At 71.7% G+C, this 230686-nt stretch carries 192 protein-coding genes (2 of these 192 cut by a window edge); 108 read left to right on the top strand and 84 right to left on the bottom strand.

The window, feature by feature from the left end; genetic code table 11:
• The 9 genes from ACIP2X_RS05465 to ACIP2X_RS05425 all read right to left on the bottom strand — a co-directional run.
• Positions 1-1248 carry the 5' portion of a GMC family oxidoreductase gene (locus ACIP2X_RS05465; RefSeq protein WP_401667798.1) on the bottom strand. It extends 312 nt beyond the left edge of the window, so 1248 of the gene's 1560 nt are visible here — the first part of the coding sequence; it begins with the start codon at positions 1246-1248; its stop codon lies off the left edge, out of view.
• A gap of 23 nt (positions 1249-1271) precedes the next feature.
• Entirely contained in the window at positions 1272-1481 is a 210-nt protein-coding gene (locus ACIP2X_RS05460; RefSeq protein ID WP_401667795.1) for a DUF2180 family protein, read from the bottom strand.
• Positions 1482-1746: 265 nt separating this feature from the next.
• Positions 1747-2355 carry a TetR/AcrR family transcriptional regulator gene (locus ACIP2X_RS05455; RefSeq protein ID WP_401667793.1) on the bottom strand — a complete coding sequence of 203 codons (609 nt, stop codon included), beginning with the start codon at positions 2353-2355 and terminating at the stop codon, positions 1747-1749.
• Positions 2356-2540: 185 nt separating this feature from the next.
• Positions 2541-3965 (bottom strand): glucoamylase family protein, encoded by a 1425-nt coding sequence (locus ACIP2X_RS05450; RefSeq protein WP_401667790.1) that lies wholly within the window; start codon positions 3963-3965, stop codon positions 2541-2543.
• A gap of 403 nt (positions 3966-4368) precedes the next feature.
• Positions 4369-5571 (bottom strand): glycoside hydrolase family 1 protein, encoded by a 1203-nt coding sequence (locus ACIP2X_RS05445; protein WP_401667787.1) that lies wholly within the window; start codon positions 5569-5571, stop codon positions 4369-4371.
• 59 nt (positions 5572-5630) lie between these two features.
• Complete coding sequence (locus ACIP2X_RS05440; RefSeq protein ID WP_401667784.1) at positions 5631-6530, bottom strand: carbohydrate ABC transporter permease; 900 nt, start codon at positions 6528-6530, stop codon at positions 5631-5633.
• Complete coding sequence (locus ACIP2X_RS05435; RefSeq protein ID WP_401667781.1) at positions 6527-7504, bottom strand: carbohydrate ABC transporter permease; 978 nt, start codon at positions 7502-7504, stop codon at positions 6527-6529. Before ACIP2X_RS05435 ends, ACIP2X_RS05440 begins: the two co-directional genes overlap by 4 nt.
• A 5-nt stretch (positions 7505-7509) precedes the next feature.
• Complete coding sequence (locus tag ACIP2X_RS05430) at positions 7510-8754, bottom strand: sugar ABC transporter substrate-binding protein (protein ID WP_401667779.1); 1245 nt, start codon at positions 8752-8754, stop codon at positions 7510-7512.
• A gap of 305 nt (positions 8755-9059) precedes the next feature.
• On the bottom strand, positions 9060-10145 hold the full coding sequence (locus ACIP2X_RS05425) for a LacI family DNA-binding transcriptional regulator (RefSeq protein ID WP_401667777.1): 1086 nt from the start codon (positions 10143-10145) through the stop codon (positions 9060-9062).
• Between the two features lie 249 nt (positions 10146-10394).
• Between ACIP2X_RS05425 and ACIP2X_RS05420 the strand changes: the two genes are divergently transcribed.
• Together ACIP2X_RS05420 and ACIP2X_RS05415 are read left to right on the top strand one after the other, a co-directional pair.
• Positions 10395-11063 carry a HEAT repeat domain-containing protein gene (locus tag ACIP2X_RS05420; RefSeq protein ID WP_401667774.1) on the top strand — a complete coding sequence of 223 codons (669 nt, stop codon included), beginning with the start codon at positions 10395-10397 and terminating at the stop codon, positions 11061-11063.
• A 7-nt stretch (positions 11064-11070) separates the two neighbouring features.
• Complete coding sequence (locus tag ACIP2X_RS05415; RefSeq protein ID WP_401667772.1) at positions 11071-12072, top strand: MerR family transcriptional regulator; 1002 nt, start codon at positions 11071-11073, stop codon at positions 12070-12072.
• Positions 12073-12126: 54 nt separating this feature from the next.
• Here the strand turns inward: ACIP2X_RS05415 and ACIP2X_RS05410 are convergent, their stop codons facing one another.
• Positions 12127-13413, bottom strand: coding sequence for an ATP-binding protein (locus ACIP2X_RS05410; protein WP_401667770.1), 1287 nt, complete (start codon positions 13411-13413; stop codon positions 12127-12129).
• 200 nt (positions 13414-13613) lie between these two features.
• Between ACIP2X_RS05410 and ACIP2X_RS05405 the strand changes: the two genes are divergently transcribed.
• The 3 genes from ACIP2X_RS05405 to ACIP2X_RS05395 all read left to right on the top strand — a co-directional run bounded on the left by ACIP2X_RS05405 (position 13614) and on the right by ACIP2X_RS05395 (position 17514).
• Positions 13614-16031: a SpoIIE family protein phosphatase gene (locus ACIP2X_RS05405; protein WP_401667768.1), complete on the top strand. Its 2418-nt coding sequence runs from the start codon at positions 13614-13616 to the stop codon at positions 16029-16031.
• A gap of 69 nt (positions 16032-16100) precedes the next feature.
• Positions 16101-17051, top strand: a complete 951-nt coding sequence (locus ACIP2X_RS05400; RefSeq protein ID WP_401667765.1) for an NAD-dependent protein deacetylase — start codon at positions 16101-16103, stop codon at positions 17049-17051.
• 37 nt (positions 17052-17088) lie between these two features.
• Positions 17089-17514, top strand: a complete 426-nt coding sequence (locus tag ACIP2X_RS05395) for a DUF6003 family protein (RefSeq protein ID WP_401667762.1) — start codon at positions 17089-17091, stop codon at positions 17512-17514.
• A 58-nt stretch (positions 17515-17572) separates the two neighbouring features.
• Here the strand turns inward: ACIP2X_RS05395 and ACIP2X_RS05390 are convergent, their stop codons facing one another.
• The gene (locus ACIP2X_RS05390) at positions 17573-18538 is read right to left on the bottom strand and encodes a YihY/virulence factor BrkB family protein (RefSeq protein ID WP_401667759.1); all 966 of its coding nucleotides are present in this window, start codon (positions 18536-18538) and stop codon (positions 17573-17575) included.
• 154 nt (positions 18539-18692) lie between these two features.
• On the opposite strand from ACIP2X_RS05390, the gene ACIP2X_RS05385 reads away from it, so the two are divergent.
• From ACIP2X_RS05385 to ACIP2X_RS05345, 9 genes are all read left to right on the top strand, one after another.
• Positions 18693-19394, top strand: coding sequence for a hypothetical protein (locus ACIP2X_RS05385; protein WP_401667757.1), 702 nt, complete (start codon positions 18693-18695; stop codon positions 19392-19394).
• Positions 19395-19401: 7 nt separating this feature from the next.
• Positions 19402-20259, top strand: a complete 858-nt coding sequence (locus ACIP2X_RS05380) for a MauE/DoxX family redox-associated membrane protein (RefSeq protein WP_401667754.1) — start codon at positions 19402-19404, stop codon at positions 20257-20259.
• Positions 20235-20765 (top strand): hypothetical protein, encoded by a 531-nt coding sequence (locus tag ACIP2X_RS05375; protein WP_401667751.1) that lies wholly within the window; start codon positions 20235-20237, stop codon positions 20763-20765. Before ACIP2X_RS05380 ends, ACIP2X_RS05375 begins: the two co-directional genes overlap by 25 nt.
• Positions 20762-21676 carry a peptidoglycan-binding protein gene (locus tag ACIP2X_RS05370; RefSeq protein ID WP_401667749.1) on the top strand — a complete coding sequence of 305 codons (915 nt, stop codon included), beginning with the start codon at positions 20762-20764 and terminating at the stop codon, positions 21674-21676. The genes ACIP2X_RS05375 and ACIP2X_RS05370 overlap by 4 nt, the downstream gene beginning before the upstream one ends.
• Positions 21677-21865: a hypothetical protein gene (locus ACIP2X_RS05365; protein WP_401667747.1), complete on the top strand. Its 189-nt coding sequence runs from the start codon at positions 21677-21679 to the stop codon at positions 21863-21865. It begins immediately after the preceding gene.
• Positions 21866-21937: 72 nt separating this feature from the next.
• The gene (locus ACIP2X_RS05360; RefSeq protein ID WP_401667744.1) at positions 21938-22441 is read left to right on the top strand and encodes a hypothetical protein; all 504 of its coding nucleotides are present in this window, start codon (positions 21938-21940) and stop codon (positions 22439-22441) included.
• Positions 22442-22655: 214 nt separating this feature from the next.
• On the top strand, positions 22656-23390 hold the full coding sequence (locus tag ACIP2X_RS05355) for a D-Ala-D-Ala carboxypeptidase family metallohydrolase (protein WP_401667742.1): 735 nt from the start codon (positions 22656-22658) through the stop codon (positions 23388-23390).
• Positions 23391-23529: 139 nt separating this feature from the next.
• A complete protein-coding gene (locus ACIP2X_RS05350) occupies positions 23530-25278 on the top strand; it encodes a glycoside hydrolase domain-containing protein (protein ID WP_401667739.1) in 1749 nt (582 codons plus the stop codon).
• A 10-nt stretch (positions 25279-25288) separates the two neighbouring features.
• Positions 25289-26227, top strand: a complete 939-nt coding sequence (locus tag ACIP2X_RS05345) for a penicillin-insensitive murein endopeptidase (RefSeq protein WP_401667737.1) — start codon at positions 25289-25291, stop codon at positions 26225-26227.
• A gap of 69 nt (positions 26228-26296) precedes the next feature.
• On the opposite strand, the gene ACIP2X_RS05340 is transcribed toward ACIP2X_RS05345, so the two are convergent.
• The 9 genes from ACIP2X_RS05340 to ACIP2X_RS05300 all read right to left on the bottom strand — a co-directional run bounded on the left by ACIP2X_RS05340 (position 26297) and on the right by ACIP2X_RS05300 (position 37201).
• Complete coding sequence (locus tag ACIP2X_RS05340) at positions 26297-27049, bottom strand: SDR family NAD(P)-dependent oxidoreductase (RefSeq protein WP_401667734.1); 753 nt, start codon at positions 27047-27049, stop codon at positions 26297-26299.
• A 79-nt stretch (positions 27050-27128) separates the two neighbouring features.
• Positions 27129-28406, bottom strand: coding sequence for a peptidase (locus tag ACIP2X_RS05335; protein ID WP_401667732.1), 1278 nt, complete (start codon positions 28404-28406; stop codon positions 27129-27131).
• Between the two features lie 430 nt (positions 28407-28836).
• On the bottom strand, positions 28837-29727 hold the full coding sequence (locus ACIP2X_RS05330; RefSeq protein ID WP_401667729.1) for an NAD(P)-dependent oxidoreductase: 891 nt from the start codon (positions 29725-29727) through the stop codon (positions 28837-28839).
• Positions 29728-29792: 65 nt separating this feature from the next.
• The gene (locus ACIP2X_RS05325; protein WP_401667726.1) at positions 29793-30332 is read right to left on the bottom strand and encodes a flavin reductase family protein; all 540 of its coding nucleotides are present in this window, start codon (positions 30330-30332) and stop codon (positions 29793-29795) included.
• A 99-nt stretch (positions 30333-30431) separates the two neighbouring features.
• The gene (locus ACIP2X_RS05320) at positions 30432-33491 is read right to left on the bottom strand and encodes a BTAD domain-containing putative transcriptional regulator (RefSeq protein WP_401667724.1); all 3060 of its coding nucleotides are present in this window, start codon (positions 33489-33491) and stop codon (positions 30432-30434) included.
• 23 nt (positions 33492-33514) lie between these two features.
• A complete protein-coding gene (locus ACIP2X_RS05315; protein WP_401667721.1) occupies positions 33515-34375 on the bottom strand; it encodes a cupin domain-containing protein in 861 nt (286 codons plus the stop codon).
• A 151-nt stretch (positions 34376-34526) separates the two neighbouring features.
• A complete protein-coding gene (locus ACIP2X_RS05310) occupies positions 34527-36056 on the bottom strand; it encodes a 4-hydroxyphenylacetate 3-hydroxylase N-terminal domain-containing protein (protein ID WP_401667719.1) in 1530 nt (509 codons plus the stop codon).
• A gap of 257 nt (positions 36057-36313) precedes the next feature.
• Positions 36314-36898, bottom strand: a complete 585-nt coding sequence (locus tag ACIP2X_RS05305; protein ID WP_401667717.1) for a carboxymuconolactone decarboxylase family protein — start codon at positions 36896-36898, stop codon at positions 36314-36316.
• 12 nt (positions 36899-36910) lie between these two features.
• The gene (locus ACIP2X_RS05300; protein WP_401667714.1) at positions 36911-37201 is read right to left on the bottom strand and encodes a hypothetical protein; all 291 of its coding nucleotides are present in this window, start codon (positions 37199-37201) and stop codon (positions 36911-36913) included.
• A 236-nt stretch (positions 37202-37437) separates the two neighbouring features.
• On the opposite strand from ACIP2X_RS05300, the gene ACIP2X_RS05295 reads away from it, so the two are divergent.
• The 4 genes from ACIP2X_RS05295 to ACIP2X_RS05280 all read left to right on the top strand — a co-directional run bounded on the left by ACIP2X_RS05295 (position 37438) and on the right by ACIP2X_RS05280 (position 42870).
• Positions 37438-38247 carry an SDR family NAD(P)-dependent oxidoreductase gene (locus tag ACIP2X_RS05295; RefSeq protein WP_401667712.1) on the top strand — a complete coding sequence of 270 codons (810 nt, stop codon included), beginning with the start codon at positions 37438-37440 and terminating at the stop codon, positions 38245-38247.
• 118 nt (positions 38248-38365) lie between these two features.
• Positions 38366-39925 (top strand): Re/Si-specific NAD(P)(+) transhydrogenase subunit alpha, encoded by a 1560-nt coding sequence (locus ACIP2X_RS05290; protein WP_401667709.1) that lies wholly within the window; start codon positions 38366-38368, stop codon positions 39923-39925.
• A 21-nt stretch (positions 39926-39946) separates the two neighbouring features.
• On the top strand, positions 39947-41374 hold the full coding sequence (gene pntB / locus ACIP2X_RS05285; protein WP_401668895.1) for a Re/Si-specific NAD(P)(+) transhydrogenase subunit beta: 1428 nt from the start codon (positions 39947-39949) through the stop codon (positions 41372-41374).
• A 77-nt stretch (positions 41375-41451) separates the two neighbouring features.
• A complete protein-coding gene (locus ACIP2X_RS05280) occupies positions 41452-42870 on the top strand; it encodes an FAD-binding oxidoreductase (protein ID WP_401667707.1) in 1419 nt (472 codons plus the stop codon).
• A 62-nt stretch (positions 42871-42932) separates the two neighbouring features.
• Here the strand turns inward: ACIP2X_RS05280 and ACIP2X_RS05275 are convergent, their stop codons facing one another.
• The 3 genes from ACIP2X_RS05275 to ACIP2X_RS05265 all read right to left on the bottom strand — a co-directional run bounded on the left by ACIP2X_RS05275 (position 42933) and on the right by ACIP2X_RS05265 (position 45638).
• Positions 42933-44309, bottom strand: a complete 1377-nt coding sequence (locus tag ACIP2X_RS05275; RefSeq protein WP_401667705.1) for an NADP-dependent succinic semialdehyde dehydrogenase — start codon at positions 44307-44309, stop codon at positions 42933-42935.
• Between the two features lie 123 nt (positions 44310-44432).
• Positions 44433-45128, bottom strand: a complete 696-nt coding sequence (locus ACIP2X_RS05270; RefSeq protein ID WP_401667702.1) for a GntR family transcriptional regulator — start codon at positions 45126-45128, stop codon at positions 44433-44435.
• Between the two features lie 6 nt (positions 45129-45134).
• Entirely contained in the window at positions 45135-45638 is a 504-nt protein-coding gene (locus ACIP2X_RS05265) for a VOC family protein (RefSeq protein WP_401667699.1), read from the bottom strand.
• A 131-nt stretch (positions 45639-45769) separates the two neighbouring features.
• Between ACIP2X_RS05265 and ACIP2X_RS05260 the strand changes: the two genes are divergently transcribed.
• From ACIP2X_RS05260 to ACIP2X_RS05240, 5 genes are all read left to right on the top strand, one after another.
• Positions 45770-47959 (top strand): thiamine pyrophosphate-dependent enzyme, encoded by a 2190-nt coding sequence (locus ACIP2X_RS05260; RefSeq protein WP_401667697.1) that lies wholly within the window; start codon positions 45770-45772, stop codon positions 47957-47959.
• Complete coding sequence (locus tag ACIP2X_RS05255) at positions 47952-49271, top strand: dihydrolipoamide acetyltransferase family protein (protein WP_401667694.1); 1320 nt, start codon at positions 47952-47954, stop codon at positions 49269-49271. The genes ACIP2X_RS05260 and ACIP2X_RS05255 overlap by 8 nt, the downstream gene beginning before the upstream one ends.
• 88 nt (positions 49272-49359) lie before the next feature.
• Positions 49360-50151, top strand: a complete 792-nt coding sequence (locus tag ACIP2X_RS05250) for an FAD synthetase (protein ID WP_401667692.1) — start codon at positions 49360-49362, stop codon at positions 50149-50151.
• Positions 50152-50288: 137 nt separating this feature from the next.
• Entirely contained in the window at positions 50289-51713 is a 1425-nt protein-coding gene (locus ACIP2X_RS05245) for a M24 family metallopeptidase (protein ID WP_401667689.1), read from the top strand.
• Positions 51714-51825: 112 nt separating this feature from the next.
• Complete coding sequence (locus ACIP2X_RS05240) at positions 51826-53040, top strand: serine hydrolase domain-containing protein (RefSeq protein ID WP_401667686.1); 1215 nt, start codon at positions 51826-51828, stop codon at positions 53038-53040.
• 107 nt (positions 53041-53147) lie between these two features.
• On the opposite strand, the gene ACIP2X_RS05235 is transcribed toward ACIP2X_RS05240, so the two are convergent.
• Positions 53148-56939 carry a S8 family serine peptidase gene (locus ACIP2X_RS05235; RefSeq protein WP_401667684.1) on the bottom strand — a complete coding sequence of 1264 codons (3792 nt, stop codon included), beginning with the start codon at positions 56937-56939 and terminating at the stop codon, positions 53148-53150.
• Between the two features lie 385 nt (positions 56940-57324).
• On the opposite strand from ACIP2X_RS05235, the gene ACIP2X_RS05230 reads away from it, so the two are divergent.
• From ACIP2X_RS05230 to hchA, 8 genes are all read left to right on the top strand, one after another.
• Entirely contained in the window at positions 57325-58506 is a 1182-nt protein-coding gene (locus tag ACIP2X_RS05230; RefSeq protein ID WP_401667682.1) for an ATP-binding protein, read from the top strand.
• A 20-nt stretch (positions 58507-58526) separates the two neighbouring features.
• Positions 58527-59354 carry a roadblock/LC7 domain-containing protein gene (locus tag ACIP2X_RS05225; RefSeq protein WP_401668892.1) on the top strand — a complete coding sequence of 276 codons (828 nt, stop codon included), beginning with the start codon at positions 58527-58529 and terminating at the stop codon, positions 59352-59354.
• Positions 59347-59730: a DUF742 domain-containing protein gene (locus ACIP2X_RS05220; RefSeq protein WP_401667679.1), complete on the top strand. Its 384-nt coding sequence runs from the start codon at positions 59347-59349 to the stop codon at positions 59728-59730. Before ACIP2X_RS05225 ends, ACIP2X_RS05220 begins: the two co-directional genes overlap by 8 nt.
• 3 nt (positions 59731-59733) lie before the next feature.
• Positions 59734-60294: a GTP-binding protein gene (locus ACIP2X_RS05215; RefSeq protein WP_401667677.1), complete on the top strand. Its 561-nt coding sequence runs from the start codon at positions 59734-59736 to the stop codon at positions 60292-60294.
• A 10-nt stretch (positions 60295-60304) separates the two neighbouring features.
• The gene (locus ACIP2X_RS05210) at positions 60305-61672 is read left to right on the top strand and encodes a cytochrome P450 (RefSeq protein ID WP_401667675.1); all 1368 of its coding nucleotides are present in this window, start codon (positions 60305-60307) and stop codon (positions 61670-61672) included.
• Between the two features lie 60 nt (positions 61673-61732).
• Entirely contained in the window at positions 61733-63013 is a 1281-nt protein-coding gene (locus ACIP2X_RS05205; protein WP_401667672.1) for a cytochrome P450, read from the top strand.
• Complete coding sequence (locus tag ACIP2X_RS05200) at positions 63010-63798, top strand: enoyl-CoA hydratase/isomerase family protein (RefSeq protein WP_401667669.1); 789 nt, start codon at positions 63010-63012, stop codon at positions 63796-63798. Before ACIP2X_RS05205 ends, ACIP2X_RS05200 begins: the two co-directional genes overlap by 4 nt.
• Before the next feature lie 151 nt (positions 63799-63949).
• Positions 63950-64828 carry a glyoxalase III HchA gene (gene hchA, locus ACIP2X_RS05195; protein WP_401667667.1) on the top strand — a complete coding sequence of 293 codons (879 nt, stop codon included), beginning with the start codon at positions 63950-63952 and terminating at the stop codon, positions 64826-64828.
• Between the two features lie 46 nt (positions 64829-64874).
• Here the strand turns inward: hchA and ACIP2X_RS05190 are convergent, their stop codons facing one another.
• Together ACIP2X_RS05190 and ACIP2X_RS05185 are read right to left on the bottom strand one after the other, a co-directional pair.
• Positions 64875-66014 carry an AI-2E family transporter gene (locus tag ACIP2X_RS05190; RefSeq protein WP_401667664.1) on the bottom strand — a complete coding sequence of 380 codons (1140 nt, stop codon included), beginning with the start codon at positions 66012-66014 and terminating at the stop codon, positions 64875-64877.
• A 167-nt stretch (positions 66015-66181) separates the two neighbouring features.
• Positions 66182-67183, bottom strand: coding sequence for a LacI family DNA-binding transcriptional regulator (locus tag ACIP2X_RS05185; protein ID WP_401667662.1), 1002 nt, complete (start codon positions 67181-67183; stop codon positions 66182-66184).
• A gap of 237 nt (positions 67184-67420) precedes the next feature.
• On the opposite strand from ACIP2X_RS05185, the gene ACIP2X_RS05180 reads away from it, so the two are divergent.
• From ACIP2X_RS05180 to ACIP2X_RS05160, 5 genes are read left to right on the top strand one after another with little or no spacing between them, the layout of a single operon-like run.
• A complete protein-coding gene (locus tag ACIP2X_RS05180; protein ID WP_401667660.1) occupies positions 67421-68758 on the top strand; it encodes an ABC transporter substrate-binding protein in 1338 nt (445 codons plus the stop codon).
• A gap of 7 nt (positions 68759-68765) precedes the next feature.
• On the top strand, positions 68766-69722 hold the full coding sequence (locus ACIP2X_RS05175; RefSeq protein ID WP_401667658.1) for a carbohydrate ABC transporter permease: 957 nt from the start codon (positions 68766-68768) through the stop codon (positions 69720-69722).
• 47 nt (positions 69723-69769) lie between these two features.
• Positions 69770-70576, top strand: a complete 807-nt coding sequence (locus ACIP2X_RS05170; protein WP_401668890.1) for a carbohydrate ABC transporter permease — start codon at positions 69770-69772, stop codon at positions 70574-70576.
• A 43-nt stretch (positions 70577-70619) separates the two neighbouring features.
• On the top strand, positions 70620-73349 hold the full coding sequence (locus tag ACIP2X_RS05165) for an alpha-mannosidase (RefSeq protein WP_401667656.1): 2730 nt from the start codon (positions 70620-70622) through the stop codon (positions 73347-73349).
• Positions 73350-73406: 57 nt separating this feature from the next.
• Positions 73407-76391 carry a glycoside hydrolase family 2 TIM barrel-domain containing protein gene (locus tag ACIP2X_RS05160; RefSeq protein WP_401667653.1) on the top strand — a complete coding sequence of 995 codons (2985 nt, stop codon included), beginning with the start codon at positions 73407-73409 and terminating at the stop codon, positions 76389-76391.
• 48 nt (positions 76392-76439) lie between these two features.
• Here the strand turns inward: ACIP2X_RS05160 and ACIP2X_RS05155 are convergent, their stop codons facing one another.
• From ACIP2X_RS05155 to ACIP2X_RS05135, 5 genes are all read right to left on the bottom strand, one after another.
• A complete protein-coding gene (locus ACIP2X_RS05155; protein WP_401667651.1) occupies positions 76440-77555 on the bottom strand; it encodes a glycoside hydrolase family 5 protein in 1116 nt (371 codons plus the stop codon).
• A 161-nt stretch (positions 77556-77716) separates the two neighbouring features.
• The gene (locus ACIP2X_RS05150; RefSeq protein WP_401667649.1) at positions 77717-78256 is read right to left on the bottom strand and encodes an MmcQ/YjbR family DNA-binding protein; all 540 of its coding nucleotides are present in this window, start codon (positions 78254-78256) and stop codon (positions 77717-77719) included.
• Between the two features lie 110 nt (positions 78257-78366).
• Positions 78367-78516, bottom strand: a complete 150-nt coding sequence (locus tag ACIP2X_RS05145; RefSeq protein WP_401667647.1) for a hypothetical protein — start codon at positions 78514-78516, stop codon at positions 78367-78369.
• 156 nt (positions 78517-78672) lie between these two features.
• On the bottom strand, positions 78673-78801 hold the full coding sequence (locus tag ACIP2X_RS05140; RefSeq protein ID WP_401667644.1) for a hypothetical protein: 129 nt from the start codon (positions 78799-78801) through the stop codon (positions 78673-78675).
• Complete coding sequence (locus ACIP2X_RS05135; RefSeq protein WP_401667642.1) at positions 78798-79001, bottom strand: hypothetical protein; 204 nt, start codon at positions 78999-79001, stop codon at positions 78798-78800. Before ACIP2X_RS05135 ends, ACIP2X_RS05140 begins: the two co-directional genes overlap by 4 nt.
• 304 nt (positions 79002-79305) lie before the next feature.
• Here ACIP2X_RS05135 and mgrA point away from each other — a divergent pair, with 304 nt between their 5' ends.
• Entirely contained in the window at positions 79306-80355 is a 1050-nt protein-coding gene (gene mgrA / locus ACIP2X_RS05130) for an L-glyceraldehyde 3-phosphate reductase (RefSeq protein WP_401667639.1), read from the top strand.
• A gap of 30 nt (positions 80356-80385) precedes the next feature.
• Here the strand turns inward: mgrA and ACIP2X_RS05125 are convergent, their stop codons facing one another.
• The 3 genes from ACIP2X_RS05125 to ppk2 form a co-directional block, all read right to left on the bottom strand.
• The gene (locus tag ACIP2X_RS05125; RefSeq protein WP_401667636.1) at positions 80386-81093 is read right to left on the bottom strand and encodes an FAD binding domain-containing protein; all 708 of its coding nucleotides are present in this window, start codon (positions 81091-81093) and stop codon (positions 80386-80388) included.
• 192 nt (positions 81094-81285) lie between these two features.
• Positions 81286-81729 carry a DoxX family protein gene (locus tag ACIP2X_RS05120; RefSeq protein ID WP_401667634.1) on the bottom strand — a complete coding sequence of 148 codons (444 nt, stop codon included), beginning with the start codon at positions 81727-81729 and terminating at the stop codon, positions 81286-81288.
• A gap of 101 nt (positions 81730-81830) precedes the next feature.
• Positions 81831-82865: a polyphosphate kinase 2 gene (gene ppk2, locus ACIP2X_RS05115; RefSeq protein WP_401667631.1), complete on the bottom strand. Its 1035-nt coding sequence runs from the start codon at positions 82863-82865 to the stop codon at positions 81831-81833.
• 255 nt (positions 82866-83120) lie between these two features.
• Between ppk2 and ACIP2X_RS05110 the strand changes: the two genes are divergently transcribed.
• Positions 83121-83558, top strand: a complete 438-nt coding sequence (locus tag ACIP2X_RS05110) for a hypothetical protein (protein WP_401667628.1) — start codon at positions 83121-83123, stop codon at positions 83556-83558.
• A gap of 99 nt (positions 83559-83657) precedes the next feature.
• Entirely contained in the window at positions 83658-84173 is a 516-nt protein-coding gene (locus ACIP2X_RS05105; RefSeq protein ID WP_401668887.1) for a SigE family RNA polymerase sigma factor, read from the top strand.
• A gap of 406 nt (positions 84174-84579) precedes the next feature.
• On the opposite strand, the gene ACIP2X_RS05100 is transcribed toward ACIP2X_RS05105, so the two are convergent.
• The gene (locus ACIP2X_RS05100) at positions 84580-85425 is read right to left on the bottom strand and encodes a GntR family transcriptional regulator (protein WP_401667626.1); all 846 of its coding nucleotides are present in this window, start codon (positions 85423-85425) and stop codon (positions 84580-84582) included.
• A 262-nt stretch (positions 85426-85687) separates the two neighbouring features.
• Here ACIP2X_RS05100 and ACIP2X_RS05095 point away from each other — a divergent pair, with 262 nt between their 5' ends.
• The 5 genes from ACIP2X_RS05095 to ACIP2X_RS05075 all read left to right on the top strand — a co-directional run bounded on the left by ACIP2X_RS05095 (position 85688) and on the right by ACIP2X_RS05075 (position 92016).
• Positions 85688-86956: an extracellular solute-binding protein gene (locus ACIP2X_RS05095; protein ID WP_401667623.1), complete on the top strand. Its 1269-nt coding sequence runs from the start codon at positions 85688-85690 to the stop codon at positions 86954-86956.
• Between the two features lie 47 nt (positions 86957-87003).
• Positions 87004-87990 carry a carbohydrate ABC transporter permease gene (locus ACIP2X_RS05090; protein ID WP_401667620.1) on the top strand — a complete coding sequence of 329 codons (987 nt, stop codon included), beginning with the start codon at positions 87004-87006 and terminating at the stop codon, positions 87988-87990.
• Positions 87987-88853: a carbohydrate ABC transporter permease gene (locus tag ACIP2X_RS05085; RefSeq protein ID WP_401667618.1), complete on the top strand. Its 867-nt coding sequence runs from the start codon at positions 87987-87989 to the stop codon at positions 88851-88853. The genes ACIP2X_RS05090 and ACIP2X_RS05085 overlap by 4 nt, the downstream gene beginning before the upstream one ends.
• Positions 88854-88897: 44 nt before the next feature.
• On the top strand, positions 88898-90457 hold the full coding sequence (locus ACIP2X_RS05080; protein ID WP_401667614.1) for a beta-N-acetylhexosaminidase: 1560 nt from the start codon (positions 88898-88900) through the stop codon (positions 90455-90457).
• Positions 90458-90546: 89 nt separating this feature from the next.
• The gene (locus ACIP2X_RS05075; protein WP_401667611.1) at positions 90547-92016 is read left to right on the top strand and encodes a cellulose binding domain-containing protein; all 1470 of its coding nucleotides are present in this window, start codon (positions 90547-90549) and stop codon (positions 92014-92016) included.
• Positions 92017-92094: 78 nt separating this feature from the next.
• Here ACIP2X_RS05075 and ACIP2X_RS05070 read toward each other — a convergent pair whose 3' ends face one another.
• Together ACIP2X_RS05070 and ACIP2X_RS05065 are read right to left on the bottom strand one after the other, a co-directional pair.
• A complete protein-coding gene (locus tag ACIP2X_RS05070; protein ID WP_401667609.1) occupies positions 92095-92514 on the bottom strand; it encodes an SRPBCC family protein in 420 nt (139 codons plus the stop codon).
• Positions 92515-92560: 46 nt separating this feature from the next.
• The gene (locus ACIP2X_RS05065) at positions 92561-93565 is read right to left on the bottom strand and encodes an aldo/keto reductase (protein ID WP_401667607.1); all 1005 of its coding nucleotides are present in this window, start codon (positions 93563-93565) and stop codon (positions 92561-92563) included.
• 144 nt (positions 93566-93709) lie between these two features.
• Between ACIP2X_RS05065 and ACIP2X_RS05060 the strand changes: the two genes are divergently transcribed.
• The 11 genes from ACIP2X_RS05060 (at position 93710) to ACIP2X_RS05010 (ending at position 111640) form a co-directional block, all read left to right on the top strand.
• On the top strand, positions 93710-94609 hold the full coding sequence (locus ACIP2X_RS05060) for a LysR substrate-binding domain-containing protein (protein WP_401667605.1): 900 nt from the start codon (positions 93710-93712) through the stop codon (positions 94607-94609).
• A 659-nt stretch (positions 94610-95268) separates the two neighbouring features.
• Positions 95269-97179 (top strand): BTAD domain-containing putative transcriptional regulator, encoded by a 1911-nt coding sequence (locus ACIP2X_RS05055; protein ID WP_401667603.1) that lies wholly within the window; start codon positions 95269-95271, stop codon positions 97177-97179.
• Between the two features lie 77 nt (positions 97180-97256).
• The gene (locus tag ACIP2X_RS05050; protein ID WP_401667600.1) at positions 97257-99473 is read left to right on the top strand and encodes a TOMM precursor leader peptide-binding protein; all 2217 of its coding nucleotides are present in this window, start codon (positions 97257-97259) and stop codon (positions 99471-99473) included.
• Positions 99463-101400 (top strand): TOMM precursor leader peptide-binding protein, encoded by a 1938-nt coding sequence (locus ACIP2X_RS05045; RefSeq protein ID WP_401667598.1) that lies wholly within the window; start codon positions 99463-99465, stop codon positions 101398-101400. Before ACIP2X_RS05050 ends, ACIP2X_RS05045 begins: the two co-directional genes overlap by 11 nt.
• A 53-nt stretch (positions 101401-101453) precedes the next feature.
• Positions 101454-103040: a nitroreductase family protein gene (locus ACIP2X_RS05040; RefSeq protein ID WP_401667595.1), complete on the top strand. Its 1587-nt coding sequence runs from the start codon at positions 101454-101456 to the stop codon at positions 103038-103040.
• Between the two features lie 12 nt (positions 103041-103052).
• A complete protein-coding gene (locus ACIP2X_RS05035) occupies positions 103053-105773 on the top strand; it encodes a lantibiotic dehydratase (protein ID WP_401667593.1) in 2721 nt (906 codons plus the stop codon).
• A gap of 26 nt (positions 105774-105799) precedes the next feature.
• Positions 105800-106816 carry a lantibiotic dehydratase C-terminal domain-containing protein gene (locus ACIP2X_RS05030; RefSeq protein WP_401668885.1) on the top strand — a complete coding sequence of 339 codons (1017 nt, stop codon included), beginning with the start codon at positions 105800-105802 and terminating at the stop codon, positions 106814-106816.
• On the top strand, positions 106813-107934 hold the full coding sequence (locus ACIP2X_RS05025; RefSeq protein ID WP_401667590.1) for a peptidase M50: 1122 nt from the start codon (positions 106813-106815) through the stop codon (positions 107932-107934). Before ACIP2X_RS05030 ends, ACIP2X_RS05025 begins: the two co-directional genes overlap by 4 nt.
• Positions 107935-107958: 24 nt before the next feature.
• Positions 107959-108960: an ABC transporter ATP-binding protein gene (locus ACIP2X_RS05020; RefSeq protein WP_401667587.1), complete on the top strand. Its 1002-nt coding sequence runs from the start codon at positions 107959-107961 to the stop codon at positions 108958-108960.
• Complete coding sequence (locus ACIP2X_RS05015; protein ID WP_401667585.1) at positions 108957-109712, top strand: ABC transporter permease; 756 nt, start codon at positions 108957-108959, stop codon at positions 109710-109712. Before ACIP2X_RS05020 ends, ACIP2X_RS05015 begins: the two co-directional genes overlap by 4 nt.
• Entirely contained in the window at positions 109709-111640 is a 1932-nt protein-coding gene (locus ACIP2X_RS05010) for a TOMM precursor leader peptide-binding protein (RefSeq protein ID WP_401667582.1), read from the top strand. Before ACIP2X_RS05015 ends, ACIP2X_RS05010 begins: the two co-directional genes overlap by 4 nt.
• Before the next feature lie 115 nt (positions 111641-111755).
• Here ACIP2X_RS05010 and ACIP2X_RS05005 read toward each other — a convergent pair whose 3' ends face one another.
• On the bottom strand, positions 111756-111932 hold the full coding sequence (locus tag ACIP2X_RS05005) for a thiazolylpeptide-type bacteriocin (RefSeq protein ID WP_053760578.1): 177 nt from the start codon (positions 111930-111932) through the stop codon (positions 111756-111758).
• 167 nt (positions 111933-112099) lie between these two features.
• Between ACIP2X_RS05005 and ACIP2X_RS05000 the strand changes: the two genes are divergently transcribed.
• Positions 112100-113398 (top strand): amidohydrolase, encoded by a 1299-nt coding sequence (locus tag ACIP2X_RS05000; RefSeq protein WP_401667577.1) that lies wholly within the window; start codon positions 112100-112102, stop codon positions 113396-113398.
• A gap of 111 nt (positions 113399-113509) precedes the next feature.
• Complete coding sequence (locus ACIP2X_RS04995; protein WP_401668883.1) at positions 113510-114370, top strand: RNA polymerase sigma factor SigF; 861 nt, start codon at positions 113510-113512, stop codon at positions 114368-114370.
• Between the two features lie 37 nt (positions 114371-114407).
• On the opposite strand, the gene ACIP2X_RS04990 is transcribed toward ACIP2X_RS04995, so the two are convergent.
• Together ACIP2X_RS04990 and rox are read right to left on the bottom strand one after the other, a co-directional pair.
• Positions 114408-115595: a phosphatidylserine/phosphatidylglycerophosphate/cardiolipin synthase family protein gene (locus tag ACIP2X_RS04990; protein WP_401667575.1), complete on the bottom strand. Its 1188-nt coding sequence runs from the start codon at positions 115593-115595 to the stop codon at positions 114408-114410.
• A gap of 107 nt (positions 115596-115702) precedes the next feature.
• Entirely contained in the window at positions 115703-117139 is a 1437-nt protein-coding gene (gene rox, locus ACIP2X_RS04985; RefSeq protein WP_401667572.1) for a rifampin monooxygenase, read from the bottom strand.
• A 483-nt stretch (positions 117140-117622) separates the two neighbouring features.
• Here rox and ACIP2X_RS04980 point away from each other — a divergent pair, with 483 nt between their 5' ends.
• The 3 genes from ACIP2X_RS04980 (at position 117623) to ACIP2X_RS04970 (ending at position 119620) form a co-directional block, all read left to right on the top strand.
• On the top strand, positions 117623-118171 hold the full coding sequence (locus ACIP2X_RS04980) for a hypothetical protein (RefSeq protein WP_401667570.1): 549 nt from the start codon (positions 117623-117625) through the stop codon (positions 118169-118171).
• A 114-nt stretch (positions 118172-118285) separates the two neighbouring features.
• Positions 118286-118954 (top strand): class F sortase, encoded by a 669-nt coding sequence (locus ACIP2X_RS04975; RefSeq protein ID WP_401667567.1) that lies wholly within the window; start codon positions 118286-118288, stop codon positions 118952-118954.
• Between the two features lie 123 nt (positions 118955-119077).
• On the top strand, positions 119078-119620 hold the full coding sequence (locus ACIP2X_RS04970) for a snapalysin family zinc-dependent metalloprotease (RefSeq protein ID WP_401667565.1): 543 nt from the start codon (positions 119078-119080) through the stop codon (positions 119618-119620).
• 63 nt (positions 119621-119683) lie between these two features.
• On the opposite strand, the gene ACIP2X_RS04965 is transcribed toward ACIP2X_RS04970, so the two are convergent.
• Positions 119684-120151, bottom strand: coding sequence for a winged helix-turn-helix transcriptional regulator (locus ACIP2X_RS04965; protein ID WP_401667562.1), 468 nt, complete (start codon positions 120149-120151; stop codon positions 119684-119686).
• 93 nt (positions 120152-120244) lie between these two features.
• Here ACIP2X_RS04965 and ACIP2X_RS04960 point away from each other — a divergent pair, with 93 nt between their 5' ends.
• Positions 120245-120739 carry a PaaI family thioesterase gene (locus tag ACIP2X_RS04960; RefSeq protein WP_401667560.1) on the top strand — a complete coding sequence of 165 codons (495 nt, stop codon included), beginning with the start codon at positions 120245-120247 and terminating at the stop codon, positions 120737-120739.
• Positions 120740-120757: 18 nt separating this feature from the next.
• On the opposite strand, the gene ACIP2X_RS04955 is transcribed toward ACIP2X_RS04960, so the two are convergent.
• Entirely contained in the window at positions 120758-121765 is a 1008-nt protein-coding gene (locus ACIP2X_RS04955) for a zinc-dependent alcohol dehydrogenase family protein (RefSeq protein ID WP_401667557.1), read from the bottom strand.
• Positions 121766-121871: 106 nt separating this feature from the next.
• Complete coding sequence (locus ACIP2X_RS04950; RefSeq protein WP_401667554.1) at positions 121872-122234, bottom strand: ArsR/SmtB family transcription factor; 363 nt, start codon at positions 122232-122234, stop codon at positions 121872-121874.
• A gap of 160 nt (positions 122235-122394) precedes the next feature.
• Between ACIP2X_RS04950 and ACIP2X_RS04945 the strand changes: the two genes are divergently transcribed.
• A complete protein-coding gene (locus ACIP2X_RS04945; RefSeq protein WP_401667551.1) occupies positions 122395-123804 on the top strand; it encodes an MFS transporter in 1410 nt (469 codons plus the stop codon).
• Here the strand turns inward: ACIP2X_RS04945 and ACIP2X_RS04940 are convergent, their stop codons facing one another.
• Both ACIP2X_RS04940 and ACIP2X_RS04935 read right to left on the bottom strand, forming a co-directional pair.
• Positions 123805-125178 carry an APC family permease gene (locus ACIP2X_RS04940; RefSeq protein ID WP_401667548.1) on the bottom strand — a complete coding sequence of 458 codons (1374 nt, stop codon included), beginning with the start codon at positions 125176-125178 and terminating at the stop codon, positions 123805-123807. It lies immediately after the preceding gene.
• 128 nt (positions 125179-125306) lie between these two features.
• Positions 125307-126047, bottom strand: a complete 741-nt coding sequence (locus tag ACIP2X_RS04935) for a GntR family transcriptional regulator (RefSeq protein WP_401667545.1) — start codon at positions 126045-126047, stop codon at positions 125307-125309.
• A gap of 247 nt (positions 126048-126294) precedes the next feature.
• Here ACIP2X_RS04935 and ACIP2X_RS04930 point away from each other — a divergent pair, with 247 nt between their 5' ends.
• The 5 genes from ACIP2X_RS04930 (at position 126295) to ACIP2X_RS04910 (ending at position 131965) form a co-directional block, all read left to right on the top strand.
• Positions 126295-127452, top strand: a complete 1158-nt coding sequence (locus ACIP2X_RS04930) for an ABC transporter substrate-binding protein (RefSeq protein ID WP_401667543.1) — start codon at positions 126295-126297, stop codon at positions 127450-127452.
• Positions 127449-128345, top strand: a complete 897-nt coding sequence (locus ACIP2X_RS04925; protein ID WP_401667540.1) for an ABC transporter permease — start codon at positions 127449-127451, stop codon at positions 128343-128345. Before ACIP2X_RS04930 ends, ACIP2X_RS04925 begins: the two co-directional genes overlap by 4 nt.
• Entirely contained in the window at positions 128333-129145 is an 813-nt protein-coding gene (locus ACIP2X_RS04920) for an ABC transporter permease (RefSeq protein ID WP_401667537.1), read from the top strand. The genes ACIP2X_RS04925 and ACIP2X_RS04920 overlap by 13 nt, the downstream gene beginning before the upstream one ends.
• Positions 129146-129148: 3 nt before the next feature.
• Complete coding sequence (locus ACIP2X_RS04915; RefSeq protein ID WP_401667535.1) at positions 129149-130234, top strand: ABC transporter ATP-binding protein; 1086 nt, start codon at positions 129149-129151, stop codon at positions 130232-130234.
• A gap of 75 nt (positions 130235-130309) precedes the next feature.
• Complete coding sequence (locus ACIP2X_RS04910; protein ID WP_401667533.1) at positions 130310-131965, top strand: HAD-IA family hydrolase; 1656 nt, start codon at positions 130310-130312, stop codon at positions 131963-131965.
• A 37-nt stretch (positions 131966-132002) separates the two neighbouring features.
• On the opposite strand, the gene ACIP2X_RS04905 is transcribed toward ACIP2X_RS04910, so the two are convergent.
• The 4 genes from ACIP2X_RS04905 to ACIP2X_RS04890 all read right to left on the bottom strand — a co-directional run bounded on the left by ACIP2X_RS04905 (position 132003) and on the right by ACIP2X_RS04890 (position 135856).
• Complete coding sequence (locus ACIP2X_RS04905) at positions 132003-132218, bottom strand: hypothetical protein (RefSeq protein WP_401668880.1); 216 nt, start codon at positions 132216-132218, stop codon at positions 132003-132005.
• A gap of 139 nt (positions 132219-132357) precedes the next feature.
• Positions 132358-132873 carry a hypothetical protein gene (locus tag ACIP2X_RS04900; protein ID WP_401667530.1) on the bottom strand — a complete coding sequence of 172 codons (516 nt, stop codon included), beginning with the start codon at positions 132871-132873 and terminating at the stop codon, positions 132358-132360.
• A gap of 184 nt (positions 132874-133057) precedes the next feature.
• Complete coding sequence (locus tag ACIP2X_RS04895; protein ID WP_401667527.1) at positions 133058-133594, bottom strand: DUF2269 domain-containing protein; 537 nt, start codon at positions 133592-133594, stop codon at positions 133058-133060.
• A gap of 153 nt (positions 133595-133747) precedes the next feature.
• Positions 133748-135856 (bottom strand): DUF1996 domain-containing protein, encoded by a 2109-nt coding sequence (locus tag ACIP2X_RS04890; RefSeq protein ID WP_401667525.1) that lies wholly within the window; start codon positions 135854-135856, stop codon positions 133748-133750.
• 207 nt (positions 135857-136063) lie between these two features.
• Between ACIP2X_RS04890 and ACIP2X_RS04885 the strand changes: the two genes are divergently transcribed.
• Positions 136064-136693 (top strand): glyoxalase, encoded by a 630-nt coding sequence (locus ACIP2X_RS04885; protein WP_401667523.1) that lies wholly within the window; start codon positions 136064-136066, stop codon positions 136691-136693.
• 49 nt (positions 136694-136742) lie between these two features.
• On the opposite strand, the gene ACIP2X_RS04880 is transcribed toward ACIP2X_RS04885, so the two are convergent.
• Positions 136743-137315 (bottom strand): TetR family transcriptional regulator C-terminal domain-containing protein, encoded by a 573-nt coding sequence (locus ACIP2X_RS04880; protein ID WP_401667520.1) that lies wholly within the window; start codon positions 137313-137315, stop codon positions 136743-136745.
• A gap of 159 nt (positions 137316-137474) precedes the next feature.
• Between ACIP2X_RS04880 and ACIP2X_RS04875 the strand changes: the two genes are divergently transcribed.
• Complete coding sequence (locus ACIP2X_RS04875; protein ID WP_401667518.1) at positions 137475-138197, top strand: hypothetical protein; 723 nt, start codon at positions 137475-137477, stop codon at positions 138195-138197.
• 9 nt (positions 138198-138206) lie between these two features.
• Here ACIP2X_RS04875 and ACIP2X_RS04870 read toward each other — a convergent pair whose 3' ends face one another.
• From ACIP2X_RS04870 to ACIP2X_RS04830, 9 genes are all read right to left on the bottom strand, one after another.
• Positions 138207-138827, bottom strand: a complete 621-nt coding sequence (locus ACIP2X_RS04870) for a TetR/AcrR family transcriptional regulator (RefSeq protein WP_401667515.1) — start codon at positions 138825-138827, stop codon at positions 138207-138209.
• A 145-nt stretch (positions 138828-138972) separates the two neighbouring features.
• On the bottom strand, positions 138973-143268 hold the full coding sequence (locus ACIP2X_RS04865; protein WP_401667512.1) for a discoidin domain-containing protein: 4296 nt from the start codon (positions 143266-143268) through the stop codon (positions 138973-138975).
• Between the two features lie 113 nt (positions 143269-143381).
• Positions 143382-146753, bottom strand: coding sequence for a CARDB domain-containing protein (locus ACIP2X_RS04860; protein WP_401667509.1), 3372 nt, complete (start codon positions 146751-146753; stop codon positions 143382-143384).
• 345 nt (positions 146754-147098) lie between these two features.
• Complete coding sequence (locus ACIP2X_RS04855; RefSeq protein WP_401667506.1) at positions 147099-148109, bottom strand: LacI family DNA-binding transcriptional regulator; 1011 nt, start codon at positions 148107-148109, stop codon at positions 147099-147101.
• A gap of 162 nt (positions 148110-148271) precedes the next feature.
• Positions 148272-149876 carry an alpha-amylase family glycosyl hydrolase gene (locus tag ACIP2X_RS04850; RefSeq protein WP_401667504.1) on the bottom strand — a complete coding sequence of 535 codons (1605 nt, stop codon included), beginning with the start codon at positions 149874-149876 and terminating at the stop codon, positions 148272-148274.
• Between the two features lie 111 nt (positions 149877-149987).
• Positions 149988-150863: a carbohydrate ABC transporter permease gene (locus ACIP2X_RS04845; RefSeq protein ID WP_401667502.1), complete on the bottom strand. Its 876-nt coding sequence runs from the start codon at positions 150861-150863 to the stop codon at positions 149988-149990.
• Positions 150864-150890: 27 nt separating this feature from the next.
• Positions 150891-151850 (bottom strand): carbohydrate ABC transporter permease, encoded by a 960-nt coding sequence (locus tag ACIP2X_RS04840; RefSeq protein ID WP_401667499.1) that lies wholly within the window; start codon positions 151848-151850, stop codon positions 150891-150893.
• An 88-nt stretch (positions 151851-151938) separates the two neighbouring features.
• Positions 151939-153354, bottom strand: a complete 1416-nt coding sequence (locus tag ACIP2X_RS04835) for an extracellular solute-binding protein (protein ID WP_401667497.1) — start codon at positions 153352-153354, stop codon at positions 151939-151941.
• 339 nt (positions 153355-153693) lie between these two features.
• On the bottom strand, positions 153694-154284 hold the full coding sequence (locus ACIP2X_RS04830) for a CGNR zinc finger domain-containing protein (RefSeq protein WP_401667495.1): 591 nt from the start codon (positions 154282-154284) through the stop codon (positions 153694-153696).
• A gap of 128 nt (positions 154285-154412) precedes the next feature.
• On the opposite strand from ACIP2X_RS04830, the gene ACIP2X_RS04825 reads away from it, so the two are divergent.
• The 12 genes from ACIP2X_RS04825 (at position 154413) to ACIP2X_RS04770 (ending at position 167578) form a co-directional block, all read left to right on the top strand.
• Positions 154413-155696 carry an MFS transporter gene (locus tag ACIP2X_RS04825; RefSeq protein ID WP_401667493.1) on the top strand — a complete coding sequence of 428 codons (1284 nt, stop codon included), beginning with the start codon at positions 154413-154415 and terminating at the stop codon, positions 155694-155696.
• A gap of 410 nt (positions 155697-156106) precedes the next feature.
• Positions 156107-157393 (top strand): ABC transporter substrate-binding protein, encoded by a 1287-nt coding sequence (locus ACIP2X_RS04820; protein ID WP_401667490.1) that lies wholly within the window; start codon positions 156107-156109, stop codon positions 157391-157393.
• Between the two features lies 1 nt (position 157394).
• Positions 157395-158330 (top strand): carbohydrate ABC transporter permease, encoded by a 936-nt coding sequence (locus ACIP2X_RS04815; RefSeq protein ID WP_401667487.1) that lies wholly within the window; start codon positions 157395-157397, stop codon positions 158328-158330.
• Positions 158330-159178 carry a carbohydrate ABC transporter permease gene (locus ACIP2X_RS04810; protein WP_401667484.1) on the top strand — a complete coding sequence of 283 codons (849 nt, stop codon included), beginning with the start codon at positions 158330-158332 and terminating at the stop codon, positions 159176-159178. Before ACIP2X_RS04815 ends, ACIP2X_RS04810 begins: the two co-directional genes overlap by 1 nt.
• Positions 159175-161259 (top strand): alpha-galactosidase, encoded by a 2085-nt coding sequence (locus tag ACIP2X_RS04805; RefSeq protein WP_401667481.1) that lies wholly within the window; start codon positions 159175-159177, stop codon positions 161257-161259. Before ACIP2X_RS04810 ends, ACIP2X_RS04805 begins: the two co-directional genes overlap by 4 nt.
• Before the next feature lie 68 nt (positions 161260-161327).
• Positions 161328-162104 carry an SDR family NAD(P)-dependent oxidoreductase gene (locus tag ACIP2X_RS04800; RefSeq protein WP_401667479.1) on the top strand — a complete coding sequence of 259 codons (777 nt, stop codon included), beginning with the start codon at positions 161328-161330 and terminating at the stop codon, positions 162102-162104.
• 59 nt (positions 162105-162163) lie between these two features.
• A complete protein-coding gene (locus ACIP2X_RS04795; RefSeq protein ID WP_401667477.1) occupies positions 162164-162916 on the top strand; it encodes a FadR/GntR family transcriptional regulator in 753 nt (250 codons plus the stop codon).
• Positions 162913-164058: a galactonate dehydratase gene (gene dgoD / locus ACIP2X_RS04790; RefSeq protein WP_401667474.1), complete on the top strand. Its 1146-nt coding sequence runs from the start codon at positions 162913-162915 to the stop codon at positions 164056-164058. Before ACIP2X_RS04795 ends, dgoD begins: the two co-directional genes overlap by 4 nt.
• A complete protein-coding gene (locus ACIP2X_RS04785; protein ID WP_401667471.1) occupies positions 164055-164873 on the top strand; it encodes a hypothetical protein in 819 nt (272 codons plus the stop codon). Before dgoD ends, ACIP2X_RS04785 begins: the two co-directional genes overlap by 4 nt.
• A gap of 55 nt (positions 164874-164928) precedes the next feature.
• A complete protein-coding gene (locus tag ACIP2X_RS04780) occupies positions 164929-165561 on the top strand; it encodes a bifunctional 4-hydroxy-2-oxoglutarate aldolase/2-dehydro-3-deoxy-phosphogluconate aldolase (protein WP_401667469.1) in 633 nt (210 codons plus the stop codon).
• An 80-nt stretch (positions 165562-165641) separates the two neighbouring features.
• Positions 165642-166592 (top strand): SMP-30/gluconolactonase/LRE family protein, encoded by a 951-nt coding sequence (locus ACIP2X_RS04775; protein ID WP_401667466.1) that lies wholly within the window; start codon positions 165642-165644, stop codon positions 166590-166592.
• Positions 166589-167578: a sugar kinase gene (locus tag ACIP2X_RS04770; protein WP_401667464.1), complete on the top strand. Its 990-nt coding sequence runs from the start codon at positions 166589-166591 to the stop codon at positions 167576-167578. The genes ACIP2X_RS04775 and ACIP2X_RS04770 overlap by 4 nt, the downstream gene beginning before the upstream one ends.
• A gap of 82 nt (positions 167579-167660) precedes the next feature.
• Here ACIP2X_RS04770 and ACIP2X_RS04765 read toward each other — a convergent pair whose 3' ends face one another.
• Positions 167661-168683, bottom strand: a complete 1023-nt coding sequence (locus ACIP2X_RS04765) for a sulfotransferase family protein (protein WP_401667462.1) — start codon at positions 168681-168683, stop codon at positions 167661-167663.
• A gap of 176 nt (positions 168684-168859) precedes the next feature.
• On the opposite strand from ACIP2X_RS04765, the gene ACIP2X_RS04760 reads away from it, so the two are divergent.
• On the top strand, positions 168860-169972 hold the full coding sequence (locus ACIP2X_RS04760; protein ID WP_401667460.1) for an FAD/NAD(P)-binding protein: 1113 nt from the start codon (positions 168860-168862) through the stop codon (positions 169970-169972).
• 80 nt (positions 169973-170052) lie between these two features.
• Positions 170053-170337: a hypothetical protein gene (locus tag ACIP2X_RS04755; RefSeq protein ID WP_401667457.1), complete on the top strand. Its 285-nt coding sequence runs from the start codon at positions 170053-170055 to the stop codon at positions 170335-170337.
• A gap of 23 nt (positions 170338-170360) precedes the next feature.
• Here the strand turns inward: ACIP2X_RS04755 and ACIP2X_RS04750 are convergent, their stop codons facing one another.
• Positions 170361-171017, bottom strand: a complete 657-nt coding sequence (locus ACIP2X_RS04750) for a TetR family transcriptional regulator (RefSeq protein WP_401667454.1) — start codon at positions 171015-171017, stop codon at positions 170361-170363.
• 69 nt (positions 171018-171086) lie between these two features.
• Between ACIP2X_RS04750 and ACIP2X_RS04745 the strand changes: the two genes are divergently transcribed.
• Positions 171087-171959 carry an SDR family NAD(P)-dependent oxidoreductase gene (locus tag ACIP2X_RS04745; protein WP_401667452.1) on the top strand — a complete coding sequence of 291 codons (873 nt, stop codon included), beginning with the start codon at positions 171087-171089 and terminating at the stop codon, positions 171957-171959.
• A 43-nt stretch (positions 171960-172002) separates the two neighbouring features.
• On the opposite strand, the gene ACIP2X_RS04740 is transcribed toward ACIP2X_RS04745, so the two are convergent.
• The gene (locus ACIP2X_RS04740) at positions 172003-172962 is read right to left on the bottom strand and encodes an AraC family transcriptional regulator (RefSeq protein ID WP_401667449.1); all 960 of its coding nucleotides are present in this window, start codon (positions 172960-172962) and stop codon (positions 172003-172005) included.
• 133 nt (positions 172963-173095) lie between these two features.
• Here ACIP2X_RS04740 and ACIP2X_RS04735 point away from each other — a divergent pair, with 133 nt between their 5' ends.
• From ACIP2X_RS04735 to ACIP2X_RS04705, 7 genes are all read left to right on the top strand, one after another.
• Positions 173096-173449 (top strand): ANTAR domain-containing protein, encoded by a 354-nt coding sequence (locus ACIP2X_RS04735; protein WP_401667446.1) that lies wholly within the window; start codon positions 173096-173098, stop codon positions 173447-173449.
• Between the two features lie 102 nt (positions 173450-173551).
• A complete protein-coding gene (locus ACIP2X_RS04730; protein ID WP_401667444.1) occupies positions 173552-174013 on the top strand; it encodes an SRPBCC family protein in 462 nt (153 codons plus the stop codon).
• 19 nt (positions 174014-174032) lie between these two features.
• Positions 174033-175427 carry an MFS transporter gene (locus ACIP2X_RS04725; protein ID WP_401667442.1) on the top strand — a complete coding sequence of 465 codons (1395 nt, stop codon included), beginning with the start codon at positions 174033-174035 and terminating at the stop codon, positions 175425-175427.
• Positions 175428-175537: 110 nt separating this feature from the next.
• Positions 175538-178045, top strand: a complete 2508-nt coding sequence (locus ACIP2X_RS04720) for a SpoIIE family protein phosphatase (protein ID WP_401667439.1) — start codon at positions 175538-175540, stop codon at positions 178043-178045.
• A gap of 172 nt (positions 178046-178217) precedes the next feature.
• Positions 178218-179006 (top strand): SDR family NAD(P)-dependent oxidoreductase, encoded by a 789-nt coding sequence (locus tag ACIP2X_RS04715; RefSeq protein WP_401667437.1) that lies wholly within the window; start codon positions 178218-178220, stop codon positions 179004-179006.
• Between the two features lie 50 nt (positions 179007-179056).
• Complete coding sequence (locus ACIP2X_RS04710) at positions 179057-179566, top strand: winged helix-turn-helix transcriptional regulator (protein ID WP_401667434.1); 510 nt, start codon at positions 179057-179059, stop codon at positions 179564-179566.
• A 187-nt stretch (positions 179567-179753) separates the two neighbouring features.
• Positions 179754-180905, top strand: coding sequence for a glutathione-independent formaldehyde dehydrogenase (locus tag ACIP2X_RS04705; RefSeq protein ID WP_401667432.1), 1152 nt, complete (start codon positions 179754-179756; stop codon positions 180903-180905).
• 107 nt (positions 180906-181012) lie between these two features.
• Here ACIP2X_RS04705 and ACIP2X_RS04700 read toward each other — a convergent pair whose 3' ends face one another.
• Entirely contained in the window at positions 181013-181228 is a 216-nt protein-coding gene (locus tag ACIP2X_RS04700) for a hypothetical protein (RefSeq protein WP_401667430.1), read from the bottom strand.
• A gap of 146 nt (positions 181229-181374) precedes the next feature.
• On the opposite strand from ACIP2X_RS04700, the gene ACIP2X_RS04695 reads away from it, so the two are divergent.
• Positions 181375-182031, top strand: coding sequence for a TOPRIM nucleotidyl transferase/hydrolase domain-containing protein (locus tag ACIP2X_RS04695; RefSeq protein ID WP_401668877.1), 657 nt, complete (start codon positions 181375-181377; stop codon positions 182029-182031).
• Between the two features lie 40 nt (positions 182032-182071).
• Here ACIP2X_RS04695 and ACIP2X_RS04690 read toward each other — a convergent pair whose 3' ends face one another.
• From ACIP2X_RS04690 to ACIP2X_RS04670, 5 genes are all read right to left on the bottom strand, one after another.
• Positions 182072-183115 (bottom strand): hypothetical protein, encoded by a 1044-nt coding sequence (locus tag ACIP2X_RS04690; protein WP_401667428.1) that lies wholly within the window; start codon positions 183113-183115, stop codon positions 182072-182074.
• Positions 183116-183156: 41 nt separating this feature from the next.
• Positions 183157-185307 (bottom strand): hypothetical protein, encoded by a 2151-nt coding sequence (locus tag ACIP2X_RS04685; protein ID WP_401667425.1) that lies wholly within the window; start codon positions 185305-185307, stop codon positions 183157-183159.
• Positions 185304-185915 (bottom strand): hypothetical protein, encoded by a 612-nt coding sequence (locus tag ACIP2X_RS04680; RefSeq protein ID WP_401667423.1) that lies wholly within the window; start codon positions 185913-185915, stop codon positions 185304-185306. Before ACIP2X_RS04680 ends, ACIP2X_RS04685 begins: the two co-directional genes overlap by 4 nt.
• Positions 185916-185999: 84 nt before the next feature.
• Entirely contained in the window at positions 186000-186803 is an 804-nt protein-coding gene (locus tag ACIP2X_RS04675) for a hypothetical protein (protein WP_401667421.1), read from the bottom strand.
• A gap of 247 nt (positions 186804-187050) precedes the next feature.
• Positions 187051-187566 (bottom strand): GNAT family N-acetyltransferase, encoded by a 516-nt coding sequence (locus ACIP2X_RS04670; protein ID WP_401667418.1) that lies wholly within the window; start codon positions 187564-187566, stop codon positions 187051-187053.
• Between the two features lie 216 nt (positions 187567-187782).
• On the opposite strand from ACIP2X_RS04670, the gene ACIP2X_RS04665 reads away from it, so the two are divergent.
• The 7 genes from ACIP2X_RS04665 to ACIP2X_RS04635 all read left to right on the top strand — a co-directional run bounded on the left by ACIP2X_RS04665 (position 187783) and on the right by ACIP2X_RS04635 (position 197458).
• Positions 187783-188439 carry a hypothetical protein gene (locus ACIP2X_RS04665; protein WP_401667415.1) on the top strand — a complete coding sequence of 219 codons (657 nt, stop codon included), beginning with the start codon at positions 187783-187785 and terminating at the stop codon, positions 188437-188439.
• A gap of 270 nt (positions 188440-188709) precedes the next feature.
• The gene (locus tag ACIP2X_RS04660; RefSeq protein ID WP_401667412.1) at positions 188710-189975 is read left to right on the top strand and encodes an alginate lyase family protein; all 1266 of its coding nucleotides are present in this window, start codon (positions 188710-188712) and stop codon (positions 189973-189975) included.
• A 99-nt stretch (positions 189976-190074) separates the two neighbouring features.
• Positions 190075-191055, top strand: a complete 981-nt coding sequence (locus ACIP2X_RS04655) for a right-handed parallel beta-helix repeat-containing protein (RefSeq protein WP_401667409.1) — start codon at positions 190075-190077, stop codon at positions 191053-191055.
• Positions 191056-191382: 327 nt separating this feature from the next.
• A complete protein-coding gene (locus tag ACIP2X_RS04650; protein WP_401667407.1) occupies positions 191383-192774 on the top strand; it encodes a ricin-type beta-trefoil lectin domain protein in 1392 nt (463 codons plus the stop codon).
• 183 nt (positions 192775-192957) lie between these two features.
• Entirely contained in the window at positions 192958-195177 is a 2220-nt protein-coding gene (locus tag ACIP2X_RS04645) for an RICIN domain-containing protein (protein ID WP_401667405.1), read from the top strand.
• Positions 195174-196460 carry a ThuA domain-containing protein gene (locus ACIP2X_RS04640; RefSeq protein ID WP_401667403.1) on the top strand — a complete coding sequence of 429 codons (1287 nt, stop codon included), beginning with the start codon at positions 195174-195176 and terminating at the stop codon, positions 196458-196460. Before ACIP2X_RS04645 ends, ACIP2X_RS04640 begins: the two co-directional genes overlap by 4 nt.
• A gap of 122 nt (positions 196461-196582) precedes the next feature.
• The gene (locus tag ACIP2X_RS04635) at positions 196583-197458 is read left to right on the top strand and encodes a PhzF family phenazine biosynthesis protein (RefSeq protein ID WP_401667401.1); all 876 of its coding nucleotides are present in this window, start codon (positions 196583-196585) and stop codon (positions 197456-197458) included.
• A gap of 3 nt (positions 197459-197461) precedes the next feature.
• On the opposite strand, the gene ACIP2X_RS04630 is transcribed toward ACIP2X_RS04635, so the two are convergent.
• Both ACIP2X_RS04630 and ACIP2X_RS04625 read right to left on the bottom strand, forming a co-directional pair.
• Positions 197462-198877: an FAD-binding oxidoreductase gene (locus ACIP2X_RS04630; protein ID WP_401667399.1), complete on the bottom strand. Its 1416-nt coding sequence runs from the start codon at positions 198875-198877 to the stop codon at positions 197462-197464.
• Between the two features lie 90 nt (positions 198878-198967).
• Complete coding sequence (locus ACIP2X_RS04625) at positions 198968-200245, bottom strand: FAD-dependent oxidoreductase (protein WP_401667396.1); 1278 nt, start codon at positions 200243-200245, stop codon at positions 198968-198970.
• A gap of 141 nt (positions 200246-200386) precedes the next feature.
• Between ACIP2X_RS04625 and ACIP2X_RS04620 the strand changes: the two genes are divergently transcribed.
• Positions 200387-201610, top strand: coding sequence for a cytochrome P450 (locus tag ACIP2X_RS04620; RefSeq protein ID WP_401667393.1), 1224 nt, complete (start codon positions 200387-200389; stop codon positions 201608-201610).
• A gap of 290 nt (positions 201611-201900) precedes the next feature.
• Here the strand turns inward: ACIP2X_RS04620 and ACIP2X_RS04615 are convergent, their stop codons facing one another.
• Together ACIP2X_RS04615 and ACIP2X_RS04610 are read right to left on the bottom strand one after the other, a co-directional pair.
• The gene (locus ACIP2X_RS04615) at positions 201901-203424 is read right to left on the bottom strand and encodes an aldehyde dehydrogenase family protein (RefSeq protein WP_401667390.1); all 1524 of its coding nucleotides are present in this window, start codon (positions 203422-203424) and stop codon (positions 201901-201903) included.
• A gap of 123 nt (positions 203425-203547) precedes the next feature.
• Entirely contained in the window at positions 203548-204816 is a 1269-nt protein-coding gene (locus tag ACIP2X_RS04610; RefSeq protein WP_401667388.1) for a GAF domain-containing protein, read from the bottom strand.
• A 266-nt stretch (positions 204817-205082) separates the two neighbouring features.
• Here ACIP2X_RS04610 and ACIP2X_RS04605 point away from each other — a divergent pair, with 266 nt between their 5' ends.
• Positions 205083-206438: a M28 family metallopeptidase gene (locus ACIP2X_RS04605; protein WP_401667386.1), complete on the top strand. Its 1356-nt coding sequence runs from the start codon at positions 205083-205085 to the stop codon at positions 206436-206438.
• Between the two features lie 62 nt (positions 206439-206500).
• Here ACIP2X_RS04605 and ACIP2X_RS04600 read toward each other — a convergent pair whose 3' ends face one another.
• From ACIP2X_RS04600 to ACIP2X_RS04575, 6 genes are all read right to left on the bottom strand, one after another.
• Positions 206501-207886 carry an alpha/beta hydrolase family protein gene (locus ACIP2X_RS04600; protein ID WP_401668874.1) on the bottom strand — a complete coding sequence of 462 codons (1386 nt, stop codon included), beginning with the start codon at positions 207884-207886 and terminating at the stop codon, positions 206501-206503.
• Positions 207887-208095: 209 nt separating this feature from the next.
• The gene (locus ACIP2X_RS04595) at positions 208096-208653 is read right to left on the bottom strand and encodes a hypothetical protein (protein ID WP_401667383.1); all 558 of its coding nucleotides are present in this window, start codon (positions 208651-208653) and stop codon (positions 208096-208098) included.
• Positions 208650-210101 carry an ATP-binding protein gene (locus ACIP2X_RS04590; protein ID WP_401667381.1) on the bottom strand — a complete coding sequence of 484 codons (1452 nt, stop codon included), beginning with the start codon at positions 210099-210101 and terminating at the stop codon, positions 208650-208652. Before ACIP2X_RS04590 ends, ACIP2X_RS04595 begins: the two co-directional genes overlap by 4 nt.
• A 20-nt stretch (positions 210102-210121) precedes the next feature.
• Complete coding sequence (locus tag ACIP2X_RS04585; protein ID WP_401667379.1) at positions 210122-210805, bottom strand: response regulator; 684 nt, start codon at positions 210803-210805, stop codon at positions 210122-210124.
• 22 nt (positions 210806-210827) lie between these two features.
• Positions 210828-212381, bottom strand: a complete 1554-nt coding sequence (gene murJ, locus ACIP2X_RS04580; protein ID WP_401668872.1) for a murein biosynthesis integral membrane protein MurJ — start codon at positions 212379-212381, stop codon at positions 210828-210830.
• A 221-nt stretch (positions 212382-212602) separates the two neighbouring features.
• Entirely contained in the window at positions 212603-213793 is a 1191-nt protein-coding gene (locus ACIP2X_RS04575; protein ID WP_401667376.1) for a lipid II:glycine glycyltransferase FemX, read from the bottom strand.
• Positions 213794-214009: 216 nt separating this feature from the next.
• On the opposite strand from ACIP2X_RS04575, the gene ACIP2X_RS04570 reads away from it, so the two are divergent.
• Together ACIP2X_RS04570 and ACIP2X_RS04565 are read left to right on the top strand one after the other, a co-directional pair.
• The gene (locus ACIP2X_RS04570) at positions 214010-215221 is read left to right on the top strand and encodes an Ig-like domain-containing protein (RefSeq protein ID WP_401667374.1); all 1212 of its coding nucleotides are present in this window, start codon (positions 214010-214012) and stop codon (positions 215219-215221) included.
• 111 nt (positions 215222-215332) lie between these two features.
• Positions 215333-216412 (top strand): AI-2E family transporter, encoded by a 1080-nt coding sequence (locus ACIP2X_RS04565; RefSeq protein ID WP_401668870.1) that lies wholly within the window; start codon positions 215333-215335, stop codon positions 216410-216412.
• A 38-nt stretch (positions 216413-216450) separates the two neighbouring features.
• Here the strand turns inward: ACIP2X_RS04565 and ACIP2X_RS04560 are convergent, their stop codons facing one another.
• Both ACIP2X_RS04560 and ACIP2X_RS04555 read right to left on the bottom strand, forming a co-directional pair.
• Positions 216451-216756 carry a hypothetical protein gene (locus tag ACIP2X_RS04560; RefSeq protein ID WP_401667372.1) on the bottom strand — a complete coding sequence of 102 codons (306 nt, stop codon included), beginning with the start codon at positions 216754-216756 and terminating at the stop codon, positions 216451-216453.
• 76 nt (positions 216757-216832) lie between these two features.
• The gene (locus ACIP2X_RS04555; RefSeq protein ID WP_401667370.1) at positions 216833-217309 is read right to left on the bottom strand and encodes a winged helix-turn-helix transcriptional regulator; all 477 of its coding nucleotides are present in this window, start codon (positions 217307-217309) and stop codon (positions 216833-216835) included.
• Positions 217310-217522: 213 nt separating this feature from the next.
• Here ACIP2X_RS04555 and ACIP2X_RS04550 point away from each other — a divergent pair, with 213 nt between their 5' ends.
• Positions 217523-218221: an SDR family oxidoreductase gene (locus tag ACIP2X_RS04550; protein ID WP_401667368.1), complete on the top strand. Its 699-nt coding sequence runs from the start codon at positions 217523-217525 to the stop codon at positions 218219-218221.
• 134 nt (positions 218222-218355) lie between these two features.
• On the opposite strand, the gene ACIP2X_RS04545 is transcribed toward ACIP2X_RS04550, so the two are convergent.
• Positions 218356-220116 carry a ThuA domain-containing protein gene (locus tag ACIP2X_RS04545; RefSeq protein WP_401667366.1) on the bottom strand — a complete coding sequence of 587 codons (1761 nt, stop codon included), beginning with the start codon at positions 220114-220116 and terminating at the stop codon, positions 218356-218358.
• 19 nt (positions 220117-220135) lie between these two features.
• The gene (locus tag ACIP2X_RS04540; protein ID WP_401668868.1) at positions 220136-222799 is read right to left on the bottom strand and encodes a PQQ-dependent sugar dehydrogenase; all 2664 of its coding nucleotides are present in this window, start codon (positions 222797-222799) and stop codon (positions 220136-220138) included.
• Between the two features lie 845 nt (positions 222800-223644).
• On the opposite strand from ACIP2X_RS04540, the gene ACIP2X_RS04535 reads away from it, so the two are divergent.
• The 3 genes from ACIP2X_RS04535 to ACIP2X_RS04525 all read left to right on the top strand — a co-directional run bounded on the left by ACIP2X_RS04535 (position 223645) and on the right by ACIP2X_RS04525 (position 228539).
• Positions 223645-225858: a transglycosylase domain-containing protein gene (locus tag ACIP2X_RS04535; RefSeq protein WP_401667363.1), complete on the top strand. Its 2214-nt coding sequence runs from the start codon at positions 223645-223647 to the stop codon at positions 225856-225858.
• Positions 225859-225914: 56 nt separating this feature from the next.
• The gene (locus ACIP2X_RS04530; RefSeq protein WP_401667361.1) at positions 225915-227198 is read left to right on the top strand and encodes a hypothetical protein; all 1284 of its coding nucleotides are present in this window, start codon (positions 225915-225917) and stop codon (positions 227196-227198) included.
• Between the two features lie 159 nt (positions 227199-227357).
• The gene (locus tag ACIP2X_RS04525; RefSeq protein WP_401667358.1) at positions 227358-228539 is read left to right on the top strand and encodes an amidase domain-containing protein; all 1182 of its coding nucleotides are present in this window, start codon (positions 227358-227360) and stop codon (positions 228537-228539) included.
• Positions 228540-228614: 75 nt separating this feature from the next.
• Here ACIP2X_RS04525 and ACIP2X_RS04520 read toward each other — a convergent pair whose 3' ends face one another.
• Positions 228615-228983, bottom strand: a complete 369-nt coding sequence (locus ACIP2X_RS04520) for a low affinity iron permease family protein (protein ID WP_401667356.1) — start codon at positions 228981-228983, stop codon at positions 228615-228617.
• Positions 228984-229144: 161 nt separating this feature from the next.
• On the opposite strand from ACIP2X_RS04520, the gene ACIP2X_RS04515 reads away from it, so the two are divergent.
• Positions 229145-230131 carry an alpha/beta fold hydrolase gene (locus ACIP2X_RS04515; protein ID WP_401667353.1) on the top strand — a complete coding sequence of 329 codons (987 nt, stop codon included), beginning with the start codon at positions 229145-229147 and terminating at the stop codon, positions 230129-230131.
• Between the two features lie 94 nt (positions 230132-230225).
• Here the strand turns inward: ACIP2X_RS04515 and ACIP2X_RS04510 are convergent, their stop codons facing one another.
• A protein-coding gene (locus tag ACIP2X_RS04510; protein WP_401668866.1) for a dienelactone hydrolase family protein crosses the window boundary here: on the bottom strand, positions 230226-230686 show its 3' portion. 211 nt of this gene lie beyond the right edge of the window; 461 of the gene's 672 nt are visible here — the last part of the coding sequence; the start codon falls outside the window, past its right edge; it ends in the stop codon at positions 230226-230228.

The following is a 230686-nucleotide window of genomic DNA, read 5'->3' as shown; positions in this document are numbered from 1 at the left end:
CTCGGAGTCCCCCACTTCGCGCGCCGCCCGCAGCCCGCTGACCATGACGTCCAGATCCCGGTCGTCGTCGTAGAAGCCGGGGTCGATGAGCGGAGGCGTCCCGGGTGCCGGCCCGGCCAGTCGCACACTCCCCCGGCTGTACGGGGTCATCAGCGCGCACAGGATGGTGTATCCCTCCCCGGCCTCCGGTCCGGGCAGGCCTTCGGCGCGCAGGGGCACGTCGACGAGCTGCAGTTGCAGGTCCGGGCCGCCCAGGTGCGGTGCGCTGCGCAGGAAGCCCTGTACCTCACCGTGGTTGTTCACGCCCGGGGGCACGGCACGCGCGGACTCGTACACGACGCCGGAGACGGGGTGCTCCTGCAGATTGGCGCCGACGCCGGGCAGATCCACCGTGACCGTGACGCCGGACTCCCGCAGGTGCTGCGCGGGTCCCACGCCGGACAGCAGCAGGATCTGCGGGGAACCGACCGCTCCCGCGCAGAGCACCACGTCCCTGGCCGCGCGGGCGACGACGGTGTCGCCCGCGCGGGCGTACTCCACGCCTTCGCATCGTCCCCGTCCGTCCAGGAGGACCCGGAGCACGAGCGCGTCGGTCACGATGTCCAGGCGGGGCCGATCGGCGGCGGGCTCCAGGTATCCGCGCACGGCGTCCTGCCGTCTCCCCTCGGCGATGCTCAGGTCACCCCACCCGAAGCCCTCGTCGAGGCCGGCGGTGAGGTCCTGCACCTCCCGGTGGCCGGCGGCGAGCGCGGATCTCAGGAACGCCTCGGCGACCGGGTGCCGTCGCTGTGCGGGGCCGACGCGCAGGGGGCCGTCCGTGCCGCGCACGGCGGGGTCCCGGCCGACGACGCCCGTGACGTTCTCGCTGCGCATGAAGTACGGCAGCAGGTCGTCGTATCCCCAGCCCGGCGCGTCGCCCTTGTCCCAGGCGTCGTAGACCGAGCGGTGGCCGCGCAGGAAGTTCATGGCGTTGATGGCCGAGCTGCCTCCGAGCCCGCGTCCACGCGGCCATGGCACCTGTCTGCCCCCGGCCGCCTGCTGCGGCACCGTCGTGTCCGCCCAGTCGGCCTCGGTGCCCTGCAACGTGGGCCAGGCGGACGGTGCGGCGACCGCCTGGGGCTGTTCGCGGCCGCCGGCCTCCAGGAGGCACACACGGACATCGGGATCCTGCGACAGGCGCGCTGCCAGCACACACCCCGCCGTCCCGGCGCCCACGACGAGGTAGTCGTACTCATCCGGCGAAGACATCTGGCACCTCTTCGATCCCTCGGTCAGTGCGCGGTCTCGGCGGCGCGGCAGGTGAGGCAGATGAGCCGGCGCGTCGCGTGCGGGCTGGTGTGCGGGCCCAGGTCGACGGGCCGGCGGATGTCGGTCTCCGTGATGTGGGCGTGCTCGCCGCAGGTGATCAGTCCGCATGCCGTGCAGACGCCGATGCCGCCGATGCTGTCGCGCCCTTCCTGGGCGCAGTCGAAGCAATACATAGCTGATTCCGCAGGTTCCGGTGACTCTGTGAACAGTGCTTCCGGCTGGGGGAATTGGGGAGATCCAGCGTCTCCCGAGGCAACTGACCGCCGGTATGGCTCCCGGCGGCGCGCCGACCCGCGCAGCCGACTTTTTCATACTACCCATCTGATGACATACGTCACCAGATAGCTCCGGAATCTCGCAGAATGGGACAAAAACCTTATACGGGCCGGTAACGCCGCGCACTCCGACGCTCGTTGCGCGACCGTTCCGCCGCCGCCCTCACTCGGGCGCACCCCACCCGGCCACGGCCTCGAAGAGAAGGAAACCCTGGTCCACCAGCTCGTCACCGGACACCCGCAGGGTGCCGTCCACCCAGTTCATCAGCAACTGGCCGACCCCGCCGACGATCGCCACGGACATCGCCGTCGTGTTGATCCGAGGATCCACGTGGCTTTCTCGCAGGAGGGCCTCCACCAGCGCGCTCATCCGGCGCAGCCCCCGCCGTCTCACCTCGGCCGTCAGGGGACCCGCGCTCAGCGCCTCGACGAACTTCACCCTGCTCTTGCGTGGATCGGCCGTCGTGGTGCCGACGAGGGCCTCGATCATCTCCCTGGCACGCTCGCGAGGCGGTCGCCGCGTCTCGACGCACGCGGCGCATGCCGTCAGCTGCTCTTCCCAGATGTCCCCGACGATCGCCGCCATGACGTCGTCCAGGGACGCGAAACTCTCCGCGAAGTACCGATCCTGCAGTCCCGCGTGCCGCAGCAGCGCCCGCACCGACGTCCGGGCGTAGCCCTGGGTCGAGAACAGCTCGACCGCGCTCTCGATGAGGCGCTGACGCCGCACGACGATGCGCTGCTCGGCCGTCATGCCCCCATAGACCCTCATGCCACGTCACCCTTCCTGGCGCACGGCAACGCGTCCGTCCGGTGCTCAGCCAGGCGACACATACTTACCGACATATTACATATCTCGCACATAAGTCCCCAGCCGAGGCAACCCGGACCGAAGCCTCGGCCGGGGACTTACGCACAGGTCAGGCGGTGTCCGGAGCAAGCGGGCGGGCACCGCGCTCAGATGCTGAAGCGCTCCTTGGCCAGCAGGGGGCGGACGCGTGAGCGGAAGCCACCGGTGCGGAAGGGGCGTTGGAGCAGCCCCGGACGCAGGTGCTGGGCAAGGGCCGCGGCGATCATGCCCTGGTCCAGGGCGAGGACGAAGTCGCTCACCCGGCCCGTCGCGGTGTTCACGGAGTCGCGGAAGCCGTACCGGTCGTCGTACGCGCCGAAGTCGCGGTCGAGGGCGCCGAGGTTGGCGAGGGCCGCGTCACGGGCGAAGGGCAGGGCGAGGAAGGAGGCGTGCGGGGTGACCACGCCGAGGGAGTGGTAGCCGTCCTCCTGCATCCCGAGCGCGTCCACGCCGTACTCGCGGTAGCCGCCCTCGGGGACGTTGGCCGGCGAGAACCCCCAGTAGCCGTACCCCGACTCCAGCAGGCCGTGGTCGATCTGGCCGCGCACGTAGCGCCGGTGCGTGGTGCCCCAGGAGTGCGGGGACCATGCGGGCTCCGGGACGAACAGCGGCACCATCAGCGCCTCGAACATGGAGCCGCCCCAGGTGGGGACGACCTTGCGGCCCCGGTGGGTGTAGTGGCCCTGCCAGACCCGCACGCCGTCCAGGGTGACGTACGCGCCCTGCGGCTCCTGTTCCTGCCCCATGCCCGGCAGGAGGGTGCGGAAGAGGTGCCAGTAGTGCTCCGTGGGGAGCGAGCCGTCGGCGATGCCGAGGTAACTCGCCATGCGGGGCTCCGTGTTGAGGGCGCCGTAGTGGTGGCCGGTGGGTTCGCCCTTGCCCGGCTTGTCGGGCCAGTAGCCGCCGCGCAGCTGGCCGGGGCCCGCCACGGGGTCGGCCGGGTCGTAGGGGGTGTAGTAGTAGGACCAGTCGGCGTCGGAGAGCAGGCGTGCGATACGCGGGCGGAGCGCGGGGGCGGCGTCGGCGGCGATCAACAGGCCCGTGACCAGCCAGGCGTTGTCGACGCTGGAGAGGAAGGGCCGGACCGGGTCGCCGGTCTCGGGCCAGGTCGTCAGGAGTGAACCGTCGTGGGCGTCGTACCAGTTGAACCAGAAGCCGTGCGCGCGTTCCAGCCGCTCGACCGCGGCGAGGGTGTGGGACAGGCGCCGGCGCATGACGTCCGGCGAGATCACTCCGAGGCCGGCCGCCGCCACGGTGGACCACAGTCCGCAGCCGATGTTGGTGGGTGAGGTCTGGGCCGAGGGGACGGGGGTGCCCGTGCCGCTGACGTCGATCTTGTCGGCGGTCAGCCCGAAGTCCGTGGTCATCGCCTGGAGAGAGCGGTACGTCGCCTCGAACCAGGTACGCAGCGGGGCCCCGTCGGCGGGCGCGTGCCCGGCCGGGGTCGCGGCTGCCGCCGGGTACGGGGCGCCCAGGGCTGCCGCCGAGGCGGCGGCCGCGGTGGCGGTGGTGAGGAAGGTGCGACGGTTCATGCGGCTCCAACTCCCGGGAGGTGGGTGGGCAGGCGGGGGTCTGTGGGGCGGCGGTGGGTGGGGCAGGCGGGGGCTGACTGTCGGGGGCGTCGCGCGCAGGCCGGGGGGCTTCTGGGTCGGTGGTGTCGAGCGGTGCGGCTGGGCGGACGCGGGGTTCTTCCGGCGGTGGAACGTCGTGTCGTGCCGTGAGGCGGACGCGGGGTCTCTTGGCGGTGGAACGTCGTGCCGTGCCGTGAGGCGGACGCGGGGTCTCTTGGCGGTAGAGCTCGTGCCGTGGCGCGAGACAAGTGAGGGCGGCTGTCGGGGGCGTGTCGTGGTGGTGCTGGGGATGGGGGTGCGGGAGCCGGTAGGTGTCAGGGGGCCACCGGCTCCCGGTCGAGGGGCCCGGCGGGAGCCGGGCGGGTCAGCGTGCGGCGCGGGGCAGTTGCCGGGTGCGGCCGAGGCCGCCGAGCCAGACCGCGGACGGCTTGGGCGTGCGCTCGAAGGTGACCGGGTCCACGGCGATCAGGCCGAAGGTGGGGCGGTAGGAGCCCCATTCGTAGTTGTCGAGGGCGCTCCAGGCCAGGTAGCCCTGGACGTTGAGGCCGTCCTCGATGGCCGCCGCGACCTCCTGGAGGGCACCGGCGTAGTAGTCGGCCCGGCGGGTGTCGTCGGCGGTGGCGATGCCGTTCTCGGTGACGATGAGCGGCATGCCGGGGCCGGCGACGTCGGCGGTGTGCCGCAGGGCGTGGCCGACGGCCGCCGGGTAGTACTCCCACTCGGTGAGGGTGCGCTCGGCGTCCTCGGAGGCGGCGATGGGGCCGTCGGCACCGATCCTGGTGCGCGTGTAGGACTGGACGCCGATCCAGTCGTCCCCGCGCGCGGCCTCGATGAAGACGTCCTCACGGGGGTGGCGGTAGGCGGCGGTGACGTCCTCGGCGCCGGGCAGGGCCTGGTAGACCTGGTTGGCGATCGTCCAGCCGACCTGGATGGCGGGGTCGACGGAGCGGACCGCCTTGACGGCCGCGTGGTGCGCGGCGATGACGGCGTGGGTGGTGTCCTCGTCGGGGGTGGGCAGTCCGGCGGGCGGGAAGCCCTGGTCGCCGGCCTTGGCGGCGCCCGCCATGACGGCGATCATGTTGGGTTCGTTGATGGTGCAGACGTGCCGGACGCCGTCCGCGATGATCGGCGCGCAGTGCTCGACGTAGCGTGCGAACAGTTCCACCGCCGCGTCGGCCGTCCAGCCGCCGAGGTCCTCGAACCACTGCGGCACGGTGAAGTGGTGCAGGGTCACCATCGGGCGCAGGCCGCGGGCCAGCGCGCCCTCGACCATGCGCCGGTAGTGGGCGATCTCGGCCCGCGAGAAGGTGCCGCGCACGGGTTCGACGCGCGCCCACTCGACGCTGAACCGGTAGTCGGTGAAGCCGAGTTCGGCGAGCAGGTCCATGTCCTGCGCCCAGCGGTGGTAGCTGTCGCAGGCGTCCAGGCTCGGTTCCGCGATGCGCGCCGCCGGGTCGTGTTCCTTCCGCCACCAGTCGCTGTTGACGTTGTTCCCCTCGATCTGGTGGGCGGCGGTGGAGGCGCCCCACAGGAAGTGGTCGGGGAAGGGCAGGGAGGTACGCGTCATCGTCCGTTTCTCTCTGGTGGGGGTGAGGGTGGGGCGGGGCCGGCCGGGGGCCGGCGGCGTCACTTGAGTCCGGCGGTCGCGATGCCCTGGGTGAAGTGCCGCTGGAGCACCGCGAACACGAGCAGCACCGGCAGCACGATCAGCAGGGAGCCCGCCATGAGCATCCCGTTGCCGCCGCCGACCGTGCGGTTGGGGTCGTTGGCGAAGGTGGCCAGGGCCACCGGCAGCGTGTACTTGCCGGGGTCGTTGGTCGCGATCAGCGGCCAGACGAAGTTGTTCCACGAGCCCAGGAAGGTGAAGATCGTCAGCGTGGCGAGGGCGGGCTTGACCAGCGGCATCACGATGCGCCAGAAGATGTACCACTCGCCGGCGCCGTCGATCCTGGCCGCTTCGAGCAGTTCGTCGGGGATCGACTGCATGAACTGGCGCATCAGGAACACCCCGAAGGCGCCCGCCGCGAAGGGCAGCACCAGGCCCGCGTACGTGTCGATGAGGCCGAGCTTGGTCATCAGCACGTACAGCGGCAGGATCAGCAGGTTGCCGGGCACCATCAGCGCGGCCAGCACGACGCCGAACACCTTGGACCTGCCGCTGAATTCGAGCTTGGCCAGCGCGTAGCCGAGCATGGAGCAGAACAGCAGGTTGCACAGGGTGACCAGGACCGCCACGATCAGCGAGTTCATGAAGTGGCGTGGCATGTCGAGCCGGTCGAGCAGGTCACCGAAGTTGCCCAGCGTCCACTCGGTGGGTATCCACACCGGCGGGCTCGCCGTGAGGTCCCGCTTGGTCTTGAAGGCGGACAGGGCCATCCACAGGAACGGGGCCGACATGACCAGCAGTCCGAGGGAGGCGACGGCGTACAGCAGCGGCGTGCGGACCCGTCCCGGGCGTCGGCGTCGCGCGGGGGCCGGTGCCGTCGGCGTGGGCACCTTGCGAGGGGCTGCCGTGGGGGCGCTCATCGGGTGTTGTCCTTCAGCAGTCGGAGCTGGAGCACCGTGACGCCCATGATCACCACGAACAGCACGTACGCCATGGCGCTCGCGTAGCCCATGTGGAAGAAGTTGAAGCCCTCCCGGTACATGTCCAGGGAGACGGTCAGCGTGGCGTCGGACGGGCCGCCCTGGGTCATCACGAACGGCTCCTCGAAGACGTTCAGATAGCCGATGGTGGTGATGACGGTGGCGTAGAGCATGGTGGGGCGCAGCAGCGGCACGGTGATGCGCCGCAGTTCCTGCCAGGCACCCGCACCGTCGAGCCGGGCCGCCTCCCGTACGTCGGTCGGGATCGCCTGGAGTCCGGCGATGAAGAGCACCATCACGGTGCCGAGGTTGCGCCACACCGCCATCGCGATGAGCGAGGGCATGGCCCATGTCTCGGAGCCCAGGAAGTCCGGTGCGTTGGTGCCCAGTTCGGTGGCGAGGCCCGCGACGAGGCCGTCGGAGGGGTCGAGGACGAACCGCCAGACGACCGCGACGGCGACGATGGCGGTCACGACCGGCGCGTAGAAGCCGACGCGGAAGAACGTACGGGCGCGGTCGATGCCGTTGTTGAGCAGCACCGCCACCAGCAGTCCGAGCAGGACGGTGACGGGCACGCCCACGACCACGAAGTAGGCGGTGTTGAAGAGCGCCGTGCGGAACTTGTCGTCCGCGAAGAGTTCCACGTAGTTGTCGAGGCCGACGAACTCCGCCTCCAGCGGGCGGGTGACGTGGCGGGCCCCGAAGTCGGTGAAGCTCATCAGGAGCGTGGCCACGATCGGGAAGAGCATGAAGACGGCGAACAGCGTCAGGAAGGGGGCCGAGAACAGCCAGCCGTGCAGGTTGTGCCGGCCCGCTGGACGTCGTCCGCGAACACCGCGCGGGGGCGTGCCGGCGGGCCGGGTCTTCTTCACCGCGGACGCCTGGTCGGCGGCCGGTCCGGTCGCGAGTGGCATACCGATTACTCCACGAGCCCTTCGATCTCCGACTGCGCCTTGTCCAGGGCGGCCTTCGCGGAGGACTTGCCCTGGGTGACCGACTCGATGGCGGAGTCCACCTTGGAGGTGATCTCGGTCAGCCGCGGCTGGGAGGGCGGCGTCTTGGCGGTGTCCATCTGCGCGCGCCAGACCTTGAGGCCGGCGTCGGAGGCGAGCTCTCCCGACTCCCACGCCGCCTTGTGGGCGGGCAGGTCGCGGGTGCGCCGGTACCAGTCGGCCTGACCTGCGGCGTCCGTGAGGTACGTGATGAACTCCTTGGCGGCGGCCTTGTGGTCGCTGTCCGCGGACACGGCGAGGCTCGATCCGCCGGCCATCGACACCGAGGCGGTGTCAGCCGGTACGGGGGCGACGGCCCACTTGCCCTTGATGTCCGGGTAGTTCTCGTCGAGCAGGGACATGATCCACGGTCCGCCGAAGAACATGGGGACGGCGCCGCTGTTGAAGTCCTTGGTGACGTCGTAGCCGGGCCGTACGGACTTCTCGCTGAGCCCCTTGGCGAAGAGACTGCCGTACGTCTCCAGGGCCTTGACCGCCTCGGGGCTGTTGACGACGGCCTTGCCGTCCTCGGTGAGGATCTCGCCGCCGGAGGAGTACAGGAACGGGTAGAAGCTCTGCACCGTGTCCAGTCCGCCGGGCTGGGTGAACAGCCCCCACTCGGTGCCGGCCTTGTCCTGGTAGGCCTCGGCCGCCGTGCTCAGTTCGGTCATGGTCGCCGGGGCGTCCTCGAGCCCGGCCTTGGCGGCCAGGTCCGTGCGGTAGAACAGGACGCGGGTGTCCACGTACCAGGGAACGCCGTACGTCCGGCCGTCGTAGGACGCCTGCTGCCAGGCCGCCGGGAAGAAGTCGGCCTCCTTGAACGCCTTGGTGTCGACCGGTTCCAGGACGCCCATGTCGGCGAACTCGCCCATGTACGTCCCGCCCATCTGCACCACGTCGGGCAGCTTGCCGGCGGCCGCCGCGGCGACGAGCTTCTGGTGGGCCACGTCCCAGCCGACCGGCGTCACCTCGACCGTGATGTTCGAGTGCTTCTTCTCGTAGACGTCGGCCACGTCCGCGAGCTTCTCCCCCTCGGTGCCCATCGCCCAGACGGTCAGCGTCTGCTTCGCATCGGCACCCACGCCCGCGCCACCGGAGCCGCCACAGGCGGTGAGGGTGAGCGCGGACGCCACGGTGAGGGCTATCGCGGCTGGGGTGGCGGCGCGGTGCATGGACTGCTCCTCCTTGAGCGTTCCTGATGTATGCGCTTACAGAATGCGCATACATGACTCTGCGGCAGCCGATCCGAGGTGACAAGGGGGCGGTGGATAACGCTCCGGTAACGCCGCGCGGCGGCGAAGAGGAGGCGTGGGGTGGGGGGTGTGGGGTGTGGGGTGTGGGGTGTGGGGTGTCAGCAACCTAGAACGAGAGGGCCGTCCAGGGAAAGAGCCGCCGAGCTGTCACGGCAACGACCACCGGGTGTGGCGCCTGCCGGCGACGGCGTCCCCTGAGGGCGTCCGTGACGTGCCCGAACTCCTCAGCCCACGATCGCCTCGGCCACCCCGGGCGTACCGCAGCCGCAGCTCGCGCGGCGTGTGACCGTGACGGGGAGCATCAGGGACACCGGTTCCCGCTCGTCGGCACCGCCGAGCCGCCGCACGAGCAGCTCGACCGCCTCCTCCCCCATGCGCAGCATCGGCTGGCGCACGGTGGTGAGCGTCGGGCGGACCAGCCGGCCCAGCGGAATGCCGTCGAAGCCCGTCACCGCCACGTCGCCCGGCACGGTCAGGCCTCGCCGTTCCAGCGCGTGGAGGGCGCCGACCGCCATCTGGTCGTTGGCGCAGACGATGGCCTGCGGCGGGCCTCCGTCCCGTTCGCACAGGGCATCCGCCGCTCGCGCCCCCTCGGCCTGCGTCATCGTCGCCACGCGCACCTCCGGTGCGCCGTGGGCCGGGACGCCCGCGGCGCGGCAGGCCGCCAGAAACCCCTTGAAGCGCGCCTCCACGTCCGGGGACTCCTCGGCGGAACCCACGTAGGCGAGGCGCCGCAGCCCGTGGTCCTCGATGAGGTGCCGGGTGAGTTCGCGCTGGCCGTCGAAGTTCGCGACCTCGATGTGGTCGAGGTGGTCCAGCTGGTCGCCGCCTTCCCGGGGCCCGGCGAGCATGACCACGGGGCGCCGCCGCGAGATGACCTCCAGTTCCTCCGTCGGCACGGTGCGGGACAGCACCGCGAACCCGTCGACGCGCCCGGCGACCTTGGCCACGAGGCTCTCCGGACCGCCCTTGAGGGAGGCGGCGATGAGCAGCGCGTACCCGTGGCGGCGGGCGGCGCGCTCCATGCCGCGGATGATCTGGTCGGAGTAGAGCGTCGCCGCGTCGTCGTCCTCGGCGTCGGTGTCCGGGTCGGAGTAGTCGGGGAAGCAGAGCCCGAGGACGCCCGTGGACCGGCTGGCGAGCCCTCGGGCGCTGCCGCTGGGGACGTAGCCGAGGTCGCGCGCGGCGGCGAGGACCCGCTCCCGGGTCTGGACCCGCACCGAGTCGGGGTTGCGGTAGACGCGGGAGACGGTGGCGATGGAGACGCCGGAGCGTTCGGCCACGTCGTACACCGTGGGGGCGGAACTCATTGGGCGAACCCCTGTAGGTCATGCGCGTACGGTCGGATGAAAGCGCATTCATGCTAGGGGTGCGCAGGTCAGGGGGCAAGGGTGCCTGGTGGGCCGGACGGGCCGGGGGTGGGGCGGGGGGCGAGGTTGCAGCCGGTGACGCCGACGGCCGCCCGGCGATCCGGAGCCATCGGGCCCCCGGGCGTCGTGGCTCCGGGTTGACCTTGACACGGTGGCAAGGCCTTCACTGCGGGCCAGGAGGTGGTCCCGATGACCATGCAGCAAGAGGACACAGGCACGAACCGGGCGCTCCTGGCGCTGGAGCACGGCAGCTCGTCGGTGCGGCTGCAGGCGGCGCTGGCGCTCGGCACGAGTCCGGACCCCGGGTACGTCGACACGCTCGTCGCACGCTGCGCGGTCGAGCCCGACTTCCTCGTGCGCGACATGCTCACCTGGGCGCTGACCCGCCATCCGTCCGCACTGACCGTCCCGAAGCTCGTCGAGGAACTCCGCTCGGAGCGCGCGCAGGCACGCAGTCAGGCGTTGCACACGTTGTCCAAGGTCGGGGAGCGGCGGGCATGGCCGGCGATCACCCGGGCGCTCCTGACCGATGCCGACGACGAGGTGGCGCGGAGCGCCTGGCGAGCGGCGGTGGCGCTGGTGCCCGAGGGCGAGAAGCCCGCGCTGGCCGGCGTGCTGGCGACGCAGCTCGGGCGCGGTGGGCGTGAGACGCGGCTGAGCCTGAGCCGGGCACTGATCGGGCTCGGTGAGGTGGTGGTACCGGCCCTGCGCGCCGCGACGAGGGACGCGGTCCCCCGGGTGCGGCGGCACGCCGTCGCGACGGAGCGCCTGTTGCGCGACCCTGATGCCGGGTTCACGTTCGCCGTCGAGGAGGCGAAGCGCATCGTGGTCCTGGGGACGGACGGCGAGGAGGGATGACAGGAACGTGCTGATCGGTGAGGTGGCGCGGCGGTCGGGGGTCAGCGCCCGCATGCTCCGGCACTACGAGTCGCTCGGGCTGCTGCGGCCGACAGGGCGCACCGGGGCCGGCTACCGGGAGTACTCCGGCGAGGACATCCGGCGCATCTTCCACATCGAGAGCCTGCGGTCCTTGGGGCTGTCGCTGCGCGAGGTGGGTCGGGCGCTGGACGATCCCGGGTTCAAGCCGTCGGCGCTGGTCGACGACCTGATCCGCCGGACGCGCGAACGCATCGCGAGCGAGGAGGAGTTGCTCACGCGGCTGGGCAGGATCGGAGCCGCGGACCCCGCCGGCTGGGAGGACGTCCTGCAGACCGTGGCACTCCTTCAGGGCCTCGGGTCGGAGAGCGCCGGGAAGCGCCAGCGCGCCGCGCTGTCGGCGGTCGAGGGGGTGCCGGTGGAGGTCCTGGCCGAGGCGGCGCTGAGCGAGTCGGACCCGCACGTGGCGGGAGCCCTTCGCTGGGCCCTCGCCCGGTCGGGCGACGGCGGGCTCGGGCTGCTGGCACGAGGCCTGGACTCACCGGTCGCCGCGGTGCGCGAGCGTGCGGTCCGGACCCTCGCCGAGATGCCCGACCATGCGGCGACGACCGCGGTGCTGCACGACGCCCTCAGCCACGGCGACGTCGTCGTTCGCCGCGGTGCGGCGCTCGCGCTCGGGGCACGGGGGGTGGCGGCCGCGGTCCCGACGCTGATCGAGATGATCGTCGAGGAGGTGAACGACGTGGACGCCGCCGATGCGCTGAGCGCGCTGGCCAGTGATCCCGGGTCGGCGGACGCGATCGCCACCGGACTGGTGGCCTGCCTCGACCGGGGTACCGTCCACGCGCCCGCACGCCGACGACTGACGCAGGCCCTCGCGGACATCCCGGGGGACACGGCCTCCCGTGCCCTCGCGGACCTGACGCACGACGAGGACCGCGCCGTGGCCCTCACCGCGACGTACGTCCTCACACTGCGCCGGTCGCGCTAGGGAAGGCACGCGCCCCTGCGACACCCGCCGCGACGCGAAGCTGCGACGCTCGTCTCAGAGGCGGCTGTACTTCTCTATGTCCTGCGTGAACTCCTCGATGAGCCGTGGTGTGAGCGTGGACCGGGTGTCGGCGACGGCCGTCATGTAGTCGTCGGTGGTCGCCGGCAGGCCCTGGCGGTCGGTGACCTCGCGCTCGAAGGCCGCCTGCGCGCCCTTGCGGGCCGCGAACTCGATGTCGGCCGGGGTGAACAACTCGGTGGCCGCGACCAGTCGGTCGACGTCGATGGCGTCGGTCGCGGCCCTGAGGTAGCGGGCCCAGATCGCCGAGCGGGCGGTCGGGTCCGGGGGCCCGATGGGGATGACGTAGTCGAAGCGGCCCGGACGCAGGAAGGCCGCGTCGAGGGAGCGTACCGAGTTGGTGGCGCAGACCAGCAGCCGCGCGTCCTGCTCGCGGAAGACGGGGATGAGTTTGAGTAGTTCGTTGGTCACCCCGTGCCCGGGGTCGACCGCCTTGCCCGAACGCGCTCCGGCGATCTCCTCCACCTCGTCGATGAAGAGCAGGACCGAGTCGAGTTCGGCCAGTTCCGCGAAGGCCTCGCGCAGCGCCGTCGCCAGCCCCTCGTTCGTGTCGGCCGCCAGCCGCGACGGGAACAGCTCCACGAACGGCCAGCCGAGCCGGGAGGCCACCGCCTTGGCGAAGCTCGTCTTGCCGGTTCCGGGCGGGCCGAACAGAATGGTCGCCTTCGGCGGGACGACACCGTAGCGGTCGGCCAGCGCCGGCTCCTGCAGCGGCAGCACGACCCGGCGTTCGACCACCTGCTTCTCCCGGTTCATGCCGGCCATGGCGTCCCAGAGGCCGTCGGGCAGTACCCGCCCGCCCAGCGCGGCCAGGACGTCGGCGTCGGCGGACCCGGGCGGGTCGACCTTCTCGTAGTAGGTCAGGTCGTCGCGGTACCGGTAACCGGAGTTCTCCAGTGCCTTGGTCCCGGCGGCACCCGGGGGCAGCAGGGCGCTGACATGCCGTACGCCCACGGCCCGCAGGCGCCGCTCCAGCTCTGCCAGGAGGGCGCTGCCGATCCCGCGCTCACGCCACCGGGGCGCCAGCGCGATCAGCAGGACCCACCCGCGTCTGCCGTACGCCTGTGCCATCGCCATGCCGACCAGTTCGTCTCCGACGACGGCGACCACCGCGGGCTGTCCCGCCTTCGCGGCGGCGATCACCTCCGAGACCGGGAACACCGGATCACGGGCGTCCTGGCCTGCCTGGCGGCTCTGGTCCCAGACCTGGATCGCCTGGTCCAGATCCTCGTCGTGATAGTCGCGAAGATGCCAAGCGGGCATCACCACCACCTCTTCAGGCGCAGAAAGTCCCATTGTCACCCGCCGGGGCCCGGGGTGCCGCGACAACTGCCGCCGCACGCCGAGCGACTACTCGGCGTCTTCCCCTGCGCAACGCCCCGTAGCGTGGACCGCTGCCTCCCTTGACATGCACCCGTGAGTGCCGCTTTGCAGGCGCAAGACGGCAGACCTAGCTTAGAAAAGTGCCCCAATTCGACGCCGCGTCCGGTGCCGGTACGGCGTACGGCGACGCCGGCGCGCCGCTGGCGATCGTCGGTCGCGATGGCACGGTCATCCGGTGGACGGACGCCGCCGAACACCTCCTCGGCCATCGGGCCGAGGAGATCCTGGGTCGACCCGCCGAGCGGCTGGCGGCCTCCCCCGGCGAAAGTGCGAGCTGGTTCGGCCAGGAGTGGGCGGGACGGACGGTGCTGCTCCGCCGTGACGGGCGGTCCGTGCAGGTGGGTCTGCGGGTGTCCGCGCTTCCAGGGGCGAACGGGGCGGTGGACTGGCTGATCTCGGTACTGGGGGCGGCGGAGTCGACGCCCGCGGTGTCGGTCGCCGAGAACAGTCCGTTCCCGACGGCGGTCTGGGACTCCGAGCTGCGCATGGTGTGGCTGAACGCGGCCCTGGCGCGCGCCTACGGGCCCACCTGGCCGCGGCGGCTCGGCCTGCCGTTGCAGGAGTCGCCGCTGTACGCGGACACCGCACAGGTCAGGGCGCTGTTCCGGCAGGTCCTGGAGACCGGCGTCCCGGTGATCGACCGCGAGCTGGACCAGCGCGACCATCGCTGGCGCCGCACCTACGCCCTGTCGGTCTTCCCGGTGGCGAACGCACGGGACGGCGAGCCCGGGGTGTGCTCGACGAACGTCGACGTCACCGCCTCACGGCGGGCGCGGGAGCGGGTGACGCTGCTGAGCCGGGCGGGCACCCGCATCGGCACCACGCTGGACATCATGCAGACCGCCCAGGACCTGGCCGACGTCCTCGTGCCGGCGATGGCGGACTACGTGACCGTCGATCTCGCGGACGCGGCCGAACTCAGCGACGAGCCCCTCGCGCGGCTGGGCACGACCGGTTCCGGCGCCGTCCCGGCCTTTCACCGCGGCGGCATGGCCTCGATCCGCCCCGGCGTCCCGGAATCCCTCTGGGCGCGCGGCGAAGCGGTGTACGTCCCCCCGCACTCGCCGTTCCTCCAGGTGCTGGCCACCGGACGTTCCTACCTGGAGCCCGTCCTCGACGTCTCGCCGGGTTCGTGGCTGAACCACGACGCGGGACGGCTGGAGAAGATCATCTCGCTCGGTATGCACAGCATGCTGGTGATACCCATGCACGCCCGTGGCGAGATCCTGGGCGTCGCCGTGCTCGTGCGCACGGAGACCCCCGTGCCGTTCGACGAGAACGACCGCATGGTCTCCGAGGAGGTGGTGAGCCGGGCGGCGCTGAGCCTGGACAACGCCCGCCGCTACACCCGGGAGCACACGGCGGCCCTGGCCCTGCAACGCGACCTGCTGCCGCGCAATCCGAGCGGCGGCAACGCGTTGGACGTGGTGTGGCGCTATCTGCCGTCCGACCGGCGTGGCGGGGTCGGCGGCGACTGGTTCGACGTGATCGAGCTGTCCGGCGCCCGGATCGCGCTGGTGGTCGGCGACGTCGTCGGCCACGGCATCAGCGCCGCGGCGGGCATGGGACGGATCCGCGCCGCGATGATCACCCTCGCCGCCCTGGACCTGTCCCCCGCGGAGGTGCTGGCCCACCTCGACGACCTGCTGGCCCGCCTGGCGGCCGAGGACTTCGACTCGAAGACGATGCCCACCACCATCACCGGCGCCACCTGCCTCTACATCGTCTACGACCCGGTCAGCCGGCGGTGCTGCGCCGCACGGGCCGGCCACCCGCCGCCCGCGCTCGTCGACCCCTCCGGGGACGTCACGCTTCTCGGCATCCCCGCGGGGGCACCGCTCGGTGTCGGCGGGCAGACGTACGAGGACCTGGAGATGGAGCTGAGCGAGGGCAGCACGCTCGTCCTGTACACCGACGGCCTCGTGGAGACCCGGGACCGCGACATCGACTTCGGGCTGGACCGGCTGCGCGCGGCCCTGACCCAGCGGCCGGGAGCGCCGCTGCAGGACCTGCGCTCGGCGGTGGTCGGCACCATCCCGCCCGGCGAGCAGGCGGACGACGTCGTGGTGCTCCTGGCACGGACCCGCTCCCTCGGTCCCGACCAGGTCATGGAGTGGGAACTGGACGCCGACGCGTCCGCCGTCGGGGAGGTGCGCGCGGCCGCCGTGCGGGCCCTGATGGCGTGGGGGCTGGAACGGCTGGTGCCCGCCGCGGAGCAGATCGTCGGCGAGCTGCTGGCGAACGCCGTGCGTCATGCGGACGGGCCGTTGCGGCTGCGACTGATCCGCGACCAGGTGCTGGTGTGCGAGGTCTTCGACACCAGCCTCAACGCGGTGCGGACGGTCAGCGCCGGGCCGGACGACGAGGAGGGACGCGGCCTGGCGATCATCGGCGCGCTGGCCTCGCGCCACGGCTCCCGTGGGACCTCGACGGGCAAGTGCGTGTGGGCGGAACTCCTGCTGCCCTCGGGGCCGGCGGCGACCGGTGACGGTGGTTGAGTGGCGCCCACACCCAGCCGGACCGCGGTGGGCAGCGCCCACCGGCGGTCCGTTCCGTACCCTTGCGGCATGCGCATGCGCCCCACCTTGAGCTGGACCCCTACCGGTGACCTGCCGCCGGGCACCACGGACCTGGAGCCGGTCGCCGACGCGCTGCGCGCCGGTGGTGTGCTGGTGCTGAGCGGGGCGGGGATCTCCACGGAGTCGGGCATCCCCGACTACCGGGGCGAGGGCGGGAGCCTGAGCCGGCACACCCCGATGACCTACCAGGACTTCACCGGCAGCGAGCGGGCCCGGCGCCGGTACTGGGCGCGCAGCCACCTCGGCTGGCGGACCTTCGGCCGCGCCCGCCCCAACGCCGGGCACCGGGCCGTGGCCGCGTTCGGGCGGCACGGCCTGCTGTCGGGGGTGATCACCCAGAACGTCGACCGGCTCCACCAGTCCGCCGGCAGCGAGGACGTCGTGGAACTGCACGGGAGCCTGGCCCGGGTCGTCTGTCTCGGCTGCGGCACGTTCAGCTCGCGCCACGAACTGGCGCGGCGGCTGGAGGAGGCCAACGCGGGCTTCGCGCCGGTGGCCGCCGGAATCAACCCGGACGGTGACGCCGACCTCGACGACGAACAGGTCGGGGACTTCCAGGTGGTCCCGTGCACCGTCTGCGGCGGCATCCTCAAACCGGACGTGGTGTTCTTCGGCGAGAACGTTCCGCCGCCGCGCGTCGAGGAGTGCCGCCGGCTGGTCCGTGAGGCCGCCTCGCTGCTGGTCCTGGGCTCCTCGTTGACGGTGATGTCCGGGCTCCGGTTCGTCCGCCAGGCGGCGGACGCCGGGAAGCCGGTGCTGATCATCAACCGGGACCCGACCCGCGGCGACCGGCACGCCCTCGTCCGGGCCACGCTCCCCCTCGGAGCGGCCCTCACCACGCTGGCCGACCGGCTGGGCGTCATGGTGCGGGACGCGCAGCGGTCGGACGGCGGCGCTCGGTCGGGTGAGTTCGGCGCTGAGGCGGGCGCGGCGGGGTAAAGGGACGTCGACCACCCCCGTTGAAGTGGAGCCGAGGATGACCGACGACGCCTACCTGTTCCTGCTCGACGACGCGACCACGCCGCTCGGCGTGGCGCCCGCGGCCGTCGGGGACCTCCCGTCGCTGGACACCCCCGCGGTCCGCGCGTGGCTGGCCGCGCAGGACAGCTCGGTGACCTCCCCGCACCTTCGCCTGCTGCCGCCGGAGGAGAGGGGCGCCGTGCCCGAGGGTGCGGAACGGCTGCCTCTCCGGCTGAGCGAGGAGGAACTGAACCTGGTCCGCCACCGGATGGCGCCGCAGTCCCTCGCCGCGATCGAGGAGGAACTGCTCACCTACCGCGACTACGCGGACGGCCGGGACGGCCTGATCGGCCGCGCGCTGGCCGCGGGTGTGCCACCGCACCGCATCGTGGAACTGACCGGGGTCGACCCGGCGACGGTGACCGGGGCGGCGGCCCGCTGACGACGCGGCGGCCTCGCCCGCCGTCCGCGGGCGCCATTCGCCTCACGCGCCCCGCGCTTCACGCACCCGGTCCGGGATCCGGCCGGACCGGGGACACGATGCCGGCGCGGGCCGCCTCCAGCTGGGCCGCGAACGCGATGCCGAGGAACAGCGCGATCGCGGTCAGGTTGGCCCACAGCAGCAGCGCGATGAAGGCGGTGAGCGGCCCGTACACCGCGCCGAAGGCGCCGCTCTCCTCGACGTACAGCGCGAGCAGCCAGGTGGCGGCGACCCACAGCAGGAGGTGCACGGCCGAGCCGAAGGCCAGCCAGGTGTAACCGGGCTGGTCCCGGCGGGGCGACCAGCGGAAGATCACGGCCGAGGCCATCCAGGCCAGCGCGAGCCCGACGGGGATGTCGAGCACGCCCCACCACTGGGGCCCGCCGCCCTCCCAGCCGGCGGTGTCCGCGACCGCGTCGCCCACGGCCTCTCCGGCGACGAGGGCGACGAACCCCAGGACCAGCGGCAGACCGGCGGCCAGCGCGAGGACGATGCCCCGCCCGTACTTGCGCGGGAAGGGGCGGTCCCGTTCGATGCCGTAGATACGGTTGGCGCCGCGCTCGATCTGGCCCATGGCCGAGGCGAGGTTCAGCAGCGCGAAACCCAGGCCGAGCCACAGGGCGAGCGTGCTCCAGACGTCGCCGTGCGCGGTGCGCCGCGTCCCTTCGAAGGCGTCCTCGACGATCGCCGCGCTGGCACCCGGCACGATCCGGCCTAGCGTGAGCTCGATGGTCCGGCCCAGGGCCTCGGTGTGCACCGAGGTGGCGAGTCCGACGAGCGCCACGACGCACGGGACCAGCCCCAGCACCACCTGGAAGGCGAGGGCCCGCGCGTTGGTGAAGCCGTCCGCGTAGCGGAAGCGCGCGAAGGAGTCGGTCAGCAGCCGCAGACCCCCGTAGTGGCGCAGGGCGGCGAAGGCCTCGTCTCCCGAGAGCTCCTCCCCGATCATGTCCCTGGTCTGCGGGACGTGGACGGCGGTTCCCATGGACGCTCCTTGTCGTACGGCGGCTCCCTGTCCTGTTGCCCCGTCGACCTTCCCGTACGACCTGACGGAAGTGATTGACAGGTTCATGTCTCTTGCCTAGGTTCCTCTGCGGTCGCGGCGTCGCTCAGGCGCCCGCACCCCCGGGAGGATGAACATGGTCGCACCGTTCGTCACTCACCGCGCCCTCGACGGCGCGACATATCGCCTGGAGGGCGAACTCGACCTCCAGGCGCCCTGCACCTCCGCCGTCGAGGTGGTGGCCGGCGGCCGGCTGGTCGAGTTCACCGCGGGGCCCGCCACGTTGGGAGCCGACGTCGCCGACTCGCTCGGCATCGGCGCACCCGACTCCGAACTCACCTTCCAGAAGGGCACGTTGCGCATCCATGAGTCGGTCGAGCGGGAAGCGCGCTCCGGGCTCGTGGAACGCCCGTCGCTCGTCGTGTGGCGCGGGGAGCGCCACTCGTTGGTGACCCGGCTCTACGGCCTCGGCACGGCCCAAGTGCTCGGGCTGCTCAGGTCGGTGCGCATCACCGAGAACGAGCACGGACTGAGCCTCGGGCCCGATCCGTCGGCGGGAAGTGCCTTCGCGCGGCCCGCGACGGTGATCAAGGAAGTGCCCGGTCTCGGGCTGCTGGAGCTGTCCCGGCGGACGAAGGAGCACACGGCCCAGCTTCCGCCCTGGAAGGGCGTGTCGGTCGCCTCCGGTGAGCTGTTCCGCGACACGCTCTCGGACGGCAGCCCGTTCTTCGTGATCGCCTCCAGCGAACTCTGGGCCACAGTCGTGCCGTTGGCGTCGACCTCCGTCGAGCGGGTGCCCGAAGTCGTCGGGCGTCTCACGCTGCGGCGCACCGGGTGATCCGGCGGTGACCTCCTTCTGGGGCGGGCTGACCGCCATGATCGTGACGCTGACCCTTCTCGTGGGCGCGGGCTCCCATGCCGCCGGTCCTGGTGCCCTGGGCGAGGCGCTGCGGGTCCACGGGGTGCTGGGGGCGCGGCTTCGGCGGGCCGCCTCCGTCGCCCTGCCGCTCGCGGAGGGCGTCCTCGGGGCGGCCGGCGCGGCCGCGCTGCTCGGGGGACAGGTGCGGGCGCTGCAGGCCGTGCTCGCCGCGTCGACCGCGCTCTTCGGGCTCTACGCCGGCTACACCCGGCACGTTCTCGCGCTCGGCCGCGGGGGCCCGTGCGGTTGTTCACGCCGGGACGTGCCCCTGAGCCGCTGGGTGACGCGGCGGGCCGCCGCGCTCGCCTGTCTCGCGACGGCCGGCGCGGTGCTCGCGGGGGCAGGGCCGCTGCGGGTGTCGGCGGCGGAGCTGGTCACGCTCCTGCTCGCCGCCCTCGCCTGCACCGTCCTGCTGTGGACCCTGCCCGCCGCGATGCACGAGCCCGCCGCACAGGGCCGGGCCGCGACCACCACGCACCCGGCGGCCATGACCGCCGCACACCGGCCCGACAGGCCCACCGCACAGGGGCCGACGACGCCCCCGGCACGCCGGCCGGGCACGACCACGGCTCACGGGCCGACGACGACCACCGCACCCCGTACGGTCGCACAGCGGCCCACGGCGGCCACCTCACACGGCCTGGACATGATCACCCCCCACGGGACGGCGCCGGACGCCGCGCCCCGGACGGACACCGGCTCCGCTCACCCGCCGGCCGAAGCCACCGTGCACCGAACTGCCGAAGGAGTGTCGACGCGATGGACTTCACCACCAGCGCGGTGATCGTCTCGTGGGCGGCGATCGCGCTGCTCGCGCTGGTCGTCTCGGGTCTGGTCAGACAGGTGCACCAGCTGTCGCGCGCCCAGCCGCACCTTCCCGGGCGCACGGGGCTCGCACCCGGCGCGGCGGCGCCCGGGCTCACCGCCCCAGGTCTCGACGGCCTGCTGCGGACGGACCGCGCCTCGCTGCTGCTGTTCCTCGACGCGGACTGCGGCACCTGCGGCGAGGTGCTCGCCGAGGCCCGCGCCTGGGCCGTGCACCAGGGCGACGCCGCCCCCCAGGTGCTCGGACTGTACGCGGGCCCCGTGCCGCGCGACGCCGGGAGCGCCGTCACGGTCCTCGGCGACCGCCCGGAGCTGTTCACGGCGTACGACATCCCCGCGACCCCGTACGCGGTGGCCGTGGACGCGGCGGGCCGCGTCACGCGTGCGGAGCCGCTCGGTTCGGCCACCGCCCTGCTGCGACTGCTCGACGACATCCACCCCGCGACGCCGAGGAGCCGGCCATGACCTCCCTGGACGACGTACCCACATTGCGCCGGTCGGCGAGCGCCGGCCGTTCCCGGGCCTGGCGCGCGGACGTGCCGTCCTTCGCGCCGCGCCGGCGCACGGTCCTGCAGGCGGCCACCGCCGTGGGCTTCGCCGCGCTCGGGGTGTTCTCCGCCGCCCGGCAGGCGTACGCCGACGGCTACGACATCTGGACGGGGGCGTGCCCGAGCTACGCCGCGGACCACAACTGCTCGCCGGGCTGCGGGCCCAGCACCGTCTACGCCGACGCCTGCGTGACGTCGGGGACGAACACCGGCTTCCACCGGTCGGACGGCGTGACCTGGACGCTGCGGCCCAACCAGTGCTACGCCGGGACCTACGACGGCTGGCTGTGGGCGTACAGCGCGGCCTGCGGCAACTGCGGCTGCGGCATCGAGCGGCGCTGCCACGACGGGTACCGCAACACCGGCTCCGGCTGGGTGAAGTCCATCTGCCGCTGGACCACCGAGTGCGGCTGTCCCGGCTCCGTCAACTGGCCCACCACGAGCCGCGGCGCCACCGGACCCGACGTCCACACCGTCCAGCACCTGCTCACCTTCCGGGGCCACCCGACCGGCGTGGACGGCGTGTTCGGGCCGGACACCGAGGCCCGGGTGGAGGAGTTCCAGACGGCGAACGGGCTGAGCCCCACGGGCAGCGTCGGCCCGGCCACCTGGCCCCTGCTGGTCGCCACCGTGCGTCAGGGTGACGTGAGCGACGCCGTCCGGGGCGCCCAGCGGCAGCTCAACAAGCACGGGTACGCGCTGAACGTCGACGGCAACTTCGGCACCCTCACCCGGCAGGCCGTCGTCGCCTTCCAGTCCCTGCACGGCCTGACCGCCGACGGCGTGGTCGGCCAGAACACCTGGCGCACGCTGACCGGGACGGTCTAGATGAGCGGGACCGGCGCTCGCGCGGCCCGGCCGCACGGCGTCCCCGCCGTACGGGTGTGGCTCACCGACCCCGCCGTGCCGGTCGCGGTCCTGGGGATCGCGGCCGTCGCCGCGGTCCTGCACGCACCCTTGCTGACCTGGGCGATCACCGGCGGGCTTGCCGGCTACTCGCTGTCCGGCTCCGTTTGAACGCGTAACAGCGCGTTCGCGCTGGCCTCGCCAGGTTGGCGAGCGACGTACCGCCAGGCAGTCGTCCTCGGCGTGTTCACCCTCGGGCTGCTCACCGGCGGGGTGCTGACGGCCGGTGTGCTGTGGCTGCTGTCCGGCCTGTTCACCCCGCTGCCGGCCGGCGTGCGGCAGGGACTGGTCGTGGCCGCGGCCGTGCTGGCCGCGCTGCGCGACGCGGGCAGGCTGAGGCTCCGGCTGCCGCAGAACGCCCGGCAGATACCGCAGGACGTGCTGCGCCGTCATCTGGCGCGCGGGGCGCTGCAGTTCGGCTTCGAACTCGGTACGGGTGTGCGTACCTACGTCTCGGCGAGCGCGCCGTACGCGATCGCGGTCGCGGTGCTGCTGTCCGGTGGCTCCGCCGCGCCCGCGCTGGCCGCGGGAGCCGGCTTCGGCGCGGGCCGGGCACTCACCCCGGCCCTGCGCCGGCTCTCCGGCGACGGGGAGCACTGGGACGACCGGCTCGCGCGACGACTGACCGGCATGACCGTGCTCAGCTCCGCGCTGATCGCCACCGCCGCTTTCGCGGTGCTCGGCTAGCGTCGCGCGAGGCCCGCCCCCCAAGGGGCGGAGGTGGCGGCGCCCCCTTGACCGAGGACCCTTGCCCGGAGAGCACAACAGCCCCTGTACGTCGTCGAGTTGTGCCGAAGGTCTGGTCCTGTGGCAGCTGGTGACAGTGTGGACACGCCCGGGCTCCCGGCGCCAGACTCGGGCTCAGTTCCCTGTGGCTCATCAGGACTCAGACGGAGGCACGATGCTGAGACGTACGGTCCGACTACTTCTCTCGGTTGTCATGACCATGGCCGCCCTCACGGGTGGCATGCTGGTGACGGCCGGCCCGGCCCAGGCCGACGAGTGCTACACCTGGAACCGCACCCTGTCGGAGGGCATGACGGGCGCCGACGTCACCCAGTTGCAGATCCGGGTGGCCGGACATGTCGACTTCGGCGAGATCCTGTCCGTCGACGGCAACTTCGGGCCCCGCACCAAGGCCGCGGTCGCCAAGTTCCAGCAGGCGTACGGGCTGGGGGCGGACGGGGTCGCGGGTCCCCAGACCTTCAGCAAGATCTACGCGCTCCAGGACCCGGACTGCACGCCGATCCACTTCACCTACGCCGAGCTGAACAAGTGCAACTCCGACTATTCCGGCGGAGCGGTCAGCGCGGCGACGGCCAAGTCCAACGCGTTGCGCACGATGTGGAAGCTGGAGGCCATGCGGCGCGCGATGGGTGACGTCCCGATCGTCGTGACCAGCGGCTTCCGTTCGCACGCCTGCAACAGCGCGGTGGGCGGGGCCTCCAACAGCCGGCACCTGTACGGCGACGCCGCCGACGTGGTCGGCAACCCGTCGTTCTGCCAGCTCGCGCAGCGCGGCCGCTACCACGGCTTCGGCGGCATCTTCGGCCCCGGCTACCCCGGCCACGACGACCACACCCACCTGGACGGACGCACCAGCCGCTCCTGGTCCGCGCCCAGTTGCGGCATCTGACCGGCGCATCCCCACGCACCGCCCGACCCGGCACCGGGCCGGCCGCCGTGCCGGGACGCACTCCACTCGTCCCGGCACGGCACGGGCCCGCCCGTGCCGTACTCCCCCACTCTCCCCCGCACCGAGTTGGAGTGCCCTGATGTCGTCCCGCAAGCTCTGGCGGGTCCGCGCCGGAACGGCCGTACTGGCGCTGCTCGCCGGTGTCGGAGCGTTCTCGGTCCCCGGCCCCGCCCTCGCCGACTCCTCGCCCGACACCTCGCAGACCGTCACCTACCACGGCTACCGCATCGACGTGCCCGCCGACTGGCAGGTGGTCGACCTGACCGAGAACCCCCGCGCCTGCCTCCGCTTCGACAGGCCCGCCGTCTACGTGGGCCAGCCCGCCGAGCAGAACGACTGCCCCGCCCGGGTCGTCGGCCGGACGGCGGGCATCGTCGTCCAGCCCATCACCGCCCGCTCCGCCGGCCAGTCGACGGCCGCCACCGCGCGGACCTCGCGGGGCAAGGCGACCGCCCCGGCCGCCGCCTCCAGCAACGGCACCATCCAGGTCGCCGTCGAGGACGCCGGAGTACTCGTCACCGCCGCCCACACCCCCGCCACCGAGAGCCTGGTGCGCGACGTCCTCGGATCGGCCGAGCTCACCGCGGGCGCCGAGCACACCGAACTGCCGCGCGCGGGCGGGCGGTCCGACGCCGCTCCCCTGGCCGCCGCCGGCCCGCAGCCGGGCTCGTACCTCGGCAAGGGCTTCGACGCCTGCACGGCACCCTCGCAGGCCGCCATGAACGCCTGGCAGTCCAGTTCGCCCTACAGCGCGGTCGGCGTCTACATCAGCGGCTCCTTCCGCGGTTGCGCCCAGCCGAACCTCACCGCGAGCTGGGTGACCAACCAGACCGGCAACGGCTGGCGTCTGATCCCCATCGACGTCGGCCGGCAGGCGCCGTGCACCAGCTACTCGCTGCGGATGTCCTCCGACCCGGCCACGGCGAAGTCCCAGGGCGTCACCGCCGCCGCGGGCGCCGTCTCCGCCGCGGCCGGCCTCGGCATCCCGGCGGGCAGCGCCCTCTACAGCGACATCGAGGCGTACACCTCGACGGCCTCGTGCAAGGCGGCCGTGCTGTCGTACCTGTCCGGCTGGACCGAGCGGCTGCACAGCAGCGGCTACCTGTCGGGCTTCTACTCCAGCGCCGCCTCCGGCATCAGGGACGCGGCGAGCGAGTACAACAACGGCGCCTACACGCGCGTCGACCACATCTTCTACGCGTGGTGGAACGGCGCCGCCGACACCAACACCGGCTCCTACGTGCCGTCCAGCTACTGGTCCGGCCACCAGCGCATCCACCAGTACGCGGGCGAGGTCACCGAGTCCTACGGCGGCTACTCGATCAACATCGACCGCGACTACCTGGACGTGGGCAGCGGCACCCCGCCCCAGCCGGGCTGCACGGGAGCGAACCTCGACTTCACCGCCTACCCGACCGTCCGCAGCGGTTCGACCGGGGACCTGGTCAAGGCCGCCCAGTGCCTGCTCCAGGCCGCCGGTCACGACCCGGGCACCCCGGACGGGATCTTCGGACCCGACACCGCCTCCGCCGTCGCCGGCTTCCAGGCCGCCAAGGGGCTCACGGCCGACGGTGTGGTCGGGCCGAGGACCTGGACCGCGCTGCTGTCCCGGGGATCCACCCCGACCGTCCAGAACGGCTCGACGGGCGAGGCCGTCTCCCGGCTGCAGCGCGCCCTGACCGCGGCGCTAGGCCGGACCGTCGGCATCGACGGCATCTTCGGTTCGGGCACCGCACAGGCCGTCCGCGACTACCAGTCCTCGCGGGGGCTGAGCGTCGACGGCATCGTCGGCCCCGGCACCTGGGGCGCACTCCAGTCAGGAAGGTGACACAGGGGTCATGAGACAACTCGGACGCATCATCGCGCTGTTCGCCGCGGTGGCAGGCCTGCTCCTCGGAGCGGGCGTCCCCGCGCAGGCCTTCCCCCAGGCCGCGTTCCCGCTGACGAGCAACGGCAGCCGGGGCACCGATGTCGTCGCGCTCCAGCATCTACTGACCGCGCACGGCCGGACGGTGGCCGCGGACGGCGTCTTCGGCTCCGGCACGCGCAGCGCAGTCGTCGGCTTCCAGCAGTCCAAGGGCCTGGCGGCGGACGGCATCGTCGGGCCCGCCACCTGGGGCGCGCTGGCCGTCACCGTGCGCCAGGGCGACAACGGGCCGGCCGTGAAGGCGGTCCAGTCCCTGCTCAACGCCAAGCGGGGGGCCGGACTCGCGGCGGACGGAGCCTTCGGGCCCGCCACCCAGACGGCGGTGCGCACCTTCCAGTCCCACGCGGGCATCGGCGTGGACGGCGTGGTCGGACCGACCACGTGGAAGAACCTGCTCTGGCACTACGAGAACATCGACTTCGGTCCGGGCACGATGTGCGCACAGAGCCCGGACGGCAACGCGGGCGCCCACTGGGCGACCGCGGGTGCCGTGGGCCAGCTCGAAGCCGCGGCCGCCGCGTTCGCCGGCACCGGCAACGGCCGGCTCCCGGTCGGTGACGCGGGGTTCGAGCACGGCGGGGACATCCCCGGCCACGCCAGCCACGAGGTCGGGATGGACATCGACGTGTGGCCGATCCGTACGGACTCGGGACAGTGCACCGCCGGACGCATCACCTGGCAGTCGTCGACGTACGACCGCGCGGCCACCCGGCAGCTCGTCCAGGAGATCCGGGCCAAGGCCCCCGGCCATGTCGAGCTGATCTTCTTCAACGACCCGCAGCTCATCTCGGAGGGCCTGACGACGAGCTACCCGAACCACGACAACCATCTGCACATCCGGTACCGGTAGCCGGGGGTGCCCTCGGGCCCGGGGCCTGCCGGCCGCGGGCCCGAGGGGGCCGGACGCCCGGTGCGGTCGTCAGACCTGCCTCTGACCGCCGTCCACGAACAGTTCGATCCCGGTGACGAAGGAGCTCTGGTCCGAGGCGAGGAAGACCACGGCGTCCGCGATCTCCTCCGTCCGCCCCATCCGTCCGAGCGGCACCCCGGCCACGAGCACGTCCTTGAGGGCCCGCGCCCGCTCGGCGTCCGGGGCGAGCCCGGTGAGACCCGGGGTGTCGACCGGGCCCGGGCTCAGGGTGTTCACGCGGATGTTCCGCGCCTTGAGTTCATTGGCCCATGTGCGGGACAGGGAACGCACCGCGGCCTTCGACGCGCTGTAGACACCGAAGCCCTCGTTCCCGCCGCTGCCCGCCGTGGAGCCGGTGAGGATCACCGAGGCACCGTCGTTCAGCAGGGGCAGCGCCTTCTGCACGGTGAACAGCAGCCCCTTCACGTTCGCTCCGAACGTGAAGTCGACATGCCGCTCGGTCACGTCCTCCAGACGCTTGATCTCACCGCCCCCGGCATTGGCGAACAGCACGTCGACACGACGACCACTCTCCCTCACAGCGCCGTAGAGCCGATCGAGGTCGGCCGGCACGGCGACGTCGCCGACCACCCCGGTCGCGCCCGCCTCCCCGATCTCCGCCACGAGGTCCCGCAGCTCGGGCTCGCGGCGGCCGGTGACGAACACATGGGCACCCTCCGCGGCGAGGCGCACGGCCGCGGCGCGCCCGATCCCGCTGGTCGCGCCGGTCACCACCGCGGTCCTGCCGTCGAGCCGCCCCATCGCCACCTCCCACTTTCCGCCACGCCCATTCTCCGGCGCGCGCGAGGAGGCCGCATGCGGGGCGGCGCTGTCCGGGGGGTCAGGCTTCGGAGCCGGCCCTGCGGCGGCGGGCGACGACCGTCGTGCCGGCGCCGAGCACCAGCGCCGCACCGGCGGCGAGGGCGACCTGCGGGAGGGCGTCGCCGGAACCCGTCTCGGCGAGCGAGCTGTTGCCGCCGCTGCCGCCGGACCCGCTCACCGGGGTGGTGGAGGCGCCGCCCTGCGGGGTGGTGTCGTGGGTGTCGCCGGGCTCGCCCTCGGCGTCCTCGACCTCGCCCGGGTCGCTGCCCTTGGCCAGGATCCGGAACTCGTGGTCGTCGACACCCGGGAACCCGCCGCAGGACTCGTCCTCGTTGACGTAGTCGGCCGAGACGAACGCGGCGCCCTGGCCCGCCGGAACCTTGGCGTCGACCTTCAGCCGCAGCTTCACGTCGACCGAGGCCCTTGCCTTGAGGGTGCCGACCGACAGCCCCTGCGTCGCGTCGGCGTCACGCCACGTGGGGTTGGCGGCGGTCGACCACTCCAGGTCGAGATAGGAGTCGAGCGGCTTGATGCCCTTGGCGTCGAAGGCGTGGACGGCGGCGTACGGGAACACCTCGTCCATCGTCCTGTCGGTGCCGTTGGTGACGCGCAGGGTGAAGTGCGCCGTGGTGCCTGCGACGACCTTCTTCGGCAGCCCCGCCACGACCGCCGTGAGCCTCGGCTCGGCGACACATTCCTCGCCCTGCTCCGCCTCGGCGTCCGCCAGCGCCTTCTTCGCGGCGTCCAGCTTCGCCTCGGCTTCGTCCCTGGCCTTCTGGAGGAGATAGATCTTCCGGGCCTGGGCGACACGGGCGTCTTCGTAGGCGGTGCGCGCCTCGGCGGCCCTGGTGTCGGCGGCCGTCTTGGCCGCCGCGGCCTCCTGGGCCGCCTTCCCGGCCTCCTCCAGCGCCGCCCGCGCCGCGGCCTTGTCCTCGTCGGTGGTCGCGGCGTCCAGCACGGCCTGGGCGTCCACGACGGCCTGGTCGGCGGCGGCCTTGACCCGGGCGGCGGCTGCCGCGGCGCTGTTGGCCTCGATCATCGCGGCCTTGGCCGGGTAGGTGTCCGCCTGCATGTCCTCCCTGAGGAACTTGACGGCGTCGTCCGCCGCGACGACCGCCGCGTCGTACTCCTGCTGCGCGAGGGCGACCGCCTGCTCGAGTTCCTCAATGGTCTGCTGCGCCCGCTGCGTCTGCGCGGCCGGCCTGTCGTCGGCCACGGCGGGCGTGGCGGCGAGGACGACCACCGGGGTGGTCACGGCAGCGGCGACGGCGGTCGCGAGGACACAGCGAAAGTTCACGAAGAGACCCCTGGTCGGACGGCGGGAAAGTGGAGCGGGGTCGCGCCGGCGGAGTACTCACGCGGCGCGACGCCCACGAGATCGTACGACCGGTCCGGCCACCGACCGCGGACCGCTCGGCGGGGACCGGACGGCACACGTCCCACCGCGTACCAACAAAAGGCGCGAACACCGACAGTTGCCCTCGCAGGCCACACTTTTTCTGTGAGCCATGTCATCGGCCGACACGCCAACGGCCCGATGCCACCGGCACAGGGTCGGCACGCGCGCCGACGAGTGGTGCCCGGCAGGGCCGAGGGGCCTGGCACGAGACCTCGGCCTCCCGCCCCGGTCGACGGATCCTCGGCCTCGGCTCCCGTACGAGCGCCACATCGGCCCCGCCGACCCGGAGCACGGCGCCGAGGCCGTCGCCGACCGGTCGCAGGGTCGCTCAGACGGACACGGTCCGACCGGCCTCGCGCTGCAGCCGGACGAGCAGGGCCATGAAGTCCAGCTCGCCCAGGCCGGTCGACATGCACGCCTGGAGCAGTTGCTGCACGACGCCGGTCACCGGCAGCGGGACTCCGCCGGCCGCTGCCGCGTCGAGGGCGAGGTCCAGGTCCTTGCGCATGAGCCGCGAGCTGAACGTCGGTGTGTAGTCGTCCGCAAGGAGGGGCCCGATCTTGTACTTCACCAGCGGTGACGCGATCGCCGACGCGCCGACGACCTCCAGGAGCTTGTCCCGTCGTACGGCATGGGCCTCCGCCAGCGCGACGCACTCGGCGAGCAGTTCGGCCGTCCCGGCGACCATCAGGTTCAGAGCCAGCTTGATGACGCGGGCGGCCTCCCCCTCGCCTACGTGGAAGAGATGGGGGCCGATGTCGCGAAGGAGGGAGTCGACGGAGCTGAAGACGTCCTCGTCGCCGGAGGCGATGATCGTGAGGTTCCCGGCCTTCACGACTCCCGGGTTCCCGCTCACCGGGGCGCGCAGGTACCCGACGCCGCCGTCGGCGGCCGCGGCGGCCACCTGGGCGGAGACCTCCGCCGAGACCGTGCTCATGTCGATGAGCGTCTTCCCCCGGGCCGCCGCGGCGTGCACGAGCCCTCCGTGGGGTGCGAGTGCGACGTCGGCCAGGGCCTGGGAGTCGGCGAGCATCGTGATGCAGACGTCCGACCGGTCCCAGGCCTCGCGGGGAGAGTCCAGTTCGAAGGCGCCCTTCTCCAGCAGCTCGTCGGCCCTGCCCTTCGACCGGTTCCAGACGCCGACCTTGTGGCCCGCGCCGACGAGTCGTCCGGCGATCGCGGATCCCATCTGACCGAGACCCAGCACGGATACGTCCACGTTCATCTCCTGGTGATGCGGTGCGCGGCATGCGCAAAGGGGTTAGGGAGGGCGGCGGGGCGGCGCTACATCGACGCGGCGAGCTGCCAGTCGAAGGCGAGCTGCGCGTGGGAACCGAGGTCGCAGAGGCTGCCGAACTTCCCCCCGAAGTAGACGAGCGGGTCGGTGTCGACGGCGTAGCCGCAGCTGAGGACCTCACCGACGAAGATGGTGTGGTCTCCCCCGGCGAACTCCTCCCGCACACGGCAGGCGAAGTGGGCGACCGCGCCCTCGACGACGGGCAGATCGTGGTCGGTTCGCAGCCCGACACCGGCGAACTTGTCGTCGCAGCGGCTCGCGAACCGCAGGGCGTGGCGCTCCTGGCCCTGGGCGAGGACGCTCACCGCGAAGACCCCGGAGTCGGAGATCGCGTCCCTGGTCGCGAGGGTGTTGCCCACGCACACCAGCAGCATGAGCGGGTCCAGCGAGACCGAGGCGACGGCACTGGCGGTCATTCCCGCCGGCCCCCGCGGAGTTTCGGTGGTCACGATCGTGACGCCGGTCGTGAACCGCGCCATCGCTCCGCGAAAGGTGTCGCGCATGTCCTGCGCGGTGGATGCACCCATGATGCCCTCCGTTGCCGTTAACGAGATGGCTGAGCGTTGCCTGTGAGCCGATGGCCCGAGTGTGGCCGACGCCCCGTTTACCGATGCGAAATCGGGGCGTCAGCGGCGGAGCTGCATGACGAGGCGGCGGACCTCGTCCGACGGTGGCACTCCGAGGTCCCGCATCCGCGCGACGTAGCGCTGGTAGAGCGCCAGCACGCCGTCGTCGGTGCCGCTGGCGTGGGCGAGCCTGATGGCGAGCTGCCATGCCTGCTCGCGGTACGGGTCTTCGCGCAGGACGGCGTCGACGAGTCCCCTGGCCTCGCGGTAGCGGTTCATGCGATAGGCGAGTTTGGCCGTGTCGATGCGAGCCGCCAGGAAGGTCTCCCCCAGCACCAGCCGGCGCTCGGCGACCCACTCACCGGAGATCGTCGCCAGGTAGGGACCCCTCTCGGCGCTGTCGAGGGCGCGCGAGAGCGTCCGCAGCCGAATCTCGCCGTCCTGTCGCGCCGCCTGGGCGACGAGGTCGACCGCCCGCTGCGCCGACCCCGTGGCGAGGGCGGGGCCGACCAGGTGGAAGACGTCGCCGTCCTGCGCCGGGCCAAGGCCTTCGGGCAGCGCCTCGCGGAGCCGGTAGAGCGCCTGCCGCAGATAGCTGCGGCCGGCGGCGTCGTTGCGGCCCCCGAAGAGCGCCCCGAGCAGTTCCTCGCGCGTCGCCCTGCGATCGGGTGCCCAGAGCAGGTAGCTGAGGAGTTCCAGGCTCTTGGTCAGCCGGGGCTGGGTCACATGTCCGTCGACCGTGAGGACGGGCTCGCCGAACTCCTCCAGCACCAGCCGGGGCGCGCTCACGTTGACGCGTATCGGATGCTGGCCGGAGAGGGCGGCGAGGATCTCGTGCCAGGGCGACATACGGCTCGACCTGGTGTCCGCGGCCCTCGCCGCGACCTGCGGCACGTCCGAGAGCGCCGTCAGCAGCAGGTGCTGGGTGCCGTGCGTCGAGGCGGAGTCCATCGCGAGGTCGGCGGTGGCGTCGGACTCGTTCTCCATGCCCAGCCGCCACTGCGCCTCGGCCAAATACACGGCGGCCGTGGGGAGTTCGAGGTGACGGTCGCCGTCGCGCATGCTGCGCAGACATGCCGCGAGGTGCTCGTGGCCCTCGGCGTCCCGGTTCTGCAGGAGCATCGACAGGCCCGACCACAACTGCCACATGTCCCGGGTGAGGCGGTACTCCGACGCGCCGCACGCGGCCGCCTCCGCCAGCACACGGTCGGCGCGCCTGGTGTCACCCCCGAGGCGCAGCCACAGCTTGGCCTCGCCGACCAGGCTCAGGTTCTTGTACACGGTCGAGCCGGTGGCCGCGATGAGGTCCCTTCCGCGCGCGATGGACGCGCAGGCCTCCTCCCCACGGCCGAGGTCGAGCATCAGGTCGACGGCGTCGACGGCGTGCAGCCACACCGGCTGCGAGGAGGCACGGCGCGGCTCGAACATCGACATCGCGGCGTCGAGTCGCCCGGTCACGCGCAACGCGGCGACGACCCACGGACCGCCGAGTATCGTGCGCCAGGGATCGAACGACCCCGGTTCGTCGAGCCCTTCGAGGCGGCCGCGCAGGAAGGCCAGCCGCATCAGCAGACCGTCGAGCGGCCCGGACGGCGTGGTCGAGTACTCCGGGAAGGGTGGTGGCTCCTCGCCCGTGGCCAGCGCGATCAGGGTCTGTGCGATGCGCTGGTTGCGGCCCGGTGGCAGCCGGTCCGCCAGCGAGCGCGCCTCCTCCAGCCGCCCACGGTGCCACAGGCACCAGCAGGCCAGGACATGCGCCTCCTCGAAGTCGGGTGACCCCGGCTCCGGAAGCCAGTCGTATCCGTGGCGGTCGACGAGCTCCACTCCGCGATCACACTGTTCGAGCGCGAAGGCGACGCGCAGGATGACGGAGCCGATCTCCGGGGTCGGCGTCCGCACCGAGGCTCCGAGCGCGTCCAGCCACCGTGCCGCCGGCGCGAAGTCCATCCGCGCCACCAGGTCGGGGAGGGCCACGGCGGCCAGTCTCCCGGCCGCCTCCAGGTCCCCGAGCCGGAGCAACTCGTCGACCGCCTCCTCGTGCGCGCCGCCGGCGATCAGGACGTCGGCATGCCTGCGGCGAACCGCGTCGCGCGTCCGCACGTCCTCCCGGCCCAGGGTCTCGACGAGAAAGTCGCGGAACACGGGGTGCGGCGTCATACGCGAACCGTCCGAGGACCACGTCACCGGCAGGTGCCGGGCGCGCAGGCCCGCCATGAGCTGCGCCGCGTTCTCCTGGCCCAGCGCCCGGGCACCCTCGGCCGACACCTCGGCCAGCGGACTCGTGTGGAGGAGAAACGTTCTCTCCGCCTGGGTGAGCGAGTTGAAGACGTTCGCCGCGACATAGGACCGCAGCATCTCGGGATCGGGCTGGCGGGAATGTCCATGACGCCAGCCCTCGAACAGGACCCCGGTGACCCAGCCTCCCGTCGCGGCCACCGCCTGAGCCGGGTGCACGTCGGCGCGACCGATGTTGCGCAGCGCCTCGGCCGCTTCCTGGGCGTCGAAGGAGAGGTCGCTCTCGACCAGCTCACCGACCCGGTCACGTTCGCTCGTAGAACCCGGGTCGAGCCGGACGTCGACGCGCGAGATCAGCACGAGGTTCACGCCGGACGGCAGATAGCGGGCGAACGAGGAGAGCACCGCGGTGCAGGTCTCGTCCGGGGCGACGCGTTCCACGTTGTCGCACACGAGGATGAGCCGGCTTCCCTGGAGGCTCTCGGCCAGCAGTCCGGCCGCCTCACCGATGTGGAGACTGCTGCTGAGGGCGTCGGAGGCCACATCGGCCGCGCTCGGTACGGCACCCTCGACGGCCGCTTCGAGGTAGACGAGCAGACGGCCCGCCGCCTGCTCGGTACCGTCGAGCGACAGCCAGGCGACGGGCCTGTCGAGGTCACGGACGGCGAGTGCCACCGCCGTGGTCTTGCCGGCCCCGGCCGTCGCGAACACGTTCACCACGGTGTGCCGGTCGAGCAGGGTCCGCAGCCGCCGGCTGAGCCGGTCGCGCTCGACGATGTCCTTGGCCGGCTCCGGAACGGCCAGCTTCCGCCGGATGATCGCGCGATGCTGTCGGCCCGGCGCGGTGGAGTCGCCCGGCCGACCAGGAGTGGAGTCGCCGCCCATCGAACGTCGCGCCTCCGCGATCCTCAGTGCTCCTCCGGGAGCTTTCGCCAGTCGTCAGGGAAGAAGAACGCATCGGAGGTGGGCGGGATCGGCGACTGCACCTCGACCCAACGGGCTGGTTCCGCACGTTCGTTGACGAAGCCATGGGTGCCGTCGGTCCCCACCCACACGAGGTCACCGGTCTCGATCACCTCGTCCTTGCCGTCCAGGGTGCCTCGCATCCCGCCGGAAGTGAAGTAGTAGATCTCCTCGAACGGGTGGTAGTGGACCTTGGCCGCCCGGCCCGGCCCGGACTTCGGCGCGATCTCGCACACGAAGACGGTGTGATGCTGTGCCCCCAGAAGTTGGTCCACCATCATCCGAAGGCTGATGTTCTTGATGTTGGGGCCGTGGTAGCCGGGCATCGACAGCTGCGCGTACGGGGCCATGTCGGAGTCGTCGAAGTGGCCGACGTAGCGGTGCCGGGGGTCCGTCTCGGACGGACGGCCCAGGTTCTCACCGGGCGAGGCCTTGGCGGCGATGCGGCTGCGGGCGCCGTCGAACGTGGGCGGCTTCGGGGCGCGCACCCCGATCCACGTCAGTCCCTCCTCGCCGGCCGACAGCGAGTGGGCGACGCCGACCGGCGCCACTCCGTAGTCACCGGAACCGAGCTCGTAGCGCAGTCCGGCGTAGGCGGCCTCGCCGGATCCGCCGGTGATGAAGAACGACTCCTCGAACGGGCAGCGGGTCCAGCCCGTGCTCGCCCCGGGAGCCAGTTCGTACAGGCTCACCTCCAGGTGGGACGCACCGTGCTCGTGCCCGACCAGGAGTGCCTGCTGAAGGCCCGGGACGCCTTCGACGTCGGAGAACTTCCGCTCCGACGCCCGCGAGATGTAGTAAGCCATGTCGACCTCTCCGTCCACACGCGAGGGTGCCCGCGGGCATCCCTCGCCCTGGTTGATGCTGATGGCTGTCGGGACTCGGCCCGGGGGGCGCGGGGGACGGGTGGTTCGTGGCCGCCGTCGGCCACGAACCACCCTCCGCACAGTGGCCGGGTCAGCGGACCACTGAGCCCTCGGCCCGTGCGCCGTCGAGGCGCCGGGCGTACTCGGCCTGCTCGGTGTAGGCCGTGACCTCGGGGGCGTCGGCGGGCTGAAGGCCACAGACCTTGCGAGCCAGCTGTGTGATCGGTCCGGAGGGCGACAGCTCCGAGCGCTTCATCGTGAGCATCCGGGTGGCGAGCATCGGGGTCCCGTTGAACTGCTCGAAGGTGCTCACCCGGTCACCGAAGTCGGTGAGGAACAGGTCGCGGATGACGCGCGAGATGCGCAGGCGGTCGTAGGGTTCGCCGGTCGCGCCGGCCTGCAGCGGTGCGAGCCACTTGTGGAGCTCGGGGTCGTTCCACTGCTCCTCGGTGGGGAACAGCAGCGAGGCACGTCCGGCGAGGTCGATGACCTCGTGCCGCATCTCGTGGTACCGCTCCAGGTAGTAGGACCGGCCGAAGTCGAAGAGCAGGACGTTCGGCTTGTAGAGGCCCGACGGCGAGATGAATCCCTCCGCCTCGGACGCGATCACGTGTGCGCGGATCGTCGTGTAGAACTCGATGAGACGTGCCAGGCGCGCCTGGACCGGCGGAAGCTGATAGGTGCCGAGGTGCTCGGTGATCAGCATCGCGAGGCCGGCCATGAGCTCGGCCCGGACCATCGTCCGCACGAGCGCCTCGTAGTGCAGCCAGTCGAAGATGCGCTGCGGATACAGGGAGGCGTGCTCGGTGTTGCCCATGTGGAAGACGTGCTCCCACGGGATGAACACGTTGTCGAAGATGACGGTGCATTCGAGCTCGTCACCGGTCGAGGAGATCGGGTGGTTCGCGGGGTCGTCGGTGACCGTCGCCTCACGCGAAACCATCGCGACGCCCGGGGCGTTCGCCGGGCAGACGCCGTAGAGGACCTGTTCGGCCTCGATTCCCGGGCGGTAGAAGACGCCGATGTGGATGTAGTCGGCGAACGGCGTACCGGTGCTCACGGCCTTGACGCCGTTGACCACGATGCCGTCCTCGCGCGTCTCCACGATGCGCAGCGCGGCCTTGGCCGCGTGTGTCCTGGACCGGTCGATCTGCGGGTCGATGAAGGCGAAGGCGCAGTTGAGGTCCCCCTCCTTCACCTGCTCCAGGAACTTGCGGATACCCACGGTCAGGTCGCGCCCGTCGGTGCCCACGGACTGGTCGCTCCAGGGCTGCGGGTCCTCCTCGTAGGTGATGAGGCCGTAGTTGTTCGCGCACGGGGTCCGCCCGATCGAGCCGCCGTCGAGCTCCCGGATCATGGTCTCCAGGTACTCGCGCTTGCGCCGCAGTCCCTCGAAGTCCGTGTGCCGGAACCACATCATCGAACGACGCATGCCCTCGTCGTCGACGAAGGTCATGACGTCCTGCATCCCGGGCTCGTGGTGCAGGTCGTAGAACTTCGCGATGCGCTGGGCCGCCGCCCTGGTCAGCGGGTGGGTCGTGATGTCGTCGATCTTCTCCCCTCCGACCCAGACAACGCGCCCGTCCCTGAGAGACTCCAAGTACTGGTCGCCGGTTCGCATCAAATGCCACCTTCTCCACTTGACCCAGGCACTTTCGTGCCGGGATTTCTCTGTGCGACTTCGTCGGTGGAATTCAGGTCGACAGGCCGTCGTCGGAATTCACCGCGAGTCTCGTGGGTGAAATTTCTCTCAAGGCATCGGAAGGAATTCAGCTGATTCCTTCGAGGTTAGCCATGAGTTGTTAGTGCGGCGTTAATCGGGACGCCACGCCGCCGGTCGAGGCGTCCGCGCCGCCCCGCGCCGGATCCCGGACGCCTCTACAGCCGGGCCTCCACCGCTGCCGGCGGCTTCGGCATGTCCAGTTCGAAGTCCATGACACGGTGGAAGCGCGACAGGGCGTTCCACATGCTGATGCACATGACGAGCTCCACCAGCGCCGCCGGGCTGAACATCCGTTGCGCCTCGTCGCGCAGGCTCGCCGGCACGCCTGTCGGGCCCTCCGCCACCGTGACGTCCGGCAGGGCGACCGTCATCTCCTCGGCCAGCAGGAGAGCCAGGCGCTCCCGCGCGGTGAAGCCCGCGAGCTCCCCGTCGGCGACGGCCGCCAGTTCGTCGACCTCGATTCCCTGGGCCAGCGCGGACGTGCAGCGGTGACTCGCCGTGTAGCGGCAGTGGTTGAGCACGGCCACGCGCACGGCGACCAGATCCTTCACACGGATCTCCAGTGCCCCCGGGCCGTTGAGCTGCCTGAGGAAGGGCAGGTAGGTGCCGAGCAGTCCGGGGCTGTTCCCGATGCCGGCCCAGGTGTTCAGCACTTCGCCGTAGGCCTTCACGGCCCCTGCGAGAGCGGGTTGGTCGTCCGCCGAGAACTGCGCGGACTCAAGGAGCGGCACCAGCGACATGAGAGTTCCTTTCTACGAGTCCTGCCCGGCTTCGCGGTTGGTCTTCCGCAGGCCCAGGGCGAGGCCCAGGGTCGCGTTGAGCCAGGGCACGAAAAAGGTCAGGACGATGCGCGCGGCGAGTGCCCAGGTGAGCGGGCCCTGCCGGACCTGTGTGTACAGATTGACCATGAACAGCACCGACCCGACCGACGAGGCGGCCACGATCGTCTGGAGCAGAGCCCCGCCCCGGACGGCACCGCGCAGTGCCACACTCCAGGGGACGGCGGACCTCGCCGGCCGCGTGCCCCGCTCGGGCCGGCTCATCGTCGCCTCCCCTGCCCCGGAGGGCATGTCAGGGTCTTCCTCACCCGTCCCTCCCTCACTCCCGGAGCAGGCTGAGCAGGGGTCAGTGTGCGTCGCACACCGTTAGCCGCCGGGAAGGTGGGAGGTGGTCCGGCAGCCGGCGTGTGAACCTGCCGTTAACCGCGCTTGCCGTGTCCTCGGCGCTTCCGTTCGACTCTCCGCAGCAAGGAACGGACCACTGACTGGAGGAGCCGAACATGGCTGCAGGTTGGAACTTGGAGGGCCGCACGGCGTTCGTGACCGGCGGTAGTCGAGGCCTGGGCTTCGCCATCGCACAGGCGCTGCTGGAGCGTGGTGCCAAGGTGGCGATCGCGGCCCGCGACGAAGCCGCGGTCAAGGCCGCCGCCGGTCGTCTCGCCGCCGGAGCCGGTGCGCAGGACGTGCTCCCCGTCGTCGCGGACGTCACCGACGCGGACTCCGTAGGCAGCGCGCTGGCCGAGGTGCACGCGTGGCACGGTGCCCTCGACATCGTCGTGAACAACGCGGGACCGCAGCTCACGCCGTCCCCCCTGGACAAGGCCGACGAGAAGAACATCGCGTCCGCCTTCGACACCAAGCTGATCGGGTACGTCCGCGTCGCGCAGGCCGCTCTGCCGTACCTGAGCCGGACGGGCAGCGGCAGCATCGTGAACGTCGTCGGCGCCACCGCCCACCTGCTCATTCCGCAGGCGGGTGTGACGGCCGTCGTGAACGCGAGCGTGGTCGCGCTCACGAGTTACCTGGCGACCGAGGCGGCCGCCGACAACATCCGGGTCAACGCGATCTCCCCCGGCATGACGCGGACCGAGGGCTGGCTCACCAAGACCGAGGCGATGGGCAAGCAGCAGGGCAAGACCGCCGAAGAGGTCCGGGCCGGCATGGCCCAGGGGCTCGGGATCCGCCTCAACCGCTGGGCCGACCCCGCCGAGATCGGTGCCGCGGCGGCCTTCCTGGCGTCGGACGACGCCTCCTACGTCACCGGTCAGGTGCTGCGCGTGGACGGCGGGATGAGCAAGCCCGTCGCCTGATCGCAAGGCCCCCAGGCAAGCGCCGTCCAGTGCCCGCAGTCGCCTTGGACGGCGCTTCTGGTTGTGCGGTGCGGGGGCCTGCCCGAAGTGCTCTGGAACGTCGACCTGGAGTGTGCGCATGCTGATAGGAATCGTGGGCGAGACCCACCGTGGCGAGACGCGCGTCGCGGCGACTCCCGCCACGGTGGTCCAGCTGGTGAGGCTGGGGTACGAAGTCGTGGTGGAACCGGGTGCCGGTGTGCGCTCGAGCTTCCCGGACGGGGCCTACGTCGAGGCGGGCGCGCGGGTCGGTGACCCGCTCGCGGCGGACGTGGTGCTCGGCGTGAACGCGCTGACGCCCGAGCGGCTCGACGAGTTGAAGCCGGGTGCGACCGTCATGGGCGTCATGAGTCCGGCACTGGACCCCGCGCTGGTGGAGGAACTGGCGAAGCGGCCGATCACCGCGCTGGCGCTGGACGCCGTGCCGCGCATCTCACGGGCCCAGTCGCTGGACGTGCTGTCCTCGATGGCGAACATCGCCGGCTACCGGGCCGTGGTGGAGGCCGCGCACACCTTCGGCCGGTTCTTCACCGGTCAGGTGACGGCCGCGGGCAAGGTGCCGCCGGCCAAGGTGCTGGTGTGCGGTGCCGGTGTGGCGGGCCTGGCCGCGATCGGGGCGGCCGGAAGCCTCGGTGCCGTCGTGTACGCGACCGACCCGCGGCCGGAGGTGGCCGACCAGGTCAGGTCGCTGGGGGGCGAGTACCTGTCGGTCGAGGCCGACGACACGGGCGAGGAGCAGGTGTCGGCGACGGGCTACGCCAAGGAGATGTCGCAGGACTACAACGCCCGTGCGGCGCGGCTGTACAGCGAGCGGATCGCGGAGATGGACATCGTGATCACGACCGCGCAGATCCCGGGGCGCCCGGCACCGACGCTGATCACCGCGGAGATGGTGGCGTCGATGCGCTCGGGCAGTGTCATCGTGGACATGGCCGCCTCGACCGGTGGCAACGTCGAGGGCACGGTCAAGGACCAGGCCGCGGTCACGGCGGGCGGTGTGACCATCCTCGGCTACACCGACCTCCCCGGCCGGCTGCCCGCGCAGGCCTCCCAGTTGTACGGCACCAACCTGGTCAACCTGGTCAAGCTGATGACCCCCGGCAAGGACGGCCGGCTGGTGCTGGACTTCGACGACGTGGTGCAGCGGTCGATGACCGTGGTACGGGACGGCGAGCTGACCTGGCCCCCGCCCCCGGTCCAGGTCTCCGCCGCCGCGGCACCGGCCGCCGCTCCCGTCTCCTCGGGGGCGAAGCCGAACACCGCGCGCACCCGGCCGCCGTTGTCGACCCGGCGACGGTATACGGGGGTCGGGTGCGGCGCGGCGGTGCTGTTCCTGGGCGCGGCCCTGTCACCGTCGGCGCTGCTCGGGCACCTGACGGTGTTCGCGCTGGCGATCGTGATCGGCTACTACGTGATCGGGCAGGTCCACCACGCCCTGCACACGCCGCTGATGAGCGTGACCAACGCGATCTCCGGAATCATCGTCGTCGGAGCCCTGCTGCAGATCGGGCACGCCGGCACCCCGAACGGCGGGGTGGTCACCGCCCTGTCGGCGCTCGCGATCCTGCTGGCCTCGGTCAACATCGTCGGCGGCTTCGCCGTGACCCGCCGGATGCTCTCCATGTTCTCGAGAAGCTGAGGGGGCGTCATGTCGGATCTGATGACCGTCGAGACGGCCGCGGCGGCCGCCTACATCGTCGCGGCCCTGCTCTTCATCCTGGCCCTTGCCGGACTGTCCCGCCACGAGTCCGCCCAGGCCGGCAAGGCCTTCGGGGTCGGCGGCATGACGGTGGCCATGGCCGCCACGATCGCGCTGGCGGTCCACCGCGACATCTCCGCCGTCGGACTGGCGCTGGTGATCGGCACCATGACTGTCGGCGGCGCGATCGGGCTCTGGCGGGCACGGGTGGTCGAGATGACCGCGATGCCCGAACTGATCGCCCTGCTGCACTCGTTCGTGGGTCTTGCCGCGGTACTCGTGGGATGGAACGGCTATCTGCACGTCGAGGCCACCCTGAACGGCGCGGTCAGCGCCGAGGCCGAACTGCTGCGGGCCGGGCGGCTGCTCGGGATCCATTCCGCCGAGGTGTTCATCGGCGTCTTCATCGGCGCGGTCACCTTCACCGGTTCGGTCGTGGCGTTCCTCAAGCTCTCGGCGCGCATCAAGTCGTCGCCGCTGATGTTGCCCGGCAGGAACCAGCTCAACCTCGCTGCCCTGGTCGCGTTCGCCGTTCTGACCACCTGGTTCGTGATCGACCCGGCCCTGTGGCCGCTGATCGCCGTCACCCTCGTCGCCGCGGCGCTGGGGTGGCATCTGGTCGCCTCGATCGGCGGCGGTGACATGCCGGTCGTGGTGTCGATGCTCAACTCGTACTCCGGGTGGGCGGCCGCGGCGTCGGGGTTCCTGCTGGAGAACGACCTGCTGATCATCACCGGTGCCCTGGTCGGCTCGTCGGGTGCCTACCTGTCCGCCGTCATGTGCAGGGCGATGAACCGGTCCTTCCTCTCCGTGATCGCCGGTGGTTTCGGCATCGAGGCGGGCCCGGCCGGCGACAAGGACTACGGCGAGCACCGCGAGATCACCGCCGAGGGCGTCGCCGAACTCCTCGGCTCCGCCGACTCGGTGATCATCACGCCCGGCTACGGCATGGCCGTGGCCCAGGCCCAGTACGGGGTCGCCGAGCTGACACGCAAGCTGAGGGACCGTGACGTCGACGTGCGCTTCGGCATCCATCCGGTCGCGGGACGCCTGCCCGGCCACATGAACGTCCTGCTCGCCGAGGCCAAGGTCCCCTACGACATCGTGCTGGAGATGGACGAGATCAACGAGGACTTCGACCGCACCAGCGTGGTCCTCGTCATCGGCGCCAACGACACGGTCAACCCCGCCGCCACCGAGGACCCGGACTCACCCATCGCCGGCATGCCCGTCCTCCAGGTCTGGGACGCCGAGCACGTCATCGTCTTCAAGCGCTCCATGGCCTCCGGCTACGCGGGCGTCCAGAACCCGCTCTTCTACCGGGAGAACTCGGCCATGCTCTTCGGCGACGCCAAGGACCGCGTCGAGGACATCCTCCGCGTGCTCTGACACACGCCTCGGCGAAGGCGGTGGCCGTCGGCCATGAACTCCCCTCCCCTGGTCCATCGTTCGAACAGGAGCCCTCCATGAGTGTGCCGACAGAGCACCTTTCGCACCCCGGATTCCCGGCCTCGTTCCGCGGCGCCGTACTGCGGCCCGGCGACGACCGCTACGACGCGGCACGCGCGCTGTACCAAGGCCGTGCCGCCGACGAGGGCCCCGCGCTGATCGCGCAGTGCGCCGACGAGGAGGACGTCGCGGCCGTACTGCGGTACGCCTCCGCCCGGAGCGTGCCCGTGGCCGTGCGCGGCGGTGGGCACGGCTCGGACGGCTATGCGATGCCGGGTGGGGCACTGGTCGTCGACCTCTCGGCGATGCGGGCGCTCACCGTCGACCCGAGGACCCGGGTGGTGCGGGCCGAGCCAGGCGTCAAGCTCGGCGAGATGGACGCCGCCGCCCAGCGGTACGGCCTCGCCGTGCCCGCCGGGACGGTCAGCAGCACCGGTGTCGCCGGGCTCACGCTGGGCGGCGGCATCGGCTTCCTGATGCGCCGTTTCGGCGCCACCGTCGACAACCTGCTGGCCTGCGACATGATCACGGTCGACGGCCGCAAGGTCCGCGCCGACGCGAGCGAGAACCCGGAGCTGTTCTGGGCGCTGCGCGGCGGGGGCGGCAACTTCGGCGTCGTCACCTCGTTCGAGTACCGCGCGCATCCGGTCGGCCCCGAGGTCGTCGCGGGGCAGCTGATCTTCCCGTACGACCAGGCCGCCGACGTCCTGCGGGGGCTCTCGGGGCACCTGGCCGCGGCGCCGCGCGAGCTGGGACTGCTGGTCGCGATCGCTCCTGCCCCGCCGCTGCCGGTGCTGCCCGCGGAGGTGCACGGCAAGCCGGTGCTGATCCTCGTCGTGGTCCACTCCGGCGAGGCGGCCACCGCCCACGAGGTCGTCGAGCCGCTCGCCGCGCTCGGCCGGCCGCTGGCCGACCTGGTCACGAAGACCACGTGGGTGCGGGCGAACAGCATGCTCGACGCCGTCGCCCCCTCCGGCATGCGCATGAACCTCCGGGGTGGATACCTGCCGTCCCTGTCCGGCGACGCCGTCGACGTGCTGCTGGAGCATGTGGCCCGCGTGCGGGCGGATCCCGGCGACATCTGGTCGGTCAACCTCTCGCTCATGGGCGGGGCGATCTCCGAGGACGTCGACGAGGACGCCATGGCCTTCTCCCGCGCCGGAGCCGCCTGGCTGTGGGAGGCCATCTGCAAGTGGGACGCCCCCGAGTCCGACGGGCGGTACGACACCTGGGCGACCGGCCTGACCGAGGCGATGCGGCCGCACTCCCTCACCAACGGCTACGCCAACCTCACCGACGACCTGGGTGAGCGGTGGCGGCGTGGAGTGCACGGCAGCGAGGCGAAGCATCTGCGGCTGCGTGCGGTCAAGGCCGCCTGGGACCCCGAGAACCTGCTCCGCTTCAACAAGAACATCGCTCCCCGGGACACCGACTGACCGCACGCCGATGGGGCGTCACACGGTGTGCCGTGTGACGCCCCATCGGCGTGGCCTTGTCCTCAGCTCTTCCAGACCGTCTTGAGGTTGCAGAACTCCCGGATGCCTTCCGCCGCGAGTTCGCGGCCGACGCCGGAGTCCTTCACGCCGCCGAAGGGCAGTTCGGGGTAGGAGATGCTCATGCCGTTGACGAAGACGGCCCCCGCTTCGAGACGGCTGATCACAAGCCGCTCCTCGTCGGGGTCGGTGGTCCACACCGAAGAGCTGAGCCCGAAGGTGGTGTCGTTGGCGAGCGCCAGGGCCTGCTCGACGTCGTCGACGCGGTAGACCACGGCCAGCGGCCCGAAGGCCTCCTCGCGGTGCACCCGCATCGCCGCGGTGACCTCCTCCAGGACCGCCGGCGCGAAGAACCACCCCTCGGTACCGACCACCGACCCGCCGCACCGCAGAACGGCTCCCCCGGCGACCGCGTCGTCGACCAGGTCGAGGAGTTCGCGCCGACCCGACTCCGTCGCGACCGGCCCGACCTCGGTCTCCTCGTCGAGCGGATCACCGACGGTCAGCGCCTGCGTGCCCGCGACGAAGGCCTCTACGAACTCCTCGTACACCTCCGTGTGGACGATGAACCGCTTGGCCGCGATGCAGGACTGGCCGTTGTTGACCGTGCGAGCGGTCACGGCGGTGCGGGCGGCGGCGGCGACGTCGGCGGACGGCAGCACGATGAACGGGTCGGATCCGCCCAGTTCCAGTACGAACTTCTTCACCTCGGAGCCCGCGACGGCCGCCACCGACCGGCCTGCCGGCTCGGAACCCGTCAGCGTAACGGCGGCCACGCGCCGGTCCCGCAGGACCGTCTCGACGTCGGCCGCCCCGATGAGGAGCGACTGGAACGACCCGGCCGGGAAGCCGACCCGCTCGAAGAGCGTGTCGAGGTACAACGCGGTCTGCGGCACGTTCGAAGCGTGCTTGAGCAGGCCGACGTTGCCGGCCATCAGCGCGGGCGCCGCGAAGCGGATCACCTGCCACATCGGGTAGTTCCACGGCATCACGGCCAGCACCACGCCGAGGGGCTGGTAGGTGGTGTAGGCGAGCGAGGCCTTGACGGTGCTCGGGTCGGCCAGGGGCTGGTCGGCGAGCATGCTCTCGGCGTTCTCGGCGTAGAACCGCATCGCCTGCGCGCACTTGAGGACCTCCGCGCGGGCCTGCGTGATGGGCTTGCCCATCTCGATAGTGAGCCTGCGCGCCGTGTGGGAGGCCTCGGCCTCGACCAGGTCGGCTGCCGCGCGCATCCACCGCGCCCGGGTACCGAAGTCGGTGGCCCGCAGCGCCGCGGCCGCGGCCTCCGCTCGTGTCAGTCGCGCCTCGACCTCTTCCTTCGTGAGGGGCGTGAACTCCTCGACGAGCTCGCCGGTTGCGGGATTGATGGTGGCGATGGGCACAGGGCTCTCCTCGTGACGTGGCATCGATGAGGGGGGATTGGATCCATCGTAGGCACCGCATCGACCGTGCACCAGAGCCCTTGAAGGAAGAAGAGCCTCTGTCAGGGGTTCATTGGATCCATTTCAGGAGTTGTTGCCGTCACCGTCGACGAAGAGCTCGGGATGGGCGGTGAGTTCGACCCTGGTGCGGCGGATGTGCCCCGCGAGGTACCGCTCGCAGTCCTCCGGGTCGCGTCGGCGCACGGCGTCGAGGATCAACCGGTGTTCGGCGTTGACGATCGCCGCCCGGTCGGGTTCGGCGAGCACCATGAACGCGCGCCGGTAGTGCTGGGTCGAGTTCCACAGCCGCTCCGTCATGGCCAGCAGATGGCCGCTGGGACAGCCCGAATAGGACGTCATGTGGAAGTCGCGGTCCAGCACCAGGAACCGGCTGATGTCGCTCTGGCCCTCGATCTCGTCCTGAATGCGTTCCAGACGTGCCACGTGGTCGTCGGTGAGGTGGGCGAGGCTCTCGGTCAGCGTCAGCGGCTCCAGCCGCTCGCGCATCCGGTAGTAGGTGTTCACGTCGTCGACGCTCAGCACCGGAACCCGCGCGCCCCGGTTGGGGAACGACTCGGTGAGGCCCTCCGACTCCAGGATCCGCAGCGCCTCGCGCACCGGGATCCGGCTGGTGCCGAGGCGGGCCGCGAGTTCGTCCTGGCGCAGCCACGTGCCGGGCGTCAGATCGCCGGCGAGGATCTCGTCGCGGAGGATGCCGGCGATGTGCTGACTCCTGACACTGTCCGCCCCGCGCGGATCACGGGCGTGCGCAGGACTCAAGGACAGTCACCTCTGAAACTCCGACGGGTCGCGGTCGTAGGCCTTGCCGTCAGGATAGGACACCAGCTCGAAGTGCATTCCCCATGGCGAGAGGAAGTAGACCCACCGCTGTCCCAGGGAGGGTCCCGAGCTGACGGTCGGCTCCCCCAGCACCGGCACGCCCCGCGCCCTCAGGTACGCCACCGCCTCGTCCAGGTCCTCGACGTACAGCGCGACATGGTGGCCGCCGACGTCGCTGTTGCGCGGGACGGACGTGCGCCGCCCCTCCGCCTCGTACGCGAAGACCTCGAACACGGCCTGGTCGCCGCACCGGTAGAAGCGCAGTTGGCGCAGCACCGTGCGCGGGTCGACGTTCAGATGCTCGGACATCCAGTTCTCCGCCGAGCTGAAGGGGCCCACCGAGTACATGTACTCGCATCCCAGGACGTCCACGAGCCAGTCGTGCGCCTGCTCCAGGTCCGGCACCGTGAAGCCGATGTGATCGAGTCGCCTGAGGCCGGGGAGAGCCATGACCTACCTCCTTTGGATCCAAAGTGCATCCATGGTGGCCCCGTCGACGTCAAAAGTCGAGTGACATCTTGTTATTGGATCCAATCCTATGGCAGGGTCGGTGCACTTCGATCGACTGAAGGGGGCTAGCGATGCCCGTGGAACACACACTCGAAGCAAAGGCCGCGTGGTCGGAGTTCGTCGCCACCCGGGACGACTGGGACGCCGCGCCCGCGGACCTGCTGACGGGCATGTTCAGCCAACTGGTGCTGATCCGGACCTTCGAGGAGTACGTCCTCGAACTCGCCGCCGACGGGCTGATCCACGGCCCCGCGCACTCCAGCATCGGCCAGGAGGGCGGCGCGGTCGGCGCGTGCTACACCCTGACCTCGCACGACACCGTGAACGGCTCGCACCGCGGCCACCACCAGTTCCTCGCCAAGGTGCTCGCCCATCTGCACCCGAAGGGCATCGACCCGACGAAGCCGTTCCCCGAGGACGTCCGGGCCGTGCTCCTGCGCACGCTCCGCGAGATCTGCGGGCTGGACCAGGGCTTCAGCCACGGCCGCGGCGGCAGCATGCACCTGCAGTGGCACGAGGCGGGCGCCATCGGGACCAACGCGATCGTCGGCGGCGGCGTGCCGCTCGCCGCCGGGTCCGCCTGGGCCCACAAGAGGGCCGGCACCGACGCGGTGACCTTCACCTTCTTCGGCGACGGCGCGATCAACATCGGATCCACGCTGGAGACCCTCAATCTCGCCGCGGCCTGGTCGCTGCCCGTGTGCTTCTTCGTCGAGAACAACTTGTACGCCGTCTCCACCCACGTCTCCGAGGTAACCGCCGAGCCCCGGCTGTCCGGCCGCGGTCCGGGCTTCGGCATCCGGAGCTGGAAGGTCGACGGCATGGATCCGCTGGCCGTGCACCTCGTGACGCAGCGGGCCCTGGAGCACATGCGCGGCGGCGCCGGTCCGACGATGATCGAGGCCGACGTGTACCGCTACTTCCACCAGAACGGCCCGTTCCCGGGCTCGGCGTTCCGGTACCGCACCAAGGAGGAGGAGGCCGAGTGGCGCGCCCGCGACCCGATCGACACCGTGGCGCGGCACCTGGTGCGCCGCAGGATCCTCACCAAGAAGGCCGTAGCGGAGACGATCGAACGCGCCAAAGCTCTGATGTCCGGACTCGGCGACGTCCTGCTCGAACCGCGGCCGGGCGGCAAGCCGGGTGAGCGGCGCATCGTGCCCTCGGAGTGGCCGGACCCGGCATTCGTCGACGAGGGCGTCCGCGGCGACCTGTCGGAGCTGGCCGGGATCGACTTCACCGACACCGAGGACTTCGCCGGCGACCTGACCGACGTCAAGTTCGTCGGGGCCGTCGCGGGCGTCCTCGGCCGCCGGCTCGCCACCGATCCGCGCGTCGTGGTGATGGGTGAGGACGTGCACAAGCTCAACGGCGGGACCAACGGGGCCACTCGCGGTCTGAGCGAGGCCCATCCCGACCGGGTGCTCGGGACCCCCATCTCGGAGAACGCGTTCGCCGGCCTCGGCGGCGGAATGGCGCTGGACGGCCGCTTCCGCCCGGTCGTCGAGTTCATGTACGCCGACTTCATGTGGGTGGCGGCGGACCAGTTGTTCAACCAGATCGGCAAGGCGCGCCACATGTTCGGCGGCGAGGGCACGGTGCCGTTCGTCCTGCGCAGCAAGATCGCCATGGGCACCGGGTACGGGTCACAGCATTCGATGGACCCGGCCGGCGTCTTCGCGACGGCACCCGGCTGGCGCATCGTCGCCCCCTCGACGCCGTTCGACTACGTCGGCCTCATGAACACGGCCCTGGCCTGCGACGACCCGGTCGTGGTGCTCGAACACGTCGACCTGTACAACGCGACCGGCCCCGGCCTGCCCGACGACTACGACCACTACCTGCCCGTGGGCAAGGCCGCCGTACGCCGCGAGGGCGCGGCCCTGACGATCCTGAGCTATCTCGCCATGACGCCGGCCGTGCTGGCCGCCGTCGCGGAGACCGGGGTGGACGCCGAGGTCATCGATCTGCGCTGGCTGGACCGGGCCAGCCTGGACTGGGACACCATCGGCCGTTCGGTACGCAAGACCAACCAGGTGCTGATCGCCGAGCAGGGCGCCGTCGGCACCTCCTACGGCGGCTGGCTCGCGGACGAGATACAGCGCCGGCTCTTCGACTGGCTCGACGCCCCGATCGAGCGGGTGACGGGCGGCGAGGCGTCGCCGAGCATCAGCAAGGTGCTGGAGCGCGCCGCGTTCGCCTCCACGGAGGAAGTCGCCGCCAAGCTGCGCGAGTTCTCGCGGGGGCAGAACAATGGCTGAGCTCCTGCGGATGCCCGAGGTGGCGGCCAACACCACGGAGGCGGTGCTGGTCTCCTGGAACGTCGACGTGAACACCCCCTACGCGGCGGGCGACCCGATCGTCACGGTCGAGACCGAGAAGGCCGTCGTCGAGGTCGAGGCCGAGAGCGACGGGGCCCTCCTGCGCCTGCTGGTCGACGCGGGCGCGACGGTGGCCGTGGGCGCGCCGATCGCCGCCTGGGGAAAGCCGGGCGAGTCGTCGTCGGAGGTGGACGCCCTCGTGGCGACGCTGGGCGGCGGCGCGGCGGCGGTGACCGCCTCGACCTCCCCGGCGCCCGTACCGGAGACACCGGAGGACGGCGCTGCCACCCAGGCCTCCGCCGCCGCGCCCGTCGCCTCCGCGTCCGTCGCGCCCGCGTCCGTCGAAGCGGCACGGGACGGGGACGGCGAGCGCGTCTTCGCGAGTCCGCTGGCTCGACGTCTCGCGCGTGAGTCCGGCGTCGACCTCAACACGGTGGTGGGGACCGGCCCCCGTGGCCGCATCCGCCGGGCGGACATCGAGGCGGCTCTCGCGAGGCCCGCTCAGCACGAGGAGGCCTCGTCGCCGGGCACCCCCGCGGCGGTCCCGAGCGCGCCGGCCACCACGGCGGCCGCCCGGTTCGTGGACGTGCCCAACAGCCGGATGCGGGGGGCCATCGCCCGCAGGCTCACGGAGAGCAAGCAGAACACCCCGCACTTCTATCTTCGCGGCGGCGCACGCGTCGACGCGTTGCTCGCCCTGCGGCGGCAGATCAACGCCGGCCGGGGCGCGCGCGTGTCGATCAACGACCTGCTCGTCAAGGCGATCGCGTGCGCCCATGTGACCGTCCCGGCGATGAACGTGCAGTGGAACAACACCTCCGTCCGGCACTTCTCGGACGTCGACGTCGCCGTGGCCGTCGCCACCGACGGCGGACTGGTCACCCCGGTGGTCCGAGGCGTCGACTCGCTGTCGGTGAGCGGTGTCGCCGCCGCGACCAGGGACCTGATCGACCGCGCGAAGGAACGCCGGCTCCGGCAGGACGAACTGGAGGGCGGCACCATCACGATCACCAACCTCGGCATGTACGGCACCGAGGACTTCGCGGCGATCATCAACCCGCCCCAGGCCGCGATTCTCGCCGTCGGCGCGGTGCGCCAGGAGGCGGTCGTCGAGGAGGGTGCGGTCACCGTCGCGTCCGTCCTGCGGACGACCCTCGCCGTCGACCACCGGTCCGTGGACGGTGCGACCGCGGCCGAGTGGATGAGGGCGTTCGTGGACGTGCTGGAGGAACCGCTGCGCATCCTGCTGTGAGCGCCGCGCGGCGCTTTCTCCCCGGCTAACGGCACGGGGACCACACTGGCCGGCACCGAACCTGCTCCGAGGATGAAGGAGGTGAGTGATGGAGGTCCTCGGTCTCGAAGTACCGGGCGAGAAGTGGAGCGCCGGTGGCGGCGTGCGCGTCGGCGGCGCCCCGTCGTCCGCGAAGATCGCGACGGTCGCGAGGGTGGCGAAGGTGGCGATCGGGGCGTTCGACGGCGTGCACCTGGGCCACCGTCAGGTCCTCGACGGGTGCGACACGGTCCTCACGTTCGACCCGCACCCGAGGCAGGTGCTCGACCCGGGCCGTGCGCCGAGCCTGCTGAGCGATCGCCGTCAGAAACTGCACAAGCTCCGCTCCCTGGGGATCCGGCAGGTGGCGATCGTGCCGTTCGACCACGCCTGGTCCCGGGTCACGGCCGAGGAGTTCGTCGAGCGGGTCGTCGTCGAGCAGCTCGGCGCGCGGTTCGTCAGCGTCGGCCAGGGTTTCCGGTTCGGCGCCCGGGGCGCCGGGACGGCAGGCACCTTCGAGAGTTATCCCGGACTGAGCACCCGGGTCGTCCCGCTCGTCACGCGGGGATCGGCCGGCGAGGCGATCTCGTCGACCCGCATCCGCCGGCTGATCTCCGAGGGCGACGTGGCGTCGGCAGGTGAACTGCTGGGATCCGCCCTCGCCCTGCCGGCGGTCGTCGGCGACGGGGGGCGTCTGCTGATCTCCGCGCGGTTCGCCCGGCCCGCGCCCGGCTGCTACCTCGGCTCCGTGGACGGTCACCCACGCCGGCTCCGGGTGTGTCAGGACCGTTCGGTCGCGGGCGCGGGAGCTGCGCGGACCGGCAGCCCCGTGCAGGTGACCTTCGTGCGGCAGACCGCATAGGCCGCGGCACGCCCCGCGGACCGGTGACACCCGCGCATGCAGTGATCCGCGACGCTCCCGCCTCCTGCCCCGTGCAGTCGGCGCGCGAGCCGTCCCCTTTCCACCACCCGCAGATTTCCCCCTGGCAAGGAGTTGTGATGGCGCTTCCGACATTCGGGCCGAACGCGGTCGACTGGGAGACCCGCGTCGACATGAACCGGCTTCGCGAGGAGCGGCTGGCCCGCCTCCGCGAGTCGTTGGAGCAGTCCGAGGTCGGCGCCGTCCTGGCCTTCGACTTCTCCAACATCCGCTACATGACCTCGACCCACATCGGCACCTGGGCGATCGACAAGATGATCCGGTTCTCCCTGCTGGTCAGGGGCGGTGAGCCGATCGTCTGGGACTTCGGTTCGGCCGCCAGGCACCACCAGCTGTACAACCCCTGGCTGGACTACTCGGCGGCGCACTCGGACGGCGATCCGCACGGCGCCCACCACGGGGCCGACGCCCGCAATCCGAGTGGCGCCCGGGCCGGCATCTCGACGCTGCGCGGCGCCATCAACCCGCTGGTGGGGATGGCCGACTCCGTCGCCCGCAAGGTGAAGCGGGAACTCGAACTCTACGGGCTCCAGAACGAGCCGCTCGGCGTCGACGTCGTCGAACTCCCGGTCCTGATGGCCCTCCAGAACGCGGGCATCACCGTGGTGGACGGCCAGCAGGTGTTCCTGGAGGCCCGCCGCGTCAAGACGCGTGACGAGATCCACCTGCTCACCCATGCCTGCTCGATGGTCGACGCCGCCTACGAGAACCTCTACGAGTTCCTCCGGCCGGGCGTGCGGGAGAACGAGTGCGTGGGGGTGGTCGCCAAGACCCTGTACGACCTCGGCTCGGAGTTCGTCGAGGGCGTCAACGCCATCTCCGGCGAGCGGTGCGCACCGCACCCGCACGTCTTCTCCGACCGCATCGTGCGCCCCGGGGACCCCGCGTTCTTCGACATCCTGCACAGCTACAACGGCTATCGCACCTGCTACTACCGCACCTTCGCCGTCGGCAGCGCCTCCTCGGCCCAGCGGGACGCCTACACACGGTGCCGTGAGTACATGGACGAGGCGATCAGCCTCGTCCGCCCGGGAGCCACGACCGCCGACATCGTGTCGGTCTGGCCCACGGCGCAGGAGTTCGGCTTCCCCGACGAGGAAGCGGCCTTCGCCCTGCAGTACGGCCATGGCGTCGGGCTGTCGATCTGGGAGAAGCCGGTCTTCTCCCGGCTGGTCTCCATGGAGCACCCCGAGGTGATCGAGGAGGGCATGGTCTTCGCGCTGGAGACGTACTGGCCGTCGAAGGACGGCTGGGGGGCGGCCCGGATCGAGGAGGAACTGGTGGTGACGGCGGAAGGGTGCGAGGTGATCACGAAATTCCCCGCGGAGGAGCTGCTCGTCGCCGGCCGGCGCTACTTCACCGTCTCGGGACCGCTGCCGGCCGAGCGTGACTCCCAGTCCCATCTGAACACGGCGACCGCGAGCCGTTCCGTGGGCCAGGACCAGACCCTGGTCCGGACCGACCGGGACGCCTCAGGAGTGTGAGACGGTGTGACCCAGCCCGGGCACGATCAACACCTTGTCACAGTATTACGATGCCTCCAGCGTCGCCCCGGACCGGGCGGCGTCGACCTGACCCCGTACCAGAAAGTCTCGGATGCGCATCAAGTACGTGAGCGTCGTGCTCGCCGGATCGACCGTGATGGCCGCGCTGGCCGCCTCCCCGGCCGGCGCAGCCACCTCCACCCTCCCCCACCCCTCCGTCACCTCGGTCCTCAAGGTGCAGCAGCAGGCCATGGCGGCGGGGGCGCCCGGCGCCCTCACCCGCATCGACTCGGGCAACTCCAGTTACCGCATCTCGTCGGGCCAGGCGGACACCGCCGCCCGCACCGCGATGGACGCCGACCGCCGCTTCCGGGTCGGCAGCGTGAGCAAGAGCTTCACCACGGTGGTGCTCATGCAGCTCGTCGCGGAGGGCCGTGTCGACCTCGACGCCTCGGCGAACAGCTACCTCCCGAAGGCACTGCCGGACGACCGCATCACCGTGCGGCACCTGCTCAGTCACCGCAGCGGCCTGTGGGACTACACCAACGACATGTTCTACTACACCGTTCCGGGCTTCGAGTCCGTGCGGAACAAGGTGTTCACCTACCAGGAGCTGATCGACCTGTCGACGGCCCACAAGGTGAACAACGAGCCGGGAGCCGCCTACAGCTACTCCAACACCAACTTCGTGGTGCTGGGCCAGCTCGTCGAGCACGTCACCGGCGTGCCGATGGCCACCCACTACCAGCAGCGCATCTTCGGGCCGCTGGGTCTGAGGAACACCTCCTACGTGCACCCCAGCACCACCCTGTCGGGTTCCTACGCCCGCGGCTACCTGCGCCAGGACGACACCACGCTGCCGCTGGTCGACTCCACCGAGCAGACGGTGTCGTGGGCGCAGTCGGCGGGCGCGGTCATCTCCAACTCGGCCGACCTCAACCGCTTCTTCTCCGCCCTGGTCTCCGGCAAGCTGCTGCCGCAGGCGCAGCTGCGGGAGATGATGAGCACGGTGCCGGTCAACGCGGACGGCACCCAGTCCTACGGGCTCGGTCTGCGTGGCCGCAAGCTCTCCTGCGGCGTGACGGTCTACGGCCACACGGGCACCGTCCAGGGCTACTACACGTACGCCTTCACCACGGCGGACGGCAAGCGCAGCATGACGTCCATGGCGAACACCTCCAACAACGGGACGGTGAACACCATCCTCGGCGGCACGCTGGAGGCGGCGTTCTGCGGCACCGCCGTCGCCAAGGCGGACAAGTTCACGGCCCCCGACGACGAGGGGTTCACCGAGGACATCGCTCCGGGAGTGGTCCGCTCCTCGTGACGGGTGCGTGACCGCCCGGCGGTCACCGAACGCGGCGCTGCCGCCCACCTCGACGGTGGGCGGCAGCGCCTTCGTCCGTTACCGGCCGGTGGTGCGGGAGCTCCGGCTCACCTCAGGCCGAAGGCCCTGGTGACGGTCTGGTGCACGGTGTTGCCCCGGTCGTCGGCGGCCGTGGCCCGGACGGTGACGTAGGAGGCCTTCCTCGGGGCGTCCAGCGTGGTGCGCCAGCCCCCGCCGGACGCGGTGACCTCGGCCTTGTGCCAGGTCCTGCCGTCGTCGTAGGAGAGCTCCACCGCGACCTCGCCGATGGCCGACGTGGGCGGCAGCTCCTGCTCCGGGTCGGACGACGTCGTGTGGGTCGCGGTGACCGTCAGGCCCGCGTCGCGCCGCGCCCTTCCGTCGCCGTCGGTCTCGACCCCGTAGTCGAGCTGGATCAACGGCAGGGCCAGGCCCTGGTACCGTTCGCCGGCGGCGGAGGTGAAGCCCCATTCCGTCCGGGTCCGGGTGCTGTACGGGTTGGCCCACTTGCCGCGGGCGGTCTCCAGCACGTACCGGTACGACTGCCGTTGCGGCGCGAGCCCGTCGGCGATCACGAAGGAGCCGTTCATGCCGGCGAGCAGGGTCTCGCCCCGGTAGAGCGAGGCCGTCGCCTGCGCGTCCGGCGTGATCGGGTAGCCCACGCGGCGGGTGCCGGCGTCGCCCCAGGCGGGGACGTCGACGGCCAGCCAGTCGTCCTGCCGGAAGGCGAAGGCGTCGGGCAGGGCGCCGGTGATCCGCGGCCTGCTGACGGGGGCGAACCACTGGTCCTTCGTGGCGGTGCCGCCCTTGTACCCGCGCGGCGGGGCCAGGATCCTGACCTCGCCGAGGACGGTGGCGGCCTGCGCCCACTGCACGCCGGAGCCGGTGGAGACCCAGTCGGTGCGCACTCCCCGTGCCGGGAGCGGGAGTTCGGTGCCGAGCCGGGCGGTGGTGTCGTCGGGCCAGACGTCGTAGCGGTACTCGCGGGCGTCGCCCTGCCGGTAGTTCTTGAACGCGACGTCGATCCGCGCCAGGTCCTTGGGGCCCGGCCGGTGGACCGTGTTCGCGGGCACCGCGCCGTCCCAGGCGTTCGCCAGGTCGTAGAGGTACTCGGTGGTGGGGTGGGAGAACACCTTCAGCGAGGTCCCGCCGCGCGCGGCGGCGAGGCGGATCAGACGGTCGCCCTGGTCCTTGCCGACGGTGACGACGGTCAGCGGCGGGGTGGCCTCGGTGCGGGGGTCGAGCCGCCCCTCGCCGTCGTTGACGACGACGAGCAGTTCCGCTCCGGCCGCGGCGGCCGCGGCCACCTGTTCCTGCGCGGGGACCACGTCGTTGCGCACGACGACGGCGGCCTTGCCGCGAACGCGCAGGCCCTCGTAGTCGGTTGCCGCGCCCTGTCCGGCGTACACCGCGTCGAGCCGGCTCGTGCCCTTGCGCAAGGGGGTGGCGCCGCGCCGTACGAGGATGTCGTCGACGGATTCCCGCCCGGAAGCGATCTTCAGCGGCGGCTGCTCGTTGCGCCAGCGCGTCCTGACGGTGAATTCGCCCTCGGCGGCCTTCTCCCCGGTGGGCAGGGCCCAGACGCTGTCGTAGCGGGGCCACGGGTACAGGGACATGCTGTGGGCGCCGGAGGCGTCGAGCGTGCGCCGGTAGTCCACCCGCATGTCGGTGGTGACGGACTCCTTCGGCGTGACCGCCGTGACCTGCCGGGTCCTGGAGGCGTCGAACGTGAACGTCGCGTCCGCGTCGAGCCGGAACTCCGGGTCGGCGACCAGGGCCAGGCCGCGCGAGTGCGCGCCGTGGGCACCCTCCACCGGAATCGCCGCGACGACCGACCAGGGCCCGGCGTACAGGGTCACGGTGGTGGATCCGGCGACCGTTCCTCCGAGAGTGATGCCGGGTCGCTTGCCCTGCTGGAGCATGACGTAGTACTCGCCGGTGACGGGCTTGCCGGAGCGGTCCTTCGCGTTGATCGTGAGGTCGTGCAGCTCGTACATGGTGACGTAGCCGAAGGCCGTGCCGAGCCGGACGGAGCCGCCCGCGGAGGCCTCGACACGGGCGTCGTAGAGCATGCCCTCCTCGGCGCGGTCCGGGTGCGCGGTCACGGTGACCGTGGCGGTCCCGTGCGCGGGCACCGTCACCTGCCGGGCCGACAGCGTGAACATGCCCGCGGGGGCCTCGGAGGCCTCGACCGAGAGGTCGAGGGTGACCGGGGTGTCGCCGTCGTTGGTGTACGTCACCTCACGGTCGACGCGGGCGCCCGGCGCGGGCGGCCACTCCTGCAGGGCGTCGACCACTCCGGTGGCGCGCACGGTGGTTCGGGCCGCCGCGGCGGCGTCCACCCGGCCGTTGCCCGCGTCGAAGGCCGAATGGGCGGGCGTGGCCTTGGCGGTGCTGATCAGGGCGTCCTTGATCTGCTGCCCCGTCCAGCCCGGATGCGCGGCGGCGACGAGGGCGGCGGCGCCCGCCACGTGCGGAGTCGCCATGGACGTACCGCTCATGGTGGTGTAGGCGCCCTCGCCGGGCGCGTACCGCGACCGGGCGGCCAGCACGTCGACACCGGGACCCGTGATCTCCGGCTTGAGCGCGCCGTCCCCGACGCGCGGGCCACGGCTGGAGAAGGAGGCCAGCCGGTCGGCGGAGTCGACGGCGCCCACGGCCAGGGCCGCGTCGGCGACCGCGGGCGCGCTCACCGATCCTCGCGGGCCGCTGTTGCCCGCGGCGATCGCGAACAGGGTGCCGGTCTCGGCGCTGAGGGTGTCGACGGCCTCGCTGAGGGGGTCGGTGCCGTCGCTCGGGTCGCCGCCCAGACTCATGCTCACGACCGCCGCGTGCTGGTCCCGGGCCGCCCACTCCATGCCGGCCAGGATCCAGGAGAACTGACCCGAGCCCTGGTCGTCGAGGACCTTGCCGACGTGCAGCCGGGCACCGGGGGCGACACCCTTCTCCTTGCCCGCCGAGGCCGCGCCGGTACCGGCGATGGTCGACGCCACATGGGTGCCGTGGCCATGGCGGTCGACGGCGGATTCGTCGTCGGGGACGAAGCTGGTCGCGGCGGCGACCTGCCCGTCCAGGTCCGGGTGCTGGGCGTCGACGCCGGTGTCCAGCACCGCCACGTCGACGCCCTGGCCGGTGTTGCCGCTCCGCCATGCCTCGGGCGCGCCGATCTGCGCCACCGATTCGGCCAGGTCGGCCTTCACCTTGCCGTCCAGCCAGATGCGCTGGATGCCGCCGGCGAGCAGCGGGGCGGCGGCGCGCTTCGCCGTCACCGCCCCGCCCAGCGTGCTGCTTCGCAGGAGGGCGGAGCTGTTCACGTCCTCGGTGAGCGCGTCCCAGAACTTCGCGGCCTCGTCGTGCTTCTCCGCGACCGCGGCGCCTTGGACGCTGGTCAGCGTGCGGACGCGTACGGCGCCCCGGGGCAGCGGTGCGGCGCTACGGGCGCGCGTGGCGTCGGCGTAGCGGACGATCAGCGGCACGTGGTCGCTGCGGGCGTCGTCGTAACCGTCGGCGAGCAGGCGTGTGACGTTGAACAGGTCCTCGTCGAGGACACCGGCCGAGACGTACGGCAGCACCTCCTGCGGGTACACGAAGGTCTCGCCCTCGTGTGTGAAGGTGTACGCCGCCACCGGCCGGCCCTGTGCGTCCTCCAGCGAGGTGACCGCCGTCCGGCCGGCGCCGGTCACGGTCACCTTGTCGCCGTTGATCAGTGTGACGGTCCGCGGAACGCCGCCGCCGTCGGGGGCCGTCACGCCCGCCGGGAGCGCGGAAGGGCCCGCGGGGGCACCGGTCGCGGAGGCCGTGACCGCGCCGAGCGACGGGAGCAGGGCCAGCGCGGCACCGAGCGCCAGCACCCGTTGACCGCGTAGGGGTGAGCCAGGCAAAGGAGCTCCTCACATAGCTGGGCATGATCGAGCAGTGCGGCGGATGCCGACGACGCATGATTCGCGCCGTCGGGCGGTCGCGTCGAGGTCACCGGGCTGTCGTCTTGGCGTCATGTCGCAGAGGCGACATGCGCGCGGGCGGAGTGCGTCATCGTCAACCACCGCTGCGGGACGCCTTGTTGATCCTGTGGAGACGCCCGGCGCGGCGACGGCGCGCCGAGTTGACGGTGATAGCATTCCGCCGTCTGCGACCTTGATCCACTTTGTTCGGGTGCCGACCTGAGGTGCTCTTCCGCACCAGCGACAACGTGGTCCTGTGTGACGGGGTCGCGGACCTTCGCGAGGTCCGTCGACGCCTGCTTGCCATGCGCCGAGAAAGGTTTCCATGACTCAAGACGTGCTTCTTTGGTGCCTGGTTGCGATAGCGGTGACAGCACTTGCCGCGGTCGTGGCTCTCGTACTTCGCAACAGAGCGCTGGGGGTGAGGAAGAGGGAGTCCGAAGCCTCCCTGGGACAGCGGCTGAACTACACGGAGGCCGAACTCACCCGCGTGCAGCACGAGCTGGCGAAGGTCCGGAGCGAGCAGGACGGTGTGATCCGGGACGCCGAGCAGGCCGCGGAGGAGAGCACCAAGGCGGTCCTCAAGGGTGCCGCCCGCTTCCTGCAGAGCCTCGCGGTCGAGCAGACCGTGCTGCTGGACGAGATCCAGCGCAAGTACGGCGGGCACACCGTCCTGTCCGATCTGATGGAGGTCACCCACGCCAACGCGCAGATGGCCCGCAAGGCCCAGGGCATCGCGGTCATGTGCGGTGCGCCGCTCGGCCGGCGCAACCAGCCCGCCAGCGTCTACGACGTCGTGCGCAGCGCCCAGAGCCAGATCCGGAACTTCCACCGGGTCGAGATCATGCAGCCGAGCGGCATCGCCCTGAAGTCGTCGGCCGTCGCGCCGGTCGCCCTGGCCGTCGCCGAACTGCTCGACAACGCTGCCAGCTTCTCGCAGGCGGACGCTCCGATCGAGGTGACGTTCCAGCGGGTGCAGAAGAACCTGTGCATCGTCATCGACGACGCCGGCGTCAGCATGAGCGACGAGGACCGGCAGAAGGCGACCGCGCTGCTCGCCGGCGACGCCGTCCCCCGGTTGTCCCAGCTGGGCACGCAGCCGAAGTTCGGCTTCCCCGTCATCGGTCTGATCGCTCGTCAGTACGGCTTCAAGGTCGACGTCACCGGAGTCTCCCGGTACGGCGGCGTCCGGGCCGTCGTCCTGCTGCCCGAGGAGTTGTGGACCATGGAGGAGACCACCCCGCCGGCCACCGAGGCGCAGGTGAGCAGCATCCGACGCGGTGAGAACCGCGAGCAGTCCGCGCGTACGATGCACGGCCTGCCCAAGCGTGGCGCCCGTAAGTCGCCCATCGCCAGTGTGCCCTCCGACGGGAGCGCCTCCGGCGGTGAGCAGACGCCCAGGAGGGTCTCCCGCCCTTCCGGCGGCGGGTTGGGGGCATTCCAGCGCGGCACGCTGTCGGGCCGTGACCTCGAAGCCCCGACGCCTGAAGGGTCCGAAGACGCATGACAACTACCGACATGTCGTGGATGGTCCAGGACATCGTGGACAACGTCCCCCGGGCGCGGCACGCCGTGGTGCTGTCCGCGGACGGACTTCCCCGCGGGGCGACGGACGGTCTGAGCCAGAAGGACGTGCGCACGATCTCCGCCGCGATGGCGGGAATGCAGTCGCTCAGCCGGGCCACCGCCCATTTCGCCGGACCGTCGCAGGACCGGCAGTGGAACCAGACGATCGTCGAGTTCTCGCACGGCTGGGTGTTCCTGATCGGGGCCGGCCAAGGGGCCTACCTGGCCGCCGCCGCGGAGCCCGACGTCGACATGCAGCAGATCTCGTTCCGGATGAACCGCCTGGTCGCCCGGCTCGGCAACAACCTGACCTCCGCGCCGCGGGTGAGCGCCCCGGACGCGGCCCTGGCGGGGGGCGGCGGCGCCACGCGGCGCGAGGAGGCGGGCGGTTCGGGATTCGTCCTGGCAGAGCTCGACAAGGTGATCGCCTCCGTGCGCGGCGCCCGTCACGCCCTGCTCCTCGGGGCCGACGGTCTGCCCCGGGGAGCGAGCAGCGGGATCGGCAGGGACCTGGCGGACACCATCTCCGCGGCCATGACCGGCATCCACGCCTACAGCCGCGCCACGGCGCCGTTCGCGGGCGGCCTGCGGGACGACGAGTGGCGGCAGACGGTCATCGAGTTCCGGCACGGCTGGATCTTCCTGATCGCTGCCGGGTCCGGCGCGTTCCTGGCGGCCGCCGCCGAACACGACTGTGACATCGAGGAGTTCACCACGCGCCTCAGCGACGCGATACCTGCGCTCGTGGCGCGACAGGTGTCGCAGGGAGGAAGGGCCGGCGATGCCTGAGCAACCGGACGGCGAGCTGGAACTGACGTCGGCCTTAGTCCCTCTGTTCGTCATCGCGAAGGGGCGTGCCCTGCCCGCGGAGCACGAGTACGAGCACACCACGCTCGTCACCGCCCAGGAAGGGGCCTCGGCCGCCGCTCGCACCCTGTCGCCGGAAGCCCGTACGGTCATGGACCTGATCGCCGACGGCTTCCTGTCCGTGGCCGAGGTCTCCGGCTACACGCGGCTGCCTCTCGGCATCGTGCGCATCCTGCTGGCGCAGATGGCGGAGGACGGCCTGATCTTCGTGAGGAATCCGGCGCCACGGGCCGAACGTGTCGACCGTGAACTGCTCACCGCCGTGCTCGACGGCCTGAAGACACGATTCGGAGCGTAAGCCTTGTATCTGGATCCAGCCGTCTCCCGTTCCGTGAAGATCCTCGTCATGGGCCACTTCGGGGTCGGGAAGACCACGTTCATCGGAAGCATCTCCGAGATCGAACCCCTCCAGACCGAGGAGGAGATCACCGAGGCCAGCGAGGGGTTCGACGACCTGTCGAACACCCCGGACAAGACGACCACGACCGTGGCCATGGACTTCGGGCGTCTGACCCTCAGCGACACCCTCGTCCTCTACCTCTTCGGTACGCCGGGGCAGGAACGCTTCAAGGAGATGTGGGAAGGCCTGTCCCGGGGCGCGCTGGGCGCACTGGTGCTGGTGGACCCCGAGCGACTGCACGAGAGCTTCCCCATCCTGGACCTGGTCGAGCAGTTCGGCCTGGGCTACGCCATCGGCGTCAACCGCTTCGACGGAACCCCCGACTACCCGCTCGACGAGGTACGCGAGGCACTCAACCTCTCCGATGAGACCCCCATCATCCACTGCGACGTCCGCAGCCAGGACTCGGCGGCGCAGTCCCTCATCACCCTCGTGAAGCACCTCATGTCCATACTTGGCTAGGAGCCACGGCATGCAACAGCAGTCCGACCCGACCGGCATACCCGCCGGTTGCCCCGCGCACGGCAACACCCCGCTGTACGGACCCGAGTTCGGCTCCGACCCCGAGCGCCATTACGCCGAACTGCGCTCCCAGGGGCACAGCGCCCCCGTCGACATCGCCCCGGGTGTCCAGGTCGAGCTCGTGACGAGCTACGACGCGAGCCTCTACATCCTGCAGAACCCGGCCGTGTTCGTGCGGGACTCCCGCCGCTGGAAGGCGCTGGGTGAGGGGCGCGTCCCCGCCGACAGCCCGGCGCTGCCCATGATGGGCTACCGCCCCAACGCCCTGTTCAGTGACGGCGCGGCGCACGCCCGGCTGCGGCAGGCGGTCACGGACAGTCTCGCCACGGTCGACCAGGTGCGGCTCGTACGCCTGGTCCAGCAGTCGGCCGACTACCTGATCAGCCGGTTCAGCTCCGACCCGGGCGGCGAGGCCGAGCTGATGAGCTCCTACGCCCAGCCGCTGCCGCTGCTGGTCTTCGGCGACCTGTTCGGCTGTCCGCCCGAGCTCGGCGACCGTGTCATCACCGGAATCACCGGAATCTTCCAGGGCACCCCGGGGGCCGACGAGGTACTGGGCGGCGCGCTCGCCGAACTGATCGCCCTCAAGCGCCGCCAGCCGGGCGAGGACCTCACCACCCGCCTGATGGTGCACTCCGCCCGGCTGACGGACGAGGAGGTGCTGCACCAGCTCGTGACCCTGCTGTCCGGCGGAACCGCGCCCCTGGCCGCCGCGATCGGCACCAGCAGCGCCCTGTACCTCAGCGAGGAGTGGCCGGCCGGTCTCCCGATCGAGGACGCGGTCGTGAAGACGCTGTGGAACTACGCGCCGATCGCCAACTACGCGGCGCACTACCCCACTCAGGACGTCGAGCTCGGCGGCAGGACGCTGCGCGCCAACGACCCGGTGCTGATCTCCTTCGCGGCGGCCAACACCGACCCGAAGCTGACGGAGCACCGCGAGCAGCTGAGCGCCAAGGCCCATCTGGCCTTCGGTGCCGGCCCCCACGCCTGCCCGGCCAAGGACCCGGCGTTCATGATCGCGGCCACGGCGGTCGAGTCCCTGCTCAACCGCCTCCCGGACATCGAGGTGCGCGTCCCCTTCAAGGAACTCGCCTGGGTACCGGCGCCGTGGAGCCGCTCCCTGACGGCCGTGCCGATCCGGTTCACGCCGCGCGTCGTCCCGTCGGCGGCCGCCTCCGCGGCCTCGACGCCCGGCGGGACGCCTCAGCCGTCCGCCTCCGCACCGCAGACGGCCGCGCCTCGCTCGGCCCAGGAGGCGACCCAGCACAAGGGTGGGCTGTTCAGCCGTTTCCGGGCATGGGTGAGGGGCGAGTGATGTAAGTAACCATAAGAAACCACAGTGTTATTGGATGCTTCAAGCACCTCACGGGTACGTATGGCGGCTGATCCTCAGAAAGGAGCCGTCATCGTGGGGACTGCCACGGCTAGCTCGGCCGACCGTCGGGCCACCGTCTCCCTGTTCTCCCGCCTCCGTACGGCTGAAGGACAGGCCGATCCCTTCCCGATCTACGAAGAGCTCCGAGCGCGGGGTGGAGTCAGCCCCGCTCCCTGGGGCGGTTTCCTCGTCACCACCTTCGGCACGTGCGACCAGGTGCTGCGCAGCGGCGCCTGGCTCGAACCGGACACGAGCTGGCGGGAACGGCAGGGGGAACGCACCCGCTGGAGCGCCTCCTCCTCCCGGGAGATCAGCCGCACCCTCCCCGCGCTCAACCCGCCGGAGCACACCCGGGTGCGCCGGTCGGCGGGCAACTTCGACCGCCACACCGTCACCCGCCTCGGCCACCGGGTGAACCAGATCGTCGACCGCCTCCTCGACAGCGTGCGCGAACGTCTGCACGGCGGGGAGGCGGACTTCGGCGCCCTGGTCTGCGAGGAGCTGCCCGTCGCCACCGTCGGCCACTGGCTCGCACTGCCGAGCGCGGACTGGCCCCGCCTGCGCGAACTGACCCACGACCAGGTGTTCACCCAGGAACTGCTCCCCTCCGCCAGCCAGTTGGCCCGCTCGGACGTCGCCATGGCCGAACTGCGGGCCTACTTCCTCGACTTGGTGCGCGAGCGACGCGCCCATCCGGGCGAGGACCCGGTGTCCCGGTGGATCAGCACCTGGGACGCCATGGAACCGGACCAGGACAAGGCGGACGAGGCGGTCTACTTCCTCGCCCTGTTCGTCCTGCTGGCCGCCCTGGAGACGACCTCGACCCTGCTGTCCACGATGACGCTCCACCTCGTCGAACAACCCGGCAGATGGCAGCTGCTCACCGAACAGCCCGACCTCGTCCCGGCGTTCGTGGAGGAGGCGCTCCGCTACGACCCCCCGACCCATGTGATCAGCCGGATCGCCGCGTCCGACTGCCTCTTGGAGGACGTCGAGGTGCGCGCGGGCGAGATGGTCCACCTCATGGTGGGAGCCGCCCAGCGCGACCCCGCCCGCTTCGCACGCCCCGAACTGTTCGACCCCCACCGGGGGCCCGCCCACCTGGCGTTCAGCGCGGGCATCCACTACTGCCTCGGAGCGCCGCTGGCCAGGCTGGAGGCCCAGACCCTGCTGCGCCGGACCGTCTCCCGCCTGCCCCGACTCGCCCTGGCCCGCCGGCCCGCCCATGCCCCACGCGTCGCGTTCCGGCGCCTGCTGAACTTGGATGTCGCCCTCGCATGAACACCTCGATCGCCCCCGCCCTCGCCGCACCCCTGTCCGCGCACACGTCCCTCGACGTCACGCAGACCGGCCCCGTCCTCCACGTCCGGCTCAACCCCTTCCCCCAGGACGACACGCTGAGCGCCGCCGTCCTGGACGAGCTCATCGACGTCCTCGACAGCCTCCATGAACGGCCGGACATACGTGTCCTGGTGCTCTCCTCGTCCGGCGAGGACTTCTGCCTGGGAGCCGATCGCCGGGAATTCCAGGAGGCGTTGGCCTCGGATCCGACCGCGGGGGCGCTGCGGCGCGTCGCGGACAAGGCCCACCGTCTGTGCCAGGCCCTGGAGACCACCCACGCCGTCACCATCGCCCGCCTGCACGGCAAGGTCATCGGTGCCGGACTCGCCCTGGCGGCGCACTGCGACCTCCGTGCCGGTGCGGACACCGCGCGGTTCCGCATGCCGGAGGTCGGCATCGGTCTCGCACCTGCCTGGGGCGGCGCCATGGGGCGCCTGATCTGGGAGGCGGGCGCCGCGCGGATCCGTGAACTCATGCTCACCTGCGACGTGTTCGACGCCGCCACCGCCCACCAGCTCGGGCTGCTCCACAAGGTGGCACCGATCGAGCAGCTGGACGACGTCGTCGCCGCCTGGACGAAACCCCTCGCCCGGCGCTCCCCCGAGGCACTCGTCCTGACCAAACGCATGCTCACGGCATACGCGAAGGCCGCCCGCACCGGTGACATCACCTTGCTTGACTCCCACCTCCTGACCAGCCGGCTCACACCGCCGGCGAGGTCGTGACTGACCGGCGGCCACCAGGGCCTCGCCTCCTCGGGCGAGGCCCTTCCGTGCTGTGTGCCGCGAGGGCCGCCCTCGCCGAACTGCCGGGCGAACCCGTGCGGGATAGCATCGAGACGGACCCCTTGAGAACGGCCATGAAAGAGGTCGTCACATGTCATCCGTCGCAGATGATCAGAGCAGGGACCCGACGCCGGATCCGGCCGAGGACAACGCGTTCTTCCCGTCCCCTTACTCGTTGAGCCGGTACACGTCCCCGAAGACCGACTTCGCCGGAGTGCGGCACCGGGGCGCCTACACCGAGGGCCGGTGGAAGGTGCTCATGATCGCGGCCGCGGAGCGCTACGTGCTGACACAGAACGGGGCGATGTTCTCCACCGGCAACCACCCGGTCGAGATGCTGCTGCCGCTTCACCATCTGATGGAGGCCGGATTCGCCGTCGACGTCGCGACCGTGGGTGGCTATCCGGCGAAACTCGAGCTGTGGGCCATGCCACGGGAGGACGAGGCGATCCAGGCGACCTACCAGGCGATCAAGCCGAAACTGAAGCAGCCCATGAAGCTCTCCGACGTCGTCACCAACCACCTCACGAAGGGCGACGCGGACTACATCGCCGTGTTCATTCCCGGCGGCCACGGGGCGGTCGTCGGCCTGCCCACCAGTGAGGGCGTCGCGCGGACACTCGACTGGGCCCTCGCGAACGACAAGTTCGTGATCACGTTGTGCCACGGGCCCGCCGCGCTGCTGGCGGCCACGCTCGGCAAGGACGAGTCGCCGTTCAAGGGGTACTCGGTCTGCGTCTTCCCCGACTCCCTCGACGAGGGCCCGAACCTGGAGATCGGCTACCTGCCCGGACGCCTGCCGTGGCTGGTCGCCGGGCTGCTGAGGGAACAGGGTCTCCATGTCCTCAACGACGACATGACCGGCAGGACGCACCAGGACCGCAAACTCCTGACGGGCGACAGCCCCCTCGCGTCCAACGACCTCGGCCTGCTGGCGGCCGACGCACTGGTCGGGGCGGCACAGTCCTAGGCCTCGCCCACCCCGCGGGGGACGGGGCCGGCGAGGCCCGGGTGTGTCAGCCGACGAGCGGTGCGGCCGCCGGTTCCGGGTCGGTGCCGCGGCCGGGGCCGGGGACGCCCACCGGATCGTGCGGTGGCTCGGACAGCTGCTCGCGCACGTAGTTCCAGACCACCGCGATCAGTGCGGCGGCCGGGACGGCGAGCAGGCTGCCCACGATGCCCGCCAGGCTGCCGCCCAGGGTCACCGCGAGCAGGACGACCGCCGCGTGCAGGCCGAGCCCCCTGCTCTGGATCATGGGCTGGAAGACGTTGCCCTCCAACTGCTGGACGACGACGATGATCGCCAGCACTGTCAGGGCGTCCGTCAGACCGTTCGACACCAGGGCGATGAGCACGGCGACGAAGCCCGCGAAGAGGGCGCCGATGATCGGCACGAACGCGCACACGAAGGTGAGCACGGCCAGCGGGAGCACCAGCGGGACGTCCAGGACCCAGAGCCCGATGCCGATGAGGACGGCGTCCAGCAGACCGACCGCCGCCTGCGAGCGGACGAAGGCCCCGAGGGTGTCCCAGCCGCGTTCGGCGACCGCGGGGACGTCGGTCGCGAGGCGCCCGGGGAGCTGACGGGCGAGCCAGGGCAAGAAGCGCGGCCCGTCCTTGAGGAAGAAGAACATCAGGAACAGGGCGAGCACGGCCGTCACCACCCCGTTGACCACGGTGCCCACACCGGTGGCGAGGGTCGTCACCAAGCTGCCGACGCTGTTCTGGAGACGGTCGGTCGTGGTGTCCAGGGCGGTGGTGATCTGGTCGTCGCCGATGTTCAGCGGCGGGCCCGCGGCCCACTCCCGGACCCGCTGGATGCCCTCGACCACGCCGTCGGTCAGCTCACCGGACTGCGAGGCGACCGGCACGGCGATGAGCGCCACGGCTCCCGCGGCGACCGCGAGGAAGAGCACGGTCACCGCCGACGCGGCCAGGGCCGGCGGCCAGCCGTGCCGGCGCAGGAACCGGGCCACGGGCCAGGTCAGCGTGGTGAGGAGCAGACCGATGACAAGGGGCCAGACGATGGGCCACATCCGGCCGAGAAGCCAGAGCACCACCGCGGTCCCCACGAGGACCAGCAGCAGCTCCGCCGATATACGCGCCGAGGCACGCAGTGCCGCACGGGTTCTCGCAGGGCTCAAAGAGGCAGACATGCGGTCACCCTATGCGCCCGCACTCCCCTACGACCGCCACGGCCCGCCGAACCTCTCCTGCGACCTCGGCGTCCGCGTCCCCGGGCGCCGACAGGGCGTTCGCCGGGGGCACTTGGCGGGTGGCGGAGCCGGACTCCCGGTGCCACCGGCGGGCCGGCCGGCACCGACTACGCCGACTCCCGTCGGCGCAGTTCCGCTCGGACGACCAGCTCGTCCCCGCTCAGCCGGCTGCTTCCGGTCAGCAGGCGGGCCGTCTGTTCGACCGCGAGCGCGCCGAGCTGCCGGGTGTCCAGGGCGACGGTGGTCAGGGGCGGTTCGACCAGCTCGCCCAGTTGCAGGCCGTCGAAGCCGATCACGGCGAGGTCCTTCGGCACCGACCGCCCGAGCCGGCGCGCGGCGCGCAGCGCTCCTATGGCGACGATGTCGTTGAAGGTGAACACGGCGGTGACGTCGGGATGCGCGGCGAGGAGGTCCCGCAGCGCGTTCTCCCCGCCCTCGACGCTCTGGTCCGCGCGGCTGACCGACCGGGCGTCCAGCCCGCAGGCGGCCATGGCGCCCGCGAACCACTCGTGGCGGATGCTCGGCTCGGACCGGCCCGCGTGGTCGAGCATGCCGATGCACCGGTGGCCCGACTCGGCCAGATACCTGATCGCCGCGTGCACGCCGTCCCGGCCGTCGATCCGGATCGCGCTGAACCGCTCGGCGTCGTGCTCACGGTCGATGAGCACCACGGGCATCCCTCGGGTCAGCCTGTCGATCTCGGCCTCGGTCTGGCTCAGGTATCCCACGACGGCGTCCACCTGCGAGGCGATCACCTCCAGCGTGCCCCGCTCCTCCTCGATGCGGTCCCCGGTGTCGTACACGACGACATGCCAGCCACGCGCCCGCGCCGCGTCCAGCGCGGCGGCGGCGACCTCGGTGAAGAACGGGTTGAGCAGATCGGGGATCACCAGCCCGACGCTGATCGTGTCCTGCCGGACGAGTCCCCGGGCGAAGCGGCTCGGCCGGTACCCCAGCTCCAGTGCGGCGTCCAGGACGCGCTGCTTGGTGGCGTCCCCGATCTCGTCCTTGTCGTTGAGAGCCCTGGACACCGTCTGCCGGGACACCCCGGCGGACCGGGCCACATCGTCGATGGTCACCCTGCGAGGGCCCGTCCCCGACGCCGCCATCACTCACCTCCGCGTGGTCGTCGACGCCTGTACGCCGATTCCTTGACACCTGGCCGCACCGAAGCGCACACTCCCAATCACTTCGCAACAACTCCCCCGTCACCCCGCCGTTACCGCTCCCGTGAGCGCTCACGTTACCGCTCACGGAACCTGATTCCAACCAGAAGGCATTCCGCCTCAGGTGTCAACGTCGACCCGCCTAGCACTCGCCGCCAGGCGCTCTCTGGAACGGAAGATATGAGCAGGACAGTCACACGTACTCGCCTCGTCGTCGCCGCCGCTGCCGCCGGCGTCGTCGTCCTCGCCGGATGCTCGTCGTCGGACCCGGCGTCCGACGACGCCTCGGCCGCCTCCTGCGAGCCCGCCAAGGGCAAGGTCACCCTCCAGTACTGGAACACCGTCAACGGCATGGACAAGGTCGTCGACCTCTGGAACAAGAAGCACCCCGACATCCAGGTCGAGACCAAGAACATCTCCAACGACCAGTACGGGGCGATCGGCAACGCCCTCAAGGCCGGCAAGGCGCCGGACCTCGCGCAGGTCGGCTACGACCAGCTGCCGACCCTGCGCACCCAGGACGCCTTCGTCGACGCCTCGGCCTGCAAGACCGCCGCCGACGCCAAGGCGAAGTTCGTCCCCTGGACGTGGTCGCAGGCCAGCTTCGGCGACACCGGCGTCTTCGCGCTGCCGCAGGACACCGGGCCGATGGCCCTGTACGTCCGCACCGACATATTCAAGAAGTACGACGTGCCGATCCCCACGACCTGGGACGAGTACGCGAGCGCCGCGGAGGCGCTGCACAAGGCGGACCCGAAGCTCACCATCACGTTCTTCGACCCGAACAACGCCGAGTGGTTCAACGGGCTGCTCTGGCAGAACAACGCCTCGATGTACGCCTACTCCGGCGACAAGTGGCGCGTCACCGTCGACTCGGACAAGAGCAGGCAGGTCGCCGACTACTGGCAGGACCTGATCGACAAGAAGCTCGTGCGCACCGACATCGCCAACGGCTCCCAGCAGATGTTCGCCGCGTACCAGAACAACCAGATGGCCACCCAGGTCGGGGCCGCCTGGGGCTACAGCGGCATCCGCGACAACCTGCCCGGCCAGGCCGGCAAGTGGTCGGTCGTGCCGATGCCGACGTGGGGCGCGGGCGGCAACTCCGGCGACTGGGGCGGCTCGACCGTCGCGTTCATGAAGGGCGGCAAGCACCTCCACGAGGCGGCCGAGTTCAACACCTGGCTCAACACCGACCCCGAGGCGCTCGCCATGTCGAACGAGCTGGGCGGCCTGTACCCGGCCTCCAACGACGGGCTGAAGCTGCCGGCGCTGGCCAAGGGCGTGCCGTACTACAACAACGAGAAGATCTTCGACGTCTTCGCCGAGTCGTCCAAGAAGATCGACACCGACTTCGCCTGGGGCCCCACCCAGAAGACGGTGAACCTCGCGCTCCAGGACGCGATGGCCAAGGCCGCGGCCGGTGACGGCAAGCTGACCGGCGCCCTCGCCGCCGCCCAGTCCGCCGCGCTGAAGTCGATGCAGGACCTGGCGATCCCGGCCGAAGCGGGCAAGTGACCGCTAAATGACCGACATCGCTTCCCGTCCGACCACCGCGGTGCCCGCACCGCAGCGGGCCCGCCGCCGTCCCCGTCCGGACGGCGGCGGGCCCCGGGCCGGCACCATCGTGGCGTTCCTGACGCCGTTCTTCCTGCCGTTCGTGCTGTTCTACCTGGTGCCCATCGGCTACGCGCTGTGGCAGAGCTTCCGGGTGGTGCGCCGCTCCGGCGGGCAGTACGGCACCTCGTACACGACGTTCGGTGGTTTCGAGCAGTACGGCGAGGTGCTCCAGAACCACGAGTTCTGGGCCAGCATCGGCCGGATCGGCCTGTTCGGCGTTGTGCAGGTGCCGGTGATGCTGTTCACCGCGCTGGTCATGGCGCTGCTGCTGGACACCCATCTGCTGCGGCTCAAGGGCTTCTTCCGCACCGCCGCGTTCATGCCGTACGCGGTACCCGGGGTCATCGCCGCGATCATGTGGTCGTATCTCTACTCGCCGCAACTCAGCCCCGTCGTGGACCTGTTGGAGCACATCGGGCTCCAGCCCGACTTCCTCGGGCCGGGGGCCGTGCTGTGGTCGGCGGCGAACGTGTCGACCTGGCTGTGGACCGGCTACAACATGCTGATCATGTTCTCGGCCCTGCAGTCCATCCCGCAGGAGCTGTACGAGGCCGCGCGGATCGACGGGGCCGGCAACTGGACCATCGCCTGGCGGATCAAGGTCCCGATCATCGCCCCCTCCATCGTGATGACCACGGTGTTCTCCATCATCGGCACCCTCCAGCTCTACGCCGAGCCGGCCGTGCTGCGGCAGATCTCCTCGAACATCTCCAGCACGTTCACCCCGAACATGCTGGCGTACACGGTGGCCGTCGGGAACAACTACCAGCAGGCCGCGGCCATCTCGGTGGTCATCGCCGTCATCACCTTCGTGCTGAGCTTCGGGTTCATGCGACTGACCTCCAGGAGGGCGGGACTGTGAGCGTTCGACCCCCACTCCAGGAGAACCGCGTGAGCCGTACGGCCGTCATGGCCCTGATGCTGGTGCTCGCGGTCTACTTCCTGCTGCCGCTGTACTTCCTGATCGTCGCCGCCACCAAGCCCCAGGGCGACCTCGCCTCCACCAACGGCCTGGCGTTCTCGCACTTCCAGCTCTTCGACAACCTGCACACCCTGTTCACCTTCAACGGCGGCATCTTCGCCCGCTGGATCCTGAACACCGTCGTCTACGCCGTGCTGGGCGCGGCCGTCGGCACCCTGATCTCCGCGCTGTGCGGCTACGCGCTCGCCAAGTTCCGCTTCCGCGGCCGGGAGTTCCTCTTCTCCGTGATCCTCGGCGGAGTGCTGGTCCCGAGCACCGCGCTGGCGCTGCCGCTGTTCCTGCTGTTCTCCGAGGTCGGGCTCGTCAACACCTACTTCGCGGTGTTCCTGCCCAGCATCGTCAGCCCGTTCGGCGTCTACCTGGCGCGGATCTTCGCCAACGCCGCCGTGCCCCAGGAACTCATCGAGTCCGCCCGCCTCGACGGCGCCGGCGAGTTCCGCACCTTCTTCTCGGTGTCCTTCAAGCTGATGTCACCGGCGCTGGTGACCATCTTCCTGTTCCAGTTCGTCGGCATCTGGAACAACTTCTTCCTGCCGATGGTGATGCTCCAGAAGGAGGAGCTGTTCCCCATCACCCTCGGCCTGTTCACCTGGAACGGGCAGACCGCGCGCTCCCCACTCCTGCAGGAGTCCGTCATCACCGGCTCCCTCGTCTCGATCGTGCCCGTGATCATCCTGTTCGTGCTGCTCCAGCGGTTCTGGCGCACCGGCCTCGCCGCCGGTTCCCTGAAGTGACCGCACCCGCCGCCCCCACCTCGTCCAGAAGGTCCGCCCCGCCATGCCCAACTCCGCAGTATTCGTGCCCCATTTCCACTGGGACCGTGAGTGGTACGAGCCGTTCCAGGTGTTCCGGCACCGGCTCGTCGCCGCCCTCGACACCGTGCTGGAGACGGCCGAGACGCACCCGGACTTCCGGTTCACCGTCGACGGCCAGATGGCCGCGATCGAGGACTACCTGGAGATGCGCCCGGAGAACCGGGACCGCGTCGTGGCCCTGGTCCGCGAGGGCAGACTGGCCATCGGCCCGTGGCTGATCCTGCTCGACGAGTTCCTGTGCTCCGGCGAGACCATCGTGCGCAATCTCCAGATGGGCTGGGCGGCCGCGCAGGCCCTCGGCGGCGCGATGCCCATCGGCTATCTGCCCGACATGTTCGGCCATGTCGCGCAGATGCCGCAGATCCTCGCGCGGGCCGGCATCGAGCACGCGGCGCTGTGGCGGGGCGTGCCCGGCTCCGTCGAGGGCCACGCCTTCCGCTGGCGCGCCCCCGACGGCTCCGAGGTGCGCACCGAGTTCCTCTTCGACGGCTACGACAACGGCCTCGACGTCCTGCTGGTGCCCGACCAGATCGGCCGCGCGCTCGGCGAGTACGCGGAGATGACGGCCGGGCGCTGGGGCGGCGATCCGGTGCTGGCCATGGCCGGCACCGACCACAACGCGCCCGACCCGCGGCTGACGTCCTGGCTGCGGCAGGCCGCAGGCGAGGGACGCGCCATCACCGTCGCCACGCTCGACGAGTACATCCGGACGCATGTGCGGGACGAGGTGACCGCCGTCGTCACCGGTGAACTGCGCAGCCATGTGCGCGGCAACATCCTCCCCGGGGTGCTGTCCGTGCGGCTCGGGCTGAAGCAGCGCATGGCCCTCGCCGAGCGCACTGTCGACCACGCCGAGCGGGTGAACGCCCTGTGGTCCGGGCGCGACGACGCGCCGTTCCTCACGCTGGCCTGGCACAAGATCATCGAGTCGACGGCGCACGACTCGGTGGTCGGCTCGGGCACCGACGAGACCTGCGACCAGGTGGAGGCCCGGCTCGCCGAAGCCGCGCAGACGGCACGGGCCGTCCGGGACGCGGCGCTCGCGGAGCCCGCCGCCCGCGTACCGAGCGACGGCCACCTGGTGGCCAACACGCTGCCCTCGGCGCGTACCGCGCTGGTGGAGGTCGACGTCGTCGCCCCGGCGGAGGGAACCACCCTGGTCGCGACCGCCGCCGACGGCTCCGTACATCCCGTGCAGTTGATCTCCCAGGCCCCCACCGTGCTCAGCGACGAGCGCATGGACGCCGCTCAACTGGAGCGGGTGCTGCGCCGCATCCACCGCCGTGAACTGTTCGGCCTGCTGATCGACCGCTACGAACTCACCGCGGGGGAACTGGTCTTCCACCTCGCCGAGGTGCCGACGGGCGGGCCCTTCGACCTGCTGATCCTGCGTCGCGAGGTCGCCGCCGCGGCCGCCGCCCACCCGGGTGAATGGCGGGTACGGACGCTGGCGGAGGCCCGCGCCACCGCGCTGGTGCCCGTGCGCGTCCCCCCGTCCGGACTGACGAGCTTCCGGGTCGGGGCCAGCGACCGGCCGGCCGCCCCGGCCTCGCGACTCACGCCGGCCACGGCGACGCCCGGCACGCTGTCGAACGGCCTGGTCGAGGTCGAGGTGGCCCCCGACGGGACCCTGAGCGTGACCGGCGTCGACGGCACCGTGCTGAGCGGCGTCGGCCGCCTCGTCGACGGTGGTGACCGCGGCGACAGCTACAACTACGCGCCCCCGGCGCGGGACGTACTCGTGTCGGAGCCGGCGCGGGTCGCCGTCGACCTCCTGGAGAGCGGCCCGCTGCGCTCCCGGCTCGCGGTCACCCGGGTCTACGACTGGCCCGAGGCGCTCTCGTCCGACCGTGACGTGCGCGGCGAGCGGACCGTGCCGACGCCGGTGGAGATGCTGGTGGAGGTGCGCGCGGGCGAGCCGTTCGTCCGGATCACCACGTCGTTCCTGAACCGGAGCGCCGACCACCGGCTGCGCCTCCACGTGCCGCTGCCCGAGCCCGTCACCACGTCGGCCTCCGCCGGGCAGTTCGCCGTCACCGAGCGCGGCCTCACCGCCGAGGGCGGCTGGGGCGAGTACCCGCTCCCGACCTTCCCCGCGAGTTCGTTCGTGTCGGCCGGAGCCGTCAACGTGCTCCTCGACCACTCCAGCGAGTACGAACTCGTCGACGACGGGTCCGCGCTCGCCCTCACCCTGCTGCGCGCGATCGGGTCGATCAGCGTCAACATCCACCCGCTGCGCGACGAGCCGGCGGCGAGCGAGATCCCCGCACCGGGCGCGCAGGACCTCGGGATGCGGATCGAGAACCGCTTCGCCGTCCTGCCGTCGGCGACCGGCTGGCAGGGGGCCGACGCGGTCGCCCTCGCCGAGGAGTTCCGCAACGACGTGCTCGTCACCCGCGGGACCGCGGCCGCCGCGGGCCAGTTGCCCCCTGACGCGAGTGGCGTGCGGGTGGACGGCAGCGACGTCCTCGTCTCCAGCGTCCGCCGGGTGAGCGACGACGAACACGGGGCCGGTATCGAGGTCCGTATGGCGGCGATGAGCGACACCACGTCGACGGTCCGGGTGAGCGGCCCGTTCACCGAGGCCACCACGGTCGACCTGCTCGGCAGGCCGCTGTCCGGGACGTCCGCTCCGGACGGGCTCGACCTCGTCCTCGGTCCCTGGGAGATCCGCACGGTCGTGCTCCGGTAACCCCTGCGCACGGCCAGAACGACCAACCCCCCTTGCCACCAGGAAAGTTGCGACTCCTTGTCATCCGAGCCTTCCGCATACGTTTCGGACACCACTCCCGCGCGAGGTGCGCTGCGCCCGGCCCGTTCGTGGCTGCACTCCGACGCCCCCTCGCTCTCCCTGAACGGGTCCTGGCGCTTTCGTCACTCACCCGTGGCGTCGGTGGCGGAGGACTTCGCGGCCGACGACTTCGACGACCACGACTGGGACGGCATCCCGGTCCCCTCGCACTGGGTCCTCCAGGGCGACGGGGCCTACGGCCGGCCGATCTACACGAACATCCAGTTCCCGTTCCCGATCGATCCGCCCCACGTGCCGGACGAGAACCCCACCGGTGACCACCGCAGGCACTTCGAGGTGCCCGCGAACTGGTCGGACGCCGAACGTGTCGTGCTGCGGTTCGACGGCGTCGAGTCGCTCTTCAAGGTGTGGGTCAACGGCATCGAGATCGGCAGCGCCAGTGGCAGCCGGCTGGCCCACGAGTTCGACGTCACGTCCGCGCTGCGCACGGGCGACAACGTCGTCGCCGTGCGGGTGCACCAGTGGTCGGCGGCGAGTTACGTCGAGGACCAGGACCAGTGGTGGCTGCCGGGCATCTTCCGCGACGTCACCCTGCTGGCCCGGCCGGCCGGGGGCATCGAGGACGTCTGGCTGCGGACCGCATTCGACGCCGGACGGGGACATGTGGTCCCGGAGGTCACGGCCGGGGCGACGGCGTTCCCCGTCACCCTGCGCATCCCCGAACTCGGGGTCGAACAGGTCTGGGCGACGGCGGACGACGTCGCCCCGCTGGACGTCGCCGAGGTGGAGCCCTGGTCCGCCGAGCGGCCGCGTCTGTACGACGCCACCGTGTCGTCGGCCACGGAGAGCATCGCGCTGCGGGTGGGATTCCGCACGGTCGAGATCCGCGGCGACCGGTTCCTGGTGAACGGCCGCCGCGTCGTGTTCCACGGGGTCAACCGCCACGAGACGCATCCCGAGCGCGGCCGGGTCTTCGACGAGGACCACGCCCGCGAGGACCTGGCGCGGATGAAGCGCTTCAACGTCAACGCGATCCGCACCAGCCACTACCCCCCGCATCCGCGGCTGCTGGACCTCGCCGACGAACTCGGCTTCTGGGTCGTCCTGGAGTGCGATCTGGAGACCCACGGCTTCGACAAGGTCGGCTGGGCGGGCAACCCGAGCGACGACCCGGCGTGGCGCGCGGCCTACCTCGACCGCGTCCAGCGCACCGTCGAACGCGACAAGAACCACCCCAGCATCGTCATCTGGTCGCTCGGCAACGAAGCGGGCACCGGCGCCAACCTCGCCGCCATGTCCGCCTGGGTCCACGCCCGGGACGCCGAGCGCCCCGTGCACTACGAGGGTGACCACACGGGCGAGTACACCGACGTCTACTCGCGCATGTACGCCTCGGTCCCGGAGACCGAGCAGATCGGCGCCGACGGCGCGCCGTCCGTGCTGTTCGGCTGCACTCCCGCACAGAGTGCCCGGCAGCGCTCCAAGCCGTTCCTGCTGTGCGAGTACGCCCACGCGATGGGCAACGGCCCGGGAGGGCTTGACCAGTACGAGGCCCTGGTCCACACGTATCCGCGGCTGCACGGCGGGTTCGTCTGGGAGTGGCGCGACCACGGCATCCTGGCCACCACCGCCGACGGCACGCCGTACTACGCCTACGGCGGCGACTTCGGGGAGGTGGTGCACGACGGCAACTTCGTCATGGACGGCATGGTGCTGAGCAGCGACGAACCGACGCCCAGCCTGCACGAGTTCAAGGCCGTCGTGCAGCCGCTCCGCTTCGGCTTCGACACCGACGAGGTCACGATCACCAATCTGCGGCACTCCACCGACACCTCCGACCTGCGCTTCCACTGGCGCGTCGAACACGACGGCATCCTCGTGGACTCCGGGGAACTGGACGTTCCCGCCGTCACGGCGGGCGAGTCGGCGGTGGTGCGGCTGCCCCGGGTCGCGGTGGCATCCGACGCCGAGACCTGGCTCACGCTCGACGCGGTGCTGGCGAAGGCGAGCGACTGGGCTCCGCAAGGGCATCTGGTCGCCACCGCCCAGCAGGACCGCTCGACGCGTGCCGCCGTTCCCGCGGTGCGACCACGGGCCGACTGGCGGCCGGCTGACGGAACGCTGTCCCTGGGCATCGCGGAGTTCACCGGCGGGTCGCTGGTCCGCCTGGCCGGCCGCGACGTGGGCGGACCACGGCTGCAGTTGTTCCGCGCGCCGACCGACAACGACGCGAGTCCCTCCGAGGGGGTCGAGAACACCGACGCAGGCCCGGCCGGTGCGTCCGACGCCGACCTGTGGCGCCTCGACGGCCTCGATCGGCTGGTCACCCGGCGCGTCTCGGTGGAACAGGCCCCGGGCGCCCTGCGTACCGTCGACAAGGTCTCCGCGGCGAACTCCGCCCTGTCGGTGACGGTCGAGTCCGTCTGGTCGCTCGAGGACGGTGAACTGGAACTGCGCGTGGAGATCGAGCCGTCGAGCGGCTGGCGGACGGTGTGGCCGCGGATCGGGATCGGCTTCGCGCTGCCCGACGGCGCGGCTCCCGTGGACGGCGCCGAGTGGTTCGGCCTCGGCCCTGAGGAGTCCTACCCGGACAGCATGCGCGCGGCGCGTACGGGCCGTTTCTCCTCGACCGTCGGGGACCTCTCGGTGGACTACGCGCGTCCGCAGGAGACCGGGCACCGCTCCCAGGTGCGCTCCCTGTCGCTGACCAGCGGAGGCTCCGAGGTCCTCCGGATCTTCGCCGTCCCCGACGTGCACGGCCGTCGCCCGGGCTTCACCCTCAGCCGGCACACCCCGCAGCAGATCGCCGCGGCCGCGCATCCCCACGAGCTGCCCGGCAGCACGACGACCCACCTGTTCGTCGACGCGGCCCAGCACGGGCTCGGTTCACGGGCCTGCGGCCCGGACGTGTCGCCCGAGTTCGTGCTGCGCCCCGAGGCGCGCACCCTCAGGCTGCGCATCGCCGCGGGGGGCGAGGCCTGACGGGCGCCACCCTGTCCTCGGAAGGGTGACGCCCGCGCGGGACCAGGGTCAGCCGACCGGGAAGGTGTCGGGAGTCCTGATGCGCTCACGGATCCACACGCCGGCGGGCTTCAGCGGCGCGGTACCGACCCAGGAGCCGGGGTTGTCGCACGTCCCGGTCTTGAACACGGCGCCGGTGCGGTGATCGTCGGAGAAGTTCCAGTTCGTCCAACTGATCTTCTTGCTCGCCATGAGGTCCAGGTAACGCTGCGACATGGTGAAGTCGTTGTTGCCCTCACCGGCGTAGTTCTGGGTGCCGAACTCCGTGACGAAGACGGGGAGGGCGTCGGCGGCACGGGACAGGGTCGCCAGGTACTCGTCGCGGTGCGAGTCGGCGTAGAAGTGGAAGGTGTACATGATGTTCGACGCCCTGACCTGGTTGTTCACCACCTCGGACTCGTTCGCGCCCTCGGAGACACCGAACGAGGACCAGGCACGTGTCCCGACCAGGACGGGTGCGTCGGAGTCGATGTTCCGGATGGTCGGGATGATCTGCTCGGCGTAGCTCTTGATCCGGGACCAGCTCACGCCGCTGGGCTCGTTGGCGATCTCGTAGAGGATGTTGTTCTTCGCCTTGTTGCGGTTGGCGATGTCGGTGAAGAACTTCCGCGCGTTGCTCAGGTTGGCGTGGGGGTCGCCCGGGGTGAGCATGTGCCAGTCGACGATCACGTACATGCCGCGGTCGGTCGCCTGCTGGATCAGGGAGTTGGCCAGGTTGGTGAAGTGCGTGGGATTGGTCTCGTACCCGCCCTCCTGCACATAGGTCGAGACCCGCAGGACGTCGGCCTTCCAGTCCTGCGCCAGCGCGTCGAGGGAGCCGCTGGTCACACAGTGCGGGTACCACTGGGTGCCGTGGGTGCTCATGCCGCGCAACTGGATGGGGTTCCCGCGGCTGTTGCACAGCTTGGTGCCGCAGACCCTGAGTTGTCCGTTGAGGGACACCGGCGTGTCCGCCGCGGCGCGCGCGGTGGAGTCGCCGGAGGCCGACCGGCCGACCGGCGCGGCCGTCTGATGCGCCGTCGCGCCGGCGGAGGCGGCGGGGACGACGGCCGTGGTCAGGAGCAGCGCGCCGCCGATCGCGGCTGCCACCGCGGCCGGGCGTAACAGGTTGAGCCTCAGTTTCATCTGAACTCCGTTCATCGGCGTGACCGATAGGAAACTTTCCTAACCAGATGGAAGCAGGTGGTTTCCGGGTGCGGCAAGGGTGCTGTCGGCATGCGTCATCCACAGCGGTTCACGTGGGTGTACGGGCAGCGTGGCCGCCCGTTCCGGGAGCCGGCGTCCCGTCAGTTCCGGAAGGTGAGCCCGCGTTCCTCCAGGGCCTGGGCCAGGATGCCTACGGCCTTCGGGCCGACCCCGTGCAGCGCCAGCAGTTCCGCCTCCGTGCGCCGCCCCACCTGCTCCAGCGTCGCCAGCCCCGCGCCGAGCAGGGCCTGGGTGGCCGGCCTGCCGATACCGGCAGGCAGGTCCACGCCGGGTCCGCCGGCCGACGCCTCGGCGTTTGCCAGGGACGCCGCGAGACGCTTCGGGGCACGACCGAACCACGCCGCCCGCACCAGCGCGTTCAGCTCCTTGCCGCCGATGTCGGCCAGCGGCACACAGAAGCCGATCGGCGTGCCCATCCGGACCAGGCGCTCGCCGCTCGGGTGCGCGGCCACGGCGGCCTCCGCCTCGTGGTCCGGGAGGTGGAGCTGGACCCGGCCGTCCTTCGCCACCGAGGCGAAGCCCTTGCCCCGCACCGAGAAGGCGACCATGCCGAAGTGGGTGCCCTCCTCGACCTCCGGCAGCGCCAGCGCGGCCTTGCGCAGTTGAGCCACGGTTGTCATGAGCGGAGTCTCACACACCCGCCTCTTCCCCGGAGGAGGTCTCCTCGGAGGCGATCACATGTTCGACGCCGGCGAGCCCCCGCACGCGGGAGGTGCGGGGGCTCGGCGGTTCACGTGGACACCGGATCTTCCGGCAGATCCTCCAGGCCCTCCTCCGTCGGCGGTGTCTTCGGCGGCGGGAACACGAGGTCCTCGAAGGCCTCCATCGCAAGAAGGAGTAACAGTAGTAGGGCCGGGACCAGCAACGCGATCAAGACCACGGCACCTCCCGAGGGGAGAGTGGGCGGGCTTTCTCAGGGCGGCTCTGTCGGATCAAGTCTGCATTCGAATGGAGTAGCGCGCATGTCGATCACGGCGCCGCGCGCACCCTTGCGGGCGTCACCGTCCGCGACGGCTCCGCACGGACCCGGACGCGGTCAGTCACCGTGTTCGTCGTCCCGCCGGCCCTGTTTCCGTCCGTCGCGCACCACCATGACGGCCATGACGGCCGCAGCGAGCAGGAACAGCAGCGGGAGGGCCAGCCCCACCCATCGGCCGGCGCTCACCGCTGCGGCCTCTCGCCGGACGCCGTCGGCGGGGTGGCCTCGCGGGTCCCGTCGGGCCCGAGCGCGGCGGCGATGTGACGGAAGAGGTCCAGGGCGGTCGTGTCCGCGGTGACGGTGCCGGGTTCGAGGGGTTCCGGGAGGCGGGCGCTTTCCGGCCGGGCCGGATCGCGGTCTGGATCGGGATGCGTGCGGTGGTTCATCGGCAGAGCCTCCGGGCCGGTGCGGGCTTGACGGCTGGGGGGAAGTCGGTTTCCCGGCGTCAACGCCGTTGCTGAACAGGGTTCCCCCTTCGGATCGGAGAACGCGGCACGGACCATCTGGGGCACGGCGGCGTACCGACGGACGTGGACGCATCGCGCCGGAGTGCCCGCGGGCATTGAGAAATGGGAGCGCACAGTGTGATGGACGGGACGCGTTGGACTTCGCCATCGCGGTGCCGCAAGGTGGTAACCACTCGCTGATCAGGGCGTTCACCCCTGCCCGCGCACTTTGGAGACGCTCCTCATGTCCACTTACGTCGCAGACGCCGGCCGCTACGACGGCGGCATGCACTACCGGCGCACCGGCCGCTCCGGCCTGGACCTCCCGGCCCTCTCGCTCGGCTACTGGCACAACTTCGGTGACGACAAGCCGTTCGAGGCCCAGCGCCGGATCGCGCTGCGCGCGTTCGACCTCGGCATCACCCACCACGACCTGGCCAACAACTACGGCCCGCCCTACGGGGCCGCCGAGCTGAACTTCGGCCGGCTCATGCGCGAGGATCTGCGGCCCTACCGCGACGAGCTGATCGTCTCCACCAAGGCGGGCTGGGACATGTGGCCCGGTCCGTACGGCCAGGGCGGCGGCTCACGCAAGTACGTCCTCGCCTCGCTCGACCAGTCGCTGACGCGGATGGGTCTGGACTACGTCGACATCATCTACTCCCACCGGCTGGACGCCACCACGCCGCTGGAGGAGACCATGACCGCGCTCGACACCGCGGTCCGGCAGGGCAAGGCCCTCTACGTCGGCATCTCCTCCTACGACGCCGAGCGCAGCCGCCAGGCCGCCGCGATCCTGCGGGAGCTGGGCACTCCGCTCCTCATCCACCAGCCCTCCTACAACATGCTCAACCGGTGGATCGAGACGGACGGCCTGCTCGACGTCGCCGCGGAGGAGGGTTTCGGCGTCATCGGCTTCACCGCCCTCGCCCAGGGCCTGCTCACCGGGCGCTACCTCGACGGGATCCCCGACGACTCCCGGGCCACCCAGGACAAGTCCTTCGACACCGGCTGGCTCACGGACGACACCCTCGGGCGTCTTCGCGCCCTGAACGACATCGCCGCGCGGCGCGGTCAGAGCCTGGCCCAGATGGCGTTGGCCTGGGCCCTGCGCGACGAGCGCGTCACCTCCCTCGTCATCGGTGCCTCCCGGGTCGAGCAGCTGGAGCAGAACGTCGCCGCGCTGGACAACCTCTCCTTCACGGACGAGGAACTCTCCGAGATCGACGGCCACGCCCTCATCTCCGGCAGCGTGGACCTCTGGCAGCAGGCCCGCACCGGCAGCATGAGCTGACGGCCGGCACGCGGCCGCACGCCGCCCCGGTCAGGGCAGCGAGGCGGCGATGTGGGCGTGCACGATGTCCCAGGCTGCGGGTGGCAGGTCTCCGAGGGCCGTCGCCCGCAGCGCCTGAAGCGTCTCCTCGACGTCGTCGGTGCGCGTGACGCTGCCCTCGAGCACGTCGTAGCCGTCCCGGACGGCGGCGCGCAGGCGGTGGCTGCCGTCGTCCTCGGCGTGCACCGCCGACGCGATCACCAAGGGCGGCTCCGCGCCCGCGTCCCCGGCCACCTTGAAGAACGCGCTGGTGACGGGCGTACGCCAGCGCAGGCTGAGCAGGACGGGACGCTTGGCCACCGCTTCGGCCAGGTCCGTCTCGCGGACGCCGTCCGGTTCCAGCACGGTCGCCCGCGCGTCCAGGACGAGCGCCGCGGGCAGCAGACAGCGAAGGGTGCTGCCGACGATGTTGCCGCCGACCGTCGCGCTGCGCCGGACCGCCCCGGTGCCGACGCGGGAGGCGGCCAGCCGCAGCGCGTCGGGGACCCGGTCGTCCACCCGCTGCAGCACCACGGCGCCCCCCAGGGCGGTCGGCTCCAGCACGTTGGCCTCGGGCACCTCACGCAGCGACATCGCCAGCGCGGGGAAGCCGTCCCGCTGCCATGTGGCCCACAACAGCGTCGCCCCGCCGATCAGCACGGCCCCCTCGGCCAGACACTCCCTCGCCTCGGACACAGACGTCGGCACACGCAACAACACCAGCGACCACCTGCCTTCCCCGCACGACCGGATCGAAGCAGTACGTGGCGTGAAACGGCCACCTGCCCCGCGGTAAGACAATCCCTTCGGCGGGGGGCGCGTACAGGGCTCACACAAGCACGCCGTCCGCTCCCTTTCGCGCCCTTCGCCGCGCCGAAGGTCACCTGCTCACGGCGGCGGAGGCGGCTCGCGTCAGACGGCCGGTCCGGGCATCCGCGCGCCGTCCGTCGCGCCCTCCCGGCGGGCCCGGCCGGTCAGCGACAGCGCGCCGGGGCCGAAGAAGACGAGCAGCAGAAAGCCCCAGCAGAACAGGGCGGGGGACAACCCGCCGTTCTGCAAAGGGAAGAGGCCGTCCTTCTGGTGCTCGGTGAAGTACGCGAACGCCATGATGCCCGAGCTGACGAACGCCGCGCTGCGCGTCGCCACCCCGAGCAGGACCAGGACACCGCACACCAACTCGATCACCCCGGCGTACCAGAACGGCCAGTCGCCCACCGGACTCGCCTCCCGGCCGAGGACACCGAAGAGGGTGGCGACTCCCTCACTGGTGAACAGCAGGCCAAGGACGATGCGGAACGCGCCGAGGACGAGAGGCTGGTATCCGGCCAGCCGGTCATGCAGGGGTACGGCACTCATCGAAAGGTTCTCCTCGAATCAAGCTGCGCGTCGCCGGGCGACGCGGGCGAGGCGGGACCAGCCCCTCCCTCTTTCGTTTACGTGCGCGCCGGGCGGTTGGCTCATCCGAGCGCCGGATCAGTTGAATCCGGTCCTTCGGGGCCGTCGTCGGGATGGGTCCCCGGGCCGTCGTGGTGGCCGACCAGTGGCGTGGGACTGAGGTCGGTGGGGCGCTCACCGGCCTCCAGCAGGGTGTCGGCGGCGCCCACGATCAGCGGATCGGGCTTGCCGACGGCGGCGTGGTCCTTCGCCGGGTAGTCGCAGCGGTCGAGCAGACTGCGCATGGCCTCCAGGCGTCCGCGCCGCTTGTCGTTGTTCTTCACCACCGTCCACGGCGCGTGCGGGGTATCCGTGGCACGGAACATGTCCACCTTGGCCGTCGTGTAGTCGTCCCAGCGGTCGAGCGAGGCGAGGTCGGTCGGCGAGAGCTTCCACCGGCGTACCGGGTCCACCTGGCGGATGGCGAACCGCGTGCGCTGCTCGGCCCGGGAGACGGAGAACCAGAACTTCACCAGCATGATGCCGTCCTCCGTCAGCAGCTTCTCGAACGACGGCGCCTGGACGAGGAATTGGCGGTACTCGTCGTCCGTGCAGAAGCCCATCACCCGCTCGACGCCGGCCCGGTTGTACCAGGACCGGTCGAAGAAGACGATCTCTCCACGGGCGGGCAGATGGGTGACGTAGCGCTGGAAGTACCACTGGCCGGCCTCTCGTTCGGTCGGCTTCTCCAGTGCGATCACCCGGGCGCCGCGCGGGTTCAGCCGCTCGGTGAACCGCTGGATCGTCCCGCCCTTGCCGGCCGCGTCCCGGCCTTCGCAGATCACGACGACCCGCTGACCCGTGTCCTTGACCCAGCGCTGCATCTTGAGCAGTTCGATCTGCAGGATGCGCTTCTGCCGCTCGTACGCGGCTCTGCGCACCTTGTGGTCGTAAGGATGGTTGTCCCGCCAGGTCTCGACGGGACTGCCGTCCGCGTTCAGCAGGATCGGCCTCTCGGGCCGTTCCTCGTCCACTCGGAGTCCGTCGAGGAGCTCCTTCTCCGTCTCGTCGGAGCCGGTGCCGTACTTCGTCGACGCCTCGTTCCGCTCGGATTCCACAGGATCCCCTCCGCATGCACATCTCTACGTTCGGGATCTCCTGCCCGCTCGCCTCGTGAAGACTCTGTTCCGCTTCGTTCCGCCTCCTGACCACCGTACGCCCGACAGGTGAGGAATTTCCGTCCCGGCACCTGCAACCCGACCGGGGGCCGCACGTCTGTCACAGCGAGGGCGGGGCCGGAGCACGGGCTCACGGCCGCGCCCTTTCACGATCACGGACACGAAGACCACGAAGACCACGAAGACGAGGCACTGATGTCAGACAGCAAGCACCGGGCGGTCCCGCGCCCCTCGCGTGGGCGGACCCGGCTCATGGTGGCCCTGTCCACCGTCACGGCGGCCCTGGCGATCGGCGGCACGGCCGCGTCGTACGCCGACGGCCCGTCCCCCGCGCCCGCTCCGGCCCCCGCGAAGCCGGCACCCGCGCCGGCGAAGCCCTCCCCGGTACCGGCGAAGCCCGCCCCCGTACCCGCCAGGCCCGCCCCCGCGCCCGCGAAGCCGGAGCCGGTGGCCTCGGTGCCCGCCTCCGCGAAGCCGGTGCCCGCCGAGGGCGCGCCGGCCCCGGCCCCCGCACCCGTCCGGCCCGTACCGCGGCCCGCGGCTCCCGGCGTCCACGCACCGGGTGAGCCCCGTCCGGTCCCGGCGCCGGTGCCCCCGCACGGCTCTCCCGCACCCGCACCCGCCGGGCGCTGAGTGTCCGCGACACACCCCTGGACCCCCGTACGCCCCGCCCTGGGCGTGCGGGGGCTCCTGCGCCGCCTCTCCAGCAGCAGGGCACACACCCCCGCCGTCGTGGTCGAGCCGGTCTCCGGCCCCCGCGCCGCCTTCGAGATCGACGAGCTCTACCACCACCGCAGGCTCGAACTCGTGCGGCTGGCGGTGCTCCTCGTGGACGACGTCCCGACGGCGGAGGACGTCGTCCAGGACGCGTTCGCGGCGCTCTACCGGCGCCACGGGGCGCGACTGACCGGCCTGGACGATCCGGAGGCGTACGTGCGGCGCAGCGTCGTCAACGGCGCGCGCTCGGTGCTGCGGCGCCGCAGGACCGTGCGCGCCTACGTGCCGCCGAGGCCGCGTCCCGCGCCGCCGCCGGAGGAACACGTGCTGTTGAAGGAGGAACACCAGGAGGTGCTGCGCGCCCTGGGCCGGCTCACGACACGGCAGCGGGAGGTGCTGGTGCTGCGCTACTGGTCGAACCTGTCGGAGGCGCAGATCGCCGAGACCCTCGGGCTGTCCCGGGGCGCAGTGAAGTCCACCGCCAGCCGCGCACTCGCGGCCCTGGCACGGCGACTGGAGGATCCGGCATGAGTTCCGGCACGACATCCGACCCGACCTCCGCGCCCGCGTCCGCGGAGGACCGCCTGCGCGCCGCCCTGGCGGCGAAGGCCTCTTCGGTCACCTACCGTCAACTGCGTCACCCGCACCCCCCACGGGTACTGCCACGAGGCTCCCTGCGCCGTGGCCTCCGGCCGGCCGCACTCCTCGCCCTCGCCGCGGTCCTCGTCGCCGTGGCCCTGGCACTCCCCCGCGTCCTCGGGGACGCCCCCCGCACGGGCCCCGCGACCCGCCCCAGCCCTCCGATCACCTCCACACCCCCGACCCCGTCCCCCTCCCCGTCCCCCCGGTCCCCCCGACCGATCCACCCAGGCCAACCCGCCCCCCACCACCCGACCCCGAGCGCCCTGGGGCGATGACCCCGAGGGCGTCAGCGCCTTCACAACCCGTGCTGGACCACGCCCCGGGTGGAGAACGTGACCGGGTCGCCGCCCGTGAAGTCGCCCGGGGGGATGCCGGGGTGGTGGCCCTCGCGGGGGGCGGGGGTCTCGACGCGGGGGCCCAGGGCGAGGCGGGAGACTATGCGGTAGCGGTCGCCGCGGTAGAGCGAGTGCACGTACTCGACCGGCCGGTCACGGGTGTCCGTGGTGAGGCGTTCGAAGAGCAGCGCCGGGGACAGTTCCGGCACGTCCAGCAGGTCCGCCTCGGCGCGCGTGACCACGGTGGGCTCGATGGACTGCACCGCTTCGCTGACCTGGACGCCGTGCTGGTCGCGCAGATGCTCGTACAGGTCCCCCTGCTCCAGTTCGTCACTGGTCAGGTCGGGCACCAGGTCCGCCCTGACATGCAGGTGCTCGATCGCCATCGGCGAGCCGTCGACCAGTCGCAGCCGCGCCACGTACCGGATCTCCGCCGCCGGCGAGATCCGCAGCTTGCGGCCGACCCGGGCGCCGGCGGGCAGCGTGCGGAACTCCAGCAGCCGGCTGGTCCAGACACCGCCGGCCTGCGGAAGGCTGAACGCGTTGCGGTCGGAGATCAGTTCCTGCGTGATCTTCTCCGCGGCCACGAACATGCCCCGGCCATGCTCCCTGACCAGCAGCCCGGCCACCACGAGTTCGTCCACCGCGGCACGCAACGTCGGCCGTGAGACCCCGAGTTCACCGCACAGGACACGCTCGGAGGGAATGGCGTCGCCGGGCCGCCGCGCCTCGATGAGTTCGAGGATCGCGTCGCGGACCCGCTCGCGCTTGAGCATCGCACCGGATGCGGCGGCGTCGATCTCCATACGGACCCTCGTTCGTCGTCGGGACGGTCACTGGTCATCGTAACTGGTCTGCTGGTCAACCCGGCCCGGACAACTCAGCTCCAGGTGATCCCGTCGCACAAAACCGCCGCCACGGCCGAAGTTCCGTTTCTGCGGGGAGGGTTGACGCCTTCATTGGTCCATGCCATTTTCATCCCCGCACCGACTGGTAAAGCCCAGGCGGCCTACTGGTCAAGTCGGTGTCGCGTGCCCCTCCCGACTCCAGGCTCTCCAGAGGTGAACCGTGAAACACCGCTCCCCTGCCCTGATCGGCGCGATGCTGCTGAGCGCCGGGCTCGTCGCCTGTTCCTCGTCCGGAAGCGGGTCCACCGACGCCACCGGCGGCCGGACCCCCCTCGACGTCTGGCTGATGCGCGACAGCGTCTCGGCGGACTTCCAGAAGGAGTTCGAGACCGGCTTCGAGAAGGACCACCCCGAGATCGACGTGCGGATCCAGATCCAGGAGTGGGACGGCATCGGCGAGAAGGTCACCGCCGCCCTGGCCAGCAACGACGCCCCCGACGTCATCGAGGTGGGCAACACCCAGGTCGCCCAGTACGCCCAGAGCGGCGGACTCACCGACTTCACCGCCAAGGTCGCCGAACTCGGCGGCGACACCTGGCTCAAGGGCCTCGCAGAGCCCGGCGCGTACGAGGGGAAGCAGTACGGCATCCCGTACTACGCCGCCAACCGCGTCGTCATCTACCGCACCGACCTGTTCGAGAAGGCCGGCATCGACGCCGGCGCCATCAAGACCCGTGAGCAGTGGATCGCCGCCACCGAGAAGCTCGACAAGGGCGACACGCAGGGCATCTACCTGCCGGGCCAGAACTGGTACGCCCTGGCCGGGTTCATCTGGGACGAGGGCGGCGACCTCGCCACCGAGTCCGGCGGCGAGTGGAAGGGCGGACTGGACAGCCCCGAGGCGCTGCGCGCGATGGAGTTCTACCGCCGGCTGCAAGCCCTCGGCAAGGGCCCCAAGGACTCCGACGAGGCGCAGCCACCGCAGGCCGAGGTGATGGCCAAGGGCAGTGTCGCCCAGATCATCGCCACGCCAGGCGGGGCCAACGTCGTCGTGCAGAGCAACCCCGAACTGAAGGGCAAGCTGGGCTTCTTCCCGATCCCGGGCAAGACGGCGACCACCCCGGGCGCCGTCTTCACCGGCGGCTCCGACCTCGTCGTGCCGGCCGTCGCCGCCCACCAGGACGAGGCCTTCACCTTCCTCAAGGAACTCGCCGGTGACGCCTGGCAGAAGAAGCTCGCCCTCGCCATGAGCTACGTGCCCAACAAGACGTCACTGGCGGGTGCCGTCGCCTCCGACCCCGGCGCGGCGGCGATGGCCGTCGGCGCCGCCAACGGCCACGCCACGCCCAACACACCGCAGTGGGCGGCCGTCGAGGCCAAGAACCCCGTCAAGGACTACATGACGGCCGTACTGACCGGAGGCGATCCGCGCACCGAGGCCACCGAGGCGTCGCGGACCATCACCGAGACCCTCAACAGCGACTCCTGAGCCCCCGGTTCCCGTCCGTCCCAGCGCCCCCGAGACAAGGAGACGCCGTGTCGACCGCCCGTGAGCGGACCGCACCCCGCTCCGTCACCCGCCGCCCGGCACGGCGCCCCACCGCGCCCGCCCCCGCCCCGGCCCGCCACGCCGACCGCGGCTCCCTCTGGCCCTACGTGCTGATCGCGCCCGCCGTCCTCGGCATGCTGTACCTGCTGCTCTACCCCCTCGCCCGGGCCGTCGTGATCTCCTTCCAGGACTTCCGGCTGCGCCAACTCATCCTGGGTGACGCCGAGTTCGTCGGGCTGCGCAACTACCGCACGCTGCTCGCCGACCCCCGGTTCTGGGAGGCCGTACGCCGCACCTTCGTGTTCATGGCGGTCAGCGTCGTCGCGATCATGATCATCTCGACGCTGGTCGCCCTCATGATCGAACGGCTGGGCAGGATCGGCAGGACCGCGGTCCTCAGCTCCCTGGTGCTGGTCTGGGCGGTGCCCGTGGTGGCCGCCACCACCGTCTTCCAGTGGCTCTTCCACTCGGAGTTCGGCATCGTCAACGAGGCGCTGACCGGCCTGGGGTTCCACTCCTTCGAGAGCTATCCCTGGTTCGCCCACGGGGGCACCGCGTTCACCATCGTGGTGGTGCTCATCGTCTGGCAGTCGGTGCCGTTCGCGGCCATCACGCTCTACTCGGCCCTCACCACGGTCCCCGGCGAACTGTACGAGTCGGCGCGCATCGACGGCGCCGGCGCCACCCGCATCTTCCGCTCGGTGACCTTCCCGCTCCTGCGCCCCCTCTTCATGCTCGTGCTGTCCCTCGAAGTCATCTGGACCTTCAAGGCCTTCGTCCAGATCTGGGTGATGACCCGCGGCGGGCCCGGCGACGCCACCACCATCCTGCCCGTCTACGCCGTGCAGACCGCCCTCGCCAACCAGCGCTACGACCTCGGTTCGGCCGCCTCCATGGTCACCGTCCTGCTCATGGGCGGCGTCCTCGTCCTCTACTTCCGCCAGTTGTTCCGACAGGAGGGGGAGCACCTGTGACCACGACGCACCCGTCCGCACGCCGGAACGCCGCGCACCGCGCGCTGCGCCGGCTCCCGCTGCGGGCCGCCGCCGCCCTGACCGTGCTGGTCTGCCTGTTCCCCGTGTACTGGATGATGTCGACGGCGCTCAAGCCCTCCCGCGACATCCAGTCGTACGAGCCCCGCCTGATCCCTGGGGAGTGGACACTCGACCACTTCCGGCGTGCCGTGCAGGCCGACGGCTTCGGGCTGTTCTGGCGCAACAGCGTCCTGGTCACCCTCAGCGCCGTGCTGCTCGCCCTGCTCGTCGCCCTCGGTGCCGCCTACGCGGTGGCCCGGCTGCGCTGGCGCGGCCGTCGGCAGTTCATGCTGGCGGTGTTCATCGCGCAGATGGCGCCGTGGGAGTCGCTGATCATCCCGGTGTACATCATCTCCCGCGACACCGGCATGCTCGACCGGCTGCCCACCCTCACCCTGATCTACTTCATGATCACGCTGCCGTTCACCGTGGTGGTGCTCCGCGGGTTCATCGCGGGCATCCCGCCGGAACTGGAGGAGGCCGCACAGGTCGACGGCTGCACACGGCTCGGCGCGTTCCGCAGGGTGGCCTTCCCGCTGCTGGCGCCCGGTCTGATGGCCACCTCCCTGTTCGGGTTCATCACCGCGTGGAACGAGTTCACCTACGCCAACTTCCTGATCATCAAGCAGCAGGACAGCCGCACCCTGCCCGTCTGGCTGTCCTCGTTCCAGTCGACCTTCGGCACCGACTGGGGAGCCACCATGGCCGCCGCCACCCTCTTCGCGCTGCCCGCGCTGATCGTCTTCCTCGCCCTCCAACGCCACGTCACCTCCGGCCTCGCCTCCGGCGGGGTCAAGGGATGACGCCCCCGCCCGACGAGCCCCGCCGACCATCGGAGACGCACCCCGTGGACCTGCCACGCCCCGAACTCTCCCTGGTACCCCGCCCCCGCAAACTGTCCCCGCGCCCCGGCCGCTACCGCATCGACCACACCACCCGGCTGCGCGTCACCCCCGGCGCCGAGACGGCCGCCCGACTGCTGCGCGGCTACCTCGCGCCGGCCACCGGGCAACGCCTGGAGCACGCCGACGACGGCACGTTCGTCCTGGTGCTGGACGCGACGCTCACCGGTCTCGGCGACGAGGGGTACGGACTGACCGTCGGCCCGCACGGCGTCCTGCTGCGCGCCGCCCGCGCCACCGGCCTGCTGCGCGGCGTCCAGACCGTACGCCAACTGCTGCCCGCCGACGCCCTGTCCGCGACGGCCGGCCGCGGCCCCGTGGACCTGCCCGGGGTGGAGATCACGGACGTGCCGGTCCATCCGTGGCGCGGCGCCCTGCTCGACGTGGCCCGCCACTTCCAGCCCGCGTCCTATCTGCGGCGCTACGTCGACCTGCTGGCCCTGCACAAGCTCAATGTCCTGCATCTGCACCTCACCGACGACCAGGGCTGGCGCATGCCGGTGGCGGCGTACCCCCGGCTCACCGAGGTCGGCGGCCACCGCGCCGAGTCGATGGTCGGCCCCGCGGGCAGCGACCGCTTCGACGGCCGCCCGCACGGCGGCTCGTACACCCGCGCCGAACTGGCCGGACTCGTACGGTACGCGGCAGAGCGCGGCGTCACGATCCTGCCCGAGATCGGCCTGCCGGGCCATGTCCGTGCCGCCCTCGCCGCCTACCCCCAGCTGGGCAACCACCCCGGCCGGCGGCTCGACGTGTGGACCGAGTGGGGTGTCTGCCCGAACGTGCTCGGCGTGGGCGACCACGTCATCGACTTCTTCCGTACCGTCCTCGACGAGGTGCTGGACGTCTTCCCCTCCCCGTACGTCCACATCGGCGGCGACGAGTGCCCGGCCGACGAGTGGGAGACGAGCCCGGACGCCGCCGCCCGGGTGGCACGTGAGGGCCTGTCAGGACCGGGCGAACTGCACGGCTGGCTGCTGGCCAGGATCGCGGCGCACCTGGTCCGGGCGGGCCGGCGGCCCGTCGTCTGGGCGGAGACCGACACCGCCCTGCCCCCCGGGTGCACGGTCATGAGCTGGCGGGACCCCGCCCACGCCTGGGCGGCCGCCCGCGACGGGCACGACGTGGTGTACGCGGACCACCGCGCCACCTACTTCGACTACGCCCGCGCCTCCGGCCCCGGTGAACCCCCCGCCCAGCCCGGCCAGATCGTCGACCTCGCGACCGTGCACGCCCTGGACCTCACTCCGCCGTCCGGTGAACCCGCCCTCGGCGGACGCATTCTGGGCGCGCAGGGGCAGCTGTGGACCGAGTTCGTCACGACCCCCGCGCACATCGAGTACCTCAGCTTCCCGCGCCTGTGCGCCCTCGCCGAACGGGTGTGGGACCCGGCCTCCGACTGGCCGGACTTCCGGAGCCGGCTCACCGGACACCAGGCCCGCCTCGCCGCGCTGGGCGTGCCGTACGCCGTCCCGCCGAGCCGCCCGGCATCCGCGGCCGTCTGACCCCGGCCGCACCGACCGCACCACAGCGAACCGCCGTGCACCACCTCCTGCCCTCCCGCGGCGCGCGGGAGTCACCGAAAGGACCACGGATGAGTACTCGCCCCACCTCTCGCCCCACCCCTGGTTCCACCTCTCGCCCCACCGGCCTGCGCACCCGCGTGGCCCTCGCCCTGACGGCGCTGACGGGGTGCGCCGCCCTCGCCACCCTGCCCGTCACGACGGCCTCCGCGGCCGCCGACGGGGTGGCCGTGCAGTACCGCACCAGCGCCTCGGGAGCCACCGCGGACCAGAGCGAACCGTGGTTCAAGGTGCGCAACACCGGCTCCGGGACGGTCCAGCTGAGCCAGGTCAAGATCCGCTACTACTTCAAGGCCGACTCGGCGAGCGCCTCCTACCGCTTCGCCTGCTCCTGGGCCGTGCGCGGCTGCGCCGGCATCACCGGCACCTTCGGAACCCTCGCGCACCCCACCGCCACGGCCGACCGCTACCTGGAGATCGGCTTCACCTCGGCCGCCGGCACGCTGGCACCGGGCGCCGACACCGGCGACATGCAGCTGCGCTTCCACCAGTCCAACTGGCAGACGCTCCGGCAGAGCGACGACTACTCCTTCGGCGCGGCCCAGACCTCGTACGCCGACTGGACCAAGGTCACCGCCCAGCTCGCCGGAACGACCGTATGGGGCACCGCCCCCGAGGGCAACGACCCCACCGACCCCACCGACCCGACCGATCCGACCGACCCGCCCGGCGGCGGCCAGGCGCTCTTCGACGACTTCTCCTACAGCGGACACACCGACCCCGCCCTCTCGGCGCACGGCTGGAGCGTGCGCTCCAACTCCGGCGGCCCCGGCGTCCCGGGGGCCGTCTGGGACCCCTCGAAGGTCACCTTCGTCAACCAGTCGGGCAACACGGTGATGAACATGGAGACCTCCACCGCGGGCACCGGCGCGACCACCCGGCACACCGAAGTCCTCACCCGGGCGACGAAGTTCAGGAACGGCACGTACGCGGCCCGGGTCAAGTTCTCCGACGCGCCGAAGTCCGGACCCGACGGCGACCACATCGTGCAGACCTTCTTCACCATCAACGACCTCAAGGCCCCGATGGCCGACGACTACGCCGAGTACGACTTCGAGTACCTGCCCAACGGGGGCTGGGGCGAGCCGGCGAACATCCTCTACACGACCTCGTGGGAGACGTACAACCCCGACCCCTGGCAGGCCGTCAACCAGCACAGCGAGAGCCGCACCAGCTTCGCGGGCTGGCACGACCTGGTCGTGACCATCGACAACAACGCCATCACGTACTACGTCGACGGCGTGCACTTCGGCACCCATGACGCCGCGTACCTCCCCGAGCGGCCCATGTCGATCAACTTCAACCAGTGGCTGATCGACCTCAACGGCCAGACCTCGACCACGCCGCGCGCGTACGACCAGCAGGTCGACTACGTCCTGCACATCAAGGACCAGGTCCTCACCCCGGCACAGGTGGCCGCCAAGGTGGCCGGGTACCGGGGCGCGGGCACGTCCTTCGTCGACGAGGTCCCGGCGGGCTGATCCCGGCGGGGGCGCGGACGGCCCTGCCCCGGCGACGCGGACGTCTCCGGGGCAGGTGCCCGTGCCGGGCGGGGGCCCTCAGCCCTCCAGCGCCCTCAGCAGCGCGGCCAGTCCGTCGGCGTAGATGCCGTGGAAGAGGGCCTCGGCCTCGGCGTCGCCGACACCGACGGGGGTGAAGGTCCCGGACCATTCCACGCGTGCCGCCTGTGGTGCCCCCGTGACGGCGTGCACGGTCAGCGTGGAGAGGTAGCCGGTGACCGGGAAGGGCGCCTGCTCGATGGCGTAGGAGTAGGTCCGCTTCTCGTCGTCGAAGGCCTTGAGCCGTTCGACGATGACGTCGCCGTCGCCGTTGCTCAGACGACGGACCCGACCGCCCTCGTCGAGTTCGCTCTTCTGGATGTAGGGCAGCCAGTCGGGCAGGGCGTCGAACCCGCCGATGAGGCGCCAGACGTCGTCGGCGGAGCTGGGGACGTCCACGGAGGCGCTGGTGGTGGCCATGGTGCTGTTCCTTTTCGCGTGGTGGTGGGGCCGCAGGGGGTGACGGTCAGGGCGTGGGAGCGTCCGGGGCGATGAGCCGCTGCTCGCGCAGGGCCGTCCAGAAGGCCGCCGGGACACGCTCGCCGACGGCGGCGACGTCCTCGGCGATACGGCTCGGGCGGGTGGCGCCCGGAACGACCGCGGCGGTGGCCGGGTGGGCCAGCGCGAACTGCAGGGCGGCGGCCTTGACGCTCACGCCGTGCTCGGCGGCGAGCCCCTTGATCCGCTCGACCTTGGCGATGATCCCGGCCGGCGCCTGCTGGTACTCGAAGTGCCGGCCACCGGCGAGGATGCCGGAGCTGTAGGGCCCGCCCACGACCATGTCGACGCCCTGTTCGGTGGAGGCCGGCAGCAGGCGCTGCAGGGCCCGCTCGTGGTCGAGCAGGGTGTAGCGGCCGGCCAGCAGGAACGCGTCGGGCCGCGGCTCGTCGAGGTCCAGGGTCAGTTCGATCGGCTCGACCCGGTTGACACCCAGGCCCCAGCCCTTGATGACGCCTTCGTCGCGCAGGCGCTGCAGGGCGCGGAAGGCGCCGGTGCGGGCCGTCTCGTACTGGGACAGCCACCGGTCGCCGTGGAAGTCCTGGGCCACGTCGTGCACCCACACGATGTCGAGACGGTCCGTCCTCAGGCGCTCGAGGCTGTCCTCGACGGAGCGCAGGGTGGCGTCCGCCGTGTAGGAGTCGACCATCCTGTGGGGCCGGCCGTGCGCGAACAGACCGCCCTTCTCGCCCAGATCGCGGGCGGCGGGGTCCTCCAGTTCGTCCAGGACGACCCGGCCGACCTTGGTGCTCAGCACGTACGCGTCGCGCGGACGGCCGGCCAGCACCTCGCCGAGGCGGAGCTCCGACAGGCCCGCACCGTAGAAGGGCGCGGTGTCGAAGTAGCGGATGCCCTGGTCCCAGGCGGCCTCGACGGTGGCCCTCGCCTCGTCGTCGGGGATCTCGCGGAACATGTTGCCGAGCGGCGCGGTGCCGAAGCCCAGGGAACCCGGCAGCAGGGACTTGATGCCCATGAGGAAGATCCTTCGCTGTTCTGCGGTGCGCGGAGTTCATGCTGCTTTGTCCTCCTCCGCGGCTCTTGCGCTTTCGAGGTTAGGATCGAGCCGTCAGACTGTCCAAGACTCACTTGGACATACTTGAGTCCTGGAGGGTCTCACATGCTTGACCTGCGACAACTTCGCTATTTCGTCGCGGTCGCGGAGGAGGAGCACGTCGGACGCGCGGCGGAACGCCTGCACATCTCCCAGTCCCCGCTGAGCCGGCAGATCGCGCAGCTGGAGAAGAACCTCGGCCTGGTCCTGTTCGAGCGCAGCCAGCAGCGCCTGCGCCTGACCTCCGACGGCCGCGTGTTCCTCTCCGAGGCCCAGGCCCTGCTGCGGCACGCGAGCCGGCTGGAGAACCTCGGCCGGCGCCTCGGCCGCGGCGAGGAGGGCGGACTGTGCGTGGGCTACGTCAGCCATGCCATGCACACCGGTGTACTGCCGCTCGCGCTGCGCGAGTTGCACAGGGAACGGCCGGGGATGCACGTCGCGCTCTACGACCTGACGGCGGCGGAGCAGTTCGAGGGACTGCGTCAGCGGAGCCTGGACATCGCGCTGGTCTCCGAGGCCCCGTCGGCGTCGGACCCGGACCTGCGCGGCGCGCTCCTGGTCGAGGACCCCCTGCTGCTGGCGATGCCGAGCAGCCACCCCTTGACGGAGAGCACGGAGATCGCGGCCCCGGCGCTGGGCGCCGAACCCTGGGTCGCGGTCGAGAACAGCCAGGATCCCGCCTGGCGGGACGACTTCGTCGCGTCCTGCGCCGCCGCCGGCTTCACTCCCGACATCCGGCTCGAAGCCCCCGACGCCCTCACCGCGCTGGGTCTGGTCGCCTCCGGCCTGGGCATGGCGCTGGTGCAGGAGAGCATGCTCCGCAACCGCCCGCCGGGCGTCACCGTCCGCCGGCTCCCCTGGTTCGAACGGTCCGTGCGCCTGTGGGCCGTCTGGCACCGGGTCGACCTCCGCCCGGTCGTGGCGTCCTTCCGGGCGACCGTCCTGAGGGCCTGCGAGGCCCCCTGAGGCGAGCGCGTCCGGCACACCTTTTCGACGCCGGCGCGACCGCGGGAATTAACGACCCCTCCCCGAGCCGTTCGCCATGACGGGCAAGGGCGGCGAAACCTCGCCCCCTCGGCGAAGGACTTCGCCACCCCAAGTAACCCACAGCAAATTCCCTCAGCGCAATGGTGGCGCGCGACCGTGTCAGCGATAAAAGCAGAGACATATTCACGTTCCTAGGATCGAATTCAGCCACGAAGAAGCGCCTCTGCGGACGGGCCGAACGGACGACGGCGGCACATCCTAGGGAACCGATCCGCTCTTACCCTAGGGTCGGCACTACCCGGAATTCCCGCTTCCACCTGCGCACTTCGCGACCACCGAGACACGCTGGACAAACGCACCAAGTGCAGCATTCACGGGAATGCGGAGTAAATCCGACGCCCCTTAACTTTCTCCAACCCGGGGGATCGACGTGGCTCCAAGTCATCACTAAGGTGTCCGCTGGCACCTGCATGTAAGGCACTCCCAAAAAGGGGCCTGACGGCCGCTGCCGATCAGCAAGGAATAGAAGTAGACCGTTTACCCCCCAACCTTTGCATTCGTATTCCTGTCGGCCACGGAAGCGAGCTCGACCAGCCGCCCTCCCGTACCGTCAGCAAACAAACGGAGCGACAAACAGGATGCGGTTCCAGCTGCTAGGGCTGCTCAGCATCGCCGATGGCGAGCACGCCGCCGTCTTGCAGCCGTCCAAGCCGACGAGTCTGCTGGCGGCCCTGCTCATCCACTCCGGTGCGGCCGTGTCGACCGAGTACCTGGTACGCGCCGTCTGGGACACCGAACCCCCCGCGACCGCGCGGGCGGCCCTGCAGAGCTGTGTCCTGCGGCTGCGCCGGATCTTCGCGAAGTACGGGATCGCCAACGACGCGATCGAGGCGGTCCCCGGGGGATACCGGATGCGCATGGACCGCGAGACCCTCGACCTCGTCCGATTCCGCGAACTGGTCCGCTCGGCGGACTTGGTGGGCGACGCCGAGACCGAGTCCTACGTACTCAGGGAGGCGCTCGCCCTCTGGCACGGCCCGGTGCTCGCGAACGTCTCCTCGCACATGCTCCATCGCGACGAGGCACCCCGGCTGACCGAGGAGCGCCTGCGGGCGCTGGAGCGCCTCTGCGACATCGAACTGGCGCGCGGACGATGTCGCGAGGTGCTGTCGGAGGTCTGGGACGCGGCAAAGCGGCACCCCGAGAGGGAACGCTTCTCCGAGCAGTTGATCGAGGCCCTCTACCGAACGGGCCGCCAGACCGAGGCCCTCGCGGAGATCCGGGCCGTCAAGGACCGGCTCAAGGAGGAGTTCGGCATCGACCCGGGCACCCCCTTGCAGCGCCTGGAGCTGGCGATCCTGCGCGGCGAGGAGATCGGCGTCGAGCCGGCCCGCACCCTCCCGGCGATCGCGGCGCGAATCGTGCCGAAGGCGGCGCTCCCCCCGGGCGGGCCGACGGGGCCGAGCGTCCCGTCACCGGACGCGCCGCTCCCCGTACCCGCCGCCGCGGCGGCGGCCCAGCCCCCCGCGCCCCTGGCGCAGCCCCCCGGCGCGACTCCGGCCGCGGTGCCGACGGCACCCGCGCCGCCCACCGCGCCGTCGGCGTCGTTCCCCCTCGCCACGGTGGCGCCCGTTCCCTGCTTCACCGGGCGAGCCGCACAACTCGCGGCGATGCGACGCGCGTTGACCGCCGACGCCCCGGGCGCCGGACCGGTGGTGATCTCCGGAGCCCCCGGGATCGGCAAGACCGCTCTCGCCCTCCAGGCAGGCCATCTCGCTCAGGAGGCCTTTCCCGGCGGCTGCTTCACCCTCGCCCTGACCCGTCCGGACGGCAGCCCGCTCGACGCCGCCGAGGCCCGGGCCCAACTGCCCGCACACGGCACCGGACGCCGCCTGCTCGTCCTCGACGACGCGGTGAGCGCGGAGCAGGTACGCCCCCTGCTCCCCTCCCCCGGCGAGGGCGTCGCGGTGGTGACCAGCCGCCGCGGACTCGCGGGCCTGGTCGCCACCCACGGCGGGGTCGTGCACCGCCTCGACACGCTCGCCCCGGAGGAGTCGCACCAGTTGCTGGTCGCCACCCTGGGCGCCGAGCGGGTCGCCGAGGAGCCCGACGCCGCCCGCGAACTGGCCCGGATCTGCGACCACTTCCCGCTGAGCCTGCGGATCGCCGCGGCCCGCCTGCTGACGCGCCCCGGCCTCGGCATCGGCGACTGCGCCGCGTGGCTGGCCGCGGACCTGCCGGCCAGGCTCGCCCTGGCGGACGAGCCCCTCATGTCCGTACCCCGGGTGTTCGAAGCGGCGCTGCTCCGGCTGAGCCCCGAACTGCGGGAGGCGTTCCTGCTGCTGGCCACGGAGCGCCCCGCTGTCCCGGCCGCCTCCGACCCGGCGGACGTCTCGGACGAGGTCCTCGAACGGCTGGCGGACGCCGGCTTCGTCGAGGAGGGCCCGCCCAAGCCCTACCGCATCCACGAACTGCTCAAAATCTACGCGCGTCAGCTCGGGACCGCCCCGTCGACGGTCCCCCTCGGCACCACGGCATCCCCCGGCTGACCACGGCATCCGCCGAACACATCAGGCCCACCCGGCCACCCATCCACCACCGGCCCCCATCCAGAGGTGACATCAGCATGCCTACCGCACGGTACGAAGCCGTCGCAGCGTCCCGCCCCCGCATCCGGCGCGACGTCCTGTTCACCGAGACCCCCGACGGCGTCCTCTTCCACAACGCCGACGGCGGTTTCCGGCTGACGGCCAAATCGGCGTACCGCTTCGCCACCCTGCTCGTGCCGCACTTCGACGGCGAGCACACCGTCGCCGAGATCTGCGCGGGGTTCGGTGAGCGCCAGCGTGCGATGGTCGGCGAACTCGTCGGCACCCTGTACGAGCGGGGCTTCGCCCGTTCCGTGCCCCCGAGACCCTCGCCGGAGGCGTTCGACGGGCCCGAGCCCTCCGACGACGTGGCGCGTCGCTACGCGGCGCAGATCGCCTACGCCGACCACTACGCAGACGACGCCGCGCGCCGCTTCCAGCGCTTCCGCGACACCCGGGTGGCCGTCCTCGGCACCGATCTGGTGGCCCGCTGGTGCGTCCTGAGCCTGATCCGCAACGGCAGCGCCGCGATCGGCGTCCTGCCGGGGCTCGGCCTGGACGGGATCACCGACGAGGCGGCGGCCGCCGACGCCGACGGCTGCCCCGTCGACCTGCGCGAACTCGACGCGTCCGGCGGCTCGGACGCGCCCCTGGCCTGGGAGTCCGTCGAGGGCTACGACGTCGTGGTGGTCACGGGCGGGCCCGAGGCTCCCCGCGTCGTGTTCCCGCTGCTGCGGGCCGGGGTGCCCGCGGGGCGCACCCTCATACCGGCCTGGTCGTTCGGCGACCACGCGGTGGTCGGTCCGTCGATGTCGGCGCAGACCACGGGGTGCTGGTCGTGCGCCGTGCTGCGGCTGGGAGCGGGCGCGGGCGCCGCGCGGGCCGCCGACGTGTGGAGTTCGCTCGCCCTGGACCCGACGGCCGCCACCCGGGCCCCCGGAGCCCATCCCGGCCGCCCGCTGGCCGCGATGCTCGGCAACCTGCTGGGCTACGAGGTGTTCAAGACCGCGACCGGCGCGCTCCCGGCCGAGACCGCCGGGCAGCTGATCATCCAGGACGTGGAGTCGCTCGACGTCACCTCGGAGCCCCTGCTGCCCCACCCCCGTTGCCCGTGGTGCGCGGAGGAGCCGGAGGCGGTCCTGCCCGAGATCGACCTCGCGAGCGCGGACGCCGGGGGCGCCGCCCTCGCGCTGCCGACCGTCGACACCGCCCGCGAGGCGGACGCCCTGGTGGAGGAGCTGAACCGCCGCTCGGTGCTGCTGCGACCGCACGCCGGGGTGTTCACCCGCTACGACGACGAGGACATCACGCAGACGCCGCTCAAGCTCAGCGTCGTGGAGCTCGGCCTCGGCCACGGGCACACCCGCCGGGTCGGCGCCGCCGACGTCCACCACGTCGCGGGCGCCCGGCTGCGCGCCCTGCACCGTGCCGCCGAGACCTACGCCGAGCACGTCGTCCCGCACCGGCGCACCGGCGCGCCCGAGCCGTCGGTCCGCCTGGCCCCGACCGGGTTCGGCACGTGGACCGGCATCGGCGACGCGGGGTCCGCGGTGCGCGGCTGGGTGGCCGCCACCTCCCTGCTCACCAAGGAGCGGTTCCTGGTGCCGGGCGAGGCGGTCCGCCCGTTCGGCGCCGACAACCGCGACCGGCTCTTCGAGGCGACGGGCGCCGGCATGAGGGCGGGGGCGAGTGCCGCCGAGGCCGCCGCACGGGGCGTGCTGTCGGCCCTCGCGTACGACGCGCTCCAGCGCGCGATGCGCTCGCCCGGAGTGCCGGGTGTCGTCGTTCCCGCGGACACCGATCCCGAACTCACCTTCCTGCTGCGCTCCGCCGCCAACCTCGGCGTCGAGGCGGAGCTGCTCGACCTCGGCGAGCGGGAGCACTCCGGCGTGGCCGTGGTGCTGGCCCGGGCCGGGGAGCGCTGGGCGGTGGCCGCGGAGCTGTCGTACCCGGCCGCGGCCTCGGCGGCACTGCGCGACCTGCTGGGAGAGGTCCAGCTGGAGCAGCAGGGCCGCGCCGGGGGCATCTCGTACGGGGATCCGCTGCTCAGCGACTTCGATCCGCGCGCGCTGGCCGTCTTGGCCGCCGCGACCGTCGAGGAGACGGACCCGCCCGCGTGGGCGGACGTGCTGCGCCGCCTCGGCGAGCAGCGCCGTGACGCCCTCGTGGTGCCGACGGGCTCCGTCGACCTGGAGCGCGCCGGTGTGCACGTCGTCCGCGTCCTGCTGACCTCGGAGGCCGGGCGTGTCCGTTAGCACCACGGACCGGCCGGCGACCGCGCCGGCGGCTGACGGGCCCAGTCCGGTGCGGCTCATGACGGGCCTGCTGCGCACCGCGCTGGACGACCAGGGACACGGCGGCATCGCCGTGTCGGTGCGCGCGCTGGGCTTCGGCGACGCGTTCGCCGGGAGCCACAGCCCGCACCCGCCGGGAACCGTGCCCGTGCACCTGTACGCACGGCAGGCCGTGGTGGGCCCCGTCACGGTCGAAGGGGTGGCGCCGTGCCCGCAGTGCCTGACCCGGCGCTGGCAGGCGGTGCGCTCGGTGGCGCTGCGCGACGCCCTCGAACTGGGCGGCGCCACGCACGAGTCGGGCCCCTGGCCGTACGCCGTCCCGTTCGCCGCCGAGGCCCTGGCCGCACTGGTGGGGCAGGCGCGCGAGCAGCCGGTGCGTGAGCCCTTCCCGGACATCCATGTGCTGGACCTGGAGACCTTGTCGGTCCGTCGCCACCCGCTCGTCCCCGACCCCCAGTGCCCGGCCTGCTCCCGGCCCGTGGCCGACTCGCCCGAGGGCGCCGTCGTCACCCTGGAGGCCGCCCCGAAGCACGCCCCGGGCACCTTCCGGCTGCGCGGGATCGAGGCGTACGACATCGACGTGGCGGCCTTCGCCAACCCGGTGTGCGGTGCCCTCGGCCCGTCCGTCGTGCACGACGTGTCCTCCACGTCGACGTCGGCCACCATCGGCTGCTTCTCGATGCGCTCCGGCGAGTACCTGCGCGAGACGTTCTGGGGCGGACACGCGGGTTCCTTCGGCACCTCGGCCCGCATCGGCGTCCTCGAAGGGCTGGAGCGGTACGCGGGCATGCGGGCGCGCGGCAAGCGCACGTCGGTCACCGGGACACTCGACGAGTTCGGGTCCGAGGCGGTCGACCCGAGACGCGTGGGGCTCTACTCGGAGGCGTTCCACCAGGAGAACCCGCACGTCGTGCGCTTCTCCCCGGACCGCGAGATCCCGTGGGTGTGGGGGTATTCCCTGCGCGACCACGAGCCTCGCCTCGTGCCCGAGATCCTGACGTACTATCACGCGCCGGGCCTGGAGAACCGGTTCGTCCAGGAGAGCTCCAACGGCTGTGCGTCGGGCGGCTGTGCCGAGGAGGCCGTCTACTTCGGCCTGATGGAGGTCGTCGAACGGGACGCCTTCCTGCTCGCCTGGTACGGGCAGCAGTCCCTGCCGGAGATCGACCCCGCCACCAGCGCCCGCCCCGCCACCCGGCACATGGTGGACCGGCTGGCGATGTACGGCTACCGGGCCCGGTTCTTCGACACCCGCATCACCTTCCCGATCCCCGTCGTCACCGGCGTCGCGGAGCGGATGGACGGCGGTCTGGGGCGGATGTGCTTCGGCGCGGGCGCCGGGCTCGACCCGGAGTCGGCGCTGGACGCCGCGCTGTGCGAGATCGCCACCGACGCGGTCAATCTGCGCGGGCGGTCCGAACGCGACGAGGACAGGCTGCGCGCCATGGCCGAGGACTTCTCGCGGGTCACCGCGCTGCACGACCACCCGCTGGTCTACGGCATCCCCGAGATGGGTGTCCACGCCGACTTCCTGCTGCGCGCCCCGGCCGCCGGGCCGTCGCTCGCGGTGGCCGACCTGCGCTGGCCCGACGCCTCGGGCGCGGCTGCCGCACCGGATCTGCGGGACGACCTGGAGCGCTGTGTCGGCGCGGTCGTCGAGGCCGGGTTCGACGTGGTCGTCGTCGACCAGACACTGCCCGAACAGCGGCTCCTGGGGCTGCACACGTTCAGCGTGCTCGTCCCCGGTCTGCTGCCGATCGACTTCGGCTGGTCCCGTCAGCGTGCCCTGGGCATGCCCCGGCTGCGCACCGCCCTGCGCGAGGCGGGGCTGCGCGAGCGGGACCTGCGGGCGGCCGACCTCAACCCGGCCCCGCACCCGTTCCCGTGACCGCGCCCACCCGCACCGCCGACCGCCCCCACGCCACACAAGAGGAGACCTCCGTGGGCTACGCCCATGACTACGCGACGGCCATCATGCACAGGGGCCGCATCCCGATGGAGCCGGCCGACTTCGTGCCCGACTGGGCGGACCGGCCGCGCAAGGCGAAGTACTACCCGGGTGCCGAGTCGTTCCCGCTCCCCGAGGCGCACTACCCCGCGCACGCCACGGTGACGGCCGGCTGCCTGCCCGAGGCCGCCCCGGACACGGCCGAGCCCTTCACCCTGCCCCTGCTGTCCGGCCTGCTGCAGGACTCCTACGGGCTGGTGGGCCGGCGCCTCGCCGTCCAGGCCAACACCGACCTCGGGGCCCTGCCGCACTACACGCAGGCCAACTGGTCCCGGGGCACCGCCTCCGGCGGCGGCCTGTACCCGGTGAGCGTCTACTGGGTCTCGGGACCCTCGGGCCCGCTCACCCCCGGCGTGCACTACTACTCCCCGCTGCGCCACTGCATGCAGCGGCTGCTGGCGGGCGACGTCAGCGGCGAGGTGCGCGCCGCGCTCGGAGCGCACGGCGAGGCGACGGACCAGTACCTGGTGCTGGGCGTCAAGTACTGGCAGAACGCGTTCAAGTACAACAGCTTCTCGTTCCACGCCGTGAGCATGGACGTGGGGGCGCTGCTGGGGACCTGGCAGATCTGGGCGCGCGCCCGTGGGCTGCGGCTCGCGCCCGCCCTCTGGTTCGACGAGGCACGGCTGGCCGGCCTGCTGGGCCTCGGCGAGGACGAGGAGGGACTGTTCGCCGTCGTCCCGCTGGTCTGGGACGGCCCCCGGCCCGCCACGGACCCGACGGAGGCGGGCGGCGCGGCGGTCCGCCGGCGCGATCGTGAACGGTCCCGGACCGTGCTCGACTTCGACACGCTGCGGCGCATCCACCGTGCGACGGCGGAGCACGCGAGCGACCGTCCGGCGCCGGGCGCGCTCGACGGCTCGGCGCCGGCCGCCCCGACCGGCGCCGCGGAGCCGGTCGCGCTGCCGCCCGCCGCGTTCCCCGAGGTCGACGTGCGCACGGCGCTGCGCACGCGCCGCAGCAGCTTCGGCCGCTTCGACGCCACCGTCCCCGTGACCACGGCGCAGCTCGCCACGACACTGGCCGCGTGCGCCGCGACCCGGCTCGGCGGCGACGCGGAGCCCGAGGGCTCGCCGCGGCAGGCGCGGCTGTACGCCTTCGTCAACCACGTGGAGGGCGTCGAGCCCGGCGCGTACGCCTACGAACCCGACACGCACACGCTGCGGCCGGTGGCGCCCGGCGCACCGGGCTCGTTCCTTCAGAAGAACTACTTCCTGTCCAACTACAACCTCGAACAGACCGGCGCGGTCCTCGTGCCCACCGTGCGCACGACCGCGGTCCTCGACGCCGTCGGCGACCGGGGCTACCGGCTGGTCAACGCCACCGTCGGCGCGATCGCGCAGACCTTCTACACCGCCTCGGCCGCGCTCGGCCTCGGCGCGGGTGTCGCCCTCGGCTTCGACAACATCTCCTACATCGAGGAGCTGGGCCTGGCGGACACCGGGGAGGCGCCGCTGCTCATCATGCTGCTCGGCAACGAGCGGCCGCACCCCGCCGACTTCCGCTCCGACATCGCCTGACGGGGAGCCGCCATGACACCGACGACAAGCTGGCAGCCCGGCCGCCGCTTCCTGCTGCGGGTGGCGGGTCTGCCCATCGAGACCGTCCGCGACCTGCGCTGCCCCGACGGCGTCCGCTGGGCCGACGACGTCCTGTCGGCCGAGGAGGGCCTGCTGGAGCGGGGCAGGGAACTGAGCGACGTCCTGCACGCGCTCGTGCCGGCCGCCGAGCGGGCGTTCCCCGACGACGAGGGCGGGCGACGACGTCACCTGCTCGCGCTGCGCCGGGACGTCTTCAACAACCGCGCGCCGAAGGGCGGCACGTCCGCGCTCGGCCTGATCGAGGCCCTGGACCCGGCCGCGGCCGAGCTGACCCGGGAATGGCTCGACGGCCGGCGGGCCCTGGACGAGCTGCGCGACCGGGGGGCCGCGCTGCTCGACGGTGAACTCGCCCGGACGCGTGCCGCGTTGCGCGGGCTGCTCGACGAGGACCGGCTGCGCGACGGGCTCCTCCTGGCCTCGCCGACGCTGGACGCCCGACTGGAGCCGTACGTCCGCCTCGGCGCGGGGGTGCGCCCCGACAAGCGGCTGCGCAAGATCGAGCGTTCGGTGCTGTCGTACCTGTACCGGACGGCCTGCAAGACCAGCCCGTTCAGCACGTTCACGGGCGTGGCCCTCGGCACCTTCGACGACGGCGACGACCCCTCGGTGCGTCTTCGCGCCGAGTGGCGGGGCCGGGTGCGGCTGAACGTCGTGGTGCTGGCCCGGTTCGCGGAGCAGATCCTCGCCGTCCCGGCGCTGCGCGCCGACCTCCCCGTGCAGCTCGCCTCGGGCTGGGGCAGCGACGACCACCGGGTGCGCTACGTGCGGCGCTGGGTGACGACGGGCGACGACGACGCGGCGGTCACCTTCGACGCGGTCAAGGACCGGTTGTTCTTCCTGCGGCGCAGCGGGACGCTGGACCGGCTGATCACGCGCCTGAGCGAACGCGACATGCGCTACGGGGAGTTGGTGGACTGGCTGTGCGCCGAGTACGGCGCGGACGCCGAGCTCGGGGAGTCGTACGTGTCGGCGCTCCTGCAGCTCGGCATGATCCGCGTGCCGTGCCTGGACACCGACGTGCACGCCGTCGACCCGTTGCGCGCCTTCCAGGACGCCCTGCGGGAGCTGGAGCGGCCGTGGGCCGCGGAACTCGCCGCGCGGCTCGACACCGCGGCCTCGCTGGTCGACACCTATCCGCAGGCGAACACGGCGGGGCGCGCGCGGCTGCTGCGCCGGCTGCGGGTCTGTCTCGGGGACGCGCAGGGGCTGCTGGGGGCCCATGAGGTCGCCCTGCCCCAGACCCTGCTCTACGAGGACGCCGACGCCGGCGAGGACATCTCGTGCGGGCTGGGCGCCTGGACCGGGGCGGACGGCGGGGCGCTGCGCTCCGTGGAGCGGATCCTGCCCGCGTTCGACCTGACCCTGCCGCAGCGGGTGACGTTCCAGGGGTTCTTCCTGGCCCGCTACGGCAAGGGCGGCCGGTGCGACGACCTGCTCGGTCTCGTGCACGACTTCCACGAGGACTTCTTCGACCAGTACCTGTCCTTCAGCGCCAAGCGCTCCCCCTTCGACGCGAAGGGCGACTACGTGCCGGAGGAGAACTGGCTGGGCCTTGCCGGGATCAAGGCCCTGGACCGGGGACGGCAGGCGTTCATCGGCCGGATGCGCGCGCTGTGGGCGCGGCACTGCGGGGAGGGCGACATCGTCCTGGAGGACGGCCACCTCGCCGAGGTCGCCGCCGAACTGGAGGGCCTCGACTCCCCGTTCACCCCGCAGAGCCACCATCTCCAGGTCACCGAGGAGGACGGCGAGCGGCTGCTGGTGCTCAACCGCTCCTACGGCGGACTGTCGTTCCCGTTCAGCCGCTTCACGCACGTCTGGGACGACGGCCCCGGCCCCGCCGTCTCGGACCTGCTGCGGGAGCAGGCCGCGCGGCTCACCCCGCCCGGAGCGGTCCTCGCGGAACTCACCGGCGGCCCCGTCACCAGCAATCTCAACCTGCACGGACGCCTCACGGACTACCAGATCGTGTGTCCCGGCGAGGCGAGCAGCGTCCCCGAGGACCAGCGCATCCACCTGGACGACCTGTGCCTGGAGCACGACGAGGCCGAGGACCGCCTGGTGCTGCGCTCCGCGCGCCTGGGATGCGAGGTCATCCCCGTGTACCTGGGCTACCTGGTGCCGCTCGCCCTCCCGGAGACGCCGCGCACGCTGCTGCTGCTGTCGCCCACGTCGATGGCACCGCTCGACGTCTGGGCCGGTGTGGCGCAGGGCCCGGCGCATCAGGGAGTGACCCGGCGTCCGCGGGTCCGGCACGGCGACCTCGTGCTGGCCCGGCGCGGCTGGTCCACCACCGCGGCGTCGCTGCCGATCCGTCCGGCCGGCACCCCGGAGGACGAGGTGTTCCTGGCCTGGCGGCGCTGGCGCCGTGAACACGGCCTGCCCGCCCGGGTCTTCGCCACCGTCTCCAGCGGCCCCCGGGGCGGCGCGGGCGCCAAGCCGCAGTACCTGGACTTCGACAGCTTCCTGTCGCTGACCGCGTTCGAGGCGCTGGTCAAGTCGCCGGACGACCGCGTGGAGCTGCGCGAGATGCTGCCCGCCGAGAACGGTCTGCACGTCGTGTCCGAGCGGGGCAGCCATGTCGCCGAACTCTCCGTCGAGACCTTCACCGCCACCCGACGCACCGAGGAGATCTCCCCGTGTCCGAGCTGAACCCCTCCCCCGGCGCGTGGCAGGCCATGCACATCTTCTACGCCGCCAACCCCCAGCCCCTGCTGGTGAACTGCGTGGGCCCGCTGATCGCGGGACTGCGGGACGACGGGCTGCTCGCCGGCCACTTCTTCATCAACTACTGGCTGGAGGGCCCGCACGTCCGTCTCCGCCTGAGGCCCGCGACCGAGGAGGCGACGCCCGAGGTCCGGCGCCGCGCCGAGGAGGCCGTCGACGCCTTCCTGCGCAGCCGGCCGGCGTTGTACGAGGTCGACTCCGGCTTCCTCAACGAGTTCTACAACACGCTCTTCGAGATCGAGTTCCCGGAGGGCGATCGCGGCGACTTCATGGCGGAGGACGGCCGCATGCGGCTGCGTCCGAACAACTCCCGCTCCTACGAGCCCTACGAGCCCGAGTACGGCAAGTACGGCGGTCCGGCGGGCGTCGCCCTCGCCGAGTGGCACTTCGCGCACTCCAGCGACCTCGTGATCGAGGCTCTCGGCTCCATGAACCTGCATCTGCGGACCGTGCTGCTGGGCACGTCGGCGCAGCTCATGATGGTCATGGCGGGCTGCTTCCTGCCCGGCGACGACGAACTCGCCGACTATCTGGAGCGGTACTACGAGTTCTGGCACCGCGCCTTCCCCGGCACCGGCTTCATCGGCTCCTCGGAGTACGACCGCAACTACGCCGAGATGGCGCCGCGGCTCGGCCGTCGCTTCGAGGAGATACGCCGGGCCGTCGCCGCCGGCCGGCTCGACCGGCTGCCGGCCTTCCTGCGCGGCTGGGCGGCGCACTGCCTGGAGCTGCGGGAGAAGGCGGTCGCCCTGGCCGAGGGGGGCGAACTGGTCTTCCGCTCCTGGGACGGCACCCGTGACGAGCAGGTCACCGACCCCGCGGTGGCCCTTCCGCTGCTGCTGTCGCCGTACATGCACATGACCAACAACCGGCTGCATGTGACGATCCGCGACGAGGCCTACCTCTCGCACGTGCTCGGGCGGGTCCTGCGCTCGGGCGCCGAGGGCGCCGCGGAGGCCGCCTCATGAGCACCGAGCGGGCCGAGGTGCTCACCCACCGCCCCCGCCTGCGGCCGGAGATCCTGCTCACCGCGCCGCTGCTGCGCGGCGCGGCCACGGTGCACCTGATCAGGGACCCGGCCGACGGTTCCTCCTTCGAGGTCGGCCCGAAGGAGTACTTCCTCATCTCCCGGCTGGACGGGGAGCGGAGCCTGGCGGAGATCGGCGACGCGTACGCCTCCGTCTTCGGGCGCCGGCTGGGCGAGGCCAACTGGCGCCAGCTGCTGGGGCTGCTGGGCGCCAAACGGCTCCTCGTCGGCGCACCCGCGCCCCAGGCCGTCGTCGCACCCCCCGGACCCCCGGCACCGGCGCTCAGCGGCAATCTCTACCGGGGCAGCCTGCGCCTGGTCGCCGACGCGGGGGCCACCACCGCACGCCTGCACCGCGCGCTGCGTCCGCTGCTGAGCCGGCCGGTGCTGCTGCCGCTGCTGGCGCTCTGCCTGGCCATGGAGGCCGCCCTGGCCGCCGGGCTCGGCACGCTGGCGCGAGACACCTGGTGGCTGTTCCAGCAACCGGTCGCGCTGCTCGGCGTGTTCACCCTGCTGTGGCTCAGCACCGCGGGCCACGAGCTGGCGCACGGCATCGCGGCCCGGCACTTCGGCGGCAGCGTGAGCGAGATCGGCCTGCGCTGGCGGCTGCCCGCCGCGATCATGTACTGCCGGGTGGACGACTACCGCTTCCTGCGCAGCCGGAGGCACCAGCTGGCGGTCGGCGCGGCCGGCGCCTTCGCGAACCTGCTGTTCCTGCTGCCCTTCGCGCTGTGGTGGGCCGTGCTGGACACGGGCGATCCCACGCGCAGGGTGCTGTCGGGGCTGCTCCTGCTGGGCAGCGTTCAGGCTCTGGTCAACCTGCTGCCCCTGCCTCCGCTGGACGGGTACACCATGCTCTCCCATGTGCTCGGTGTCTCCAACTACGCGCCCGAGAGCGGGCGTTACCTGCGACTTCGGTTGCGCGACGGCCAGGCCGCGGCCGGCTATCCCCGCCGGGCGCGGGTTCTGTACACGGCATACGGGATCGGCTCGTCCGTTCTGGTCTGTCTGATCGCGGCCGCTTCGGTCACGGCCGTGCTGGTTCTGCTCGCCCCCTGACGGGCCTGTTTCGAGGAGCTGTTCATGACGGAGACGGAAACCGTGCCGGCGGACCCCGGCAACCACGCGGCGGACGCCGCGATCCACGTCGAGGGGGTGAGCAAGCGCTACGGGACCCGCCAGGCGCTGGACGGCGTCTCGCTGCGTGTGGCGCGGGGCGAGTTCTTCGGACTGCTCGGGCCCAACGGCGCGGGCAAGACCACCCTGGTGGAGATCATGGAGGGCCTGCGCCAGGCCGACTCCGGCACTGTCGCCGTGCTGGGCGCCTCCCCCTGGCCGCGCAACGTGGCCCTGCTGCCGCGCCTCGGTGTGCAGACCCAGTCCTCGGCCTTCTTCGTACGTCTGACGGCGCACGAGCACCTGGCGACCGTCGCCGCCCTCTACCGCGCGGACCGCGCGGCGGTCGAACGGACGCTGGAGGCAGTGGCGCTGACGGAGCAGCGGGACACCCGCGTGGAGGATCTCTCCGGCGGTCAGCGTCAACGGCTGGCCATCGCCTCCGCCCTGGTCCACGACCCCGAGCTGATCTTCCTGGACGAGCCGACCGCGGCCCTCGATCCGCAGGCGCGCCGGGACCTGTGGCAGGTGCTGCGCGGTCTGAAGGAGGCGGGCCGCACGATCGTCTACACCACGCACCACCTGGACGAGGCGGAAGCCCTGTGCGACCGGGTGGCGATCCTCGTGGAGGGCCGGATCGCGGCGCTCGACTCCCCGCGCGGGCTGGTCGGCGCGGTGGGCTCGGCGACCTCGGTGCTGCTGCCGCCGGAGCGGATGACGGCGGCGGAGGCGGAGGCGATCGAGGGCGTGGACCGCGCCGTTCTGAGCGGCGGCAGCCTGGTGCTGGAGACCAGGACGTCCGGGAAGGTGATGTCGGCCCTCGACGCCCTCGGCGGCCTGGACGGCGTGCAGACCCGCTCTGCAACGCTGGAGGACGTCTACCTCCGGCTCACCTCCGCCGCCGAATCCGACGGCACCCAGCAGACCCGGACCACCCCGCACACCCAGAACACGGAGCACCAGGCATGAGCGCATACGGGGCCCTGACGGCGGCCGGCTACCGGGCCCAGGCCCGCGACACGGCGGCCCTCTTCTTCACCTTCGCCTTCCCGCTGGTCTTCCTGGTGGTCTTCGGGCTGATCTTCAGCGGTCAGGAGGTGGAGGACACCGGCCGGCCCTACATCTCGTACATCGCGCCCGGCGTGATGTCGTGGGGCGTGGGCAACGCGGCCGTGTTCGGCATCGCCTTCACGCTGATGCAGTGGCGCCGGGACGACCTGCTGCGCCTGATCCGGATGACGCCGACGAGCCTGCCCACCGTGCTGGCCTCCCGTTACGTACTGGCGCTCGCCATCGGCGTCGTCCAGGCCGTGGTGTTCGTCGCGGTGGCGATGCTGCCGATGTTCGGCCTGGAGCTGGACTCCCGGTGGCCGCTGGCGCTGCCCGTGCTGCTGTTCGGCATCACCGCGTTCCTGTCCCTCGGCGTGATCATCGGCTCGTACGCCGACACCCCCGAGGCGGTGGCCGCCATCGCGAACTTCCTGATGGTGCCCATGGCGTTCCTGTCCGGCTCGTTCCTGCCGCTGGACATGATGCCGTCCTGGCTGCAGACGCTCTCGCGGGTGCTGCCGCTGCGCTACTTCAACGACGCCGTCTCCGCGTCCCTGACCGGCAACGGCGGTCTCGGTGACGTGGCCGTCGGCTGCGGCGCGCTCGTCGGCTTCACCGTCGTCTTCGCGGCCGTCGGCCTGAAGACCTTCCGCTGGAGCAACCGCACATGACGACGACCATCGTCCGGGACGGCGTCCCGCTCCGGGAAGCGGGGCGGCGGCTGCGGTCGGCACTGGCCGAGCGGTGCGCCCCGGGCCGGGCCCCCGAGGTGGTGCCGCTCGGCGCACGCGACGTACGGGACGACCCGCACGCCTCGGTACGGCCCACCGCCCTGGTCCATCTGACCTCCCGCGAGGTGCTGGTGGGGCCGTGGGGCGGCGACGCCGAGTCGCGGGCCTGCGGGACCTGTCTCGCGATGCGCTGGCAGCGCCTGCGGTCGCGCACCGAGCGGGACGCCCTGGAGACGGGCACCCCGTGGAGCTTCGCCCCGCACTGGCCCGAGCAGCCCGCGTTCGTCGCGGACGCGGTGCACGCCCTGTACGAGGCGGTGACCGGCGCCCCGGCGCCGGTGCCGCCGGGCGGGACTCCGGCCGACCGCGCACTGCCGCAGGTGTCCTGCCTGGACGTGGCGACCCTGACGGTACGGACCTTCCCGCTGTACGCCGACCCGCTCTGCCCGCACTGCGGCTCCGGCGGCACGGACAGCCGGCAGGACGCCGAACTCGCCCTGGTGAGCCGCCCGAAGCCGGCCGTGGACGGCTATCGGCTGCGGCCGGCGTCCTCCTACCCGCTGGCACCGGCGGCGCTCGCGAACCCGGTCACCGGCCTGCTGGGCGCCGGGACCTGGCTCAACGTCACCTCACCCACCACCGCGCCGGTCGCGGGCAGCGTGTTCATGCGCGGCTACGCGGGCCTGACCGACGTGACCTGGAGCGGTCAGGCGAACGGCTTCGCCGCCAGTCGCGACCTGGCGTTCCTGGAGGGTCTGGAGCGCTACGCCGGCACCCATCGGCGGCGCGGCACGAAGCTGCTCACCGCCTCGTACAACAGCCTGGGCGAGGACGCGCTGAACCCGGCCGACTGCGGGTTCTACGCCCCGGAGACCTATCGCGACGACCCTCTCGTCGACCCGTTCGACGCCGACCGGCCGATCCCGTGGGTGTGGGGCCACTCCCTGCGCGACGACCGGCCGTTGCTGGTCCCGGCCCGCCTGGTGCACTACAGCGCGGGGCTGGCGGCGGACAACTTCGTCTTCGAGTGCTCCAACGGCTGCGCGATCGGCAGCTGTCTGGAGGAGGCGGTCCTCGGCGGGCTGCTCGAACTGATCGAGCGGGACGCCTTCCTGCTCGCCTGGTACGGCGGGACCCGGCTGACCGAGATCGACCTGTCGACGGTCGCCGACCCCACCGTCCGCGCCATGATCGACCGCGCCGCGCTCCAGGGCTACGACGTGCACGCCTTCGACAACCGCGTCGACCTCGCCGTACCCGTGGTGACCGGTCTCGCGGTACGGCGGGACGGCGGGCCCGGTCTGTACTCCTTCGGCGCCGGCGCCTCGCTCGACCCGGCCTCCGCGCTGGAGGGCGCCCTGTCCGAGGTGCTGACCTACATCCCGCACCTGCCCGGCCAGGTCCGCGAGCGGCAGGGCGAACTGGAGGCGATGGCGGCCGACTTCACCAAGGTGCTGCACCTGAAGGACCACGCCCAGTTGTACGGACTGCCCGGCATGGCGGTGCATGTGGAGCCGTACCACCGGCCCCGTGAGATCCGTCCGATGGCCGACGTCTACGCCGCGTGGGAGGCCTCCGGCCGGCCGCGCACCGGGGATCTGGCGGACGACGTGGCGCTGTGCCGCGACGAGGTGGTGCGGGCCGGGCATGACGTGGTCGTCGTGGACCAGACCACGCCGGAGCAGCGGCGGATGGGGCTGCGCACGGTCTGTGTGCTCGCTCCCGGTCTGCTGCCGATCGACTTCGGCTGGTCCCGTCAGCGTGCGCTCGGGATGCCCCGGCTGCGCACCGCGGCCCGTCGCGGCGGGCTGCGTGACACGGACCTGGAAGGGTGGGAGATCCACCGGGTCCCGCACCCGTTCCCGTAAGGCCCACAAGGCGACGGCCGGGTCGCCGCTTCCCCCTCCCGAAGGAGTGGGGAGCGGCGACCCGGCCGTTTCGGCGTCCGGCGGCGGGGCCGGACGCCGTGCTGCGGGCCTGTGATCAGGCGCTGCAGGAGGTGGTGCTGGTGGTGGAGGAGCAGGTCGAGGTGGAGGAGCAGCTCGTGGAACCGGCGAGCACGACCTCGCTGGCGTCCGAGTAGTCCGAGATCTCGAAGGTCTCCGACTCGAGCTCCAGGATCTCGTCGGCGAGGGCGGCGAGGGTCGACTTGTCAGCCATGGTCACTCCTGAGGTGAGGTCACCCACGGGCTGGTCCCGGGGTGTTCGGCCCTCTCATTGGACCCGTCGCCACTGACGCATCCAGGTGCCGTCCGCTGTCAGGGCGCTGTCGCGGGGTGACAGCGGGGTGACAGCGACCGGCCGGCCGGGCGCCGGATCATGTCCGGGTGAGCACAGCGGCGATCGTCCCCCCGGACAAGTACGGTCCGGTCCTTCGGCAGTTGGACGCGGTGCTGCGCCCGCTCACCGTGTTCGCGATGGACCTGCACGGGCATCCGGAGCCCTCCGGCGAGGAGTCCCGCACCGCCGCGCGCCTGGCCGACGCGCTGACGGCGGAGGGGTACGCGGTGACGCGGGGCGTCGGCGGCCACGGTGTGGTCGGCGTCCTGGAAGCAGGCGAGGGGCCGCGCGTCTACCTGCGGGCCGAACTGGACGCCCTGCCGATCCGGGAGCGGACCGGTCTGCCCTACGCCGCCCAGGGCCCGTTCATGCATGCCTGCGGCCATGACCTGCACGTCGCCGCCGTGCTGGGCGCCGCGACGCTCCTGGCCCGGGCGCTGCCGCACTGGCGGGGCACCGTGGTCGTCGTCGGCCAGCCGGCCGAGGAGACGCTGACCGGTGCGCGCGCCATGCTGGAGGACGGCCTGTACGCACGCTTCGGCCGTCCCGACGTCGTGCTCGCCCAGCACACCGCCCCCCTCCTGGGCGGCATGGTGGCCCACGGCTACGGGCAGCCCGTGCTGGCCGCCAGCGTCCAGCTGGACGTCACCCTGCACGGCCGGGGCGGCCACGCCGGGGCCCCGCACCTGACGGTGGACCCGGTGCTCGCGGCCGCCGCGACGGTGCTGCGGCTCCAGGGGATCGTGTCCCGCGAGTGCGCGCCCGCCGAGCAGACCACCGTCACCGTCGGCCGGATCCACGCCGGCGCGCACAGCGGCGTCGTGCCGGACAGCGCGGCGCTCGGCATCACCGTACGCGCGCTGTCGCAGGCGTCCCTGGACCGGGCCGTGGCGGCCGTCGAGCGAGTCGTGCGGGCCGAGTCGGCCGCGTCCGGCTGTCCTCGCGACCCCGACGTCACGGTGGTCTCGCGATCGCCCGCCACGCTGCCCGACGGGGAGGTGACGGCGGTGACGCGCGAGGCCCACCGCGAGGTGCTGGGTGCCGAACGGGTCGTGCCCTGGGCGCCGTCGACGGCCACGGAGGACTTCGGCCTGTACGGCGACGCCGGCCAGGAGATCCACGGCTGCGCCGGGATCCCGCTGGGCTACTGGATGGTGGGGGTCGTGGGCCCGCGCCAGTGGGCGGCCACGAGCGGCGCGGACGTCGCGGCAAGGCTCGCGTCGCTGCCGCCGAACCACTCCCCCGCGTTCGCCCCCCACCTGCCCATCGCCCTGCCGTCGGCGACGAAGGCGATGACGGCGGCGGCCCTGGCCCACCTGGGCCGCCCCCCTGCGGCGGAAAACTGACCGCCTCCGTCGAGAGTCGGGTGCATGCCCGGCGTGATGCCGGGTAGGCGCCGTATCATCGACCCGCCGACGGACGGGTCGATGAATCTGCACAGGGAGGGGCTGGGAACAATGACCGCGACCGCGATATCGAGCACGAGGACCGGCGTCGAGCAGGATGCCGTCGGCGTACTGCCCGAGGTGGCCGACCCGGCGAAGGTCGCGCCGAAGGACGCGCGGTCTTTGTCGAAGCAGTTCTTCGAGCGGCTCGCGGTACTGGAGGAGGGCACGCCCGAGTACCAGTACGCCCGCAACACCCTGATCGAGATGAACACCTCTCTCGTGCGCTACGCCGCCGGGCGCTTCCGCAGCCGCGGCGCGGACGAGATGGAGGACATCGTCCAGGTCGGCATCATCGGGCTGATCAAGGCGATCGACCGGTTCGAGCTGACGCGTGAGGTCGAGTTCACCTCGTTCGCCATCCCCTACATCGTCGGGGAGATCAAGCGGTTCTTCCGTGACACCTCCTGGGCCGTCCACGTGCCGCGCCGCCTGCAGGAAGCCCGTGTCGAACTGGCCCGCGCCACCGAGGAACTGCGCTCCCGCCTGGACCGCATGCCGACGGTCAAGGAGCTGGCCGAGCTGATGAACCTCTCCGAGGAGGAGGTCATCGAGGCCCGGATCGCCTCCAACGGCTACAACTCCGCCTCCTTGGACGCCACGCTCGGCGGCAGCGAGGAGGGCGAGTCGGTGCTGGCCGACTTCATCGGCACCGAGGACGCCGCCATGGAGCTGGTGGAGGACTTCCACGCCCTGGCCCCGCTGATCGCCGAGCTGGACGAGCGGTCCCGGCAGATCCTGCACTGGCGCTTCGTCGACGAACTCACCCAGGCTCAGATCGGCGAACGCCTCGGCTGCTCCCAGATGCACGTCTCCCGGCTGCTCTCACGCACCCTCAAGCGCCTGCGCCGGGGCATGCTCGCCACCAACTGAGGACCGCACGGCCGCGGCCTCCCGTACGCCGGATCCGCTACAGGAACCGGCGTACGGGAAGGATCGCGGCCTCCCGTACCCGCTCCACCATGGCGCGGCGCTTCCAGCGCCCCGCGTCCATGGCGACGCTGCGTTCGAGATCCGCGTCGAAGTCCCGGTCGAGCCCGGCCGTGAAGTCCTCGTCGAGGACGGCGAGCATGACCTCCTCGTCGTGGTCCATGGAACGCCGGTTGAAGTTGGTGGAGCCGATCAGCGAGGCCAGCCCGTCCACCGTGATGATCTTGGCGTGCATCATGGTCGGCTGGTACTCGCAGATCGAGACGCCCGACGCCAGCAGCCGCTCGTAGTGGTACCGGCCGGCGAGCTGGCAGGCCCGCTGGTCGGTGTGCGGGCCGGGCAGCAGGATCTCGACCGTGACGCCGCGCCGCGCGGTCGCGCACAGCAGGTCGATGAAGTAGGTGTCCGGCGCGAAGTAGGCGGTGGCCAGCCGGAAGCGTGACTCGGCGGAGGTGAGCATGACCCGGATAAGGGTCTGCATGTCCTGCCAGCCGAAGCTCGCCGAACCGCGCACGACCTGGACGACGGAGTCGCCGGGCTGCTCGTGCTCGGTGAAGCGGTCCCGGTCGTCGTAGAGCTCGTCGTGGCACTCGGCCCAGTTCTGGGCGAAGGCGGCGGCGATGCCGTCGACGGCGGGGCCGCGCACCTTGACGTGGGTGTCGCGCCATTCGCCGGGGTTGCGGGCGTCGCCGCACCACTCCTGGGCGATGCCGACGCCACCGGTGAACGCCGTGTGCTCGTCCACCACCAGCGCCTTGCGGTGGCAGCGGTGGTTCTGCTTGAACGGCGACAGCCGCAGCGGCTTGCGGAACCAGGCGACCAGCACACCGGCCGCGTCCATCTCGTCCAGCAGGTCCTGCTCTATCTCCTTGGCGCCGAACCCGTCCAGCAGCAGCCGTACCCGTACACCGGCCCTGGCCCGTTCCGCGAGCGCGGCGGCGAAGTCACGGGCGATGCTGCCGCGCCAGTACACGAACGTCATCATGTCGATCGTGTGCTCGGCGCTCCGGATCGACTCCAGCATCGCGGGGAAGATCTGGTCGCCGTTGCGCAGGGCGACGAGCTCGTTCCCTTCCGTCGCGGCCACGCCGATCAGCCGCTCCAGGCGACGACGGAGCCGCAGGATGCCCACCGGTGCGGCGTCGGGCCGCTCTTCGGCGACGGTCATGCGCTCGTCCGGACAGCGAGGACGGACTCCCCGACGGGTGCCGAGACCAACTGTGACATCGCCTTCCTCCTTCGGCCCGCCCCTCGGACCAGCGGGAAGCCTAAACGTCAGGGCCCTCCACGTCCATCTGCGCCGAACCACCGGCACAGCTGCCCGCGCAGATCCTCCAGGTCCTCGCCGGCCCAGGCCACATGTCCGTCCGGCCGCAGCAGCACGGCGGACACGTCGAGTTCGGCACCGGCGTCCACGACATGGTCGACCCGGCCCTCCCAGCCCGCCGCCGAGAGCCGGCCGGTCCGGTCCAGGAGCAGTCCGCGGCCGCCGTGCATCCGCTCGTAGAGGCGCCCGTGCCGCAGCCCCAGGTCCCTCATCCGCCGGCCGACCAGGTCGTGCCCCGCGCCGAAGTCGTAGCGGACCCCGGTCGCGATGACCTTCTCGATCAGGTGGCGATGGACGTGCTCCAGGTCCATCAGTTCCGCCAGCAGCCGGCGCACCGCACGCGGACCGGGCTCGGCGGAGAGCAGCTCCATCTGCGCACGTGTGTTGTCCAGCACGTCGGCGGCCACCGGCCGCCGTTCGTCCTGGTAGCTGTCCAGCAGACCCTCCGGCGCCCAGCCGGCCACCTCGGCGGCCAGTTTCCAGCCGAGGTTGAACGCGTCCTGGATGCCCAGATTGAGCCCCTGCCCGCCCATCGGCGGATGGATGTGCGCCGCGTCGCCGGCCAGCAGCACCCGCCCGACCCGGTAGCGCTCGGCGAGCCGGGTCCCGTCGCCGAAGCGGGAGAGCCAGCGCGCGGAGCCCACCCCCAGATCGGTGCCGGCGACGGCCCGCAGGCGCCGCCCGACCTCCTCCAGGGTGGGCGGCACCGAGCGGTCCTCGGCCACCCCCTCGGCGGGCACGACGACGCGGTACACGCCGTCGCCCAGGGGCGACGCGCCGAACCGCAGCTCGGTGGCGCGCACCCGCGCCACCACCTCGGCCACCGTCTCGGGCGACGCGGTCAGCTCGATCTCCCCCAGCAGCGTGTCGGCCCTGCTCGGCTCACCGGGGAAACCGACGCCGAGCAGCTTGCGCACCGTACTGCGGCCGCCGTCGCAGCCGACGAGGTGGCGCGCGAGCAGCCGCGTGCCGTCGGCCAGCTCGGCGGTCACCCCGTCCGCGTCCTGGCTCAGCCCGGTCAGTTCGCTGCGGCGGCGGATCTCGGCCCCCAGCTTCCGCGCGTGTTCGGCCAGCAGGCGGTCCGTGGTCGTCTGCGCGATGCCGAGGACGTACGGGTGTGTGGTGTCCAGTCCGGCCGGCGACGGCTTCCTGATGCCGGCGAAGAAGCCGCCGACCGGGTACTGACGGCCGAGCGGGAGAAACCGGTCGAGCAGACCGCGCTGGTCCAGCACCTCGATGGTGCGCGCGTGCAGACCGAGCGCGCGGACGACCGGTGTCGGCTCCGCCTCCTTCTCCAGCACGACCACGTGCACGCCGTGCAGCCGCAGCTCGGCGGCGAGCATCAGGCCGGTCGGCCCGCCGCCGGTGATGATCACGTCATTCATGGGTGTCCCCCCGTCAAGAACCCTCGGTGCGGCGGCAGATTCTGCGGCAGGACCGGGGTCTTGCCGCAAGGCCCCCCGTGGGCTATAGCTTGAGAGAGGCAAGGAGTGACGAGACTCCTTGCCTTTGTCGTCCGCCGGCCGCGCCGGCCTTCCCTCCGGGCAACTGGCCCGCACACCCCGCCGAGTTCGCGGGGCTTCGCGCCTCCGCCGGCGCTCACGCACGGTCGAGAATGATCTTCGTCCGGGACTCAGGCGGGGTTCGAGCGCCCCACGGGCACGTCCGCGGGCATCCGGGTGACATCGGACTGACCCGACAGGGGGACGCGGCGGCGTGTCGCTGGGACAGACGGGTGGCGCGATGACACGGCTGGGCGGCCCGGATGGTGCGCGGCAGGGGACTGGCCGACGGTGGTTCGTGTCGAGGCCGGGTTCATTCCAGTTGATGACGTGTCCGCTGCCCGGCCACGGCGGAAGGACACCGATATGCGTTCTGCCCGCATTCTCCTCGCCACGGCGGCCACCTCCGCCGCGCTCACCTTCGCCACGCCCGGCGGCGCCTTCGCCGCACCGGGCGAGGACCACGGCGGTCGCGACGACTCCTCGTACAGCAAGGAGCACGACAGCGGCTCCGGCCAGGACTACGACAAGAGCTCCGGCGATCACGACAAGTCATACAGCAAGGACTACGACAAGGACAGCAACCACGACGGACCGCGTGGCGGAATGCACACCGGCGGTGGTGCGCTCTCCGCCGTGCAGGGCGGTGACGACTGGAGCTCCGGCCACGGCGACAGCGGTCACGAGGAGTCCTACAAGGACAAGGACGAGGACTCCTACAAGGACAAGGAGGGCGGGCACGGCAAGGACAGCTGGGGCGGTGGCGACCACGACAAGCCGCGTGGTGGCATGCACACCGGCGGCGGCGGCCTCGCGTCGCCCGGCGTCACCACGGGTGGGCTGGCCATTCTCGCCGTGGGTGCCACCGGCATGTACGCGCTGCGCCGCAAGAAGGCCATCGAGCAGGGGTCCTGACCGGTACCCCGCCCTCCAGGGACGCGGCCGCCGCCGGCGCACACCGTGCCGGCGGCCCGCGCCGCTCCCGAGCCCCGAAGCCCGTGCTGTCGTGCCCGAGTGAGGTGATGCCCGATGACAGCAGGTCCCCCCTCCGCGCCCCCTTCCGAGCGGGCGACGGACGGTCAGCACCCCGGCCGTGGCGGACGACTGACCCTGTGGGGCGTGGCAATCATCATCATCGCCGTCAGCGTGTTCGGCGACCACCAGCAGCCCGACTCCACCCCGCAGTCCTCCCGTACCCCGGGCTCCTCCGCCGCGTCCTCGGACACCGGGGGTAGCGCGCGGCCGCTGCCCCGCTCCGCCCCGGTCCGGCTGCTCATCCCGAGCATCTCCGTGGACGCGCCCTTCACCTCGCTCTCGGTCGGTGACACGGGCCAGCTGGAGCCGCCGCCCGCGGCCGACACCAATCTCGTCGGCTGGTACGCCAAGGGCGTCTCCCCCGGTGAGGTGGGGGCCTCGATCATCGCCGGGCACGTCGACACGGCCACCTCGGCGGCCGTCTTCGCCGAGCTCTACGAACTCCGGCCCGGCGACCGGTTCTCCGTGGACCGGGCCGACGGGCGCAAGGCGGACTTCGTCGTGGACGACACGGAGACCTTCTCCAAGGACGACTTCCCGGACCAGCGGGTGTACGCCGACACGGATCGTCCCGAGGTCCGGCTCATCACCTGTGCCGGGGACTACGACCACTCGGTGAAGGACTACACGGAGAACCTGGTGGTCTTCGCCCATCTCGTGTGACGTGGCGACGCCGACGGTCGGGCCGGCGGTGCGGATTGAGGGATTGGCGGTCGGCGGGGACGGGCAGGGTGCCCAGCAGAACGTGGCATGAACACGCCCACCTTCCCCCACAGGAGGCCGACCTTGCACGCACGCACGTTCGTCCCCATCCTCGCCGCCACCTTCGCGGCCACCCTGGCCACCACGGGCCAGGCGCACGCCGCCGCGCCGGCCCCGGCGGCGCGCGTCGTCACCTATGACGCCGCCGCGTCCGCCGAGTTCAGGGCCGCCGTCGACCGGGGCGCGGCCATCTGGAACGAGAGCGTGGACGGTGTCGAGCTGCGCCCGGCCGCGTCCGGGCAACGCGCGAACATCCGCATCCTGGCCGACAACGGCTGGCCCCGGGCCCTGACCACCTCGCTCGGCAACGGCACCGTCTACATCGGACGGCAGGCCGTGAACCAGGGCTACGACACGGTCCGGATATCGGCCCACGAACTGGGCCACATCCTGGGCCTTCCGGACCGCAAGCCGGGCCCCTGCACGAGCCTCATGTCGGGGTCCAGCGCGGGCGTGTCCTGCACGAACCCCTATCCCAACGCGGCGGAGAAGGCGGAGGTCGAGGACAACTTCGGCTCGGCACTCGCCCGACCTGCGGGTGCGGTGGCCGGCTTGGTGGTGGACTGACACACAGTCGCGCGGGGACGGGCTCGCCGTCCCCGCGCACGTCACGGCCGCGCGAGCGCGGATTCAGCGCGGGACGCGGGCGGAGGCTCCGGGGCGGGTGCAGGCATCCCAGGGAGTGAGCGCGCCATGGCCGCCCGGACAGACGATCACCGCCTCCACCGCCTCGCCGCAGTCACGGTGACGGACTTCCAGGGGCGGCCCTTCGGGATCGGCGGTGTAGCGGTCCCCCCACTGCTTGAGCGCGATCATCGCGGGCCACAGGTCCCAGCCCTTGGGCGTGAGCCGGTACTCGTACCGCGTGCGGCTGCCGGGTTCGCGGTACGGCCTGGTCTCCAGGATCTGGGCGTCCACCAGCTTGCGCAGACGGTCCGCCAGCACCGCCTCGGACAGCCCCATGTGGCGGCGGAAGTCGTCGAAGCGGCGCACACCGTTCATGGCGTCGCGCAGCACCAGCAGCGACCACTTCTCGCCGACGAGTTCGAGGGTGCGCTGCACCGTGCAGTTCTCGGTACTGGTCTCCAGCCAGGTCATGCGCCCATCGTAGGCTGGCTTCGGCATTGACATCCAGAGGCAGGGCTGGCTAGCTTCGCATTCCATAGTCAGTCGGTCACGGAGGGGTCCCCCATGGTCAGGTCACGCACGTTCGAGTGGGAGGACCCCCAGGTGTCCGCGGCGGCGGTCGGGCGGGCGAGCGGCCTGGAGTTCCTGCAGGACGTGCTGGCCGACCGTCTGCCCGCCCCGCCCATCGCCGCGACCCTCGGCTTCGGCCTGGAGGAGGTCGAGGCGGGCCGCGCGGTCTTCGTGATGGAACCGGGCGAGGAGCACTACAACCCCATCGGCAGCGTCCACGGCGGCGTCTACGCGACACTGCTCGACTCCGCCGCCGGCTGCGCGGTGCAGTCCGTCCTGCCCGCGGGCATGGGCTACACCTCGCTCGACCTGACCCTGAAGTTCCTGCGCCCGATCACCGTGGACACCGGCAAGGTGCGCGCCGTGGGCACCGTGCTCAGCCAGGGCCGCCGCACCGCCCTCGCGCAGGCGGAGCTGTTCGACGCCCGCGACCGGCTCCTCGCCCACGCCACGAGCAGCTGCATGCTCATCCCCGTTCCCGCCGAGTAGGAACGCGGGCGTCCGGGGTCAGGAGCCGGCGGTCGGGTGGGTGACCGTGACGACGATCTTGCCGACCTGGCCGTTGCTCTCCATGTAGCGGTGGGCCTCGGCGATGTCGGCGAGGTCGAAGGTGCGGTCGACGACCGGGACGAACGAACCCGAGGCCAGGCCGGCGCCGACGAAGGCCACCGCGCGGCGCAGCCGCTCCGGGTCGGTGGTGATCTCGAAGAGCGTGTACGTCCGGGTGGTCAGCGCCGGATAGGACCGCGCGTTCGGCAGCGGGGTGGTGCGGGGGTCGAGGGCGCCGTACACGACGAGGGTGCCGCCGGGGGCGATGCCCTGGGCGAGGGTCTCGACGCCGGGCCCCGCGATCGGGTCGAAGGCCAGCCGGACGCCCTTGCCGCCGGTGATGTCCTTGACGCGGGCGGGGAGGTCCTCCTCGTCGGTGACGATCACATGGGCCGCGCCGGCGTCCAGCAGGCGCTGCTTCTTGTCCCTGCCCCGTGTGGTCGCGACGGGGATCGCGCCGACGTGGCGGGCCAGTTGCAGGGCGGCGAGCCCGACGCTGCTGGAGGCGGCGGTGATCAGGACGTGGTCGCCGGGACGCACCTCGCCCGACTCGACGAGGGGGCCGTAGGCGGTGATGTAGGCCATCCACACGGCCGCCGCCCGTACGGCGTCGACGTCCGCGGGGCGGGGGACGACGGCCGCGGCCGGGACGACGACGTGATCGCCGTAGGTGCCGTACTCGCTCTGCAGGAACGCGGGCACCACGGCGACCGAGTCGCCCTCGGTGAAGCCGGCCACGCCCGCGCCGACCGCGTCGATCACTCCCGCGGCCTCGTAGCCGAGGCCGGAGGGGAAGCGCGGCCTGTCGAAGTAGCTGCCCTCGCGGTACATGATCTCGGCGCGGTTCAGGCCGATCGCGTCGACGCGGATCCGCACCTCCCCCGCTCCCGGGGCGACCGTCTCCACGTCGCGGAGGGTGAGGACCTCGGGGCCGCCGAGTCGGTCGAACTGCACACGCCTGGCCATGGTGGATCCGTTTCCAGGAGGAGGGTCGGGTGGAGGACACCACTTCTGCCGGGTGTCCGCAGCCACCATCCTGGCCCTTACTTCGACCGGCGTCAAACTTTGAGCCTCATCGAAGTATGGCGGGTCGGACAGTCCCCGCCTCCGCGAGGGCCGCGGCCACGACCGACGAGAGCACGCCGGGGAAGCGCTCCTCCAGCTCGTCCGTGCGCAGCGTGTTCATCTTCGCCGTGCCCACGTAGTACTGCCGGATCACGCCGGATTCGCGCAGGACGTTGAAGTGGTGGGTCAGGGTCGAGGTGGAGACGGGTGCCTCGAAGGCGCCGCAGGCCATGTCGCCGTCCGACCGGGTCAGCTGGGACACCAGCATCCGGCGCACCGGGTCCCCCAGCGCCTCCAGCACCTGCTGCAGCGCGACCTCGGAGATGTCGGGGTGCCCTATCGTCCGGGCGGCGGCACGGGGGCGGGCCATGGCGGCTCCTTGGGGTGACTCGATCCGTTCAGGACATCGTACGACCGCCGTCGAAGCTTCCCGGTGTCGCGGGATCCCGGCGTCTCACATCGCGGCATCGATTTTCCGGACAGTAAGACTCCTGAGAACGTGGAGGTGTCCTCGCACGAAAGACCGAGCAATGCCCGCACCAGCCACCGGCACACCTCAGACGCCCGTCAATCCGAGGTCCCGCGTCCTCGTCGCCAGCCTCATCGGCACGACGATCGAGTTCTACGACTTCTACATCTACGCGACCGCCGCCGTGCTGGTCTTCCCGTCCCTCTTCTTCCCGAGCAGTGACCCCACCACGGCGCTGCTGGCGTCCTTCGCGGTCTTCGGCGCCGCGATGGTCGCCCGGCCGATCGGGGCCGTCTTCTTCGGGCACCTCGGCGACCGGCTGGGGCGCAAGCGGACCCTGGTCATCTCCCTGCTGACCATGGGCGTCGCCACGTTCCTCATCGGCGCCCTGCCCACCTACGCCCAGGCCGGCTGGGTCGCCACCGCGCTGCTGGTGCTGATGCGGCTCGCGCAGGGCTTCGCGCTCGGCGGCGAGTGGAGCGGTGCCGCGCTGGTCGCCACCGAGAACGCGCCCCGCGGCAGGCGTGCCCGGTACGGCACCTTCCCGCAGCTGGGCGCACCGCTCGGCTTCATCATCGGCAACGGACTCTTCCTGGTCATCGGTGCGCTGCTGCCGTCGACGGCGGGCGCCGACCCCACGCAGCCCTCCGACGCCTTCGTCAGCTGGGGCTGGCGGATCCCGTTCCTGTTCTCCGCCGTGATGGTCGTGATCGGCCTGTGGGTGCGGTCGCGGCTCGTCGAGTCCGCGGTCTTCACCAAGACCCGCGAGACCGGCAAGGTGCGCAAGCTGCCGCTGGCCACCGTGGTCCGCGGCCACTGGAGGCAGTTGATCCTCGGCACGTTCATCATGCTGGCGACGTATGTGCTCTTCTACCTGATGACCACGTTCTCGTTGAGCTTCGGACGGACCGCGAAGGACGCGGCCGTGCCGGGCCTCGGCTACGGCTACACCACGTTCGTCCTGATGATGATCTTCGGGGTGCTGTTCTTCGCCGCGTTCACCCTGATCTCCGGGCCGCTCGCCGACAAGTACGGACGGCGCACGACCCTGATCTGGGTCACGTCCGCGATCGTGGTCTTCGGGCTGGTCTGGGTGCCGCTGATCGGCCTGGGCACGCTCGGCGTGGTGCTGTGGCTCGTGCTCGGCTTCACCTTGATGGGCATGACGTTCGGTCCGATGGGCGCGCTGCTGCCCGAGCTCTTCCCGACCAGCGTGCGCTACACCGGGTCCGGCATCTCCTACAACGTCAGCTCGATCCTCGGAGCGGCCGTCGCGCCGTTCATCGCGGTGGCCCTGTGGGAGACCGGCGACGGCTCGCCCTGGCTGGTCGGTGTCTACCTCTCCGCGATGGCGGTGCTCACGCTGACCGCGCTCCTGCTCGGCAAGGAGACCAAGGACATGTCCCTGGACGAGGGGGAGACCGCCTCGGCCGGCCACGGCGAGCGTGCCGTGACGTCGGCCGCTCCCTGATCAGCCGGCTTCCTCCTCGCCCCGCGACCTCATCACCAGCTTGTTCAGCGCCCACAGCGCGACGCCGAGGGCCAGCAGCACGCCCGCCCGGATGTAGACGTCCGCGGGGCGGTCCGACAGGGGGCTGGCCAGGATCAGGCAGGTGATCGCGCCCAGCACCGGCAGCGCCGTCGGTGTCCGGAAGTGCTGGTGCTCGACGCGGTCGCGGCGCAGGACCAGGACGGCGACGTTGACGACGGCGAAGACGCACAGCAGCAGGAAGGCCGTGGTGTCGCCGAGGCCCGCGATCTCCCCGGTGGAGACCAGGCCGATGGCGAGCAGCGACACGAAGACGATGCCGACGACCGGGGTGCGGCGCTGCGGGAGGACTCGGCCGAGGGCGCGCGGCAGGATGCGCTCGTTGGCCATGCCGTAGCACAGCCGGGAGGCCATCATGATGTTGATGAGGGCCGAGTTGGTGACCGCGAACAGGGCGATCAGCGCGAAGAGTTTCGGCGGGAAGTTCAGACCGCCGGCCTTGACGACCTCCAGCAGCGGGCCGCTGGAGCCCTGCAGCACGCGGTGGTCGACGAGCAGCGAGGAGACCAGGGCGACCAGCACGTAGATGGTCCCGGTGACGGCGACGCCGATGAAGATGGCCCGCGGAAAGGCACGGACCGGATCCTTGGTCTCCTCGGCCATGTTGACGGAGTCCTCGAAGCCGACGAAGGCGAAGAAGCCGAGGGCGGTGGCGCCCAGCACGCTGGTGATCAGCGCGTACCCGCTGCCCTCCGCCTGGAACTCGCCGAGCCGGGACGGTTCGCCGTCGCCGCTCAGCACAGCCCACGCGCCGATCGCCAGGATGATGAGCAGGCCGGTCAGTTCGACCAGGGTGAGGACCATGTTGGTCTTCACCGACTCGGACACCCCGCGAAGCGCCAGGGCCGCGAGGGCGAGGATGAAGAGGATCGCGATGAGCGTGGGCGGGAAGAAGTCGGTGAACTCGGCGAAGTAGTCACCGCTGAAGGCACGTGCCGCCGCGCTCGCCGAGGAGAGGCCCGAGCACATGACCATGAAGGCGACGATGAAGGTCAGGAACGGCACCTTGAAGGCCTTCTGGGTGTACAGCGCGGCCCCGGCCGCCTTCGGGTACTTCCCGACGAGTTCCACGTACGAGGCCGCCGTCAGGATCGCCACGAAGAAGCCGATGACGAACGGCAGCCACAGCGCCCCGCCGACCTTGCCGGCGACCTGTCCGGTGGTGGCGTAGATGCCGGTGCCGAGGATGTCGCCGATCACGAACAGCAGCAGCAGTTTGGGCCCGATGGCACGCCGTAGCGGAGTACCGTCCCCGCCCTCCGGTGAGGCGACCGGATCACTTACCGATGCGGACACGAGGACTCCCCCTGAAGGTTCGGTTACGGAACAACGTCTCCTCTGCCCGGCATCCCCGAAAGGCATGCGAAGGAGGCGCCGTCAGGGTGATCCGTGGGCGGTGCCGGTTCCGTGACGTCCGCCGGACGTCAGTCCACGCTCTTGCGGGCGAGGGCGTTGTTCCCGATCGAGTTGTGCACGCTGAAGCTCACCGCGTCCGAGCGGTAGCGGTCGTCGGACCACTCCACCGGGCGGCCCTCGTGTGTCGTCGTCACCCGTCGCACCCGCAGCAGCGGGCTGGTGCGGCGGATGCCGAGGAGCTCGGCGTCCTGCGCCCCGGCGGCGACGGCGTCGATGATGTGCTCGCCGTAGGCGAAGACCAGGCCCCTGTCCTCGAAGAGCCGCTGGGTGACCGACGCGCAGTCCGGCTCGATGGACCGCACCGCCGGGGCGATCCAGTCGGCGTACACCGTGCGCTCCAGAAGCACCGGTTCGCCGTCCAGTCCGCGCACCCGCAGCACGTGCAACACGTCAGTCCCCTCCGGGAGTTGGAGCCGGACCGCGTCCTCGGTCGTGGCCGGCCGGAGCTGCTGCTCGACCACCCGGCCCGTCGCCTCGCGGCCCATGGCGCGCGCCCACTGGGCGAAGCTGCGCAGTTCGGCGAAGCTCTGGCTGCGGCGGCTGGCGAGCACCACCCGGCGGGCGCCCTGGCGCGAGCCGATCAGCCCCTCGGCGGTGAGGCTCGCGACCGCCTGCCGGACGGTGCCGCGCGAGACGGCGTACTGCGCGGCGAGTTCCGTCTCGGAGGGAAGCCGCCCGCCGACCGCGTACTCCTCGCGGTCGATCGCGCGTCGCAGCGCCTCGGCGATCTCCTCGTGTCGCGCCGTCATGCCGCCCCTCTGAGGTAGTTGGTGTGCACAGCTTATGCAGCTTACGCAGCCTAATCGATGTTCGACGTGATCGGCGCCGGCCGGGATTGTGCAGGCAACAGGGGGGCATGGTTCGGTTCGCGTTCACTTTCAGGTCATTCTCAGCGGGCGTACTGAGGCCGACTTGTTCAGACAAGTTCTCGCCGCGGAATGTTCTGCGGCACCTCACCCCGCAGCACCCACCCTTGTGCGCACCCCTGGAGAGACCGTGTCCGTGTCCCTGCCGCGATCAGCCGTTCTCGGCGGCTCCCTCACCGTCGTCGCCGTGCTCGCCCTGAGCGCCTGTGGCGCCGCCCCCGACAACGCGTCCACCTCGGCGGACGGCAAGTCCGCCGCAACCGCCGCCTCCGCCGCCGACTTCGGCGGCATGGAAAAGCTGGTCGAAGCCGCGAAGAAGGAGGGCACGCTGCACGCCATCGCGCTGCCCCGCGACTGGGCCAACTACGGCGCCCTCATCGACGCCTTCCAGAAGAAGTACGGCATCAAGATCGAGGTCGAGAACCCCGACGGCTCCAGCCAGGACGAGATCAACGCCGTCACCTCCCGCAAGGGCCAGGACCGCGCGCCCGACGTCCTCGACCTCGGCTCCTCCTTCGCGATCAGCGCCGCCCAGCAGGGCCTGCTCGCCCCGTACAAGGTGGAGGCCTTCGACGACATCCCCGAGGCGCAGAAGGACGCGCAGGCCCGCTGGTACAACGACTACGGCGGCTACATCTCCATCGGCTGCGACGCCAAGCGCGTCAAGGAGTGCCCCACCACGTTCAAGGACCTCCTCGAGCCGCAGTACAAGGGCCAGGTCGCACTGAACGGCAACCCCACCAAGTCGGGTTCGGCCTTCGGCGGCGTCTACGCGGCGGCCCTCGCCAACGGCGGTTCCTTCGACGACATCCAGCCCGGCCTGGACTTCTTCGCCGAGCTGAAGAAGAACGGCAACTACACCCCCGTCGAGTCCACCCCGGCCACGGTCGAGAAGGGCGAGACGCCGATCAGCATCGACTGGGACTACCTCAACGCCGGTTACGCCGAGGAATTCCGGTCCAAGGGCGTCGACTGGCAGGTCAACGTCCCGACCGACGGCCAGTTCTCCCAGTACTACTCGCAGGCCATCAACAAGGACGCCCCGCATCCGGCGGCCGCCCGCCTGTGGCAGGAGTACCTCTACAGCACCGAGGGCCAGAACCTGTGGCTCCAGGGATACGCGCGGCCCGCGCTGATGCCCGCCATGGAGAAGGCCGGCACCCTCGACAAGACCGCCGCCGCCAAGCTGCCCGAGGTCTCCGGCACGCCGGCCTTCCCGACCGAGGAGCAGCAGAACGAGGCCAAGACCGTGCTGGCCGAGGGCTGGGCGAAGGCCGTCTCCGGATGACCGCCACGCTCACGCGCGCGGACGTGGCGCCCGTCGCTTCCCCCAAGCGGCGGCGCCACGCCCCCGGATGGCTCGCCGTCCTCCCGCTGCTCGTCTTCACCGCGATCGCGTTCGGACTGCCCGCCGTCGCCATGCTGAACGGCGCCTTCACCGTGAAGGACCTGGCGACCGGCGCGACGTCGTACACGACCGAGAACCTGTCGGCCTCCCTCCAGGGCGCCTACCTCACCGCGCTCCTCGGCAGCGTCAAGCTGTCGGCGGTCACCGCCGCCCTCGGGGCCGCACTGGGACTGCCGATCGCCCAGGCCGTGGTGACCTCCCGGTTCCCCGCACTGCGCGAGGCCGTGCTGACCGCGTCCGGGGTGCTCGCCAACTTCGGCGGCGTCCCGCTCGCCTTCGCCTTCGTGGCCACGCTCGGCAACGCCGGTGTGCTCACCCGGCACCTGGGACTGGGCGGCACGGGCTGGGACCTGTACAGCTTCTGGGGACTGGTCCTCGTCTACCTGTACTTCCTCATCCCGCTGATGGTGCTCACCATCACGCCGGCCCTCGACGGGCTGCGCGCACAGTGGCGCGAGGCCGCGCAGAACAACGGCGCCACCACGTTCCAGTACTGGCGGTACGTGGCCCTGCCGGTGCTGCTGCCCTCGCTGCTCGGCGGTCTGGTGCTGCTGTTCGGCAGTGCCTTCGCCGCGTACGCCACCGCGGCGGCCATGGTGGGCAGTTCCGTCCCCCTCGTCACCCTGCAGATCGCCGACGCCATCTCCGGCAACGTGCTGGTCGGCCAGGAGAACGTGGCCCTCGCCCTCAGCCTCGACATGGTCCTCGTCGCGGGCCTCGTCATGGCCGTGTACCTGCCCCTGCAACGCCGGAGTGCCCGATGGCTCGCCTGAACCTGTGGCGGTGGGGCGTGCTCGGCCTCGCCGGACTGTACTTCCTGGTGCCGATGGCCGCGTCCGTCGTCTTCACGGTGGACGTGCCCGGCCGGGGCATCACCTTCGACGCGTACACGCAGATCTTCTCCACCGAAGGCTTCGTCTCCAGCCTGCTGCTCTCGCTCGGACTGGCCGCCGTCACCATCGCGATCGTCCTGCTGCTGATGGTGCCCGCCATGGTCGCGCTGCGGCTCGCCGCACCGCGGCTGCGGCCGGTCGTCGAGGTGGTCTGCTCGCTGCCGCTGGTGGTCCCGCCGATCGCGTTCGTCGCGGGCATCGGGACCGTGCTGAAGTGGGGGCCCGAGCACCTGTCGCGTACGCCGCTGTTCCAGACGTTCGTCGCGATCCAGAACCCGGACTTCCCGTTCGTGCTGGTCCTGGCGTACGTCGTGATGGCCCTGCCCTTCGTCCACCGGGCACTGGACGCCGGTCTGCGCGCGGTCGACGTACCCACCCTCGTCGAGGCCGCGCGCTCCTGCGGTGCCGGCTGGCCGCAGGCCCTCGTCCGGGCCGTCCTGCCGAATCTGCGCGGCGCGCTCCTCAACGCCTCGTTCCTCACCCTCGCCCTGGTGCTCGGCGAGTTCACGGTCGCGCAACTGCTGGGCTTCCAGCCCTTCGCGGTGTGGATCGTGAACGTCAGCGGCTCCCAGGCCCAGCTCTCCGTCGCCGTGTCCGTGCTCAGTCTGCTCGTGACATGGGTCCTGCTTCTCGCGCTCGCCGGTGCCGGCGGACGCACCCGTACCGCATCCCGGGGATGAACCATGACCGCCACCACTGTTGAGAAGGCCGCCGCGACCCAGGCGGCCACCGTCGAATTCCGCGGCCTACGGCGGCAGTTCGGGCCAACCGTCGCGCTCGACGGGCTCGATCTGACCGTCCGGCCCGGTGAGTTCCTGGCCCTGCTCGGCCCGTCCGGCTGCGGCAAGACCACCGCGCTGCGCATGCTCGCCGGGTTCGAGCATCCGGACTCCGGCGCGGTGCTCGTCGACGGCCGCGACGTCACCCGGATCCCGGCCCACCGCCGCGACGCCGGGATGGTCTTCCAGTCCTACAGCCTCTTCCCCCACCTGAACGCGCTCGACAACGTCGCCTTCGGACTGCGGATCGCCAAGGTCCGCACCGCCGAACGCCGCGCCCGTGCCGCCGAGTTGCTGGAGCTGGTCGGACTCGCCGACAAGGGCGAGCGCTTCCCGCACCAGCTGTCCGGCGGCCAGCAGCAGCGGATCGCGCTGGCCCGGGCGCTAGCGCTGCGCCCCCGGGTGCTGCTCCTGGACGAGCCGCTCTCCGCGCTCGACGCCAAGGTGCGGCTGTCGCTGCGCGAGGAGATCCGCCGGCTCCAGCAGGAGCTCGGCATCACCACCCTGTTCGTCACGCACGACCAGGAGGAGGCGCTGTCCGTCGCCGACCGGGTCGCCGTGATGCGGGCCGGCCGCCTCGAACAGTGCGCCGAACCCGCCGAGTTGTACGGCCGCCCCGCGACCGCCTTCGTGGCCGAGTTCGTCGGCACCATGAGCCGGATCCCGGGGACGCTGAAGGGCGCCGACGTCGAGGTGCTCGGGCAGCGGCTGCCGGTCGACGGTCCGCTGCCGGCCGGCGACGCGACGGACGTGGACGTGCTGGTGCGGCCCGAGGCCGTCCGGGTGAGCGCCGACGACAGCGCGAGCGCACGCGTCGTCGCCACCGCGTTCCTCGGCGCCGTCGTCCGCATGACGGTGCGGCTCGCCGACGGCACCGAGGTGAAGGCCGACCTGCCCGCGCACGAGGCGGCCGGGCTCGGTACCGGTGTCGCCGTCGGCGTGTCGCTGCCGGAACGCCCCGTGCTGGTGGCCGATCGCAAGGACAGTTGACACCCCCCCCCACAGTCGAACGTCCCCCGGTGGCCGACCACCGGTGATCGACACCAACGGAAAGAGAACACACACGTGACCCCCCACCCCCGCCTCCCCCTCCAGGCCGTCCTGTTCGACATGGACGGCACGCTCGTCGACACCGAGCGACTGTGGTGGGAGGCGGTGGAACACGTCGCCGGGCGACCGCTGACCGAAGCCGACCGGCCCGAGGTGCTGGGACGGACGGTGGAGCACACGGCCGCATGGCTGGCCGGCGCCACCGGCCGTCCCGTCGCCGACCTGTCCGCCACCCTGCACCGGGAGTTCGCCGAGCGCGTGCGGACCGGCATCGTGCCCCGGCCCGGCGCGCTCGACCTGCTGGACGCGCTGGCGCGGGACGGCGTGCCCACCGCACTGGTCACCGCCTCCCCGCGAGCCGTCGCCGGAACCGTCCTCGACGCGCTCGGTGCCGAGCGGTTCGCGGTGGCCGTCACCGCGGACGACACCGCCGTCAGCAAGCCGGCCCCCGACCCCTATCTGGCGGCCTGCCACGCCCTCGGCGCGGAACCCGCCGCCTGCGTCGCCGTCGAGGACACCCAGACCGGTGTCACCTCGGCCGAGGCGGCCGGCTGCGCGGTACTGGCCGTCCCGTCGCTGGCACCGATCGCGGCGGCACCGGGACGGATCGTGCGCGACAGCTTGGTGGGCGTGACCACCGAGGAGCTGGAGGCGATGGTGGTACGGGGGCACGTCGGCGCGGCGGGGCTCCCGGGCGACAGGACGGACAAGACGACGGCCAGGACGACGGGCGGTACGGCGGGCGGGACAACCGGCAGGGCGGCGGCCGCGGCGGCGGTCGTGGCCCCCACCGGCGTCGCACCCCGGGCGGCGGCGACGCCGTCGGCCGAGCCGCGCACGGCGCCGACCGGAGCACGACTGCGGGTGATGAGCTGGAATCTCTGGCTCGGTGGCGCCCGGGTCGACGACCACCGCGCCAAGCAGATCAAGGCCGTCCTCGACACCGGTGCCGACGTCGTCGGGCTCCAGGAGACCGCCGGAACCGCCGCCCGCGAACTGGCCGATGCGCTCGGCTGGCACCACCACAGCGCCGGCGAGAACCTCGGCGTCATCAGCCGCCACCCCGTCACGGCCCGCCACGGCGACCCGGACGTCGGCTTCTACGGAGCGACGGGTGTGCGGATCGAGGCCGGCCCCGGCCGCGCGGTGGACGTGTGGACGGCGCACCTGCACTACACGCCGTACGGGCCGTACGAGGCGGCCTTCGACGGGCTCGGCGCGGCCGCGCTGATCGCGCACGAGGAGGTCCGGCTGGCGCAGATGCGCGAGGCGCTGCGGTGGATCGAGCGGGCGGGCGACGACGGCGTGCCCGTGGTGCTGGTCGGCGACTTCAACTGCCCCTCGCACCTCGACCGGCGGGACGTGCCGTGGCCGGTGACGCGCGCCGCCGAGGAGGCGGGCCTGCGCGACTCCTATCGCGAGGCGCACCCCGATCCGCTCGCCGTGCCCGGCCACACCTGGTCGCCGATCCACGCCCTGCACGAGGACGGCAGCGGCCGGCCCGAACCGCAGGACCGGATCGACTACGTCCTCCACCGGGGCCTGCGCGTCCTCGACTCACGCACGTACGTGGCCGGCACGCCACGGCCCTGGCCCGACGTGGCCCGGAACGCGTGGCCGTCGGACCACGCGGCGGTGGTCACGACCTTCGGGTGGCCCGGCACGGAGTGAGCGGCGCAGGGCGTCGGTCGGTCCGCGCGGAGACGTGCTACTCGGACTCGCGCTCCATGACGCGGCGGGCGGCCTCGGCCTCGGCCGCCGCCGGGGACAGTTCGTCGAGGGTGTCGAGCTCGTCGTCCGCTTCGAGCTCCCGCTCCCAGGCCGCCGCGAGACGTTCCTGATCCGCGTCGGGCCGGGCGCCGACGGCCTTGCGGTGCTCCGGGTCCAGCGCCGCCAGGAATCGTCCGACCGAATCTGCCGGCATGCCGTGCTCCTTGTCGCCGGTGAGGGTGCCGTCGTTCCTGCCCAGCATGGCCACCGGGGTCCGCGCCCGACGCCCGACACGGCCCGCGACCACCCTGATGGCCCTGCCTCCGCCCAAGGGGATACCGGCCGGCGGCTTGTCACGGTGACGGGGTCGGCTCCCCCGCCCACTCCCGCAACAGCGCTTCACGCACCCGCGGCCCGGGCGTCCGATCCGCACCGTGCGCGCGGCCCCACGCCTGGACGGCGCCATGGTCCGCGGCTCCCGTCACGAGGCGGGCGAGCAACTCCTGCGACAGCGCCGCCTCGCCCGCCCCGTACCCGCGCGCCGCGGCCGCGTGGACGGTCACTTCCGCCGGCCCGGTCCCCGTCTCCAGCCGCAGCGTCATGCTGGGCGGTCCCTCTCCCAGGAAGGCACCGACGACGGCCGACACTAGCGAACCGAGCAAGCCCGCGGCGCGGCCCGTCGCGCTCGTCACGGGCACGTCCTCGACCACCGCGGACCGCAACGCCGTCCAGCTCCAGGACCGGGGTCCGTCGGGGTCCACGGCTTCCACGCCGGCGGCGGTCAGCCGCACGCAGCTCCCGTCGGCGGCCGGCGGCGAGCCCACGTACACCGCGTCCGGAGTGACCCAGAACAGTCCGACCATCGCCACGACAGCTCCTGCTTCTCCCGCTTTCGAGGTCCTGCTTCCGGCTCCTGACCCCGGCCTGCGCCTAACGGGCCCGGGTCCGTGCCCGACACCTCTACCCTCCGCTCGGCGCCCGGCCGGGCAGGCACGCCGGAGAAGGCCCGACCCGCGGGCACGGGATGAGCCTCGGCGGGTCGGCGGGCGGGGGTCAGACCGGCTCGGTGAGCCGTTCGGCGGGCCTCGGCGCGCGGCCGGCCGAGCGGAGCCTGCGGCCCCGGCGGGTCGGTCCCCAGGGCTTGAGGATCGAGATGACCGTCATGAACACATAGGCGGACAGGGACACTACGGGCCCCATGAGGACGTCACCGGCGTCCGGCAGTCCTTCACCGGCCGTCACGGAGGCGACCGCGGCGTTCACCCCGGGGCGCAGGGCGAAGGCCGTGGCGGTGGTCGTGGCCAGGGTCAACCAGAACTTCGTGTACACCCAGCGATGCCTGGCCAGGCCCCATTGCGTGCCGAGGGACAGCAGCAGACCGCCGCCCAGCGTGAGGAACGCGAGGGGCAGCAGGAGCCAGTCGGCGAAGAGCTTCATGGCGCGGACGGACGCCTCGACCGTCTCCGCCGAGCCGGAGGTGGCCGCGGTGAGGCCTAGTGCGAGCAGCCCGAGCGTGAGCCCTAGCCAGCTCGCGGAGGCGACGACGTGTGTGACGAGAAGGACCCGGCGTGCGGGGCGGCTGAGTTTCACCCACCCACCGTGCCGCCCGTCGGGTGCGCGAGGCATCTGACGGCGGGAGTAGGTGGGCGTACTGGCCTCGGCGTACGCGGGGCCGTGCGGGACGGCGAGAGCCCGGGTCCTCGAGGAACCCGGGCTCTCGTCGTCGACTGCGGTCCGCCGACGCTACACCTGGCGGCGCCGGGTGCGTACCAGCAGGAGTCCGCCCGCGATCAGGAGCGCGGAGCCGGCCGCCGCGGGCCACAGGCGCGCGCCCGTCTCGGCGAGTCCGCCCTGGTTCCCCTGCGGAGCGGCGACCTGCTGCCCGGTCGACGTCCCGGTGCCGGAGCCGCCCGCTCCGGCGTCAGCGACGGGCGCCCGCGAAGTGGCGGCCGGCAGGGGGGCGTTCGGGGTGCCCGCGGCCTTGGGCTCGACGGGACGCTGCGTGTTCGTCGCCGGGGCGTCGTCCGCCGGCGCACTCTCGTCGTCGGGGACGTCGCCGGGCTCGGCACCGCCGCCGGAACCCTTGCCGGGCTCGTCCACACCACCGTCGTCACCGGGGTCACCGGGCTGCTCCGCGCCACCGTCACCCGGGTCACCAGGCTGCTCCGCGCCACCGTCACCCGGGTCACCAGGCTGCTCCGCGCCACCGTCACCCGGGTCACCAGGCTGCTCCCCGCCACCGTCACCGGGCTCACCGGGCTGCTCCCCGCCACCGTCACCGGGGTCGCCAGGCTGCTCCCCGCCGCCGTCACCCGGCTCCTCTGCGCCGCCGTCGCCGGCGCCGTCGCCGCACTCGCGTCCCTCGTTGATGCAGTCGACCATCTCCCCCATCAGGTCCTCGTCGAAGACGTTGATGAAGTCGCCGTGGTCGGTGACCGGCTTGTGGAGCTGCTCCGGGAAGGAGTCCACCGCGAACAGGGGCGTCGTACTGCCGCCGTCGTTCAGGCTGGGCGCGTCAACGTCGTAGACGATCCGCTGCACCAGCTGCGGGATCGCGCGGAAGCCGGAGGGGCAGGTGCCCGAGGCGTCTGCGAAGGCCACGTGCGTGCGGTGGTTGGCGCTGTCGATGTTGGAGCCGTCCCAGCAGCTCTGGAAGCGGAAGGTGCGCACCACGTCGCTGCCCGACGGGCAGAGCGGGTACTTGTCCTTCAGCTGCCGGTCCTCGAAGCCGGTGCAGCTCCACGAGGCGTTCGCGTTGCCGGGGCCGTTGACGAACGCCTTGGCGTCGCCGGTGATGATGCGCAGCAGCCTCGGCATCGCGGTGACCTCACCGAGCGGGCTGCCCTCGAACGTCAGCGTGACCTCCTTCGGCGTCACGATCTCGCCGGCGTTGCCTTCCACCCCGCCGCCGGGCGACTGGGCGTCCTGCTCCTGCGTGCCGTTCTGCAGCCGCAGCACGGGCCAGTAGTACGACGACTTGTCGCCCTGGTCCGCGCAGCTGGTGTCGGCCGCGGCGAGGTCTTCGTCGCTCGCGAACGCGTCGTTGGACTGGTTGCCGATGTAGTCGTGGAAGTGGTGCGCCCCGTTGGTGACACCGGGGGCGACGATCACGTTGTCCGAGTTGAACAGGCCACCGGCGTTGACACCGCAGCTGGTCGTGAAGGTGCCGCGCGAAGCGGCCTCCGACTGCTGCGGAGCGGCCACGTTGGGCTGGACCGAGGCGATGTCCGCGTAGTCCGCGGCGACGGGTCCGTTGCCGCCCTGCCCGCCGATGCCGCCCTGTCCTTCGCCGCCCTGGTCGCCGCCCTCATCGCCGCCTTCGGCCTGACCTCCCTCGCCGGCCTGACCCTCACCCTCGCCCTCGGAGCCGTCACCGGCCTGTTCCTCGCCGGTGCCCTCCTGCGCGCCTTCGGCCTCCAGCAGGGTGCACGCCGCCAGGGCTTCCAGCCCTTCCGGCCGCTCGCCCGCGCTCTCCAGCGCGGCCGCGATGCGCTGGATCGTGGCGCCGCGCTCGTCCGTCAGCGGCTTCACCACCGCATCCTGCGCCGACTCGACGGGCTGCTGCTGCAGTTGCTGATAGGCCTCGGCGATCTGCTGGTCGAGCAGGGCGAGTTCCTTGTCGACCTCCGCCCGTGCCGCCTCCGGCACCTCGGTCAGCCGCTCGCCCACGTCGGGGCAGTCGATCGTGGCGGCGCCCCACGCGCTCTTGGTGTCACCGACGTTGTCGCCGCCGTCGGTGGCGGAGGCGTACACGTTCACACCGACCAGTGCTCCGCCGCCGAGCATCAGCGCGACGGCTGCGAATGTCGCGCGTCGCGCGCCGGTTGGGCGTCTGCGCGTGTTGCGTCCCACGGTTGTACTCCTACGCGTTGGTCGACCCGGGCATGAGTTCCCCCGGGTGCCATACGGGAGGCGGGGCCGGTGTGTTCAATCGGCTCACGAATTCGCAGGAGTCCCGTGAGGCGCGCGCGGTGGTCGCGGAGCCGGCGCGCAGGACCCGGCAGGACCGGTCAGGAATCGAGAAGCCTCGGCGGTGCCGCCGCCCCTAGCGTGAGGGGCATGGCAATCACCGCATCCACCACGTCCCTCGCCTCCGTCACCCTCGAGGTGGCCGACCTCGAGGCCGCCCGTCGTTTCTACGCCGCCTTCGGAGTGGACACGCACATCCGCCTGCGGGCGTCCGACGCGCACTCCACCGGTTTCCGTGGCTTCACCCTGGCGCTCACGGTGTCCCGGCCGGCCACCGTCGACGGCTTCCTCGGCGCCGCGGTCGAGGCCGGCGCCACGGTGCTGAAGCCCGCCGCGAAGTCGCTGTGGGGGTACGGCGGCGTCGTCCAGGCGCCGGACGGCACGATCTGGAAGGCCGCGACCTCGGCGAAGAAGGACGCGGGGCCGGCCAACCGGGAGATCGACGAGGTCGTCCTCCTGCTCGGCGTCGAGGACGTGAGGGCCGGCAAGCAGTTCTACGTCGACCGGGGCCTGACCGTGGCCAGGAGCTTCGGCGGCAAGTACGCCGAGTTCGCCGCCGACGGGGCCGGTCCCCTGAAGCTGGCGCTGTACAAGCGTCGCGGCCTGGCCAAGGATCTCGGCGTCCCGGCCGACGGCACCGGCTCGCACCGCGTCGTCCTCGGCGGCTCGGCCGGCTCCTTCACCGACCCGGACGGCTTCGCGTGGGAGGCCGCCGCCTGACGGACGCCACCTGGCAGGAGCGGGCCGGAAACGGGCCACGCCTGCGACGTCAGCGCAGCAGTACGCCGAAGACGACGGTGAAGAAGGTCTCGAAGGCCCGTGCCGAGCGGTCGGCCCGGGCGGAGATCAGGGCGCCCTCCCAGGCGTTCAGCACGAAGCGCGCCAGGGTCGCCGCGTCCAGGGTCTTCGCCACGTCGCCCGCCTCCTGGGCGTCGGCGACGGCGACGGCGAGCGCGTCGGTCCATGCCTGGAGGCTCCGGCTGGTCGTCTCGCGCAGCGCGTCGCTGTGATCGGCGACCTCGACGGCGAGGTCGCCCACCAGGCAGCCCTTGTGGAACTCCGCCCGGACGTTCTCGTCGCGCAGGAACTCGAAGTGTTCCCGCAGCCGGGTCAGGGGCGCGACCGAGCGGTCACGGAGATCGTCGAGGCGCCGGGTCGTGCCGTACCGCTCCAGGGCCACGACGGCCAGGGCTTCCTTGCTGTCGAAGTGGTTGTAGAACGACCCCTTCGGCGCGCCCGCGGCGTCGGTGATGTCCTTCACGCCCGTCGCCGCGTAGCCACGGGCGTGGAACTCCTGCACCGCCGCGGCGACGAGGTTCTCCCGCAGGCTCGCTCTGGGCATCGCTGCCTCCCTCGGTTAGAGACGATCGGTCGTTTTAGAGCATAGCAAGAACAGAGTCTGTCAGCTGGGCCACACCTGTCGGGCTTGCTTCGTTTAAGACGACCGGTCATTATCGAGCTCACAAGAGTTCCCCCACCGATCGACCAGAAGGACCTAGTCATGAGTGATCTCGCGGCCCATGTCATCGAAGCGCACGGCGGGCTCGACCGCTTCCGGCGGTACGAGTCGGTCACGGCCGGCTTCCGCTCCGGTGGCGCGCTGTGGGGCCTGAAGGGCCGGGAGGGCATCCTCTCGCAGACCACGGTTCGCGTGGATCTTCACCGGCAGCACGCGAGCCACCACCCCTTCACCGCCCCCGACCTGCGCACCTCCTTCACCGCCGACCGGGTGGCCGTGGTGGACGACCAGGGCGAGGTGCGGGCCGAGCGACGGGCACCCCGGCAGGCGTTCGAGGGTCACACCCTCGCGACCCCGTGGGACGACCTGCACGTGGCCTACTTCGCCGGCTACGCGATGTGGACCTACCTGACGTCGCCGTTCAGCTTCGTCTCCCCCGGCTTCCGCACCGAGGAGCTGCCTCCCCTCACCACGGAGGAGGGCGAGCGGTGGAGCCGGCTCAAGGTCACCTTCCCGGACCGGATCGCCACGCACAGCCGCGAGCAGCTCTTCCACTTCGGTGAGGACGGCCTGCTCCGCAGGCACGACTACACCGCGGAGGTCATCAACGCCGGTCCGGCGGCGCACTTCACGTCCGACCACGCGGATTTCGGCGGCATCATGGTCCCCACCCGGCGACGGGTGCACCCGCTGAACGAGGACGGGTCGGTCTCGCGCGACATCGAACTCGTCACCATCGACATCGACGACGTCACGTTCGCGTGAGCCGCGCCGTCAGACGGCGGCCGCGTTCCCCTCGACGGCACGCGCTCCGAGGAGGGCCAGGGCGTTGTTCCACAACGCGTCGAGCTGCGCGGTGTTGTTGTACAGCTTCGCGAAGAGCACCTGGCCCTCCAGCTGCGCGACCACGGAACGAGCGGCGTCGCGGGTGTCGGTGACCTGCACGTCCCCGCGCTCCGACGCCGCGCGGATCACCTCGTCGATCATGTCCACCTGGGCGTCGAAGATCTGCTGCAGACGGTCGCGGATCGCCTCGGTCTGGTTGCTCATCTCCAGCGTCAGGTTGCCGAACATGCACCCGGACACGGAGCCGCACGAGGCCTTGCCGGCGTTCTGGGCGGCCGTGGTCTCCTCGAAGAGCTGCCGGAGCCGCTGCAGGGGCTCCTGGTCACCGCCCAGCACGCGCTCCCAGTCGCGCCGCTGCGCCGTCCAGTGCTCGTCGATCACGGCCAGCGCCAGGGCTTCCTTGGACTCGAAGAAGTAGTAGAAACTGCCCTTCGGCACCCCGGCCGCCTTGCAGATCTCCGTCACCCCGAGGGCCGAGTAGCCGCGCAGTTCGATCAGAGACCGGGCAGCGGTGAGGATCTTGTCCCGGGCATCGCTCGTTCGTCCCATGCCGCGAGTGTACGACCGTTCGCCCGAAAATAGGCAACCGGTCCACTATGAGGCGGGCCACTGTCACGGGAGCGGCGCCCGCCGCTGGGTGCGGCGGGCGCCGGTCGTGGCCGTGGACCTGATCTTCAGAGCGCGAAGCCCCAGGTCAGCAGGGATTGATGAGGAGTTTGAAGGTCGTCGTGCTGTTGCGGATGTTCTCCGCGTTGTTGCTCATCCGCAGGCAGTTGAACGTCGCCTCACCGACCGCCGGTCCCTGTCCGGGCTCGGGCATCTCGTTGACCCAGATGCCCATGCCGGACTTGGCGTCCCAGGCGTCCCCGCTCTTGCGGGCGCCGGTGATGGAGATGTCGTTGAAGACGGTGTCCTTCACCGGGTTCTCCGGCCGGCCCGCGCCGTCGTACTTCGTCTGGAACATGATCCCGCTGTAGGTGGGATCGACGATGTCGACGTCGTTGACGCGAATGCCCTGGAAGACCTTGGAGGCGGAGAAGAGCCACATGCCGCCGAAGGTCTGGTTGCCCCAGAAGTGGCCGCCCGCCCGGACGATCGAGATGTTCTCGAAGGTCGTCGGCCCGGTCCCGAAGCCGTTCATCGGGTAGCCGAAGTCCAGCGAGGAGATCGTGATGCCGGAGTAGACGAGGGTGTCGGCGATGTGGATGTTGCGGAAGGTGTTGTCGTAGCCGCCGTAGACGGCCACGCCCGCCGCCCTCCAGGTCAGGGTGGAGCTCAGGTTCTCGTAGACGTTGTTCTTCATGTCCGCGCCGCCCGCGTCGATGGCGGAGAACAGCGCGAAGCTGTCGTCACCGGTCGCGCGCGCGTCGTTGTTGCTGACGAGGTTGTCCGTCGACCCGTTGGTCATGTTGATGCCGTCGGCGAACATGTTGCGGATCCGGGAGTTCTTGATGGTGATCCGGTCCGTGTTGGCGCCCCAGTAGAGGCAGACCATGTGCTCGTTCCAGATGTCGTCGATGACGATGTCCGAGACGTTCGCGAAGTCGAAGACCTTGCCCGGTCCGTCGATGCGCGAGGTGTAGTTGCCGAAGTAGGCGAAGCCCTTGAAGAGCGAGCCCTTGGCGGCCGCCTCGGCACGGAAGCCCACGTCGGTGTTGTCCTGGGTGGAGGGCGCGTGGAAGCGCGTGTACCAGGGCCCGGCGCCGACGACCTGCACCGCCTTGCCGTACACCTGGAACTTGCTCGACGTCTGGTAGTCGCCGGGCGGCAGGTAGACACCGACCAGCTTGCCGGTGGTGTCCATGCGCACCCGGTCGAGCGCGTTCTGCACGTCCTGGTGCGTGAAGCCGGCGGGCACCGTGAAGGTGGCCGGGTCCGGGTTGGCGACCGGGGAGACCCGCTCCAGGCTGACGAAGTCGATCGCGTAGTGACCGGCGGTGTTGGCCGCGTCCTTCTGCAGCCGGATCTTGCTGCCCGCGGGGACGGTCTCGGCGAACATCATGTGCGCCTCGTCGTAGATGTGCCGGGGCGCGCCCGATCCGGGCGAGTTGCCGGGCGAGGCCTCCGCTCCGTACAGCCAGGCGTACTTCGAGGTCAGCGGCAGTGCCTTCTTGAAGACGCCGTCGACGTACACGTTGAGAGTGGAGTCGATGCCGCCTCCCCCGGGGGCGTCCGGGATCGAGAACCGGGTGACCAGGGTGTTGGTGGCGGCCCGGGTGGTGAACTCGACGTACTCGCCGGTCGCGTCGAGGTTCACCGCCTTGCGCCCGGAGGCCTCGCCGGCCATGTCGCCGACGGTGCGGTTGGGTCCGACGACGGTGGCGCCGCCGCCGGCCGTGCCGTCCTCCGCCTCCTGGTTCGTGTACGGCATGTTCGCGCCGCGGCCGACGAACAAGGGCTGCGTGGAGGTGTTGTTGGCACGCTTCACCGGCAGTTCGTTGGCGTCGTCGGCGAGGACCGTCCGCACCGTGTACGAACCGTTTGCCGCCGTCCACGGTCCGAGGTTCACCTCGGCCGAGGCGCCCGCGGCGAGGGTGCCGGTGTGGGCGCCGGTCAGGGTCCTGACCGTCTGGCCCTGACCGTCGAGGAGAGTGAGCGTCACGCCGTGACTGCCGGACGTGCTCGGCTCGTTGCCCTGGTTCCTCACCGTCACCTTGAAGTTGACGGTGTCACCGGCCGCCGGGCTGGACGGCGTGGTCGTCACCGCGGCGGCGACGAGGTCCGCGCTGGCGACGGGCCTGACCACGAGCGGGGTGGAGCGGGTGTAGGTGTTGTTGGTCTCGTTCTGCTCGATGACCGTGTTCGCCTCGTCGGCGACCGCGCTCAGCTCGTACGAGCCGGCGTCGCGGGCCCCGACGGACGCGCTGACCGTCGTCTGTGCGCCGGCCGCGAGGGCGCCGACCTGCGCGGTGGCGACCTGGGTGCCGCCGAGGCGCAGCGCGACCCGGCTCGCCGCGGCCGCTGCCGGGCCGTCGTTGCGTACGGTGGCCGACACGGTGATCTCGTCCGACTCCACCGGTGCGGCGGGCGAGGTGGTGAGGTTCGTGACCACGAGGTCCGGGTTGGGCGCGGGGACGCCGACGACCTGGAACTCGGCGATCTGACCTGCCGGGGCGCCGGAGTTGGCGGTGAACCTGAGCTGGACGTCGGCCACGCGGCCGCCGACCGGGACGGTGACCGTGTTGCCGTTCGCCGGGTCGAAGGTGTAGCTCCTGGCCGCGACGAGGCCGGTGAAGCCGGTGGCGCTCTGGGCCCGGCCGAGGACCTCGATCGTCTGGGAGCGGGCGGACCAGGCGGTGTCGGGGTTCAGCTTGAGCACGAGCCGGTCGACGTCGGCGTTGGCGCCCAGCTTGACGGTGAGGGTGTTGGGGTAGCTGCCGCCCGCGCCTTCCCAGTAGGTCGCCGTGTTGTTGTCGTTGGCGTTCGTGGCGACGAAGGTGTGCACGGTGGAGGAGGCATCGATCGGCTTGCCGACGGCGAGGTTCGAGCCGCCTCCGCCGCTGCCGTTGCGGGTCACGGTGTTGCTGTTGCCCGACTGGTTGCCGGCGGCGTCCTTGGCGCGGACGTGGTAGGTGACGGTGCTCGTCGCGGGCTGGGTGTCGGTGAAGGTGGTGACGTTCCCGGCGACGCTGTCCCGCAGGACGTTGTTGGCGTAGATGTCGTAGCCCGTGACACCGACGTTGTCGCTGGAGGCGTTCCAGGTCAGCCTGATCTGTCCGCTCGCGGGCTCGGTGAACGCGAGGTTCGCGGGGGCGGACGGCGCCTGGGTGTCGCCGGAGTCGCCGACACGGGTGACGGTGTTGCTGTCGCCCGACTGGTTGCCGGCGGCGTCCTTGGCGCGGACGCGGTAGGAGACCGTCTGGTTCGCGGGACGGCTGTCGGTGAACGTCGTGACGTTGCCGGCGACGGAGGTGAGCAGGGATCCGTTGGCGTAGATGTCGTAGCCGGCGACGCCGACGTTGTCGCCGGAGGCGTTCCAGGTCAGCCTGATCTGTCCGCTCGCGGGCTCGGTGAGGGCCAGGTTCGCGGGGGCGGACGGCGCCTGGGTGTCGCCGCCGGCCGGGCCGTAGATCTCCAGTTCGGAGAGCTGGGCCGCCGGCTGGACGGAGTTGGCGGTCACCAGGACGCGGACGTGCCGGGTGGTGGCGGAGTCGAGGGTGATCGTGACGGTGTTGTCGTTCGCCGCGTTGAAGGTGTGCGCCTGGGAGGCCGAGAGGTCGGTGTAGGAGGTGCCGTTGGTGCTGCCCTGGATCTTCAGGGTCTGGCTGCGGGCGCCCCAGCCGGCCGGCAGTTTCAGCACGACGCGGTTCACGGCCACGGAGGCGCCGAGGTCGGCCTCGATCCACTGCGGCAGGGCGTTGTTGGCGCTCTCCCAATAGGTGGCCCGGTTGCCGTCGTTGGCGTTGGGGGCCGCGTACACCTCGGTGTGGCTGCTCGCCTTCAGGGTCTTGCCGGCCGCGAGGTTCGCCGAGGATCCCTCGGCCGCGTGCACCTCCAGTTCGGACAGCTGCGCCGCCTGCCAGCCGGTGTTGGCGCTGATGGCGATGCGCACGTAGCGGGTCTGGGTGGCCGGGAAGGAGACGGTCACCGCGTTTCCGGAGCCGGGGCTGAAGGTGTAGGCGGCGGAGCTCTTCAGGGTGGTGAAGCTGGTGCCGTCGGCGCTGCCCTGCACGGACAGGGTCTGGGTACGGCTCTCCCAGCCCGCGGGCAGCTTCAGGACGACCTCGTCGACGCGCTCGCCGGTGCCGAGGTCGGCCTGCACCCACTGCGGCAGGGTCGTGCCGGCGCTCTCCCAGTACGAACCCTGGTTGCCGTCGGTGATGTTCGCGGCGCCGTAGGCTCCGCCCGCGCTGCTCGCCGACGCGCTGTCACCGAGCGCGATGTTGGGGCCGCCCGCCGCTCGGGCGGTCATCAAGGGACCGCCGATCGCCAGCAGGCTCGTCGCGACCAGGGCGCTCAGGCACCGTGATCTCCAGGTGGGGGTACTCATCAGTCCTCGCATTTCGGGCTCGCACGCCGGGTGCGAGTCACGGCTCGGGGATGGTGTCCGGATCTGACGCGCGGCGGCCCGCAGGGAGCGGGCCGCCGCACCGGTGCGGTGGATCAGTTGCGGTCGATGACGAATTGCGAGCCCGGCTCGACGCAGACGTCGCTCTCCGCCGAGTTGGTGATCGTCACGTCCGTCAGGGTCGCGCTGCCCCGGGCCCCGCCCATCGCGAGGACACCGCAGCCGTTCACGGACTTGTCGATGCGCACGTTGCTGATCTTCACGTTCGGCATCGCGCCGCCACCCGTCTTGAACTGGATGCCGTCGTAGGTCGAGTCGTGGATCTCGGTGTCGCGGATGGTGACCCCGGGGATGTCCGGTCCCTGCGCGAAGAGCGTGATGGCGCCGAACTCCTGGGCCTCGCCCCAGAACGCCCCGCCCGTGCGGTGCAGCGCGTTGTTGGCTATGAGGGTCTGCCCGGAGAAGGGCAGCGGGTCGTGGTCGGTCGCCAGCATGATCCCCGGGTAGTTCATGGTGTCCGCGATGACGTTGTTCTCGATCGTGTTGCCGTAGCCGCCGTAGACGGCGATTCCGTTGGCCCGCCAGGGCAGCTGGATCGTGTTGTTGCGGAAGTGGTTGTCGTGGCCGATGTCCACCGACGTGTCCTTGACGTACTTGCTCGCCCAGACGGCCAGGGCGTCGTCGCCGGTGTTGCGGAACGAGGAGTTGTGGACCGTCGAGTTGCGCGTGCCGTTGGCGAAGTTGATGCCGTCGGCGTAGGTGTTGCGGATCCGCATCCCGGTGAACTCCAGGCCGTCGCCCGGACCCCACAGCTCGGGGATGTTGGAGTAGTCGCGGCCTGCCCAGACGCCGACGTTGGCGTGCTCGATCCAGACGTTGCTGATCTTGGTGTTCTTGCCGAACCGGCCGTTGAGGCCGACGCCGCCCTCGGCGTTGCCGTCACCGCCGCGGATGGTCCCGGAGCCGAAGATGGCGATGTCGGAGATCTGGGTGTTCTCGTCGATGTCGAAGCCGAAGTTGCCCTCGTGCGGGTGGTTGATGCCGCCCGCCTGGTGGGGCGGGGTCAGGGTGTACAGCTGGGAGTGCCACATGCCGGCGCCGCGGATGGTCACGTCACGGATGCCGACCTGGTTGTGGGTACCGCGGTTCAGCGGGTCGTCGGTGAGGATCTTCTGCTCCTGGCGCCACTGACCGGCCGGGATCCACACGCAGGCGATCTCGCCCTTCTGGTCGGCGGTCACGGCGCGCTGGATCGCGTCGGTGTCGTCGATGCCGTCGTTGGGGACGGCGCCGTACTCGGTGATCGAGGTGCACGCGGCCGGCTTGGCGGCCGGGGGCGCGACCTGCTCCAGGTCGATCAGGTCGATGATGTAGAAGTCGGCGGTGTCGCCCGCGTCCCGCTGCAGACGGAACTTGGTGCCCGCCGGGTACGACTGGCTCAGCAGGGCGTTCGACTCGTCGAAGAGGCGCCGGGCGTCGCCGCCGGGCCGGTTGGTCAGACCCTCCGGGTCGTCGGTGGACCCGTAGAGCCAGCTGTGCTTGGAGGACAGCGTCAGCTTGCGCACGAAGGTGCCGTCGGCGTAGAGGCTGATGGTCGCCTCGCGGCCGCCGCCGGCCGCGGCGTCGGGGATGGAGTTGCGTACGACGACGGAGTTGGCGGCGTTCGTGGAGGTGAACTCCACATAGTCACCGGTGCTGTTGAGGCGGACCGACTGGCGGCCGGAGGACTCGGTGGCGAAGTTGGTGTGCCCGAAGGTGCGCTTCTTGTCGGCGGTGAGCAGCGTTCCGCTGTAGCGGGCGTCCTCGGCCTCGTACTCGGTGTACGGGACCGCGGCGCCGCGCCCGACGACGATGGAGCGCGCGAAGACGTTGTTGTTCTCGTCGGTCTCGGCGACCGTTGCGGTGGCGTCGGCCGTGGCGGTCAGGGTCGCGGCGCCGTTCGTGGCCGTCCAGGTGCCGCCGATGGTGACGGTGGCCGTCTGCCCGGCGGCGATCGCTCCGGTCGTCCCCTGGAGAGTGGTGCCGCCGACGGTGAGGCGGGTGACGGTGCCGGCGGGGACGGCGCTGGTGCCGCGGTTGTTGACCGCGACGGTGAAGGAGACGGGCGCGCCGGCCGCGGGCGCCGCGGGGTTGGTGGTGATGCCGGTGACCCGCAGGTCGGGGCCGGGGCTCTGGGAGACCGTCAGCTTCGTGGCCGCGGTGCGGCTGTTGTTGCTGTTGTCGAGTTCCGTGACGGTGTCCGTCGGGTCGACGGCGGCCGAGACGGTGTACGCGCCCATGGGGCGCCGGCCGACGGGGACGCCGACGGTGGTGGAGGCGCCGGCGGCGAGCGCGGCGACCGGTGCGGATCCGGCGACGGCGCCCTCGACGCTGACGTTGACGGTCGTCGCGGGGGCGGGCGCGGTCCCGGTGTTGCGCACGGTGGCGCGGACCGTCACGTCGTCGGCCTCGCTCGGCGAGGCCGGGGTCCATGTCAGGTCGCCCACGACGAGGTCCGGCTGGGGTGTGGCCTTGCCGAGGACCTGGAACTCGGCGACCTGCGCGCCGGGGGCGCCGGTGTTGGAGAAGAACGTGAGCCGGACGTCGGCGACGCGGCCGGTCACCGGGATGACGACGGAGTTCTGTCCGGAGGACGGGCTGAAGGCGTAGCTGGCACGGGACTTGAGGGTGGTGAAGCCGGAGGCGCCGTCCGCCCGGCCGAGGACCTCCAGGGACTGGGTCCTGGCACCCCAGATCTGGTCCGGGTTCAACTTGACGACCACGGCCTCGACGTCCGCGTCGGAGCCGAGCTTCACCGTCAGGCCGGCCGGGAAACCCGCCGACTCCCAGTAGGTGCCGGTGTTGTCGTCGTTGGCGTTCGAGGCCACGTAGTTCTGGGTGGCGGAGGTGGCCTCGATCGGCTTGTTGCGTGCCAGGTTCGTTCCCTCGACCGGCGGGTCGACCGGGCCGGAGTCGTCCTCGCCGTAGACCTCCAGCTCGGACAACTGGGCCGCGTTCCAGCCCGAGTTGGCCGACACCTGGACCCGGACGTACCGGGCGGTGGCGGTGGGGAGGTCGATGTTCGCGGTGTTGGCCGCGGACGGGGTGAAGGAGCGCGCCTGCCCGGCGGCGAGGGTGCTGAAGGAGTTTCCGTCGGTGCTGCCGAGGACGGCGAGCGTCTGGGAGCGCGCCTCCCAGCCGGTGGGCAGCTTCAACGCGACGCGGTCGAGGGGCAGGGGGGCGCCCAGGTCGACCTGCACCCACTGCGGGAAGGAGCCGGTCGGGCCCTCCCAGTACGACTGCTGGCTTCCGTCGGTGACGTTGGCCGCCGGGTAGGCGCCGTGCGCTCCCTGGGCCGTCGCCGCTCTGCCGAGGGCGAGATTGGTCTCCGCCGCGGCGTGCGCGGGGGCGGGTAGCAGCCCGACGGTGATCAGGCCCGCTGTCAGCAGACCGACCCCCAGTCGCCTGCTCGGATGTGTCCGTCTCATGGTGGCCTCTCCACGATCCGGGCGCAGCGCATGACCTCTCGCCCTCCCCCGGGCTCGGATGCGACCGTGCGCACGCGACGTCCTGGACGAGGAACGAGGAGGTCACGCGCGGGACCCAGCATGACTCCAATAAGGAACGGCGACGGTAGGACGATTTCTTGAGTAAATCTGTGACTCATTTGCATCGCCAGGGTGACAGGTTTCTACTGCGTGATGGCTTTGTCAACGGTTCCGTCATGCACACGGCACGACCTGCGCAGCGGAACGACGAACGGCACCGGTATCGGGGCCGCTCGGGGCGGCGGCGATACCGGTGCCGTTCGGGTGACGCGCTTCAGGAAAGGGTCAGCGGACGGGCGGCGGAGCCGTCGATCCGCGGACGACGAGCTCGGGCTCGAAGAGCAGCTCGCCGGGGTGGGCCTGGGTCCCCTGGATCTGGGCGCAGAGCAGATCGACCGCCGCGCGCCCCATGGCCTCGATGGGCTGACGCACCGTCGACAGCGGCGGTTCCGTGCAGGTCATGAACGCGGAGTCGTCGTAGCCGATGACCGACACCTCGGAGGGGACCAGGAGCCCACGCCGGCGGGCGGCCCTGATGGCCCCGAGGGCGAGCGGGTCGCTGGCGCACACGATGCCGGTGACCCCCCGCTCCAGCAGCCGCGCCGCCGCGGCCTGCCCGCCCTCCAGGGAGAAGATGGACCGCTCCACGAACTCCTCGGCCCACGGCATGCCGGCGACCTTCGCCGCGGCCCGGGCCGCCTCCAGCTTGCGGCGCGAGGGCACGTGATCGGCGGGGCCGAGGACCAGGCCGATCCGCTCGTGGCCGAGCGAGGCGAGATGACGCCAGGCCTGTTCGACGGCGACGGCGTCGTCACAGGCGACACAGGGGAAGTCGAGCCCCTCTATCGACGCGTTGATGAGGACGACGGGGATCTTGCGCTCGGCCAGCTGGTGGTAGTGCTCGTGCGGGGCGTCCGCCTGCGCGAAGAGGCCTCCGGCGAAGATCACTCCGGAGACCTGCTGCTGGAGCAGCAGGTCCACGTAGTCGGCCTCGGAGACGCCTCCGCGGGTCTGTGTGCACAGCACGGGAGTCAGCCCCTGCTGAGCGAGCGCACCACCGATGACCTCGGCGAACGCGGGAAAGATCGGGTTCTGCAGCTCAGGGAGCACGAGTCCGACGAGCCGCGCGCGCTCGCCGCGCAGCTGGGTCGGCCGCTCGTACCCGAGGACGTCGAGGGCCGTGAGCACGGACTGACGGGTCGCCTCGGAGACCCCGGGCTTGCCGTTGAGGACACGGCTGACCGTCGCCTCGCTGACACCCACTTTCTTCGCCACCTGAGCAAGTCGTCGCGTCATACACGCAAGGGTAGCGCAAATCCAATGCAAGATGTGCAAGTGGATTGCACTCTTTCCATTGCGGAATCCGCCGGTCCGCTCACGGCGGCAGCGCCCCGGCACCCCGCGGAGCGTTCTGTCCGCGCCCCCCTGCGGCGCGGACAGAACGCTTCCGTCACCGGGTCAGGCCCGCAGCCACACCGCCGTGTCCCGCGGCAGCGTTCCGTCGGTGTGCAGCGGGCCGCTGGCGAGCAGCAGCCGCGTGTGCGGCGGCAGTTCGGCCGGCCGGTCCGAGAGGTTGACCACGCAGAGCAGACCACCGGCCCGGGCGAAGGACAGGACGCCGTCCGCGGCGGGCTGCCAGGTCAGGGGGCCGTCGCCGAATCCGGGTTCGGAGCCGCGCATCATCAGGGCCTCGCGGTACAGCGTGAGCATGGACCCGGGGTCGGTGCGCTGCCGGTCGACGGCGTAGCGGTCCCAGTCCTCCGGTTGCGGCAGCCACGGCTGCGACGAGGCGCCGAAGCCGTACGACGGTGCCTCGGCCTCCCAGGGCAGCGGTACACGGCAGCCGTCGCGGCCCGGGTCGAGGCCGCCGGAGCGGAAGTGCATGGGGTCCTGGATACGGGCCGGCGGTATGTCGGCCTCGGGCAGGCCCAGTTCCTCGCCCTGGTAGAGGTAGACGGACCCCGGCAGGGCGAGGGTGAGCAGGGCGGCGGCGCGGGCGCGCCGGGTGCCGAGGGTGAGGTCGGTGGGGGTGCCGAACCGCTTCTTGGCGAAGTCGAAGCCGGTGTCCTCGCGCCCGTAGCGGGTGACGGTGCGGGTGACGTCGTGGTTGCACAGGACCCAGGTCGCCGGGGCACCGACGGGGGCGTGCTCGGCGAGGGTCGCGTCGATGGTGGCGCGCAGCCGCTCCGCCTCCCAGGGGCAGGTGAGGAAGTTGAAGTTGAAGGCGGTGTGGAGTTCGTCGGGGCGCAGATAGCGGGCGAAGCGTTCCGCGTCGGGCAGCCAGACCTCGCCGACGAAGACGGCGCCGTACTCGTCGGCGATCGCCCGCCAGGACCGGTAGACGACGTGCAGGTCGTCCTGGTCGATGTAGGGGTGGGGGTCGACGCCCTCCACGAAGTCGGCGAGCGCGGGGTCCTTCACGAGCAGGGCGGCGGAGTCGATCCGTACTCCCGCGACACCGCGCTCGAACCAGAAGCGGAGCACCTCCTCGTGTTCCCTGCGCACGTCCGGGTGGGCCCAGTTGAGGTCGGGCTGCTCGGGGGTGAACAGGTGCAGGTACCAGTCGCCGTCGGGGACCCGGGTCCAGGTGGTGCCGGAGAACTGGGAGGGCCAGTCGTTGGGCGGGAGTTCGCCGCTCCGTCCGCGTCCGGGACGGAAGTGGAAGCGCTCCCGCTCGGCACTGCCGGGTCCGGCCGCGAGCGCCTCCTGGAACCAGGTGTGCTGGTCGGACACGTGGTTGGGGACGATGTCGATGATGACCCGGATACCGAGGGCGGCGGCCTCGGCGATGAGCTTCTCGGCCTCGTCGAGGGTGCCGAAGGCCGGGTCGATGGCGCGGTAGTCGGCGACGTCGTAACCGCCGTCGACCATCGGGGAGGCGTACCAGGGCGTGAACCAGACGGCGTCGATGCCGAGTTCGGCGAGATACGGCAGTCTCGCCCGGACGCCCGCGAGGTCCCCGGTACCGTCGCCGTCGCCGTCGGCGAAGCTGCGGGGGTACACCTGGTAGATGACGGCGTCACGCCACCAGGCGTCGGTGCGGGGCGAGTGAGGGGCTGCCACGGGGCATGTCCTTTCGGGCAGGGTGGATCTTCGCCGCCGACCCGGACAGCGGGGCGTCGGACAGGCCGGCGGCGAAGGCTGGGGAGGAACGGTGGGCCGGGCGTGCGGGCGTCAGCCCTTGAGGCCGCCGGCGGTCAGACCGCTCATGATGTTGCGCTGGAAGACCAGGAAGATCAGCAGGGTGGGCAGGGAGGCGATGGTCAGCGCGGCGATGAGCACGTTCACCGGGACGCCGTTGGACAGCGAGTAGATGCCGACGTTGAGCGTCTGCTTCGCGGGGTCGGGCAGGGTGAGCATCGGCCAGAGGAAGTCCTTCCAGACGCCGACGACCGCGAAGATCGACACCACGCCGAGGATGGGCCGGGAGATCGGCAGCACGATCGACCACAGGGTGCGCATCGGGGACGCCCCGTCCATCGCCGCGGCGTCGAGGAGCTCCTTCGGGATGGAGTCGAAGAACCTCTTCAGCAGGAAGATGTTGAAGGCGTTGGTGACGGACGGCAGCCAGATCGCCCACGGCGTGTTCAGCAGGTTCCGTTCGACGATCGGCACGTCCAGGACGGTCAGGTACTGCGGGACGACGAGCACGGTCGCCGGGATCATCAGGGTGGCGAGCATCATCCCGAGGATCGCCTTGCCCAGCACCGGGCGCAGTTTGGACAGCGAGTACGCGGCCGCCACGTCGAGGACCAGTTGGAAGGCGAGCGCGCCGAACGCGTAGTAGAGGGTGTTGAAGAGCAGGGAGGACAGGTCCATGACCTCCCAGGCGCGGCTGTAGTTCTCCGGGGTGAAGCTCCCCGGCACCAGCGTCGGGGGTGTCCGGATGACTTCCTGGGCGTCCTTGAAACCGCTGGAGACGAGCCAGTACAGCGGTCCGAGGAAGACCAGGGTGAAGCCGCCGACGACCACGGTGAAGACGGTCCAGTAGACGGCCTTGGCACGGGGCTTGGCGCGCTGGGCCGGCGAGATGAGCGTACGCGTGGACATGATGTCTCTCTCTGTCTCTCTCCTGGCCTACTCGTCCTCGGCGCGGCTGAGCTTCACGTACGCCGCCGAGAACCCGGCGAGCAGCACGAGCAGGAGCAGACCGAGCGCGGCCGCGGCGCCGTAGTTGTTGAAGTTGAAGGCGTACTGGTAGATGAGGTAGACGACGGTGGTCGTGGACCCCTCCGGGCCGGCGCCGCCGGTGAGCAGGAACGGCTCGACGAAGACCTGCATCGTCGCGATGACCTGCATCAGCAGCATCAGGGAGAGGATCAGACGCGTCTGCGGGATGGTGACGTGCCAGATCTTGCGGAACAGTCCCGCGCCGTCGAGCTCGGCCGCCTCGTACAGCTCGCCGGGAATGCCCTGCAGGGCGGCGAGGTAGATGAGCGCGGCGCCGCCCATGTTCATCCAGGTCGAGGCGATGACGACGGAGAGCATGGACAGGTCCGGGTCCTGGAGCCACTGCTGCTGGGGCAGGTGCAGGAAGCTCAGCAGCTCGTTCAGGAGCCCGTATCCGGGGTCGTAGAGGTACTTGAAGAGCAGGACGGAGGCGACCGGCGGGAGCATCACCGGCAGGTAGACCAGCAGCCGGAGGTATCCCTGTCCGTGCTGGAACTCGTTGATGACGACCGCCACGACGAACGGGACCGCGAAGCCGAGGACCAGTGCGAGCACGGTGAACAGGAGCGTGTTGCGCCAGGCCTGCCAGAAGGCCGGGTCGTTGAAGACGGTGGTGAGGTTCTCCAGTCCGACCCAGGTCGTCTGCCCGCTCTCGGTCTTCTGGAAGGCCAGGAGGAACTCCCTGACCATGGGATACCAGGAGAACACCGCGAAGCAGACGACGGCTCCGACGAGGAAGCCGTGTGCTGTGAGATTGCGCCGCAGGCTCTTGGCGAACCGGCCACCGGGCGGTACGGGGCCCGTCGCGCGCGGCGTGGAGTGGCGGGGAGGTCCCGCCTTGCTCGGGGTCAGGCTGGGGGCCGACATCGTCGCTCCTCGGTACTGAACGTGCCTGTCTGCTGCCGGAGGGCTGCCGCCGGGCGGGCGGCCCGGTGGGCCGGCCCGCCCGGTCAGGTCACTGGTTGGCCAGGACCTGGTTGACCTGCGCCTCGGCGGTGGAAAGGAGCTTGTCGACGTCGGCGTCCTTGTTGGTGAGGATGCCGGACATCACGTTGTCGAGGACCTTGTAGATCTCCTGCGCCTTGGGCGGCTCGGCCTTGCCGGCGACGGGGTTGTCCATGAACGTCTTGAAGTTGGCGACCGGCATGGTGGCGTGCTCGGCGCGCGCGGCGTCGTCCTTGGCCTTGGACTCGTTCAGCCAGAAGTTGGGCTGCGGGACACCGACGGGCAGACCGTCCGCCTTGGCGCGCGCCCAGTCGAACTGGCCCTTGCCGACGGTGAGGTTCTTGAAGTTGAGCCAGGCGACGGCGGCCTTGATCTTGTCGGCCGAGATGCCCTGCTTGATCATGTAGTTGTTGCCGCCGGCCAGGGTGTTCTTGCCGCCGGGTATCGGGCCCATGCCGAAGTTCTCGTACTTCGCGCCGAGTTGCTGGACCATGTACGCGATGTCGTCGGGGGCGGCGAGGAACATGCCGAGCTTGTCGGTCGCGATCTGCTTCTGGAGGTCGCCCCACTTCAGCAGCTGGGTCTTGCCCATGCTGTCGTCCTCCCACCGCATGGCGTGGAGGTTCTCGGCGACCTGCTTGCCCAGTTCGTTGTTGAAGGCGGCCTTCTTGCCGCTCGCGTCCACGATGTCACCGCCGAGGCTGTACATCTGCGCGGTGAAGTGCCATCCGCCGGTGTTGCCCGCGCTGTACTCGCCGAAGCCGGCCGTGCCGTTGCCGAGGCCGGCGATCTTCTTGGCCGCGGCACGCACCTCCTCCCAGGTGCGCGGCGGGCTGTCGGGGTCGAGGCCGGCCTGCTCGAAGAGCTTGCGGTTGATCAGCAGACCCATCGTGTAGTTGCTGGTGGGCAGGCCGTAGAGCTTGTTCTCGTGCTTGAGCGAGCCGAGGACGTTGGGGTCGATGTCCTTCAGCGCCGGCACGGACTTGTCGTTGACGTACGCGGTGATGTCGGCGGCGCCGTCGTTGTCGAGCACCTGCGCCAGGTCGGTGAAGTAGGTGTAGAACACGTCCGGCTGCGACTTGGCCTTGAGCATGGCCGTGAAGCGCGGCGGCTCGAGACACTGGCCGGGGGTGGAGCGGCCCTCGATGGTGACGTTCGGGTAGGTCTTGTTGAACTCGGCGACGTCCTCCTTCCACTCCTTGAGTTCCGCCGCCTTCGCCGCCGGAGGCATGCAGTCGATGGTGATGGTGACCTTCGTCTTCGGGTCCAGCGGGGCGGACGGATCGGACGCGCCGCTCCCCTCGGACGTGCCGTCGTTGTCGTCGCTGCTGCTCGTGCCGCAGGCGGCGAGCGCGGTCAGCGTGAGGGCGGAGACGAGGGCGACCGCGCCGGCGCGGCGGGTACGGCGGAACCGGGCACTTCTCATGGTGGACCCCTTCGGGCATGAACGTGGAGGTCGCCCCACCACCGGACGGCTGATGCGTTGTGGGGCGGGCCACACTCAACCACCCCCGACAAGTGAACGCAAGATATCGCGCCGTTTTCGTAATTGCTCGACAAAGGAGTGTCAGAGGGGGCCGCGGATCACTCTGATCAGTGCATGGAGCCCCGCAAGGTCCGCACCGGCCCAGGACTGACGGCGGGGAGGACATTCCGGTGCGCGGTCCGCACGGGGGCGCGGCGCGTTGTCGGTCTTTTGCGCGGGATCCGTCGGCGGCGTGACGGCGTGGGGCTCAGGCACGGCACGCGTCCGTCCGCACCGCTTTCAGCGCGGCCCGTCGGCCTTCGCCCCGTCGGCCTTCTTGCGCGCCCGGTAGGCCGCAACGTTCTTCCGGTTGCCGCAGACCTCGTAGGAGTGCCACCGCTGGGTGCGGCTGCGGGTCGTGTCGTAGAAGGCGTGCCCGCAGCGTTCGTTGGCGCAAACGCGCAGCCGGGACCAGGTGCCGGCGTCCACGAGTTCCGCCACCGCCAGGGTGATCGCGCCGAGCACGGGGTCACCGGCGACCTGGCGCGTCCGCACCCTTCCGGGCGCCGAGAACTCGTGCCGCAACGCGACCGAGGCGGCATGGTCGGAGAGGTCCGCCCAGCCGTCCGCCGCTTCGGCGGCGTCCCGCGCCGTGACCAGGCGCAGGAGGATCTCGCGCAGCGCGCGGATCCCGGCGAGGCGTTCCGGTGACGGCGGACCGGCGTCGGGCCCGGCGAACGGACTCAGAACGCCGCTCGCCGTAGCGGGATCCTCCAGCGCCTCCGGAAAGAGGTGGGCGGTGCTGTGCGGCCGTGAATTCAGCAGGTCCACGATCGCCGCGGCCGTGGCGGGGACCTCCCGCGCGGCCTCCGATCCTCGGGTTCCGGTCACCTGGCCACCGTAGTGCACAGGGTCTACTCCAAGAAGGGGATTACATCGGCGGTCGCGCGTGTTGGCGCGTAAGCAACAACAGACATTTGACCCTTACGCTCCCCACGACCTCCCCGAGGAGAGACCTCGTGCACCCCAAGCTCCCGGCGAGGCGGATACCGCGCACGGCCGGCTTCTGGCTGCTGGCCGTCACCCTGCTGGCAGTGCTGGCCGCGTCCGCCGCCCCTTCTCCGCTCTACGTGGTCTACCAGGCCCGATGGGGCTTCTCACCGACGGTGCTGACCGCGATCTTCGCGATCTACGTCGTGGCCCTGCTGGTGGCGCTGCTCACCGTCGGCGAGCTCTCCGACCATGTCGGCAGGCGGCCCGTACTGGCCGCCGCGCTGGTCGTGGAGGCCGCCTCCATGGTCGTGTTCCTCACCGCCGACGGAGTCGGTCCGCTGCTGGTCGCCCGGACCCTGCAAGGCCTCGCGACCGGCGCGGCGACCGGTGCCCTCAGTGCCGGGCTGCTGGATCTCCAGCCCTCGCCCGGCTCTTCGCTCGGCCCGCTGCTGAACAGCGTCGCTCCCGCCTCCGGCCTGGCCGCCGGAGCGCTGGGCACCGGGCTGCTGGTGCAGTACGCCCCGGCTCCGACCACCCTGGTCTTCGCGCTGTTCACCGTGCTCTTCGTGCTGCTCGCCGCGGCGATGCTGCTGCTGCCCGAGCCGGTCACACCGCGCCGGGGAGCCTGGGCCTCGCTGCGGCCGCGGGTGTCCGTGCCCGCAGCGGCCCGGACGACGTTCCTGGCCGCGGCGCCCGCCCTGATCGCCACCTGGGCGCTGGGCGGCCTCTATCTCGCGCTCGGCCCCTCGCTGGCCGCGGAGGGCCTGCACATCGGGAACCGGCTGATCGGCGGTCTGGTGGTGACGACGCTCTTCGGCGCGGGAGCGGCGGCCTCCCTGCTGGTCCACACCAGGACGCCGCACCGGGTGATCGCCGTCGGCTCCGTGGCCCTCGCGGCCGGCACCGGCCTGACCCTGCTCGCCCTCGCCGCGTCCTCGGCGCCGTTGTTCTTCCTCGCGACGGCCCTCGCCGGCGCCGGTTTCGGCAGCACCTTCCTGAGCGCCTTCCGCTCACTCGCGGCGCTGGCGGGCCCCGGCGACCGGGCGAAGCTGATCGCCTCCGTCTACGTCGTCAGCTATCTGGCCCTCAGCGTCCCCGCCGTCCTCGCGGGGCTCGCCGTGCCGTCGCTCGGCCTGGACACGACGACGACGATCTACGGTGCCGGGGTCGTCGTGCTGGCCCTGGTGGCCGCCGTGTCCATGACGGTCGTCCGCAAGGCCCCCGCCACACCGTTGGTGCTGGTGGCCTCCTCGGCGGACCGGGACGTCGTGTCCCGGCCCGGGACCTGCGGTGCGCGGTCCGGCGGCTGAGTCCCGGGCGGGTCACCGCATCCCTGGACGGGCGGCGCGGCCGCGCAGTGGTACGCCACTGCGCGGCCGTTTCGCTGCCGCCGCCTCGGACGGGAACGTATGACGGCCAAAGGCTCCGGCGCGTGAGGTCTCCTGTCAACCCTCCGGAACCGCCCTGCCCCCACTTTCTATTAAATTAGGAATTAATGTTGACAGGGTGGCGACCGCACGCCACAGTCTTCGCCGTGACGCCGACGGCCCCTCCCCAGCGCGGCCCGCGTCATGTGCCCGCACCTTCAACCCAGTTCAAATAAATTAGTAATTATTCTTGACGTGGCGGGAGTGCCACGCGAACCTGGATCCGCGCGAGGGGGGCCCTCCCACCCCTGACGGCTGCGGCCCAACCCGCGCGGATCCGCAAGGAGTTCTCCATGACCAACCACCAGACCAGCCGGCGCCGGTTCCTCGCCGGGCTCGGCGCCGCCGGGACGACGGCGCTGCTCAGCGGCTGTGTCACCTCCACCCCCTCCGGCAAGAGCTCCTCCGGCGGCGCGGTGACCCTGCAGTCCAACCTCTCGGCGCCGCAGGCCAAGGCCGCGATGGAGGACCTCGTCGCCGCGTACGGCAAGAAGGGGTCCGGGAGCGCCACCCTCAACACCGTCGCCGCGGAGACCTTCCGCACCCAGCTGCCGACGTACCTCACCTCCGCCAACCCGCCGGACGTGTACACCTGGTACCCCGGCTCGGTCGCGGAAGCGTACGCCAAGAAGGACCTCCTGCTGGACCTCGGCGAGGTCTGGGAGTCGCCGGACCTCAAGAAGTACTCCAAGGCCCTGAACAGCCTGTGCACGGCGAGCTCCGGCAAGAAGGTCTTCGTGCCCACCACGTACTACTGGTGGGGCATGTTCTACCGGAAGTCCCACTTCGCCAAGTGGGGCGTGAGCGAGCCGCAGACCTGGGACGACTTCCTCGACCTGTGCGACAAGCTCAAGAGCAAGGGCATCGACCCCATCGGGCTCGGCGCGGGCGGCAACACGCCCTGGGTCGCCTCGGCCTGGTTCGACTACCTGAACATCCGGATCAACGGGGCCGACTACCACCGCAAGCTGCTCGCCGGTGAGCACCGCTTCGACGACCCCGAGGTCCGCAAGGTCTTCGACCGCTGGACCGAGGTGCACCCGTACTTCGATCCGAACGGCACCGCCGTCGCCTTCCAGGACGCCACGACCTCGCTGCTCAACGGCCGTACCGGCATGATGCTGATCGGCACCTTCTTCGCCGACGCCGCGCCCAAGGAAGCCCTCGACGACATCGACTTCTTCCGGTTCCCGGTCATCGACCCGAAGGTCCCGCTGGCCGAGGAGGCCCCGACCGACGGCTACTTCGCCAGCGCCCGCACCGGCCGCGGCGACCAGGTCGTCGACCTGCTGCGCTACCTCGCCACGGCCGAGGCCCAGGAGATATACATCAAGGGGTCCTCCGGCACCGCCCTGCCGTGCCACCCGGACGCGAAGGACGCCGGCACCGACCTGGTGAAGAAGGGCCGCGCCCACGTGGCGGAGGCCAGCGAGATCACCCAGTTCTTCAACCGGGACTCCAGCGACGCCCTCCAGCCGAGCGCCGACACCGCGCTGACCAAGTTCCTGGCACAGCCCAAGTCCGTCGGCGGCATCCTGACCGACTGGCAGCGCGACGCCGAGAAGATCTGGCGGGGCTGACGTGGCCGTCCTGACCGCCCCGGAACGCAAGGCCCCGTCCCGGCAGCCGCACCGTGCCGGACGGGGCCGGGGCCCCAGCCGTACCCCCGCCCTGGTGCTCGTGTTCGTCCTCGTCCCGCTGCTGGCGGAGGCGCTGTGGGTGTTCTGGCCGGCCCTCCAGGGCTTCTACCTCTCCCTCACCCGCTGGGACGGCGTCTCGACCCCGCAGTTCGTCGGACTGGACAACTTCCGCGAGATGGCCGGCGACGAGATCTTCCTCGGCGCGGCCGGCAACACGGTGCTGTGGCTGGTGCTGTTCGGCGGCCTGTCCGCGCTGCTCGGCCTGGCCACCGCGATGCTGCTCCAGCAGGAGCGGCGCGGGGTCGGCTTCTACCGCGCCGCCCTGTTCCTGCCCGTCGTGTTCTCCCTGGTCGCCACCGCCCTGGTGTGGCAGGCGATCTACCAGCCCGACGGCGTCCTCAACCAGCTCCTGGAATCCGTCGGACTCGGCAACCTGCGCCACGCCTGGCTCGCCGACCAGGACACGGCGCTGTACGCGGTGATCGTCCCCGCGCTGTGGCGGCAGATCGGCTACGTCATGGTCCTGTACCTGGCGGGCCTCAAGGGCATCGACCCGGCACTCTACGAGGCTGCCAAGGTCGACGGCGCCTCGGCGTGGCAGCGCTTCCGCCACGTCACCCTGCCGCAGCTGCGCGGTGTCAACGCCGTCGTCCTGTCCGTCATCATCATCGACTCACTGCGTTCCTTCGACGTCGTGTGGGCACTGACCCGCGGCGGCCCCTACCACTCGTCCGAGTTGCTGAGCACGTACATGTACTCGACCGCCTTCCAGTCCCTGCGCCTGGGCTACGGCTCCGCCCTGGCCGTCGTCATCTTCGTGCTGGCCTTCGGCGTCATCTGCTCCTACCTCGTCCGTGCGTTCCGGGAGGCCGACTGATGGCCCTCAACTCCGCGGCGCTGCGCCGCAAACGAGCCTCGACCGCGGCATTCCACCTGGGCGCCGGGTCACTGGCGGTGCTGTGGCTGCTGCCCATCGCGCTCGTCCTGGTCACCAGCCTGCGCTCCTTCGACGACATCGCCGCGCACGGCCTGGGCAGTTGGCCGCGCTCCTTCACCCTGGCGAACTACGGCCAGGCCTGGGCCGACGGCGGACAGCAGCAGGCCCTGATCAACAGCCTGGTCGTGACCGTTCCGTGCGTGCTCGTGACGCTGGCCCTGGCGGCGATGGCCGCGTTCGGTCTCAGCCGCTACGAGATGCCCTTCCGGCGCACCCTGTTGCTGCTGATGCTCGGCGGCAACCTGCTCCCCCCGCAGATCCTGCTCATCCCGGTATCCAAGCTCAGCGAGATCATGGGCGTCTACGACACCCTGCCCGCCCTCATCGGGGTGCAGATCGGTTTCGGCGTCGGCTTCTACGTCTTCGTCCTGTACGGCTTCATGCGTGCCATACCGCCCGAGATCCAGCAGGCGGCGGTCGTCGACGGCGCCGGGCCCTGGCAGATCTTCTGGCGCATCATCCTGCCCCTGGCGCGCCCCGCGCTCGCCGCGCTGAGCGCCCTGTCGTTCACCTGGATCTTCAACGACCTGCTGTGGGCCATCACCGTGCTGCGCAGCGACACCAAGATGCCGATCACGGCGGCGCTGATCGGACTCCAGGGACAGTACGTCTCGATGTGGAACGTGATCGCCGCCGGTTCGGTCATCGCGGCCGCGCCCACCGTGGCCGTGTTCCTGAAGTTCCAGCGGCACTTCGTGGCCGGCCTCAATCTCGGAGCGGTGAAGTGACATCCCCTCGACGCTGGACCCTGCGCACCCGGCACACCAGCTACACGGTCCGCCTCTCCCCCGACGGCCCGTGGGCCGAACTCGACGCCTGGGGCCCGCTCGGCGTCGAGGACGGACCCTCGGCCCTCGACTGGTCGCACCGCACGCACTTCATCACACCCGCGGACGCCGCCCCCGCCGAGTACGTCCCGCACGGCCTGCGCCCGTTCACCGGCGCCGACCTGGTGGCGTCACGACCGGGCGGCGAACGCGGCGTGTGGTGGGAGTTCGCGTCGGCGCAGGAGGGCGAGGGGACGCTGCGTCTCGCCTTCACCGACGACGTCCTCGGGCTGCGCACGGTGCTGTGCTACGAGACCGTGCCCGAAACGGACGTCGTCCTGCGCTGGACCGAGCTGACCTGCACCGGTGACGAGGAACTGCGCCTGGAGCGCATCGACTCGGCGGGGGTGAACATCCCCGTCAGCGGCACGGCACGGCTGACGTATCTCACCGGCCAGTGGTCCCAGGAGTTCCAGCGCACCCAACTCGACCTGCCCAGGGGCACCTTCACCATGGGCAGCGTCCAGGCTGCCCCCGGGCACGCCTACGCGCCCTGGCTCGCGGTGCAGGACGGGACGTCGCAGGCGGCCTACGGCATCGCCCTCGAATGGCCGGGCAACTGGCACATGAGCGCGCAGGCCGAGCCGGGCGGCGCCGTCCGGCTCCGTGCCGGGCGGGTCCCGCACGAGGGCGCCGTGTTCCTGGCGCCCGGCGAGACCCTTGCCACCCCCCGGCTGGCCTGCGCCTTCAGCTCCGGCGGACTCGACGGACTGGCCCGTGTCTGGCACCGCTACGAACGTCACCTCACCGGTGAACGCCTCGACCGTCCCCGCAAGGTCCTCTACAACTCCTGGGAGGCGACCGGGTTCGACGTCGACGCGGCGGGCCAGCTGGAGCTGGCCGAGGTCGCCGCCGACATCGGCGCCGAGCTGTTCGTCGTGGACGACGGCTGGTTCACCGGCCGCGCCGACGACACCGGCGGCCTCGGCGACTGGTACCCGGACCCGGCCGCCTTCCCGCAGGGCTTCGGACGGTTCGTCGAGGACGTCCGGGCGCTGGGACTGGACTTCGGGCTGTGGGTCGAACCCGAGGCGATCAGCCCGGCCAGCGAGCTGTACGCCGCACATCCCGAGTGGGTGTACCGGATCGACGGCCGCCCGGCCCGTCTGGTCCGCAACCAGCTCCTGCTCGACCTCGGGCGCGCGGACGTCCAGGACTTCGTGATCGCGACGCTCGACCGGCTGCTCACCGAGCATCCCGTCAGCTACCTCAAGTGGGACATGAACCGGCCGCCCACCGAACGCGGGCGTCCCGGCGGTGGCCCCGCCGACCATCTGGACCTGGACGCCCAGCACGTCGCGGGATATCTCCGTGTACTGGACCATCTGCGCGCCGCCCACCCCGACGTCACCGTCGAGGGCTGCGCCGGCGGCGGTGGCCGCGTCGAGCACGCGACGATCGCGCGCACCGACGTCGTGTGGCCGAGCGACAACACCGCCCCGCTGGACCGGCTGGCCATCCAGCACGGCTTCCTGCACGCCCACGCTCCGCATGTCATGAGCTCCTGGGTCACCGACGCGCCCGGCGTGTTCGACCCGCGTCCGCGCAGCCTCGCCTTCCGCTTCGTCAACGCCATGTGCGGAGTGCTCGGCATCGGCGCCGACCTGCGCGCCTGGACGCCGCAGCAGCGCGCCGAGGCCGCCCACTGGATCGCCCGGTACAAGGACGTACGCGACGTCGTCCACCGCGGTGACGTGCACCTCCTGGGCGGCCCCGCGGACCCGACCTGCGGGGTGCAGTACGACGATCCCGGGACGGGGCGCACGGTCGTCGCCGCGCTCAGCACCGGGCGGCTGGACGGCGCGCCCCTGGTGCCCGGCCGGCCCTCCCGGCTCCGGCTGCGCGCACTCGAACCGCGGGCCCGCTACCGGGACGCAGCCTCGGACCGGACGTACAGCGGGGCTCATCTGCTGCATTACGGGCTGCCGTTCGCGTGGAGCGCCGATCACGACGCCGAGCTCGTGGTGCTGACCCGGCTGTGAGCCCGTACGACATATGTTCTCAGGACGGCCCGACCAGCCGTCCCGCGCACGCGAAGGAGTTCAGCCCCATGACGGAGCAGCCCGCACCACGGCCCGGTGCCCGCTTCACCGGCCGTACCGCCGTGATCACCGGGGCCTCCTCCGGGATCGGGGCCGCCACCGCCGAACGCCTCGCCGAGGAGGGCGCGGCGGTCGTGCTCGCCGACATCGCCGAGGAGCGGGGCGAGGCCGTCGCCGAGCGGATCGCCAAGGAGGGCGGCCGGGCCCGGTTCGTGGCGGCCGACGTCTCCGCGGAGGACGACTGGACACGGATAGCGGCCGCCGCGCACGCCTTCGGTCCCGTCGACCTCCTCGTCAGCAACGCCTACACCGTCGAGGTGACGCCGGCGCACGCCCTGTCCCTCGCCTCCTGGCAGCGGCAACTGTCCGTCAACCTCACGGGGAGCTTCCTCGGTGTCCGGGCGATGCTGCCCGACCTGCGCGAGCGCGGGGGTGCCGTGGTGCTGACCTCGTCGGTCCACGCCCACCGGGGCATCCCCGGTCATCCCGCCTACGCGGCCACCAAGGGCGCCCTGCTGTCCCTGTGCGGCCAACTGGCCGTCGAGTACGGGCCGCAGGTGCGGGTCAACGCCGTGGTGCCGGGCCCGATCCTGACGGCGGCGTGGGACAGGGTGACGCCCGAGGACCGGGAGCGCAGCGTGGCCGAGACGGCCGCCCGCCGCTTCGGCACCCCCGAGGAGGTGGCCGCGGCCATCGCCTTCCTCGGCGCCGACGAGGCCTCGTACATCACCGGGACCTCGCTGGTGGTGGACGGCGGCTGGAGCGTCGTGAAGGCCTCCGCATGATCCGGTGCCCGCTCGCGAGCCCCGCTCACGCGCCCCTCTCAGCAGAAAGGCTGTAGACGATGACGCCCTACGCCCGCCGCGGCGTGCACGGCCAGACCGTGGAAGTGCTCGCCCGCCGCATCCTCGGCGGTGAGATCCCCGAGGGGAGCACGCTGGATCTGGTGGCGCTTCAGAGCGAGTTGGACGTGAGCCTGACGGCCCTGCGCGAGTCGCTGAAGGTGCTGGCCGCCAAGGGGATGGTCGACGCCCGCCAGCGGCGCGGTACCTTCGTGCGCGCCCGCGCCGAGTGGAACCTGCTCGACGCCGACGTGCTGCGCTGGCAGTTCGAGGGCGGCCGTACGACCGACGCCGACGCGTTGCTGCTGCGCAACCTCGCCGAGGTGCGCGCCATCATCGAACCGGCCGCGGTCCGGCTGGCCGCGGAGCGCCGCACCGATGACGATCTGGCCGCTCTGGACGGCGCGCTGGCGGCGATGGAGCAGGACGACGCCGACGCCGCCCACGCCGTCGACGCCGACCTCGCCTTCCACCGCGCCCTGCTCGCCGCCACCCACAACGAGCTGCTCGAACGCATGGAGATGGTCATCGAGTCGGGCCTCGCCCACCGCGACCGCATCGTGCACAGCTCGCCGCACGGCGAGGACCCGGTCCCGGCGCACCGCGCCGTGCTGGACGCGGTCCGCGACCGTGACCCGCGGGCCGCCGAGGCCGCGATGCGCGCGCTGCTCGACCAGGCGGGCCGCGATCTGGACCGGGTCGGCACCACCGACGAAGAGACGCACGACGAGACGGAAGGTTCCCGCCCTCAGTGAAGATCACCCGTATCGAGACCTTCCTCGTGCCGCCGCGCTGGCTGTTCTGCCGCGTCGAGACCGACGAGGGCGTGGTCGGCTGGGGCGAACCCGTCGTGGAGGGCCGCGCCGAGGTGGTCCGGGCCGCCGTCGACGTGCTGGCCGAATACCTCGTCGGGCAGGACCCGTTGCGCGTCCAGGACCACTGGCAGGTGCTCACCAAGGGCGGCTTCTACCGGGGCGGCCCCGTCCTGTCGAGCGCCGTCGCCGGACTGGACCAGGCCCTGTGGGACATCGCCGGGAAGACCTACGGTGCCCCGGTGCACGCCCTGCTGGGTGGGCCGGTGCGCGACCGGGTGCGCGTCTACACGTGGATCGGTGGCGACGAACCCGCCCAGATCGGCGAGCAGGCGGCGGCCCAGGCCGAGGCGGGCTTCACCGCGGTCAAGATGAACGCGGCCGGAGCCACGTCACCGGTCACGAGCGCCGCGGAGACCGCCGCGGTCGTGGCCCGGGTGGCCGCCGCCCGCGAGGCGCTCGGCCCGGACCGTGACGTCGCCGTCGACTTCCACGGCCGTTTCAGCGCGGCCGGAGCCCGTCGCGTGCTGACCGAACTCGCGCCCCTGCACCCCCTGTTCGCGGAGGAGCCGGTTCTCCCCGAGCAGAACCATCTGCTGCCCGGCCTGGTCGCCGCGAGCTCCATCCCGCTCGCCACCGGCGAACGGCTCTACGGGCGCGCCGAGTTCCTGCCCGTGCTCGCCGCCGGTGTCGCCGTCGCGCAGCCCGACCTGTCGCACGCCGGCGGGATCTCCGAGGTGCTGCGCATCGCCTCGCTCGCCGAGACCTACGGCGCCCAGCTCGCCCCGCACTGCCCACTCGGCCCGATAGCCCTGGCGGCCAGCCTCCAGGTCGCCTTCGTCACCCCCAACTTCCTGATCCAGGAACAGAGCCGGGGCATCCACTACAACAAGGACGCCGACCTGCTGTCCTACCTGGTCGACACGGAGCCGTTCCGCTTCGTCGACGGCCATGCCCTGCGCCACGACACCCCGGGGCTCGGCATCACCGTCGACGAGGACGCGGTACGCGCCGCCGACCGCACCGGTCACGCCTGGCGCAACCCGGTGTGGCGGCACCCCGACGGCTCCTTCGCGGAGTGGTGAGCGTGCCGCTGGAGATCGTCACCGACCTCGCGCACGGCGGCCGTTGGACGTCCCTGCGCTCGGGCGGGCGGGAGTGGCTGTGGCGGTGCCCGGCGGCGCGGCGGGAGGGTGTTTCCCCGGGGGACCCCTTCGTGGACGCGGGCGGGCTGGAGGAGTGCGTCCCCACCGTCCGCGGCACCCCCGACCACGGCGACGTCTGGTCCCGGGCCTGGACGCGCGAGGCCGGACGCGACGTCGTCCACGCCGACCGGTTCACGCTCGCCCGCACCCTGCGCGCCACCACCGACGGCGCCGAGGCCGACTACGTGCTGACGGCGGACGCCGGATTCCGCTTCGTGTGGGCGGCGCACGCCCTGCTGGACCTCTCCGAGCAGGCGAGCCTGCGCCTGCCCCACGCGGCACGGACCCGGCTGTTCCCCGAGGCGGCCGTCCTGCTGGACCGGCCGTGGCCGCGGGGTGCCGCGTGGGTCGAGGGCGACTGGCCCGCCCCGTGCGGGCTGCGCATGGACACGCTCGGCCCGGACGACGGCACCGCCGTCGGCGCCGTCGTGGACGCCACGCGGGCCTGCGTCCACGACGGCCCGGACCGGCTGTCCCTGGCCTTGGAAGCCGACGGTCAGCCGACCTCCGTCGCGCTGTGGCGCAACCTGGGCGGCTTCCCCTCCCCGAGCCCCTACCGCAGCACCGGCGTCGAGCCCATGCTCGGCCGGGTCTTCGACCTCGCCGAGGCCGGCCCCGGTGACGCCGCCCGTGTCCCCGACTCCGGTGAGGTGCGCTGGCGGCTGACGCTGAACACGCACTGCCACTGCGCCTGAACCGGCCCATGGGACATCCGTGCCCCCCTTGCGAGAAACCAGAAGGAGCCCCTCCATGGATCTTCGAGCGGCCCTGGCCGCCCACCGCCTGGTCGCGATCGTGCGCGGCTCCGACCCCGAGGCGGCGCTGCGTACCGTGCTGACCCTGGCGGAGGAGGGTGTCGAGCTGATCGAGGTCTCCTTGAGCGGCACGGACGCCCTGTCCGTCATCGAGCGGGCCGGCGCGGAACTCGGCGGCGACCTCCCCCTCGGTGCCGGCACCGTCCTCAGCGGCGACGACGCCCGTGCCGCGCACCGGGCCGGCGCACGCTGGGCCGTCACGCCGGCGGTCGGCGAAGGAGTCGGCGCCGCGTACGCGCTCGGCATGCCGGTCCTGGCGGGGGTGATGACCCCGACGGAGATCCTGGCCGCACGCACGCGGGGCGCCACGGCGCTGAAGATCTTCCCGGCCGCCCAGGCAGGCGGCCCCGCGTACCTGAAAGCCCTGCGCGCCCCGTTCCCGCACGAGCTGTTCGTGCCGGTGGGAGGCGTCGACGAGGCGGCCGCCGAGGCCTATCTGGCCGCCGGCGCGACCGCCGTCGGGGTCGGCTCGCCCCTGGTCGGCGACGCCGCCGAGGGCGGCAGCCTCACCGCGCTGCGGCAGCGCGCCCGCGCCTTCCGGGCCGTCGTGCACAAGGCGACGCCGTGAACGGGGCAGGCGATCCCTCCGTCTCCGGAGCCGGCGGCGGCCCCGAAGCCCACGCGACGACCGACACCGAGAGCCATGCGATGACCCGAGCAGATGACAGCGCCGTGCCCGAAGCCGAGGGCGGTGCCCGTGCCGCAGTCCGTGCCGTCACCGGAGCCGACGTCCTGGGGCCCGATCGGCTGGAGCTCGGGGAGGGCATCCGCTGGACGGACCGCGGGCTCGTCCTCGTCGACATCCTCGCGGGCCGTCTGCTCACCGCCTCCGGCGGAGGGGGCGAGCACTTGCAGGAGGTGACCCGGCTGCCCGTGCCGCTCGGCGCGGTGGCGCCCGTGGCGGACACCGCCGGTGTCTGGATCGCCGCCGCGGGCACCGGAATCTGCCTGCTCGACGCCTCGGGAACCACCCGCTGGCTGGCCCGGCCCGAGGCGGGCGCCGCGCCGCCCCTGCGCATGAACGACGGGGCCGCCGACCCGTCCGGGCGCTTCTGGGCGGGCAGCATGGACTACGCCGCCGCTCCGGGCCGCGGCTCGCTCCACCGGGTCGACCACGACGGCACGGTGACCCGCGTGCTCGACGGCATCACCGTGCCGAACGGACCGGCGTTCACGGCCGACGGCACCACCATGTACCTGGCGGACAGCGCGCGCGGCGTCGTCCGGCGGTACCCCGTGGACCCGGTCACCGGGGACCTCGGGACGCCCGAGACGTTCGTGACCGTCGACGACGGCAGTCCCGACGGCATGGCGGTGGACGTCGAGGGCGCCGTGTGGATCGCCGTCTGGGGCACGGGAACCGTCCGCCGGTACCGCGCGGACGGCCGTCTCGACACCACGCTCGCGCTGCCCGCACGCCAGCCCGCCGGCGTGTGTCTGCGCGAGGACGTCCTCCACGTCACGACCGCGCACGTGGGGCTGGCCGCGCCCGGCCCGTACGACGGCGCCGTGTTCGCGGTGCGGGTGGACGTGCCGGGCCGGCCGGCGGACGCCTACCGTCATCGCGGCTCGCTGCCCTCCCCCCGGGAGGCGTCGTGACGGGCGCCTGGCGGCCCGCCGACGGACCGGTCGTCTGCGTCGGGGAGACGATGGCGGCCCTGGCCCCGCCCCCCACCGAGTCCCTGGAGACCGCCGCGGACCTGCGGGTGTCGGTGGCCGGCGCGGAGTCGAACGTCGCGATGTACCTCGCCGACCTGGGCGTCCCCGTGTCCTGGCTCTCCGCGCTGGGCGACGACGCGCTGGGGCGGCGGGTCCTGGCCGCGGTCGGCGCGGCGGGCGTCGACGTCGGCGGCGTGCGCCGGGACCCGGCGCGTCCCACGGGGCTGCTGGTGAAGGACCCCGCAGGTGACCGGACCCGGGTGCACTACTACCGCGGCGGTTCCGCGGCCTCGGCCCTGGGCCCCGCCGTCCTCGACGACGAACGCGTGCGCTCCGCGTCCCTCCTCCACCTCACGGGCATCACCCCGGCGCTCTCCCCGACCTGCGCGGCCCTGGTGGAGCGGGCGCTCGCGACCGCGCCGCAGGAGCGGGCCCACTGCGTCAGCTTCGACGTCAACCACCGCCCGGCCCTGTGGCCGCCGGGAACGGCCGCCACCGCGCTGCGCGACCTGGCCGACCGCGCCGACATCGTCTTCGTCGGACTCGACGAGGCACAGCACCTGTGGGACGCCGGTCTCCGGGCGGCGGACGTACGACGGCTGCTGCCGCGTCCCCGCGTGCTCGTGGTCAAGGACGGCGGGCGGGAGGCCACCGCCTTCACCGCCGAGGGCACCTGGACGGTGCCCGCCCTGCGCACGGACGTGGTGGAGGTCGTCGGGGCCGGTGACGCGTTCGCCGCCGGGTTCCTCACCGGCCTGCTGCGCGGTCTGGGCATGGAGCGGGCGTTGCGCCTGGGCCATGTCACGGCGGCCTCCGCGCTCCGGGTGACCGGCGACCACGGCCCGCTGCCGGACGGCGCCCGGATCAGCCGGCTGCTGGCCCTGCCGGCCGCCGAGTGGACGGCGGAGGAGGCCTCCGCACGCTGACACCCCGGCTCGGTGCCGGGCCGGGGGCAGTGGCCTTCGGTGAGCTGCCCCCCGGGTGGTGGGAGTCGCCGCCGCCCCGGTCTCACCCCGCCAGGACGCGGGTGCCCGGGGCGCAGCTCTGCTTCAGTTCCTCGAAGGCGGCGGGCGCAAGTCTTCGGGCGGCGCCGCGCCGGCCGTGGTCCAGCAGGGCGGCCGCGTCGCGCAGCCACCGCGGGTGGGGGGCCACGCCGATGAAGGCGGCCAGCCGGGTCAGTTCCGCCGCGGGATCGTCCAGGAGGTGCTCGTAAGTGAGCGTGGTGCCCCGGTCGGACGGCAGTCGGTCCAGGAACTCGGCACCCTCCGTGACGAGTTGGGACCACAGGGCGCCGAACGTCCGCAAGGGGATGTCCCGGTCGCGGACGAGAGCGGGATCGAAGCGGTCACCGAGGAGCGGGGAGAGGTCCGCCGGCAGCGCCCGCACCTGCGCGTCGGTGAGGTCGGCGAGACTGCCGGCGCCGGCGCGTGCCTTGATCTCGCGCAGCAAGGAGATGACCCGGTATCCGGGGTGACGGCTCATGGACAGCGCGCAGTCCGGCCCGTCCCTGAACAGATGCACGAAGCGCGCCTCGGGGAACGCCTCGCGGAGCATGGGCGCCCAGCCCGTGGAGTAACCGGAGCGCTCCACCACGGCCGTTCGCCCGAAGCGCGTGCAGAGCAGCCCGAACAGCGCGCGATGGTGCTCGGCGGGCGTGCGGGCGGGCCCGGCGGCGACCGCCGCGGCCAACTGGCCGAGCAGTCCGTCCGGGTCGTCGGTGAGGTGGGGCAGCACCATCAGCATGAGCGCGGGGACACCATCACTGTCCGCGGCGGGTCCGCCGGGAGGGCCGGTGTGGAGGAACTCGGGCAGGGGGAGGCCGCTGCGGATCATCCGCTCGAAGTGCGGGGCGGGCCGGGCCAGCGTCTGCCAGAACTCCTCGCCCGTCACCTTCCCTTCGGGGAACGAGGCATCCCCCACGGACGCCATGTACTCGTTGAGGCTGAGCACGTCGGGGTGGGCGTTGAGGATGCGCGACAGCGCGGTCGAGCCGCTGCGCCCGGTGCCGATGACGAAGGTCAGTGAACGCATGGTCCCCTTCCGCGACAAGTCGCCCTGCGGTGCCCGCTCACCGTATGCGACGGGGGCGTCACCCGGCGCCTGCTCGCGCTCGCCGGGGGCACCAGCTGCTCCGGACATTCGCGATTCCGGAAATCAGTGTGTAAGTCTTGTTCGGGTAGGTTTCGCGGTCGAGTGCCGGTCGTGAGGTGATCGTGGACATAGCCGTCATCGGGGCAGGAGCCTCAGCCGTGTGCCTGCTGGACACCCTCGCGAGGAACGAGGCGGTACCGCCCGGCGGACTTCTCGTGTTCGAGCCCTCGCCGCACTTGTGGCGAGGCCGTCCGTACCGGCCGGACGCCGACGCGGTGCTGGTGAACCTTCCTCCTCTCGCCATGTCGGCGCGTCACGGCGACGACGCGCACTTCCTGCGCTGGCTGAACTCCGGCCGCCACCCCCTGGACCGCTACCAGGACGAACTGCTCGGGGTTCCGATGCCACCGCGCGCCGTCTTCGGCGACTACCTGGTGGAGACGGCGCAGAGCGCCCTTTCGGTGCTGCGGGGGCGCGGCTGGAGGGTCGACACCGTGCGGGAACGGGTGGCGGGCGCGACGCCGGGCGACCGGCTCGTGCTGCGCGACGCGTCGGGCGCGGAGCACATCGTCGACCGCGCGGTCCTCTGCGTGGGGACCGGCACGCCACGGGACCTCTACGGACTGTCCGGAGCGCCCGGCTTCGTCGACGACCCGTACATCCTGGCGGACACGCTGCGCGACCTGGATCCGGACGGGGACGTCGCGGTCATCGGGAGCGGCCTGACGGCGGTGGACGTGGTCGCGGCGCTGGCGGAGCGGGGGCACCGCGGTCACATCGGTCTCCTGTCCCGGCACGGCGTGCTCCCCGCGGTCCAGCAACGGCAGCTCCGCTTCGAACCGGTGCAGGTCACGCAGGACCGGTTGCTCGCCCTCGCCGACGAGAAGGGGCCGCTCACGCTGAGCGACCTGGTGCCGCTTCTCGCCGCGGAACTCGCGCTGTCGCGCGAGGACCTGCCGGCCCTTCGCGCGGAGCTCATGACGGCCACCACCGAGGCACCCGCGGAGCGCCTGGGACGTCAGCTCAAGGACGTCGACGCCCCGCAACGGGCCCGGCGGCTGCTGGTGTTCCTCGTCCGCTCGCTCGGGCCGTTGATCATGGGCCTGCTGTCCGAGGACGACGTACGGCTCGTCAAGGGGAAACACTTCCGCACGGTGTCGAGCATCTGTGCCCCGATGCCGCCGGTCAACGCCGGTCTGCTGCTGACCTCCACGACAGCGGCCGGCTGAGCTTCGTCGGCGGACTCGAGCGCATCACCCGCGGCCCGCGAGCCGGATTCACGGTGCACGCCCAAGGCGCGCCGTTCGCCGTGGACGCCGTCGTGAACGCCGTCAATGCGCCCCCGCACGCCACCCCCGACGCCGCCGCGGCGCTGCTGCGCGAGCTGGCCGACGCGCGGTGCGCCGAACTCTCGGCCCAGGACGGTCTGATGACGGAACGCGGCACCGGCAGGCTCACCGTCGCAGGCCATGCCCGCAGCGATCTGCTCGCGCTGGGCGACCTCGCCGCCGTCAACCTCTTCATCACGTCGTCGATCTCCGGTCTGGTCGCCCAGACCCCCGGGATCGTGGACGCCCTGCTCGCCCCCTCGTAGCCGCGGCGCCCCGGACGTCCGGGTCAGGCGGGCACGTCGAGCCCGTTGAGGAAGGCGGTCAGGACGCGGCGCAGGCGGGCTTCCACATCGAGGACGGCGTGTCCGAGCCAAGGGTCGCTCTCGTAGAGCTCGCGCAGATGGGGGCCGGGGGTGGCCATCTGGAACAGGGCCCCGGCCATGCTGGTCGCCGTGGCGACCAGGTCGATGGTCTGCAGCTCGGTCAGTCCGAGCAGGCGCCGCAGCTCGCCGTCGATCAGCCTTATCTCGCCGTGCGTGACGAGTTTGAAGGCGCGGACCGACTCCAGCGACACGTTGCGTTCCAGGTTCATGGGTGCCTGGGCGAGCAGGTCGCAGTACAGGGGGCGGGCGGTCAGCGTGGCCGCGACCTCCCCGGCGACCTCCGCGGCCGTGGCGTGCGCCCGCCCCTGGAGGCGGCCGCGCAGGTCCGCGGACCACTGCCGCCACCCCTCCGCGGTGAGCCGGAGGAAGATCTGCTCCCTCGTCTCGAAGTACCGCAGCAGGGCCGACTTGTGCATCCCGACGGCGGCGGCGATGTCGGTGAGGGTCACGTCCCGGATTCCGCGCAGCTCGCCCAGTGAACGGGCCGCGTCCAGGATCGCGTCCTCCCGCGCCTGCTTGGCCTGGGCACTGCGCGCGCGCTGGAAGGCAGGCGTAGTCATGCGAGACATCATAGGAACACTTACGGCAACGGTGTTGCGTTATTACGAGAACAGTGTTGCACTAAGAGCATGAGTCAACAGGTCTGGTTCATCACCGGTTCGTCCCGCGGCCTCGGCCGCGCCCTCGTCACCGCCGCTCTGGAGGCCGGCGACCGCGTCGTCGCCACCGCCCGGCGCCCCGAAGCCCTCGCCGAGGCGTTCAAGGAGTACGGCGACCACATCCACCCCCTGGCGCTGGACGTCACCAGCCCTCAGGCCGCACGCGAGGCCGTCGACGCGGCGCTGGCCCGCTTCGGACGCATCGACGTGCTGGTCAACAACGCCGGATACGCGAACGTGTCACCCATCGAGACATCGGACGACGACGACTTCCGCGCCCAGTTCGAGACGAACTTCTGGGGCGTCTACCACGTCACCAAGGCAGCGCTTCCCACCCTGCGCCGGCAGGGCGCCGGCACCGTCGTGCAGATCTCGTCCATCGGCGGGCGCGTCGGCGGATCACCCGGCATCGCCTCCTACCAGGCGGCCAAGTTCGCGGTCGACGGCTTCAGCCGGGTCCTCGCCACGGAGACCGCGCCGTTCGGCGTGCGCGTCATGGTCGTCGAGCCGAGCGGCTTCGCCACCGACTGGGCCGGTTCCTCCATGACGGTCCACCCGATCCCCGACGCCTACGACGAGACCGTCGGGGCGATGAACCGGCGGGTGCGGCAGAGCACGGACGGAGCGGCCGGGGACCCTCGGCGCGCCGCCGAGATCATCGTACGGACCGTCCGGCAGGGCCAGGTCCCCACGCATCTGCTGCTGGGCGCCAACGCGGCCACGATGGCGCTCGACCACTCCCGCCGCCAGCTCTCCGAGGCGCAGGAGTGGGAGAAGGTCAGCCGTTCGGCCGACTTCGCGGAGCCGTATCCCGTGCCGCTCCCGACGGACGACAGGCCGTAGTGCCCGTCCGGCGAGGCGCGTCGCACCGCACGTCCCGCCGGGTTCACTCCCCGGCGAGTGTCCGGTGCGGCGCGCGCCGGTAGGTGTCGCGGTAGAGCGAGGCGAAGCGGCCCGGGTGGTGGAAGCCCCAGCGCGCGGCGATCGCGGTGACCGTGGCCTCTCCGGCCGGATCGGCGGACACCAGATCGCGATGGGCCTGCGCCAGCCGCACCCGGCGCAGGTGAGCCAGCGGGGTGGTGTCCAGATGGCGCCGGAAGGCGTACTGCAGGGCTCGTACCGTGACATGGGCCGCGGCGGCGATCTGGGCCACCGTGACCGGCTGGTCGGCGTGGTCGTCGATGTAGGTGAGGGCGCGGCGCAGCGCGCGGGGGTGGGCGTCGCCCCGATCGGGGTCGGCCTCCTGGCCGAGCGCGGTGTTGGGGAACGCGGACAGCACGCTCGCCGCGAGATGCTGCGCGGCCGTGGACGCCACGAGTGGCTGGTCCGCGGCGGCGGGATCGGCGAGCACCTCGTCGCGCAGGTATCCGATCGTCCGGCGCAGTTGCCGGGCGGCGGCGTCCGAGTGCGGGCGGTGACCGGTCAGCCGGACCGGCCGGTCGGCGGGGTCCGCGAGGGAGCCGGCCACCTGGTCCAGCAGGGCGGGGTCGAGCAGGGTGATGGTGTAGCGCGCGTGGCAGATCCGGCCGGCGTACGGCAGGTCCGGGGGCGCGAGCAGCACCACGTCGCCCGGGCCGAAGGAATCCTCGACCCCTTGGAAGGCGTGGTCGCGCACGGTTCCCTCGTGGACGACGCACAGGCAGATCCTGCCGAGCGGCGTCACCGAGTAGCTCATCTCGAAGTCCAGGGCGAGTTCGTCCACGCTCACCGAGTCCATGCCGGCGCGCCGGATCCGGGCGCGGCTGGAGTCGGGCGTACTGCTGCCGATACGCATCCTGGCGTAGGCACGACTGAGGAAATCCTCGGTCACCGACAGGTCGTCGCTGTCGAACGTCAGCGTCTCCATGGACCTCGGTTGCCCCGCGAACCGCCCCGGCATGTGCCACTGAGCAGCCCGTTTTCGTTTTCCGTACCGCCGTGGGCCGAAGTCTTCGCCTGACGGCTGTCGTCCGGGACGGACGGCGCGAAGGCTTCAGGACATGATCGCAAACGACGGGCACACGGAGCGACTCACCGTCCTCCAGCAGGAGGTGCGGCAGCTCCGTCGCACCTTGGACTCGCGCGCTCTTGTCGACCAGGCGGTCGGCGTGGTCATGGCGGTCGGCGGCCTGCGCCCCGACCAGGCCCGGGCGGTCCTGGAGCACATCGCACGGGACACCGGCGCCCAGCTGCCGGAGGTGGCGGGCAGCCTGGTGCGGTGGCCGACCTCCGACGAACTGCCCCCGGGGATCCGCGAGGCCCTGCCGCGCGCCGTGGATCAGGTGCGGCACCTGGACGAGCAGGGCGGCGGCGACCGCGCGGGAACGCGCCGTTCGCCTCGCGGCACCCGTTGAGGTGCCGGTAGTGTCACGGTGCCGCCACGACCGGTGGCATGGCTCTCACGTGCGGTGACACGGGCGGGGGAGCACCGCGGCCCGACCCATCAGAGGTGACGCGTGTCAGGACAATTCGAGGCGACGGTCGAGATCGATCGGCCGGTCCAGGCGGTGTTCGACTACCTCGCCGACGGACGCAACGATCCGCAGTTCAGCCCCCGGGTGCTCAGGATCGAGCGCGTTCCCGACACTCCCACGGGGGTGGGCACGGTCTTCCGGAGCACGGTCAAGGACGCCGGGATGAAGTCCGCCAGGGAGTTCCGCATCACCACGTTCGAACCTCCGGCGCGGATCCGCTGGGCCGAGGTGTCGAAGAACAGCGTGACGGCCCGCGAGGGCGGCTACGACCTGGAGGCGCTGGACGGCGGTAGGACCCGGGTCCGTATCCACAACGTCCTGGAGGCCCACGGCCTCGTCGGCAAGCTCCTGGTGGGCCTGGCCCTCGCGGCGGCCCGCAAGGACGCGCCGGCCTTCGGCGCCCGGATCAAGGCGGCGGCGGAAGCGGCGATCGTCCAGGCCTGACGCCGGTCCTGAGCAGACCGTGAAGCCCGCGTCCCCCTCGGAGCCGGCCCCGGAGCCCGGCCGGCGGCGGTCCTCGGCGCCCCTGATTGCGGTGTGCGCCGGGTACTTCATGGTGATCCTGGACGTCACGATCATCAACGTCGCCGTCCCGGTGGTGGGCCGGGACCTGTCCGCCTCGCTCACCGGCATCCAGTGGATCACGGACGGATACACCCTGGTCCTCGCCGGCTTCCTGATGACCGGTGGCGCGCTGGGCGACCGGCTGGGCAACCGCCGGGTCTTCTGCTGGGGCGTGGTGGTGTTCACGCTCTCCTCCGCCGCCTGCGCGTCCGCGCCCACCGCGCCCTTCCTGGTGGCGGCCCGGCTGGTGGAGGGGCTGGGCGCGGCGCTGATCGTGCCCGGTTCCCTGGCGCTGCTCCAGCAGGCCTACCCGGCGCCGGCCACCCGGTCGTGGGCCTTCGGGCTGTGGGGTTCGATGGCGGGCATCGCGGCCTCCGCGGGCCCGCTGCTGGGTGGGCTGCTGGTGTCCACCGTCGGCTGGCGCTGGGTCTTCCTGATCAATCTCCCCGTCGGCGTGGTCTGCCTGGTGCTGACCCTGCGCCATGTGACGCCCTCGCCCCGGCGGGCGGACCGGGCGCTGGACCTGCCCGCGCAGTGCCTGGCCGTGGCGACCGTCGCCCTGCTGACCGGCGCCCTGAACGAGGCGGGCCGCCGTGGCTGGTCGGATCCCCTGGTGCTCGCCGGACTGGGCCTGGCCCTGGGGTCCGCCGGGGCGTTCGTGGTGCGCGAGCGGCTGGCCCGCTCCCCCGCCCTCACGCCGGGCATGATGCGCTCACGCGCCCTGAGCGGCGCGGCCGCGATCGGCCTGCTGTTCAACTTCGGCTTCTACGGCATGCTGTTCACCGCCAGCCTGTGGTTCCAGCACCGGCGCGGTCTGAGCGCCCTCGCCACCGGGGTCGCCCTGTTCCCCGCGGTGGCGATGACCATGTTCGCCTCCGTCCTGTCGGGACGCCTGTCCCGGCGCACCGGCGACCGTCCGCTGGTGGTCTCCGGCATGGTCCTGGCCGGACTGGGACTGGCCGGGTGGGCGGCGGCGGGCGCGGACCCCGCCTACTGGCTGCTGGTGGCCCCCATGATGGCCGCGGGCTTCGGGACCTCGTTCGCCCTCACCGGCTCGACGGCCACCGTGATGGGCGCGGCACCCGCAGCCTACGCGGGCGCCGCCTCCGCCTTCTTCAACACCAGCCGCCAGATCGGCAGCGCGGCGGGGGTCGCGCTGGGAGGCAGCCTGCTCGCCACCGGCGCCACCTACGGTGCCGGACTGCGGACGAGCATGGCCGTCGGGGCCGTGGCCTACCTGACGGCCGCGGCCCTCGCGTGGTGGTGCGTACCGGCGAGGACGCGGGCGCCGTAGGGCGCCACGACTCGTCACAAATCTCGCGGCTGTCCGGTCATGGACACGGATGGGGCAATTCTGTCCGGCTTGCCCGCCAGCAGGCTCCCCGCCAGGCGAGGAACAGCGCGATGAACATCAACGACTTCACACACCTGACGTTCGGCGACCGGATGAACTCCTCCGAGGTCTCCGAGTCGGCCTTCGCGCTGTTCGACGAACCGGGGACGGTGGTGGCGTGGACGCAGGCCGCCGAGCGGCTCGTCGGCATCCCCGCGCACGACGCGGTGGGCCGCTCCGCCGCACTGGTGCTGCCGTCCTTCAGGGAGAAGTCGACGACCTCGGCCTTCGTCGAGCGATGCCGCGAGCGCAACGGCTGGCCGGGCACCTCCACGGTGCTCCATCGCGACGGCCGCCATCTCGACGTCGGACTGCGGCTCTCCAGGCTTCGGGCCGGCGACGGGACGACGCAGTGGCTCGCGTCCGTCACCGACATCGGCACGCTGTCCCGGGCGATGGACGGACCTGTCACCGGGACCCTCCTCACCCGCGCGCCGATCGGTGCCAGCGTGCGGGACACGGCCCTGCTCTGCGTCGGCGTGAACGACGCGATGCAGAGCCACGACGGCATCCCCGCCGACTGCCGCCTCGGGCACCGCCTCAGCCACGTCCTGCCCGGCGCCAAGGCGGAGGCGCTGGAGGAGGTGATGCGGCAGGTGCTGAGAAACGGCTCCACCAAAGTCCACGAGTACCGGACGTGGCTTCCCACGGCACTCGGCCCCGAGCACCCCTTCGCGGTGTCGTTCTCGTGTCTCCAGGGCGCCGACGGCCAGCCGTGGGGCGTCTGCGTCACCAGCGTCGACGTCACCGAGCGCCAGCAGGCGCGCGAACGCCTGGCCGTGCTCAGCCAGGCCGGCACCCGGCTCGGCAGGACCCTGGACGTCATGCAGACCAGTCAGGAGCTGGCGGACCTCGCCGTGCCGCTGCTCGCCGACTTCGTCGCGGTGGACCTGGAGCAGTGGGTGCCCTTCGGTGAGGGGCCGGCGGCCCGTTTCGGCCCCTCGGGCGAACGCTTCCCCGTGCTGCGGCGCGCCGGACTGGCCTCGATCCACCAGGGCGTCCCGGAATCGGCGTGGACGCGCGGTGAGCCGGTCACCCTGCCGCCTGGTTCCCCGCTCACCTCCGTGCTGGACACCGGCAGGTCATACCTGGAACCGATCCTCGACACCGCTCCGGGCACCTGGACGAACGGTGACCACCTGCGGACGCAGAAGATCCTGGAACACGGCATGCACTCCCTGATGGTCGTGCCCATCCGCACCCGGCGGGCCCCGCTCGGCCTGGCCGTGTTCATCCGCACCAAGGACCCGGTCCCCTTCCAGGAGGCCGATCTGGTCCTGGCCGAGGAACTCGTCAGCCGCGCCGCGGTGTCGCTGGACAACGCGCGCCGGTACGCCCGCGAGCACACCGCGGCGCTGGCGCTGCAACGCAATCTGCTCCCGCACCGCCTCAAGGGCGGTCCGGCGGTGGAGACCGCCTCGCGCTATCTGCCCGCCGACATCGACCACGGGGTCGGGGGCGACTGGTTCGACGTGATCCCGCTGTCCGGCGCCCGCGTCGCCCTCGTCGTCGGCGACGTGGTCGGGCACGGCATCAACGCCGCCGCGACCATGGGCAGGCTCCGCACCGCGGTCCGCACGCTCGCCGACATGGACCTGCCGCCCGAGGAACTGCTCACCCATCTCGACGACACGGTCCAGCGGCTGGTGGAGGAGGACGCCGAGGCCCCGGACCAGCTCTCGACGGTGGTCGGGGCCACCTGCCTGTACGCCGTCTACGACCCCGTCACCGGCCGGTGCGCCATGGCCTCCGCGGGGCACCCGCCGCCCGCCGTCGTCGAACCCGGGGGCCGGGTCACCTACCCCGCCCTTCCCACCGGGGCCCCGCTCGGCGTCGGACTGGGCGCCCCCATCGAGGCCCTTGAGCTCGAACTGCCCGAGGGAAGTCTGCTCGCCCTGTACACCGACGGCCTGATCGAGTGCCGCGGCCAGGACATCGAGGACGGGATGCGCCGGCTGGGCGCGGCTCTCGCGCGGCCGGGCCTGCCCCTCGAGGAGCTCTGCGGCCGTGCGATGGGGCCCTTCTCCGGCCAGGCGGCGTCCGACGACGTCACCCTGCTCCTCGTGCGCACCCGCCTGCTCGCCCCGAGCCAGGTGGCCGCCTGGACCCTGCCCGGCGACGACACCGCCGCCCGTCGCGCGCGGCGTCTCGCGGCCGGGCAACTGGCCGAATGGGGCCTGCGGGACGTCGAGGACGCCACGAAACTGATCGTCAGTGAGCTGGTCACCAACGCCGTCCGCCACGGCGCCGGCCCGATCCGGCTGCGCCTGATCAGGCATCAGGTCCTCACGTGCGAGGTGTCCGACGCCTACGGCTGCGCGCCGCGTCGGCGCCGCGCACACGCCGACGACGAGAACGGCCGAGGCCTCCTCCTCGTGTCGCAGCTGTCCCGCAGATGGGGCCACCGCCCGGCCGCGACCGGCAAGGTCGTCTGGGCCGAACAGACCCTCGCCCCGCCCGCCGTCTCCGGCACGTCCGGCCCACCGCAGGACCGACCGGAGTCCGGAGCGGCAGCCTAGGCTCCGTCCGGCACCTTCGGCGGAGCGGAGTTCACCGGACGCGTCGACGCCCCTTCCGCCATAGCCGTCCGTTATGCCTGCATCACTCAAGATCCTCTACCGACACGTGACAGATCGTCCTACCGTCGAAGGCGTTCCGGCATCCCCGTCCCACCTGTCGAGGAGCACACCCATGCCCAGCAACACCTTTGACTTCACCGGCCAGAAGGTCATCGTCGTCGGCGGCACCAGCGGGATCGGGCTGGCCGTCGCCCGGCGCGTCCTCCAGGACGGCGGGAGCGCCGTCGTCATCGGCAGGTCGCAGGACAGCGCCGCGAAGGCAGTGGCGGAACTGGACGGACTCGGCGACGTCACCGGCCTCGCGGCCGACCTCTTCGACAGCGCCGCCGTGGACCGCCTGCGCGCCACCCTCACCGAGCAGCACCCCGACGCCACCCTCCTGGTGAACGCCGCGGGCGTCTTCGAGCCGAAGACCTTCCTGGAACACACCCCCGAGGACTACGACCGTTACCAGGCCCTCACCCGCGCCATCTTCTTCGTCACGCAGACCGTCACCGGCAACATGATCGCCCGCGGCCGCCGCGGAGCCGTCGTCAACATCGGAGGCATGCTCGCGCACCAGGCGATGGCCGCCACCCCCTCCTCCGCCTACTCCGTCGCCAAGGCCGGACTGCACTCCCTCACCCAGCACCTCGCCATGGAACTCGCCCCGCACGGCATCCGCGTCAACACCGTGGCACCCGCCGTCGTCCGCACCCCCATCTACGAGGCCTTCATCCCCGAGGACGAGATCGACTCCGCCCTCGACGCCTTCGACTCCTTCCACCCCCTGGGCCGCACCGGAACCCCCGACGACGTCGCCCCCGCCGTCGCCTTCCTGCTCTCCACCCAGGCCGACTGGATCACCGGCGCCACCTGGGACGTCGACGGCGGCGTACGAGCCGGCCGCAACAAGTACTGACAGTGCCCCATGCTTTAGAATTGCAAGTAACCTGGGGTTCGGAGGTACCGGTGAAGCGTCGAGAGCTGGTCGATTCAGCGTGTCCCATCGACCGCTCCCTCTCCGAGGTCGGCGACAGCTGGACGCTTCAGATCCTCCGGGACGCCATGCACGGTGTCACACGGTTCACGGACTTCAACAGGCGGATCGGTGTCGCCTCCAACATCCTCTCCGCCCGGCTTCAGAAGCTCGTGGCCGTGGGCATCTTCGAGATCCGCGAGTCCGCGCTCGGCAACTCCCACGAGTACGTCCTCACCGAGAAGGGACGGGACTTCCACACCGTTCTCTCGGCGCTGCGGCAGTGGGGGCAGAAGTACCTCTTCGAGGACGACGAGCCGATGACCCAGGTCGTCGACGCCCGGACGGGACGACCGCCCCGCACGCTGACCGTCGTCGCCGCGGACGGCAGGGAGCTGACCCCCGACGACCTGCTCCTGGTCCAGGCGCGTGCGGCGGACCCCGTCGAGACGGCGGTGCCGATCGACACACCGCGCCGCCGCAAGAGCGCCGCGGAGTCGTGAGGCACGCCTCGCGAGCGTAGGGGCACCGCCGGGCGCGGGTTGCAACCCCTCACCCACGGGCGTTCCCTGGAAGTACCGGCGGTGAGGCGAGCCCTCGATCACGGCGCATACCGAAAGCCGCGCCTTCGTGTGTGTCCCCGGCAGCGGCCCGTTCGACTCCGCCTTCGCTCCACAGGAGGTGACACAGGTGAAAGCCGTTGTCTACGAGAGGCCCTTCAGCGTCACGGTGAAGGACGTCGACGATCCGCGGATCCAGCACCCGAACGATGTGCTCGTACGTGTCACGTCGTCCGCGATCTGCGGCTCCGACCTGCACATGTACGAGGGTCGCACCGCGGCCGAGCCGGGCATCGTCTTCGGGCACGAGAACCTGGGCGTCATCGAGGAGGTCGGGGACGGCGTGACCTCGCTGGCCGTGGGCGACCGTGTCGTGATGCCCTTCAACGTCGCGTGCGGATTCTGCAAGAACTGCCTGGCCGGCGAAACGGGCTTCTGCCTGACGGTCAATCCGGGCTTCGCCGGCGGTGCCTACGGCTACGTGGCCATGGGCCCCTACAAGGGGGGCCAGGCGGAACGGCTCCGGGTGCCGTTCGCCGACTTCAACTGCCTGAAGCTGCCGGCGGGCGAGCAGTTCGAGACGGACTTCATCCTGCTCGCCGACATCTTCCCGACCGGCTACCACGGCTGCGAACTCGCCCAGGTCACCCCCGGTGAGACGGTGGCCGTCTACGGCGCCGGACCGGTGGGCCTCATGGCCGCCTACTCGGCGCTGCTGCGCGGTGCCGCGAAGGTGTTCTCCGTCGACCGGGTACCGGAGCGACTCGCCAAGGCCGAGGAGATCGGGGCCATCCCGATCGACTTCACCCAGGGCGACCCGGCCGAGCAGATCAAGGCACAGACGAACGGAGAAGGAACCGACAAGGGCGTGGACGCCGTCGGCTACCAGGCCCAGTCCCACGACACCAGCCACGAGGAACCGGCGATCGTCCTCAACGAACTGGTGGAGACCGTCAGGGCGACCGGCAGGCTCGGTGTACCGGGTCTGTACGTGCCGTCCGACCCGGGCGGACCCGACGAGCACGCCAAGCACGGCCAGCTCCTGGTCTCGATCGGCAGGATGTTCGAGAAGGGCCAGAAGGTCGGCACCGGCCAGTGCAACGTCAAGCGGTACAACCGCCAGCTGCGTGACCTGATCATCGCCGGGCGCGCCAAGCCCAGCTTCGTGGTCTCGCACGAGTTGCCGCTGGAGGACGCCCCGCAGGCGTACGAGAAGTTCGACAAGCGCATCGAGGGCTACACCAAGGTGGTCCTGCACCCGGGCCACGCCCTCGCGGCGTGAGCCACCCCGGCCCGGGCACGATCGGTGCCCGGGCCGACCTCTGGGCGTGAGCCGGTCCCGGCGACACCACCGGCGCCGGGTGCGGCGGCCAGGGACATCGGCGGCTCTCAGCCCTCCCACGCGTCGGGGCCGCCGCCGCGCCACTCGACCTGACCGGACCCCCGTACCCAGTCGTCGTCGACGTCGTCCAGACCCGCCAGCCGCAGGAACTCGACGATGTCCAGCAGGCCGTACGCCATGCCCACGAAGTGGCGCTCGACGCGCACCCGTCGGCCCCCGTCCTCGGCGGGCGGGTAGATCACCACGGGCGGTGCGACGGTCATGGCACCAGCATGCGGTCCGCGCGGCACCCGCGCATGCGGGGCGCCGACCCTCCCTCCTGGCCACCGACGCGCGCGTGGACGCCGAAAAACACACGTGCGAACGGGATCTCGGGCGTGCCAGGATGGCGCGGGGAATGCGAGGTCACGTGGACGAGTTGAGGCGCTTCAGCCGCGCACTGGTCGCGTGGGCGGCCGGCGGCGCGGAGGCGGACGCGGCCGCCGGGGCGGCGCGGGAGCTGGCCGCCGACCAGGTCCGCACGATCGTGCTCGTCGAGGGCAGCAGTGACCAGGCCGCACTCGAGGCGCTGGCCACGCGCCATGGCCGCGACCTCGGCGCGGAGGGCGTCACGGTGGTGCCGCTCGGAGGCGCGACGAACATCGGCCGTTTCCTCGACGTGTGCGGACCCGCGGGGCTCGGCCTCCCCCTGGCGGGCCTCTGCGACATCGGCGAGGAACGGCACTTCAGGCGCCACCTGGAGCGGGTCGGGCTCGGTTCCGCCCTCACCCAGGACGAGCTGGAGGCACTCGGCTTCCAGGTGTGCGTCGCCGACCTGGAGGACGAGCTGATCCGCGCGCTGGGGGCCGCGTGCGTGCAGCGGGTGATCGAGGAACAGGGCGAGACGCGTCCCTTCCGCACCTTCCAGGGCCAGCCCGCCCAGCGGGACCGGCCCGTGGAGCACCAGCTGCGGCGCTTCATGGGCACGCACAGCGGTCGCAAGGCGCTCTACGCGCGGGCGCTGGTCGCGCACCTGGACCTCGCGCACGTTCCGCGGCCGCTGGAACGCCTCCTCACGCACGTCTGACGCGGCTGCCACCGTGCCCGGGGCGTGCGAGCGAGCCGCGTCAGGGCACGCGTGCCGCCGCGGCCCGCGCGAGGCTGAGGGTCCGGGAACGGGACGGCGCCCCGGGACTTCCCGCCTCGCTGAGGACGACCAGCGTCTTCCCCACGACCACCAGCACCAGGGTCTCCTGCACGGTGAACGTCTCCGCGGTGACGGTGACCGTGGCGTGCCACGAGGCATCGCCCATCCCCGCCGAGCCGTGCGCCACCACCCTCTCGGTACCGGTCATCCCGTCGTTCCAGCCGATGCCGAACCCACCGCAGCCGGACAGCACGTTCGCCGCCTGCTGGAGCTCCTGCCGTGCCCCCGAACCCGGCAGCCAGCGCAGCACCTCCTGAAGGAACGGTCCACTCTGGCTCTGGGCGAAGGTCACCCGCGCCTCCACGGCGCCCGGACGGGTGCTGCGGTAGGACTCCAGGGCGTTGAGCGTGCTGACGCACTCGGGGCGGTCGGAGCGGGTGGGGGGATCGTTCTGCAGCACGGTCTTGACGTATCCGGAGGGCAGTTGAGCCGTCGTCAGGAGCGCCGCGGCGAGGGTGCCGGAGGCGGGTGGGCCCGCGGGGGCGGGAGAGGTGGGATCGCCGGCCGACCCCCCGGTGCCGCCGGTGCCCCCGGACCCACCGGACCCGCCGGATCCACCAGGACCTCCGGATCCGCCGCCTGAACCGCCGCCGGACCCGCCACCTGAACCGCTCCCCCCACCGGTACCGCCCGACGCACCGGACCCGCCCGAGCCCCCACCCCCACCCCCTGAGCCTGCGGTGCGCCCCTCGCCCTCCCCCGTGCCGGAGGCCCCCGGGGTCCGGGAGCGCGACGGCGAGCCGGACGACGCCTCGGGGGACGCGGAGTCCGAACCCGTGGGAGAGACGGCCGTCCTCGACGGAACGGCGAACGAGGACTCCGTCGGCACGACGGTGTCCGCATGGTCGCCGCGCTCGGTGCCGCACGCGGTGAGGGCGGCGGCCAGCAGCGCCGCCACGACCGGCGCCACGGCGAGCCGAAGACGGGTGGCGGGGCCGCCGGCCGCGGCGGGAGTCCTGTTCACACGTGCCTCCTGTGGGCCTGTTCGGTGCGCCGGGGCATGGCTCAGCGGTGGTAGCGGAAGTAGAGGTCGCAGCGGAGCAGGGAGGCGGTCAGCGCGTCGCGGTCGACGGGGCCGTACGGGTCGCGCCGCAGCACCGCCGAGGCGGACCGCAGCACGATGTCGTCGACGCCGGCCAGCAGTTCGGCCGTCTCGCGGCGCGCCGTCGGGTCGTTCCAGACGGCGGTCCCGCCGAGGGTCAGCGCCCGGCAGACGAGCGCCGGATCGGCCCGCATCCCGGGACTGCGCTCCTGCGAGGGCGGGAGCGCCGGGAGTCGGTCGAGGGGCACCGTCTCGTCGACGCCGGCGCCCGGGGCGCCCGAGGGGGCGGTGGGGGCCTCCACGGAAGCGGTGGAGGGTTCGCGGGTCGCGGCGGCCGCGGGCGCCCCGCTCAGGGCGAACTCTCCGCCGATCGTGGCCCATACGGCTCCCGCGGCCACCACGGCCGCGGCGACCAGGAGCACCGCCGGGGGCCACGACCGGCGTGCGGCCGGTGCGCCCGGGACCGCGGCCCGCGCGCGGACGCGCGCCGCGGCCAGGGGGACCAGGGCGCCCACGACGGTCAGCGCCACTCCCGCCACCCACCAGGGCGTGTCGATCACGCTCCACCGGATGTCCTGTTCCTGGCGGGCCGCGGTCAGCCGGGCGAACAGGAACCAGCTGCCGAGCGGCACGGCCGTCAGGAGCCCGCTGAGGACCACGGCCGCCGCACAGGCGGGTGCGGAGCGCGGCCCGGACACCGCGGCCCCCGCGGACCTGGCGAGGGATGTCGTCCATACGGCGAACAGGGCCCCGCCGGCCACCAGCGCCACCGCCAACGCCGCCGCCTGCGCGAGGGGGACGTCGGTCAGGGAGAGTGCCGTCGCCAGCCCCTCGGCGGTCCAGGTGTCCCGCACCCATTCGCCGGCCGCCCGCCCGGACAGCTGGCTGCCGGCGAGCACGCCGAACCCGAGCGCGGCTCCGGCCGCCGCCGGACGCCATCCGGTGGCATCACGGTTCCCGACCGCGGCGGCCCGCCACCACGCCACGGTCACCACACCGGCCACGGCCCAGCCGGTCAGCGCCGCCGCCACCGTGTACGCGAGCTGGGTCCGCGTCGGGCTGAGCGCGCCGACCAGCAGGGCGAGGTCGGTGAGCACCAGGCCCGCGGCGAGGCCCGTGGCCAGGCACACGAAGGGGGAGAGCCCCCAGGTCCGCGCCGGATCCGCGAGGGCGTCCAGACGGCTCGCGGGGGCGGGGTGACTGGCCAGTCCCATCCGTGCCAGCAGGCGTTCGCGACGGGTCGGCGGAGTGCCGGAGCCGATGTGGTCGGCGGCGGCGCCGCGCGGTGCGCGTGGATCCGCGTCCGCGCAGAGATCGGCGTCGTGCTCCCGGGCCCGCAGCACCGCGCCGAGGCTGAGCCCGACGATCACCAGGACGAGCGCCATCCGCACCAGCAGGCCGGTGCCGAGCACTCGGGGCTCCAGCACCAGGGCGACGCCCACCGGCACGGTGCAGCCGATGAGCAGGATCCACCACGCCGCGGTGGCCAGCCGTACCCGGCCCACGTCGCGCAGGCGCAGGTGGGCCAGTTCGTGCCGGAACATCGCCGCCGTGTAGTCGTCGCGGAGGTTGAAGACGTTCGAGTCGGCCACGATCCACGGGTCGCGGCGGGTGCCCGAGGCGCGGGCCCGGACCCCGACGCGCCGACCACGCACCCACAGGGCCGGCCGGACGGCTCCGTCGGGAACGACGCCGTCCAGGAGCGTGCGCAGTTCCGAGGTGTCGCGCGCGGCGCGCCACCACCACAGGCTCAGCCGGCGTCCGACGGCCCGCCACAGCAGGGCGAGGGACAGGAGCGCGAGCGGTCCGCACAGCACCAGCGCCGACTGGGCCAGCCGGACGTCGTACACACAGCCGGTGAACCGGTCCAGCACCGCGTCGGGCGCGGCCGGGACGGTCGGCACGGTCGGCAGACAGCCGACGTGGGCGTCCGGCCAGTTGCCGCGGCCCAGCACGAGCCACCACCACGTGGTGAACGAGGCTCCGGCGCAGGCGACCAGGCCGAGCAGCAGCAGGCTGGTGGTGGTGGGCAGCGGCAACGGACTGGAGACGAGCGCACGAGCGACGTCGCGGGGGTCCTCGGCAGGCCGGACGGCGTCGGGCGCGGTGGTCACGACGGTGGCGTGGTCGCCGGTGCCTGGGCGGACCCGGGGTCTTCGCCCACGGGTCCCCGGCGCCCGGAGGTGTCCGACGCCGCCGTGCCGGAAGCCGCACCACCCGAAGCCGCACCATCCGGCGACGGTGACGGTGACGGCGTCGTCGACCTGACCACCACGGCCATGACGACGATCCGGGCGCACTCGTCCGCCTCGGCGGCCGACAGGCCCGCGGCACGGCCCTGGACCAGGGCCCAGTCCGTCAGTTCCTGCCTGGTGACGTCGGAGAGCTCCGGGACGGGAGAGGTCAGCGCCGCGCGCCGCCCCTCGGCCGCCTCGCGGTTCTGCCGTCGGCGCCACCACCGGGTGATCCGGGTACCGCCCGCCCGGATGTGCCCGGAGGCGAGGTCGGCGAGTATCTGCGAGACCACCGCCACCAGCACCGGCAGCAGCACCGCCGTCTCGACGCCGATGCCCAGCGGGTCCCCCGCCGACCGGTGCAGGGGCTGCGGCGGATACGGCCTGGCGGCGTACGCCCGGCAGGTCGGGTCGAGTTTCTCCAGCTCGCCCGGTGCGAGGCTGCTGACCACGTCGCGCAGGACGTCCTGGCCTGTGCGCTGCTGCATGGGTACCTCCCGTAAGGCGTGCGGACATGGAGACGTGACGTGTCGTGGGCGCGAGGACACTCGGCCCCGGGTCGGACCGGAGCGTCAGCTGCGGCGCGGCCGTCGGATCGCGACGAGCACCACCGCGCCGGCGGCCACGAGCGCGGCGGCGCCGGTGACGACGGCCAGTCCTGGCGTGCCGCTCTCCGCGAGCTGGTCCCCTCCGCCGCCGGACAGCGCGGACGGAGCCGGTACGACGGGCGAGAGGGACGAGGCCGAGGACGGCGACGGCTCGGCGGAGGCGGAGGCCGGATCCGAGGCGGAGGCGCTCTCACCGGGCGTCGTCGAAGCGGTCGGTGACGCGCTGCCCGAGCTGGTGGCCGAGGCGGTGGGCGACGCGGTAGGCGTCGATTCCGGCACGACCGAGTAGGACGCCTTGCCGTCCATGAGGAGCACCGGGTCGACCTGGGGGATGGGCTGGATGAGGCCCTGGGTGACGAGCTGGAGCGTGGTCGAGGTCGGCACCTCGCCGGCGAGCGAGACGCGCAGGCCGATCCGCATGGTCCGGCCCGCCGGGAGCGTCCCCACGGACGGCAGTCCGTCGTCCGTGCTGAGGTAACCGGAGAGCGCCGTGACGCCCGGCGTCAGTTCCACCGCCCGCCACACGGACGCCGTCGCGTCGAACCACTCGACGGTGATCTGATCGGCCGTCAGTGGCGTGGCGGGCGGTGCGAGCCGGACGCCCACGGCGACGATGAAGCTTTCCGTGACATCGGTGTCCAGCGTGTTGTGGAACAGCGCGTCGACACCGAGCGGCTCACCACCGGGCACCAATTCCCCTGTTTCCGGCGTCAGTTCGGCGTACGGCACGGCCGGTTCGGCGGCGTGCGCCGGCGCCGTGGCCGACATCGACGCGAGAAGGAACACGAGGCAGCCCAACAATGCCGCAAAGAACGATCGACGGCGCACAACAACCAGCTCCCCCTGTGACGCGCGCCCCCAGCGCGCTCCCTGGCGTGACAGTGGGAAGCTTAAAGTATCAACTGCCGGAAATGGGCGGAGATTCGTATTCGATCAAAAGAAGGTGGGAGTCAATCAATTGATCTACTAATACGCCCATATGACTGTGTGATTCATGTGTCGGGTGGGGCGCGTGTCAGATACCGAACGGCGCGGCGTAGTGGACCGTACCGCTCGGGAGCGGATGGTCGGCGTCGAGGCCGAGCGCCATCAGCGCCTCGTCCGGCACGTCGATGGTCAGGCCGATGCCGTGGGCGGACGCACGGGTGAATCCGAACCGGGGGTAGTAGGCCGGATGTCCGAGGACGACCACATGACGCTCCCCCAGTGACCTTGCCGCCGCCAGGGCCGCACGCACGGCCGCACTGCCGGCGCCCGCCCGCTGCCACTCGGGACGTACGGCGCAGGGGGCCAGGCACAACGCCGGTGTGCTGTCGATGTGACAGCGGGTCAGCAGGGCATGACCCACCGGCCGGCCGTCCTCGTCCGCGGCGACCAGGGAGAGACCGTCGATCCACGCGGCCGGGTCGGCCCGCAGGGCGTCGACGAGATCCGCCTCCTCGGAGGTGGGAAAGGCGGCGAGATTGATGTCCCGCACGGCGGGGATGTCGTCGGCGGTTTCGGCGCGTGTGATCCAGGAGGTGGTGCCCATGACGGTGAAGTCTAGTTTCACGAGATGTGCGTGCGAGACGTGTGCCGCGCTCGTCTCTCAGGTGGGGAACACACATCTTCCGTACTATCACTGCTGCACGACCATGTGCGGGAGTAACTGCCATCGCCCTAACGGCACCAGGCAGAAAAGCACACACGTTTGATTTCGCATACGCCGCGGGCCTGTCGCCCGACGGCCATGACACCCAGGAAAGGTGTGAGGACCTTGTCCGAAACCACTGCCGAAACCACCGAGTTGACCTCGCAGTACAGCGCGCAGGTGGCCGGCGACCTCGATCGCAACGTCAAGGAGCAGGACCGTCTCCACGGTGAGATCGAGGCGCTCCAGGGGCAGTTGACCGCGCTGCGCCACGACCACACGGTCCTGGTCAACATCCAGCAGGCACTCGGCGTCCCGGCACCCACGGTGCCCGCGCCGCCCGCGCCCTCCACGGCCGAGCCCGCCGCAACGGTGCCGGCCCCCCGCAAGACCAGGAAGACGAAGGCCACTTCGGCCACGGCCAAGCAGCCGAAGGCGAAGAAGCCCGTCGCCTCCACGCGCAAGCGAGCGGAGAGGAAGAGCGCCGCCGAGCCCGCGGCGGCGTCGCCGGCCTCACCCACCCTCGTCGAGCTCGTGCGGGCGCATCTCGGGGCGCAGGGCGAACCCCGCTCCGCCGCCGAGATCACCACCGCGCTGGCCGGGGAGCACCCCGAACGCACCGTCAAGACCACCGTGGTGCGCACGACGCTCGAAGGGCTCGTGGCCAAGAACCAGGCCCAGCGCACCAAGCAGGGCTCGTCCGTCTTCTACACCACGCCCGAGTCGGCCGATCCCACCACCGAGGCCGGCGAACTCCCCGAACAGGGCGAGTGACACGACCCCCGGGGAACGCGTCCGCATCGGCGCGCGTCGCGTCGTGATCCCGCAGGGGTAGGAGACACCCTCGTCGCCACCGCCCCGCCCCCGCGGCACTCGGCCGCGGGGCGGCAGGCGTGTTCACATACACGGACGCCCTAGTCGAGGGCTGCTCGCGCGGGCGACCAGGGTCCATATGCGCACGACCTCTTGCCTCCGCGCCCCGTCGACCCTACGCTCACCCGACCTTCCACGTGAATTCTGTTCACATAGTTGAATGGAGAGGGTGTGCGTAGAAGATCTCCGACAACTGTCGTCCTGCTCGTGATCGCCGCGCTCGTCGCCGCGGTCGTCCCGGCGGCGCACGCACAAGCGGCGCCGAAGACGCCCGGAACCGCGGTCCTCGACGGCGCCCGGCTCCGGCAGGCCAAGGTCGAGCTGCAGCGCGGCAGTCCCGAACTCCGTCGCACGGTGGCTCAGTTGACGCACCGCGCCGACGGATGGCTGGACCAGGGGCCCTGGACGGTCGTGGACAAACCCCGCCCCGCGCCGAGCGGCGACGTGCACGACTACCTCAGCCAGGCCCCCTACTGGTGGCCCACACAACCGCCGTCCGCCGAGAACCCCTGGGGCTGCCCCTACGTCCAGCGCGACGGGGAACGCAACCCCGAGGTCGACTCGGGCACCGACCGCCAGGACGTGGAGAAGGTCTTCGACGCGACCTACGAGTTGTCGCTCGCCTGGTACTACACCGGACGCCGTCAGTACGCCGAGAAGGCCACGCAGATCCTGCGCACCTGGTTCCTGGACCCGGCCACGCGCATGAACCCCCACCTGGAGCACGCCCAGTTCATCCCCTGCAAGTACGACGGCAGGGCGATCGGCATCATCGACTTCTCGCAGTCGTACACGAGCGTCGTCGACGCCCTCGCGATCCTCGACACCGGCGCACCCGGCTGGACCGGGCGCGACCGGGCCGGCATGCGGCGGTGGAACACCGACTTCCTGACCTGGCTGACCACCAGCCCCTTCGGCAGGCAGGAGGCCGCGGCCACCAACAACCACGGCACCTTCCACGACATGCTGGTGGCCGCCCTCGCCTACGCGACCGGCGACGAGGAACTGGCCCGCAGGACGGTACGGGAGGCCGCCGGCAAGCGGATCGACACCCAGATCGCGGGCGACGGCAGCCAGCCGCAGGAACTGGCCCGCACCAGAAGCTGGCACTACTCCACCTTCACCCTCGTCGCACACACCCGCCTCGCCGCGATCGGCCGCCATGTCGGCGTGGACCTGTGGGCCCACCGTGGCCCGGACGGCCAGAGTCTGGCCGGGGCCGTGCGCCACCTGCTCCCGGCCGCGACCGGCGCGGCCGACTGGCCCCATCCGGAGCTGGAGTTCCACCGTTACGCGGCGAGCGACGTCGTCCGCGCGGCAGCGGACGCGGGTGACCGGGCGGCCGCCCAGGCCGTTCCGCTGCTGGAGCCGCCACCCCGAGGGGACCTCTGGCTTCTGCGGCCGGCCGCCGAACAGCTCGACTCGATAGCCGGCTGACCCACCGTCCCGCCCGCCCGGTCACCGGGCCGGCCCGAGGACCTGCGCCCCCACCAGCACCGCCTTTGCGTCTCACTCCCCCACCGGAAAGGCACCGCCATGCAGATGCACTCCCCGCGCGCGCTGTTGACCGTGCTGATCACCGCGGCCGTCGCCACCGGCGGCGGCCTGGCGGTGACGCCGGCCGAGGCCCGTGGCGCCGTCCCCGCGGCGACCATCGACGTCTCCACCGCGGCCCAGCTCAAGTCGGCCCTCACCGCCGCCGCTCCGGGTGACACCATCCGGCTTGCCGACGGCACCTACACCGGCAACTTCAAGGCGACCAGGGCAGCGAGTTCGGGCTCGCGCATCACCCTCACCGGCTCGTCCCGCGCCGTCCTGACCGCGAGCGGCGGATACGGCCTGCACCTGAACGGCGCCTCCTACTGGACCGTCAGCGGGCTGACCGTGCGAGGCGGCCAGAAGGGCATCATGATCGACTCAGCCCGAGGGGTCGTCGTGGACGGGGTCACCGTGCACGACCTCGACATGGAGGGGGTCCACTTCCGCAACTCCAGCACCGACGGCGTGATCAGGAACTCCAGGATCCACGACACCGGCAACGACGGCCGGGGAATGGGCGAGGGCGTCTACGTCGGCTCGGCGAACACCCTGTCCGACCGGAGCGACAACATACAGATCCTCGGCAACACGATCGGACCCGACGTCGGCGGCGAGAACATCGACATCAAGGAGGGCACCACCGGCGCGCGCATCGTGGGCAACACCTTCGACGGCAGCGGTCTCACCGGCGCGAACTACGACGACTCGTGGGTGGACGTGAAGGGCAACAACGTCCTCGTCGAGAACAACACCGGCAGGAACACCACCAACGACGGCTACCAGACCCATACCCAGCAGGCCGGCTGGGGCTGCGGCACGGTGTTCCGCGACAACCGCTCCACGCTCACGGGAGCGAGCGGCTCCACCCGGCTGGCCGTCAACGTCACCAACAACAGCTCCAGTTGCCGCACGACGGTGTACAGCAGCAACACCGTCACGGGCGGCAGGGGGCTGACCAACATCACCGTGACGCCGTAGACCGGGAGGGCCCGCGCCGCCGCGCGGGCCCCGCGCCCAACTCGTGGGCCCTGTTCACGAATTGGACTGTACCAAGCCCTTGACAGAAGTTTTCGGTCACTTCTTAAATCACGGTGTGAAGTAAGCAGTCCGTCTGACTCCCCCCTCCCCCACCGTCGCGGCCGTCCACGCGATCCCCCAGCCCCCACATCACCGCCCGCCTGTCATAGACACGCCATCCTGATGGCGCCTGCCGGCCGTCTCGCCGGCCCGTGACCGGATCGGCCGTGAGGTGGGCGCCGCGGGACCCCGTCCGGCCGGGACGACGGCAGAACAGGACAGTGACGCATGACCACGACACTCCTCCGCGGCCACGCGGGGCGCGCCGGGCTCGGTACGGCGGTCGTAGCCGCCCTCCTGGCGAGTCTGAACTCCTCCCCGGCGGGTGCCGCAGCCGCCGCGGCCACCGGACAGATCACCGGACTCGGCGGCAAGTGCGTGGACGTCGCGGGCGCCGCGACGACCAACGGCACCGCCGTACAGCTCTACGACTGCAACGGCACCACCGCCCAGCAGTGGACCGTCGGCGACGACGGCACGATCCGCGCCCTCGGCAAGTGCCTGGACGTGGCCTCGGCCGGCACCGTCAACGGCACCCGGATCCAGCTGTGGGACTGCAACGGCAGCGCGGCCCAGCAGTGGACGGTCACCGCCGCCCGCGACATCGTCAATCCGCAGGCCGACAAGTGTCTGGACGCGACCGGCAGCAGCTCCGCCAACGGCACCCGGCTGCAGATCTGGACCTGTACCGGCGCCGCCAACCAGAAGTGGACCGCGCCGACCGGCGGCGGCAACCCCCCGCCCGGACCCGGCGCGATGGCCGTGGCCCCCTACCTCTACAACGGCTGGGGCAGCCCGCCGAACCCCACGACCGTGATGAACGCGACCGGCGTGAAGTGGTTCACCCTCGCCTTCGTCCTCAGCAACGGCTACTGCAACCCGCAGTGGGACGGCAACCGGCCCCTCACCGGCGGGGTCGACCAGCAGACCGTCAACACCGTCCGGAGCGCCGGTGGCGACGTCATCCCGTCCTTCGGCGGCTGGAGCGGCAACAAGCTGGAGAGCTCCTGCGCCAGCGCGGGCGAGCTGGCCGCGGCCTACCAGAAGGTCATCAACGCCTACGGCCTCAAGGCGATCGACATCGACATCGAGGCCGCGGCGTACGACAGCCCGGTCGTGCAGCAGCGCACGGTCGACGCCCTCAAGACGATCAAGGCCAACAACCCGGGCATCAAGGTGTACGTCACCTTCGGCACCGGGCAGAACGGGCCCGACAGCAGCCTGATCAGCAAGGCGGCGGCGTCCGGCCTGACCGTCGACAGCTGGACGATCATGCCGTTCAACTTCGGCGGCGCCGGCCAGAACATGGGCCAGCTCACCGTCCGCGCCGCCGAGGGCCTCAAGACGGCGGTCAAGAACGCCTACGGGTACAGCGACGACCAGGCCTACCGGCACACCGGCATCTCCTCGATGAACGGCATCACCGACAACAGCGAGACGGTGACCGTGAACGACTTCCGCACGATCCTCGCCTACGCCCAGCAGCGGCACCTGGCCCGGCTGACCTTCTGGTCGGTCAACCGCGACCGGCCCTGCACCGGTGGCGGCGCCGACACCTGCTCGGGCGTCGCCCAGCAGCCGTGGGACTTCACCCGCGTCTTCGCCCAGTACAACGGCTGACCGAGCGACAGCGGCCCGCGGGCGGGCCGGCCGTGCGACGGCCGGCCCGCGCGGCGGCCGCCGCACGCCCCACCCCGCTCTCCTGACCCATCCCCCACCCGAGCCGCCCCGGCGGCACAGGAAGTAGACACGATGCCTCGCTCCTCGCGACCACCCGTCCGTGGCCGCTCCGGCGGCTCTCCCATGAGCCGCGCCCGTCGCCCCTGGACGGCCGTTCTCGCGGTCGCGGCCACCGCCGCCTCCGTCCTCACCGCCATCCAGCCTGCCCAGGCCGCCGCCACGAAGGCCGACGCGCCGTCGGACTCCGCGGCGGTGGCCGCCCTGCCGTCGAGCTGGGCGACCGTGGTGAACACCGGCAGCGGCAAGTGCCTGGACGCCCGGGCTGCCGGAACGGTCAACGGCACGGCCGTACAGCAGTACGCCTGCAACAGCACCACCGCGCAGCAGTGGAGCTTCACCCCGACCAGCGACGGCTACGTGCGCATCGGCAACCGTAACGACGCCCAGCAGGTGGTGGACGTGAGCAACGTGTCCACCGCCGACAACGCGGCCGTCCACCTGTGGACGTACGGCGGCGGCAACAACCAGCAGTGGCAGGCCGTCGACGAGGGGGGCGGCGCCTACCGCTTCGTCAACCGGAACAGCGGCAAGTGCCTGGACGTCCCGTCCGCCTCGACGGCCGACGGCGTGCAGTTGGTGCAGTACGCCTGCAACGGCTCGGCGGCACAGCGCTTCCAGGTCACGCCGGTGAGCACCGCGCCCGGCGACGTCGACCTCGGCCCCAACGTGGCCGTGTTCGACCCGTCGATGCCGTCGTCGACGATCCAGAGCCGGCTGGACTCCATCTTCCGGCAGCAGGAGACCAACCAGTTCGGCTCGCAGCGCTACGCGGTCCTGTTCAAGCCGGGCACCTACAGCAACGACGTCAACGTCGGCTTCTACACCCAGGTCCTGGGTCTGGGCCAGTCCCCCGACTCGGTGACGATCAACGGTGCCGTGCACGTGGAGGCGGACTGGTTCCCGCCCCAGAACGCCACGCACAACTTCTGGCGCGGCGCCGAGAACCTGTCCGTGAACCCGACCGGCGGCACGGACCGCTGGGCGGTGTCGCAGGCCTCCGCGTACCGGCGCATGCACGTGCGCGGCAACCTGGAGCTCAGCGACGGCGGCTGGTCCAGCGGCGGCTTCATGGCCGACACCAAGATCGACGGCCAGGTCCGCTCCGGCACCCAGCAGCAGTGGCTGACCCGCAACTCCCAGCTCGGCAGCTGGACCGGCTCCAACTGGAACATGGTCTTCGTCGGCAGCCAGGGCGTTCCGGGCAACACGTTCCCGAACCCGCCCTACACCACGGTAAGCCAGACCCCGACGGTGCGGGAGAAGCCCTTCCTGTACGTCGACGGCGCGGGCGCCTACCGGGTGTTCGTCCCCGCGCTGCGCACGAACTCCTCGGCCACCACATGGGCGAACGGCAACGCCGCCGGCACCTCGCTCGGCATGGACCAGTTCTACGTCGTCAAGCCCGGCGCCACCGCCGCGCAGATCAACGCCGCCCTCGCCGAGGGCAAGAACCTGCTGGTCACGCCCGGGGTCTACCACCTGAACCAGACGCTGCGGGTGACCCGGCCCGATACCGTGGTCCTCGGCCTGGGGCTCGCCACCTTCATCCCGGACAACGGCATCACGGCGATGACCGTCGCCGACGTCGACGGTGTCAAGATCGCGGGTGTCCTGTTCGACGCCGGCACGACCAACTCCCAGACCCTGGTGGAGATCGGGCCGTCCGGGTCCTCGGCCGGTCACGCGGCCAACCCCACCTCCCTGCACGACGTGTACTTCCGCGTCGGCGGCGCCGCCGTGGGCAAGGCGACCACCAGCCTCGTCGTCAACAGCGACAACGTCATCGGCGACCACATGTGGATCTGGCGCGGCGACCACGGCACCGGCATCGGCTGGAACACCAACACCGGTGACACCGGACTGATCGTCAACGGCGACAACGTGACGATGTACGGCCTGTTCGTCGAGCACTACCAGAAGCACCAGACGATCTGGAACGGCAACGGCGGACGGACGTACTTCTACCAGAACGAGATGCCCTACGACCCGCCCAACCAGGCCGCCTGGATGAACGGCTCCACGCAGGGCTACGCCGCCTACAAGGTCGCCGACTCCGTCACCAGCCACCAGGCGTACGGGCTCGGCAGCTACTGCTTCTTCAACGTCAACCCGAGCGTGACGGCGGAGCGGGCCTTCGAGGTGCCCAACAACCCCAACGTCCGCTTCCAGAACATGGTGACCGTGTCACTGGGTGGCACCGGCACCATCCGGCACGTCATCAACGACCGGGGCGGGCCGTCCAACTCGTCCACCAACGTCGCGAACCTGGTGAGCTACCCGTGAGGCGGCTCGCAGCCAGGCTGCTGACACTGCTGGCCGTGCTGCTGGGGCTGACCGCCCCGGCCCACGTCGGGAACCCGGCCTCCGCCGCGCCCCAGGCGCCCGCCTTCAAGGTGATCGCCTTCTACAACGGCACCTGGGACGCCGCGCACATCGACTTCGTCAAAGAGGCCAACGCGTGGTTCCCGCAGGCCGCGGCCCAGAACAACTTCACCTACACCGCCACCACCGACTGGAACCTCCTCGCCAACGGCGGGGTGGACGCCTACCAGGTCGTCCTGTTCCTGGACGACGCGCCGCAGACCGCGGCGCAACGGGCCGGTTTCGAACGGTACATGCGGGCCGGCGGCGGCTGGCTGGGCTTCCACGTCTCGGCCTTCACCACCAACGCCGCGGCCTGGCCCTGGTACTACAACACCTTCCTGGGCAGCGGGAACTTCAGGTCGAACACCTGGGGTCCCACCACGGCGGTGCTGCGCACCGAGGACCGTACGCACCCCTCGACGGCCGCGCTGCCGACGACGTTCACCTCGGCGGTCAGCGAGTGGTACAGCTGGTCCAACGACCTGCGGGGCAGGTCCGACATCAAGATCCTCGCCTCGGTCGACCCGTCCAGCTTCCCGCTGGGCACCGACCCCAACCAGTCGTGGTACAGCGGCTACTACCCGATCCTGTGGAGCAACACCCAGTACCGGATGCTGTACGCGAACTTCGGGCACAACGCCATGAACTACGAGACCAACACACGGCTCTCCTCGACGTTCGCCAGCGCCACCCAGAACCGCTTCCTCATCGACGGGCTCAAGTGGCTCGGCGGCGCGGGCGAGGACCCCGACCCGCCGACCGACCCGATCTCCGAGACGACGTGGTACTCGGTCGCGGGCGACGCGAACGGCACCTGTGTCGACGCCAGGGCGGCCGCCACCGCCAACGGCACGGCCGTCCAGCAGTACACCTGCAACGGCACCCTGGCCCAGCAGTTCCAGTTCCGCTCCACCGACAGCGGCTACAGCAGGATCGCGATCCGCGGCAATCCGCAGCAGGTCGTGGACGTCACCGACGTCTCCACCGCCGACAACGCTCCGCTCCAGCTGTGGTCGTACAGCGGCGGCGCGAACCAGCAGTGGCGGCCGGTGCGTGAGGCGTCGGGCAGCTATCACTTCGTCGCGCGCCACAGCGGGAAATGCCTGAGTTCACCGGGCAGTTCGGCGAGCGGCGTGCAGTTGGTGCAGCGGCCCTGCGACAACTCCGCGGCGCAGAGTTTCCGCCTGACCCCGCAGCCCTGACACCCGGTCCCGCCGCGTGTCTCCCCGGCCCCCTCCCGCCCCCTCCGGGCGGGAGGGGGCCCCTGCTTCGGGGGCCGGCGTGCCGCGGGAACAGCGGCGCGCCGCCTCGCGTTGTGACGAGCGTGACGACGAACCCGCCGCGGCCCGAGGTGCTGCGCTACACCGCCTTCTCCCGTTCGCCCGAGGGCGGGAACCCCGCCGGCGTCGTCCTGGACGCCGCCGGCCTCGACGACGGCGACATGCTGGCCGTCGCCGCCGACCTCGGGTACTCCGAGTCGGCGTTCCTGACCGCGCCCCCGCCGGGCCTCGGCGGCCGGGAGGGTCGGGCGTACAGCATCCGTTACTTCAGTCCCAAGGCCGAGGTGCCGTTCTGCGGGCACGCCACGATCGCGACCGCCGTCGCGCTCGCCGAGCGGACAGGCCCGGGGGAACTCCTCTTCGCGACCCCCGCGGGCGTCGTACCGGTCGAGGTGACCGAGGAGGGCGGGACGGTCAGGGCCACGCTCACCAGCGTCGAGCCGCACATCGAGGAGATCGCCGACGCCGACCTCGCGGAGGCCCTCGCGGCGCTCGGCTGGCCGGCCGAAGACCTCGATCCCGCCTTTCCGCCCCGGATCGCCTTCGCGGGCGCCCGCCACCTCGTGCTCGCCGCCGGGACGCGCGCCCGTCTCGCCGCGCTCTCCTACGACTTCGCGCGCCTCGAAGCCCTGATGCACCGCCTGGACCTGACCACGCTCCAACTGGTGTGGCGGGAGTCGGCCACCGTCTTCCACGTCCGTGACCCGTTCCCCGTCGGCGGCGTCGTCGAGGATCCGGCGACCGGCGCCGCGGCCGCCGCCTTCGGCGCGTACGCCCGCGACCTGGGCCTGGTCGCCGAGGACGCCGTCCTGACCCTGCACCAGGGCGAGGACCTGGGCCGCCCCGGCGAGCTCACCGTGACGCTGCGCGCGGGTGACGCGCGGGTCCGGGTCGGCGGGGCGGGAACCCGTATCGGCTGAGGCTCACGGCATCCGCGCCGCCGGCGCGAACAGCCCCTCCGGGTCGTACGCGGCGCGGATGCCCCGGAGCCGCCCCTCGTGCGAACCGAAGACGGCGCCGGGCAGCTCGCTCGCGTCCTCGCCGAGCCCCGCGAAATTGAGGTACGTCCCGCCGCTGGAGTACGGCTTCATCGCGTCCCACGCCGCGCGCGCCCACGCGATCGCCGTCTCGTCCATCGCCGGGTCCTGCCAGCCCGCGTCGATGCTCACGTTGAAGCGGGCCGACCGGTGCGCGAACGCGCTGTCGTCGGCGGGCACGTCCGCCACCGCGCCGCCGAGGGTGCGCACGACGACGAGGCTCTCCGGTGTCGGCCGCCGGGAGTCCCAGTCCAGCAGCGTCCGGACGGCCTCGTCGGTCAGCTCGTCCATGAAGAGCGACTTCATGAAGTACCGCTCGCCGTCCGGGAAGCGCCACGTGTTCGCGCACTGCAACGCGACGTAGGGCACGGTGGCGCTCAGGTCCATGAGCACCGGACCCAGTTCGCGCTGGGGCGCGAGCGCGGCGGCGGCACCGTCGCCGGGCGGGCCCCCGTAGACGGCGCCGACGATGACGCATTTCGCCCGGTGCAGTTCCGTCGGGATCCCGGGAGCGGCGGGCACGCTCCACAGCAGCAGCTCCGGCGTGACCGTCCCGGGCGCGCAGTACGTCGCGTCCCGCCAGGCCCGCACCACCGCCTCGGCGTGCTCGTACGGATGGAGCATCACCACCGTCGCGACTTCGGGGCCGAGGGAGTGCAGGCCGAACTCGAAGGACGTCACGACGCCGATCCCCCGGCCACCGCCGCGCGCCGCCCAGTACAGGTCGGGTTCCTGCTCGCGGCTCGCGGTGCGCACGACGCCGTCGGCGGTGACGATCTCCAGTGAGCGGACGCTGTCGCAGCTCAGTCCGAAGGTGCGCATCACGAACCCGAAGCCGCCACCGAGGGTGAGACCCGCGATCCCGGTCGCCGAGATCTCCCCGCCGGGCGTGGCCAGGGTGTGCACCTGTGTCTCACGGTCGAGTTCGCCCCATGTCACGCCCGCCTGGGCGCGCGCCGTCCGGGCCACGGGGTCGACGTGCACGCCCTTCATCCGCGACAGGTCGATCACCAGCCCGTCGTCGCACAGGGCGCTGCCCGCCACCTGGTGGCCGCCGCCGCGGATGCTGACGACGGGGCGGTGCTCCCGCGCGACCCGCACCGCCTGGACCACGTCCGCCGTGCCGCGGCAGCGGGCGACGACGGCGGGGTGGCGGTCGATCAGGCCGTTCCAGACGGTGCGTGCCTCGTCGTAGGCGGGATGCCCGCGGTCGATCACCTCACCCTGGATCGAGGAGCGAAGCTCGTCGGCGATGGCCCGCTCCGCCGTGCCGGCCGGGCGGGCATCGTGCTCTTGCGGCATCGGCGTCACCTCTCCCGGTGCGCGCTCCTGTCCGTCCTCCCACGGTATGCCCGGGCCGGGTGGCCCGCACGGCCGGCGTGGTGGGCCCGCTCAGCCGGCCTCACGTCGGCGCACGGACGCCGCCGGCGGCCGTTCACGCAGGGCGCCGTAGGCGAGGAAGTAGGCGGGTACGCGGTTCAGCCGGCGTGATGTGGTGATCAGTTCCGCCATGTGTGCGGCGCGCCGCGGATCGCCGAAGGGCGGGCGGCCCTGCAGGACCGGCTCGATGACGTTGGCGTGGGCGAGGCGCTGCAGGCGCTGGGTGACGGCGGTGGTCAGCCGGCGGCGGCGCTGGACCCGGCGCACGGCGGCCGGCAGGGCGGACGGCTCGCCGCTCAGCGGGCCGACGAGGTGGCGGGCGGCGGCCACCGCGTCCTGGACGGCGAGGTTGATGCCGATGCCGAAGACCGGCGACATGGCGTGGGCCGCGTCCCCGATGCACAGCAGCCCCGGCCGGTGCCAGCGCCCGAGCCGTTCGAGCCGTACGTCGAGCAGTTTCACCTCGTCCCACGAGGTGAGGGTGTGCATGCGGTCGGCGATCCAGGGGACGGCGGCCCCGTAGGAGTCGCGGAAGCGGTCGATGCCCGCGGCGCGCAGCCGTGCGTCGCCGCCCTTGGGGATCAGCGCGGCGCACTGCCAGTACTCCCCTCGGTCGATCATGGCGACGAGGAACCGGTCGCCGGCGCCGCCCACGAGTCCGCGCGGATCGTCCTCGCGCCGGGGCAGCCGGAACCACCAGGCGTCCATCGGGCAGCGGAAGGTGCGCAGGTCCAGTTCGGGCAGCGCGCGGGCCAGTGAGCCCCGGCCGTCGCAGGCCACCGTGAGGGTCGCGCGCAGTTCGCCGGTGCGGCCGTCGGAGGTGCGGTAGGAGACGCCGGTGACACGGCCGCGTTCCTTGAGGAAGGAGGTCGCCTCGGTGTGCATGCGCAGGGTGAAGGCCGGCTCACGCGCGGCCTCGTCGGCGAGGAGGTCGAGCAGGTCCCACTGGGGCACCATCGCGATGTAGTTGTACCTGCGCCGCAGCGCGCCGATGTTCCCGACGGTGACCAGCCTCCCGTCGGGTCCGAGCGGCAGCTGGACCGTCGTGACCCGCCGCTGGGGCAGGCGGGCGAACCGTTCGCCGAGGCCGAGCTCCTCCAGGAGTGCGAGAGTGGTCGGATGGACCGTGTCGCCGCGGAAGTCGCGCAGGAAGTCGCCGTGCTTCTCCAGGACCGTCACCTCCACCCCGGCGCGGGCGAGCAGCAGGGCGAGGACCATTCCGGCGGGTCCGCCGCCCACCACGCAGCACGTGGTCCGCTCCCCCGCCCGCAGGCCGTTGCTCGTGTCCATCGCGCTTCGTCCCTTCGTCCGCGCCACTGATGCGTCACACTGGTATACATACCCACAAGTAGCAGCAAAACCGTCACGCAGAGTCGCCACGCGTGGTTGCTGTGTTCACCGCGCGAGGTGGCCGCGTGCCCGGGAGGCACGATGAGCCAGAGCCAGCAGCCGGTCCTTCTCCCCTACTCCGACCCGGCCTTCGTGGCCGATCCCTTCCCGCTCTACCGACAGCTGCGCGAGGACGGACCTGTCCGCCGCGCGATCATCGCGGGGGGCGTGGAGGCCTGGCTGGTCACCCGCTACGAGGACGGGCTCGCGGCCCTGTCCGACCCGCGGCTGAGCAGCGACGTCCGCGACGCGTCGGACCGCCGCCTCATGGACCAGCTGCCCGAGTTCGAGCGCGCGTCGATGATGAGTAACATGCTGCGCTCCGATCCACCCGACCACACCCGGCTGCGCCGGCTGGTCTCGAAGGCGTTCACCGCACGCCGGGTCGCCGAGCTGCGGCCCCGGATCCAGGAGATCGCGGACCGGCTGCTCGACGAGATGGCTCCGGCGGGCCGGGCCGAATTCGTCGCGGAGTACGCGCTGCCCCTGCCGGTCACCGTGATCAGCGAGCTGCTCGGCGTGCCGGTGGACGACCAGTACGACTTCCAGCGGTGGACCGACGACATGCTGCTGCGCGGGGAGCAGATGCCGGACCCGGTGGTCGTCAACGAGGCGTGGCAGAAGATGCGCGCGTACCTCACGGAACTGCTGGACGCCAAGCGCGCGCGGCCCGGGGACGACCTCCTCAGCGCCCTGACCAGCGCCCGGGACGAGCAGCAGCGGCTGAGCGAGGACGAGCTGATCTCGATGACGTTCCTGCTGCTGGTGGCCGGCTACATCACGACGGTCAACCTGATCGGCGGCGGTGTCGCGGCGCTCCTCGCCCACCCCGACCAGCTGGAGCTGCTGCGCGACGACCCCGGCCTGCTGCCCGGCGCGATCGAGGAGTTCCTGCGCTACGACGGGCCGGTCAGCCCGGGCATCGCGCGGTTCGCGCGCGAGGACACCGAGATCGCGGGTGTGCCCGTCCCGCGCGGCGCGACCGTGCTGGTCGCGTCCGCCATCGCCGACCGCGATCCGGAGCGCTACGCCGATCCGGACCGTCTCGACGTGGCCCGGCAGGACATCGGCCATCTGGCGTTCGGACACGGCATCCACTACTGCCTGGGCGCCCCGCTCGCCCGTCTGGAGGGCCAGATCGCCATCGGCACGGCCCTGCGCCGTCTCCCGGACCTGGCGTTGGCGGTGCCGCCCTGCGAAGTGCCCTGGCGCCCCGGCGGTCTGCGCGGCCCGGTACGCCTGCCCGTCACGTTCACCGCGACCTGAGCCCCGCCCTCGTCTCCGGCCGAGCGGCGGTGAACACCGTCGACATGGGCCGGACAGCACACGAGCCCACCCCGGATCCGGGGTGGGCTCGTTCCGCTGAGCGCCGGGCAGGCCTTGCACCTGCATCTCCCCGCAGGAAGCGGGGCGTCTTTCCTTGGACCACCAACGCACGACCGGTTGCACCCAGTTGGGGCGACCAGTTCAAGAACAAGTGTACGGCACATGACGGACCGCCCGTGACCACGGGCACCCGACCGAAGCCGGGTGCCCGCGCCGGAGGCGGCGGTGGGCTAGAAGAAGCCCAGCTTCTGGGGTGAGTAGGACACCAGAAGGTTCTTCGTCTGCTGGTAGTGGTCGAGCATCATCTTGTGGGTCTCCCGGCCGATCCCCGACTGCTTGTAGCCGCCGAAGGCCGCGTGCGCGGGGTAGGCGTGGTAGCAGTTCGTCCAGACGCGGCCCGCCTGGATGGCGCGGCCGGCGCGGTAGGCCATGTTGATGTCGCGGGTCCACACGCCCGCGCCGAGGCCGTACGACGTGTCGTTGGCGATCTTGATGGCGTCGTCGAAGTCGTCGAAGGACGCCACCGAGACGACAGGGCCGAAGATCTCCTCCTGGAAGACCCGCATGCGGTTGTCGCCCTCGAAGATGGTGGGCCGTACGTAGTAGCCGCCCTTCAGGTCGCCGTCGTAGTCGGCGCGTTCGCCGCCCGTGAGGATCTTGGCGCCCTCCTGCCTGCCGATGTCGATGTAGGACAGGATCTTGTCCAGCTGCTCGCTGGAGGCCTGGGCGCCGATCATCGTGTCGGTGTCGAGCGGGTGCCCGGGCTTGATCAGCTCGGTGCGGGCGACGGCGGCGGCCAGGAAGTCGGGGTAGTTGCCGCGCTGGATCAGTCCGCGTGAGGGGCAGGTGCACACCTCGCCCTGATTCAGCGCGAACATGGTGAACCCTTCGAGGGCCTTGTCGCGCAGCGCGTCGTCCTTGTCCCACACGTCGTCGAAGAAGATGTTCGGCGACTTGCCCCCGAGCTCCAGCGTGACCGGCTTCAGGTTCTCCGCCGCGTACTGAAGGATCAGGCGTCCCGTGGACGTCTCGCCGGTGAAGGCGACCTTCGCCACCCGCGGGCTGGAGGCGAGCGGCTTGCCGGCCTCGGGGCCGAAGCCGTTGACGATGTTCAGTACGCCCGGCGGGAGCAGGTCGGCGACCAGGCTCAGCCAGTAGTGGATGGAGACCGGCGTCTGTTCGGCCGGCTTGAGGACGACGGCGTTGCCGGCCGCCAGGGCGGGGGCGAGCTTCCAGGTCGCCATCAGGATCGGGAAGTTCCACGGGATGATCTGGGCGACGACGCCCAGCGGCTCGTGGAAGTGGTAGGCGACCGTGTCGTCGTCGACCTCGCTGAGGGAACCCTCCTGGGCGCGCACCGCGCCGGCGAAGTAGCGGAAGTGGTCGATCGCCAGCGGGATGTCGGCCGCGAGGGTCTCCCGTACCGGCTTGCCGTTCTCCCAGCTCTCCGCGACCGCCAGGGGCTCCAGGTGCGCCTCCATGCGATCGGCGATCTTCAGCAGGATGTCGGAGCGTTCGGTCGCCGACCTGCGCCCCCAGGCGGGTGCGGCCGCGTGCGCCGCGTCGAGCGCCGCCTCGACGTCCTCCGCGGTGCCGCGGGCCACCTCGGTGAACGGCTGGCCGTTGACCGGGCTGGGGTTCTCGAAGTACTGCCCCTTGACCGGGGGCACGTACTCGCCACCGATGAAGTGGTCGTAGCGGGGCTGGTAGGAGACGATCGCGCCCTCGCTTCCGGGCGCCGCGTAACGGGTCATGCGGAACTGACCTCCTTCAGCAGCGCTGCCCGCCGTTGGGCAGCTCTGCGACGGAGGGTAGGAAGGCGGACGTTGCATCCACGTTGCGTCCGCGCGCCGTCGGCCGGGTCCTTCGGACCGCCGTCAGGCACCTGCCCAGCCGGGCGGCGCCGCCAGTTCCGACTCCAGTGCGGTCAGACGGGCCCGGATCGCCGCCGTCGGCCGGGCCGTTGCCAGCGAACGCCACACGTCCAGGTCGTCCTCGCCCCACGACGCGTGCGCCCAGTCGGCCAGCAGGTCGGGGTCCCGGCAGGCCATCAGTGCCGCGCGCAGACCGTCGGCGAGGCGGCGCCTGATCCGGACGACCTCCGGTGCCTGGGAGGCCGGGAGCAGTGGTCCCCCGTAGGCGGTCAGGGCCGTGGTGAGCGCGCCCGCCGCCAGCCGCCGTTCCACGAAGGCCACGTCCGAGGCGACGGGGGCCGTGAGCCGGTACGGGCGGGAGGCGAGCAGTCCGGGTCCGAGCACCTGGCGCAGCCGGGCCAGTTCAGCGCGCAGCGTCACCGGCGTCACGGACTCGTCCTCGTACAGGGCGCACAGCAGCTCGTCGCCGGTCAGGCCGTCGGGGTGGCGGGAGAGCAGGACGAGGATCTCGCTGTGCCGGCGGCTGAGCCGGATCCTGCGGCCCTGCGCCGTCAGGAGCGCCCGGTCGCGGCCGAGCGCGGCGAGTTCGAGTGCGCGGGCGTCGGGCAGGCGGGGGGTCAGCAGCGCGAGCTGGGACTCCGCCGCGCGCGCCACGGCCTGGACGAATCCCAGACTGTGCGGATGCGCGAGGCCGTCGCCGCCGGTGATGTCCACGGCGCCCAGTACGCGGCCCGTGCGGGGATCGTGGACGGGTGCGGCGGCGCAGGTCCAGGGCTGCACGCGCCGGGCGAAGTGCTCGGCGGCGAAGACCTGTACCGGGCGGTTCACGGCGACGGCCGTGCCGGGCGCGTTCGTTCCGACCGCGCTCTCCGCCCAGCGGGCGCCGGGGACGAAGTTCATCCGCCCCGCCTGCCGCAGCGTGGACGCGTGGCCCTCGACCCAGAGCAGCCTGCCGTGCGCGTCGCACACGGCGAGCAGGTGCCGGCCGTCGGAGGCGAACGTGCCCATCAACTCCCTGAACAGCGGCATCACATGGGCCAGCGGATGCTCGGCGCGATGGACGCCGAGGTCGGTGTCGGTCAGTTCGATGTCGGCGGTGCCGTCCGGGCGCACACCGGCCCGCGCCGACCTGCGCCACGAGTCGGCGACCACGCGGCGCACCGGCCGGGGCACCGTCCCGGCCCGGGTGAAGATCTCGTGGGCCCGGTGCAGCACCCGTACGCGCTCGGCAGGGTCGGCCCCCGGCTCCAGGGCCACCCAGGGATCGGTCAACGCAACCTCCCTCGGGGCGGTTCGCTGGGGACATCGTCGCCCGGGGGGTCCGTGGCGACAACCGTTTCGACCGGCCCGGAGGCCCGCCCGCCGCTCCCACCCGTGCCGGACGTCCGCTGAGCGGACGACCATGACCGGATACAGCTCTTGACAGGACATCGACATCTGACTGAGCATCAGGCGCACACAGCACCCGCACAGCTCTGGCACCACCCGATCCAGGCATCGCTCGACCCCCCAATCGACGAGAAAGTGCGGCTCCCCACATGACACATCCGAGATCCAGCCTGCCCACGACCTCCTCCGGACGTCTGGCCGCCGTGGCCCTGGTGGCCGTGGCCGGGCTGATCGCCGCGTCCCCGGCCGCCTCCTCGGCCACGCCCGACCGCGCCGTGACGGGCACCTCCGGCGCCGGGACCCTGGCAGCACCCGACATCCCGCTCGCCAACCTCAAGGCGCACCTGACGCAGTTCCAGTCGATCGCCACCGCCAACGGCGGCAACCGGGCCCACGGCCGCCCCGGCTACCGGGCTTCCCTCGACTACGTGAAGGCCAAGCTCGATTCCGCCGGATTCACCACCACCGTCCAGCAGTTCACCCAGTCCGGCAGCACCGGGTACAACCTGATCGCCGACTGGCCGGGCGGCGACCCCAACCAGGTCCTGATGGCGGGCGCACACCTCGACTCGGTCTCCTCGGGCGCCGGGATCAACGACAACGGCTCCGGTTCCGCGGCCGTGCTGGAGACGGCCCTCGCGGTCTCCCGTGCCCAGCTCCAGCCCACCAAGCACCTGCGGTTCGCCTGGTGGGGCGCCGAGGAACTGGGGCTGGTCGGCAGCAGGTACTACGTGAACAACCTGCCGACCGCCGACCGCGCCAAGATCTCCGGCTACATCAACCTCGACATGGTCGGCTCCCCGAACCCGGGCTACTTCGTCTACGACGACGACCCGGCGATCGAGAAGGTCTTCAAGGACTGGTACACGGGCATCGGCGTGCCGACCGAGATCGAGACGGAGGGCGACGGCCGCTCCGACCACGCGTCCTTCAAGAACGTCGGCATACCCGTCGGTGGCCTGTTCACCGGCGCCAGCCGTACCAAGACGGCGGCGCAGGCCACCAAGTGGGGTGGCACCTCCGGCCAGGCGTTCGACCGGTGCTACCACTCCTCCTGCGACTCGACCACGAACATCAACGACACCGCGCTCGACCGCAACAGCGACGCCCTCGCCCACGCGGTCTGGACACTCGGAACGTCGGAGCCGGTACCGCCCGGCGAGTCGTACGAGAACACCGCGGACGTCGCCGTCCCGGACAACGGCGCCGCGGTGACGTCGTCCGTCGCCGTCGCCGGCCGGACGGGGAACGCGCCGTCCGCGCTCCGGGTCGGCGTCGACATCAAGCACACCTGGCGCGGCGACCTCGTCGTCGACCTGCTGGCGCCGGACGGCACCGCCTACCGGCTGAAGAACTCCAGCAGTTCGGACTCGGCGGACAACGTCGTCACCACGTACACCGTCAACACGTCCAGCGAGCCGGCGAACGGCACCTGGCGGTTGCGGGTGCAGGACGTCGCCTCGCAGGACACCGGCTACATCGACAGCTGGAAGCTGACCTTCTGACCGGACTGCCGCGTGTGCCGGATCGGCGTCGGCACACGCGGCAGCCGGGGTCCAGGGCCCCGTCAGGGAGCGATGCCCACGCCCTCGACGCGGCTCCACGCCTTCTCCTGGGAGGCGGTCATGGCGGGCCAGCTCCAGCCGCCCGGCCGCGGCCTGACACGCGAGGCGTAGGAGGCCGGCCGGAACTCCGGGTCGTAGAAGCAGCCCGTCCCGTACAGGCGGTCGAAGGCGGCGCAGGAGGCCGCGACCGACCTCGCCGTGGGCTTGCGGCCGGTGCGCACCCAGGTGTCCAGCGCCGAGAGGGAGTTGGCGTACTCGGCGTCGCTCAGCTCGCTGTGCTCGTGCTCGTTCGTGAACGTCTGCACGAGGTGCCCCTCGCGGTGGGCGCCGGCCAGCGTGTCGCGGTAGGCGGCCTCGTGCTCGATGAAGGCCGTCGGGTCGTCGATGGCGTGCAGGGTGAGGACGGGAATCTCCACCCGGCCCGTCAGATCGCTGTCGTAGGACAGGTCACGGACCGCGCGGGGGTCCGCGGAGAACCGCTCGACACCGGCGTTGAGCGCCTTGTCGTCGTGCGAACCGCTGTAGCGCACCCCCGTGTTGGAGAACGGATTGCGGTCACCGAGGCGCTTGTGCACGATGTCCCGGAAGGTGAAGACCGAGAAGCGCAGGTGCGACTCCAGCGTGCGTTCCGGGATCCGGGTGACGGCCAGGATGTCGTCGAGGTTGCGCTGCTGGAGGGCGGTTCGTTCCTGCGGCGGCGACTCGTAGCCGGTGCACTCCTGGAGCCGGGCGCGCAGTCCGGTGGTCGTCAGCGTGGAGTCGGGGCGCAGCCCCTGCCACAGCGGGTACTGCGGCTCGCTCGGGCGGGGGAGGTTGGCGCAGTAGTACTGGTAGACCACGCGCAGGTCCACCCGGTAGTCGTAGCCGCGCGAGCCGCCGCCGAGGACGCCGTTGGTGAGCAGCGCGCCGTCGTAGGGCCCGCTCCGGCCGCCGTACGTCTCGACCACCTTGGCGGCCACGTTGCCGCCCCAGGACTGGCCGTGCACATAGGTACGCTTCGGCCGGCCGAACTCCTCGACGAAGAGGCGGCGCAGGTTCTCGGTGTCGACCGCGCCCATCCGCGTGCCGTAGCCGCCCCGGCGGTACGACGAACCGGCCCAGGCGTAGCCCTGGTCCACCATGACCTGCCAGCGCTCCAGGTCACCGAGGCTGCGCTCCGGGTCGGAGCCGTCGCCCAGGTCGGGTCCGCCGTGGGCGTGGACGACCAGCGAACGGTTCCACTGCTTGGGCACGGCGATCGCGTAGTAGGCCCCGTTCGCGTCCTGCCCGGTGTAGCAAGTGGCCTTGTCCGCCAGTGCGGTGGGGCAGGCGACGGCCGCCGGCCGGGCCGCCTGCGCCTGCGCGCCGGTCACGCTCACGAGGCTGCCCGCCAACGCCGCCGTGGTCAGCGCCACGGCCAGCCTCAAGCGGGGGCGCCCCGGGCCACGTGACTGCCGGAAGATGCGAAAGGCCGTTCTCGGGTGGTCCACTTGCCGCTCCTCGTTGCTCGGCGCCTGCTTCACAGCGCGAGCCGTGATGCTATGGAGCGACCACGTGCGGCGACACAACCTTGGGTTTTGCGTTCATAGTGTTCTCCGTCCGGGCGGAGGCCCGGGACCTAGCGCATGAGGTCGCAGGTGCCGGACTTGGAGACGGTGTCGCTGCCCCGCAGGCGCACGGTGACCTGGCCGTCGGCGGCCCGGGCGTAGGCGATCGTGCAGATCAGCTGCCGCAGTGCGGTGCGGTCCAGTCCGCCCACGGCGACGGGCAGTGCGGCGGTGACACCGCCGTCCGGGGAGGCCTCCATCGTGACGGTCCCGCCGGGTTCGGCCGCGGGCAGCGCGGTTCCTAGCCCCGCGGCCCGGTCCCTCTCGTCCGGACCGGCGAGCAGCGCCGTCACCGTCTTCTCCGGCGCCACGGGCACGGCGGCGGGGTCGTCGTACTCCGAACCGAACCCGATGGAGGACCCGACCGTCCGGACGACGGGAAACAGTTCTCCCGCCGACGAACGGAAGAAGAGCAGCATGTCCTCGTCGCGGTTCACGAAGGCCTCGACCGTGGCGGGACTGCCCGCCTCGACGACATCGGTCTCCTGGATGCCGCAGCCGCCGAGCAGCACGGCGGCCGTCGGGACGGCGAGGGCCGCCGCGCGTCGGCGGGTCCGCGCACGCCTCATCCGTCGGCCTCCTCCGCGTGGAGCGGTATCTCGACGGTGAAGACGGCGCCGCCCCCGGGCAGGTTCCCCGCGCGGATCGTTCCGCCGTGCAGCCTGACGTTCTCCAGGGTGATCGCCAGTCCCAGGCCGCTGCCCGCCGAGCGGGTACGGGCCGCGTCGGCCTTGTAGAAGCGGTCGAAGATGTGCGGGAGCACGTCCGGCCGGATGCCCGGTCCGCTGTCGGTGACCTCGGTGATCAGGGCGGGCGGGCCCTCGGGGCGCGCCTCGACGCGCAGTCCCACGGTGACGGGCGCGCCGCCGTGCCGCAGGGCGTTGCCCACGAGGTTGGCGACGACGACGTCGAAGCGGCGCGGGTCGAGCCGGGCACGGATGCCGTCGGGCATCTCGGTGCGCACCCGGCCGTCGGTCCAGTGCCGGCTCTGCAGGGTCTTGCCGATGGCCTCGGCGACGTCGACCTCGTCGGCGTTCAGCTCGGCCGCGCGGGCGTCGAAGCGGGAGATCTCCATCAGGTCCTCGACGAGCACGGCGAGCTTGCCCGTCTCGGTGCTGACCAGCCGGACCGCGCGGGCGGTGTCGGCGTCCAGCCCGCTCGCGTCCTCGTCGAGGACCTCGGTGACGGCGAGCATCCCGGCGAGCGGGGTACGCAGTTCGTGCGAGACGTCGGAGGCGAAGCGGCGCGCGCGTGCCTCGGCCTCGCGCAATTCCTCCACCGAGCGTTCGAGTTGGCCCGCCGACTCGTTGAAAGTGTGTGCCAGATCGGCCAGTTCGTCGCTGCCGCGCACCTGGATCCGGGTGTCGAGCCTGCCGCTGCCCATGCTCTGCGCGGCCCGGCGCAGATCGCGCACGGGACGCAGCACGCTGCGCGCGGCGATCAGACCGGGTATCAGGGAGACGGCGAGGCCGGGCAGGGCGCCGTCCCGGGCGGCCGTGAGCAGCGCCTCGACGTTGACCTGCTCGTCGGTCATCCGCATGACGGCGTACAGGACGAGTCCGCTGGGCAGCACGCTGTAGGGGCCCGACTTGAAGACGGTGGGCATCGCGATGGTGAGGTAGGGGACGCCGTCCTTGACGACCCGCTCGAAGCTGCCGTTCGGGTTGGCCCGCGCGGCGCGGCGCAGCTCGGGCGTGATGACGGTGGAGACGGGGCTCTCGCCGGAGGAGGCGCGGATCGAGCCGTACTCGGCGAAGACGACCCAGGGGTGCGGCTTGCCCTTGCGGGCGAGGTCGCGCAGGACCTCCTCGATGCCCTCCTCCTGCACGGGCAGTGCCCAGCCCGTCTGCTGGACCTGGTCGCGGAACGACGAGACCGCGGTGTCCTGGGCGGTCTGCAGCAGGGCGTTGCGGGCCTCGCGGTAGGTCAGCGCGGCGGTGGTCCCGGCGCTGACGGCGGCCACCAGCAGGAAGGACAGCACCAGCCGCGCCCGCAGCCCGAACGCCCTGGACCGCATCCGCCGTACCGGCGGGCTGCTCACAGCGGTCCGAAGCGGTAGCCGAAGCCCCGCAGGGTCTGGACGTAGCGCGGGGTGCCGTCCTCGTCCTCGATCTTGCTGCGGAGGCGTCTGACGCAGGCGTCGACCAGGCGGGCGTCGGCGTGGTAGCTGTGCTCCCAGACGTGCTCCAGCAGTTGCTGCCTGCTGAAGACCTGCTCCGGGGCGGAGGAGAGATGGAGCAGGAGTTTCAGTTCGGAGGGAGCGAGCGGCAGCCGCTTGCCGGCCTTGGTGACGGTCAGTCCGGCCCGGTCGATGGCCAGCTCGCCGTAGACCTCGATGGCCGGGCGGCCGGGTCCGGCGTCCTCGATGCGGCGCAGCACGGCGCGGATGCGGGCCTCGATCACCTCGGTGCGGGCGGGTTTGACGATGTAGTCGTCGGCACCGGCCTCCAGGCCTATGACCACGTCGAAGTCGTCGCCGCGCGCGGTGAGCATGATGATCGGCAGCTGGCTCTTCTCGCGGACCCGGCGGCAGACCTGGACGCCGTTCATCCCGGGCAGCATCAGGTCCAGCAGCAGCAGGTCGGGGCGGAACTCGGTCAGGGCGGCGAGGCCGGCCTCGCCGGTGGCGGCCGCCCGTACCTCGTGGCCGCGGCGGCGCAGACCGAGTTCGACGCCTTCGCGTACGGAAGGGTCGTCCTCGATGAGGAGCACGCGGGGCATCTGCAGTCTCCCTCGGTGGTGGTCAGGACCGGGTGACTCGCCGGCAGGCACCGGAGAGCAGGGCGTCGAGTTCGCGCAGCCGCAGCGGCCTGGCGAGCAGGGCGAAGGTGAGCGCGACGGCTGCCGCGCCGGCGGCCGTCGCGGCCGGCGCCCCCGCCGGTCCGGCGCCGGCGGCCGCCAGGTGGCCGAGGACGGTGGCGGGCGCGGCGGCGAGCAGCAGCCGCACATGGGTGCCGGCGGCGGACGACCGCAGCGGCCGGGCGACGGCGAGCCGGCGGCTCAGCACCCGTGCCGTCACGGCCCAGCCCGCGCACAGCGCCAGCGAGTACGCGGCCGCCATGCCCGTCACCGCCCAACGGGCCGGCAGCAGGTGGGCGGCGGCCACGGACAGGCCCGCGTTGACGGCGACGATCACGAGGTTGAGAAGGAAGGGCGTACGGGTGTCGGAGAGCGCGTAGAAGGTGCGCGACAGGACGTACTGGCCCGACATGGCGACGAGTCCGGGCGCGAAGGCCATCAGGATCCCGGCCATGGCGGCCGTGTCGGCGGCGCTGGTCCTGCCGTACCCGAAGACCATGGTCATCACCGGCTGGGCGAGCGCGAACAGCATGCAGGCGGCGGGCACCACGGCGCAGGCGGAGGCGCGCAGGGCGTACGAGACGTCGCGGCGTACGGCCGCCGTGTCGGCGTCGGCGGCCGCGGCGCTCATCCGGGGCAGCAGCGCCGTCACCAGGGAGACCGTGATGATGCCGTGCGGTACGGCCCACAGGGCGTAGGCGTTGTTGTAGGCGCTGAATCCGGGGCCGCCGTCGACGCCCGCGTTCGTGGCGAGCCGGGTCGTGACCCAGTACGCGGCCTGGTTGGCGAGGACGAGCAGCACGAGCCAGGCGGCCGCCCGCAGCGGACGGGTCAGTCCGCTGCCGCGCCAGTCGAAGCGGGGCCGCCAGCGGAAGCGGGCCGCGCGCAGGGCGGGCACCAGCGCGAGCGCCTGCACGGCGATGCCGGCGGTCGTACCCCAGCCGAGCACCGCGGTCTCGGTGGCGGTGAGCGTGTCCCCGCCGCCCATGGCCAGCGCCAGGTACAGGCCGAAGACGGTCATGACGACGAGGTTGTTGAGGACCGGCGCCCACATCATGGCGCCGAACCGGCCGCGTGCGTTGAGCACCTGGCCGAGCAGGGTGAAGAGTCCGAGGAAGAAGATCTGGGGCAGGCAGTAGCGGGCGAACGCGGTGGTCATGGCCGCCTGTTCGCCGGTGTAGTCGGTGTACAGGTCGATGATCGCGGGCGCCGCCCCCACCGCGGCGGCGGTGATCGCCAGCAGGGCGACGACGCAGACGGTCACGAGCCGGTCGGTGTACGCGGCGCCGCCGTCGGCGTGCTCCTTGGCGGCCTTGACCAGTTCCGGCACGAAGACGGCGTTCAGGGCGCCGCCGAGGAGCAGCATGTAGACGATGGTGGGCAGAGAGTTGCCGACCGCGTAGCCGTCGGCGGTCGGCCCGATGGTGCCGAGCGCGGCGGCGACCACGGCGGAGCGGGCGAAACCGGTGGCCCGGGACACGAGGGAACCGGCGGCCATGACGGCGCTGCTGCGCGCCGCGGAGGGCGCCTCGGGCGCGTCGCCCGGGGCGTCGGGCGCGGACCGCCCGGGATCGCCGGTCGAAGCTGCGCCCGCGCCGGACTGTGCGCCGCGCCGGGCGTGGGGCACGGTGACGCCCGTGCCGCCGGGCGGGTCTCCCTTGGCGTCGTCCGCTGCGGACGCGCCGCCGCCCGTTGCCGCGGCTGCCTGTGCGGTCCGCCTCATCGGCGGTTCAGGTACGCCTGGAAGGCGCGGTACAGCGTCTGGTTGGCGGTGCCGCCCAAGGGTCTCTCCCATTCCCCCGACGTCTCGACGACCTGTCCGCCGGTGCCGAGCTTCCACCGCAGCAGTCCGTACGCACGTTCGTCAGGGTCGAGAGTGGAGGGTACCCCGCGCATGTCGTAGACGGCAGCGCCGACGGCGTGGGCGTCCCGCAGCATCCGCCACTGCAGGGCGTTGGAGGGCCGGACCTCGCGGCGGTGGTCGGCCGAGGCGCCGGTCTGGTACCAGACCCTGCCGCCCACCGTGATCATCGTGTGGGCGGCGAGCGTCTCCCCCCGGTGCCGGGCCAGGTACAGCTTCATCCGGCCCGGCTCCTCCGCGTTGAGCGCCGCGTACTGACGCTCGTAGTAGGCGAGCGAGCGGCCGAGCCGGAATCCGTCGCGCTCCTCGGTGACGCGCAGCAGCCGGTAGAACTCGGGAAGCTCGGCGGCGCCCGCCACCACCACCTCCACGCCCTCCTTCCGGGCCCGGCGCACGTTGCGGCGCCATTCCTGGTTGAGTCCGCCCCACAGCTCCTCGGGGGTGCGTCCGGCGAGCGGTACCTGGAACACATGACGGGGCTGGGCGTCCCCGTCGGTCCCGTCGCCGCCGCAGCGGCGCCAGCCCCGGGCGCGCAGCCGTTCGGCGACGGCGGTGCCGAGCGGGTCGACCTCGCTGGCGAGGACGTCGGCGAGGCGCCGGCCGGGACCGGTGAGCGACTTGAGCAGGTCGGCGTTCCAGCGCCGGTACGCGGGCGAGGGTCCGATGCGTACCGCGAAGGCCCCCTCCCGGCGCAGATGGTCCAGCAGCGGGGTGAGCCAGCCGTCGATGTCCGGGTCGCGCCAGTCGGCGACGGGGCCTTCGGGGAGGTAGGCGAAGTACTTGCGGGTGCCGGGGAACTGTCGCAGCAGCACCAGCGCGACGCCGGTCAGCTCCCCGGCCTCGGGGTCCGGTCCCCAGCCGATCAGGCGTGCGTGCCAGCCGTCCTTGACATCGGCCCAGGACGGGCACTGCAGGAAGCCGGCGCCGAGCGCCGCGCCGGCGGGGGAGGCGAGAAAGGCACGGTAGGCCTCGGCCGTGACGGGTCCCAAGGCGTGGTCCGGGTAGCGTTCCCGGTGTTCGCGGCCGGGTGGCACCAACAGCGCTGACACAGTCTGAGCCTCCTTCTCCCCGGGCCCGGTGCCGGGGACGCACAAGATGCTCACAGCGGCCCATGACCGTCCCGAGCGGCGAATGTGACCGGACCATGACGGTTCGTCACCAGTCGCCGTCACACCGCTCCGTAGCCGCTGACCTGGTGTTTTCCGCCTCTACAGTCACGAGGGTCCACCGACCAGGACTCGTCGTGTTCCGTCACGGAGGTTCCGTTGCACCGCATCCACACCCGCACCCGCACCCGGGTATCGGCCGCCGCCGCGGCGGCGCTGCTCGCGCCCCTCGCCGCCTGCTCGTCGAGCGGCTCACCCACCTCCCCCGCCTCCTCCGGCTCCGAGGTGACCAGGGGTGCCGACGACCGTCCGGTCACCGTCACCGTCACCCCCACGGGAGAACGGGCTGCGGCGGGCGAGCCGGTGACGGTCACCGTCGCGCACGGCCGGCTCACCTCCGTGACCGTCGTCGACGGCGAGGGCCGCGAACTCGCCGGCAAGGTGGCCCGCGACGGCAGGTCATGGGTGTCGGACCGCAAGGCGGCGCCCGGCACCACGTACGCGGTCACGGCGGCGACCCGGACGGCGGGCGGCAGCGCGGGCCGGAGCCGGGCCTCCTTCACCACGGAACCGGCCGGCAAGGTCAACAAGGTCGACTGGCGGCCGGGTGCCGGCGCCACCGTCGGTGTCGCCCAGCCCGTCTCGCTCGTCTTCGACCACCCCGTCAGGAACCGGGCGGAGGTCGAGAGGCAGCTCAGGATCAGCACCTCGAACGACACCGAGGGCTCATGGGGCTGGATGCGCGACTGGTCGGGCAGGGACCGGGTGGACTGGCGGCCCAAGGAGTACTGGAAGCCGGGCACCGAGGTCACGCTGAAGGCCGAGCTGAACGGCACCGACTCGGGCGCCGACGGCGGCTGGTTCGTGCGCGACTACACGACCACGTTCACCGTCGGCGCCCGGCAGGTCGTCGAGGTCGACCTCGACGACCATCAGCTCACGCTCGTACGCGACGGCGAGGCCGTGCGGCGCATCCCGGTCTCCGGTGGCACGCCCGGCGGCGACAAGCGGTCCTGGCGCGGAACCGCCGTCCTCATGGCGAAGGAGGGCACGATCAACATGAACTCCGAGACGGTCGGCCTCGGCGACGCCTACGACAAGATGGTCGACTGGTCGATGCGGCTGACCTGGTCGGGCATGTACGCCCACGCCGCCCCGTGGAACGCCCGGTACTTCGGCGACGCCAACCGCAGTTCGGGCTGCATAGGGATGAGCGACGCGGACGCGGCCTGGTTCTACGCGCGGGTGCGGGCGGGCGACCCGTTCGAGATCACGGGCAAGGACACCAAGGGTGTGGTCGCGCCGGGGAACGGGTTCGGCGCGTGGAACGTCCCGTGGGCCGAGTGGCGGGAGATGAGTGCGGTGGACTGACGGCCGCGGGACGGTGCGGCCGTTCGCCTCGTCACCCCTCTCCTTGGACCCGTCGGGCGAACGTGGGGCGAGGGCGTGGTGCCCGGGTGCGGGAGCGGGAAGCGCATGCTCATGCAGCCAGGCACGTCGCCCTCGGTGTACCCGCTCCTGCGCAGGACCGCCGCGTACGCGTGGCGCCTGCTCGCCGTCGGCGCCGTCGTGTACGCGGTCTTCGCCGTACTGGGACAGTTCCACGAGATCGGCGTCGCCGTCTTCCTGGGTCTGGTCGTCACCGCGCTGCTGCGCCCGCTCGTCGACCTGATGGACCGGGTGATGCCGCGCCCGCTCGCCGTCGCGTCGGCCCTCCTCGGGAGCGCGGTGGTGGCTCTGGGGGTGCTCGTGCTGGTGGGCGAGGCGGTGGCCGGGGAGAGCACGACCCTGGTACGCGAGTTCCGGGACGGCGTGGGACGGATCGAGGACTGGCTCAAGCGTCCGCCGTTCCGCCTGGACGTGGCGGCGCTGAACATCCAGGACAAGGTGGCCGAGTTCATCGCCACGCACCGTGCCGACCTGGTGAGCACGGCGCTCAGCAACGCGAGACGGCTGGTGTCCCTGCTGACCACGGTGGCTCTGGGCCTGTTCTGCTCGGTGTTCTTCCTGCAGTCGGGCCACCGGCAGTGGGTGTGGGTGACCGAACAGCTCCCGGCGTCCACGCGGGCGTCGGTGATGCTCGGCGGGCGCGCGGCCTGGCGCAGCTTCACCGGCTACACGCGGGGCATCGTGCTGGTGGCGGCGACCAACGCGATCCTCGTCGGTGTGGCGCTTGCCCTGCTCGGCGTACCGCTGGCCGTTCCCCTGGCGCTGCTCGAATTCGCCGCCGCCTTCGTGCCCCTGATCGGTTCGCCGATCGCCCTCGCGGTCGCCACGGTCGTCGCGCTCGCCTCCCAGGGGCCCCTGGTGGCGGCGGTGGTCCTCGGGCTGATCGTGGTCATCGGCCAGATCGAGGGTCATCTTCTGCACCCTCTGGTGATGAGCTGGGCCGTCCGGCTCCACCCGCTGGTGGTGGCCGTCTCGGTCGTCGCGGGCGCCATCGCGGCGGGGGTGGTGGGGGCCGTGGTGGCGGTGCCGTTCGTGTCGGTGATCTGGTCGGTGTTCACGGCGCTGCGCGAAGACGGGGGCGCGCCGGCCCCGGACCCACCGCCGGACCGGTGACGGTCCGCCCGGCCCCGGGCCCGGGCGGACCGTGGCCGTCACCCTTCGGCGGCCTCCCGGATCAGCGGCTCGAACTCGCGCCGTACGTAGGCGTCGAACGGTTCGGTCAGCGCGCCGTCGATCACCCGGCGCACCCGGTGCCCCGCGGCGAACTCCTTGATCTCCGCGCGGGAGGCGGGCCCCACGCCCCCGCCGATGATCAGCACCTCGAACGCGCCGGTCTCCAGCAGCTTCCGGGCCTCCTCGTCGGTGCTCACCCCCTCCGCGTCGAATCCGTCGGCGCGCAGTGTCTCCAGCACCGCCGTCACCCTGGCGGGGGTCCGTCCCAGCACCAGCGTCCTCATGGCCGTTCCTCTCCCCTGCGTCGGCATGGGCCGACCCTACCCATCCCGCACCGCGGGAGTTCGGCTCGCGGCCCGCTCAGGCCTCGGCGGGCCCGACGGCGAGCATCGTGACCTCCGAGGCGGGCACCTCATGGCCCTCGTCGTCGAGGAACCCGACGTGGACGGGCCGCCCCGTGGAGCGCGCACGCCGCGGCGCGGAGGGGCCCGAGGGGCGGGGCCGGTGGCGGTCGCCCCACTGCTGGAGCGCCCCGAGCACGATCAGCAGATCGCTTCCGGCCGCCGTGAGGTGGTAGCTCTGGCGGGGCCTGCTGCCCGGCTCCTGATAGGTCCGCGTGTCCAGGACGCCCGCCTCGACCAGCAGCTTGAGCCGCGCGCTGAGCAGGTTGGAGGCGACGCCGAGGGACGTCTGGATCTCGGCGAACCTGTGCCTGCCGGCGAAGACCTCGCGCAGCACGAGCAGCGACCATCTCTCGCCGAGGATCTGCAGGCTCCGTTCGATGGAGCAGGCCGGATCGTCGTCCGCGAGACCCGACAGCTGTCTTCCGGGCGCCACGCCGCACCTCCTCCTCGACGCCGGGTCCGCGCGCTCCGCGGCCACTGGCGCTGTCGTGGGCAGTCTACCGGCTGAGTTTCCTCTTGCAACTCAGCTACCACTGCCCCCGGACAGCCTAACTTGCATAAATAAAGTCAGTAGCTAGCATGGCACCACGAAGCGCCGGACCGCAGGGATCTCCCGATTCCCCCGGCTGTCACGAAGGAAGCACCGATGAACATCGATGGAGCAGTCGCCCTCGTCACGGGCGCCAACCGCGGCATCGGCCGCGCGTTCACCCGCGCCCTGCTCGACCACGGCGCCGCCAAGGTCTACGCCGGCGTGCGCGACCCCGCGAGCGTGACCGACCAGGACGTGGTGCCGCTGCGCCTCGACGTCACCGACGAGGAGGCCGTCGCCGCTGCCGCCGCGGCCGCGACGGACGTGTCCATCGTGATCAACAACGCGGGCGTCGGCGGCGCCACCACCGGACTCAGGGAAGGCTCCTTCGACGGCGCGCGCCAGGCGATGGAGGTCAACTACTTCGGCACCTGGGCCGTTTCCCGGGCCTTCGCCCCGATCCTGGCCCGAAACGGCGGTGGAGCGCTGGTGAACATGCTCTCGCTGGCCTCGTGGTCGAGCCGACCGGAGTTCCCCGGCTACGCCGCTTCCAAGGCCGCGCAGTGGTCGCTGACGGACGCCCTGCGCCAGGGCCTCGACGCGCAGGGGACCCTGGTGGTCGGGGTGCACGCCGGTTTCGTGGACACGGACCTCAGTGCCTGGACCGACGCCCCGAAGATCAGCGCCGAGGCCGTGGCCGAACTGACCATGAAGGCGCTCGCGGACAATCGCTACGAGGTCCTCGCCGACGAGGGGACCCGGCACGCCAAGGCCGCCCTGTCGCGGCCGGCGAGCCCGCGACGCGACGTCTGAGCGGCGCGCCTTCCTTCGCGGGGCGGTCCCTCCGGACCCGCAGCCGCGCCGGTGAGCGGCCGTCGGTGACGAGGCCGTTCACGGGCGCGGCCGTGAGCGAGTCGGAGTCTCCCCTCAGCGGGGGCGCATGTCCGTCAGGGCAGGGTCCACTTCTGGTTGGGTCCGGTGTGGCAGGTCCACAGGTGTACCGGCGTGCCGTCGTTCCAGGTGCCGCCGGACGCGTCGAGGCACTTGCCGGACTGCGGGTTGCGCACCGTGCCGTCGGACTGCGGGGCCCACACCTGGGCACCCGAGCCGTTGCACGTCCACAGCTGGATCCTCGTACCGTCGGCGCTGCCACCCCCGGACACGTCCAGGCACTTGCCCAGCGCCCTCAGCGCACCGTCGGCGACGGTCCAGGTCTGGGCGGCGCTGCCGTTGCAGGTCCACACCTGGACCTCGGTGCCGTCGGCGGTCTGCGCCCCGTCGACGTCCAGGCACTTGCCGCCCACCCCCTTCACCTCGCCCGCACGCGGGCCGGGAGGGGAACCCGCCTGTTTGACACGGATGTTGCGGAAGGCCACGTCGTCACCGTCGCCGTGGTTCTGGAGCCCGACATACCCCTGGGCGAGGCTCCGCGCCGGGTCCGCGTTGGTGAAGTCGTTGATCTTGCGGCCGTTCAGGAAGAGCTCCAGCCGCTCCCCCGTGACGCGGATCTCGTACGTGTTCCACTCACCCGGAGGATTCAGCGCGGCGTCCCTGGCGGCGAGGTCCGCCGACTTGAACCCGTAGACCGAGCCCGTGGTGCGCTCGGGCGTGTCGGTGGCGTCGATCTGGATCTCGTAGCCGTTGTTCACCGCCGACCAGGGGTCGTCGGAGGCCGGGAAGCCCACGAAGACACCGGAGTTGTCGTCGCCGGCCGCCTTCCAGTCGAGCTTCAGGGAGTAGTCGCCCTGGAGTTCGCGCGCCGAGTACCACAGCATCCCGAGCCCGCCGTGCGAGGTCAGGGTGCCGTCGGCGAGGGTGAAGCCACCCGGGCCCGCCTGCTTCCAGCCGCTGGTGGTCGAGCCGTTGAACAGCGTCTGGTAGCCCGTCTCCGGCCGGCAGTCGGCCTGAGTGCGCTCCGCCGCCCAGCGCAGGCCGCCGAGGAGATGGCGGCGGAACGCGGGCTCGCCGTACGACTCGTCGGTGTGCCCGCCGCCCGTGTAGAAGGCGCGTCCGCCCTGGTAGTCCTTGCACCAGCTGATCGGGTGGTCGCCCGCCATCGACCCGCCGCTGTAGCTGGACTCGTCCAGGGAGGCCAGCACGTGTGCGGTGGTGCGCGGGTTCGAGCGGTAGTTGTACCACTCGTCCGTGCGCTGCCAGGTCGCTCCCAGGTGTGCCGTGGCGTCGTGCGCCCGGTCCTCGACCTTCACGGTGGCGGACTGGATCGCGGGGTGCGACTGGAACAGGGCCCCGGCCAGTCCCTCGTAGAAGGGCCAGTCGTACTCGGTGTCGGCGGCGGCGTGGATGCCGACGTATCCGCCACCGCCCCGGATGTACTGCTCGAACGCGGTCTGCTGGGTGGCGTCGAGGACGTCCCCCGTGGTGGACAGGAAGACGACCGCCTCGTAGCGGGCCAGGTTGGCGCCGGTGAAGGCGCCGGGGTCCTCGGTGGCGTCCACAGTGAAGTTGTTCGTGGCGCCCAGGTCCCGCAGGGCCGCGATGCCGTCGTCGATGGAGGAGTGCCGGAACCCGGCCGTCCTGGAGAAGACGAGCACCTCGTAGGCGGGGTCCGCCGCGGGTGCCGCCGCCACGATCGTGGTGCCGTCGCCCTCGGCCCGCTCCGCGGAACCGGTCCCGGCGATCGCCTGCGGCGTTCCGGCGAGCAGGGCCGCCGCGAGGAGCGCCGTGGCCGCTCTCAGTGTGCTGCGCATGTGTGTCACCGCCTTTCGGCTAGGGGAGAGTCCACTTCTGGTTGGCTCCGGTGTGGCAGGTCCACAGGTGCACCGGCGTGCCGTCGTTCCAGGTGCCGCCGGACGCGTCGAGGCACTTGCCGGACTGCGGGTTGCGCACCGTGCCGTCGGACTGCGGGGCCCACACCTGAGCACCCGAGCCGTTGCACGTCCACAGCTGGATCCTCGTACCGTCGGCGCTGCCACCCCCGGACACGTCCAGGCACTTGCCCAGCGCCCTCAGCGCACCGTCGGCGACGGTCCAGGTCTGGGCGGCGCTGCCGTTGCAGGTCCACACCTGGACCTCGGTGCCGTCGGCGGTCTGCGCCCCGTCGACGTCCAGGCACTTGCCGTTGACACCGCGCACGGCTCCGGAGCGCGTCGCGCCGGCGGTGTCGAAGGAGAAGTCGTCGACGTCGAAGAGGGCGCCCGCGCCGCCCTTGAACACCAGGTACAGCGTGGTCGAGCCGGCGGGCCTGTCGACGAGGGGTGTGGTCACGTCCTGGAAGGTCTCCCAGCCTCCGGTCACCGGCACGGTCGCGGTGCCGAGCAGGGTGCCGGTCGGCGCACCGGCCCGGACCTCGATGGTCCCGCCGGACCCGGCGGAGGAGACCCGGGCGGTGAACCGGCTCGCGTTGCCGAGCGCGTACGGCTCGAACGAGATCCAGTCGCCGTTCTCGATGTGGCCGACGGTCCTGCCGCCGTGCGCGGGGGCGTGGGAGACGACCTGGACGCCGGCGGCGTCGCCGTAGTGCTCCGCCTGGCGGTGGGAGGGCTGGATGACGTGCTGGTCGTGCGTGGTGAGCGGCGGCTGTCCGCCCGCCCCCTCGTCGGTGTACTCCGCGTCGAGCACCCCGAAGAGATTGGCGTCCGGGTCGTGTTCACCGTCGGCAGAGGTCTGCAGGGTGCCGGAGCAGCCGGTCGCCGAGGTCTGCGGGTGACCGTGGCTGTCGTGGCCGATGATGAAGCTGACCTTGACCTTGGAGCAGTCGACGGTGCCGTCCTCGGGATCGGTGACCGTCACCCGGAAGGGGATCGCCGCGCCGAAGTCGTAGATGCTGCCGTCGGCGGGGAGGTCCAGCCGGACCGTGGGCGCGGTGTTGCCCACCGTGATCGGCACGGAGGCCGTGCCGGACCTGCCGGTGGAGTCGGTGACCGTGAGGGTCGCCGTGTACTGGCCGTTGGCCCTGTACGTGTGGGTCGGATCGGCCGCCGTCGAGGTGCCGCCGTCGCCGAACCGCCAGGAGTGGCTGAAGGCGTCGCCGTCCGGGTCGGTGGTGCCCGCGGAGGAGAAGCTCACGCTCAGCGGCGCGGTGCCCGAGGTCACGTCCGCCGTGGCCTGGGCCAGGGGTGCGCGACCGCCGGTGACGTGCTCGATCCGGTACAGGGCGGAGTTCTCGTCGCCGTTGAAGTAGCCCGTGCCGTAGTCCAGGACGTACAGCGCGCCGTCGGGTCCGAAAGCCATGTCCATCACCTGCGTGCCGGTCCAGGGGAAGGCGTTGACGGACGAGACCGTGCCGTCGCCGCCACTCTCGATCCGCTTGATCCAGCGTCGGCCGAACTCGCCGGCGAAGTAGTCGCCGTCGAACTCCTGCGGGAACTTCACCTCGGAGGTCGAGGACGCGTCGTAGCGGTAGACGGGGCCGCCCATGGGCGACTCGGAGCCGCCGCCGAACTCCGGTACGGAGCCCCCGTTGTACGGGATCCAGGCGGGCTGGGCGGGCGGCAGGTCGGTGAGGCCGGTGTTGCGCGGGGAGGTGTTCCTCGGTGCCGCGCAGTTGAACGCGGAGCCCGCCGTACCGGTGGCGAAGTCGTGGTCCACGTAGGCGTCGCCCCGGCCCGTGCAGTACGGCCAGCCGTAGTTGCCCGCCTTGGTGATCCGGTTGAACTCGACCTGTCCCTCCGGGCCGCGTGCCGGGTCGGCCGAGCCGGAGTCGGGTCCGTAGTCCCCCAGGTACACGATGCCGGTCGACTTGTCGACGCTCATCCGGAACGGGTTGCGAAAGCCCATCGCGTAGATCTCGGGGCGCGTCCTCGCGGTGCCGGGCGCGAAGAGGTTGCCGCTCGGGACGGTGTACGAGCCGTCCGCGGCGACCTTGATGCGCAGCACCTTGCCGCGCAGGTCGTTGGTGTTGCCGGAGGACCGCTGGGCGTCGAAGGCCGGGTTGCGGTGCGCGCGCTCGTCGATCGGGGTGTATCCGTCGGACTGGAACGGGTTGGTGTCGTCGCCGGTCGACAGGTACAGGTTGCCAGCGCCGTCGAAGTCGATGTCGCCGCCGACGTGGCAGCACAGACCGCGGGAGGCGGGAACGTCGAGGATCTTCCGCTCGCCGGCGACGTCCAGCGTGCCGTCGGTCCGCAGGACGAACCGGGAGAGCCGGTTGACGCCGTCGAAGGGGGCGAAGTCGGCCGCGGTGCCCTCCGCGGGGGCGTCGCCGCCCGGTGTGCTCAACTTCGGGGCGTAGTAGAGGTAGACGTACCGGTTCGAGGCGAAGGCCGGGTCGACGGCTATGCCCTGCAGGCCCTCTTCGTCATGGGAGTAGACGTCGAGCCTGCCCGCCACCTTCGTGTTGCCGACGGCGTCGGTGAGGCGGACCGTTCCGTCGCGGGAGCTGTGCAGGACCGAGCGGTCGGGCAGGACCGCCAGGGTCATCGGCTCGCCCATCTCGGCCACGCCCTTGGCGAGGGTGACCTGCTGGAACTCCGGTGCCGCCGCCTTCGCGGGCCGGCTCGCACCCTCCCCGGAGGCGCCCGCGGGCACCGCGGGCAAAACGATACCGACGGCGCCGGCCACCGTCGGTACGAGCCATCGAAGGAGTCTTCGGGGTAACGGGCTTGTGCGCACAGGTGCCTCCCGGAGGTGGGGGAGCGGCAGGGCCGAGCGGACCTGCCGTGGGAGTACGGGGCGCGCGCCGTCGCGCCATGACACACCGCTCACGCTGTGACGGGCGTGTCACAAGGAAGTTAGCGGCCTTCGTTCCGGGACGTAAGTCCTTTTGTCCATGATCTCGTCACTTCTTCCCCGACGCGGACAAAGTGCCCCGACCATTCACCACCGGAAAGTTCCGCCGCCCGGCCGGGCTCCCCGGCCGGCCCGCATGGAGCTGACGGCCAGAAGGTTGCATCGCGGGACTGAGGTTTCCATCACATCAGATGTGACCAGTTCCGCCCGGTTCCGTGTGGAGACTTTGCGAAGGACGCTGGTAATTTGAGAGCGCCGCGATACCCCGCGAGGTCGGGGAGGGGGAGTCAGGATTTGCGGCCGCTGCTGCGGCAACAACATCCCACCTCGTACGTCCGTACGGTCTGCCTGCGCGAGCAACATGAAGTGCGGAGGGAGGCACAGTCGTGGCCCAGGGAGGGCAGGGGGGACGCGATCAGGCTGGCGACGAGGAGCCTCTGGAGCCTGACGTCACCATGCAGTTGAAGGTCCCGCCCCCGCCGCGGCCCGCCGCGGACGAGACCATGCAACTGCGCGTACCCGAAGGCGGAATACCCGACGGGTCCGACATGTCCGCACCTTCGGACAAGTCGCGGACTTCCGGTACGACCGACGAGATATCCGACGACGACGAGATATCCGACGATCCCGACACCGCCTCCGCCGCCTCCGGCGCTTCGGGCGCGTCCGGCCCCTCCGCCAAGGCCAACCGTCGCCGTCGCAAAGCGCCCCGCCCCTCCCCCGCCGCCCGCGTCACCGCGGCCCTCGGCCCCCGGCTCGCCGTCGTGCTCGGCTTCCTGGCCGCCCGGCTCGGCCCCCTCGCCACCCGCCTCGCCCCCTACGCCCGCCGGATGCGTCCGCTGTACCCCCGGCCGGGCCGTGAAGGGTGGCGTCGCTGGATCCCCTCCTGGCGCCAGTCCGTCGGCGGCCTCCTCGCCTCGCTCGGCCTGAGCACGCTGTTCCTCGTCGTCGCCTACGCCGCCACCGACATCCCGGACAACCTCAACACGTACGCCACCCAGCAGGACAACGTGTACTTCTGGGCCGACGGCACCCCGATGGCCCGTACCGGCTGGGTGCAGCGGCAGGCGATGCCGCTGAAGGACGTCCCCGAGGACGTCCGCTGGGCGGTGCTGGCCGCCGAGAACGAGAGCTTCTACAGCGACCCGGGCATCTCCTTCAAGGGCATCACCCGCGCCCTGTTCCGCACCCTCGGGCGGGGTGACACCCAGGGCGGCTCGACCATCACCCAGCAGTACGTCAAGAACGTCTATCTCAACCAGGACCAGACGCTCACCCGCAAGTTCACGGAGGCGATGATCGCCCTCAAGCTGGACAACCGGATGAGCAAGGACCAGATCCTGGAGAGCTATCTCAACACCAGCTGGTTCGGCCGCGGCACCTACGGCATCCAGCGCGCCTCCCAGGCCTACTACGGCAAGGACGTCAGCGAGCTCGACGCCAGTGAGGCGGCCTTCCTGTCCTCCCTGCTCAAGGGCGCCGGCCTGTACGACCCGACGCTCAGCAAGGCCAACCACGACCGGGCCGTGGAACGCTGGTCGTGGATCCTCGACCGCATGGTGGCGATCGGCAAGCTGTCGCCGCAGGAGCGCGCCAAGTACCGGACGTTCCCCGAGCCGCTGAAGAGCAACCCGCTGTACGACACCGGTGAGCAGAGCGACTATCTGGTCGAACTGGCCTCGCAGTACGCCAAGAAGACCGCGCGCATCTCCGACAAGGACTTCGACCTCGGCGGCTACCAGATCTACACGACCTTCGAGAAGCACCGCGAGAGGCAGCTGACCGAGGCCGTCACCAAGGCCCGCAAGCAGGCGAAGGAGGAGCACCCGAAGCTTGCCGGGACAGCCCACTACGGCGCGGCCTCCATCGCCTCGGACGGCCGGATCCTCGCCGTCTACGGCGGCCCCGACCACCGCACTCAGGGGTACAACGAGTCCAACGCCACCACCGTGCCCGCCGGTTCGGCCTTCCTGCCGTTCGTCTACGCCGCCGGTCTGGAGCACGGCGTGCGCAAGTCCCGCGACGGCGAGATCACCGAGGTGACCGGGGAGTCCCTCTACGACGGCGACAACGAGGTGCCGGTCACGACGCCGGAGGGCCCGTACTGGGACCGCAGCGGCCGCAAGGTCGCCGCCCGCAACGACGACGACAGGTCCTACGGGCAGATCTCCCTGCACCAGGCGCTCGCGCAGTCCGTCAACACCCCCTTCATGCAGCTCGGCATGGACACCGGTCTGGAGAAGGTGCGCTCCACCGCCGAGGCCTCCGGGCTGCTGTCCTCCAGCATCGGCGCCCAGGTGCCCACCCTGTCCACCGGCAGCTCCACGCCCAGCGCGATCCGCATGGCCAGTGGCTATGCCACGTTCCTCGCCGACGGCATGCACACCGAGCCCTACTCGGTGCGCAGGATCACCCACAACGGCGACAAGGTCGCCCTCGCCGCGGCGCCGAACCGCCGCGCGATGGGCGCCGACACCGCCCGCGAGGTCCAGTCCGCCCTCACCGACGCCTTCCGCCTCGCCCACCCGGACGCCGCTCCCGCCGAGGCGGAGGTCGCCGGGAAGGTGGGCACGACCGAGGACGACACCGCCGCCTGGTACGTGGGGAGCGCCAAGAAGGTGGCCACGGCGGTCGTCGTCTACCGCATCGATCTGAAGAAAAGCCTCGAACCGCTGCCGCTCCAGGGCCTGGACGGGACGGAAACCGCAACCGAGAGTGTCCCGTACGGCATCTGGTCACGTGCCATGAGTCCGCTCGACTGACCCCCGGCGCGACCGGCACCGCCCCAGCCCCTGTCCCCGAGAGATTGAGCCGCAAGATGAAACAGCCGTCGGGCCGCCGCCGCAAGGCCCCCGAACCCCGCCGTCCCGCCGCCCGCCCGGGTTTCATCACCCTGGCGGCGTTCCTCGTCGTGACCTCCCTGGTCGGGGGATACCTGGTGCTCTCGCGCACCGGCAACACCACCGCGACCGCCTCGGCCAAGGACGAGAACCGGCAGGACGGGGACTCGCGGGCCACCGAGGAGCCGTGGGACGGCAGGACCAAGGTGCTCGGCGACGGCTCGACGTCCTTCACCGGCCCGCAGAAGAACCAGTTGAAGCCGGTGCCGCTCAAGCCAGGTGAGAAGCCGCCCCAGTTCGTGGTGTTCTCCTGGGACGGCGCCCTCCAGGGCGACGACGAGCTCTTCTCGCACTACCGGGAGATGGCCCGGGAGTACGACGCCCACATGACCTTCTTCCTCACGGGCATCTACCTGGTGCCCAAGAGCAAGAAGGACCTCTACTCCCCGCCGCAGCACGACAAGGGGACCGCGGCGATCAGCTTCCCCACCGACGAGCACATACGCACCACGCTGGAGCAGCTCGGCGGCGCCTGGGAGGACGGCAACGAGATCGGCACCCACTTCAACGGCCACTTCTGCGGACCGCAGGGCGGCGGCGACTGGAGTGTCGCGGAGTGGAAGAGCGAGATCGACCAGTTCTTCGCCTTCGTCGAGAAGTGGAAGACCAACACGGGTTACACGGACCTCGACCCGCTGCCCTTCGACATCAAGAAGGCCGTCACCGGCGGTCGCGCCCCCTGTCTGGAGGGCCAGGAGAACCTGCTGAAGGCGGCCAAGGACTACGGCTGGCGCTACGACGCCAGCTCGGCCGGCGACTTCCAGATCTGGCCGACGAAGAAGAACGGCATCTGGGACTTCCCGCTCCAGATGCTCCCGTACGAGGGCGGCAAGTACCAGGGCCTGTCCATGGACTTCAACTTCCTCTACAACCAGTCCGACGGGGAGACCGACGGCGATCCGGCCATGTATCCGCAGTGGCGGCAGGAGACCGTCGACGCCTACATGGCCGGCTTCAACCGCGTCTACTTCGGCAGCCGGGCACCGCTGTTCATCGGCAACCACTTCGAGGAGTGGAACGGCGGCATCTACATGGACGCCGTCGACGAGGTCATCAAGACCGTCTGCACCAAGAAGGACGTCAAGTGCGTCTCCTTCAAGGAGCTCGCGGACTGGATGGACGTCCAGAAGCCCGCCACGCTGGAGCGGCTGCGCAGCCTGGACCCGGCGCAGTCCCCGGACTGGTCCACGGTCGTGCAGTGAGCGCCGTCGCCCGGGGGGCCTGGCGGGGCGCCGGGCGGCGATGACAGTCCGGTAACTCCCGCCCCGTCAGGGGTGCAACCCCCTTCACACCGGCCACACACGCCATGCAAGGATGCCGCTACCTCGGCATACCTCCGCCGGGGGAAGAGGGGAACTTCAGTGAAGTCAAGGAAATTGAGCCGTACGCGGCGTCGCGCGTCGATACTCACGGCGGCCGCGGCCTCGGTCGCCGCGGGCGCCGCGCTGCTGCCCAACTGGACCGCGGGCGCGTCCGCCCCGGCCGAGCCCGAGGTGGACGCCAGGACCAAGGCCACCTTCCAGCGGCTGGCCGACGCGGTCTTCACCGACCGCACCAACGCTCTGGTCGACATGCCCGCCAAGGGCAAGAAGCCGCTGGTCGACAGCTTCTCCGGTGACGTCGCGGTCTCCACCGGGACCGCCCGCACCGAGGACGAGGCCGTCGACGAGCTCGGCGACCGCAAGGACGGGCTCGCCCGGCTCGGCGAGAAGTACAGCGCGGCGAACACGTCCGTCACCCTGAACCGGACCAGCGTCAAGGGCCGCAACGCCGTCGTCGAGGTCACCGAGACCACGACGCTGACGTACGAGAAGGTGCGCGGCGACGAGCCGCGGACGACCGGGTTCCAGGCGCACCACCGGCTGACCTTCAAGGCGGACCGGGACGGCGACTGGCGGCTGACGGGTGTCCGTGAGTCCGAGGACGGCGGTCTCGCGATCAACCAGACGGCCACGCCGAGCGTCGCGGCCGCCACCAAGGCCAAGGCGGGCAACACGACGCCTTCGGCCCCGCGCGCGGCCACCACGCGCCCCGCGCCGTCCAAGCCGAAGAACTTCACCGCGAGCGGCTACGACTACAAGGCGATGGCCGCCTACGCGGAGAAGTACTGGAGCAACTACAACCCGGCCTACCCGAACTTCAACGGGCAGGGCGCGGGCGGTGACTGCACCAACTTCGTCAGCCAGTCCCTGAAGGCGGGCGGCTGGAAGCACGTGCCCGGCTACGTGTACGACTACACCCGGTGGTTCGGCACCGCCGACATCCAGTCGCACTCGTTCGTCGGCGTCAACGAGTGGTCCTGGTTCGCGCAGAACTCCCAGCGCGTGACCAGCCTCGCCAACGTCTACCAGATGGACGTCGGCGACGTGCTCCAGGTCGACTTCGACAAGGACGGGTCCAAGGACCACACGATGATCGTCACGTACCGCAGCGCCCAGGGTGTGCCGTACCTGACGTACCACTCGACCAACACCTACCGCCGGTCGGTGGCGAGCATCATCGCGTCGTACCCGAACGCCGCGTACTACGCCTACCGCACCTGATCGGCGCCGTGCGCCCGTACCCGCCGCCCCGGCCGTCTCCACGCCGGGGCGGCGGTTCGCGTCACAGCCGGCGACTCACGTCTCCTCCTCCATCCGGATCGCCGACCTCAGGTCCTCGAACGCCTTCTCGTTGTCACCGAGGTGGGACTCGATGAGGGCGGTGGCGATGGCGTCCAGCTTGCGCTGGATCGCTCGCTCCGCGCGTTGCTCGGAGTTCTTCAGCAGGGCGAGCAGCAGCAGGGTCACCGCCGTCATGCACTCGCCGGCGAAGACCTTCCACTCCAGCGCGACGCTCGACAGATGGGTGACGACCACCCCTGCGACGACTGTCAGGCACAGGACGAAGAAGGACGGCGAACTGGTGAACAACGAGGCCGCCTCGGCGAATCGTTCGAACCGTCCACGCTTGCCACCGCCACGGTCAGCAGGGTGCTGCACTGCCATGGAGCCACCTTTCCTCGAAGTCACGACGTGCACGTTCTTGCCGAAACGGCAACCGGGCTCGCGCCCGGCGGGACCGCTCCAGAAGGATCACTGTGCGGCCCCTGCGGCCGGAGCGCGCAGCAGCGGCACCGGCCGTCCCATCGGCTCCCCCGGGAGGATCCATGTCCGACACGCACGCCACCGGTCCCACCCATCGCCTGCTGCCCTCCCCCGCCGGCCGGATCCATCTCGTGGAGCAGGGCAGCGGTCCGCTGGTCCTGCTCGTACACGGCTTCCCGGAGTCGTGGTACTCATGGCGACACCAGTTGCCCGCCCTGGCCGCGGCCGGCTACCGCGCGGTCGCCGTGGACGTCCGCGGCTACGGGCGCTCCTCACGGCCCGACGCGGTGGACGCCTACGGGATGCGCCACCTGGTGGAGGACAACGCCACGGTCGTGCGGGCCCTGGGCGAGCGGACCGCGGTGGTCGTCGGGCACGACTGGGGGTCCGCCATCGCCGCGAACTCGGCGTTGCTGCGCCCCGAGGTCTTCCGCGCGGTCGGACTGCTCAGCGTGCCCTACGCCCCGCGCGGCGGTCCCCGGCCCAGCGAGGTCTTCACCCGGCTCGGGGGCCCGGAGGAGGAGTTCTACGTCTCCTACTTCCAGCGGCCCGGCCGCGCGGAGGCGGAGATCGAACCGGATGTGCGCGGCTGGCTCGCGGGCATCTACGCCGCCCTGTCCGCCGAGACCATGCCCGCGCCCGGCGCGCCGGACCCGCACTTCCTCGGCCGCGGCGGACGCCTGCGCGACCGGTTCCCGGCGGGCCGGCTGCCGTCCTGGCTGACGGAGCGCGATCTGGACTTCTACGCCGAGGAGTTCGAGCGGACCGGCATGGCGGGGGCGCTGGCCCGCTACCGCAGCATGGACCGTGACTGGGAGGATCTCGCCGAGTACGACGGTGCCCCGATCACACAGCCCTCGCTGTTCGTGGGCGGCGCCCAGGACGCCTCCACCACCTGGCTCGCCGACGCGATCGAGGCCTATCCGACGACGCTGCCCGGCCTGGTCGCCTCGCACGTCCTTCAGGGCTGCGGCCACTGGATCCAGCAGGAACGTCCGCAGGAGGTCAACGCCCTGCTGATCGACTGGCTCGCGACCCTGCCGACCTGACGGCACGGCGCCCGGGGCGGGCACGGTCATGACGGCGGAGATCCTCGACGTCACGGGCGGCACACCACTGCCCCGGGAATGTGCGGGCGCGTCCTCACTCGCCCAGCGGCTGCTTCCGTCCCGCCCGCAGGTGCTCGTCGCACCAGTGCCGGGCGGTGCCGGCGACGTCCTCCAAGGCCCCGGGTTCCGCGAACAGGTGGCCCGCGCCGGGCACCACATGCAGGGCGTGGGGGGCGGCGAGGCGGCCAGCCGCCTCCCGGTTGAGGCGCAGCACCTCCGGGTCCTCACCTCCGACGATCAGCAGCACCGGCGCCCGTACGGCGGCCAGCGCCTCGCCCGCCAGATCGGGCCGGCCGCCCCGCGACACCACGGTGAGCACCCGGTCCGGGCGTTCGGCGGCCGCGACCAGGGCGGCGGCGGCACCGGTGCTGGCGCCGAAGACGACGACCGGGAGTCCCCGGGCGTCGTGCTGTGTTTCCAGCCAGTCGATGGCGGCGACCAGCCTGCGGCCCAGGAACGGGATGTCGAAGCGGTGCTCGCCCGTCAACGCGTCGT

The sequence above is a fragment of the Streptomyces sp. NPDC089424 genome, assembly GCF_044749345.1.
GTDB lineage: Bacteria > Actinomycetota > Actinomycetes > Streptomycetales > Streptomycetaceae > Streptomyces.
This window is presented reverse-complemented; position numbering and strand designations above follow the sequence as displayed.

What these genes read in the sequence shown, in the direction of transcription:
- ACIP2X_RS04865 (WP_401667512.1), bottom strand. Translation starts at nt 143,268, where the DNA reads ATGAGTACCCCCACCTGGAGATCACGGTGCCTGAGCGCCCTGGTCGCG.
- ACIP2X_RS05440 (WP_401667784.1), bottom strand. Translation starts at nt 6,530, where the DNA reads ATGAGCGCCCCCACGGCAGCCCCTCGCAAGGTGCCCACGCCGACGGCA.
- ACIP2X_RS04645 (WP_401667405.1), top strand. Translation starts at nt 192,958, where the DNA reads ATGAGCCGCGCCCGTCGCCCCTGGACGGCCGTTCTCGCGGTCGCGGCC.
- ACIP2X_RS05075 (WP_401667611.1), top strand. Translation starts at nt 90,547, where the DNA reads ATGAGTACTCGCCCCACCTCTCGCCCCACCCCTGGTTCCACCTCTCGC.
- ACIP2X_RS05280 (WP_401667707.1), top strand. Translation starts at nt 41,452, where the DNA reads ATGAGTGTGCCGACAGAGCACCTTTCGCACCCCGGATTCCCGGCCTCG.
- ACIP2X_RS04680 (WP_401667423.1), bottom strand. Translation starts at nt 185,915, where the DNA reads ATGCAGCAGCGCACAGGCCAGGACGTCCTGCGCGACGTGGTCAGCAGC.
- ACIP2X_RS05010 (WP_401667582.1), top strand. Translation starts at nt 109,709, where the DNA reads ATGACGACGACCATCGTCCGGGACGGCGTCCCGCTCCGGGAAGCGGGG.
- ACIP2X_RS05070 (WP_401667609.1), bottom strand. Translation starts at nt 92,514, where the DNA reads ATGGCCACCACCAGCGCCTCCGTGGACGTCCCCAGCTCCGCCGACGAC.
- ACIP2X_RS04775 (WP_401667466.1), top strand. Translation starts at nt 165,642, where the DNA reads ATGACCCGAGCAGATGACAGCGCCGTGCCCGAAGCCGAGGGCGGTGCC.
- ACIP2X_RS04995 (WP_401668883.1), top strand. Translation starts at nt 113,510, where the DNA reads ATGACCGCGACCGCGATATCGAGCACGAGGACCGGCGTCGAGCAGGAT.
- ACIP2X_RS05230 (WP_401667682.1), top strand. Translation starts at nt 57,325, where the DNA reads ATGACTCAAGACGTGCTTCTTTGGTGCCTGGTTGCGATAGCGGTGACA.
- ACIP2X_RS04585 (WP_401667379.1), bottom strand. Translation starts at nt 210,805, where the DNA reads ATGCCCCGCGTGCTCCTCATCGAGGACGACCCTTCCGTACGCGAAGGC.
- ACIP2X_RS04615 (WP_401667390.1), bottom strand. Translation starts at nt 203,424, where the DNA reads ATGACCCGTTACGCGGCGCCCGGAAGCGAGGGCGCGATCGTCTCCTAC.
- ACIP2X_RS04855 (WP_401667506.1), bottom strand. Translation starts at nt 148,109, where the DNA reads ATGACGCGACGACTTGCTCAGGTGGCGAAGAAAGTGGGTGTCAGCGAG.
- ACIP2X_RS05290 (WP_401667709.1), top strand. Translation starts at nt 38,366, where the DNA reads ATGCTGATAGGAATCGTGGGCGAGACCCACCGTGGCGAGACGCGCGTC.
- ACIP2X_RS04530 (WP_401667361.1), top strand. Translation starts at nt 225,915, where the DNA reads ATGAAACAGCCGTCGGGCCGCCGCCGCAAGGCCCCCGAACCCCGCCGT.
- ACIP2X_RS05020 (WP_401667587.1), top strand. Translation starts at nt 107,959, where the DNA reads ATGACGGAGACGGAAACCGTGCCGGCGGACCCCGGCAACCACGCGGCG.
- ACIP2X_RS04935 (WP_401667545.1), bottom strand. Translation starts at nt 126,047, where the DNA reads ATGACGGCGCGACACGAGGAGATCGCCGAGGCGCTGCGACGCGCGATC.
- ACIP2X_RS05175 (WP_401667658.1), top strand. Translation starts at nt 68,766, where the DNA reads ATGACCGACATCGCTTCCCGTCCGACCACCGCGGTGCCCGCACCGCAG.
- ACIP2X_RS04715 (WP_401667437.1), top strand. Translation starts at nt 178,218, where the DNA reads ATGCCCAGCAACACCTTTGACTTCACCGGCCAGAAGGTCATCGTCGTC.
- ACIP2X_RS05255 (WP_401667694.1), top strand. Translation starts at nt 47,952, where the DNA reads ATGGCTGAGCTCCTGCGGATGCCCGAGGTGGCGGCCAACACCACGGAG.
- ACIP2X_RS05310 (WP_401667719.1), bottom strand. Translation starts at nt 36,056, where the DNA reads ATGCGAACCGGCGACCAGTACTTGGAGTCTCTCAGGGACGGGCGCGTT.
- ACIP2X_RS04860 (WP_401667509.1), bottom strand. Translation starts at nt 146,753, where the DNA reads ATGAGACGGACACATCCGAGCAGGCGACTGGGGGTCGGTCTGCTGACA.
- ACIP2X_RS05110 (WP_401667628.1), top strand. Translation starts at nt 83,121, where the DNA reads ATGTCAGACAGCAAGCACCGGGCGGTCCCGCGCCCCTCGCGTGGGCGG.
- ACIP2X_RS04745 (WP_401667452.1), top strand. Translation starts at nt 171,087, where the DNA reads ATGAGTCAACAGGTCTGGTTCATCACCGGTTCGTCCCGCGGCCTCGGC.
- ACIP2X_RS05395 (WP_401667762.1), top strand. Translation starts at nt 17,089, where the DNA reads ATGACCGACGACGCCTACCTGTTCCTGCTCGACGACGCGACCACGCCG.
- ACIP2X_RS04885 (WP_401667523.1), top strand. Translation starts at nt 136,064, where the DNA reads ATGGCAATCACCGCATCCACCACGTCCCTCGCCTCCGTCACCCTCGAG.
- ACIP2X_RS05220 (WP_401667679.1), top strand. Translation starts at nt 59,347, where the DNA reads ATGCCTGAGCAACCGGACGGCGAGCTGGAACTGACGTCGGCCTTAGTC.
- ACIP2X_RS05435 (WP_401667781.1), bottom strand. Translation starts at nt 7,504, where the DNA reads ATGCCACTCGCGACCGGACCGGCCGCCGACCAGGCGTCCGCGGTGAAG.
- ACIP2X_RS05005 (WP_053760578.1), bottom strand. Translation starts at nt 111,932, where the DNA reads ATGGCTGACAAGTCGACCCTCGCCGCCCTCGCCGACGAGATCCTGGAG.
- ACIP2X_RS05055 (WP_401667603.1), top strand. Translation starts at nt 95,269, where the DNA reads ATGCGGTTCCAGCTGCTAGGGCTGCTCAGCATCGCCGATGGCGAGCAC.
- ACIP2X_RS05015 (WP_401667585.1), top strand. Translation starts at nt 108,957, where the DNA reads ATGAGCGCATACGGGGCCCTGACGGCGGCCGGCTACCGGGCCCAGGCC.
- ACIP2X_RS04920 (WP_401667537.1), top strand. Translation starts at nt 128,333, where the DNA reads ATGGCTCGCCTGAACCTGTGGCGGTGGGGCGTGCTCGGCCTCGCCGGA.
- ACIP2X_RS04765 (WP_401667462.1), bottom strand. Translation starts at nt 168,683, where the DNA reads ATGCGTTCACTGACCTTCGTCATCGGCACCGGGCGCAGCGGCTCGACC.
- ACIP2X_RS04605 (WP_401667386.1), top strand. Translation starts at nt 205,083, where the DNA reads ATGACACATCCGAGATCCAGCCTGCCCACGACCTCCTCCGGACGTCTG.
- ACIP2X_RS05165 (WP_401667656.1), top strand. Translation starts at nt 70,620, where the DNA reads ATGCCCAACTCCGCAGTATTCGTGCCCCATTTCCACTGGGACCGTGAG.
- ACIP2X_RS05430 (WP_401667779.1), bottom strand. Translation starts at nt 8,754, where the DNA reads ATGCACCGCGCCGCCACCCCAGCCGCGATAGCCCTCACCGTGGCGTCC.
- ACIP2X_RS04925 (WP_401667540.1), top strand. Translation starts at nt 127,449, where the DNA reads ATGACCGCCACGCTCACGCGCGCGGACGTGGCGCCCGTCGCTTCCCCC.
- ACIP2X_RS05210 (WP_401667675.1), top strand. Translation starts at nt 60,305, where the DNA reads ATGCAACAGCAGTCCGACCCGACCGGCATACCCGCCGGTTGCCCCGCG.
- ACIP2X_RS04780 (WP_401667469.1), top strand. Translation starts at nt 164,929, where the DNA reads ATGGATCTTCGAGCGGCCCTGGCCGCCCACCGCCTGGTCGCGATCGTG.
- pntB (WP_401668895.1), top strand. Translation starts at nt 39,947, where the DNA reads ATGACCGTCGAGACGGCCGCGGCGGCCGCCTACATCGTCGCGGCCCTG.
- ACIP2X_RS04960 (WP_401667560.1), top strand. Translation starts at nt 120,245, where the DNA reads ATGGTCAGGTCACGCACGTTCGAGTGGGAGGACCCCCAGGTGTCCGCG.
- ACIP2X_RS05205 (WP_401667672.1), top strand. Translation starts at nt 61,733, where the DNA reads ATGGCGGCTGATCCTCAGAAAGGAGCCGTCATCGTGGGGACTGCCACG.
- ACIP2X_RS05150 (WP_401667649.1), bottom strand. Translation starts at nt 78,256, where the DNA reads ATGACAACCGTGGCTCAACTGCGCAAGGCCGCGCTGGCGCTGCCGGAG.
- ACIP2X_RS04975 (WP_401667567.1), top strand. Translation starts at nt 118,286, where the DNA reads ATGACAGCAGGTCCCCCCTCCGCGCCCCCTTCCGAGCGGGCGACGGAC.
- ACIP2X_RS05100 (WP_401667626.1), bottom strand. Translation starts at nt 85,425, where the DNA reads ATGGAGATCGACGCCGCCGCATCCGGTGCGATGCTCAAGCGCGAGCGG.
- ACIP2X_RS05355 (WP_401667742.1), top strand. Translation starts at nt 22,656, where the DNA reads ATGCTGAGACGTACGGTCCGACTACTTCTCTCGGTTGTCATGACCATG.
- ACIP2X_RS04740 (WP_401667449.1), bottom strand. Translation starts at nt 172,962, where the DNA reads ATGGAGACGCTGACGTTCGACAGCGACGACCTGTCGGTGACCGAGGAT.
- ACIP2X_RS05200 (WP_401667669.1), top strand. Translation starts at nt 63,010, where the DNA reads ATGAACACCTCGATCGCCCCCGCCCTCGCCGCACCCCTGTCCGCGCAC.
- ACIP2X_RS04965 (WP_401667562.1), bottom strand. Translation starts at nt 120,151, where the DNA reads ATGACCTGGCTGGAGACCAGTACCGAGAACTGCACGGTGCAGCGCACC.
- ACIP2X_RS05250 (WP_401667692.1), top strand. Translation starts at nt 49,360, where the DNA reads ATGGAGGTCCTCGGTCTCGAAGTACCGGGCGAGAAGTGGAGCGCCGGT.
- ACIP2X_RS04560 (WP_401667372.1), bottom strand. Translation starts at nt 216,756, where the DNA reads ATGAGGACGCTGGTGCTGGGACGGACCCCCGCCAGGGTGACGGCGGTG.
- ACIP2X_RS04520 (WP_401667356.1), bottom strand. Translation starts at nt 228,983, where the DNA reads ATGGCAGTGCAGCACCCTGCTGACCGTGGCGGTGGCAAGCGTGGACGG.
- ACIP2X_RS05225 (WP_401668892.1), top strand. Translation starts at nt 58,527, where the DNA reads ATGGTCCAGGACATCGTGGACAACGTCCCCCGGGCGCGGCACGCCGTG.
- ACIP2X_RS04595 (WP_401667383.1), bottom strand. Translation starts at nt 208,653, where the DNA reads ATGAGGCGTGCGCGGACCCGCCGACGCGCGGCGGCCCTCGCCGTCCCG.
- ACIP2X_RS04650 (WP_401667407.1), top strand. Translation starts at nt 191,383, where the DNA reads ATGACCACGACACTCCTCCGCGGCCACGCGGGGCGCGCCGGGCTCGGT.
- ACIP2X_RS04905 (WP_401668880.1), bottom strand. Translation starts at nt 132,218, where the DNA reads ATGCCGGCAGATTCGGTCGGACGATTCCTGGCGGCGCTGGACCCGGAG.
- ACIP2X_RS04870 (WP_401667515.1), bottom strand. Translation starts at nt 138,827, where the DNA reads ATGGGACGAACGAGCGATGCCCGGGACAAGATCCTCACCGCTGCCCGG.
- ACIP2X_RS04835 (WP_401667497.1), bottom strand. Translation starts at nt 153,354, where the DNA reads ATGAGAAGTGCCCGGTTCCGCCGTACCCGCCGCGCCGGCGCGGTCGCC.
- ACIP2X_RS05135 (WP_401667642.1), bottom strand. Translation starts at nt 79,001, where the DNA reads ATGAACCACCGCACGCATCCCGATCCAGACCGCGATCCGGCCCGGCCG.
- ACIP2X_RS04590 (WP_401667381.1), bottom strand. Translation starts at nt 210,101, where the DNA reads ATGCGGTCCAGGGCGTTCGGGCTGCGGGCGCGGCTGGTGCTGTCCTTC.
- ACIP2X_RS04820 (WP_401667490.1), top strand. Translation starts at nt 156,107, where the DNA reads ATGACCAACCACCAGACCAGCCGGCGCCGGTTCCTCGCCGGGCTCGGC.
- ACIP2X_RS04675 (WP_401667421.1), bottom strand. Translation starts at nt 186,803, where the DNA reads ATGTCGGCCACGGCGCCGGCGCACGCCGCCGAACCGGCCGTGCCGTAC.
- ACIP2X_RS05460 (WP_401667795.1), bottom strand. Translation starts at nt 1,481, where the DNA reads ATGTATTGCTTCGACTGCGCCCAGGAAGGGCGCGACAGCATCGGCGGC.
- ACIP2X_RS05305 (WP_401667717.1), bottom strand. Translation starts at nt 36,898, where the DNA reads ATGTCGCTGGTGCCGCTCCTTGAGTCCGCGCAGTTCTCGGCGGACGAC.
- ACIP2X_RS05370 (WP_401667749.1), top strand. Translation starts at nt 20,762, where the DNA reads ATGACCTCCCTGGACGACGTACCCACATTGCGCCGGTCGGCGAGCGCC.
- ACIP2X_RS04535 (WP_401667363.1), top strand. Translation starts at nt 223,645, where the DNA reads ATGTCCGCACCTTCGGACAAGTCGCGGACTTCCGGTACGACCGACGAG.
- ACIP2X_RS05265 (WP_401667699.1), bottom strand. Translation starts at nt 45,638, where the DNA reads ATGGCTCTCCCCGGCCTCAGGCGACTCGATCACATCGGCTTCACGGTG.
- ACIP2X_RS05120 (WP_401667634.1), bottom strand. Translation starts at nt 81,729, where the DNA reads ATGAGTGCCGTACCCCTGCATGACCGGCTGGCCGGATACCAGCCTCTC.
- ACIP2X_RS05035 (WP_401667593.1), top strand. Translation starts at nt 103,053, where the DNA reads ATGACACCGACGACAAGCTGGCAGCCCGGCCGCCGCTTCCTGCTGCGG.
- ACIP2X_RS05450 (WP_401667790.1), bottom strand. Translation starts at nt 3,965, where the DNA reads ATGAACCGTCGCACCTTCCTCACCACCGCCACCGCGGCCGCCGCCTCG.
- ACIP2X_RS05295 (WP_401667712.1), top strand. Translation starts at nt 37,438, where the DNA reads ATGGCTGCAGGTTGGAACTTGGAGGGCCGCACGGCGTTCGTGACCGGC.
- ACIP2X_RS05050 (WP_401667600.1), top strand. Translation starts at nt 97,257, where the DNA reads ATGCCTACCGCACGGTACGAAGCCGTCGCAGCGTCCCGCCCCCGCATC.
- ACIP2X_RS05260 (WP_401667697.1), top strand. Translation starts at nt 45,770, where the DNA reads ATGCCCGTGGAACACACACTCGAAGCAAAGGCCGCGTGGTCGGAGTTC.
- ACIP2X_RS04955 (WP_401667557.1), bottom strand. Translation starts at nt 121,765, where the DNA reads ATGGCCAGGCGTGTGCAGTTCGACCGACTCGGCGGCCCCGAGGTCCTC.
- ACIP2X_RS05240 (WP_401667686.1), top strand. Translation starts at nt 51,826, where the DNA reads ATGCGCATCAAGTACGTGAGCGTCGTGCTCGCCGGATCGACCGTGATG.
- ACIP2X_RS04810 (WP_401667484.1), top strand. Translation starts at nt 158,330, where the DNA reads ATGGCCCTCAACTCCGCGGCGCTGCGCCGCAAACGAGCCTCGACCGCG.
- ACIP2X_RS04545 (WP_401667366.1), bottom strand. Translation starts at nt 220,116, where the DNA reads ATGCGCAGCACACTGAGAGCGGCCACGGCGCTCCTCGCGGCGGCCCTG.
- ACIP2X_RS05320 (WP_401667724.1), bottom strand. Translation starts at nt 33,491, where the DNA reads ATGGGCGGCGACTCCACTCCTGGTCGGCCGGGCGACTCCACCGCGCCG.
- ACIP2X_RS04950 (WP_401667554.1), bottom strand. Translation starts at nt 122,234, where the DNA reads ATGGCCCGCCCCCGTGCCGCCGCCCGGACGATAGGGCACCCCGACATC.
- ACIP2X_RS04845 (WP_401667502.1), bottom strand. Translation starts at nt 150,863, where the DNA reads ATGTCCACGCGTACGCTCATCTCGCCGGCCCAGCGCGCCAAGCCCCGT.
- ACIP2X_RS05345 (WP_401667737.1), top strand. Translation starts at nt 25,289, where the DNA reads ATGAGACAACTCGGACGCATCATCGCGCTGTTCGCCGCGGTGGCAGGC.
- ACIP2X_RS04735 (WP_401667446.1), top strand. Translation starts at nt 173,096, where the DNA reads ATGATCGCAAACGACGGGCACACGGAGCGACTCACCGTCCTCCAGCAG.
- ACIP2X_RS05190 (WP_401667664.1), bottom strand. Translation starts at nt 66,014, where the DNA reads ATGTCTGCCTCTTTGAGCCCTGCGAGAACCCGTGCGGCACTGCGTGCC.
- ACIP2X_RS05060 (WP_401667605.1), top strand. Translation starts at nt 93,710, where the DNA reads ATGCTTGACCTGCGACAACTTCGCTATTTCGTCGCGGTCGCGGAGGAG.
- ACIP2X_RS04670 (WP_401667418.1), bottom strand. Translation starts at nt 187,566, where the DNA reads ATGGGCACCACCTCCTGGATCACACGCGCCGAAACCGCCGACGACATC.
- ACIP2X_RS04630 (WP_401667399.1), bottom strand. Translation starts at nt 198,877, where the DNA reads ATGCCGCAAGAGCACGATGCCCGCCCGGCCGGCACGGCGGAGCGGGCC.
- ACIP2X_RS05065 (WP_401667607.1), bottom strand. Translation starts at nt 93,565, where the DNA reads ATGGGCATCAAGTCCCTGCTGCCGGGTTCCCTGGGCTTCGGCACCGCG.
- ACIP2X_RS04875 (WP_401667518.1), top strand. Translation starts at nt 137,475, where the DNA reads ATGAGTGATCTCGCGGCCCATGTCATCGAAGCGCACGGCGGGCTCGAC.
- ACIP2X_RS05390 (WP_401667759.1), bottom strand. Translation starts at nt 18,538, where the DNA reads ATGGGAACCGCCGTCCACGTCCCGCAGACCAGGGACATGATCGGGGAG.
- ACIP2X_RS05350 (WP_401667739.1), top strand. Translation starts at nt 23,530, where the DNA reads ATGTCGTCCCGCAAGCTCTGGCGGGTCCGCGCCGGAACGGCCGTACTG.
- ACIP2X_RS04565 (WP_401668870.1), top strand. Translation starts at nt 215,333, where the DNA reads ATGCAGCCAGGCACGTCGCCCTCGGTGTACCCGCTCCTGCGCAGGACC.
- ACIP2X_RS04540 (WP_401668868.1), bottom strand. Translation starts at nt 222,799, where the DNA reads ATGGGCGAGCCGATGACCCTGGCGGTCCTGCCCGACCGCTCGGTCCTG.
- ACIP2X_RS04700 (WP_401667430.1), bottom strand. Translation starts at nt 181,228, where the DNA reads ATGACCGTCGCACCGCCCGTGGTGATCTACCCGCCCGCCGAGGACGGG.
- ACIP2X_RS05170 (WP_401668890.1), top strand. Translation starts at nt 69,770, where the DNA reads ATGGCCCTGATGCTGGTGCTCGCGGTCTACTTCCTGCTGCCGCTGTAC.
- ACIP2X_RS05340 (WP_401667734.1), bottom strand. Translation starts at nt 27,049, where the DNA reads ATGGGGCGGCTCGACGGCAGGACCGCGGTGGTGACCGGCGCGACCAGC.
- ACIP2X_RS05365 (WP_401667747.1), top strand. Translation starts at nt 21,677, where the DNA reads ATGAGCGGGACCGGCGCTCGCGCGGCCCGGCCGCACGGCGTCCCCGCC.
- ACIP2X_RS04515 (WP_401667353.1), top strand. Translation starts at nt 229,145, where the DNA reads ATGTCCGACACGCACGCCACCGGTCCCACCCATCGCCTGCTGCCCTCC.
- mgrA (WP_401667639.1), top strand. Translation starts at nt 79,306, where the DNA reads ATGTCCACTTACGTCGCAGACGCCGGCCGCTACGACGGCGGCATGCAC.
- ACIP2X_RS04655 (WP_401667409.1), top strand. Translation starts at nt 190,075, where the DNA reads ATGCAGATGCACTCCCCGCGCGCGCTGTTGACCGTGCTGATCACCGCG.
- ACIP2X_RS05185 (WP_401667662.1), bottom strand. Translation starts at nt 67,183, where the DNA reads ATGGCGGCGTCGGGGACGGGCCCTCGCAGGGTGACCATCGACGATGTG.
- ACIP2X_RS05025 (WP_401667590.1), top strand. Translation starts at nt 106,813, where the DNA reads ATGAGCACCGAGCGGGCCGAGGTGCTCACCCACCGCCCCCGCCTGCGG.
- ACIP2X_RS04795 (WP_401667477.1), top strand. Translation starts at nt 162,164, where the DNA reads ATGACGCCCTACGCCCGCCGCGGCGTGCACGGCCAGACCGTGGAAGTG.
- ACIP2X_RS04840 (WP_401667499.1), bottom strand. Translation starts at nt 151,850, where the DNA reads ATGTCGGCCCCCAGCCTGACCCCGAGCAAGGCGGGACCTCCCCGCCAC.
- ACIP2X_RS04720 (WP_401667439.1), top strand. Translation starts at nt 175,538, where the DNA reads ATGAACATCAACGACTTCACACACCTGACGTTCGGCGACCGGATGAAC.
- ACIP2X_RS05425 (WP_401667777.1), bottom strand. Translation starts at nt 10,145, where the DNA reads ATGAGTTCCGCCCCCACGGTGTACGACGTGGCCGAACGCTCCGGCGTC.
- ACIP2X_RS05315 (WP_401667721.1), bottom strand. Translation starts at nt 34,375, where the DNA reads ATGGCTTACTACATCTCGCGGGCGTCGGAGCGGAAGTTCTCCGACGTC.
- ACIP2X_RS04625 (WP_401667396.1), bottom strand. Translation starts at nt 200,245, where the DNA reads ATGGACACGAGCAACGGCCTGCGGGCGGGGGAGCGGACCACGTGCTGC.
- ACIP2X_RS05325 (WP_401667726.1), bottom strand. Translation starts at nt 30,332, where the DNA reads ATGGGTGCATCCACCGCGCAGGACATGCGCGACACCTTTCGCGGAGCG.
- ACIP2X_RS04915 (WP_401667535.1), top strand. Translation starts at nt 129,149, where the DNA reads ATGACCGCCACCACTGTTGAGAAGGCCGCCGCGACCCAGGCGGCCACC.
- ACIP2X_RS05180 (WP_401667660.1), top strand. Translation starts at nt 67,421, where the DNA reads ATGAGCAGGACAGTCACACGTACTCGCCTCGTCGTCGCCGCCGCTGCC.
- rox (WP_401667572.1), bottom strand. Translation starts at nt 117,139, where the DNA reads ATGAATGACGTGATCATCACCGGCGGCGGGCCGACCGGCCTGATGCTC.
- ACIP2X_RS04750 (WP_401667454.1), bottom strand. Translation starts at nt 171,017, where the DNA reads ATGACTACGCCTGCCTTCCAGCGCGCGCGCAGTGCCCAGGCCAAGCAG.
- ACIP2X_RS05030 (WP_401668885.1), top strand. Translation starts at nt 105,800, where the DNA reads ATGCACATCTTCTACGCCGCCAACCCCCAGCCCCTGCTGGTGAACTGC.
- ACIP2X_RS04880 (WP_401667520.1), bottom strand. Translation starts at nt 137,315, where the DNA reads ATGCCCAGAGCGAGCCTGCGGGAGAACCTCGTCGCCGCGGCGGTGCAG.
- ACIP2X_RS05385 (WP_401667757.1), top strand. Translation starts at nt 18,693, where the DNA reads ATGGTCGCACCGTTCGTCACTCACCGCGCCCTCGACGGCGCGACATAT.
- ACIP2X_RS05375 (WP_401667751.1), top strand. Translation starts at nt 20,235, where the DNA reads ATGGACTTCACCACCAGCGCGGTGATCGTCTCGTGGGCGGCGATCGCG.
- ACIP2X_RS05400 (WP_401667765.1), top strand. Translation starts at nt 16,101, where the DNA reads ATGCGCATGCGCCCCACCTTGAGCTGGACCCCTACCGGTGACCTGCCG.
- ACIP2X_RS05300 (WP_401667714.1), bottom strand. Translation starts at nt 37,201, where the DNA reads ATGAGCCGGCCCGAGCGGGGCACGCGGCCGGCGAGGTCCGCCGTCCCC.
- ACIP2X_RS04945 (WP_401667551.1), top strand. Translation starts at nt 122,395, where the DNA reads ATGCCCGCACCAGCCACCGGCACACCTCAGACGCCCGTCAATCCGAGG.
- ACIP2X_RS04980 (WP_401667570.1), top strand. Translation starts at nt 117,623, where the DNA reads ATGCGTTCTGCCCGCATTCTCCTCGCCACGGCGGCCACCTCCGCCGCG.
- ACIP2X_RS04800 (WP_401667479.1), top strand. Translation starts at nt 161,328, where the DNA reads ATGACGGAGCAGCCCGCACCACGGCCCGGTGCCCGCTTCACCGGCCGT.
- ACIP2X_RS05410 (WP_401667770.1), bottom strand. Translation starts at nt 13,413, where the DNA reads ATGCCCGCTTGGCATCTTCGCGACTATCACGACGAGGATCTGGACCAG.
- ACIP2X_RS04620 (WP_401667393.1), top strand. Translation starts at nt 200,387, where the DNA reads ATGAGCCAGAGCCAGCAGCCGGTCCTTCTCCCCTACTCCGACCCGGCC.
- ACIP2X_RS05455 (WP_401667793.1), bottom strand. Translation starts at nt 2,355, where the DNA reads ATGAGGGTCTATGGGGGCATGACGGCCGAGCAGCGCATCGTCGTGCGG.
- murJ (WP_401668872.1), bottom strand. Translation starts at nt 212,381, where the DNA reads ATGGCCGCCGGTTCCCTCGTGTCCCGGGCCACCGGTTTCGCCCGCTCC.
- ACIP2X_RS05420 (WP_401667774.1), top strand. Translation starts at nt 10,395, where the DNA reads ATGACCATGCAGCAAGAGGACACAGGCACGAACCGGGCGCTCCTGGCG.
- hchA (WP_401667667.1), top strand. Translation starts at nt 63,950, where the DNA reads ATGTCATCCGTCGCAGATGATCAGAGCAGGGACCCGACGCCGGATCCG.
- ACIP2X_RS04550 (WP_401667368.1), top strand. Translation starts at nt 217,523, where the DNA reads ATGAACATCGATGGAGCAGTCGCCCTCGTCACGGGCGCCAACCGCGGC.
- ACIP2X_RS04990 (WP_401667575.1), bottom strand. Translation starts at nt 115,595, where the DNA reads ATGACCGTCGCCGAAGAGCGGCCCGACGCCGCACCGGTGGGCATCCTG.
- ACIP2X_RS05445 (WP_401667787.1), bottom strand. Translation starts at nt 5,571, where the DNA reads ATGACGCGTACCTCCCTGCCCTTCCCCGACCACTTCCTGTGGGGCGCC.
- ACIP2X_RS05245 (WP_401667689.1), top strand. Translation starts at nt 50,289, where the DNA reads ATGGCGCTTCCGACATTCGGGCCGAACGCGGTCGACTGGGAGACCCGC.
- ACIP2X_RS05155 (WP_401667651.1), bottom strand. Translation starts at nt 77,555, where the DNA reads ATGAAACTGAGGCTCAACCTGTTACGCCCGGCCGCGGTGGCAGCCGCG.